The sequence below is a fragment of the Allomuricauda sp. F6463D genome (assembly GCF_023015965.1).
Classification (GTDB): domain Bacteria; phylum Bacteroidota; class Bacteroidia; order Flavobacteriales; family Flavobacteriaceae; genus Flagellimonas.
The window spans coordinates 403,700-634,385 of record NZ_JALKAN010000001.1 but is presented as its reverse complement, the minus strand read 5'-3'; the positions used below and the strand labels follow the sequence as shown (position 1 = coordinate 634,385).

Genomic DNA, 230,686 nt, shown 5'->3' with positions numbered 1-230,686 from the left:
TTCCGATATTGGCTGATAACATTTTGATAAGAATAACATTTTGCACTTGGAAAAATGGAGATTATGATGTATTATGATAGCTTGTAACACTTGTAAAACCATAAATTAGAATGAGGCAGCTAAAAATCATTAAACAGGTCACAAACCGGGAATCTAAATCACTTGACAAATACTTGCAGGATATCAGTAAAATCGATCTTATTACCGCGCAGGAGGAAGTTGAGCTAGCACAGAAGATTAGGACTGGAGACCAAGCTGCCTTGGAAAAGTTGACCAATGCGAATTTAAGGTTTGTGGTATCTGTTGCAAAGCAGTATCAAAATCAAGGTCTTAAACTACCTGATTTGATTAATGAAGGTAACGTAGGGTTGGTAAAAGCGGCCAAACGTTTTGATGAAACCCGTGGGTTTAAATTTATTTCCTATGCGGTATGGTGGATTCGCCAGTCCATTCTACAAGCGTTGGCGGAACAATCCCGTGTAGTTCGATTGCCTTTGAACAAGATTGGATCCATCAATAAAATAAAAAAGACATTTTCTTACTTGGAGCAAGCGCACGAGCGCCCACCATCTCCAGAAGAAATTGCTAAAGAATTGGACATGACGGTTTCCGAAGTGAAACAATCCTTGAAAAATACAGGCAGACACGTATCCATGGATGCTCCTTTAAAAGAAGGAGAAACCTCCAATTTATATGATGTGCTGAATGCGGGTGATTCTCCAAAACCAGATAAAGGGTTGATGCACCAATCATTGAACACTGAAATTAATAGGGCGTTGGATACATTGTCTCCACGGGAAGCCGATGTGGTGCGATTGTATTATGGAATCGGGGACCAACCTTCCATGACTTTGGAAGAAATTGGCAGTACTTTTGATTTAACAAGAGAACGGGTTCGTCAAATTCGGGAAAAAGCAATTAGAAAATTAAGGCATACCTCAAAAAGCAAAATCCTAAAGTCTTATTTGGGATAAGAATTACATATTGTTATAAATAAAAAAGGGGTATCGATTACGATACCCCTTTTTTATGGTACTTACCTAAATATTATGATTTGCTCAATAGACTAATGTCAAAGTCGGTGAGCATTTTTTTCAAATCTTGAATAAAATTCAAATAGGCTGTGTTTTCTTTTTTATGGTTTTTCATATAAACAAATTTTGGGGTGTTTGTTAATTATAAATAATCAAGTTCGGCAAGTTCGTTAATGCTCAAAATTTCGTTGAGTTCATGTAAAAATGCCAAGTATTCTTCGCCGTAGGTATCGTATAACATGATAATCTTTGGTTTGTTTCGGGGTTTTAGGTATAACGTTAATTCATCTTGAAGATTATTTTTAAATCATAAAATGTGGTGAAAACCCTCATTAGGATGGTGAAATCCTATTTTTTTTCATATTTAAAATATCCAGTTCTATTTCAAATTCAAGGCCTTTATCCACTTTGCTCGGTCTAATATTGAATTCATCATATATAAAGCAAAGGTTCATAGGCATTCTTCTTCGTTCTGTTTCGGTGAGGAGGCCCAATTTGGATTGCAACTCATTTTTAATTTCAAAAGCCTTATTACTTATTTTGGGGTTCTCATGGGATTCCAACTCGGCCAAAAAAGGAATTTCCTTCTTGTCCCCTACTTCCAACATCTCATCCAGAAGCATTAATTGGCATTCTAGACTGTTGGTGTGTTGGAACAAAGGATAAAATATACTTTGTAAATATTTTGGTAGGTCGTTGTTTGGCATGGCACTAGATTTACATTGTTCTTAACATTTCCATTTCAAAATCTATCTGCTCCTCTACACTTGGGTACTCTTTAAGAAACTGATCGTATAAAAAAGAAAGATGTTTTAAGTCGTGGTCAGTTTTACAAAGTCTGGATATTTGCTGTGTTATCTCCACAAGACCAAAGGTTTGCATCATGCGCAAGGATGGCATTATTTTTTGACAGGTTCGTTCCAGTGCATTAAAATTTTCGTTCATGAGGTTTATTTTGGCACTACCCATAAACTCCAACACATTTTGTTTGAACATACGAACCAATTCTTCCAAAAGGTCCATTTGCCCCATACAATCTTCCAGTACAGGTTTTAAATCAATACTCTGAGCGGCAAATTCAGCTTTTAAGCTTTTTTCGATAAATTCAATATCGTTGGATTTATGATCCATATGGTCATCAAAATTTTGAAGTAGATCCTCTTGAGAGGTATTAACCATCTGCTTTAATTTGTTTACAACTTCCCGTTGTTCCTCGGACAATGTTGTTTTTTCGAGAGATTTAATAAGTGCTTCTATTTTTTCTTGTTCTTGGTTATCGTAAGTTCGGATGTCGTTACTTTGGATACCCACTTTTTTGTAGATGGTTTCCAATTGCCTCATTTCAGATATTCCAAAAACCTTACTTTCCAATCCAAACTTGAACATTTCAAAGGATTTTTTGAGCTCACCAGCTTCAACAACTCCCAATTCCTCGTAAGAAAAGGAACTCAATCCTATCTCAAGTTTTTCTAAATACGTCAGCAATTCCCGTGTTCCCAATTTATTGCGGTATTATGGTTATTAATCATTCTAAAAATGTCAATTAAACCGGGGGATTACAATTTATTGTTCCGTACTATCCATATTTTGTTGTCAAAACGCGATATTTGTATGTATAAAGATTCAACCATGAAATATTTTTATTTATTCTCGAGCCTTGTGCTATTAATCTCCTGCGGAGAAAAAAAACCTGAAAAAACTGAAAAAACTGAAACCGTGCTAGAAAAAGCCCAACGTATCCATGATTCCGTGATAACGATTGATACCCACGACGATATCAATGTCAATAATTTTACGGACAGCATCAATTATACGCAAAGACTGGATACACAAATTAATCTTCCCAAAATGGAAGAAGGTGGATTGGATGTCGCTTGGTTGATTGTTTATACAGGACAAGGTGAATTGAATGCCGAAGGTTATGCCAAAGCTTCGGAAAATGCCAATTCCAAATTTGAGGCCATACACAAACTTTGTGAAGAAATTGCGCCAGATCAAATTGAATTGGCCATGTCTTCTGATGATGTAAGAAGAATTGTAGCTTCTGGAAAAAAAGTAGCCATGATCGGTGTTGAAAATGCCTACCCAATTGGTGAAGACCTTTCCAAAATTGAAGAATATCAAAAACGTGGGGCATTATACATATCCCTATCACACAATGGGCATAGCCAGTTCAGTGATTCCAATACTGGTGAAAAAGACAGTGTTTGGCTTCATAATGGCCTTAGTGAGCTTGGGAAAAAAGCCGTTGCTGAAATGAACCGCGTAGGAGTTATGATAGATATTTCGCATCCATCCAAAGAAGCTATGAAACAAATGATCGAGCTTAGCAAAGCTCCGATTATTGCGTCGCATTCTTCGGCAAGAGCGCTTTGCGATCACAGTCGTAACTTGGATGACGAACAGCTAATGTTACTAAAAGAAAACGGAGGTGTTGTTCAAACCGTTGGTTTTAGTTCCTATTTAAATACCGAAAAGCATGAGGCAAGATCTGCCTATATGAAGAACATATATAAAGAAGTAGCTGATTCACTTAACGTTGATTGGTACGAACGTTCGCAATTCTCTTCCTTGACCGAGGAACAACGGGAAGCATTCTTTGCCAATTATAAAAACGTAATGAACATAGCTGATGAAATGGCCGAAACTGACCCCAATGCACCTGCAGCCGTTAATGTATCCGACCTTGTGGACCATATTGACTACATGGTGGATTTGATTGGAATTGACCATGTAGGTATCAGCTCCGATTTTGATGGTGGCGGTGGTATTGAAGGATGGTCGGATGCCTCTGAAACCTTCAACGTAACCATGGAACTTGTAAAACGCGGCTACACCGAAAAGGAAATTGCCCAACTATGGGGTGAAAACCTATTACGAGTGTTGGACGAAGTACAAGCGGTGGCTAAAACCTTGAACTAAGCGTTTTCCTCTTTTTCCTTTTTGGCCAAACGGTCTTTAACGAATTCAATTTTTGTTTTGCCGTGAGCCTTTGGATTGCCATTTTGGTCCAGGTTAACCATTATTATATTGTCTACAGTAACAATACTTTCGCGGGTCATCTTATTTCTCACTTCACAGTTGAGCGTCATTGAGGTGACCCCGAATTTTACCACATCGATACCGATTTCAATAATATCGCCTTCTAGGGCAGTACTCATAAAATTTATTTCGGACATATATTTGGTGACAACTTTTTTGTTTTCCAGTTGAATAATGCTGTAGAGTGCAGCTTCTTCATCTACCCAAGCCAAGACCTTGCCTCCAAATAGCGTTCCATTAGCATTCAAATCTCCGGGTTTTACCCATTTTCTTGTGTGAAATCTCATAGCTATAGTGTTTTAAATAATATAGCACAAAGTTAAATCAATCCCTTTAAGGTTTTTCCTGCTGATCCCTTTAATTGATTCGAATTATGAATTTTAGATATTTAGTGGTCGGCTAATAATGAGTAAGTAATTTATAACGCCCAATATTGATACCTTGATTAATCGGTATATTTTAATCAGATAAATTTTTTGTAATGGTAATGTTGCTTTACTCCAATAAAAGCTAAAAGCTTGTTCATAACATCGTTGACAACTATTGCCATATTTAAAAGAGTGCAGTGCATCATTCTGTAATTTTATTAAAAATCACAACCATGGACTCAGAATCCGACCGTAGATTGGACATTCGTCCGACCATTTCACAGGCACATTTTAATAGTCAAATGAGTTTTAACGAGCGCTTTCAGAACCGAACGCTGAGACCAGTTATCAAACTCCAAAACGATTTGTTGGTAGAGGCATTTAAAAATTACGCCAACAAACATAAAGGTGCTTTTTACGAACTTTCCTTGGAGAAAAAATTTGAATACATTGAAAGGGCTATCCAAAAAGACATTAAGTTCAGGAATTCCCTAAAGGGAATGTTGATAGGCCAATTTACAGTGGAAGAATACCGCGACTACATCACCAATTCCTCAGCATTGAACAAAAGAATGATGAATATGGTAGTAGAACGTTTAAAAGATCAGATCCAACTTTTGGAAGCTGAAGCCTTGTTACAAGATTGACTCCCCGTTTAAATTTGTGGTAAGGATATTGCTCATCAAGTCAAAATAAGGTCGGATGGCTTTAAAGGATTTATCTACTTCGTTTAAAAATGAAGATGAAAGCACTTCCTTGTCCGTAAGATTTCTGACAAACACAAATTGTTTCTTTCGAATAAGGTCAATATCCGAGTGTTCCTTATCAAAACCTTTTGGTGCGGTTTTTAATTCATCGCCGCTCAAATCTCCCCAAATGGCTTTTAGTTCTTCTTGATTGACAACTTTTCGGAATTCCCCAGCATCCATTTCCAGTTCCTTTCTAATACGGAAAAGATCTTCTTTGTTCGGAGCCCAAAACCCTGTGGCCAAAAGTGACGCTCCAGGTTTGATGTGAATGTAGTAACCGCCCCGTATGTGTGATCCCAATCGTGAAAAAGAGCCTGCAAAATGACTTTTGTACGGCGTCTTATCTTTGGAAAAACGTACATCCCTGTATATACGGAACAGCTTCATTTTTTCAATATCATCATGTTGGTTCAAGTTCTCTTTTACCGACTCAAAAAAAGATTTAACTTCAGATTGATGGGTCTTAAAAGTTGATTTGTGTGATTCAAACCATTCCCTATTGTTATTCTTTTCAAGTAAATCGAGAAAATCGAAAACATTTTTAGAAATAGTGTTATTTGACGCCATACACGGGTAATTTGTTATTTTTAAACTAAAGTTAACTTTTTATACTGTTGTATGGTAAGGATTTCTCTAATTTTAAGACCATAATGTGCAGTATGGACAAGGAAAAAATCATAACTGAACTCAATAGGCATAAAAAAATGCCTTGTTTGGATTTTAGACTTAAACAAGAGACTGAAGATTTTACGGATACTCTTTTTTATACTCTATTCGACACTAACACTCCGGTGGCGGTGAACTTAGAGTTATTGGAAAAAAAATTCAACAACTTAATGGATATGGCTTGTTGGGATTTGGAAAAACCCAAAAATGAGCTTTGGAATAATTACATTTCACATTTACCACAAATTCTGGAAAATTTGAATTTGGATGCGGAGGCCATATTGAACTGTGACCCAGCATCATTGTCGCTTCAGGAAATATATATGGCCTACCCTGGTTTTTATGCCATCGCCATTTATAGATTGGCACATGAACTTTATGAGGAAGATGTACCCTTGATTCCTCGGATGATGACCGAATATGCGCACAGACAAACCGGTGTTGATATTAACCCCGGAGCTAAAATTGGAAAATCATTTTTTATTGATCACGCCACTGGTGTTGTTATAGGCGAAACAGCTATAATCCATGATAATGTAAAATTGTATCAAGGCGTTACCCTTGGCGCGCTCTATGTTGCCAAAAATTTAGAAAACACAAAACGACACCCTACGATAGAGAACAATGTTACCATTTATGCCAATGCAACCATTTTGGGTGGTGAGACCGTAATAGGTGAAAATTCCATTATCGGCGGTAATGCTTGGTTGACATCATCAGTTCCTGCCAATTCCAAAGTTTATCATACACCAGAAATTAAAATAAAGACAACTCCAAATGTCTAACAGCATACTAGATCTTATCGGAAACACGCCATTGGTGGAATCCAAAGTTTTGAATACAAATCCAAACGTGAAAATCCTGTTCAAGCTGGAAGGGAACAATCCCGGAGGAAGTGTAAAGGATAGACCGGCTTATAATATGATCCAAAGTGGACTCGAACGAGGTGATTTCTCCAAGGAAACCAAACTAATTGAAGCTACCAGTGGAAACACCGGTATAGGCCTAGCCATGATTGCAGGTATTTTTGGACTTGATATTGAACTGGTGATGCCCGAAAACTCAACCAAAGAACGTGTGCAGACCATGCGGGCTTATGGAGCCAAAGTTACTTTGACCCCTGCCGATGTAGGCATTGAGGGTGCTAGGGACTATGCCGAGGCTAAAGTTGAAAACGAAGGCTTTCGATTGTTGAATCAGTTTGCCAACGACGATAACTGGAAAGCGCATTATAAAACCACCGGGCCAGAAATATGGAGGGATACCGATGGACAAATCACACATTTTGTATCCAGTATGGGAACTACCGGTACCATAATGGGCACTTCTACTTATTTAAAGGAACAAAATCCCAACGTTCAAATAGTGGGTGTACAACCAACGGATGATTCCAAGATTCCGGGAATTCGTAAATGGCCACAAGAGTATCTGCCAAAAATTTTCAATCCCAGTAAAGTGGATACGGTAATGGAGGTCAGTGAAAAAGAAGCTAGGGCAATGGCAAAATTACTGGCAGAGAAAGAAGGTATATTTGCGGGAATGAGCAGCGGCGGTGCAGCGGCGGTAGCTTTGCGTCTTGCGGAAAATTTGGAGAGTGGCACCATAGTTTCCATTGTCTGTGACCGTGGTGATCGTTACCTATCTTCGGACCTTTTCGATTAAAGAAGCCTTTTTCATGTCGATTTTTTAGGGTTTCACCTTGTATTTACCGTGTTATCCAACATTGAATGCGGCTCATCGATTTCTTTAAAATAGTGGTTTAAAAACTCCGTTCTTTATGTTGAATTAAGTCCCAAACCTACATTTAACATGAATACAATATCAAAAATCATCACTTGGAAAAGAAATATCCTGGCCAGTACAGCAGTTTTGTTAACCTTAATGGTTTTAAGCTTTTATGGCGTATACACCAACCAGTTTTATTTCTTAAAGCCTGATAATTATATCATTCCTATTCTCACCTCGGTACATTTCCTTTACCTATATGTAATTTGGTTCAAGATTACCGAAGGTGAACTACCTGACCCTAAAATGCGGAACATCGAGTATGCTCTTTATGCAATTATGATTGTGTACTTATTTAAAATTTATGATAGTGCAATGGTATTGTACTCTATCGAAACGTTTGAGGAGCATGTAATACCGGCAACCTTTAAACCTATGGCAACACTTTCTTTGGTATTGTACAGTATTCTACCTATCCTATCACTGTACACTTTTTGGTTAAGAAAGCGGTACATAGGAAACTACAATTTTGAAAATTATAACGACAATTTGAATATTTGGCAATAATTTACAGTCCTCGGATATAGTTTCCATATAGATCTTTAAACTGGTATCCTTGTTGAAAGCGATGTTTGCTCAGTTTGTTGTGGGCAACCAACCCCCAAAGCAATAGTTCTTTTAGGAAATAGGAATCATCTTTTGATATTTCAGGTTGATATTTCTTTAATAGATGATTCAATGGACCGATGGAATCTAGTTTGGATTTGTATTCCTCCTCTTTTTCGTCTTCTAAAAGCTCAAAACCTTCGCCATCAAAGAACCAGCTTACCAGTTCATCATATTCATTTTGTTCTTCTTTACGTTGAAGCTTATCAATTTTGGGAAAATAATCAGGAAATAAGGATTTAACGGCGTCCTCTATCAATGATTCTGCTACCGAATCCGCTCCCTCCTGTTCACCTTCGTATACCAATTCTATTTTTCCTGTAATGGAAGGAACTACGCCCATAAAATCGCTTAGTCGGACGTTTGTTTGTTTATCACCAGAAATGATAGCTCGTCGCTCTGCTGTACTTAATAAATTCTCAAAGGCAGTAATGCTCATCCGGGCACTTACGCCACTTTTTGCATCCACATACTCACTGTTTCTTGCTTCAAAACTGATTTGCTCTAATAGGTCTAAAGCAATCTCTGGAACATGGACAATATCAGATTGACGTTTGTCTAACTGCGCCTCTTGCTTGGTGATTTTTTTGGCGATTTCAATACTTTCCGGGTAATGGGTAAGAATCTGTGATCCAATTCTATCTTTTAAAGGAGTAACAATGCTACCTCTATTGGTGTAATCTTCAGGATTAGCAGTAAATACAAATTGGATATCCAAATGCAAGCGAAGCTTAAAACCGCGAATCTGAATATCTCCTTCTTGCAAAATATTAAACAGCGCTACTTGAATCCTCGCTTGGAGATCGGGCAACTCATTAATTACGAAAATACAGCGGTTTGCCCTCGGAATCATCCCAAAATGGATCACACGGTCATCGGCATAGGACAACTTTAGGTTTGCAGCTTTTATGGGATCTACATCACCAATTAAATCTGCTACGGTAACATCTGGTGTAGCCAATTTTTCATAAAAACGATCACTTCTGTGCACCCAGCTTATTGGAGTTTTATCACCCTTTTCTTTGATGAGTTCGGTGGCATAACGAGAAATGGGTTCCAATGGATCATCATGTACCTCTGAACCTTCCACTATCGGCATCCACTCATCCAGCAATTGTACCATTAAACGGGCCAAACGTGTTTTAGCTTGTCCTCTTAAACCCAATAAATTGATGTTGTGGCGAGAAAGTATGGCCCTTTCAAGTTCTGGAATCACAGAGTTTTCGTAACCCCAAACCCCTTCAAACACCTGCTCTCCTTTGGAGATTTTATCCAGAAGGTTTGCCCTGAGCTCATCTTTAATACTTTGACTTGTATAGCCCGCTGATTTTAAATCGCCTAGTGTCTTTATTTTGGTATGATCCAAGTTCATATGTTGTATTATCCTTTAATTCTTCTTTTTCTGTTCTGTTCGTAATCTTCAAAAATCATTTCACCCAGACCTTTAAGTCCTGTATAAAAAGCTTTGCCTTTGTTTGCTTTGGTAAATTCTCGTACAAACTGCATTAGGTACGGGTCTTCTGCAATCATAAAAGTAGTTATTGGAATATGAAGTTTACGAGCCTGTTGTGCCATTGCGTAGCATTTTTCAACAATATAGTCATCCAAGCCCACGCTGTTTTTATAATAGTCACCATTGGGAAGCCGCAAACAAGATGGTTTTCCGTCGGTGATCATAAAAATCTGCTTATTGGTATTTCTTTTTCTGCGAAGCATGTCCATAGCCAATTGAAGCCCGGCGACAGTATTCGTGTGATAAGGCCCTACTTTTAAATATGGTAAATCCTTGATGGGAATCGGCCACGCATCATTACCAAAAACCAAAATGTCCAATGTGTCTTTTGGATAACGTGTTGTGATGAATTCCGCCAAGGCCATTGCTACTTTTTTTGCTGGTGTGATTCGATCTTCACCGTACAAAATCATACTATGGCTAATGTCGATCATGAGAACCGTGCTCATTTGAGCCTTGTATTGGGTGTCTTCAACAACCAAATCTTCCTCACTCAACGAAAAATTGTCCAAACCGTGGTTTATTTGGGCATTTTTCAAGCTTTCCGTCATACTGATGTGTTCCAGGGAATCCCCAAAACGGTATTCCCGAAACTCGCCCGTATGTTCATCGCCTTTGCCGGATTTGCCCGTTTTATGGTTTCCAGAACCGCTGCGCTTAATTTTTCCGAATATTTGATCCAAAGCCCTTTGTCGTAGCATGCGTTCAAGCTTGGAAGTAATCGAGAAGCTTCCACTCCCTCCATTTTCATCGCCCTCTTCGCCTTCGCCGCCCCGTGGATCATTCATATCAAACTCCTCACGGATGTAACCTTTGGCCTTGAGGTCTTCTATAAAATCATCTATCGTGTAATCGTCGTCGGTAAGTTCGTATTCTTTATCCAGTTCACGAAGCCAGTCCAAAGCTTCCTCCAAATCGCCCGAAGTGTGGGTGATGAGTTCCTGGAAAATCTCAAAGAGCTTTTCAAACGGAGTTTGGTCCGGAGCCTCGTAATTGGTAAAACGAAATCCTTTCCTTGTATTCATAGCCATTACATAAAATTACGGCATTTCGCTGTAACGACTGGGTCTTTATAAAAAACTTAACGGATTTGTTTAATGCCGTTTTTGGAGTACTTTGGCAATATCGTCCAAGGTGTATCCTTTGGCTTGCAATAAAATCAGATAGTGAAACAACAGGTCTGCACTTTCATTTAAGAACAGGTCCTCGTTATCGTCTTTGGCCTCAATCACAGTTTCTACGGCCTCCTCCCCTACTTTCTGTGCTATTTTATTGATGCCTTTGCGGAACAGGGATGCCACATAGCTATCTGGATTCTCTTGATCATTTTTTCTAGATGTGATAACATCTTCCAAAGTGGACAAGAAACCATAATCTTGAACATTTTTTTCTGCCCAACAAGTATCAGTTCCTTTATGACACGTAGGCCCCACGGGATTCACATTTACCAATAGCGTATCGTTATCGCAGTCCACTTGCATGTCCACAAGGTTTAAAAAATTACCACTTTCTTCCCCTTTGGTCCATAATCGCTGCTTAGAACGACTATAAAACGTGACTTTTTGAGTCTCTTTGGTTTTTTCGAACGCTTCTTGGTTCATATAGCCCAGCATCAAAACATTTTTGGTTGTTGCATCTTGAATAATGGCTGGTACAAGTCCGTCTGGGTTCTTATCGAAGTCTATTTTCATTTCTATATTCTTACAGGAATTCCTTCTTCCTTTAATTCTTGTTTTAATCTGTTGATTTCGATTTCTTTAAAATGAAAAACGCTAGCAGCTAAGGCGGCATCAGCCTTTCCATCTTTAAACGTATCAGTAAAATGTGGGATGGTTCCCGCACCACCTGATGCAATCACAGGGATATTGACCAATTCCGATAATTTTGCCAAAGCTTTGTTGGCAAAGCCATTTTTGGTGCCATCGTGATCCATGGAGGTAAACAAAATTTCACCAGCACCACGTTCTTCCACTTCTTTTGCCCATTCAAAAAGGTCTAGTTCCGTAGGAACTTTACCTCCTACCAAATGCACCTTCCATTGTTCTTCTATTTGTTTGGCATCAATAGCAACAACGATACATTGCGAGCCAAATTTGGCTACTAGTTCATTAATCAATTCAGGTCGTTTCACCGCAGAGGAATTTATAGAAACCTTGTCGGCCCCATTTTTAAGGAGCACATCTACATCTTCCACAGAAGAGATTCCTCCTCCAACGGTAAACGGAATATTGATGGTTTCCGCTACGTGATACACTAGTTCGGCCAAGGTTTTTCGTTTTTCTTCCGTGGCGGATATATCTAAAAACACCAGTTCGTCGGCGCCTTCTTTAGCATAGATATCTGCCAATTCCACTGGGTCACCTGCATCGCGGAGATCCACAAAGTTGATGCCTTTTACGGTTCTTCCGTTCTTTATATCGAGGCAGGGTATAATTCGTTTTGTAAGCATTTATTTTTATTAATTGAATCACCAATAATTGGTTGTCGTCACCTTTAATTTATTTCAGGGCCTCACCACTCTTGTTGATGGGATGCTGAAACGAGTTCAGCATGACGCTTTTATGTTAGTCGTTTTTTACATTTAAATCAACTCCTGAATAAAAGCCCAAATCTTTATCTTTTAAAATTTTAGTCCAAAGCGCTATCTGACCGGTATGGTATGATAAGTGTTCGGTGGCATGAATAATGTTGCCAACGCCAGAAAAATTAAACCCTTGAACATATCGTTTCCGTAATAATTCTTCCAATGGCGCTTCGTAAAAAGCTCTTTTGGCTTCGTCTATGGTATCTTCCAGCTTTTTGATAAGTTCCGACTTAGTATAGCCTGATTCTGTTGAAAATTCTTCATCTCGCTGCCGATCATCTTCCAAATTTTGAATAGATGAAATTCCATATTGTGTAATATTACCACAAAGGTGAAGTATTAGATTGGCTATACTATTACTGGATTTGTTAGGTTTTTGCCAGATTTGTTCTTCTGATAATTGATCCAAGCATATTTTGATCATACGAAGACTTTCCTTCATACGATAGCCCGAATTCCAAATTAATTCTTCTTGGAGTTGTTTGTCTTTATCCATTTTTGAGAATGTATTGTTCCAACTGTTTTAAACTGATGTTACCTTCATAAATGGCCTTGCCAATAATTGTGCCTTCACAACCTATTTCGGTAAGTTTTGGGAGTTCGTCAAAGGAGGAGATACCACCACTAGCTATTAAATTTAAGCCTTTTTTAGTTTTAGAGATAAATTTTTGGTATAATCCAAATGCTGGACCTTCCAACATACCATCTTTACTGATATCTGTGCAGATAACATATTCAATACCCTCTACCTGATATTTTTGTACAAAAGGAATTAAATCTAGGTCAGATTCTTCTTGCCAGCCGGAAACAGCAACTTTTTCGTTGTTGGCATCTGCTCCTAGAATAATTTTTTCTGCACCAAACTTTTCCAACCAACCCAAAAAGGTGTCATGGTCTTTCACCGCTATGCTCCCACCTGTGATTTGATATGCTCCGCTTTCAAAAGCAATGTGCAGGTCTTCATCGGATTTTAATCCCCCACCAAAATCAATTTGCAAATTGGTTTTTGAAGCAATGGTTTCTAAAACCTGGTGGTTAACAATATGCTTGGATTTTGCCCCATCCAAATCCACCAAATGCAAATATTGAATACCGTGTGCTTCAAACTCCTTGGCTACTTCCAATGGATTTTCGTTATATATTTTTTTTGTGCTATAATCTCCTTTGGAGAGCCGGACACATTTTCCATCTATGATGTCTATTGCTGGAATCAATCTCATAATTATAGGTTTAAGAAGTTTTGCAATATCTTACCGCCGACATCACTGCTCTTTTCTGGGTGAAACTGCACTCCATAAAAATTATTTTTCTGCAAGGCAGCGCTATAGGTTACGTCATATTCCGAAGTGGAAATGGTTTCATCTCCAATGGGTGCATAAAAACTGTGTACCAAATAGATATATGATTTCTCAGGAATATCGGTAAAAAGCTTACTCTTTAAATCTGAAATTTGGTTCCATCCAATTTGTGGCACTTTTACATTGTTAGAGAATTTCACAACATCCAAATTAAAAATACCCAGACCTTTGGTATTACCCTCCTCTGAGGAATGACACATCAATTGCATACCCAAACATATGCCCAAAACAGGTTGTTTTAAGTTTGGAATCACTTTATCCAACCCAGTATTCCTCAATTTTGACATCGCTGAGCTTGCTTCCCCCACTCCTGGGAAAATAACTTTGTCCGCACTTTGAATCTCTTCCGCATCATGACTTAAAATGGCCTCATAACCAAGCCTTTTTATGGCAAACATGATACTCTGGATGTTTCCTGCACCATAGTCAATTATCACTATTTTCATAACGAAGTACGATATTTAAAGTTTGAAGTACGAAGTGATTTATTTAACTCTTTATTATTTTGCATTTGCTCTTGCCGTTTTTATTGAGGAAACCACTATGGCCAATATTTCGCTCGCCTCGGTATGTAATGATTTCATTTCTGATAAATTATTTTGACTTATTTCTATTAAAAGCTCTAGAAAGTACATGCTCTCATCAATTTCTTCCTCTACTATTTTGAGCTTATTAATGAAATCTGCCCGTGATTTTGCACGTTGTGAAGCTCTATAATTAGCTCCTACCGAACTTGAGCATCTAATCAATTGGTTTACATATGCATTAAACTCTCTAGACTTTGGAATGTCCGAACATAACTTCCAAGTTCTGATAGCAAATGCCTTTGTTCTATCCTTCAACTCCTTTCTCATCGGTTTTTTTCAACTAATCGGTGTAGTTCGTACTTTGAACTTCCCTCTTCAAACTTTTATAACATTCCTTTAGTTGATGGCAACACCATTTTTTCCGCATCTCGCTTTACCGCCATTTTAATGGACTTGGCAAACGCTTTAAATATGGCCTCTATTTTATGATGCTCATTGGTGCCTTCTGCTTTAATATTCAAATTGGCCTTGGCTCCATCTGTGAACGATTTAAAAAAGTGCATAAACATTTCCGTGGGCATATCTCCTACTTTTTCGCGTTTGAATTCGGTATCCCAAACCAACCAGTTTCTTCCACCAAAATCAATGGCCACCTGTGCTAGGCAATCATCCATGGGCAGACAAAAGCCATAGCGTTCGATTCCCAATTTATTGCCCAGCGCTTTGGAAAATAGCTCTCCAAGAGCAATAGCCGTATCTTCGATAGTGTGGTGTTCATCCACTTCCAAATCTCCATCTACCTTAATTTTTAAATCCATTTGACCGTGTCGCGCTAATTGGTCTAACATATGATCAAAAAACGCTAAACCTGTGTCGATTTCACTTTTACCAGTTCCATCTAGGTTGATTATGATTTGGATATTCGTCTCGTTGGTTTTCCGTGATATTTCTGCAACACGGTTCTCCAATTTTAAAAACTCGTAGATTTTTTGCCAATCGTTGGTTTCTAGAGCAATATATTCATCCAGTTCTTCTCGTTTCACTGTAATCTCGCTGGTTCCCAAATGGGTTTCATCATTGATAAAAATTCCTTTGGCACCAAGATTCTTTGCCAATTCTACATCTGTCAAACGATCACCGATAACAAATGAATTTTCGAGATCATATTCCTCAGAAAAATAAGAGGTCAGCATTCCTGTCCCCGGTTTGCGTGTATCGGCATTGTCGGCAGGAAAAGTTCTGTCAATGCATACTTTGTCAAACACAACACCTTCGTTTTCAAAAGATTTGATTATAAAATTGTGTACAGGCCAAAAAGTTTCTTCGGGAAAAATATCGGTTCCCAGTCCATCTTGGTTGGTAATCATCACCAATTCGAAATCCAATTCTTTGGCAATTTTACCGAGAAAGGTGAACGCTTTTGGGTAAAAAATCATTTTGTCAAAGGCATCAATCTGCTCGTCGGCAGTTTCTTTGATGATGGTTCCATCACGATCAATGAATAATACTTTTTTGCCCATTACTGTATTGCTTTTAAAATGGCTATCAATTTTTTGTTTTCCTCTGGTGTGCCTACGGTAAACCGCAAGGTGTTTTCACAAAGTGGTTGTGTACTTCGATTGCGCACTACTACTTGTTTTTCCAATAACTGCTGGTAGCGTTTGTTGGCATCATCCACCTTAGCCAATACAAAATTGGCATCGGTCGGATATAATTTTATTACAAACTCCAAGCTGTCCAAAGCTTTCATCAATTCAGTTCTTTCGTCAAGAATTTGCTGTACCTCTTGATTTACCAAATCCTGATTCAATACACGTTGTAATGCTCGTTGTTGCGTTAGTTGATTGACATTGTATGGTGGTTTGATTTTGTTTAAAACCCCAATAATCTCTTCCGATGCATAGCATATCCCCAATCGGATTCCTGCCAAACCATAGGCTTTGGACAAGGTTTGGGTCACAATTAGATTGGGATATTTTTTAAGCTGTGATATCCAACTTTGATCCTTGGAAAAATCGATGTAAGCTTCATCAATTACAACTATTCCTTTAAAGGAATCCAGTAATCTTTTTATGCCATCATTTTTGAAGGAATTCCCTGTGGGGTTATTGGGGGAACAGATAAAAATAAGCTTGGTGTTGGCATCCACAACCTTTAGAATTTCATCCACGTTGGGCTCAAAATCAGTAGTTAACAATACCTCTTTATTTTCCACGGAATTGATGCCGGAAAGCACCTTGTACATGCCATATGTAGGCGGTAGAGTGATGATATTGTCCTTATTAGGTTCACAAAATGCCCTGTAAATCAAATCCAACACCTCGTCGCTTCCATTACCGAGTAAAATTTGATTTTCCGATACTGCTTTTTGCTCTGCCAATAGTGATTTTAAGCTTCGCTGATAAGGGTCTGGGTAGCGGTTGACCCCACTATCAAATGGGTTTTCGTTGGCATCCAAAAAAATCATATCGGAGCCATCGGAAACATATTCGTCCCGTGCCGAAGAATAAGGTTGTAGTTTGCGCACCGATTCTCTTACCAAAGTGTTTACATTGAACCCTTCCATTATTTCAAATTTTTTAATCGCAGGGTCACAGCATTTTTATGTGCTTGTAATCCTTCTGCTTCCGCCATAAGCTCTATGGCTTTACCTATACCTTGTATGCCTTTTTTTGAAATTTTTTGAAAAGTCATACTCTTCATAAAACTATCCAAGTTTACACCGCTGTACTGTTTGGCATACCCATTAGTGGGCAAGGTGTGATTGGTACCAGATGCATAATCCCCCGCACTTTCGGGTGTAAAATTACCAATAAACACTGAGCCTGCATTTTGAATATTCGCTACATAAAAATCTTCATTTTCAACACAAACAATAAAGTGCTCAGGACCATATTCGTTAATCAATTCCAAAGCTTCTTGGTCATTGTTTACCAAAATTAATTTACTGTTGGCAATGGATTTCTTGGCAATTTCTGCTCTTGGCAATTGAGGTATCTGTTTGTCAATTTCTTCCTCCACAGCTGCAATCAATTTTTTGGAGGTTGAAACCAAAATCACTTGACTGTCCACGCCATGTTCTGCCTGACTCAACAAATCCGAAGCCACAAAAGATGCGTTGGCAGAATCATCTGCCACCACTAAAAGTTCACTTGGTCCAGCGGGCATATCGATGGCTACCCCATATTTGGTGGCCAATTGTTTCGCAACGGTCACATATTGGTTTCCAGGGCCGAAAATCTTGTACACTTGTGGGATGGATTCGGTTCCGAAGGTCATCCCTGCAATGGCCTGAATACCGCCCACTTTAAAGATTTGGGTTACGCCACAAAGTTGGGCCGTATATAAAATAGCAGGATTGATTTCACCATTCTTATCTGGTGGACTGCAAAGCACAATTTCGTTGCATCCCGCCAATTTAGCTGGGATGGCCAACATCAAAATAGTAGAAAACAAGGGAGCCGTACCCCCTGGAATATATAATCCAACCTTCTGGATAGGGCGTTTTTCTTGCCAGCACTCTACCCCGGGCATGGTTTCTACTTCAACTTTTGATGTTCTTTGGGCTGCATGGAACTTCTCAATGTTATTTTTGGCCAAATTAATGGCTTGTTTTAAAGCATCTGAAACCGTAGAACTGGCTTTCTCGATTTCTGAAGTGGAAACGATTAGCGAATTCAAGGTAACTTTATCAAATTGGGTCGTGTATTTTTTTATAACGATATCACCATCAGATTGTACTTCCTTGAAAATATTGTTGACCACACTTTCAATATCGGAAACGGTCTGCGTTGGGCGTTTCAATATTTTGGTCCATTCCTTTTGCTCTGGATAGTTGATACGTTGCATTACAATACCATTTTTTCAATAGGACAAACCAAAATACCCTCGGCACCAGCAGTTTTTAACTCATCAATAACCTCCCAAAAGGTTTCACGATTAATTACCGTGTGTACTGAACTCCACCCTTCTTCGGCAAGAGGAAGCACTGTAGGACTGCGCATTCCAGGTAGAATGGAAATTATCTCATCCAACTTGTTGTTTGGCGCGTTCATCAACACATATTTATTCTGACGGGCTTGAAGAACAGATTTAATCCTGAATTGGATTTTCTTCAATAGTTCTTTTCGTTCTTCGGAAATCGTTGGAGAAACGGCCAAAACCGCTTCACTTTTAAGCATTACCTCCACTTCTTTCAAATTATTTTTGAACAGCGTGCTTCCACTGGACACAATGTCACAGATTCCATAAGCCAAACCAATATTGGGTGCAATTTCCACAGAACCGTTGATAATATGCAGATCAGCGGTAACCCCTTTGGATGCCAAGTAGTCCTTTACTGTGTTTGGGTAGGAAGTTGCAATTTTCTTACCTTCAAAATCTTTAATGGAGGTGTAAGTTTCACTTTTTGGCACTGCAAGGGATACACGGCACTTGGAAAAGCCCAATCTTTCTGCAATAGAAATATCCTTTCCTTTTTCAATAAGAACATTTTCTCCAATAATGGCGATATCCACTACGCCATCACGCAAGTATTGAGGTATATCACCATTCCGTAAGTAAAACACTTCCAACGGAAAATTACGGGATGTTGCTTTTAACTGATCTTTTCCATTGTCTATGGAGATACCACAGTCCTTTAAAATTTTAAGGGAGTCATCATTTAAACGGCCACTTTTCTGAACCGCAATTCTAATTTTTGTCATTTTTCAATCGTTTTGTCTGAAAGACCAAATGGGTGCAAAAAATAAACCCGTTTGATTTCTCAAACGGGTTAGAACATATTTTAATAACAACAATACATTTCTATCTCGCTTGAGGGCAAGTATAAAAATGATGATGTGTGTTTTTGTTTCTCATTACGATTCAAAAGTAGGATATATTTTTATATCAAAAAAGGGAAATTTAGTTATTTCCCAAAATTAATGGCAAACCACTGTCTCCAGAACCGACTACTATTACTTTGGAGTTTGGTGATTGCGATAGTTTAATGGTGGCATCTATACCTTTGTCCTGTAATATCTTATCGGTTAATGAAGCACTAAGTATCCTGTTTGCATCTGCTTTACCTTGAGCTTCAATACGAACTTTTTCGGCTTCTTTCGATGCAGTGACCAATCTAAATTCATACTCTAAGGATTCTTGTTCTTGCTTTAATTTACGTTCAATGGCATCTTTTATGGTGGGCGGTAAGGTTACATCCCTAACCAAAACCTCGTTGAGTTGTATATACTGATCTTCAACAATTTTTTGGGTTTCTTCAAAAATTTCTTGTTGAATAGCATCACGTTTACTAGAGTAGAGCTGTTCGGGCGTGTATCTTCCCACAACGCTACGGGCCGCAGAACGAATTGCAGGCAACAAGACACGATCAATATATTGTTCGCTCTTTTCTTGGTGAAGTTTGCCCAGTTCGTTAAAAGCAGGTTGAAACCAAACCGATGCCTCCAATTTAATGTCCAGACCGTTTGAAGATAGCACATTCATTTTTTCGGTCTTTTCTTGTTGTCTAACTTCATAAATAGTCACTCTATTCCAAGGCGCCACCAAGTGAAAGCCTTCACCTAAGGGCGGACCATCCGTTACTACACCTCCCCCAAAGGTTTTGTAAAGCACCCCGGCCTCTCCTGATCCGATGGTGATTGCTGATTTTGAAATAATAATAATTAAGAAAATAGCCGCTGCCAATGCAGGCAATGCAATCTTTGGTAATTTATCCATATTTATTTTGATTTATATTAATCCGTTATATTTTCTGATGAACCATTCCAGTGCCAAGGAAAGAACCATCAGTCCGAGTAAAATACTGAAATCTATTAAAGATACAACATTATCTCTGCTCTTTTGAACAGGAATATATTGCTGGGAAGATACCAAGTCATTTTGAAAATTTTCAAAACTATCTAGATAGTAAACCTTACCCTTATTTTTTTGAGCTAGTCGTCCCATTTTGTTATAATTTGATGAAACCATCTGTTTTTCAGGATTAAAATCAAGTATTTTGAAGGTTCCCGATCGGCTCATGTTTTCGTCTTGGACCGTTACTGTAAATCCATATTTACCAGCTTGTAAATCACTTAAGTCAACTTCATAAAAAGTTCCCTTTAACAGCATGGGAGCCACTCTGGTAAAGTCGTTGTCCATGCCTTCTATTCTTATCGAAATACGAGCATTGGAATCAAATTGATAGCTTTCATCAAAATACGATGCTCTAATAGTGGCCGAGCTTGCGTTGTCAAAAATCAGTTCATAATCCAACTGCAATCGGCTTCGTTGTTTGTTGGAACCCAAATACACCATTAAATTGCCAATAAACTCATCAAACTTTTGGAAGCTTTGATCATTCCGATATACTTGTGCCCGCCAACGCCAAATACCCTCACCAAAAAGCACGGCTTCTTTTGTGTTGGGTTCCGCAAGAATACTGAACAATGGCTTATCTAGATCAATACCTTGTAATTGCTGGAACATAATGGTATTATCATTCTTTTTAAATTGAATATCACCTAAGGTTCCTGTTAATGGAGGAAATCCATTGACTGTAAATCCACCTAAACCAAACAATCCAAAGGCATTGTTCAATACAGGTAAAATAGCTTCTGTTTGCCTACTTCCTGTTATGGAAAAACTTTCTTGTATACTATTTAAAAAGCTCACATCTGTTTTACTGCCCGTAATGGTAAAGTAATTACCTCCCGTATTCTTTAAAAAGTCATATACTTTGCTAAAGTTCCGATTGGGCTGATATAAAATTAAAAGATCCGAATCCTCAAAATAAGATTGACTTGCATCGGGTTTTATTATAGAGACCGAACGTTGTTCATTGGATTCAATCGATTTTTTTAAGGCACCTATGTCAGGATGTATTATATCGGAAACAATGACCACATTGGTTTTTTCATCTACAACTTCAATGGCGGTCTCTTTAATATTGTTAGCGGTATTTCGTTCGTTTTCCAACGATCCTACTTCAATTTTAATGGTTTTAATACCCACACTTTGAGCTTCGACCAACGCGCTTAAAGTTTGACTGTTCTTGGTGCTATTTAGATTAATTCGCTCTTGGTGCACTCTATTTCCATTAATAAAAATGGTAACGGTTTCAGAAACCGATCTAGTCCCTCGATACTTTATCGAAGTTTCTATGGGAAAGTTATTCCTTAAAAATGCATACTTGTTTACATTGATAAAGCCTACGGAAATATCCTCATATTGTGTAGTGTCGCCGACCACAATCGCATTTATCGAAAAATTTTGGTTCAGGTCTACATATTCATAGTCCCTGCCCAGTGTTTGGTTACCGTCGGAAAAGAGTGCCACGGTATTGTTTCCACTGGTAAAAACATTGCCTAGTGCCGTGAGTGCTTTGGAAATATCTGTGTTCCCTTCGTTAAAATTGATTGAATCTATAGCTTTTAGGTCATTTCCAAATCCATAATGATGAACGGTGAACCGTTCGTTCAATGCTTCGTTCTTTTTAATTTTATCAATTGCTTGGGAAATTTCCACTGTAGAAGTGGCATCTTCCATGGATGTAGAGTTGTCCACTAATAGAATTAGGTTTGCCTTTTCAACAAAGTACTCCTTGGAAACAAATTTTGGATTTATTAAAAGCAAAAGGCCACAAAGTAAGGTTACAAACCTTAATGTGGCCAATATTATTTTAAGTGAACCTTTTCTAGGATTCTTATAGAAATATTGAAAATAAACAAGGACAAGCGCGGCAGCAACAGCAAAAAATATAAGAAGTACCGTGCTCAACTCCATTCATTTAAGTTAACATTCCACCATCCACGTTCAATACCTGTCCGGTAACGTAATTGGAAAGCTCGGATGCCAAGAATACACAGGCATTAGCTACATCTTCGGGGCTACCACCACGTTTTAAGGGGATTCCCTCTCTCCATCCTTGAACAACTTTTTCGTCCAATTTATCGGTCATTTCAGTTTCTATAAATCCAGGAGCAATGGCATTACAACGAATATTTCGAGAGCCCAATTCAAGTGCAACGGACTTGGTGAAACCAATCATGCCAGCTTTGGAGGCTGCATAGTTGGTTTGTCCGGCATTCCCTTTTACTCCTACAACACTACTCATGTTGATAATGGAACCTTTTCTTTGCTTCAACATGGTACGCTGTACTGCTTTGGTCATGTTGAAAACTGATTTTAGGTTAATTTCAATCACTTTATCAAAATCGTCCTCGCCCATACGCATCAACAGGTTGTCCTTGGTGATACCTGCATTATTGATAAGCACATCGATTCTGCCATCAAAGTCCTCCAAAACCTTGGCCACTAAGGCCTCGGATTCTTCAAAACTAGCGGCATTACTCTTATAGGCTTTGGCCTTAACACCCATTTGGGTCAATTCTTTTTCCAACTCCAATGCAGGAGCTTCGCTGGAACTATAGGTGAAAGCTACATTTGCACCATGTTTTGCAAATACTTCGGCAATTCCTTTACCGATTCCCCTGCTTGCTCCTGTTATGATTACGTTTTTCCCTTCCAAAAGTTTCATAGAATGATTGTGTTTGAATGGTTTTTAACCAAATATAGTTGTTGTTTTATGTATAGACGAAAAAAAATCCCGCATAAAACGGGATTTAGTATGGTTTTAACGATTGGGTTACCCAACCACTTGTTTCACTTTTACGCCAATTTCAGCTGGAGAATCCACTACGTGGATACCACAATCGCTCATAATCTTTTTCTTGGCCTGTGCAGTATCATCACTACCTCCAACAATGGCACCAGCGTGTCCCATCGTTCTTCCGGCAGGTGCAGTTTCACCAGCAATAAAACCAATAATTGGTTTTTTGCTACCACTCTCTTTGTACCATCTTGCTGCCTCAGCCTCTAACTGACCACCTATTTCACCGATCATCACAACACATTCGGTTTCAGGGTCGTTGATCAATAGCTCAACGGCTTCTTTTGTAGTGGTTCCAATAATGGGGTCACCTCCAATACCTATGGCTGTTGTGATTCCCAATCCTTGACGAACAACTTGATCGGCAGCTTCGTAAGTAAGCGTTCCCGATTTGGAAACGATACCTACTTTACCTTTTTTGAAAACGAAGCCAGGCATGATACCTACTTTGGCCTCTCCGGGTGTAATTACACCTGGACAGTTAGGGCCGATCAAAGTACAATCCATGTCTTTGATGTAATCATTGGCCTTAACCATATCCGCTACTGGAATACCTTCTGTAATTGTTATAATCACCTTGATTCCTGCATCGGCGGCTTCCATAATGGCATCCGCGGCAAAAGCTGGTGGAACAAAAATAATCGTGGTATCTGCACCAACTTCTTTTACAGCTTCTTCCACTGTATTAAAAACTGGTTTTCCCAAATGTTCCTGACCACCTTTACCGGGGGTCACACCACCAACCACGTTGGTTCCGTATTCAATCATTTGTTCGGCATGAAAAGTTCCTTCACTACCGGTAAATCCTTGTACAATTATGTTTGAATCCTTGTTTACTAAGACGCTCATATGTTTAACTTAATGTAGAGATACAAAAATATGGTTTACTAAAGTTTTTATCTATTGATTTCTTAAATCTTTTTTAGTTTTTTCAAGATTTCTGGAATCTTTTTAATGGATGCTATTTGTTTAAGCTTTTCACGGGCTTCTTCTGCAGGGTATCCAAAATAGGTTTTTCCACCTTCCAGTGATTTGGATATACCGGATTGGGCCAAAACCACAGCCTTTTTACCAATGGTAGCACCACTTGTAATTCCAACTTGTCCCCAAAGTGTTACTTCGTCTTTCAAAACAACACAGCCTGCAATGCCTACGTGGGATGCAATCAAACATTTTTTTCCAATAACCGTATCGTGGCCAACTTGGATTTGGTTATCAAGTTTTGAACCTTCTTTTATTGTGGTTGAACCAGATACACCACGGTCAATAGTGCATGCTGCGCCAATGTCTACATTACTTTCTATTACAACGTTTCCGCCGGATAGCAGTTTATCAAAACCTTCGGGTCTGTTTTTATAGTAAAAAGCATCTGCCCCCAATACCGTACCTGCATGTATGGTTACATTGTCACCAATAATACATCCATCATAAATGGTGACGTTGGGGTGTATTATACAGTTTTTACCAATTTTCACATGATTGCCAATAAACGTATTAGGCTGAATTACAGTCCCCTCCCCTATTTTTGCCGATTCGGCAATGGAAGAATTGGCATTTTCAAAAGGTTTAAAGTGTTTCGTCAGTTTATTGAAATCCCTAAATGGATCATCGGAGAGAAGTAACGCCTTCCCATCTGGGCAATCCACTTTCTTATTTATGAGTACAATAGTAGCTCTGGATTGAAGTGCTTTATCATAGTATTTGGGATGGTCCACAAAAACAATATCGCCTTCTTCTACTACGTGGATCTCGTTCATCCCCAATACGGGGAAATTTTCATCTCCCACATAGTCAGTTTCAATGATTTTAGATATTTCCTTTAAGGTATAGGTTTTATGGAATTTCATTTGGATTACACTTTGGCTCTTTCCAAATAAGCCGCTTTTTCCGTGTCGATCTTGATTTTATCCCCTTCATTTATAAAAAGAGGTACATTTATACTTGCTCCGGTTTCTACGGTAGCAGGCTTTGTAGCATTTGTAGCGGTATTTCCCTTAACACCAGGTTCTGTATGGGTAACTTCCAGAACAACACTGGCAGGCATATCAACCGAAAGGGGCATATTGTCCTCTGCATTGAAAATTATAGTCACTACTTCACTCTCTTTCAATAGGTCAGAAGCATCCAGAGCGTCTTTTTGTAGCGCAATCTGGGTATAATCATCCGTATTCATAAAATGATAGGTCTCCCCATCATTATATAAAAATTGATAAGAGCGCGTTTCCACTCGAACATCTTCAATTTTATGCCCAGCAGAAAACGTATTGTCCACCACTTTGCCCGTGGTCACACTTTTTAGCTTGGTACGGACAAATGCAGGCCCTTTACCTGGTTTTACATGAAGAAACTCTATAACTTTATAGATGTCGTTGTTGTACTTGATGCACAATCCTTTTCTTATATCTGAAGTACTTGCCATAAATTTAGTTTGAACTGAAATATCCTTTCATAATCCCTCTTTGCGAATCCCTAATGAATTGGAGTATCTCGTCCCGTTCAGGTGTGGCCTCCATTTCGACCTCAATGAGGGATGCCGCTTGTGAATTGTTATAATTTCTTTGATATAATAATCGATAGATGTTTTGGATTTCCCTGATCTTATCAGAATCAAAACCTCTTCTACGTAATCCAATGGAATTTATGCCCACATAGGAAAGTGGTTCCCTCGCTGCTTTAACATACGGAGGAACATCTTTACGAACTAGGGAGCCCCCAGTTACAAATGCGTGGTTTCCTATTGAAACAAATTGGTGTACGGCAACCATTCCCGCCAATACAACATTCTGGCCAATTGTAACATGTCCGGCCAGTGTGGAGTTATTGCTAAAAATACAGCCATCGCCCACAAAACAATCGTGTGCCACGTGACAATACGCCATTATCAGACAGTTGTTTCCAATTACCGTTTTCATTCTATCGGAAGTACCCTTGTTAATAGTGGCGCATTCTCTGATAGTTGTATTGTTTCCAATTTCCACGGTTGTGTCTTCACCTTGATACTTAAGGTCTTGCGGCATTGCGGAAATCACGGCGCCCGGAAATATATTGCAATTTTTTCCGATTCTAGCACCTTCCATGATAGTAACATTGGAACCAATCCATGTTCCCTCTCCAATAATTACATTGTTATGTATGGTGGTGAAGGGCTCAATTACCACATTTTTGGCGATTTTAGCCCCTGGGTGTACATATGCTAAAGGTTGGTTCATCTACTAATCTGTATTTTTTGTTTTCACGATTTGTGCCATCAGTTCAGCTTCAGAAACTAATTTTCCATTGGCGTAGGCATAAGCCTGCATATGACATATTCCCCTACGGATGGGAGAAATTAAATCGCATTTAAATATTAAAGTATCCCCTGGAACTACTTGTTGTTTAAACTTTACTTTATCAATTTTCATAAAGAAAGTAAGATAGTTTTCTGGGTCGGGAACGGTGCTCAATACCAGTATTCCCCCAGTTTGAGCCATTGCTTCTACTTGTAGTACCCCGGGCATAACAGGCGCTCCTGGAAAGTGACCTACAAAAAACGGTTCGTTCATGGTTACATTCTTCACCCCAACCACATGGGTATTGGATAATTCTAAAATCTTATCTACCAACAAAAATGGAGGACGGTGAGGTAGCCTTTCCATAATTTCATTGACATCCATTAAAGGTTTTTGGTGCAAATCATAGCTAGGTACCTTATTCCTTTTTTCTATTTTGATAATTTTGGACAACTTTTTCGCGAATTGCGTATTTACAAAGTGTCCAGGTTTGTTGGCAATGACTTTTCCCCTGATTCGGGTACCGGCCAGGGCCAAATCACCTATTACATCCAATAGTTTATGCCGTGCTGCTTCGTTTGGGTGGTGCAATGTAAGATTATCCAAAATACCATTTGCCTTTACCGAAAGTTTTTTCTTGTTGAAGGCTTTTTCCAATTTTTTCATTGTGGAGTCCGAAATTTCCTTGTCCACATAAACAATGGCATTGTTCAGGTCTCCTCCTTTGATCAACCCATGCTCCAACAACATCTCAAGTTCGTGTAGGAAACTAAAGGTACGCGAGTCCGCAATTTGTTCTTTAAAATCCGACATTTTTTCCAATGTGGCATTTTGTGTTCCCAAAACTTTGGTTCCAAAATCTACCATGGTGGTTACTTGGTATTCGTCAGCTGGGATTATGGTTATCTCACTTCCCGTGGATTCATCCCTGTAGGAAACCACATCTTTTACTACATATTCTTCACGTTCTTGATCTTGCTCCACGATGCCGGCCTCTTCCAGGGCTTCCACAAAAAATTTGGAAGAACCGTCCATAATAGGTGGTTCAGGAGCATTCAGTTCAATTAGTACGTTGTCTATATCTAAACCTACCAAAGCGGCAAGTACATGTTCCGAAGTATGTATTTTTACACCATTTTTTTCCAAATTGGTGCCACGTTGGGTGTTTACCACATAGTTGGCATCTGCCTCAATTATGGGTTCACCTTCCAAATCGATTCTTTTGAACGCGAAGCCGTGATTTTCTTTTGCAGGAAGAAAACTCATTGTGACATTTTCCCCTGTATGCAACCCTACACCTTGTAGAGTAACCTTTTTCGCTATAGTGCGTTGTTTATTATTTATTTTGCTCACCTTCAACCTTTTTTTCTATGTTGGAGATTTGATTTGCCAGTTTTGGCAAATTCTTAAAGTGTACGTATGATTTATTGAAGTCACCATAGTTTAAGGCAGGCGACCCTTGGAGTACTTCATCATCATTTATATTTCTACCAATCCCTGATTGGGCCTGGATACGGACTCTATCACCTATGGTGATATGCCCTACAATACCTACTTGACCACCGATTAAACAATTTTTGCCAATTTTAGTGGATCCAGCGACCCCTGTTTGTGCTGCAATGGCGGTATGCTCACCTATTTCCACATTATGGGCAATCTGGATTTGATTGTCCAATTTTACACCCTTCCTTAATATGGTGGAGCCTAAAGTGGCACGATCAATAGTGGTACCTGCCCCAATATCTACATTATCTTCTATAACTACATTACCTGTCTGTGGCACTTTACTGTATTCACCATTGGTATTTGGTGTGAACCCAAACCCATCTGCTCCGATAATGACTCCTCCATGGATAACACAATTGTTACCAATAACGGTTTCTGAATAAATTTTGGCTCCGGCAAATACGAATACATTGTCGCCGATAGTAACATTGTCGCCTATGTAGACATTTGGGTAGACTTTCACATTGTTTCCGATGGATACATTATTTCCCAAGTATGCAAAGGCACCTAGATAGAAACCTTCGCCATATGTAGCGCTGTCGGAAATATAAGAGGGGTTTTCAATCCCTGTCTTGTTATTCTTTACTTGATTATAATATTCCAACAATTTAGAAAAAGATTGGTAAGCATCATCTACCTTGATCAAAGTAGTGGAAATTGATTGTTCTGGCACAAAATCCTTATTGACGATGGTGATGGATGCTTTCGTGGAATATATATAAGAGGTGTATTTTGGATTGGCGAGAAAGGTCAACGACCCTTTTTCACCTTCCTCGATCTTAGATAATTTGTGGACAGCGATTTGAGGATTACCCTCAACTTCCCCTTCTAAGATTCCGGCAATTTGGGTAGCTGTAAATTTCATTGGTGCAAAAGTAACAAAATTTGTTAAACGGCTTTCTTTGGATAACAGCTATAATATTTGGTAACGGTTTTGGCCAATGCTTTTAAGCTTAACTGGTCCGACTCTTTCAAGACGTCAGATATTTTTCCGTTCTTTTTTAAAATTTGTATAGCTTCATCCTTACTATAGGCCTTGTTGGATATTTCACCCTGAAATACAAAGTTAGTGGCTTCTTTGGTTGTAAGGTCATATTTTTCCGTAATCCAATCCATTTTCTCTTCGATTTTTTCTTGGGACATTGGTTTATTTTTCACTTTAACATGCAGTAAACTTCTATTTAAAAGCATCGTGCATAGTTTAGAAAGCACAAAGTCATCATGGAATTGCCAACTTTTTAAAGCGCTAAGAATATCAATATCGTCAAGTTGGGCAAACGTTGCCAAAACGTGTGAATCAAAGGATAACTTACCGTTATTCGTTAGGAAAAATAACAATGGTTCACTGCCTGTAAGTATTTCATCTTGACTCAGAAGCAATCTCGCCCGTTGCATTATCCGAATCAACAACTGTTCCGCTACCAATCCTGTTTTATGGAGGTATACTTGCCAATACATAAATCTACGGGCCATAAGGAATTTTTCCACTGCATAAAAAGCCTTTTCCTCTACCACCAAATTTCCCTCTACTACATTCAACATGGAAATAAGGCGCTCAGAATTAATGTTTCCTTCGGTTACCCCTGAATAAAAACTATCTCTTTTCAAGTAATCCAAACGGTCCATATCCAACTGACTGGATACCAATTGATTTAAAAACGGCTTGGGATAGTTCCCTTGGAAAATCGCAATGGCTAAATCTAGTTGGCCATTAAACTCTTTGTTCAACTCCATCATGAATTGTAAAGAGATTTGTTCATGGCTTATTTCTTTTGCCACAAAACCTTCCAAAGCATGTGAAAATGGTCCATGACCAATGTCGTGAAGCAAAATGGCACACAATAAACCTTTTTCTTCTTCTTCGGTAATCGTTACATTTTTTAATTTTAACACCTGAATCGCTTTCGTCATCAAGTGCATGCTGCCAAGGGCATGATGAAATCTGGTATGGTGCGCTCCTGGGTATACCAAATATGAAAGCCCCATTTGCGATATTCGTCTCAGCCTTTGAAAATAAGGATGCGATATCAAACTAAAAATTAGTTCGTTTGGAGTTCCAATAAAACCGTAAATTGGATCGTTGAAAACGTTAAGCTTATTGGTTTTTACCAAGGATTTTTGTTTTAATTCCCACAAAGATAACTACTATATGAACAAGATAACAATTCTATGGGTCGATGATGAAATAGACCTATTAAAACCCCACATATTATTTTTAGAAAGTAAAGGCTATAATGTGGTGACGAGCCAAAGTGGCCAAGATGCCTTGGAAGAGATCAAAAACGCTTTTTTTGATATTGTTTTCTTAGATGAAAACATGCCAGGACTTTCTGGTTTGGAAACACTTATGGAAATTAAAAAATATGATGGTTCTATTCCTGTGGTGATGATTACCAAAAGTGAAGAGGAATATATTATGGACGAGGCAATTGGCTCCAAAATTGCGGACTATCTTATAAAACCTGTAAATCCCAACCAAATTCTTTTGTCTTTGAAAAAGAGTTTGGACAACTCTCGCTTGGTTTCTGAGAAAACCACAGCCAATTATCAGCAAGAATTCACCAAAATAGCCATGGATTTATCCATGGTAAACACTTACGAAGAGTGGGTTGAACTCTATAAAAAATTAATTTATTGGGAGTTGGAACTGGAACAGATTGAAGATTCCGGTATGTTCGAGATATTAGAGTCCCAGAAAGTGGAGGCAAACTCCCAATTTGGCAAGTTTGTGGATAAGAATTATAAGGCCTGGTTCCAGGACAGTGAAGCTCCTGTAATGTCGCATACTTTATTTAAGAATAAAATCCAACCCGAACTGGAGGGCAACAAAACACTTTTGGTGGTTATCGATAATTTAAGGTATGATCAATGGTTGGCGTTTGAGAAAACCTTATCGATTCATTATAAAAAGAAACAAGAGTCAGCATATTTTAGTATTCTGCCCACGGCGACTCAGTATGCCCGGAATGCTCTATTTTCTGGCCTTATGCCATCCGAAATGGAGAAGCGTTATCCCAATTGGTGGAAGAATGATACGGATGAAGGGGGTAAAAATCTATATGAATCAGAATTTTTAGGCGAACAGCTTAAAAGATTGGGAATGGATTTAAATTGGGAGTACCATAAAATAAGTAGTCTTAAGCAGGGAAAACAACTTGCGCAAAACTTTAAATCACAAAAGGATAACGATTTGACCGTAGTTGTCTATAATTTTGTGGATATGTTGTCCCACTCCAAAACCGAAATGGAAGTGGTAAAAGAACTTGCATCCAACGATAAGGCGTATCGTTCACTCACGTTGAGTTGGTTCAAAAATTCGCCTTTGTTGGAAATCATTCAACAGGCACAAGATCTTGGCATGAAATTGATTTTAACCACAGACCACGGTACCATAAATGTAAAGCAACCTTCCAAGCTTATCGGGGATAGGGAAACCAGCTTAAATTTACGTTATAAAACAGGTAGGAGCCTCACATACCAAGATAAGGATGTGTTGGCAACCAGAAGCCCACAGGAGATTCATTTACCCAACATAAATTTGAGTAGTAGTTATGTTTTTGCCAAGAACGACCTCTTTTTTGCATATCCCAATAACTACAATTATTATGTGAGTTATTATAGAAATACATATCAGCATGGTGGGGTTTCTTTAGAAGAAATGATTATTCCCTTTGTAGTTTTAGACCCTAAATAAAACAGTTTTGAAGAGAAGTTTCCAATTGGATCAAATTAACGAAGTGGCAAAAGAAGTGCTGCAAATTGCTCCCAGCAAAGTACTCTGTTTGTATGGAGATATGGGTGTTGGCAAAACAACATTGGTAAAAGCTTTGGTCAAAGAGCTTGGCGCGATAGATTTGGCAAGTAGCCCAACGTTTGGTTTGGTAAACGAATATTCCGATCAAAATAATAACCCCATTGCATATCATTTTGATTTTTATAGACTCAATGATGAAATAGAAGCCTTTGATATAGGCTTTGAAGATTACCTCGGTACGGATGAATGGTTGTTTATTGAATGGCCGGAGAAAATATCTTCTTTACTACCAGAGAATGCTGTAAGTCTATTCTTGCACTTTGTCGAAGAAAACACACGTTCAATCGAGTTAAATATTACTTAAAATAATATCGGTCTATTTTCAGTGGAATTATTGTTCAGAACAAGCCAATTTCGATAAAACGCTGTGTTTTTGCGATTAAAAACCAATTTTATCGATAAAAGGTGATGTTAGTTGATATATTTTCCTACATTTGTTCTGATAATGAATTCATTTATTAACCTAAAAACTCTTTTACGATGAACACTAAGAAAGTTTTTTTTGGATTGCTAGCTGTTGCCTTTTTGGCAATGACTGCTGTATCAACTACAGTGACTTTTGATGACAATCAAACTACTAGCATCAAGAAAAAGGACATAAGAAAACTATAATTCTCTTATTCCTTTAACGACCAAAATGGCTCTATTTTTAAATAGGGCCATTTTTTTGCAATAAAAATTTGATTTTAGTGTTATCATGACTAATGAGTGATAAACGAAGTATCAGGAGGAAGTTGATTATGGAAGGTGTTTTTGCACTCTTGATAGCAATAACCCCCATATTGTTCTATTGGTATAAGTATATACCTGTAGATGTCGAAACATATTCTTTTTTAGGCATTAGTTTCGAACCCAATGGTTTTAACGATGTATCGGAGGCATTTTACTATTACTTTAGTAAAATCGTTCCTTTATTGGCCCTTGTCATTTGGTTTGTTACCTGTAAAGAATGGTGGTATTATGCTATTTTGATTCCTATAGCAATGTACAGCTTTCAGCTATTTGCCGTATTGACATTTCAATCCGGTATAGTGGATGAGAATGAAGTAATGTATGTGATTGCCGTTACCATGGTAGTGGTTCCGGTAGTTTATTTTATCAGGTTAAAATTGGTGGATAAACACGTACATGGGATTGATCTAGAGGCCATGGATACAGAACTACAAATCCTCAAGGAAAAAGAAGAATTGCGTAAGGAACGTGAGAAATTGGAACAACGCAAGAAGACTGCTGCAAAAAAAATGTAAATTTGCTTTGATACCTTATGGTATTGTGAACAGATTTTCCTCTTATGAGTCAAGCTTCCTCTCCATTTAGCAAACAACAATTATTGCCCCAAGAAGAAACCCTTGAGGTTGCCAATATAAAGGGGGAACTTTTTATAGGTATCCCAAAAGAGAACCAATACCAAGAAAAACGGGTTTGTCTAACCCCAGACGCTGTTAATGCAATAACCGCTAATGGACACCGTGTACTGGTAGAGTCCGGTGCTGGTGAAGGAGCAAAGTTTTCGGATATTGATTATACCAATGCCGGAGCCGAAATTACCCGCGACACCAAAAAAGTATTTTCCTGCCCCTTAATTCTAAAAGTAGAGCCCCCTACCCTTTCGGAAATAGATTTTCTGAACCCACAGACCATTATAATCTCAGCCTTGCAGATAAAGACCCAGAACAAGGAATATTTTGAGGTCATGGCCAAAAAAAGATTGACTGCTGTTGCATTTGAATATATTCGAGATGATGATGGCAATTACCCGGCCGTTCGCTCATTGAGTGAAATTGCGGGGATTTCTTCCATTCTGATTGCTTCGGAATTAATGTCCAACCCCAATACGGGCAATGGACTTATGTTTGGGAACATTAGTGGTGTGCCTCCAGTTGAAGTTGTGATCATTGGTGCTGGAACTGTTGGGGAATTTGCAGCAAGATCAGCTTTGGGATTGGGAGCCAATGTTAAGGTTTTCGATAATTCAATAAGTAAATTACGAAACCTCCAAACAAATCTCAACCAAACGCTTTACACTTCTACAGTGCAACCAAAGAACTTAATAAAGTCTCTAAAACGTTGCGATGTGGCCATTGGAGCCACACGCGGCAAGGACCGGTCGCCTGTAGTTGTATCTAGTTCCATGGTAGAAAACATGAAAAGGGGCGCAGTAATCATTGATGTAAGTATTGATATGGGGGGCTGTTTTGAAACCTCGGAAGTCACTACACACAGAAAACCAACATTTGATAAATTTGGGGTCATCCATTATGGTGTGCCCAATATTCCATCCAGATACCCTAGAACATCCTCCATTTCCATAAGTAATATCTTTACCCCCTATTTATTGAAAATTGGTGAAGAAGGTGGTTTGGAACATTCGCTTCGGTTTGATAAAGGTTTGCGCAATGGACTATATATGTACCATGGTATTTTAACCAATAAATCCGTTGGGGATTGGTTTGGACTAAACTATAACGATATTAACTTTCTTATTTTTTAATTTAAATGGCATTTTTAAAACGATTGGGATGGTACTTAGTAGGACTATCCATTGGATTGATTTTTTTGGTTTTTATTTTGAAGAAAAAATCAGGTGAAGAGGGATTGGACTTTTGCTATTTTCCCAATTGTAGAGTGCTCAAGGATATGCGCTCCAAACCCTTGAATTTCTCAGAATCTCTTCCCGAGCAATACCGGGATACTTTGATGATTCAGTCATTTTTTAAAGATGGCGATGTGGATTTTGGAAGAAGCGACACTAAAGCCGAGCCATGTAAAATTTATTTTATCTCCCACGAATACAATGGGGAGGAATTGGAGCTAAAGGCTAAGAATTGTTTGGATAGAGTTGAAGTGGAAAATCTTCAGAAAAGCAATAAATAAGGTTTTAAAATACTATCGGTCAATTCAAAAGCTGTAGTCATCAATTCAAACGCCTGTTCCATCAAATAGCTGTTATATTTTGATAATATTAATGATACTTTTCTTTAAAATCCATAAGGATTTATCATTTAATATTAACTTAAAATCCTACTTCTTATGATGGCTTTAGCAAAAAAAACAGTTGAAATTATTGTAGATATAATTGAAGTTATTATCTGCTAAAAGAGTGTATTAATCAAGATAAAAGCCAACAATAATGTTGGCTTTTTTTATGTGGAAATTTCATCATCTAGCTTCCTAAGATTTTTCAAGTGTTTCTGGAAATTGATTATCATACTTCCATAAACCAGCCTATACAGTTTATATATTATAGTTGCAAAGGCTAAGGTTAATGTGGTTCCAAAAACAATAATAGCAACATAAATAAATCCTTCTTTATCTTGAAGCAATACTTTTAACTCATCATTGTTGTAAAGCTCCCAAATAAAACTCGTCATAAATGAAATGACAAATATGGCTAAGTTGTAATAGATATAGATATTGACTATCCGTTTGGTATTTAAAAGCCTATGTATAACAAGCTTAACATCACTCAACGCGTTAATGGATTTGAAGGAAATCAAAAATGTTAGGACAAAAAGTCCTAAAGCAACATAATTCAATTTATCCAATAAAATTAAAGGCTTGAACTCTAAAAAGGACTGGGGTGTAAAATGCATGAAGAAGATTTGAAACCCGATACCAATAAAACCCCAAATAGCAAACTCAACCAGTGAAATCCAAAAAAGTTTTTTTGTGATTAACCGAGAACTTAAAACCGATTTATCTTTTAAGAAAGAAGAACTACTATTATCTATACTATCAAATGATTCAAAATTAAGTGTCCGCCAACTTTCTTTCAGTGCATCTAGTTCCATATAAACATTAATTTATCTATATGTCTAAGAGCTAGATATTTTGTTACAAGAAAATTCAAACTCTTTTAAAAAAACTTGTTTCTAAATACAGAATATTCCATTGTTCTAGGCTTCCTCCAACTTCCTACGCTTCCTTTCCTTTTTAATCAAGGCCAACTCCCTAGAAGTCTGTCCAGCAACTGAGGTGTTTTCCTCTGCCCTTCTGATCAAGTATGGCATTACATCCCTCACGGGACCAAATGGAACATATTTTACGGCGTTATACCCCTGCGCTGCTAAATTGTAGGTAATATGGTCGCTCATTCCAAACAATTGCCCAAACCAAATTTTTTCATGGTTCGCCGGTATACACATTTTTTCCATGAGGTCAACCAACTTAAGGGTGCTCTTTTCATTATGGGTGCCTGCAAAAATGGTGAAGTGTTCCAAATGGTCTATAATAAAATGGATAGCAGCATCAAAATTCTCATCGGTATCCCGTTTGGATTTGCAAATAGGGCTTTCGTAGCCATTTTCGTTGGCCCTATCGTTCTCCTTTTCCATATAGGCTCCACGAACTGCTTTTGCTCCAATCTTAAAACCTTCTGCCTCCGCTATTATACATAGCTTCTTAACATAATCCAACCGGTCCCAACGGTACATCTGAAAGGTGTTAAATACCACGGCTTTCTGCTTATTGTACTTTCGCATAAGATCGAGGATCAGATCGTCCGCAGCATCCTGCATCCAACTTTCCTCGGCATCTATCAATAATGCAACATCCAAATCGTAGGCTTTTTGACAGACTTTATCGAATCGAGCCACAATTCTGTTCCACTCCGCTTGTTCATTTTCATCTAATTCAGAGCCAGCAGTTACTTTTTCAAATAATTTAAACCGTCCAAAACCTGTGGGTTTGAAAACAGCAAAGGGCATAGCATCCTTTTCCTTGACAAAATCGAGAATATCCAAGGTTTTTTCCATTGCAAAGTCAAACTGGTTGTCCACCTCTTTGCCTTCGGCCGAATAATCCAAAATGGAATATACCCCATTACCATACATATTGTCAATAATTGGCAAACAATCCTTTTCGTTTACCCCACCACAAAAATGGTCGAATACCGTGGCCCTTATCAAACCTTCAACCGGAAGGTGCACCTTGATTGCAAAATTGGTGACCGCGGTACCAATTCGAACCAAAGGTTCCTTGGAAATCATTTTAAAAAGAAAATAGGCTCGCTCCAGCTGGGAGTCCGATTTAAGCTCAAAAGCTATTGCAGTATTCTCAAAATTTGGTCGCATTAATTATAATCCATTAAAGATTCAAATATAAGTACGGAATCTATAACCATTTATATAAAAATAATCTTTATTTAGCAGTGTAAATAAAATTATGGAGTCGGTTAAATCACAGTCTTACGAGGTACATATTAATGAATTGGCAAAAGCTGCCCTCAACCAACATGTTGCAAGCAGGAAATATTCCAAAATCTTCCTGTTGGTGGATGAAAATACCAAGGAACATTGTTTGCCAATTTTCGATAAAATATTCAATGGCTCTGTTGATTCCATGTTGGAAATCCCGTCTGGTGAAGAAAATAAGAATATCCAAACCTGTTTACAGCTATGGGAAGGCCTTTCAAATTTAGATGGTGACAGAAAAAGTTTGCTGATTAATCTTGGTGGCGGTGTATTGACCGATATGGGAGGATTTGTAGCTTCTACTTTTAAAAGAGGTATCGATTTCATCAACATCCCTACTACCCTGCTTTCCATGGTCGATGCGTCCATCGGAGGTAAAACTGGCGTGGACCTTGGTGCGCTGAAAAATCAGATTGGGGTAATCAATCAGCCACAAATGGTATTAATATTCCCTGAATTCATAAAAACGCTGGACCCACGTCAAACCAAAAGTGGGTATGCTGAGATGCTGAAGCATGGCCTGATTATGGACAAGAATTATTGGAAAGATCTTACGGAGGAACATAATTTTACCGACCCTTCTTGTATTCAACGGTCAATAGCGATTAAGAACGAAGTAGTGTTACAAGATCCAACGGAGAAGGGATTACGAAAAATCTTAAATTTTGGACATACGCTAGGGCATGCCATAGAATCATATTGCTTGGAAAATCAAGATAAGAGAACCCTGTTCCATGGTGAGGCCATAGCCGTGGGGATGATTTTGGAAGGTTACTTATCGCACGAGCTCCGTGGACTTTCCAAATTGGCATTGGATGAAATCAAAAAAGGGTTTTTGACGCATTTTGACAAAGAAAATTTTACTTATAGTGATATCCATGCCATCCTTCAATTGTTGAAATATGACAAGAAGAACTCACATGGCAACGTGAATTTTGTTTTGCTTCAAGCTATTGGTGAAGCTGTAACTGACATTGAAATTCCTGAAGAATTGTTTCAAAAAGCGTTTGCTTACTACATGGAATAAACACTTCGCATACTTAATTTTTAAGTTCGCAACTCTTTGAGTACTATCAAGTTCAAAATTCCTAGTTTAGGAATGTAATTAATAACTAACCATTATGAAACGAATTTTGATAGATTACAAAAAGTTGGACCACAGAGTCGCAGCTATTTTGATTGACACCTATCCCGACGGATATGGCGACGATGACATTATTACCATTAAAAAACCGAATGGGGTGGTCATTGAAGCTGTGGAGGTAAAAACGGAAGATACCGTCTATTTGGTGAAAATAAGTAAAAGCCTTTCCACTTTTATAGCAAATTTTGAAGAAACCATTGAAAAAGAACTGGACAAAGATTTAGTTTCTTCTGAATTTAAAGAAAACACCTATGAAGATTTGGAATCTACCCCAGAAAACTTGGAGGAAGACCAAAACTATTGATTACGACAAATATCTTTCTTCTATTATCCGAATATGGTGCGCCTGGTGTCCACTTATAATGAACCCCATGGCCCGTACACTTATTTTTGAACCACTAGCCGTCCCTACTCTTTTTAATGCCTCTTCATCAAAAGATGAAAATAACGTTGCAGTAGCACCTCTTACCGCCAAATATTCTTCGATCAAATCATTTTTTGTTCGATTGGTGGGGTTGGAAAATGGTACATAGTCGTCTTGATCAAAACCAGGCAACAGGGTTTTATCATTACGGGCAATACAAAGCGAACGATATTGGAATATCCGTTCCGTGTCCAGCATATGTACTATGGATTCGGCCAGAGTCCATTTACCTTTCTCGTATGCAAAATGAAGCTTTCCTTCTGGAATTTTCTCTAAAAGCGACAAAAAATCTGACCTACCAGCTTTTAATTCCTCAAATAAATCCACATCACCTAACGCCATTATATAGGTTCGATAGAATGGATTGTATTCAGAAGGTGGCAGTTCCGAAAGAAGCATCAATGTTTTTATGGAATTACAGCTCGTTGAAAATGGTGTGCATCAAACGTTTTTTATCGTTGATACTTTCCTCCAAGGAAATCATAGTTTCCGTTCTGCTGATACCGTCTATATCATCTATTTTAAAAATGATATTTTTGGCATGCGTGGTATCCTTTGCTCTGATTTTACAGAAAATATTGAATTTTCCGGTGGTAATATGACCTACAGTAACATAAGGTATCTGACTAAGTCTTTCCAGTACAAATTTGGTTTGATGTGTTTTTTCCAAAAATATACCTACATAAGCGATAAAGGAATATCCTAGCTTAACATAGTCTAAAGTAAGGGAAGAACCTTTTATGATTCCGGATTCTTCCATTTTTTTGACACGAACATGAACCGTACCTGCTGAAATCAGCAATTTCTTGGCAATATCCGTAAATGGTGTACGGGTATTATCGATTAACATATCCAATATCTGGTGATCTATCTCGTCTAATTTAACTTTGTTCATTACATCGAATTTGCAGCAAAAGTAGTTAAAAATGAAAAATTACGTAATAAAAAAGGGGAATTTTAAAATAAAATGTAAGAACTAACGATTAACGGTGTTTAATTCTTGGTTTTTAACAACAAATCTAAAAGTTTTATTTCCGCAGAATTAAAGCCAAAATCCTTGGTATCAACGCATACTATTGTTTTATGAGCATAAAACCTGTCAAGCGCTCCAATTTCAACTATTTCAGGCGTAAAAATAACTTTATCAACATCCAAAACTTCTTTATAGCGAATCCCTATCTTTTGTCCTTGTTCAATTTCAGGATTGACCAATTCTGGATTTTCAATTATCACATCAAAAAACAATTTCTGATTCCCGGGAATTGAAAAGTAGTCACCTGTGCTATACATGTCAATTTTGTCTTCGGCAATAATTTTTAGTGCTTCCAACATAGAAAGAAAGATGTATTCCCGAGTTTTTTCTCGTTCATAATCTTTAGGGTAGTGTCCTGATTCAAATAAAATTGTAGGAACCCCCAACATTTGAAATGTGTCACCAATACAATTATCATTAAACCCATCATCGTACCTCCCAACCTGACCAGGAATATGTTTTTGGAGCATTTTATTCATCCCAACAATTAATTTCATGGCAACCTCTCTGGCAGGAGTTATATCCCTAGCTTTATTACTTGAGGGCGACAAAAATGAAATGGTTGCTGATTTGTCCGTGTTTCCAGCACTGAACAATGTGCGTTGATCATGTAAATTAAAACAGAAGTTGGGCTGAAACGACTTAAATAGATTTCTTAATGCAATGGACTCTGGCTGAGATAAATTTTTTGCATCACGGTTCAAATCTACCTTATTTATGTTTTCGCGAGTATACAAGTTAGCTCCATCAGGATTAAGCATAGGAACAATAAGCAAATTACATTCCTTTAAAATTTGTGTAGCCAATGGATTTTCGGATTGTAGAAAATTAACCATGTCCCAAACTGCTTTGGTGGTTGTGGATTCGTTCCCGTGCATTTGGGACCACATAAGAATCTTTTTTTGCCCAGACCCTAATTTAAAAGCGTTGATTTCAATTCCGTCAACAGAATTTCCAATATGGATTAGTGGGAACGGTAATTTCGAAAAACAAGGCTGTATTATGTCCGCATTTATGTACCTGCCATTAATGGACTTTTCCTTATACAATAAATAATCAATCATGGGGCTTATTCTTAAAGTTTACAAAAGTAACCAACCTTTAATTTACATTTGTAACACCACATCGATATAAAATAGTTACAAATGTAATTTGATGAGCAATGAAAATTATCAGTTTTAGATATTTTTGTAAACACCGCATTGTTTATACATATATTGCATTATTTATCAAAGAAATACAATGTTTTATGTCTAGTATTTATTGAATTAATACAAGTGTATTTCATATGTTTTGTTTTGATTTAAAACTTATAATGTTATCTTGGGCACATATTAATTTACACTTGTGAATAAAGATATTGTAACACGCATACAAGCGATCATCGATCATTTCGAATTATCTGTCTCAGGATTTGCTGATGAGATTGGTGTGCAACGATCCAGCATTTCCCATTTGTTGAATGGGAGAAATAAACCTAGTCTGGATTTTGTCATGAAATTGGTAAACACCTACCCCGAGGTTGATTTATATTGGCTATTAAAAGGCGAAGGGTATTTTCCAAGAAAAGCAGATACCGAAATTCTAAATGAAACTGATGGAACTTCAGAGGAGGTGGAAATGTCAATAGATGAGAATCTCGAAATAAGCCATTCGAACAATGAAAAGCAGATAAACGGACCTGTAGAGCCTTATAAAATTGTTTTTTTCTATACTGATGGTACTTTTAAAACATTCAGTCCAAAAAACGATTGACCTTTTCACCTACTTTCCGTTTCTTTGCTGTTATGATAAAATTCATCTTTTCTTTCGTGATTTTACTATTTTTTATGGCATGCGGTCAAGCTCCACAACGTAACTGTGAAGACTTTAAAACAGGGTCTTTCTCTTTTAAAGCCACAATTAATGGCGAAGAAAAAGAGACTGTGTTTCATAGGACTTTGGATTTAGAGGTTGACGAATTTGAAGGTAAAAAGGATTCCTCTTCTATTCGCTGGATCAATGACTGTGAGTATGTGCTAAAAAATTTGAATCCCAAAAACAAAGCAGAAGAGAAACCTATTCATATAAAAATATTGACGACATCGGGGTCTTCATATACTTTTGAATACAACATTGTTGGTGATAATAATAAATTTAAAGGAACCGCCTTTAAAATTGACTGATCTAATGCAGTTTTAGCACATCAGGATTTAGAAGTGATGATATTGCCTTTATGAAGTGTAATGTTCACAAATACATCAATTGGGTCTCTGGTACGTCAACTCTGGACTTGCTGCTTTTTGCTTATTGAACAAGCGCTGCTGTTGTTTTACCGTAAGCGTGCTCCCATCATGACTCCATCCCGGAGGGCCAAAGATATACATCAATTTATGTGACAATTTTTTGGACTTCTTCATGTCGTTCCAAATGTCTTTGAACTCATGCGTAAGAATAACCATAGGGTTGTAAGAATCTGGCGCATGTATTACACCGTACTTAACATCGATATCATCATCCAATTCTTTCCAGGTGCCGAACACTTTGTCAAATATATTCAAGAACCCTCCATGATTTTTATCCAAATATTCCACATTTTGGGCGTGGTGCACTTGGTGCATGGTGTGCGTGTTCATAAATTTTTCCAAAAACCCAAGCTTTGGAACATATACGGTGTGCAATTGAAACTGCCATAGGGCTTCAATTCCCAAACATACCAAAACCATTTCTGGAGGGAATCCAATGGCCGGCATCCATATATAAAAGAAGGGCTTGTATAATATTGTAAACCACCCGTTACGTATGGCCGTACCCAAGTTAAAATTGTCCGATGAATGGTGAACAATGTGGGCTGCCCACAAAATCCGGATTTCGTGATTGGCCCTGTGGAACCAGTAATAGGTGAAATCGTCTGCCAATTGGCACAGGATCCAAACAAACCAAGCGTAACCAAAAGATGCATATCCCATAATGTTGGTTCTTACCCCATCAACCTCGGGATTAAAAAGCTCGTAGGTTCCTTCGAACAGCAAAATAGCAAATGCCACTTTAAATAATGGCCCTAAAATAGCCGATCCTATTCCCATAAAACCACTTGCAGCCAAATCCTTCCAATTATACAGATCGTGATGATCGTGATCGTGGGTTTTGCTATATGTTAATTCCAGTAATATAAAGGCGATAAATACTGGCACACCGTATACCAGGGGGTTTGTAAAATCCATAAAGAAAATTTAAGCTTTACGCTTTAGATATGTTGTTTGCGAAAATAAGCCATAATAAGCATCAAAACAAAGTGGTTTGGTCGGAACTGTCATTATTTGTCTCTATATCATCATCGCCGTTTTCTATTTGCTCTTCACCAACCACTTCAATATCTTCTGTTTTTTGCTCTTGGGGTTCTTCGTATGGTAAAGATTCCAAAACGTTGATATTCTTGACTTTTTCCGGGGTAATTTGATTTCCGAGGGCTTTAATTCCTTTAACGGATATAAAATCCTCAACATCCACCTCTTGGTTGGGTTTAGGGTCTTTCCCTCGTGGTTTTACAAATTCTATTTCCAATCTAGGTCTCCAATCTGTGGATACGAGTTCCATATAAGAATTGGTGTCGTCGGAAATTACAACTTCTTCCCTGTTTGGATTTTCTATCAAAAATCTTTTTAGGTAAAAGCGTTCCTTGTCACCTACGTAGTGTACAACTGAAATTGGCTTGTCTGGGTTCCACTTTTCCAACACGACCATGTTGTCGTTAAATCGGGTCAGCAAATCTGGTGGAATGGTTTTAACAATGCCTTTCTGGTCTATTACCAACAGCAGGTCATCTCCTTTGAATTCACCAAGTAACTCCCCTCTTCCATCAACATTTAGTCTGCTCACTACATCATCGAACCAAATTTTTCTCGGTTTTAAGGTGGAAACTCCTTTTTCTTTTAATTCAATGCGTTTTACCGCATATTTAGTAACTAGATTTCCTTTAGATCCACGGCCTTTGATAAGTACATCTGAAAAATCAAGATCCCATTTAAGTTTCTTTATGCTTCCCGATTGACGCAGCATTATTGTGACAACTTCGGCCTCGCCATTGGGGTTTGCTGAAAAATATAGTACTTCGGCAGATGGCTTGTCTCCAGTGAGCTGATACAGCTTGTCCCTTGTCATACTGGTTACATTGAATCGCTTCACGTAACTTGGGCCGCCTTTCATGATTTTGTAAATCATGTTGTAAGTAGTGCGCTTGTCTTTCTTTTTAAATACGGCTACGTGGATAATGTTTTTCCCGATAAACACCTTGGAATCCACTTTGGTGACCATCATTTCGCCTTTTTCCGTAAAGACAATAATGTCGTCAATGTCACTACAATCCGTGACGTATTCATCTCTTTTTAAAGAGGTTCCGATAAAACCTTCTTTGCGGTTTACGTAGAGCTTCGTGTTTCTAATGACTACTTTGGTAGCTTCGATATCATCAAAAATTCTTATTTCTGATTTCCGCTCCCTGCCTTCACCATATTTCTTTTTGAGCTCTTTAAAATAAGCAACTGCATAGTCTATCAAATGCTCCAAGTGATGCTTGGTTTCGGCAATCCTATCCTCTAAACTTTCAATGAGTTGTTGTGCTTTATCTAAATCAAATTTTGAAATTCGTTTGATTCGGATTTCGGTCAATCGAACAATGTCTTCTTTGGTTACGGCCCTCTTTAAATGTGAAATATGTGGTTTCAACCCTTCATCAATAGCCTTGATCACCCCTTCCCACGTTTCCTCTTCTTCGATTTCACGGTAAATCCTTTTCTCAATAAAGATTCTTTCCAACGATGAAAAGTGCCATTGCTCCTCAAGTTCGTCCAATTGTATTTGAAGCTCTGCTTTAAGTAAGTCCACTGTATTGTCTGTGGATCTTTCAAGCATCTCTTTTACACCGATGAACAAAGGTTTATTGTCTTCAATAACACAACCTAGGGGCGATATGGATGATTCACAAGCGGTAAAAGCGTAGAGGGCGTCAATGGTTTTGTCGGGAGAGATTCCATTTGGCAAGTGTACCAATATCTCTACTTCGGCTGCCGTGTTGTCCTCAATCTTTTTTACTTTGATTTTCCCTTTATCATTGGCTTTTAAAATGGAATCAATCAATGAAGAAGTGTTGGTGCCATACGGAATTTCGTTAATAACAAGAGTGTTCTTGTCCAATGTTGAAATTTTTGCCCGCACCCGAACCTTGCCCCCGCGCATACCGTCGTTGTAGTTAGTTACATCAATGATTCCGGCTGTTGGAAAATCGGGATAAATGGTAAATCGCTTTCCTTGTAAATGTTTTATGGAAGCGTCTATCAATTCAATAAAATTGTGGGGTAAAATTTTTGTGGAAAGCCCCACGGCTATTCCTTCCGCACCTTGCGCAAGCAACAATGGAAATTTTACGGGCAGATTTACCGGTTCTTTCTTTCTGCCATCATAAGATAGTTGCCATTCTGTAATTTTTGGGCTGTACACAACTTCGAGCGCGAACTTTGAAAGTCGAGCCTCTATATATCGTGGTGCTGCGGCTCCATCCCCGGTCAAAATATTTCCCCAGTTACCCTGAGTGTCGATTAGTAGATCTTTTTGCCCGATTTGAACCATGGCATCAGCAATACTGGCATCGCCGTGGGGATGATACTGCATGGTATGGCCCACAACATTGGCAACTTTGTTATAGCGACCATCGTCCAATTCTTTTAATGCATGCATGATTCTGCGCTGAACGGGCTTAAATCCATCTTCAATGGCAGGTACGGCACGTTCTAATATTACATACGAAGCGTAATCCAAAAACCAATCCTTGTACATCCCCGTAACCTTCACCAGGCTATCTTGGGAGTCCTCTTGGTGGTCTAAACTTTCATGGTTCAGTTCTTCATTATCTTCCATTTAGAAGCAAGGCATTTATTTGGGTTATAGTTGGTTTTCTTCTATTAAATCAAGTTCTACTTTAAGGTTGTTTATGATAAACTCTTGCCTATCCGGTGTATTTTTCCCCATATAAAATTTTAATAGACTATCTATGCTCATTGCCTTATCCAGCATTACCGGTTCCAAGCGAATATCATCTCCAATAAAGTGCTGAAACTCATCCGGTGAAATTTCGCCCAATCCCTTGAATCGGGTAATTTCCGTTTTTCCGGTTAGTTTTTCAATTGCATTCCTTTTTTCCTCATCACTGTAGCAATAAATGGTTTCTTTTTTATTGCGTACTCTGAACAACGGGGTTTGAAGAATGTACAAATGATTTTCTTTTATTAGTTCTGGAAAAAACTGTAAGAAAAAGGTAATCAACAACAATCGAATATGCATTCCATCCACATCGGCATCCGTGGCAATTACGATATTGTTGTACCTCAAATCTTCCATGGAGTCTTCAATATTAAGCGCAGCCTGTAAAAGGTTGAACTCCTCGTTTTCGTACACAATTTTTTTGGACATTCCGTAGGAATTCAAGGGTTTCCCACGTAAACTAAATACGGCTTGGGTGTTCACATCCCTGGATTTGGTAATGGAACCTGATGCGGAGTCGCCCTCTGTTATAAAAAGAGTGGATTCCAAACGGCGGTCTTTTTTCATGTCTTGAAGATGGACACGACAATCCCGAAGTTTTTTATTGTGGAGACTGGCTTTTTTGGCACGGTCCCTGGCAAGCTTTCGAATACCGGAAAGTTCCTTTCGCTCTTTCTCTGCCTGTACTATCTTTCTTTGAAGCGCTTCGGCGGTCGGCGGGTTTTTATGCAGGTAGTTGTCCAATTGTGTACCTACAAAATCATTTATATATGTACGTACTGTGGGCAAATTACCTCCCATATCGGTAGAGCCTAGTTTTGTTTTCGTCTGGCTCTCGAACACGGGTTCCATTACTTTTATGGAAACCGCGGAGATAATCGATTTTCGAATGTCCGACGCATCATAATTTTTACCATAGAAATCGCGAATGGTTTTCACCACAGCTTCTCTAAATGCAGATTGGTGCGTACCTCCTTGCGTTGTATGTTGTCCATTTACAAAAGAATGGTATTCTTCACTATATTGTGTTTTGCTGTGGGTCATTGCCACTTCAATGTCATCACCCTTGAGATGGATAATGGGATATAGAAAGTCTTCTTGATTATTGTTATCCTCCAACAAATCTTTTAAACCATTTTCGGAATGGAATTTTTCTCCATTAAAAACAATGGTTAAACCAGGATTCAAGTAAACGTAGTATTTGAGCATCCGCTCTACATACTCATTTCTGTATTTGTATTTTTTAAAGATGGATTCATCGGGAATAAAACTTACCTTGGTTCCTTTTCTTCTGGATGATTCTTCCAAAAGCTCTTCGTTGACCAAATTCCCTGTTTCAAACTCTGCAAATTTGGATTGTCCGTCTCTGTTGGATTCAACTCTAAAATATGTAGATAGTGCATTCACAGCTTTGGTACCTACCCCGTTCAATCCTACGGATTTTTTAAAGGCACGGGTATCGTACTTACCTCCCGTATTCATTTTGGAAACCACGTCCACTACTTTGCCAAGTGGAATGCCACGACCGTAATCGCGAACATGTACCGTGTTTTCCTTGATATTGATCTCGATGGTCTTTCCCGCTCCCATTACAAATTCATCGATAGAGTTATCGAGAACTTCTTTTAGGAGAATATAAATTCCATCATCTGCGGAGGAACCGTCGCCCAATTTTCCAATGTACATCCCCGGACGCATACGAATATGCTCCTTCCAGTCCAGCGAACGGATATTATCCTCAGTATATTGGGTGTCTGCCATTAGTTAAGGGTTAATCATTGCAATATAAAATATAGGGGCTAAAATAAGAGTATGTGCGGTAGAAAGTAATCAACAATGAAAAACAATAATTGTTAATATATATCAGCCTTTAGCCTTATTTTTTCCTTGTATCGATAAATAGGTCACTCCAAAAATAACCACTAACATTCCAACAAGTTGCCAATATGTGAGTTTTTCGTCCAAAAACACAAAAGCCAACAATATGGTTGAAATGGGCCCCAAACTTCCCAAAATTGAAAAATTGGAGGCGCCCAGTCTTTCGATTGCTGCCGAAACTAAAAAAGACGGAATAAATGTGGCAAAAATGGCCATGACCAAACCATAAGCGTAAACAGGCCAAGGGTAATCCATTAATTCCCAATTGCCAGAAACCACATAATGGAATACAATACAGATGGTGGACACTATCATAGCATAGCAGGTAAACCGTAGTGCCCCAAATTTGGGTATCAACCAACCACTTCCTACTAGATATGATGCGTAGGTAATGGCACTCAATAAAACCAAAAAACCGCCTAAAAGTACTTTAGTTCCAGCAACGTCCAATTCATCCCAAAATGTAATCACTACGCCAATATATGTAATGACAATAGCAATAAACTGTACCCGGGTTATCTTTTGTTTAAAAACCAACCAACTAAGAAATACAACAATGGTGGGATACACGAACAAAATAATCCGCTCCAATCCTGCCTTTATGTAGTTTAACCCTAAAAAGTCGAAATAACTAGCCAAATAGTAGCCAACGAAACCAAAAAGAAAGAGCCAAGCATAATCCTTACCGGCAATTGTTGTTTTTGTAGATTTTTTACGAATCAGAAAGAGCATGAAAATGTAGAACGGCAGGGAAAACAACATTCGAAACAAAAGCAAATCAAGTGTATCCACATCGTAGGCATAGGCAAGTTTTACCATAACAGCTTTCGAGGAGAACATAACAACTCCCAAAACACCATATATAACCCCCAAACTCTTTCTGGACATAATTCAAAACTAGTCCACGTCAGTAGATTGGAAAATCAAAACAATAAGGATTACGATGTCCAGCGCTTTATACGTTGAACCTAAAGTGCATCACATCACCGTCTTTTACAATGTACTCTTTACCTTCTACACGCATACGGCCGGCTTCTTTTACTTTGGCTTCGCTACCGTGTTCTATGTAGTCGTCGTAAGAAATGACTTCGGCGCGGATAAATCCTTTTTCAAAATCGGTATGGATGACACCTGCAGCCTGTGGTGCAGTAGCCCCAACAGGAATGGTCCATGCTCGCACTTCTTTGACACCTGCAGTAAAGTAGGTTTCCAAATCGAGTAATTTATAGGCGCCACGAATCAATTTTGCGGAACCAGGCTCTGAAAGACCAAGGTCTTCCAAAAACATTTGACGTTCTTCGTAGGTTTCCAACTCAGTGATGTCTGCTTCTGTTCCTACAGCCAAAAAAATGACTTCGGCATTTTCGTCGGCAACTGCTTTTTTTACTTTTTCTACATAAGCATTTCCATCGACAGCTGCGCTTTCGTCCACATTACAAACATACATTACAGGTTTGTCCGTAATCAATTGTAGTGGTTTTACGAATTCTTCACGTTCATCTTCACCAACTTCAATGGCCCTTACGGATTTTCCAGCCTCAAGCCCTTCTTTTAGTGCAGAAAGCACCGCTTCTTCTTTCTGGGCTTCTTTATTACCGGTTTTAGCTGCTCGTTTTACTTTATCAAGCTTTTTCTCAACACTCTCCAAATCCTTTAATTGCAATTCCATGTCAATGGTCTCCTTGTCCCTTATTGGGTCCACGGAACCGTCAACGTGTACTACGTTATCATTATCAAAACAGCGGAGTACGTGTAGAATGGCATCGGTTTCTCGGATATTTCCCAAAAATTGGTTCCCAAGTCCTTCCCCTTTACTGGCACCCTTTACCAACCCTGCTATATCCACAATTTCCACTGTTGCGGGCAGTACACGTTCAGGATCGACCAATTCTTCCAATTTCTCCAAACGTGTGTCCGGTACATTGACTATACCAATATTAGGTTCTATGGTACAAAACGGAAAATTGGCACTTTGTGCCTTTGCATTGGATAAACAGTTGAAAAGTGTTGATTTTCCAACGTTGGGCAATCCTACAATACCTGCTTTCATTTACTAGCTATTAGATTTCGATATCAGATTTTTGTTATCAGTATTCAAAAAAAAATTTCTATAATTAGTATAGAATCTTGATTTCATTTTTAATTGCTAAATGCTAACCAATCATTGAAAACTGATTTGAGGCTGCAAATATAAGTTGAAGTTTTAATACTGTGACTAAAAGCCTTGAATCAATAAATAAAGACTGATAACCACCAAAGCGATCATTCCAAAAATGGCAATTAGGGACAATGTGCACCCTACATGTTTCCAAATACCGTTATAATCTTTTTTTTGCATAAAAAAACCCGAATCATTTAAGGTTCGGGCTAAATTAAATGTTTTTTATGGCTTAACCATCTGGATGCATAAACTTTTGTTTGCCCAGTAATTCTTCCTCGGTTTCTTCGTGGTCCTCATCCGGTACACAACAATCCACAGGACAAACTGCCGCACATTGTGGTTCTTCATGAAAGCCTTTGCATTCCGTACATTTATCTGGAACAATATAATAAAGTTCATCACTGACAGGCTCTTGAACCTCATCAGAGCTAACTTCTTTGCCATTGGGCAAAACTACATCGCCTTTTAATGAAGTTCCATCACTATATCTCCATTCATCTGCACCTTCATAAATTGCTGTATTTGGGCATTCTGGCTCGCAAGCACCACAATTTATGCATTCATCTGTTATAATAATTGCCATAATTTTCTTTTCCTTTTGGGCTGATTCATATCAGCATGCTTACTTTTACAAAAATAAACCCTACTAAATTAGTGTACAAATTTAATGGCACCGTATATTAAAACTATAGAAGCTTTTGTTAAACTTGGAAAATACCTAACAGATTTTTGCAATAATGGCTATTTCAAAGAGGCTGAAGACCACACTGGACTCAAGGAAGTTATTGCAGTTGCTGGACACCATAATGGGTGGTTTAACGAAGATAATATTGTGTTTTCCCTTCAACAATGGGGCGCTTTATTGACTGAGGAAAATCTTAAGGACTGGTTGTCCAATTATAATGCTATTAAAGAAATCCAACCAAAAACCGTAGCCATTGTAATGGCTGGCAATATTCCCTTGGTCGGATTTCATGATTTTTTATGTGTGCTGCTGTCTGGAAACAAAGTATTGGCCAAGTTGTCGTCAAATGATAAATTGCTATTACCTTTTCTATCAAAATATTTGATAAAACAAGAGCCTTCCTTAGCGAACCGTATAGTGTTTGTGGAAGGGCGATTGGAGAACTTTGATGCAGTTATTGCCACTGGAAGTAACAACACAAGCCGTTACTTCGAGCATTATTTCGGAAATAAACCGAATATAATCAGGAAGAATAGAAATTCGGTAGCTATCCTCACTGGAAATGAAACAAAAGAGGAACTAAAAGCGCTTGGGGAAGATATTTTCCAGTACTATGGATTAGGCTGTCGTAATGTTTCCAAAATCTTTGTGCCAAAGAACTATAATTTTGAAGTGCTGTTCAATGCACTTTTTCATTATAAAGATATCATCCATCATCATAAATATGCCAATAATTACGATTATAACAAAGCGGTGTATTTAATGAGTGAATTTAAAATACTCGACAACGGCTTTTTAATTTTAAAGGAAGAAAAAAGCCTCTCCTCTCCTATTTCCGCATTGTTTTATTCTTATTATGAAGATGAAACCAGCCTTACAAAAGAATTAAAAGAACTTAATGAGCAAATCCAATGTGTGGTTTCCGGTAGTACAAGGGAAAATCACATCAATTTTGGTGAAACTCAAAAACCAAGCTTAAACGACTACGCGGATGGAATTGATACCATGGAGTTCCTGCTAAAACTTTAAGAAAAAGCTAACTTTAGCAAACGTTTTAAGATCCAACATTTTTTAAGACCTTTACCCAATAAACCAAGGAAATGAAAAAGCATAATTTTAGTGCAGGTCCATGCATTTTACCCCAAGAAGTAATGGTAAAGGCGTCAGAGGCCGTTATAGAGTTGGATGGCATTGGCCTATCACTTCTAGAAATCTCACACCGAAGTAAAGAATTTGTAGCCATAATGGAGAATGCTCGCTCCTTGGCCCTGGAACTTTTGGGTCTAGAAGGTAAAGGGTACCAAGCTTTGTTTCTTCAAGGCGGTGCCAGCATGCAGTTTTTAATGACCGCCTACAATCTTTTGGATAAGAAAGCAGGGTACGTAAATACAGGAACTTGGAGCCAAAAAGCCATTAAGGAAGCTCGCTTATTTGGTGATATTGTAGAAGTGGCCACTTCACAAAAAGAAAATTTTAAATACATTCCAAAAGGATTTGAGATCCCATCGGACTTGGATTACCTTCACCTTACCTCTAACAATACTATTTTTGGTACTCAGTTCAAGGAATTTCCTAAAACCAACGTTCCATTGGTTTGCGATATGAGTTCAGATATATTTTCCAGACAATTGGATTTTGCCCAATTTGATTTGATTTATGCCGGAGCACAAAAAAATATGGGTCCCGCAGGAACTACACTCGTAGTGGTAAAAGAAGATATTTTAGGAAAGATGTCGCGAAAAATACCGTCAATGATGGATTATTCTGTCCATGTTGCTAAAGACAGTATGTTCAACACTCCTCCCGTTTTTGCGGTATATGTCTCCTTGCTAACCATGCAGTGGTTGAAGAACTTAGGGGGTATAGCAGCTATAGAAGAAATCAACGAACGTAAAGCGAACCTTATTTATTCTGAAATTGAACTCAATCCCGTATTCTCAGGGTTTGCGGCCAAAGAGGATCGTTCTACAATGAATGCAACTTTTAACATCACCGATGATGAACTTAAAGATGAGTTCGATGAGATGTGCAGAGAAGCTGGGATAAGTGGCATTAATGGACATAGGTCTGTTGGTGGTTACCGCGCATCCATGTACAATGCACTTCCTTTGGAAAGTGTTGGCGTTTTAGTTGATATAATGAGTGAACTCGAAAAGAAAGGATAATTTTCAATGATGAATATTTTAGCGAACGATGGCTTGGCCCAAGCAGGAACAAACTTGCTCGAAAAAGCAGGTTTTGAAATAAAAACCACAAGGGTTGCACAAGAGCAATTGGCAAATTATATAAACAAAAACCAAATTGATGTCCTTCTAATTCGAAGCACCACCAAAGTGGATAAAAAAGTAATTGATGATTGTCCCAATTTAAAACTAATTGGACGTGGTGGTGTTGGTATGGACAATATTGAGGTAAAGTACGCTGAATCCAAAGGGATAAAGGTATTTAATACACCTCAAGCGTCGTCAGGGTCGGTGGCAGAATTGGTTTTTGCACATCTACTCAATGGCATCCGGTTTTTGCACGATGCGAATAGAAATATGCCCTTGGAAGGCGATAGTCAATTTAACCAATTAAAAAGGAGCTATGCTAGCGGAATAGAGCTACGTGGAAAAACACTTGGTATAATAGGCTTTGGAAGAATTGGTCAGGCGACGGCAAAAATGGCCCTTTCATTGGGAATGGATGTATTGTTTACCGATAACCATTTGGAAGAAACCACTCTTACGCTTTCTTTTTACGACGGACAAACAATCAATTTTGATTTAAAAAGGAGTGAATTAAAAGAAGTATTGTCTAACTCCGATTTTGTGAGTTTGCACGTGCCTTCCCAAGAAAAATACCTAATTGGAAAAACAGAATTGGGCCTTATGAAACCCGGTTCTGGAATTATAAATACCTCACGTGGCGGGGTTTTGGATGAAGTTGCTTTAATCGAAGCATTAGAATCGGATCATTTGTCTTTTGCGGGACTAGATGTATTTGAGTCGGAACCTACTCCTGAAATCAAAATATTGATGAACCCAAAGATTTCTTTAAGTCCACATGTGGGCGGTTCCACTATTGAAGCGCAAGAACGTATCGGGATAGAATTGGCCAAGAAAGTCATCAAATTACTAAAATAAGAGGTTTTCTTACGGTAAATAATCAATCAAAAGACTCTTTTTTGTACATTGCCTTTTCAACCTTAACACGAACAAAATGTCAGGATTATTAGATTTGATAAATAGCCCAATAGGAAAACAGTTGGTTAACGGTGTCGCTGGTCAAACAGGACAACCGGAAAACAAAACGGCAGAAGTATTAAGTATGGCCATGCCATTATTAATGGGTGCCATGAAAAAGAATGCATCTACCCCAGGAGGAGCTGAAGGACTTATGAATGCACTTTCATCGAAACACGATGGTGGAATTTTAGATGATCTTGGAGGGCTTTTTGGAGGAGGTGTCGACCAAAATGTAGTGGATGATGGTGCTGGAATATTGGGACACATATTAGGTTCCAAACAACCTCAGGTAGAAAATGCCCTAAGTAGTAAATCAGGTATTGATGCTGGCTCAATTTCTCAAATATTAAAAATTGCGGCACCAATTCTATTAGGTTATTTGGGAAAACAGACCAAACAACAAGATGTGAGTAGCCCAGAAGGCCTAAACGGATTATTAGGTGGATTAATGGGTGGTAACCAAGTAGCGGATAAACAGCAATCTTTAATCGAAACCTTTTTGGATAGTGATGGTGATGGTAGTGTTATTGATGACTTGGCCGGTATGGTGTTGAATGGAGGAAACGAGAAAAAAAGTGGTCTTGGCGGAGTGTTGGGCGGTCTTTTTGGAAAATAAAAATTACAACATAACTATATATTTAACAAAGCCACTTGAAATTTCAAGTGGCTTTTTTGTATCTTATAAAGATGAAAAAGGAGATTGCAAACCCATTGTTGTTTTGTTTGACACTTGTGTTTTGTTTATTTTCATGTACTTCGCAGAAAGCTATACTTGATGTTTCAGAAGATGAAAAAGCGCTTTTTGATTCTACAGAAGAGGAGCCAGTCGAAATTAAGAGTGATGAAACAGAATATGAGATTATAATAATAGAACCAGGTTTTAATGCTTGGTTACTTTCCATAGCAAAACCTGAAGGCTACTACTCCCAGTCTTTTCTAGAAAACAGAAATGCAATTATGGTAATTACATGGAATCAAAGAGTGCTACAGCCCAATAGGTTCAACCCAAATCTGTATGAATTGCAAATCAACTACGACCCAAACATCGATTATGGTTACGAGGTAAACTACAAACTATACAATTACTTCATTTATTTTCAGAGAAAATATAATCAGCGACTAGGTCCTTTTCTTCCAAGAATTTAATGTGCTATTTTTGCGGCATTAATATATTGCTATGCAAAAATTAAAACAACGTTGGGAAATCCAAAAAAACTGGCAAATGGTTTTTCCAATTTTAGGAATGTTATTGGTTTTTCTTACATCCTATATGATTTCTAGGAGTTTTCTACATTTGTTTGGTTTAAACAACACTTATATTGAATGGATATTTACCATTGGCGCAACATTGGTCCTATACCTTTTGTTGGTCAAATTTTTTATATGGTGTTTTAGAAAATTGGAAGGCAAATGGAAAGTGGATTATAAATGGGAAATGATTGCAATTTTTATTGTTTTTGCTATAACCGGAAGTGCCTCGGGTAAATTGGCCGGCCCATTGGTCCATTGGATGGGGTTAGATGATGATAATGTTCACGTTATGGTATATTGGGTGCTTCGAATACTTTTAATTTTCCCTATTTACCAAATACTTCTTGTCTTTGTTGGCTGGTTGTTCGGACAATATCAATTCTTTTGGAATTTTGAGAAAAAAATGTTGAAACGAATGGGGCTGGGAGCCTTCTTTTCGTAGTAATAGTTTTATAGTAACATAACAGTTATCGTAACTTAATTAGTCATGCACAATATACCTGTCAACCTCCACAATCGATTACATGAGGTGCCTCCCATTATAGGTTAGCAAGATTGATTTAAGATTTTTAAAAAATTAAACCTTAACAATGAAACAATTGTACTTTTCAATGCTTTTGGCGTTGACATCTATTAGCGCATATTCACAGCATACATTATCCGGTACTATTATGGACGCTGAAAGCGGTGAGCCTTTGGAACAAGTATCGGTATATATCCCACAGTTGGAAAATGGTACGGTAACCGACGAAAATGGAACTTATATGCTGAGGAACTTGCCGGAAGGGAATTATAAATTGGTTATCTCGTATATTGGTTTTAAAACGTATTCTATATCCATTGAAATTACCCAAGGTAGTAATCAATTTGATTATCAAATGGCCACATCTGCCATAGAAATAGATGAAGTTGTTCTTTCCACTCCATTCCACAAACTGCAGCGCGAGAACGTGATGAAAGTGGAACAAAAATCCATGGAAGATTTAAAACAGCAAGGCGGTATTACATTATCCGAAGGAATTACGAACATTCCTGGCGTATCATCCGTTTCTACTGGTGTTGGCATTGGAAAGCCTGTTATCCGTGGATTGAGTTTTAACCGTGTTTTGGTCTATACACAAGGGGTACGTTTGGAGAATCAACAATATGGTGGAGAACATGGATTGGGAATCAACGATGCAGGAGTTTCAAGTGTAGAGGTTATAAAAGGGCCTGCCTCGTTACTATATGGTTCTGATGCTTTAGGAGGTGTTTTATATCTGAATCCAGAAAAGTTTGAGACTCCTGGAGAAACTTCGGGAGATATAAACATGAGGTATTTTACAAATACGCTTGGATACAATGCCAATGCCGGGTTCAAAACATCTGGTGAAAAGCTTAAGTTTCTGGTTCGAGGTGCTTATGCCTCAAATGCAGATTATGAAACCGGGGATGGAACCAGCGTTACAAATTCAAGGTTCAACGAAGCTGATATTAAAACAGGGTTGGCTTACCAGACGGCTATGTTTAAATCGGAACTTAGGTACAATTACAATGCTTCGGAACTCGGAATTCCAGAAGAAATTGGTGTGCAAAATAACGATCGCGACCCATTAATGCCCTATCAAGAGCTCTCAACACATATACTGAGTTCAAAAAATAATCTATTTTTCAAAAAATCGAGTTTAGAGGCTACTTTTGGTTATACTGTGAATAATAGAAAAGAGTTTGAGGAACATGATCATGATCATGGAGAAGAGGAAGATGATCATGATCATGAAGGTCATGACCACGACCACGACCATGAAGAAGAAAGTCTCGATCATGAGGAAGAGGAACATGAAGGTGCAGCTTTGGATATGAGATTGACCACTTTTAATTACAACATTCAATTTAACCCACAATGGGGTAAAATGACTACGATTTTCGGAATCCAAGGAATGCATCAAACTAATGAAAACTTTGGAGAAGAAGTATTGGTGCCCAATGCTATTACCAATGATTTTGGTGTTTTGGCCACCTCACATATTCATTTTGACAAAAGTGACCTTCAGATTGGTTTGCGATATGACCTTAGATCCCTTAATGGGGAAGAAAGCGGTATTGATGGCGACGAAGAATACATTCCTGTATTAAATAAAGATTTCAATAGTTTCAATGCTGCAGCGGGATATCGTATGGACCTAACCCAGAATATCATAGGACGGTTGAATCTCGCTACTGGGTTCAGAGCCCCAAACTTATCGGAATTGACTTCGAATGGACTGCACAGTGGGGCAAACAGAGTAGAGATTGGAAACCCTGACCTTGATAGTGAGCAAAACTTCCAAGTTGACTTGGCTTTGGAATATGGTAACCGGCACCTAGAGGCTTATATCAATACGTTCTATAACATCGTAAATGATTACATATATTTAGAGCCTACTGGAGAATTTAGGGACTTGGATCCCATTTATAACTTTCAACAGCAAAATGCACTATTGTATGGCGGGGAGTTTGGATTTCATTTACATCCGCACCCGATAGATTGGTTGCATTTGGAAAGTGCGTACGATATAGTTTACGGAGAACTGGAAGATAACTCCAATCTACCATTGATTCCTGCCAATCGCTGGACCAATACCTTTAGAGTAGAATGGAAAAAGAGAAATCAAGATTACAAATGCTATTCTTTCGTAACGCTACAAACACATTTTAATCAAAATAAAGTAGCGGATTTTGAAACCAAAACCCCACGATACCATCTTTTTAACGTGGGTATTGGTGGTGACATGAGAATCTTTAATCAAAAGGTAGGATATTCCGTTACAGGAAATAACCTTTTCAATGAGAATTATATTTCCCATCTATCTAGATTAAAAGCAGATGGAATTGGTAACATTGGTAGAAATATTGCCTTCAGTTTAAATATTCCACTCTAGAGAACAACAGATTCATCTAAAGGAACAACAGGGGACATTGGTTACTTGTTGTTCTTTTTTTTGTTCAAAAGATAAGTATAGATCCATGTTAAGGTAAAGGTGGGAATCACGTCCATACCGGGAACCAATTCCTCTGTAAAAGTGATCAAACCAGCGGCCTGCCCTACTCTTCCTTTATATAATCGCGTCATTAACCATCCCGCAACAGGTGCCCAGATTATATCGGAAAACTCGCCTATACCTGGAATAACAAAGGACAACATTCCAATACCATCGAAAAGCAGACCCAATAGGAGATTACGATATTTATTGTCTTTTTCTTCTGTCATATGGGGAAAATAGCAATTCCGACCCAATTGGAAAAACCAATTATGACAAATCAGCACTGATTAACTTTAAAAACTCATTTCGAGTCTCTATTTTTTCAAACTGTCCCCTAAAACCAGAAGTAGTGGTTACAGAATTCTGTTTTTGAACTCCACGCATCATCATACACATATGCGAGGCCTCTATTACAACAGCAACCCCTTTGGGTTTAAGCGTATTGTTAATGCATTCCAAAACATCGTGGGTCAAACGTTCTTGCACCTGCAGCCTGCGGGCAAAAACATCCACCACCCTTGGAATCTTACTCAAACCAACAATATGACCATTGGGAATATAAGCTACATGGGCTTTCCCAAAAAAGGGCAACATATGGTGTTCGCAAAGAGAATACAACTCAATATCTTTAATGATTACCATATCGTCATAATCTTCTGCAAACATGGCGCTTTTTAAGATTTCCTCCGCATTTTGCTTGTACCCTTGGGTAAGGAATAGCATAGCTTTTGCTGCACGTTCCGGAGTTTTTATCAATCCTTCCCGGGTAACATCTTCACCAATATCACCCACAATTTTGGAGAAATGGTCTTTAACCTCATTGGTAATTTCAATGTTATACTCTTCGAGGTGTCTATATGGTGCCATGCTTTACTTTTTTTGAAAAATAATTGTTCAATTTTTTAATTTTTGGGTCAATTATTATTTGACAATATGGTTGTTGCCTGTTTGCATTGTAATAATCATGATGCTCTTCTTCTGCGAAATAAAATGGTTTTTCTTCAGAAACCGCTGTTACTATGGGAGATTTAAACACATTTTCTGTTTCCAAAAGCTGGATAAAATCCTCGGCCATTTGTTTTTGCTCTGGATTTGTATAAAAAATTTCACTCCGGTATTGGGTACCTACATCATTTCCTTGTCGATTCAAGGTTGTGGGATCATGTGTTGCAAAAAACACTTCTAAAAGTTCTTCATAGGAAATCTTAGTTGAATCAAAAGTGATTTTAATTCCTTCGGCATGTCCGGTTCGGCCCGTACATATTTCCCTATATGCTGGATTCTTTATATTTCCTCCCGTGTAACCGGATATCACTTCCACTACGCCATCAAGCCGTTGAAAAACAGCTTCGGTACACCAAAAACAACCTCCGGCAAAAATAGCAACCTCGAAATCCAAATTATTCTGTTTATTCATTTTGAATCAAAATTAAACAATATTTAAGTGTAATTGTTTGAATGTATCAACTATTTCTTTTCAGCTTAGTCGAAATAAGTATCAGAACTTTATTCGAAAACTCCGATCTTTGTGATACAACTGTAATGATTATCTTCGATCACCGAAGCTGTATTTATGATAAAGGCCACAAATATTCAAAAAAGTTACGGAGATCTCAAGGTTTTGCGAGGGGTCGATTTAGAAATAAAAAAAGGGGAAGTGGTTTCCATAGTTGGTGCCTCGGGTGCAGGAAAAACCACTTTATTACAAATTTTGGGCACCTTGGATACTCCGACAAATAAGGGTGAAAGTGCTCTATTGATAAATGATACCGATGTAAATCAACTCAACGATAAGAGTTTGGCGCAGTTTAGAAATGAACATATTGGTTTTATCTTCCAGTTTCACCAGTTGTTACCTGAATTTACTGCATTGGAAAATGTGTGTATTCCAGCATTCATTAAAAAATCACCACGGGCAACGGCAGAAAAACGTGCCAAAGAACTGTTGGATTTTTTAGGGTTGAAGGAACGCTATCATCACAAGCCCAATGCTTTATCTGGAGGTGAGCAGCAGCGTGTTGCCGTTGCACGTTCGCTAATGAACAAACCATCTGTAGTTTTAGCAGATGAACCCAGTGGAAATCTAGATTCTGAAAGTGCGGACAATCTTCATAAACTGTTCTTTCAACTACGGGACGAATTTGGGCAGACCTTTGTGCTGGTAACCCACAATTTGGAGCTTGCCGATATGGCGGACAGAAAACTCACTATGGTGGATGGTTTGATCGTTTCCAAAGATTGATATGACCAAAGCAGAACTTAAAGAATTTTTGGATGCCAAAGTGTTGGAATACAATCACCCCATATTTTTGGAAGCTGATCCCATACAGATTCCACACCGATTTACCCAGAAAGAAGATATTGAAATCAGTGCATTTTTAACGGCCACTATTGCTTGGGGCAATCGTAAAAGTATTATCAACAATGCCATAAAACTCATGGGCATGATGGGCAACTCTCCTTACGATTTTGTAATGAACCATTCGAAGGACGACTTGGAACTTCTCTCCCCTTTTGTGCATCGGACTTTTAATGGATCAGACCTTGCTTACTTTGTAAGCAGTTTGCAAAACATTTATAAAAACCTCGGCGGTTTGGAGGCTGTTTTTACTGAGCATCAGACAAAAGACTCTATGCAGCCCGCTATTTCCGAGTTCAAGGAAGTATTTTTTGAATTGCCACATCCAAATAGGACCCAAAAACACGTTTCCGACCCCAACAAAGGTTCGGCGGCCAAGCGAATAAATATGTTTTTACGCTGGATGGTTCGCGATAATGCTACTGGAGTGGATTTTGGACTTTGGAAGGATATTGCCCCTGCCAAACTCTCCTGCCCCTTGGATGTGCACTCGGGTAATGTGGCACGTAAACTAAAATTGCTCAAACGTAAACAGAACGATGCCAAAGCATTACAGGAACTGGATAAAAACCTAAGAAAGCTGGATGCCAACGATCCTGTAAAGTATGATTTTGCGTTGTTTGGGTTGGGTGTTTTTGAGCGGTTTTGAATTAAGCGTATCTTACTATGAAATATCCACCTGATGCATTATTTATAAAATGAGTATAGTTTCATTATAAGTACATAAACCTTATCTTAAAAGGAGAAACAATTACATGAAATACTTGGCACCTTCCTACTTCTTTGATTTTGAAAGTGATTCAGTTCAATCACTTATATCCGAATTTACAGGGAAATCATTAACGGATAAGGAAAAAGCAATTGGTCTGTACATCAAAGTACGGGATAATTGGAAATATGACCCCTACAGCATAAGTCTGTCTAAAAAGAATTTTAAGGCTAGTATCATTGCCAAGAAATCTACCGGGAATTGTGTGGAAAAGTCAATTGTGTTGATTGCTGGGCTCAGGGCGATGCGGATACCTGCCAGACTCCATTTGGGGAAGGTAAAGAACCACATTGCCGTGGATAGGTTGATGGAAAAATTTGGTTCCAACGAACTTACACCCCATGGAATGGTAAATGTTTTTCTCAATAATACATGGTTGAAAATGTCACCTGCGTTCAACAAAACCCTGTGCAAAAAACTAAACGTAGAGCCATTGGAATTTGACGGGGAAAACCACTCGTTTTTACAAGCGTATAACAGTTCTGGAACACGATTTATGGAATATACTGCGGATTACGGACACTTTGAGGACGTGCCACTGGAGTTCATGAAGAAAAATATTAAAGAACACTATCCCCATATTTTTGACACCGATAATAATATAACAGAGTTCAACTTATAGCTACGGCAAGGGGAACCAGCGTTTTTTTCAAATACATAATATGTATGGTGAGTATTTCTTGGATTTTGGATTTAATGAAGACCGTTAAATTTAGAAATGAAGGAACAATCGAATACTTCTTCATACTTTTTTATTGCTTTTATCAGATAAGAATCTCCAAATTCCTTATTTTTATAGCTAGTCTAATTCAACCCTTAAAAATGAAGAAACTCTTAGTACTAGGTGTGGCGATGTGTACGTCATTGACCTTTGCCCAAAGCAGAAAATTACCCGTTGACACAACGGTAACCACACAACATTCCGTGACCATCAATGGTTCTAGATTGGATTATTCGGCCACAACTGGAACACAACCTGTTTGGGACGAATTGGGAGACCCAGTCGCATCCCTGCATTATACCTATTATACCAAAAACGGTGTAAAAGATAGAGCATCCCGACCATTATTGATTTCTTTTAATGGAGGACCGGGCTCAGGCTCTGTTTGGATGCACTTGGCTTACACCGGGCCTCGAATCCTAAAAATTGATGACGAAGGTTATCCCGTGCAACCATATGGTGTTAAAGAAAATCCATATTCTGTGTTGGATGTTACCGATATTGTGTACGTAAACCCTGTAAATACGGGCTATTCTCGCACCATTCCTGAAACTGGTAAGGAAGTGGATCGTAAAAAATTCTTTGGAATCAATGCTGACACTAAATATTTATCAGAATGGTTAAGCACTTTTGTAACCCGTAACAATCGTTGGAATTCACCCAAGTACATTGTAGGTGAAAGTTATGGAGGTACTCGAGTAATGGGGCTGTCATTGGCACTTCAAAACCAACAATGGATGTATTTGAATGGAGTAATAATGGTATCTCCTGCAGATTATAAGGTATTCCGCGACGACGACCCTGTTTCAAGCGCATTGAACCTTCCTTATTTCGCTGCTGCAGCTTGGCACCATAAGGCCTTACCATCTGATTTGCAAAGCAAAGATTTATTGGATGTGTTGCCCGAAGTAGAGGAATTTACTATAAATGAATTAATCCCGGCCATTGCCAAAGGTGGTTTCATCGCTGATTCTGAACGTGAAGCAATTGCCAATAAAATGGCCCGTTACTCCGGATTGGATGCCAAAGATATTATGGATCATAATTTGGATGTGCCCACCCAATTTTTCTGGAAAGCTTTATTAAGGGAAAAAGGTGGATTCACTATCGGACGTTTGGATAGTCGATACTTAGGGATTGATAAAACCTTGGCAGGTACTAGACCAGATTACTCTCCTGAATTGACGTCTTGGTTACATAGCTTTACTCCTGCCATCAATTATTATTTACAGGAAGACCTTAATTTTCAGACCGATATAAAATACAACATGTTTGGCCCCGTTCACCCTTGGGACAACAGTGATGATAATGTTCGAGACAATTTGCGCCAAGCCATGGCACAAAATCCATACTTGAATGTTTTGGTACAATCTGGTTATTATGATGGTGCCTGCACCTATTTTGCAGCAAAATATACCATGTCACAAGTAGATCCAAGTGGTAGAATGAAAGACCGTTTCGAATTTAAAGGTTACCGTTCAGGTCATATGATGTATCTGAGAAAAGAAGATTTAAAAACGGCCAACGATGATATTAGAGCGTTTATTTTAAGAACCCAAGCCAAAGGGAAAAGCGCAAAATACTAGTTGATTAATCAAATTGATGATTTTAAGCGGTAGGATTTAATTATATCCTACCGCTTATTTGTTTACATCAGTTTTAGATAATTTTTTTATTTTTAACAAAACTCGCAAACGGTGAAAAAACGAACACTACTATTGATTATGCTATCATTTTTAGGATTGTCGAACACTACGAAAATCAATGCTCAGGATTGGCCAAATCTTGAAAAGTACAAAGAGGCCAATATAGCATTGACCTCACCCGAAAAAGATGAAAATAGAGTCGTTTTTATGGGTAATTCCATAACCGAAATGTGGAAAGATGTTCACCCTGATTTTTTTGCCGACAACCCCTATATTAATCGTGGCATCAGTGGACAGACTACGCCTCAGATGTTGCTGCGGTTCCGTCAAGATGTAGTGGCCCTTGACCCAAAAGTGGTGGTGATTTTGGCAGGGACCAACGATATTGCTGGGAACACCGGCCCTATGACCTTGGAACAAATTCGAGATAACATTTTATCTATGGTGGAATTGGCAGAAACCAATGGGATTTGTCCCATTGTTTGCTCAGTGCTTCCTGCTTTCGATTATCCATGGCGGACCGGCCTGGAGCCAAATATTAAAATTCCGAAGCTTAACAATATGCTCAAAACAATGACGCAAGAAAAAGAAGTTATGTTTTTGGATTATTTTTCCGAAATGGCCGATGATAGAAATGGTCTTCCTTCTAAATTGACAACGGACGAAGTTCATGTAACAAAGGCTGGATACGAGATTATGGAAGTAATGGTGAAAAAAGCGATAAACAAGGCTCTACAGACCAAATAATATGCTTTTATAACCAATCAACAATTTGCGACGGGAACTAAGTTCCTTAAAAATATGCACACACCTAAGGTCAGCATTATAATCCCCTTTAAAAACACCGCACATTTTCTGCCCGAATGTTTGGATTCCATTATAGATCAAACCTATACTGCCTGGGAAGTCTTGGCGGTAAACGACCATTCTACCGATAAAAGTTTTGAGCTACTTTCCACTTACTCCAATAAAGACAATCGCATAAAAGTCTTTAACAATAAGGGCTCAGGGATTATACCAGCACTTCAAACTGGTTATTCTCACAGTGGTGGAAGTTTTGTGACCCGTATGGATTCGGATGATATTATGAAACCTGAACGACTAGAAGTCATGATAAATACGTTGATTGAAAATGGGACAGGCCACATTTCTGTGGGACAGGTGCAGTATTTTTCAAATCGGGGCATTAGTAATGGTTATGAACGATATGAGCAATGGTTAAACCGGTTAACTTCAAGGGGAAACAATTTCGATGAAATTTATAAGGAATGTGTAATTCCTTCTCCTTGTTGGATGGCCTATCGAGAAGATTTTGAAAAAAGTGGAGGGTTTCAACCTAATCGATACCCCGAGGATTACGACCTCACCTTTCGCTTTTACGAACAGGGACTTAAAATTATTCCATGTGACCAAATACTCCACCTTTGGCGCGATTATGATACACGTACGTCCCGCACCCACGAGCACTATGCCCAAAACTATTTTTTGGATATAAAACTTCATTATTTTTTAAAACTAAACTATAAAACCAGTCGTCCTTTGGTAATTTGGGGAGCTGGATTTAAAGGTAAAAAAATTGCAAAAGGCCTTATAAATAAAGGGTTAGAATTTATATGGCTCTGCGATAATCCTAAAAAAATAGGTAAAAGTATTTATGGGGTCGAATTGGTTCATTTTGAAGCATTACAAGACTTGGACAATCCCCAAAGCATTATTACCGTAGCCAACGAAGCTGCCCAAAAAGAAATACGTGTCTATTTTTCTAAGTTGGGACAATCACCCATGGAAGATTACTTCTTTTTTTGTTGACGTAAGAAAATAGGTGGTTAAGATTTTTTATGTTTTTCAAACATACTATTGAAGAAGTCATTTATGTCAAAAAAGAATAATCTCACCACAATGAACAACTGTATTGTGTAGTGAACAGCAACAATTGATAAATGAACATTAAAATGAGAATGTTTTAATGCCTATCTTTGACTAAGCAATGATGGGAATGCAGTTTAAACATCCAGAAATTCTTTGGGCACTTTTTCTTCTAGTCATACCTATTTTAATTCATTTATTTCAATTACGAAGGTTTACCAAAACACCTTTTACCAATGTAGCCATGCTTCAAAAGGTAGTTTCGGAGTCCAGAAAGAGTAACTCCCTTAAAAAATGGTTGCTTCTTTTTACACGGCTTTTATTGCTTGCGGCCATTATTATTGCCTTTGCCCAACCTTTCACTTCTGCCGTTTCAGCACTTAAGGAAAAAGAAACTGTTATTTATTTGGACGATTCGTTTAGTATGCAAGCGAATACCAACGGTATTTCACTTTTGGAAAAAGCAGTGCAAGATTTACTTAAAAATATTGATGGAGAAACAGCGTTCAGTCTGTATACCAATGAAAAAACATTTACCAATGTTCAGAAAGCCGATATCCAAAATGCTTTACTCTCACTCTCCTACTCCTTTAAGCAGTTAAACCTAAACGAAATTGGCTTAAAGGCCACGAGTTTGTTTTCCCAAAACAAAGGCAGCATAAAAAACTTAATCGTGATTTCCGATTTTCAAGAAAGGTTAGCTGCAAGCAACACTGCTTTAGATTCAGTTTTGACGACACATTTTGTTCCGATGCGACCACGGGAAATTCAAAATATTTCCATTGATTCCGTTTTTTTGGAAGAGGGTCTAAATGAACAAGCAACCCTTCAAGTATTTCTTTCCGGAGGCAAAGAAAATGAGGTGTTGCCCATTTCCTTATATAATGATGATGAATTGATCGCTAAAACGGGAGCCACGTTCAGGGCATCCGGAGATGCCGAAGTTGAATTTACCATTCCATTAAATGAAGTATTGAATGGAAAACTTAGTATTATTGATAATGCCTTGGGGTATGATAATCAGTTCTTTTTCAATATTAATTCCAACAAAAAGATAAAGGTGTTGGCCATTAGTGAATCGGACAATGATTACCTGAACCGATTGTTTCGTGGCAATGAATACGATTTTCAGAAATATCCTTTAAACCAGTTGGATTACAGTAATTTAACGGAACAAAATGTGGTGATTCTAGATGATTTAGGAACCATCCCTACCAGCTTGCAAAATATCCTACGCACTTTTAAAGACGATGGCGGCACGTTAATAATTGTGCCTTCAATCAACAGTGATATTTCTTCATACAATACATTTTTATCTACGGTGTCCAGTACACAGTTCACTGAAAAAATTTCATCAAACGCCGAGTTGACCACCATAACTTTTGACCATCCATTGTACCGTGATGTGTTTGAACAGAGAGTGACCAATTTTCAATACCCATCGGTTAAAGAACATTTTAGGATACGGTCAACACTGCCCATAGCCTTGTCCATGGAGGGCGGTGATTCCTTTTTAACAGGGGAAAATGGGTTGTTTATTTTTACGGCACCCTTGGCGTTGGAAAATTCCAATTTCATCAACTCCCCACTTATTGTGCCCACTTTTTATAATATGGCACAATCCAGTCTACAATTGCCAAAGCCCTACCAAACCCTTGGTAGTGTCTCAACAGTTGACATTGCTGTTCAAATAGACACCGATGACATTTTGAAAGTTTCAAAAGAAAACCATGGTTTTATTCCTTTACAACAAAGTTTTCCGAACCGTGTACGGCTTACATTTGACCAAAACCCAGTGGTAGATGGAATTTATTCCATTTTGAAAAACGAACAACCATTGGAAAATATTAGTTTTAATTATCCCAGAACCGAAAGTTTGCTCAAATATCTTGATATAGGAACATTGGAAAATATAAATACCATGGAATCCATTCCAGCGTTATTTGAATATTTGGAAACGGAGAACAACATTACCGCATATTGGAAATGGTTTGTTATTTTAGCGTTGCTTCTGGCACTACTGGAGGTTATCATTCAAAAAATTGTTACATGAACATGCTGCTGAAGTCTGCAAAAATTGTATGCCCGGAGAACAAGGAACTTCATTTGAAAAAACGTGATATCCTTATAAAAAAAGGAATCATTGAGAAAATTGGTGTCTCCCTAGAAACCACATCCAATACCAAAGTGGTGGAAAAAAATAATCTACATGTATCCCTCGGTTGGTTCGATAGCAGCGTAAGTTTTGGAGAACCTGGTTATGAGGAACGTGAAACCATTGCAAACGGTCTTTATACAGCAGGTAAAAGTGGGTTTACCGATATTGTTCTGAATCCGAATACGCATCCAGTACCAGATACCAGCTCTGATATTGTATTTTTGAAAGAACGTGGACTTGGAAATGCAACCACGCTACACCCCATTGGTTCACTGACCAAAAATTCGGAAGGAGTTGCTCTGGCTGAGCTTTTCGATATGAAAAATGCGGGTGCAGTTGGGTTTTATGATTTTAAAAAACAGATTTCAAATCCCAATTTGCTTAAAATAGCATTGCTTTATGCCCAAAATTTTGATGGTTTGGTATATTCCTTTCCACAAGATGGTGATATAAAAGGTAAAGGTGTAGTACACGAAGGAGAAATCTCCACAAAATTAGGACTGAAAGGTATTCCCGCCTTGGCGGAAGAATTACAGATTGCACGAGACCTGTTTATTTTGGAATATACAGGGGGGAAACTCCATATTCCCACAATTTCTTCTGCAGGCTCGGTAAAACTTATTGCCGATGCCAAGAATAAAGGATTGGACGTAAGCTGTAGTGTGGCAGTTCATAATCTATTTTTTTCGGATAATACGCTAAATAGTTTTGATACGCACTTTAAGGTCTCACCTCCCCTACGCACCGTATCGGATTGTAAGGCATTAATCAAAGGTGTTAAAAAAGGCACCATAGATTATGTGACCTCCGACCATATTCCGCTAGATATTGAACATAAGCGTGTTGAGTTTGATAATGCCAAAAGCGGAAGTTTAGGACTGGAATCAGCATTTGGTGGATTGAATGCCATTTTTGGATTGGAAGAAACCATATCCCTGTTGATCAAAGGACGTTCGCGATTTCAAGTAAAAACACCTACATTAAAAGAAGGTTCCAATGCATGTTTAACCCTGTTCAACCCTGAAGGTGAATATACTTTTGACACAAAAGACATTCTTTCTTCTTCTAAAAACAGCATGTTCTTGGGTTCCAAGTTAAAAGGAAGGGTGTATGGAATCATCAACAACGAACAAAGTACATTATAATGAGTAACTCCACACCAGGGAAAACCACAGCTATTGTCTCATATATTACCATAATTGGCTGTTTGATAGCTATTACCATGAACATTGAACCTAAGAATGCTTTTGCCCGTTTCCACATTCGGCAAGCTTTTGGAATTCATGTTTTGTTTCATGCTTTGGCAATACTGATTACCTATACTGGATTGGCATACCTCTTTATTCCCATTTATATATTTTACCTTATTATTTGGGTATATGGTTTTCTACAGGTTTTAAGTGAAACAACAAAACCGTTGCCTCTATTGGGCAAATACTTTCAACAATGGTTTAAATTTATATTATAAAATACAAGAATGACCCCAAAACCTTTATCATTAAAATACTTACTTAAACCCTCTTCTATCACTTCTGGTAAAATCCCGGCGCTTTTTATGTTCCACGGTTACGGCAGCAACGAAGAAGATCTTTTTTCTTTTGCATCGGAACTACCAGAAGAATTCATGGTTTTATCTTTAAGGGCTCCTTATGACCTAGAGCCATTTGGCCATGCTTGGTACGCTATTAATTTTGATGCCGAACAGGGTAAATGGAGTGATGATGACCAGGCCAAGGAGTCGAGGGATAAAATTATGGCATTTATTGATGAAGCCATTGAAGCGTATAATCTGGATGAGGAAAACATCACCCTTTTAGGATTTAGTCAGGGAACCATTTTAAGTTATGCAGTAGCCTTATCGTATCCGGAAAAAGTAAAGAATGTTGTTGCCCTAAGTGGCTATATCAATGAAAATATTTTGACCAATGATTATATAGGTAAAGACCATAGTAGGCTAAACTTTTATGTATCCCATGGCCAAGTTGATCAAGTTATTCCTTTGGAATGGGCTCAAAAAGCACCGGAGTTTCTAAAGGCTTTGCACATCCCTACCTCTTATCAAGAATTTCCTGTGGGCCATGGTGTTTCCCAGCAGAATTTCTTTTCATTAAAAAAATGGTTAGAAGCACATCTATAGGTTTCATTTATAGATTGTTACGGAATTCATCCTCATAAAGGAACTTCTTAAACATGCCAATACAATTAGATTGCCCTATTGGAATTTATACTAACCACTATTTTGTTTGGATTGAATTGAAGAAGTAGTACTAATAATTCTGTGGTGCATAAAGCAAATGTTCGGCCAAGGTAAAATCTACACTCAAGTCATCTTTAAGCTCATATCTTATTATAAGGTCTCCCCAATATTTACCGTCGGAAAAATCGGCCAATATCCATTTATGGTTCAGCACCTTAATCTTATTTATCTTAAAATCGCTTTCCATTCCTTCGTAAGGAATTAAGGGGTTGTCACCAGATTTTTCATTGGTTTCCAATAATTTATCTTGGATATACAAGGAGGGGTTTTCCAAGTTCAAGTGATCGTAATATGCAAGTGCATCATCATTGTTCTCCAACGTAAAGTACTGCATGTCCAATACTTTAAGGTGCATTGTTTGCAAGGAGTCCTTAAGCTCTTCCACCTCGGTTTGTAATTGGTTAACGTCGGTGGTCAATGCCTCTTGCATATTGTTCCCCGTTACAAATTGGAACAGGGCCAGTAACAGGGCAAAAACAAATAGGTACAGAAAAATTTTACTTTTCATAGGTCTTAAATATTCAATTGTAGGTTATCATAGGCCAAATGTATGTTTTTGGGCAGCATTTTTTCAACTTCATCATGAAACCCCAACATATGGCTAATATGTGTAAAATAGGTTTTCTCTGCCCCTACTTCTTCTGCAAACTCTAGCGCTTCCTCTAAATTAAAATGGGAATGATGCGGTTCTATACGCAATGCGTTTATCACTAAAACCTTGGCTCCCTTTATTTTTCTGATTTCTTCTTCCTCTACTTTTTTAACATCGGTCATATACACAAACTCACCAAATCGGTATCCAAAAACTTGTAGTCTATTGTGATAGGCTTCAATGGGTACCACGTCCAAATTCCCAAGCTGAATATTTTGATCTTTGTCAACTTCAAAAACCTGTACGGCAGGTGCGCCAGGATAACGGTCTTCATCTGCAAAAATATAATCGAAACGTTTTTTGAGCGAATCCATAACCCTTGGATGTCCATAAACGGGAATATCTCCTTGTCTAAAGAAAAAGGGGCGAATGTCGTCTATACCGGCCGTATGGTCGGAATGTTCGTGTGTAAACAAAATTCCATCTAATTTATCTATAGGATGGGCAAGCATTTGTTGCCTAAAATCGGGGCCACAATCAATCACATAGTTATACGTATCCCAAGAAACAAGAACAGAAACACGTAATCTTTTATCTTTAGGGTTGGTACTTAGACATACAGGATGATTGCTTCCAATAACTGGGATTCCCTGCGAAGTGCCCGTGCCCAAAAAAGTAATGGTCATCTTATCATCCATTAAAATCAAAATTATAACTTATTTATTTAATAGATTGATTGAAGAGTGTAACTTTGTCGTACTTTAATAATTCGCATATGCCCAGCGTACCAAGCAAAGAAAATGCTTTTGAAAATATTCCTTCCATAAAGGCAAAAACCCTTAGGATAAATTTGAACCCAGATATTTATGGAACCTTTGCAGAGATAGGCGCAGGACAAGAGACTGCCAGACATTTCTTTAGGGCTGGTGGAGCCTCTGGAACCATTGCAAAGGCGATGAGCGCTTACGATAAATCGTTCAGTGATGCTATTTATGGCATCGAAGAAGACGGACGCTACGTTACACAATCCCGTTTAAAAAAGATGTTGGATCACGAAATGCGGTTGGTCGAAGAACGGATCAGTAGGGATAGTAATCCAGATTATTTGTTCTTTAGCTATGCCAACACAGTGGCCACTATCGATTTTTCTAAAAGATTCAAAGGTCATGGATGGGTTGGTCTTCGTTTTCAATTAGATCCTGATCAAAAGGAATACGATGAAATTGTATTGCACATCCGTTTTAAACAAAATGAAGCGAGGTTACAGCAAGAAACACTGGGAATCTTAGGTGTAAACTTGATTTATGGCGCATTTTTTAAGTTTCATAAGCCTAAAAAGCTTTTAAAATACCTGTATGATCATATCGACCATGATACGTTGGAGATTGATATGGTCAATTTTACAGGTCCCAACTTTACGGATGTTGATAATAGGTTGATGAGCCTTCAACTTATTAAAAATGATATGACCGATGCGGTCATGTTTGGTCCAGACGGAAATAATTTATTGCCCGCTGCAGTACTTTATAAAAAAAGCATATTGGCATTAAGGGGCAGTTTTAGACCTGTTACCAAAGTGAACATGGATATGTTCCAAAAATCGTACGATATTTTTGTGCGTGAACAGACGGTAGAATATGAAAATACAATTGTTGTTTTTGAAATTACCCTTTCCAACCTAAAAGTATCTGGGGAAATTGATGAGCACGATTTTATGGATAGGGCGGAACTTTTATGCTCTTTAGGGCATACGGTTCTGATATCCAAGTTCCAAGAGTACTATAAACTGGTGGAGTACTTTAATAATTATACCAAAGCTAAAATTGGATTAACCATGGGTGTTAGTAACCTGGTGGATGTATTCGATGAAAAATATTACCGACACTTAAGTGGTGGTATTTTGGAAGCTTTTGGAAAACTGTTCTTCAAAGATCTAAAGGTGTACCTCTACCCTATGAAGGATCCAGAGACAGGGCAAGTACTTACCAGTAACAATGTTAAGGTACACCCAAGAATGAAAGAATTGTACAAATTCTTTAAGTACAATGGAAAGGTGATGGATATTATTGATTATGATCCCGATGTACTACATATTTTCTCTAGGGACGTACTCAAAAAAATTATAAATAAAGATGAAGGGTGGGAAAAGGAACTGCCCGAAGGTATCGCAGAAATTATAAAGGAAAAGAACTTGTTTACCAGAAAGCTTCTTGAAGAGAAAGAGTAATAAAAGAGGCTGTCTAAAAAGTTGGTTTTTGTCAACCTGAACTTGTTTCAGGTTCTCATAACATTTTGTTTATCAATATAATGAGATTCCGAAACAAGTTCAGAATAACGTATTTCAATACTTTTTAGACAACTTTTTTTTACGCCAATAGTTGGGCGGCGTGATCTTTGGTTTTAACTTTTTCAATGACCTTTTCCACAACACTCTCTTCGTTGATCACAAAGGTGGTACGGTGGATTCCATCATACTCTCTACCCATAAATTTTTTAGGTCCCCATACACCAAAGGTGTTGATTACCCTATGGTCCTCATCTGCCAATAATGGAAAAGGGAAATTATATTTATTCTTAAAGTTAGATTGTCTTTTTTCTGAATCGGCACTAACTCCAAGAAGTTCAAAACCTTGTTTTTGCAATTCTTTATAATTGTCCCTCAAATTACAAGCCTCTGCTGTGCAACCAGGTGTGCTGGCTTTAGGATAGAAAAAAACCACCAATTTTTTTCCTGTATAATCACTTAAATTAATTGTGTTCCCGTCTTGGTCTTTTCCTGAAAAATCAGGTACTTTATCTCCTACTTTTAACATATTCATATATGTTGCTCTTGAATTAATTGTTTAATATTCAGACAAACAAAGCTAAACAAATATGACCAAACAAGAAAAGGTTGGTTTTACAATCAACACCTTGGATAAACTATATCCTACCATACCAATTCCATTAGATCATAAGGACCCATATACCTTGTTGATAGCGGTATTGCTATCTGCACAAAGTACCGATGTACGTGTAAATCAGATTACTCCGATTTTATTTGAAAAAGCGGACAATCCGTACGATATGGTAAAGCTATCAGAAGAAGAAATACGGGAAATAATCAAACCTGTTGGTCTATCCCCTATGAAATCCAAAGGTATTTATGGTCTTTCCAAAATTCTGATTGAAAAATATAATGGCAAGGTACCCAGGGATATAGCTTTGTTGGAAGAACTTCCAAGCGTGGGACATAAAACGGCCAGTGTTGTGGTCTCACAAGCTTTTGGAATACCAGCCTTTCCTGTGGACACACACATACATAGGTTAATGTACCGTTGGGGATTTAGCAATGGCAAAAATGTTGTACAAACCGAACGAGATGCCAAACGTTTGTTCCCTAAAGATATATGGAATCGTTTACATCTTCAAATGATATGGTATGGACGGGAATATTCACCTGCTCGTGGCTGGGATTTGGAAAAAGACATAATAACCAGTACCATTGGACGTAAATCGGTGATCAACGAGTATTATAAAAACAAAAAGAGCCGCTAATTGCGGCTCTTTTCGTCAGTTTGGTCCTTAAATTAATTCAATGTTACTTCAAACTGATGTTTTTTGTAGTCAACTACATGAATCGATTTTGAAAAGCTAAGTAAGAAATCAACTGTTTTCTGACCAGCTTTTACCGTTTTTACGGATTTTTGTTCTTCAGAGTAAATGTTTTCCATATTCTAGCGTAAGTAATTGTTTCCATTGTATAACGGCGCTAGATTGAAAATATTGCAGGTTTCGTCGTAATGCTTTATTAATTCGTTAAAACGATATTTCTACGCTCCACTATTTTTCTAAGGTTGATCAATGCATATCGCATTCTTCCAAGAGCAGTATTGATACTAACATCTGTATTCTCAGATATTTCTTTAAAGCTCATGTCCTTATAGATTCGCATGATCAGCACTTCTTTTTGATCGTCTGGAAGTTCATCGATCAGAAGTGTTAGGTCACTTTCGATTTGATCTTTGATGATTTGTTTCTCAGCATTCAGCTTTTCATCTTTTATTACGGAAAAGATGTTGAAGTCATCACTGCCTTCAAATTTGGGCATTCTTTTGTTTTTGCGGAAATGGTCTATTACCAAATTGTGTGCAATTCGCATTACCCAAGGTAGAAACTTGCCTTCTTCACTATAGCTTCCTCTTTTCAAAGTTTTTATTACTTTGATAAAAGTATCTTGGAAGATGTCCTCTGCAACATCTCTGTCCAATACTTTGCTGTAAATAAAGCTAGTGATTCTTTGGTTGTGCCTGTTAATCAGGATTTCTAGAGCCTTTTCGTCTCCGCCAATGTAGTTCTTTACTAAAATCGAGTCTTTAATCTGTAGTTGTTCCATACAAATTACTTTTTTTTTGGGTTAAAATCACAGTCTATCCTTTTAAAGGAAGACTTTAGTTATTCAGTTTTTAATCTTTAAAAAAGTAATTATTCTGTATAGGCCTATCAGGATTTTAATTACACTTCAAATATAGATAAACAGGGAGGCTACCTAAAATCTATGTTGTGAGTTGACGATTTTTATATGTTAACTGTTACAATATACGTATTAAGTGTGGTGTATCGTATCTTTGAGACCCTAATTTTAACAAATGGCAATCAATATAAACGTAGATCCTAAGCAGAATATTATTATTAAAGGTGCCAAACTGCATAATCTTAAAAATATTGATGTTGTTATACCTAGAAATAAACTGGTGGTTATCACTGGTTTATCGGGTTCTGGGAAGTCTAGTTTGGCATTCGACACGCTTTACGCCGAAGGACAGCGCAGATATGTAGAAAGCCTATCGTCCTACGCAAGACAGTTTTTGGGAAAGCTGGACAAGCCAAAAGTGGATTATATTAAAGGTATAGCCCCAGCCATTGCCATTGAGCAAAAAGTGAATTCCACCAACCCTAGATCTACGGTGGGCACCACTACAGAAATCTACGATTACCTAAAATTGTTGTACGCTCGTATTGGAAAGACCTTGTCCCCTACTTCTGGCAAAGAAGTAAAGAAACATACCGTAACCGATGTTATCCAATATATTAAGGGATTGAACGAAGGGAGCAAACTGTTATTGTTGGCTCCAATTACCATAAAAGAAGAACGGGAACCTTTAAAGTCTTTGGAACTTTTTTCCAAACAGGGATATGCACGTATAAAATATAATGGTAAAGTGATCCGAATTGATCAGGCTCCAGAAGATATAGGAAGAAAGTTTGATTTGGTGGTGGATAGAATTATTGTAAAGGATGATGAGGATTTTTACAATCGGTTGGCCAATGCCGTGGACAATGCTTTTTTTGAGGGAAAAGGTAAATGCGCCATTGAAAATCTTCAAACTGGAGCCGTAAAAACCTTTAGTAATCAGTTTGAACTGGATGGAATGAAGTTTTTGGAACCCAATGTGCATCTTTTCAGTTTTAACAATCCTTACGGTGCTTGCCCAAAATGTGAAGGGTATGGAGATGTTATAGGTATCGATGAAGATCTTGTGATTCCCAATACAGCACTATCGGTTTATGAAAATGCAATTTTTCCTTGGCGTGGCGAAAGTATGGGGTGGTACCGTGACCAATTGGTAAACTCAGCGTATAAGTTCGATTTTCCAATACATAAACCGTGGTTTGAGCTTTCTGAAGAACAAAAACAATTGGTTTGGGAAGGTAATGATCAATTTATTGGCATACATAAGTTTTTTGAACAGCTAGAAGAAAAAAGCTATAAAATACAGAACAGGGTAATGTTGTCTCGATACCGTGGAAAAACGAGATGCTCTGTCTGCAACGGTAAAAGACTTAGAAAAGAAGCAGATTATGTTAAGGTTGGAGGTAAATCCATTTCTGATTTAATTGAATTGCCCATTAATAAACTCACCCCATTTTTTGAAGAGTTACAACTTTCTGACCACGACACTACAATTGCCAAAAGATTACTCAAGGAAATCAGTACACGTTTAGGTTTTTTGGAGAAGGTTGGTTTGAGCTATCTTACCCTTAATCGTAAATCCAATACATTGTCTGGTGGAGAAAGTCAACGTATAAACCTAGCTACATCTTTGGGGAGTAGTCTGGTAGGGTCCATGTATATTTTGGATGAACCCAGTATTGGACTCCATCCACGGGACACCGAAAATTTGATAGAAGTTCTCAAATCGTTACGGGATTTGGGCAATACCGTTATTGTAGTGGAACACGATGAGGATATTATGAAAGCTGCCGACGAGATTATAGATATTGGGCCGGAAGCAGGGACCCTTGGCGGCAAGGTCGTCGCAGCAGGAGATTGGGAAACCATTCTCCAATCTGATTCGTTAACAGCATCTTACCTTAATGGCTCTATGGAAATAGCAGTTCCCAAAGAACGAAGAAACTCCAAACATTACATTCAAATAATAGGAGCCCGAGAAAACAATTTAAAAAATATAGACGTTACTTTTCCTTTAAATGTACTTACCGTGGTTACTGGAGTTTCAGGTAGTGGAAAAAGCACCTTGGTCAGGAAAATATTGTATCCATCCATATTAAAAGAAACTGGTGGATATGGAGAAAAGGCAGGTCACTTCACGGCAATAGATGGAAAATATGCCCACATAAAACATGTGGAATTCGTAGACCAAAACCCTATTGGTCGTTCTTCCCGATCTAATCCTGTTACCTATATAAAAGCATATGACGATATTCGAAGCCTTTTTGCATCTCAAAAACTGAGTAAGCTACGCGGATATAAAGCCAAGCATTTTTCTTTTAATGTAGATGGTGGCCGCTGCGAAAAATGTAAAGGTGAAGGTGAAATCACTGTGGAAATGCAATTTATGGCCGATGTGCATCTGGAGTGTGACGTATGTAATGGCAAGCGTTTCAAAAAAGAGATTTTGGAGGTTCAGTTTGAAGGAAAAAATATTGACGACATCCTAACTATTACCATTGATGAGGCCACTGCACACTTTTCCAACCACAAACAAGACAAAATAGTAACCAAATTAAAGCCTTTACAAGATGTAGGTTTAGGATATGTAGCTTTAGGACAGTCCTCTTCCACCCTATCCGGTGGTGAGGCACAACGCATTAAACTTGCTTCATTTTTGGTAAAAGGGCATACCAAGGAAAAGGCGTTATTCATCTTTGATGAACCTACAACTGGATTGCACTTCCATGACATTAAAAAACTCCTGAAATCTTTTGATGAACTTATAGATAAAGGACACTCCGTGATTGTAATCGAGCATAATATGGAACTTGTTAAATGTGCCGATTATATCATTGACCTTGGTCCCGAAGGTGGAGAAAAAGGTGGGAATTTAGTGGTTGAAGGTACCCCTGAAGAAATTATCAAGAATAAGAAATCCTATACAGCCCAATATTTAAAAGAAACTCTTTACTAGCATTTTATATCATTTAATCTATAGGGATCGAATCTCAACGGTCAAAATACGCTAGATAAAACTTTCATAGTACAAAGATTAAACTTACGATTTATTCTTGTTAAAGGTTTCACTGAAATATTCTGTCAGATCATATATGGCATCCATCAATTAAAAAGGGGTATACAATAAGTCATGCCCTATTTCTTGATCATCTTCCTAGACATTTGCATCCAAATTTATATAGGCAACAACTTTCTGTATTTGAATTACAACAATAGTATGTTGTTTAAAAAGACAACAATATCCTATCCAATACTAGTGTAGTTGTCCAAAAAAATTAACCATTAATGATATCGATATCAAAATACTCCAGCCATGTATTATAAACTTGATTCAATTAATAAGGGGAAATTCATTGCACTTTTATTCTTCATACTTTTTTCCTGTAATATAAAAATTAGTGCGAATAACATAAACTTTCCATTAAAAGAAAAAGGTATTGCTTCAATTACCAGCAATACAATTCCATTTGCTCCAGTAATATCGTTGGTTAAGACAGCGGTAACACTAGATGCCGCAGGAATATATGGAGGATGTGCTTTTATTGAATATACATTTACAGTTACCAATGAAAGTGATTTAGGTGAGGTCTTTGAAAATATAGTTTTGGAAGATGAGTTTTTGGGAGAAATAGCCCAAGCCCCTGATAGTGATCTCAATGATGATGGTGTGATGGATCCTGGTGAAATATGGGTCTATACAGTGTTATATGAAATAACTCTTAATGATATCGATAACGGTTTTGTTGATGGTACTTCAAATGTAACAGCCGAGGTTCAAGGAAGTGGAGCTGTTGTCAATGAAGTAAGCGACGATATTCTAATAAGTTTGGAACCTTGTGAATCGGATATAGCTATCATCAAGCAAAGTACATTTTTATTGCTTCCAGATGCGGAGCCAAGATGTGATGCTCTCCTCTATGTTTTTACAGTGACCAACGAAGGGACAACACTGCTTGAGAATATAGAAATCATTGACCCGCTTATTGGTGAAGACCCAATCCCGGGGCCAGTATCGGGAGATGATAATAATGACAATATCCTAGACTTGGATGAAACTTGGGTATATCAAATAGAATATAATATTACACAGGCAGATAAAATTCAAGGAGAAATTGTAAACCATGCTACGGTAACAGCTACTATTGAAAATACTAATATTCAAATAGAAGACCTTTCAGATGATGATAGCGTTCTTGAAGATGATCCTACTTTAACAGATATTAGCCATTGTCCTCCAAATTTCATTGGTTTAATCAAACAAGGGGCATATCTATTGCTACCCGATGCTGAACCAAGATGTGATGCTCTTCTGTATGTGTTCACAGTTACGAATGAAGGGACAATACCACTTGAAAATATAGAAATCATTGACCCGCTTATTGGTGAAGACCCAATCCCGGGGCCAGTATCGGGAGATGATAATAATGACAATATCCTAGACTTGGATGAAGTATGGTTGTATCAAATTGAATATAGTATTAACCAACAAGATATAAATCAAGGGGAAATTATAAATCAGGCCACCGTTACGGCTACCCTACAAGGCGATGCCACTGTGATACAAGACCTATCGGATGATGACAGTGTATCAGAAGATGACCCTACCATAATGGATATAAGTAATTGTCAAAATCCATCAATTGCCCTCATAAAAGATGGTGTGTTGATAGATGTGAACAATGATGGTTGTTTAGAGAGTATACTATATACCTTCACAGTTACAAATACCGGGGATGTAGATTTGTTGGAAATACTGGTAGAAGATCCTTTATTAAATGGTGAAGTTCCAGGTCCCATAGATGGCTCAGATGAAAATGATGACAGTATTCTATCAGTTGGTGAAACATGGGTCTATGAGGCTATTTATGCCATTACCCAAGAAGATATTGATAATGCCTCGGTAATTAATCAAGCAACTGCAACCGGTTTTACTTTAGCTGACGTTCAAGTTTCAGATTTGTCCGACAATAACAGTTTGTTGGAAGATGAGCCTACAAGAACACCTGTCCCTGATGATGCATGCACAGAAGGGTCTGCCAGTATTGGATTGATAAAAGAAGGCACTGTGGTGGACATCGATGCCGATGGATGCCTTGAAAGCATTTTGTACACTTTCACAGTCACAAACACCGGAGATGTGGACATCGACGAGATAATCTTGAAGGATGAGCTTCTTGGTGGAGAAGTATCTGGACCTATTGATGGTTCAGATGATAATAATGATGGTGTCCTTTCAGTTGGGGAAACTTGGATATACGAGGCCATCTATGCCATAACACAAGTAGATATAGACAATGAAGTCGTAGTCAATCAGGCTACAGTGAACGGAGAAATCGTGGATACAGAAATCTCCGTATCCGACTTATCCCACTTTGATAACCTTTTTGAAGATGCGCCTACCCGCACAACAGTCCCCGATGATGCCTGTACAGAAGGATCTGCCAGTATTGGATTGATAAAAGAAGGTACTGTGGTGGACATCGACGCTGACGGCTGTTTGGAAAGTATACTATATACATTTACCGTTACCAACACCGGTGATGTGGACATCGACGAGATAGTTTTGGAGGATGAGCTTCTTGGTGGAGAAGTGCCCGGACCTATTGATGGTTCGGATGTAAATGAGGATGGAATCCTATCCGTTGGCGAAACATGGACCTATCAGGCTAGTTATGCTATTGAGCAAGTCGATATTAACAATGGTTCAGTAGAAAATCAAGCCAAGGTGAACGGCGAAATTGTAAATACGGAGATTTCTGTCTCCGACCTATCACACTTTGACAACTTAAATGAGAACGCTGATACCATTACACCGGTTCCCGATGATGCCTGTACAGAAGGATCTGCGAGTATTGGATTGATAAAAGAAGGTACTGTGGTGGACATCGACGCTGACGGCTGTTTGGAAAGTATACTATATACATTTACCGTTACCAACACCGGAGATGTGGACATCGACGAGATAGTCTTGGAGGATGAACTTCTTGATGGAGAAGTGCCCGGACCTATTGATGGTTCGGATGACAACCAAGACGGTGTTCTCTCCGTAGGCGAAACATGGACCTATCAGGCCATTTATGCTATTGAGCAAGTCGATATTAACAATGGTTCAGTAGAAAATCAGGCCAAGGTGATCGGCGAAATTGTAAATACGGAGATTTCTGTCTCCGACCTATCACACTTTGACAACTTAAATGAGAACGCTGATACCATTACACCGGTTCCCGATGATGCCTGTACAGAAGGATCTGCGAGTATTGGATTGATAAAAGAAGGCACCTTGGTCGACATCGATGCGGATGGATGCTTTGAAAGTATATTATACACATTTACGGTGACAAACACTGGAAATGTAGATTTAACTGGACTTATCTTAAACGACGAAAAATTATTTGAAGGTCAAGATATATTAGGGCCAATAAATGATTCAGATGATAATAATGATGGAATTTTGTCTATAGATGAAACATGGGTGTATGAAGCACCTTACCCCATTAAACAAGTGGATATTGACAATCAAATTGTCATAAATCAAGCAACAGTACTCGCTGAACTGGTAGGTTTAGATATCCAAATAGGTGATTTATCCGACGATGATAGCAACTTCGAAAATGATGCTACCAACACCCTAGTTCCCAATGATGCATGCCCAGGTGATGGGGGTGGCGATGGGGATGGAACTCCCTTGTATGGAATAGCTATTATAAAAACTGGAGAAGGTGTGGATGCTGATTTTGATGGGTGTGATGACAGTATCAACTACAGTTTTAGGGTAATAAATTCAGGAATACTCAACCTAGAAAATGTAGTGGTAGAAGATGAACTTCTTGGAGGTTCCTTACCAGAATTGACAATCACAGAAGAAACCGAGAACGGTATCCTACAACCAGGAGAAGAGTGGCTGTATACAGCAACATATAATTTGACCCTTGAAGATATAGATGGCATTTTCGTAGATAACCAAGCTGTTGCTATTGCAGATATATTGGATTCTACCTATTCTGTGTTCGATAACTCCGATGATAATAGCTACCAAGAAAATGATATTACCTCAATCAATGTGTCAACCTACTGTGAATTTACAGGTGGAGGCTCTGATTTCAAAATCTTCAATGGTATAACACCGAACGGTGATGGAATGAACGATTATTTTAAAATCCTTGGAATAGAAAATTACCCGGATAACAACTTGAAAATATTTAATCGTTGGGGTGTTCAAGTCTATGAAATCAATAATTATGGACAGGGCAACAATCTATTCTATGGCATTTCAGAAGGCAGGGCTACATTACAACAAGAAAGAGAGCTTCCTAGTGGTACTTATTTCTACATACTGACCTTTACCAGTGATGAAAACCCAGGAGAAAATAATTATTCAGGATACCTGTACATAAATAGGGATTAACCAGAGCACACAAATTAAAATTCAAGAACCAAGAATTTATAGAAAAGATGATACATCTAAAATTATATAGAAGCTATTATTTCTTAGCAATAATGTTTCTATCAGCCGTATATAACACTATGGCACAACAAGATTCCCAGTACACGCAATATATGTACAACACCCAAGTAGTAAACCCAGCCTATGCCGGTAATAGAGAGGTATTGAGTTTTGGCCTTTTGGGCAGAACACAATGGGTAAGCCTTGAAGGATCACCAGAAACGGGCACATTTACAGTGAACTCCCCAATTGGGTTATACGATAATATGGGATTGGGCCTTTCCATTGTATATGATCGGATTGGTCCGGCAGTTGAATCCAATGTGGTGGTCGATTATTCGTATTCCGTAAACCTTTCCTACGCCACAAAATTATCCATGGGATTAAAAGCTGGTTTGGACATGTTAGATGTTGATTATAGCAAATTGACAATTTTCAATGGACTAGACCCTCATTTTCAAACCAATGTGGACAACAAGTTACAACCGCAAATTGGTGCAGGATTATATCTAAATACTGATAAATTCTATGCGGGCTTATCTGTTCCGAATTTTTTAAATACAAAACATTTTGATGAAAGCACTTTGGAAAATGTCAATACCAATGATATTGCATTCGAACGCCTACATTATTATTTTATCACAGGCTATGTATTTGATTTAAACAACAATTTAAAATTCAAACCTGCCACCTTGGTGAAGTATGTAAGTGGTTCTCCCCTACAATGGGACCTTTCCGCTAATTTTTTGATCAATGAAAAATTTACACTTGGAGCTTCCTACCGATGGAGTGCATCTATAAGTGCCTTGGCCGGTTTCCAAGTATCACCAAACTTCTTTGCAGGTGTCGCCTATGATTATCAGTCAACCAATATTGAACAATATAGTGATGGCTCCTACGAAGTGTTTCTTCGCTTTGATATTTTCAACAAATCAGACAGAATCGTAACTCCAAGATTCTTTTAAAATAATCACCATGAAGAGAAGAATAATTATAAATGTGTTTTCCATCTTTTTAATGATTGGAAATATAAATGCACAAGAAAATAAAATCAAGAAAGCTAACGATGAATTCGAAAGTTACGATTATATAGATGCGCGAAAAATATATTTAAGCGTTGTCGAGGATGGTTATGAATCTGCACAAGTATTTGAAAAATTGGGAGATACCTACTATTTCAACAGCGAATATGCCGAAGCAAACAAATGGTATGGAAAACTCATTGACAACTACATTGATCTAGTAAAACCCGAATATTTTTTCCGGGCGGCACAAACCCTCAAAAGTGTTGGGAAGTATGAGGAGGCCAAAATTATGATGGAAAAGTTTACTGCTTCATCCCAAGGTTCCGGTTTGGCACAAAACCAAATGAACAACTGGGAATCGTTTGAAAATCTTATCCAGTCAGAGAGTAAAAAATATAAAGTAGCCAATATTACGGCTGAAATGTCCGGGTCCGATTTCGGTCCATCATTTTATGGAAATAAAATTGTGTTTGCATCTTCATCAATCAATACCGAAGGAAGTAAAATTCACGATTGGAACGGTCTCCCCTATCTAGATCTTTTTGAAGCTGAGATTGGCGAAGACGGAATGTTGACCAATATAAAACCCTTGCAGGGCGACATTAATTCCCCATATCACGAATCTTCAGCAGTGTTTACCAAAGACGGAAAATCCGTTTACTTTACACGCAACAACTATATAAATGGTAAAAAGAAAAGGGGCAAAAAACGATTGGTCAGTTTAAAAATATATAAAGCAACAAAAAATAATGATGGAACCTGGGGCAATGTACAAGAACTCCCTTTCAATGATGACTCCTATTCCGTTGCACATCCTGCATTAAATCCAGCCGAAACTCGTTTATATTTTTCTTCCAACATGGATGGCACTTTGGGAGAATCGGATATCTGGTACGTAGATCTTCTTGAAAATGGAAACTATGGAAAACCGGTAAACCTTGGACCTGAAATTAATACGGAAGAACGCGAAACCTTTCCTTTTATAAGTGAAAAGAATAGGCTGTTCTTTTCAAGTAACGGCCACGTAGGTCTCGGAGGTCTAGATGTTTTCAGGGCTTCGTACGACGATGCACAAGGATTCTATGCAATTACAAATCTTGAACAGCCAATTAATTCAAATCAAGATGATTTTAGCTTCATTGTAAAGGAAGACGGGAAAATAGGGTACGTATCTTCTAATAGAGACGGTATAGCTGGAAGTAGCTCAGATGATATTTATTTGATTACCGAAAACTGTGCTCCAACAATTTATGGCGCTATTACAGATGCTAAAACTGGAGAACCATTGGATGGTTCTATCGTATACCTAATAGACAATAATAACAAAGTGGTTTCCCAGCAGATTACGGAAGTAAATGGCAATTATGAGTTTAAAGAAAATATCGACTGTGAGAACCAATATGTCGTAAGAGCATCCAATGACGAAAAAGAATACCTCCCGAAAGAACAAGTAGTGATGACACCGGAAGGCTCCAAAATCTTGCAGGTGGACCTGGCACTTACCCCTCCAGATTGCGCAGTCAACGATTTGGGATGCCGATTGGACTTACAACCCATCTATTTTGATTTTGACAAACACAATATAAGACCTGATGCTGAAGTGGAACTGGCCAAAATTCAGCAGGCCATGAAACAATACCCACAATTGGACATCCACATTGAATCACATACCGACTCTAGAGGAAATGATGATTACAATATGCAACTTTCTGAAAGAAGAGCTAAATCCACGCTCGAATGGCTGGTTGATCATGGTATTGACCGTAACCGTTTATCTTCAAAAGGGTATGGAGAATCACAGCTCATAAACAACTGTTCTAATGATGTAAACTGTTCAGAAGAGGCACATCAATTAAATAGAAGATCCATGTTCATTATTCAAAAATAGTTTGTTAGATTAATTTTTATGACTGTAAATCAGCGTGTTATATTTTTTGGCACGCTGATTGCATTTACAGGGATGGATGTAAATAGTTGCATCTAAAACGTAAAACCTTGTGTTATGAAAAATTTTATACTCATTATAGCAGCGGTTGTTTTTGGAATACCAAGCTTAGAAGCAGAAACAACCAATTCACCAGTTACCACAACTAATTATAGATATGGAAATTCTTTCATATTTACAGAAGGTGGTGTAACCTTTTCTGTATATCCAGATGGTGAGTTCGATTTTTACATGGACAACAGGGTAAACGTAGGTGTTGGAGCAAGTATCGGTAATGTGGGAATCACATTCAATTCTGGTTACAATTATAATCCATATGTGCAGTATGACGATTATGGAGCTATTATCCAAGTAGAAAACACTCCTATTTACTATGATTATTATGGACGTGTTTCACAAATTGGAAATGTAGACCTCTCGTACAACAATGGTAGGGTTCGTAGAATTGGCGGATTGCACGTTTACTATAACGGTGGTGTTTTCAGTCACTACACAGGATTTATCAATATTTATAATAGACGTTATGTGTACAGACCTTTCCATAGGTATTTTGCAAGACCTGCAGCTGGATTTCGTGTAGTGTATGCAAGACCTTATAGAAGATATTACAGCCCTGTAAGATATACATTTTACAAGCCCTATAGGTACAATACAAGACGTGCTTATGCGAAGGTGGGCAAGGTTTATAAAAAAAATAATAAGTACCGTAGAGCCAATATTTATAGAAATGATAAGCGAGTTGCTGTACGTAATAATACGATCAGAAGAGCGAATTATGGTAGAAGTAATGCAACGGTTACCAAAAATTCTTCTAGAAGAGGAAGTGGTGTTACAAACCGTTCCAGCAATACTGTAAAAAGACATACAGTTGCTTCAAGAACATCGGGAAGTACTGCTTATAGAAAGCCTTCCAATGTATCAAGGGCTGGAAGTACAGTTAAAGCAACCCGTACTTCAAACCAACGAAGTATAAATTCTAGAAAAGCAGCTCCTATTGCTAAAAGTACAACGGTTAAACGTACCACCCGAAGCACGTATAGCAAACCACGGACAAGAACCGGAACATCGAGTAGGTCTACGGTGACCAAAAGAACCACTACCTCAAGAACAGTGGCTTCCAGAACTACCAGTCCCAGTGCTAGAAAAAGTACTGTAAGTAGAACCACAAGTTCAAGGCCAAGTGTAAAGAAAACCACGGTGAGCAGAAAAAGCAGTGCTAGAACATCACGCTCAAGAAGTGCTTCTGGTAGAAATAATTAATAAGATTTAGGTTGGTTAGTTGTTTACCCCGTAGTAGAATTTATTCACTACGGGGTATTTTTTTTAAGCCATTTGGACAAGAAACCTGAAACATCTTCGGAAATATTGAAACGATACAAAATCCCAACATACATCACCACTATAAGCATCGACTTTAGTCCAATATTAAAGATAGGATGAAACTGAAACTGTAATACATCAAACAAAACGGCAACTAAGACCAGTGTAGCAAACACTTTAAAAGTTGCCGAAGTAAAAGGTAAAATTCCAAATTTCAACTTTACAAAAATCAACTTCACCAAATTGAAGATAAATATGGAGACGAAACTGGCCAAAGCCGCACCTTCCATCCCTAATTTCGGAATCAAAAAATAATTGAGAGCAATGGTCAAAGCGGCCAAACAAACCCCAAATACCAAAACTGTTTTGTAGTATTTTGAATTGTACAATATGGAATTAATATTTCCCAAGAGCGAGTCCATCACCTTGGCCAAGCCAATCAAGAACACAATCGTAAAACCATTTCTATAATTTTCGGGCAACATTAGATACAATTCGTTTAAATTGAGAATAATCAAAACGAACAATAAACCCGAAGCAATAAATAGTGTCAACGAAGTTTTTTTATACAATGTATTGAGCCCCTCATTATCGTTCTTGTTCAATAACTCAGCCGTTAAGGGATAGGTAATCTGGTGCATGGCACGAGATGGTACAATTATTACCGTGGCTATGTACACAGAGACCCCATAGTACGCTACATTTTCAATGCTGATAAATTGATTCAGCATTACCTTATCAATTTCCAACAAGATCAAGGCCGCAGAACCACCCAAAATAATCAAAAAAGAATAGGACAGAATCTCTTTGGTGTATGCAGGAAATTTAAAGTCCAACCTAGGAAAGCGCAACCTAAAGGCATAAATTTTAATAATCAACGTCCTCAAAAGGTACAAGCCCACCAAGCATTTAAAAAAAACGTCCAACGAAATCACATCAAAATAAAAAAGAAGTAGCAATATGGAAACCCCCACCCTAGCAAAAACCTCTTTCATAAAATTCCCGAAAACTGATTTTAAATGCACTTTGGCCCAGGAATAAAACACTTCAAAATAGGCCATGGCCAATCCTACAAAAAACACATACCACAGATAATCCTTGACCATGGGGTTTACTTTGGACACCCAATCTCCAATGGGTTCGTACCAAATCAGACCAATTAAAGCTATGGGCAATATCCCAAGTAAAGGAATTAAAAGCATCAGGGTAAAAAAGCCATCTTTTTCCCCTTCTTCGTGATTGCTATAAAATTTCACCATGGTATTGTGCACACCAAACGCCATTAAAGGCATAAGAATGGCACCCGAAGCCAATATAAACGTAACCAGGCCATAGTATTCATCCGGAAGGATTTTGATATAAAGAAACAACGTATTGATTGCCCCAAAAATGAAGCCCATATACGTTACCACCATATTTTGTATGGATTGTTTTAGAACAACGCCCATTAGATAAATTTAGCCAAAGATTCCGTTAATGCCTTTCGGTGATAGCGTTCAACCCCTTTGGAATTACAAGTCAATGTTCCCTTTTGATACTGGTTGAATGCCTCCAAAAGTACCATTTTTAAAGTTGCGACATTATCATGCGGGCAGGTATGCCCAGCTTTGTGCTGCTCCACCATAGCACCTGCCTCCCATCCTTCAGGGCCAATTGCCAAAATAGGACGCTTGGCGTTTAAGTATTCAAACAATTTTCCTGGAATGATGCCTTTGGTCTCTTCCGAATCAATTTCCAACAACAACAGTAGTTGCGATTTTTGTTGCAACTTCAATACTTCATCATGGGAAAGATAACCTAATTGTTCTACAACTTCATCAAGCCCAAAATTATGTATGGATTGCAGCACCTCTTCCCCCACTACACCGGCCAATTGTACCTTTACAGCATTCTTAAAATCTTCATTTTCGGTAATCATCTCTTGTAAAGCTTGCCAAAACCCTAAAGGGTTTCTTCCGGTCAACAATGAACCAATATGTGAGATGCTAAATTTTGAATCCAGTACAACAGACTGTCGCTCATCATCAAAACCATTGGTGATCACCTTGATAGGTTTAGGGGTAATGGCTTCAAATTCTGACTTGGTAGTGATACTGGTTACCACAATTTTATCAGCCTTTAAGAGCACACTTTTCTCCAAGGCTTTATGCTTTTGTTGCGAAGAGGACGTTAAACGTAACTTTTTATGATAGCCGATGGATGTCCAAGGGTCCCTAAAATCGGCAATCCATTGCACATTGTATTTTTTTTTGAGCCCCAATCCAATCAAATGTAAACTGTGCGGTGGCCCTGTGGTAATAATGGTTTGTATCCCCTCATCCGCAATCACTTTGGCCAAATAGGAAATGGAGGGTTTCACCCATAATTTTCTGGCATCGGGAATAAACAAGTTGCCACGAATCCATAACAATACCTTTTCCACAAATGAAGGATCCTTCTCCTTTATGATGCCGGAACTAATCGTTTTGGTCTTCTTTTTGGACAACATCGAGGCCCAGCCATAAGGTTCTTTTATGGGGTATTTTACTATTTTGATGGAATCGGGAACTTCTGAAACCAGTTTTTTATCCACAAGGGGGTAACTTGGATTTTCCGGTACATACACAATAGGTTCAATACCAAAATCGGGAAGGTATTTTACAAACTTGAGCCAACGCTGTACCCCTGGTCCCCCAGCAGGAGGCCAATAGTATGCTATGACCAAAATTTTTCGCATTAGGAATCTTCCTTTTTTCTTCGGAACAAGGTAAAGCCCAGTCCACCAACTATGATCAACCCCAAAAGTACATTTGCGGCCAAGGATATCTGGCTTCCAGTTTCCACCACTTCGGGTTCAAATGTAAACTCAATATCATGTTGCCCAGCAGGTATCTTCATACCACGAAGTGCATAATCCACTTTATAATGTTCTTGTGGTTGTCCATCAATAAACGCATTCCAACCGGATGGGTAATGCATTTCCGAAAATACTGCAAAACCATCATTCGGATTATTGGCCCTGTATGTTATATGATCTGGACGGTAATCCACCAAATCAATCCTTGCCAAAGAATCTACCGAATAGCGTAATTTGGTTAGATCGGGGTACTCACGTGTATTAACAATCGCTTGCGTACTGGAGTTAAAATCACCCAACTTTTGAATTTCCTCATTGGCAGATGAAACCGGTATCAACTGGTCCACAAACCATGCATTACCATTGGCATCGGGATTTACGGCAGGATAACTGTTCCCTTCATCATCTTGTTGAATGATATATTTCACATTCAACATATTTAAAACCTGAAGATTGTTCTGGTATAAATGGAATTCAAACAGATTTTGGAGTGCCCGTGGTTTTGCCGCATGGTAACCCCCTATGGATTTATGGAAATAAGAGGTCCGTGCCCCATTTATTCCCTCTTGAGGATCAAAAACCCTATAAATTGAATCATCCTGCTTAATCAATTGGTCTAACTGACTGGCTTGAAATGGTTCGTTTACCTGACGCTGGCGAACAAAATCACCTTCGTTCACATAGCGGAGATCCACTCCTACCAAATCAAATAGTATAAGTGCGGCCAAAGCAAATACCAATATATTTTTATTGATTTTTTCTTTGATAAAAAACCATAAAACCGCTGCGGCCAAAGCAACATAAATCAAGGATCGGATGGTATCGCTGATATAAACAGCTTCACGATCTCGCTGGATCATGGTCATTAGCTCATCACCAAAATAACCACGGTACATTTCGTCCCGTAGTCCTTCAAAATCAAAGAACCCTTTCAGCAGAAATATTACAACACCAAGACCAATAGAAATAAAGAAACTCAGCTTTAATGCTTTGAGTTTTTCCTTTTGATCTACGGATGATTTAAAAAGTTGCGCCAACCCTAATATACCGAGTACCGGAAGGCATAGTTCCAGCACCACTTGAATGGAAGAAACCGCCCTGAACTTATTGTACATGGGGAAGTAATCGATCATAAAATTGGTGAGCAGCGGAAAATTCTTCCCCCAAGACAGCAACAAGGATAATATTGCTCCGGCAAGTAGCCACCACTTCTTTTTTCCATCAACCAAGAAAACTCCAAGTAAAAACAAAAAGAAAACAATGGCGCCCACGTAAGCTGGGGCAGCAACAATGGGCTGATCACCCCAATATAAGGGCATACTTCCGGAAAATTCCAAGGCCTTGGATGGTGTCAAACCCTGGTTGGTCAAATACTCGTAAGCTTTGGAGTCTGTGCCTAAATCTTCATTTCCCGAACCTCCGAAGATCCTTGGTACAAACAGGTTCAAGGATTCCGAGATTCCGTAACTGTATTGGGTAATATAGTCGTAGTCCAAGCCATCACCGATTTCTTTAGTACTTCCATCGGCATTTATGGTCAATTCCGATTTTCCCCGCGTACTCCAGTCGGCATATTGTTTGGTTGCCATAAGACCGGTGGCATTTGTGGCCACGGACAATACTACGGCCAAAACCAAAATACCCACAGAGGCAAAAAAGTGTTTTAGTTCTTTTTCTTTTATGGCATAAATAAGGTACACCAAGCCCATCACCAATACCAAAAGCATAAAATAATACGTCATTTGGTAGTGATTGGCACTAATTTCCAATGCCATGGCCAATGCCGTTAGCACAAATCCTAAAATATATTTTTTCCGAAAAACTAGCACTATTCCACCCAAAACCATGGGAATATACCCTAATGCATGCGCCTTGGCATTGTGTCCCACCCCTAAAATAATAATAAGGTATGTGGAAAAACCAAAGGCCAATGCCCCTAGAGCAGCAAGTCTAAAATCAACCTTTAAACATAAAAGAAGGATATAAAACCCGATCAGGTATAGAAAAAGATAATCTGCCGGTCGCGGTAAAAACCGAATCAATCGGTCCAATTCCTTAACGTAATTATGTGGATAATTGGCTCCCAGCTGGTACGTGGGCATCCCACCGAACGCACTATTGGTCCAATACGATTCCTCGCCCGTAACATCTTTATACGCATCGCGTTCTTGAGCCATGCCCTTATATTGGGCTATATCGGACTGAAAAATGGCTTTTCCCTGCAATACCGGATAAAAATAGACCAGTGAGGCCAGGACAAATAAACCAATTACACAAATATGGGTGATTATGGCTTTTGGAGAAAGATTCATGAATAGGTTTTGATAAGGCAAATATTAATCAATTTCCTCAAAATCTATGTATTCTCCAACTTTTTTTGAGGGATTTGATTTTGGAAACGGTTTTTTGGAAACAAAGGTTTCCCCTTCCCTAGTTGGTTCATTGTCGTAATCCTGTGGATTCCCCCCGAATTGTTGCCCAAAACGTTCACTTGTTTTTTTAACTGCATAATTTAAAATCTTCGGTGCCAACCATTTCAAAAGGAATTTGAGACCGTAGTATACTAATATGACAATTAAAATCGTTTGTAATAAAACCATATAACCTTAGTTATTGAATCAAAGTTACATCGTTAGTCTCTTATAGCCATCAAACGTATCTTAAAATAGTATTAAAAACCCTGTTATATGGAAATTTCCATGATCAAAAAGTCATTTTTTCTTTTCGTTCTGTTCCCAACAATTCTTTGTGCCCAATATACCGATGTCATCAATTCCAACCGACCGGGACGTGCTGCCAGTGCTTATGCAGTAGGTAAAAATGTGGTACAGGCAGAAATCGGATTGATGTACGAACAACAGGACAATGCCGATCTAAATTCGGATTCCAACATTTTTGGGGCAGATTATGCCTTAAGGTATGGGTTGTTTTTTGAAGAGTTGGAAGTTATTGCAGAAGGATCTTTCATTACACAAAATATTTTGTATCCCGATTTGGGGATTGAAGGAACATTGACCAATTTTTCGCGCAACCGAGTGGGATTAAAATACCTTGTGTATGATCCTTACAAAAATCCAGAACGTAGCAAGCCCAACTTATATAGTTGGAGAGCGAACAATCTTTTTCAATGGAAAAATCTGATTCCTGCCATATCGGTATATGGAGGAGCAAATTTTGTAATTGGGGACAATCCGTTCTATCCTGGAGAACCCACTGTTTCCTACCGTGGGGGCATTCAAACCCAAAGTAGGCTTTCCCCTCGATTTGTATTGATTTCCAATATTGCCTACGATCGTATCACCACCGATTTTCCCGAATGGCGCTACGCCCTATCTTTATCGCATGCGTTTCGTGATCCACGATGGAGTGTGTTTTTTGAGGGACAGGGGATTTCCGGAGATCGTTATTCGGACATTATTTTACGAACCGGTGTGGCCCGTTTGATCAGTCCAAATTTTCAAGCCGATTTTCATTTAGGTTCCGGATTTAAAAACGACCCATCGCGGGTGTTCGTAGTTCTCGGATTTTCCTATCGTTTGGATTTCCATAAAGACAAACTTATCCCCATCAACGAGCAGCAGTCCGGTATGACCGGTAAAATCAAAAAAAACGCCAACAAGCGTAAGTCCAAAAAGCCTGATAAAAAATAAAACGGACCTATAGAATTTTACGTTTTATGCCAACTTCATTTTTCTACTGCAAGTAATATTCATAATATTGATGAATTAATTTGCAGCTATGATCACTGTTAAGCAGGTTCGGTCCAAATCAGACCTAAAACATTTTGTAAAGTTTCCCTTTTCACTCTACAAAGATTCACCTTATTGGGTACCTCCTATCATCAAGGACGAAATGGAATCCTTTGATAACGATATAAATCCTGTTTTTAAAACCGCAGAGGCCAAATTCTTTTTGGCATATAAGGACAATAAAGTTGTTGGTCGTGTAGCTGCCATTATCAATTGGCTAGAGGTAAAGGATCAAGGACTTAAAAAAATGCGCTTTGGCTGGTTCGATTTTGTGGATGACCTTGAAGTATCCAAAGCTTTGTTGGACAAGGTTCGTGAGATTGGCAATGCAAACGACCTTGAGTATATGGAAGGGCCGGTAGGGTTTTCCAATTTGGACAAAGTTGGTGTCCTTACCGAAGGTTTTGACCATATTGGGACCATGGTAACCTGGTACAACCATCCGTACTACCAATCGCATTACGAAAAGCACGGCTTTACCAAGGAAAAGGAATATAGGGAAAGTAAATTTCCGGCAGCTAATGCAGACCCAAAATTGTTCGCCAAGGCCAATGTATTGATTAAAAAACGCTATGGCCTACGTGAGATGAACTTTGAAAAAAGTGCCGATATTATGCCATGGGTGGACAAAATGTTCGACCTCTTCAACGAATCCTACGCCAAGCTATCGTCCTTTGTAAAGATCACCGATATCCAAAAAGAATACTTTAAGAAAAAGTACATCAGCTTTATCAACCCAGAATACATAAAGTTTGTGGTGGATTCGGAAGATAATATAGTGGCTTTTGCCATTGTAATGCCCTCCTTCTCGGAGGCCTTGCAAAAAGCGAACGGCAAGTTGTTTCCATTTGGGATTTTCCATTTGCTCAATGCTCGCAAAAATAGTAAGGATGCCATTTTTTACCTGATCGGTATTCATCCAAAATACCAAAACAAAGGGGTTACCTCCATTATTTTTAATGAATTTCATCATACGTTTAACAAGCGAGGCGTTGTAAACTGCATTCGTACACCAGAGCTGGAAGACAATATTGCGATACAGCAAATGTGGAAGCACTTTGACCCCAAGGTGATTAAGCGTAGACGCACCTATGTAAAAGACCTGTAGCCCCTACCCTTTTTCGTTTTTACTTTTCTCGTATACAAACGGTTATACCCGTTTGTGCCTAGTTGGAAACGGTTACAAGCAATTATATCTGGCTTTTGTCCTGTGCTTGTTGGTTTTATGCTATTTTTAGTAGAATATTAGGGTATTGCGTCTATACCCTAGTTAGGCGCAATGTAACAAAACTACGAGCTCTTCGTCTTCCTTTAATAAACCAATCAGAAGTTAAAATGCAAGAAAATTTAATGGAACGAAAAAAAACTTGGAATATAATCTTTATTTTCCTCGCTATTGTTACGATTTTAAGCTCTTTATTTCATTATGCAATAGTTAATTTATATCCATCACGAATATACATTGGAGGACTAATGTGGTGTCCTGCAATAGCTACCATAATCACTTTAAAACTGATAAAACGTCCTATTTCTTCACTAAATTGGAATTGGGGAAATTGGAAATATATTCGACTTTCTTATTTTATTCCTGCTTTATATGGCTTAATCACTTATATACTAATTTGGGTTTTTGGCTTTGGAAGTTTGACAAATGGAGAAGAAATTACTGAATGGGGAAAAGAACTTGGTTTGATTGGAATAGGAACTTTAAATCCAACTTCGATTGGAATCATAGCTATTATTTTATTAGGAACTATTGAAGTAATAAGAGCAGTAGCAACAACTTTAGGAGAAGAAATTGGGTGGAGAGGTTTCTTTATTTTTGAATTAAAAAAGGTACTTTCTTTTACTGGTGTTTCTGTCTTTAGTGGAATAATTTGGGCTTCTTGGCATTGGCCATTAATTGTATATTATGGAGAAAATGTAATCTTGGAATTGACGACATTTTATGTTGTTATTGTTTCAATGTCATTTATTATGACTTATTATACTTTTAAATCTAAAAGCCTATGGCCAGCAGTAATTTTTCACGCTGTAAGCAATGTATATATTCAAAAAATATTACCTGAATTAACAATTAAAAATGAAGGAACAGAACATTGGCTTGGCGAAAACGGAATTATGTTTGCAATTGTGACTTGTGTTTTTGGAATTTACTTTTGGAGAAAAGCAATTAAAGAAAAATTATAAATAAAAAACACAGCGCCTAACACCGTGTAAAATTAATTGCTGGTTTTTAGCCAATTTACGAAAGTCCTCGCGGACTTTCTATCTGTGATTTATTTACTAACTTTAGTTCTTAAAACACGCAACTAATCTTACACAAAACCGTTGGCAACAAGCTGAAAAAAACCAATGGACAAAGAAAAACCGAGACTTGCAAGATTGACAGCAATCCTAACCCAATTACAATCGAAACGAATTGTAACTGCAAAAGATATTGCCGAAAAACATAATGTAAGTGTCAGAACGGTTTATCGAGACATCCGAACACTTGAAAAATCGGGAATTCCAATAGTAACGGAAGAAGGAAAAGGCTATTCGGTAATGGAAGGCTATAAAATTCCACCTGTAATGTTTACCCAAGACGAGGCGAACGCACTTATAACGGCTGAACAATTGATTAGCAAAAACAAAGACCAATCTTTGACCGAACAATACGAAAGTGCAGTTAACAAAATCAAATCTGTTTTAAAATATAACCAAAAAGAAAAAACCGAATTGTTGACAAACAGAATTCAAGTTCGCAACAATCGTGAAAACGAAAAAACCAGTAACTATCTTATAAAACTTCAATCCACCATTTCAAATTATCAAGTGGTAAAAATGGATTATTTATCATTGGCAAATAAAGAAAGTCAAAGGGAAATAGAGCCATTTGCACTTTACACGACACAAGAAAATTGGGTACTTATCGCATTTTGCAGACAAAAAAAGGACTTCAGAGCCTTTAGACTTGACTGCATCCAAAAATTACAAATCTTGGAGAAACATTTTGAACCTCATAAAATGACGTTGCAGGAATATCTTGAAAATTGTAGTTCAAAATATAAAAACACCCTTGACACACCTTTGTCACAAGGTCAATCTAACTTTGCATTAAATCAAAAAATATAAGAATATGCAAACAGTAAAAATTGAACCTTTTAAAATTATCGGAATTTCGATAAGAACAACAAATGAAAACGGACAGGCTTCTCAAGAAATTGCCGAATTATGGCAACGATTTATGTCCGAAAACATACTTTCTAAAATTCCGAACAAAATAGACAATGCCGTTTATTCATTATACACGGAGTACGAAAGCGACCACACAAAACCTTACACGGCAATTCTTGGCTGTAAAGTTGAAAATTTAGATAATGTACCAAACGGAATGGTCGGAAAATCATTTGACGGAGGAACATATTCCAAAACCACGGCAAAAGGAGATTTAATGCAAGGATTGGTAGTCAACCAATGGTCGAAAATATTTGAAATGGAACTTGACAGAACCTATGATGCCGACTTTGAAATTTTTGGAGAAAAGGCTCAAAATCAAGCAGATGCGGAAGTCGAGTTTTATGTAGGCATTAAAGGCTAACAAAAATATGCGAATAAAAAAGTTTGAAATAAAAACAGACCCAAGAGTAAATGAAGTTTTTGCAAATTATCCCGACTTTGTTCGGGATAAAATGCAATTTCTTCGTGAATTGGTCATTGAAACAGCGGAAGAAACAGAAGGAGTTAACAAATTGGAAGAAACTCTAAAATGGGGAGAACCGAGTTTTGTAACTAAAAACGGTAGTACATTGCGAATGGATTGGAAAGAAAAATCGCCAGACCAATACGCTATGTATTTTCAATGCACAAGTAGATTGGTAAATACGTTTAGATTGGTTTTCGACCACAAATTTGAATACGAGGGAAAACGAGCAATTGTTTTTAAATTAAACCAAAAAGTTCCAGAAATGGAATTAAAAGCGTGCATCAAAGCATCTTTGACCTATCACAACGTAAAGGAATTAATTACGTTAGGAATTTAAAAGAATAATCAGAATAGAAAGACAGAGCGGAAAAGCCAGTTGCTAACAATGTATATAGCTCATTGCTAATCAGGTACTAACCGAAGTTTTAGGCTTGTTTACGAAGTCCGCCAAATTTTTTAATTTGGCTTTTTGAGAATATAAGGTAAAAAAAATTAAAAAATTCGGCTACGTGCTTAAACGGAAAGGCAAGTGCTTATCTACACGCAACAAGCCATATACTAACCGTTGTCATTAATTTCTCAAAGTTGCGAATGCAAGAAGTCAGCAGTATCTTTTAATCCTCTATTTCTGAGTATATCTAAGACATCAAACTCATCTAAATCAGGATTCCGGCGATACAACACCATTTCTTTAAACGCTTTTACAGCTTCTTCAGGATTTAAGTCAATAATGTCAGTTAAGAAGTCATCTGCGGTCTTGGCGGAAAGGCCAAACGACGATAAATACTCTTTCGGAAAATCTTTAATATTATTTGTAACAATTACATTAGCATTGGTCTTAATCGCTGCGGCTAGTACATGACAATCATTTGGGTCAGGTAATTCCAATCCAGAAATCAACCCCGAATAGTTAGGTACAAAAGCATCAGGAAATGCTAAATTTGCTCTTGTCATACGTTTGGAAATTTCTTCTTCTGAAACTCCTTTTCTTTTCATAACATCCGCCCATTCATCAAAAATATGTTCACTCCATTTAGGAGTATATAAATCATAGTGAGCAAACCAAAAAAGTAAATCTCTAATCTCAATCGGATAGATAACATTTGTATCTAAGACACAAATGAAGCGAACACTATGTATCATACAGTCCGATTTCCTCGTCAGATTGCATAATTTCAATAATATGCTTTTTCTGAACTTCTTTCATTTTTCTCTTATGCTTCATTACATCTTCAAACTTAACTCTACGATGTTTTCCAACTTTAGTGAAATCAATTTTTCCTTCTTCCAAAAGTTTAACAAAATGTGGTCTAGAACAACCTAAAATTTCAGCTGCCTTTTGCGTTGTAACTTCTGTGGCAATTGGCACCAAAGAAAATGGTTTACCTTTGCTCATTGCTTCTAAAATCTCTCCTAAAAGTTTCAATGCGCTTAATGGAATTTTTATCCTTTCCTGAGTCTCATCTATCTCTATTTCAGGATTATTAGACTTTAATTCCTTAATCACAGAAGAAAGAGCATCATAAGATTGAATAGCAACCTTTTGCTCCTCTTTTGAGGCTTTATTAACGTTATTGTAAGTTTCCATTTGGTTTATTAATTTTCTTCTTTACAATAATAAACGAAATAAACGAAACAAGCTTACATTTAAAATGTTAAAATTAAAAACTAATGACAACAAAACCTATAAACAATACGGGCTTCGGGCTTTACCGAATGGTTTGTGTATTTTTATAGGGTCGCGAAATCTTTGGGATTTCGCTTTGACAGAAAAAAATAAACCAAAAGATTTCGCTATGTGTGGGGGAAAGCAAACGCTAGTTTGCTCCCGTACTGTTCATAGCCAGAGCGTTGTGCCCAATATGAGAAAACGCATTAAAACAATAAAATAGAATGACAATAAGTGATTATATAACTGGTGTAATTTCCATAGTCGCAATCGTGATATCTATAATTGCTTATCTACAAAATTCAAGAATTGAAAAAAGACAATTAAGAATCGAGAAATTAGAAGAAATGTTGGAAATAACTCATACTCTTAAAGAAAACTATGAATATTTTGACGATACAAATTTCTTTAAAAACGAACTGCTCTCGGACAATAAAAATAATGACGTTGAAAAAGATAAATACATCAAACAAATAAAGGAATTAATTAAAATATCAGAAAATATTGACCTGCAAAGTAAACTGACACGATTATATGTTTTAAATAATTCTTACTTACCGAAAAAAGAATTAAAGGAAAAAATTGGGGTTTTTATTACTATTTATACTTCAATTTCCAGAAATACAATATCTGAACCATTTCAAAAAATTAAACTTCCTTTTACCGAATTTCCAAAACGATGGGAGTTTTCGGATTTTACACAAGAAATCCAAAACGAATTAATTGAAGAAATGGATTTGGGTTATAAAGATAGTATTGATGACAAAAATACTTATGAACAGAAATTTAAAGAAAGGTATAATCTAAAGTAAATACTGTGCCCAACACCATATATAAGCTATGGCTTGGTCAGTGCTTACTTGGAAAATCCTGCGGATTTTCCAAAGCCAGTTTTTATTTGGAGAGGTTCGCACTAAAACACGCCACAGCTCATATACATCAACGTTGGCAACCATTTGAACAAAAACAAACTGAATGACAAAAACAATAATCACTTTTCTTTTCCTAATCTCATCAATTGGAATTTTCGCCCAATCAATAGATGAGCCATTTTCAACAAGGAAAATGAAAAAAGACTTGGAAGTGTTTAAAGAAATTAGATTAAAAGCAAATTCCGGACTTTACAAATACCGAACAAAACAGCAAATAGACAGTATTTACAATTGGGCTGAAAAGGAAATTAATAATTTATCGACTTACAGAGATTTTTATAATCTGATTTGCACGCTAACCGACTATGAAGGAAGTTTACACAATAACACCCTGTTTCCAAAAAAGAGATATGAAGAAGTAAAAAAAGAAAAATCAGGATATTTCCCATTTCCAGTAAAAATTGTAGAGAACAAAGTCCTTCTTAATTTCCAAACGGACAAAATACCTTTAGGTGCAGAAATAGTATCGATTAACAACAGAGAAATTAGCAATATTATTCTGAAAACTTATAAATTCTATACAACAGACGGAACCAACAAAACGGGAAAACAAATTGGAATTAACGGTTCATTTAGCAAATATTATAGATACTTGTTTGGTCTTGAAAACGAATTTAAAATCATATTTAAAACTGAAAATTCAGATACACAAAAATCTGTAGTTGTAAAAAGCGTAGGATATTCAGACTATCGAAAAAACTTTAAAAACAGACATTCCAAATCTTTTGACCGATTACAATACGAAAACCTAAACGAAGATGAAATTTACAGCTATAAGCAAATAAACAAAAACACTGGACTTTTAACAGTAAACTCTTTTGGTATTGGAGGAAACGAAGAGGCAACAGAGCATAAAATATACAAAAAGTGGTTAGACAGCATTTTTGTAAACATCAAAAATAACGGCTTAAAAAATCTAATAGTCGATGTACGAAATAACGGCGGAGGAACAGACCCAAATGACGTGATAACATATTCATATTTAGCTTCAAGAAAATTCCAAGAAAGTAAACAGGTTTGGATTAGCTTTAATAAAATTCCACTATTAAAATATTACGATTCACCAATTCCTGCCTTTTTAAGACCTTTAGGAGTTGGAAAATTTAACCGTTATTTTCAAAAAAGGTTTCCAACAGAAAAAGACGGAAAGTATTTCATAAGTAAGGAAACAAATGAAATGAAAGCTAGAGAGCCTAATAAAAATGCTTTTACAGGAAACATTTATCTTTTAATAAGTCCAAGAGTTGCTTCCGCAGGCAGTTTATTCGCAGCTATGGTTGCAGGAAATGAAAACACAATTACGATTGGCGAAGAAGCTATGGGCGGATATTATGGACATAATGGACATACAGATTTTGGGTATGTTTTGCCAAAATCAAAAATATTGACCGAATTTTCAATAGATAATATTGAGCAAGATGTTCCTAAAAAATCCAATCAATTTTATAATAGAGGAATTATTCCAGACTATAATGTACAACAAACTTTTGAGGACTTTTTAAACAATGTGGACACACAAATGAATTTCACATTGAAATTGATGATAAATGAAAAATAAAAACGGTTACCAACAATGTATAACCGCAATTACGGCGGATTCGACTACGTCCGAATCCACTCGGAATTGCTAAGGTCAGTGCTAAACCGAAAATTAACGCATACTAACCCGTAACTGACGGTTATACTAGACCGTTGGCATTAATTCTGAAATTGCAACACTCAAAAAAAAATGTCGTCTTTCTAAAACTAAAGAACAGTCACATTATGAATAAAATTAAATTTAGTTTAATTGCAATTACAATAGTTTCATTATCATCTTGCCAATCAAATAAGAAAAAAGAAATTACGGACGACTTAAGAGATAAAGAAACCTCTATTCAGCAAAAGGTCGAAAGTAACATTTACAAAATAGACGAAAATGGCAAAAATGATTCTATAGCCACGAGCATTGAATCAAGAATGGAAGCTCTAAATGTTTCCGGAGTTAGTATAACTGTTTTCGACAACAATAAAATCCTTTGGTCAAAAGGCTATGGTAAAAAAAATAAAGAAACAGGAGAAGATGTAAATGAGAACACGCTCTTCCAAGCTGCATCAATTTCTAAACCAATCGCAAGTGTTGCCGCATTTAAATTGATAGAAGAAAACAAATTTTCTCTTAATGAAGATGTTAACTCAAAATTAAAAAGGTGGCAAGTTCCAAATAATGAATTTACCAAAATAGAAAAAGTGACACCAAGTAGAATAATGGGTCATACTTCTGGTTTAGGCACAGCTGGTTTTCAAGGCTACAATAAAAATGATTCAATCCCAACATTAACAGAAATATTACAAGGAAGTGAAATAACAAATTCAGAGCCTGTACGTGTTGTTCAAAAACCAGGAGAATCTGAACTATATTCAGGTGGTGGAATGGAAGTGTTGCAAATGTTAATGGAGGATGTAACTGGAGAAGAATTTGCTCAACTACTAAACATTTTAGTTCTTAAACCAACTGAAATGAATAGCAGTTCCTTTGCTTACCCTCTTCCTGAAAAGTTGGACAGTTTAACAGCTAATGGTTATGATGAAAATGGGAACGTTATAAATGGAGGCTATCATATCTATCCCGAAAAAGCAGCAGCAGGACTTTGGACTAACCCAACGGATTTAGCCCTTTTTATGATAGCTTTGGGAAAATCATATCGAGGAGAAGATAATAGCTTATTAAGTCAAGAATCGGCGAAGACAATGATGACCAGAGTACCAAATGCAGGTGGAATTGGAATAGGTATAGACGGAGAAGGAAAAGCCTTTCGTTTTAGACACACGGGTGGAAACGCAGGATTTGTTTGTTATGCAGTTTCTTTTGCCGACACGGGACGTGGAGCGGTCATTATGACAAACTCGGATAATGGTTTTCCTTTGATTCACGAAATAACAAGAGCCATTTCAAGAGAATATAATTGGCCCGCAATGTGGATGCGAGAATAAAGAAAGAATTGAATCGGATAAAAATAACTAGTGCCAACAATGACTATAAGTAATTGCTTGTTCTCGCCTACTTCTGAAAATCCTTGCGGATTTTCAGTTTGGTGTGTACTTGCAAAGTTACGTGCTAAACCACGCAACTACGCATACAAGCCGAGGTCGTTGTGCTTCATTAAAATTAAGATTGAGATAAAAAATTAAATGACAACTTATAAAAAAAAATCCTCTTACATTCCACTCGTTTTTATTATAGTCTTAGTTTTAATAATAAGTTCAGTGAAGATATTTTTACCATCTAATTATTTTCAATTAAATACTGGATTTTATCTAACAATAGGACTTATAGTTTGCATTATAATAATTTATTACTGGAATAGATATGTCTCATATTTAACTATCAACAAAAATGATTTAACTATTCAAAATATCTTAAAAAAAGAAAAGATCAGTCTTAATGAAATTATAGGTTTTGAAAAAGAATATTGGACTTTCACTTACTCTAAAGCATTAAAGTATATTCTAATTAAAACTAAAAGAAAAACTATTAAAATATACCCTTACTATAATGATTCTAATGAATTAATAAAATGGATAGAAACTAATTTCACGAATTTAAATGCTGTAAAAGCTCACAACGAATGGGAACAAGTATTAAACGATGAGGATATTGGAATGGACAGGTTTGAACGCCTGCAGAAAGTGAAAAAAGCAAAAAATATAGCTATTTTGCTCAATTGCACATCAATTATAATATTTCCATTCTATTTTTTCTCACCAACACGGCCATTTATAATAATTCCGGCTATCATTATCCCTTTGTTGACATTTATTGCAATTTTCTATTTTAAAGGCATTATTAAATTAGATGATTTTTCAGGAAAATCTTTGGTACGCAGAATTGAAAAACAATCGGACCCTACAACACATAATTCTACCGTTTATACTTATATTTTTGGAGCAATAGCACTACCCACACTTATATTGCTTGGCATATATTTTATAGATTTCAATGTTATCAATTTCAATGGCTTATGGAAAGTCTCATTAATCATTTCGACAATAATTTTTGCATTATGCTTAATAAGAACCAAAGAATTTAAATCTAACAAATTGATGAGCTATGTGAGTTTATCCATGATATATATTTTTATTTATGGATATACTTTTTTTGGTGCTATAGCATTAAATTGTGCTTTAGATTTCTCTACTCCAGAAAAAGAGACAAGTATTATTGTTAATAAATACGTCTCAGGTGGGAAATATGATTATTATAGTATTGTTATAGATAAAATGAATGAAAACAAACCGATAAAATTGAGAGTTAGTGAAGATATGTATAATGAATACCAGGTTAAGACGAATTTTACTTTTTATAACAAAGAGGGATTATTAAAAATGAATTGGATTTCATATGACAAATAACGAAAGTACTACAAAGTATAAAATAATAAGGGTTAAGTACTAAACCTAAAGTTGGCGCATATTAATAAAGTGCTCCAAATTTACAATTTGGCGATTATAAGAAAAATAACAGTGAAAATTGTAAATCTGGCCAAGTGCTACATCGAAAATAAGTGAGTTTTAACCGCTTACTATTCTTATACTAAACCGTTATAAAAATAAATTGAAAAAATGCGAAAAATCATAATAGTACTTCTTCTTATTTCCTCGAAATCATATTCCCAAGAAACTTATAACGGAAGCATAGTAGATAAGAATTCTAAAGAGGTTCTGCCTTATGTTAATATTGGGGTTGTCGGAAAAAACATTGGAACTGTATCTAATAATAACGGAGACTTTCAAATTGAACTGAATGAAAAATACGATAACGATACATTGAAAATTTCAATAATCGGTTATAAATCTCTGATTTTTAAAGTATCTAATTTTAAAAATATAATTCTCAAGAATCCAACCCTACAACTGGAAGAAGAAATTACTGAATTACAAGAGGTTGTCGTTTCAAGTAGAAAATTAAAAGAAAAAATTCTTGGAAATAAAACTACTTCGAAAAAAATTAGTGGTGGTTTCTCATCAAATCATTTAGGTAATGAAATCGGCATAAAAATTAAAATTAAGAAAAGTCCAACTTACATTAAAGATTTCAATGTTTTTATCATCAAAAATGAGTATGACAGTATTAAGTTTAGACTCAATTTTTACGATTTGAAAGATGGATTACCCAATAAAAGTCTTTTGAAAGATAACATCATAATTGTCAGTCAAATTAAAGAAGGTAAACTTACTGTTGATCTTAGTGATTATGACATTGTAGTATATGAGGATTTCTTCGTCTCTTTGGAGTGGATTGAAAATTTAGGAGATAAGGATGGGTTGAAATTCTCCTCTGGTTTTTTGGGTAGCCCCATAATTATTAGATCTACAAGTCAAGATGATTGGCAAAAAATTGGAGCTATTAGTGTTGGATTTAATGTAACAGCTAAGTACTAATAAACTTTCACTAACAAAACCTAAACTGCATTGCCAATCATAACGTAATCTGAAATTGGGTATTGGTACGTGTTTCAACGACAAAGTAATTCGGAGGTTTATGAGATAACTTTCCTGTCTAAACGGAGCAATTCGCAAGCCGTACGCTAACCTCCCCATATCGGGGTCGCAATGCGCAAGCAAAACTAACAGAACGACTTCAGAACGCAAGTAATCCTCAAAAAAACACTTTTTACAACAAAGGTAATTGTTGCACAACCCCAAAATAATTAAAACAATGACTTCCATAACCGCTTTTTAAGGCGGTCTTATTTTTTATACACCCAAACATGCTGTAGCCTTCCCTAAAAATATAAAGCTACATTTAGCTGAACCTCGAAATCACTCTTCTATACCAACTCTTTTATTATTCTAAATACCATATCTTCAACTTAAGAAACAAACATACGAGCCGAAACCATTAGCTGTCAGCAAAAAAAAAACCAACTCAGGCAACCATTTCAGAAAAATTAGTGTCTATTAATATGAAAGGATAAAGAAATACTTATTCCTAAACGAAAAAGACTAAATCAATTTATGAAACATAACAAACTACTATTCTTACTTATTGTACTTACTTTATTAACCAGTTGTGCATCTTCAAAAATTAATAAAACCCTTAAACAAGGAAATATCGTTCAGGAAGATTTTAAAACTACTATACCTTTTGAATACCGTAAAGGACTTATTATCCTTAAAGTAACTATTGAAAATGAAACATATGACTTTATCTTAGATACTGGAGCTTCTAACGTGCTTTCTAAAGAATTAGCAGAAAAGCTTAACGTTAAGTCTTTAGGAAGTGAAAATGTAACTGATATTCATAAAACTAGCCAACTACTTAACTATACAAAAATAGACGATATTGAAATAGGAGGTATTAATTTTCAGAATACTATTGCAGCTATATCAGATTTTAATAGTGGTGAACTTGCTTGTTTAAATGCCGATGGTTTTATTGGTTCTAATTTAATGCGGTTTGCTGTTTGGGACTTCGATTTCGAAAACCAAATAATAACGATTACAGATGATGAACAAAAATTAAATATTCCGGCAGATGCTATAGAATCAAAAATGTTTATTGGTACTGCAGCTAGTCAACCATCTATTATTAGCTATATAAATGGCGATAAAGCATTGAATAATATGATTGATTTAGGTAATAATTCTACGCCACATTTATCGTATTTAGATTTTTTAAAACAAAAAAAATCTAATAAAATAACGAAGTATATATCAGGTTCAGGATATTCTGGTATTGGTATGTATGGGAAGGGTGAAAAGAAAAACGAGCTTGCTGCAAAAGTAGACGAGATAAAAATAGGTGATCATATCATAAAAAATAAGGTGATGAGGATTAAAGATGGTAAAACAAACCTCGGAATTTTATTCTTTAAAAATTATAGATTGATTTTAAATTGGGAAGAACGAAACGTCAAAATGGTTCTTCAAGAAGGTACTTCTAATAATACAGAATTAAACCATTTTGGTTTCAATCCTAATTTTAATGAAAACAAGGTATTTGTAGATTTTATATATAATGATACAGAAGTAGCAAAACTATTACAATTTGGAGATCAAATATTACAGATAAACAATATTGATTACTCCAATATTACTAATGAAAACAAGTGTGATTTCTTTAACAATGGTCTTATACCAAAAGAGACTGATGAAATAATGATTAAAGTATTAAGGAATGGAGAAAGATTGGAATTTCAGCTAAAAAAGGTCAGGCTTCTTTAAACAGACATAATACTGAACTGCTAACAAGGAACTGAGGTAAAAAACAAATAAATTCTTCCTTTATCTGAGACAATACTATTCTAAGCTCATAGATTCAAAAAACTGATTCTTTGGGCTTTTTTTATTCGGATATATTTTCTGTTTACTTAGGCAATATTGAAACGTAGGTTTCATCATACGGCCTTCCTGATTTTGTAATGGCAAAGGACTATTTGAGTAGTTTGTTCGATACCGCTATCAAAGCAAGTTTTGCTCTTATCTTTTGCCGTTATCCGCTCATAGACCTCCTTGCAGGCCCTGTTGTGCTTACAGGCATTGAACGAACACAGAAACAATAGGTTCCGCAGTGTCCTATTGCCCACCTTGCTTATGCGGTGCCGGGCCCCTAACACTGCTTCCCGACTCCCGTATCGTATAAAATTAATTGCTAGTGCAAGCCCTACTTATGAAAGTCCTTGCGGACTTTATATCTGTGATTTATTTGCTAACTTTATTGCTTAAACAAGCAACGAAATCATACACAAAACCGTTACCCATTATTTAAAGAAAACAGTCTATGGAAGACATGATATTTTACGATAGACTGCAATTTGCATTTACTATCACATTCCACTATATATTCCCACAATTAACCATGGGATTATCTTTAATGATCGTCTATTTTAAGTGGAAATTCCTCAAAACTAAAATTGAAAAATATAATAATGCAGCAAAGTTTTTCATGAAAATATTTGCCATTAATTTTACCATGGGAGTAGTAACAGGTATCCCAATGGAATTTCAGTTTGGCACCAATTGGGCGAAGTTTTCTGAGTTAACAGGCGGAATTATTGGTCAGACTTTAGCAATGGAAGGTATGTTCTCTTTCTTTTTAGAATCCTCATTTTTAGCACTCTTCATTTTCGGCGAAAAATTGATGGGACAAAAACTACATTTCTTAACTGGTTTTCTGGTGTTTTTGGGATCTTGGGCAAGTGGTTGGTTTATTTTAGCCACCAATGCTTGGATGCAACATCCTGTGGGTTATGAGATTTTAGAGAATGGAAAATTTGTATTGGAAAACTTCTCGGCACTTTTTACTAATCCTTGGTTATTGCCAGCTTTTTTACATAATCAATTTGCTTCTGTTGTAACCTCTTCATTTGTGGTCGCAAGTATAGGTGCTTTTTATATTTTAAGAAATAAGCAAACCGAATATGGACAACTATTTTTAAAAACTGGTGTTATTTTCGGATTAATATCCAGTGTATTAGTCGCTTTTCCAACAGGAGATTGGAATGCAAAAAATGTAGCAAAATATCAACCAGCTTCTTTTGCGGCTATGGAAGGTATTTTTGAAACAGAAAAAGAAGGTGCAGAAATTGTACTTATTGGACAACCCAATATGGTCGAGAAAAAATTAGATAATAAAATTGCTGTTCCCAATATATTAAGCTTTCTAACCTATCAAGAATGGGATAAACAAATTCCTGGAATGGACCAATTTGAAAAAGATGAGTTGCCAGATAACATTCCTGCGTTGTATTATTCCTATCATATTATGGTTGGTTTAGGAACTATATTTATAGGCATTATGGCACTCTCAGTTTTCTTTTTATGGCGAAAAAAATTGCACAAGATTAAACCTTTACTATGGACGATAATGTTTCTTGTTCCATTCCCTTATATAGCAAATATCACAGGCTGGTACACAGCAGAATTAGGAAGACAACCATATTTGGTTTATGGTTTATTAAGAACAAGCGACGGTGTATCGCCTACAGTTTCATCTGGTAACACACTCTTTACTTTACTCGGTTTTGTCGCTTTATATATGTTGCTAGGATTACTGTTTTTAGTCTTAGTTGGTAAAACTATTAATGTAGGTCCAAGACATAAAACTCATTAATCATGGAAATATTTTGGTATATAATTATAGCAGTTGTTTTAGCTATGTTTTTCATTTTAGATGGTTATGATTTCGGAACAGGAATCATTCATTTGTTCTTTGCTAAAGAAGAAAAAGACAAAGAAGTCATTGCAAAATCGGCTGGACTATTCTGGGATTCTAACGAAGTTTGGTTAGTCGCAGCAGGAGGAATGCTATTTATGGCTTTTCCAACATTTTATGCATCCGTTTTTAGTGGTTTTTATTTACCATTAATCATTGTTTTGTGGTTAATTATTTTCAGAGCAATAGGTTTAGAATTTAGAAGTCAATTTAAATTTCAAATGTGGAAAGATATTTGGGATGTATCCTTTGGTGTTTCTAGTTTATTATTAGCCTTATTTTTCGGAATCGCCTTAGGAAACGTCGTTAGAGGTGTAAATTTAGGAGGTGTTGAAAATGGTGTATCTGCTCACGAAGGACATTATTTTTTCTTACCACTATGGGATAGTAGTTTTAGTCCATTAACAGAGCATCCTGGAGTTATAGATTGGTTCACTATTATTATTGGATTAATTTCTGTGGTTACTTTGGCAATTCATGGTGCCAATTGGATAATCTTAAAAACAAATTCAACTATAAATAACAAACTTAAAGGTGTTATTTTTAAATTGAATATTGCGTTGGCAATCCTTACCGTTTTCTCTTTAATAATATGGCAAAGCGTTAATCCTAATTCTTTAGATAATTTTGCCAATAAACCATATTTATTAATTTTCCCTGTTATTTATTTAATAGGATTAGTTGGCTTGTTTTTTATCAAAAAAATCAAAAAAGACGTTCATGCTTTTTTATTGTCTTCCTTATTGATAGTTGGTGGAATAACATCATCATTAGCATCTTTATTCCCAGTAATATTACCGTCAGTTAATAAAACACATGAGCATCTAACGATTTACAATACTGCAGCATCAGAATATGGATTGTCTGTAGCTTTTAATTGGGGAATAATTGGTTTCATTCTTCTAATAGGTTACATGATTATTCAAAAGCGATTAATAGGTGGAAAAATTGATAATATGGATTATGGGCATTAGAATATTCAATCTATCATGACAGAAACCCTAATATCATTATTAAGTATAATAATAGGAATAACCGGAGCATTTACCTCTGGTCTTATTTTTAAAAAGTACTCATTTGGTATTGTGGGCAATACCATTGCAGGTGTTTTTGGAAGTATCTTATTAATAAAATTATTTGGAAGGTTAGGTTTTAACCCACAGTCAATAATACAAAACGGAACATTTAATAAACTACTATTTGCTATTAATTGCGTTGTTTCATTTTTTGGCGGCTACTTTGCAGTAATCCTAATTTCTAAGCTAGTGAATAGAATGAATAATGACAATAAGTAAGCCGTATAAAATTAATTGCTAGTTGTTTCCTTTTTGGAAACCAATTGCTTGATTATTAGTAAACACTACCAACCTTATACAATCACGTTGGCAAACATTAAAAAATGAACAATGAAAAACACACTTCAATTTATTTTATTAGTAGTAGGAATACTTGTTTTCTGGAGTTGTAATTCAAAAAAAATGGAAAAGAAAGAGCCCACAAAAGAAATTATGGATGAAATAAACCCAGAGAATTATTGGGTAAAAAATATTGGAAGTCGTTTAAAAATAATAAATGACGGAGATTTTTCTGCAACTATTAGTGTTGATTCCCTTGTAAATATTCCAAATTTATATGCTATTGGGCCTATAGAAGGACTAAAAGGAGAAATCACAATTTATAACAGTGAAGTTTCAATTGCAACAATTGAAAATGACACTTCAGCATTTTCCTCTAACACATCGAACATAAACGCCATCTTTACGGTATATGGAAGTTGTTCGAATTGGAAGAAAATAACTATTGAAAAATCACTCAGCGGAATAGACGAAATAGAAGCATATATTAAAGAAGAAATCCCAACAAATGGATTGAATATGGAAAAACCATTCCCTTTTAGAATTGAAGGAAATGTAAATTCATTAGATTATCATATCATATATAAAAAGGACAATGTACCTCATAACAAAATAGAACATCAAAAAGCCAAACAAAAATTTAAACTTGAAAATGAACCTATTAAGATAGTTGGATTTTGGGCAGATGCTAAAGGAGAAAATGTTTATACGCATCCTGGACATAGAACACATTTTCATTTTTTACAAGAAAAAACAAATCAATCAGGCCATATTGATGACATTGAATTAGAATCAGGTGCCATTTTATATTTACCATTAGTGGAATAACGATTTGCCAGCAAAGAACGGAAGTAAAAAACAACTAAATTCTTCTTTAATCCGAAACAATATTATCCCAGGCCTCCTTGCTTATGCAGGCCCGGGTCCTGACACTGCTTCCCGACCCCCGTATCGTTGGGGTAATACCAACAAAACTACAAAGCTGTGCCGCATTCTCAAACTTGCTGAACCCATGAGCATTATTCTTAAACCGGGAATGACCATGCCCACTACCATGTACATCAAAGTCATCCTAACTGATATCAACTCCAAAAGTTTCTTTATATTTATTCATAAGTACTGATCTTATGAAAGAGCAGACTACCTTGACCACAACAACTTCAAAACGAGATCTAAGGTCTCACAGAACTGAACGTGCTTGGAGTAGTAAAAAAGAGCCAATTATCAATGTTGTCGAAGTCCAAAGCTTCACCATATAACATAACCTTAATTCCCTCTTTTGTACTTTCTGATTTATACTATCAATTTAAAGAGAATCAAACTTAAGCCGTGTATACTAACCTTAATCAAATCAAAACGGAAATTTATGACAAATGTTCTCTTGAAATTTCAGACTTCCAAACCGAATCGGAAAGTCAAGAATATGACGCTTGCCGATTTGAACTTAATGGACGGAATATTATAAGCAGAAACGCTAAAATTACACCAAAAAAAGTTGGACAATTCGTGACATTCTGGAAAAGAAACGGAAATGGTCCGATTGAGCCATATGAAGAAAACGACCCAATTGATTTTTATGCTGTTAGCGTTCGGAATAAAAACGAATTTGGACAATTTGTTTTTCCAAAATCCGTGCTCATTAAAAAAGGAATTATCTCCACGGAAAGGAAAGAAGGAAAAAGAGCGTTCCGTGTTTATCCGAAATGGGACATTGCGAAAAACAAACAAGCTGAACGAACACAAAAATGGCAATTGGATTACTTTTACGAAATCAATGAATCAACGGACCTAAAAAAGGTATCGAAATTGTATGAAATCGAATAGCTTTGAAGAAAGCACTACACACAACACAGTATTTTAAAAATTACTGATTTTAGCTTAACGATAGCGATTACAACAATAAATAACGATTTAACAGCAGTGAAAACAATAAGTTCAAGAATTAAATATAAACGTAAATTCAGTTTGCGAGAAATGTATGGTGCTGCTGTTTTTGCCCCAAGGGCAATGTCAAAACTAATTGGAAACAATAAAAGTAAATTAGTTGACCAAAATTTTGTGAAACGCATACAATTGGCAGTAACCGAAGTAAACGGATGTGCAATCTGCTCATACGGCCATGCTAAAATGGCTTTGCGCCAAGGTATGAGCAATGAAGAAATAAACAGCTTTTTAAGCGAAGGTGGCGGTGGAGAATTTATTATGCCCGAGGAAGCAAAAGCAATCCTGTTTGCCCAACATTTTGCTGAATCAAAAGGTTATCCAAAAAAATACGCTTATAATGCTATTGTGAAAGAATATGGAAAAGAAAAAGCACAAATTATACTTTCGGCTTCTCAATTGATGCTTGTTGGAAATATGTACGGAATTCCCCTGAGTGCATTTATATCCAGACTAAAAGGAAATCCCTATAAAGACAGCTCATTAATTTACGAAATTAGTACACTTATAGCAGAGATCCTTTTTTTGCCCATTGCAATTGTTCATGGCATTATTAGAGGTTTTTTTGGTTTACCCAATAATACCATTACCACGCAGGTGAACCAGGTGGAAACCAAATTATAAAATGTCTACACGGATTACCAGGATATACAGTAGTAAAAAAATAAAAACATTATGAAAATGACTCTATAATACCATCATTTACTACTTATCCAGATTTTGATATTAGCAAAGAACGTTATGAATTATTAAAACAGAAATCAAATCTAAATGAATCAACACGTATTTTAAATATTCAAATAGCCAACTTCTATCACACTTTTACCGTTGATATAGATGTTGTTAACGCAGAATTAGATGAAAGTTTTTATAGCGAGATGTCGTATTGGCGGGAGAATACCGTTTGGTTTGGCACATTCTTAAGAGATAATGACCGCACTGAACTACTTAAATATGTAAAAGAAGAACCATTGTTTATTAATAGAATTCTTTGGAGACGTATTATTCTAAGACGATTTGAACGCCAAATCAAAAAATACAGAGATGAAGCAGCGCAACTGAAAGAAACACTAGAATTATTTTTGAACAAATAACGAAAATATAATACTTAATAAAAGTCCCCTATATTGCTTTCTTAATCAGATTTCATTGCAGCAAATCACTATCTTTCGTTTATGACGGAACATTTTCATGATACCTAAAAAATATGAAAGCAGTAGTATATGAAAAATATGGTGCGCCACAGGTCCTTAAAGTAAAGAATATACAAAAACCTAAACCTAAGGATGATGAACTTCTAGTACAAATTCATGCAGCCACCGTTACTTCTGGAGATGTTAGACTACGAAGTTCTGATTTTCCGTTGTTATTTTGGCTTCCTGCACGATTGATTTTTGGGCTTTTCAGACCTAAAAAGAAGATTTTAGGGCACGAATTGGCTGGAATAGTTGTGGAGATCGGGAAAAACGTTACTGAATTTAAAGTGGGTGATAGTGTCTTTGGTACAACTACGATGCTAAACACAGGATCGTACGCCGAATATATATGCATACCTCAAAAATGGAAAAATGGTGTGGTTGAACTAAAACCGGAGAATTTGAGTTACGCAGAGGCTGCGGCACTACCCATTGGAGCAATGACAGCAATTTACCTTTTAGAGAAAGCCAATTTAAAAAGTGAACAAAATGTTTTGGTTTATGGAGCCTCTGGAAGCGTTGGAAGCTATGCGGTACAAATTGCAAATCAAAAAGAATCTAGGGTAAAAGCTGTGTGCAGTACTTCGAATTTTGAAATGATAAAATCATTAGGCGCTAAAAGTTGGATGGATTATAAAAAAGAGGACTATTACGAGGGCACTGAAAAATTTGATATAATTTTTGATGCCGTTGGAAAGACCTCAAAAGGAAAAGCAAAAAAGGTGCTTAAAAAAGGTGGTGCTTTTGTTTCAGTTAAAATGCTGACCAAGGAGAAGGATGATCATCTTAAGTTGATAAAGGATATGGCTGAAAAAGGAACGTTAAAACCTTTTATCGACAAATCCTTTAAACTCGATGAATTAGTGCAAGCCCACGAATACGTGGACAAAGGAAGAAAAAGAGGGAATGTTGTAATAGAGGTGTTAAAATAAATGAGCAAACAACTATGGCTCTAAGTTTAATGGCTGTGCGCACCTATTTCAGATGATAATAGCCGTATTCCATGGTCTATATTGACTGGCTATTGATCTTCTTATATAAGCGCGTTTACGTCAATCCAATCCTCCATTGTTTATAAATAGAATTCTTTGGAGACGTATTATTCTTAGGCGATTTGAACGCCAAATCAAAAAATACAGAGATGAAGCAGCGCAACTGAAAGAAAAACTAGAATTGTATTTGTACAAATAACGAAAATACAACTCCTACTAAAAGTCCTTGATGTTGCTTAATTAATTGGTAACTAATCGCGAGCTTCTTTTTTTAAAGTTAAATTTAGTTCGAAACGGACCTTATTCAAAAGCCTTGGTTACCATACGACGCTAAGACAGGTACAAGCAATCAAAATATCATGGGATTAAGAATAAAAGGAATTATAAAACACTCTTCCTTTTTTACTTAAATAAGGAAGTAATAATTGATTTACTTTAAATGAAAATTTTGTTTTGTCTAAACAATTTATTGATGTTTCTCTAAAATAATACATTCGTAAGCCTATACTTAATTCCATAATAAATTCTAAATCACTTTCAGACAATTCACTTTTCAGAAATTTTTTTTCTTGCAACTCCATCAATAGTCCTTTCCATTTTTGCATTCTTTCCATATTATACAATTCAACTTGGTCCATTAGCTTTGGATAGGCCCGTTTTATTTCTGTATAATCAACAAAAAAGAATAAATATTTTATCATAACATCAAAGTTGAGTTCTGGTGCTATTAAAAAATAATGCAGCATGTTTTGAAAAGATAAACCATTGTTTTGAAGCTTTATCAATGATGTATTATAATCCTCAAACAAGGTTTCTAATAATTTTTCCTTAGTTGAGAAATGATATGTAACGTTACCATAACTTTTATCAATCTCAGTAGCAATCTCTCTTAAAGTTACATTCTTAACTCCTTTAGCATTAAATAATTCAATAGCTTTATTTATGATTAATTGTTGTGTTTTCATATTTCATTTCCAAAAATAGGTCAAATGGACTATTTTTGATATTGTTTTAATTTTATAATAAAAGTTATGAAGTCAATATACAAAAATGAGAAAGCCAAAAAGGCAATAATGTCTTTATATGATGAAAAATTATCGAGTTTAAATATTGATTATGTGGCATTAGATATTGAGACACAATTTGGAAACACTAGGGTAATTAAAACAGGAAACTCCAAAGGAAAACCAATAATATTATTTCATGGTATTAATGCAGGAGCTCCTTTAACACTCGAAGCTGTTAAGGAATTAAGAGATGATTATCAATTATTCGCTGTCGACACCATAGGACAAGCTACCCAAAGTGCTGAAACAGTTTTGAACATTAAAGATGATTCATATGCTCTTTGGGCGGATGAAGTGGTTGAAAAATTGAATATTGAAAACGCAAATTATATAGGAATATCCTATGGAGCTTATATTCTTCAAAAATTAATTACTCATAAACCTAAAACAGTGGATAAATGTATTTTTATTGTTCCCAGTGGTCTTGTAAACGGAAATTTTTGGGAATCGCTTACCAAACTTTCATTTCCACTTATACGATTTATGATTACTAAAAAGGACCATCACCTAAAGGCATTTACAAAAGCATTTGTCCCAGAAAATGATGAGTTTATGTTTAAAATGCAAAAATTATTATTGCTAGGTGTTAAGATCGATTATCGAAGACCGATACTGTTAACTAAAAAAGATGTTTTACATTTTAAAAAACCTATTTTCATTATGGTAGCCTCAGATGATATATTCTTTCCCGGAAAAGGTGCTGAAAAAAGAAGTAGAGAAATATTCTCAAACTTAAAAGAGGTCTATTTTTTAAAGAATACTAAACACATGCCTTCTAAAGAAACATACCCTGAAATACAAATGAAAATAAAAGAATGGTTGAATTAAAAAAAACTAAACGTTACAAGGTATCCTAATAACATTTCCTATCTGGTCTATACTGACAGTCTAAAGAGATAAACCACCTAGCTTTCATATATAAGTAGGTTTATAACAACCTATTCTTCCATTGATTCCATTAATTTTCCGATTTCGAAAATCTCCGCGTAGCGATTATTCTGCGAAATCACGAGCACACTTTTATTTTGGATTGTTGTGGTAATGTTCAAGAGCATTTCTTTGGTTGCCATGTTTTGTTCAACCGGTAATTCTTGGTAGTTGTCCAAATAAAAAGCGGGTACGCTAAAATCGATGTCCTCATTGATTTTTTTGCCCTTAAAGTAATTGTCTATATGCGAACTCATCACAAAAGTGACATTCACCATAGTGTCTTGCCTCTGGCCAATGTACACCTTATAATCCTCAGGTTTTGTTTGGTCATAGTCTTGAGCTATTTTGCCTTGTAGTGAAAACAGCTTTTTTTTGTGATCCACCGATATACTATCAGCTTTAAAGACCAAGCTCAATTTATCAGGTTGGTTAGTTGGGTGGAAAATGGATGTTGAATCCAGATTTGGGTCAACTGTAATTTCTTCATCCATTGCTCTATAATCCCTGAAGAGTGGTTTTTTAATGTCGGGATTGGGAAACCAGCCTGGCTCAAAACTGTTTTCATCAACTTTAAACTGCATTAACTCTGTGTGATCTATAGACCTTACATCATGGGGTAACTCTATGCAGCTTAGAAGAGATAAAGAGAGCAGCAGCAGCAGTAGTATTATATATCTCATTGTAAAACAGTAATTACGTTTAAAAGTAATGGTTAAATGGCACTTTTGTATCCGATTTCTGATTTTTTTACCGAAGAGGAACGACTACATTTTAATGGATGATCACAATGAAGAATTTGTTTGGCTAGATACCAAAATCGTGGTGTTGCTTTCAGAAGCATCGAAGTATGGTCTTTTATTAACCATTCTAAAACTCATCATAAATATGAACTTTAAGGCTCAATTTTGTTTCTTCTGATCATAAGTAAACAAACTTAAGACCTGCATAAAAATTGTTAGTTTAGTACTTGAATAATACTTGTTGCATTTATGTGACGCCTAGTTTACATCCAAAAATGTCAGTATTCAAATACGCAATTTGCTATATTTAAACACCTTGGCAATAATTTAGAAGAATGAACCTAATTTTAAGATATAAACTAAATACAAACGATTATTTACAACAGGTTCTATACTATAATTCTATTAACGAAGAATCAATAAAACAAAGGTCTAAAGTTTGGTTATTTGTAATTGCGTTCATTATATTTTTTAGTGTATTACTTTTATTTTTATTCAATGATAAAATTGAATTTGGACATTATTTAGGGGCTATCCCAGTGGCTATTCTTAGTATATTATTCTTTCCATACTTTTATAAAAACATATTAAAAAAACGATTCTTGAAGTTGGTCCAAAAAAATTATAAAAATAATTTTGGAAAAGAATCGGTTCTTTCATTTCATGAAGAATATGTAGAGATTCATGATTTCACTGGGGAATCTAAAGTAACTTATACTTCCCTAGAAAAAATTATTGAGATAAAAACACATTTCTTTCTAATATTAAAAGCTGGAGCTTACATAATTTTACCCAAATCAGAAATACAGGATGCTGACAGTGTTAAAAACACATTGGATACCATAGCTGCTGAGAATGAGGTTTTATATTCTGAAGAATTAAATTGGAAATGGTAATAATTATTGAAAACAACCGAAATACTTAATCCGGTATAAAGAATTTAATTTGAAATGACTCAAGGCATGTTAACCAGGACCTTTCTATGTTATAATTTTAGATTCCTTCATAATAAGATTAAAAAAATGACTCCGTATTCAATCGAAGCTTTTCTACTATTAAAAAAATCTTGAAAAAAACTAAATGACCATAAAATTTATACTAGCATCTCTTATTTTTTTTTCAAGCTTGAATGATTCGTGTATTGAAAAAGACAAAACTACAATTATGATTGATCAACAAACGCACAACTATAATTCCATTACAGCTTTTGAGTTGAATAAAAAAATACACTTTCCCGACTTTACAATTGAACATACTCGACTAAAAAAAATCCCCGGACCAAACAATGCAAAATGGGAAAGACGAACGTTCTACTTTAATGTGACAGGAAATGATGGCAGCCAAGAAATTACCTGGCGAACAGGAGTTATTCGTAACACAAAATTCACTGTAGAGGGAATTGAATATGAATTGGTAATGGGAAGTTACCCTGATCTTGATTCAAAAGTTAAATCGTACAAGAATTTAGAACTAAATAAATTGATTATTATAAAACCTGAGAAAGTGAAGTTGTCCAAACAGAATATTAAAACAGGTGATATTGTGTTTAGAAGTACTAAAAAAAAGAATGGAGAAGTTCTTTTCAACGAGTACGGAATTATTGAAAAAACAATATTGGGTCTTTTTGTCTGGGATAACAGAAATACGTTAAAACAACCACTAAGTCGATGGTCATCCGAGGGTATAGACAAGAGTATTGCCGTTTTTCATATAAAATCTTCAGACTTTCAGATGAACAAGGCGGAAATGATAGAAGGAAGTTTCAATTATCTATTTAACGGTACCGAACTAGAACTGGTTTCCAAAAACTTTTAGCATAAATTATACATTGATAACAAATGCATAAAAAAAACAAAGAGGACATTGTTGAGATTTTAGGAAAAAAATTTGAATATGTAAGGATCGATAATATCAAGAAAAACCCAGTCATTTTTTTTGAACAACACAGTGTTGACCTATGTATTAAAGCCTATGAAATTTTAAAACCTAAACGCATCTATATTTCCCACATTCCATTTAATTTTCTTACCGACCCACTTTTCGCCGACCTTGAAGATATAGATGTAAGTGCTTTGGAAGATACCGATATTAGTCCGCTAAACGCATTACATAATTTAAAAAGGCTTTGGTTTACCTATACCCCTGGATATGAGCCTAAAGGCAATTTGGATTTTAGTAGTTTTCCTCAGCTGGAAACCTTACGTTTTTTGTGGTTAAATGGAACTAAAAATATTGCTGCACTTAAAAGTATAAAATCTGTTTTTATTGAAAACTTCCCTTATCCAGACTTAAAAAAGTTTAGCAACACACCACATTTAAGTGCTTTAGAAATAAATCTTTCTAAAATAGAATCATTAGATGGCGTAGAAAAAATCACTAAACTAAAAGAATTAAAAATTACCGGTTCGTCCCATATTAAATCCATAGATAGTTTAACCCAGGTAAGCAATAAGCGTTTAAAAAAGCTTGAAATAAGTTCTAGTAATGATTTCACCGGTTTAGAGGGGTTGAGCAACTTAACTGCTTTGCAGTCTTTAACCTTTGATGGGATCTCACATTTAGATTGTGCTACGCTTGAAAAAAATACTGCCCTTAAAAACTTATCTATAAAAAGAGTTGACAAAATGACCAATCAAGAATCTTTAAGTAAACTAACCAACCTCAAGTCGCTTGAAATACTTTATATAGGTGCTATAGACAATCTTAACTTCCTTTCTGATTTACCTAATCTTGAAAAACTACAATTACTACCGTGGTTTGTTAAAGTTAAGAAGGGATATTTACCCTTAATTCAAAAATTTAGAGCTCTTAATAAATTAAAAACGTTGTTTAAATGGGATGAGATTCTAGATCACTTAGACGAAGAAGGTATAAAACAATACAAAGAACACTTTGGAGATTCTCCTCTGGAATTTATTAAAAAAGACTTTAGATTCCATTGTTATGAAGATTACTCAGAACCATATACAGAAGAAAACTGCAATAAAATAGATGAAGAAATAAGAAGCTTGATTGATAAATTAATCAAGAATGCCGATAAAACCACAGCAGAGAAATTAGCATTCTTTGAAGAAACTGCAAACGCCCTGGATAAGATAGATGAGCAATTAGAACTTTTTGCAACGGGTGAACGTGAATATTTGTGGGACACCTTGGATAAAATAGCCGAAGCAAGTGGAATAAATGTAAACTCTCTGAAGGAATCAGACTCTGAAAACATCTATTTTAAGTGGCCGGTTTTTTAATTTACACAATTTGAAATGAATGACTTGATCAATTTTAATTTTGAGGTTAACAACTATTTAAAGAATAAATTTAATAAAGAAAAATGGTCCGGAGCAAGCCCTAAATTCTATAAAAATGATGTGCCAAATCTTATTAAGTGTATTAAAATAGAAAAAGCATACAAACATGCTAGCTTTTCCTGTTTTCTATCCGTTTACTCTAATTTTTCCTCATCTATTGCTCCAAAGCGAAATATAATGGATACGAATAACCAGGTATTTCTGGTTGGGTTAACACCAAATGAGGTAACAGATAAATCCTATCATTGGCAATTAACAGACGATAAAGATTTTAATAATCAACAGTTCAATATATTATGGGAATCAATAGCAGGAAATGGCAACATATTTTTTAATCGCTTCAATAATTTCCCAGAACCATTTTTAAACATAAAACCAGAAGATTTCAATAAAGGTGAGGTAAAATTGTTCAATACCTACGAAGTGTTTAATCAAGTCAACTATATGAATTTTTTAAAAGAAATACATTTGTCCTTGAACCAGATAGAGATTGCCACTTCATTTTCCACGCTTGCAATAGAACGATTTCACAAAAATCTAAAAGGTAAAAGTATAGCTCATAACAAGGCATATAAATCTCAGTTTAAAAAATATTTAAAGTCTTTAGAGATGCCATAAACATTATAGATGTTTGCAATTCTAACACTAAAAGAGTGAGGATTGTCCCTTTGCCTATGTCCGGTTTTTTATCCAAATAGAAATCTTGGATTTTGTCTTTTGATTTTTTTTTCAGAATATACTGTCCGTTTAATCAAAATCAAATCTAAGCTGTGTACAACTGTTTGGCCCTACCCTACTTACAATGATTCTAACGAATTTCGATTAAGTTAGAATTTGTTACATTAGCTGAAACGCATAACTAACCATAGCCTAACCCTTTGTGCTTCAGACTTAAACAAAGCATAATTCGGGACAGCCAAAAATCGCTCAAAGTAGGCGCCAAACAATCAGAATTATGAAAAAACCGATGATTAAACTCACCTTAATTGCAACACTTTTATTCGTTGCTTTTGAATTCCAAAGTTGTAAACAAAAAGAAGAAACAAAAGAAGTTGAACAAGAAGTAATCGTTGAGGACGAGAAACCAGAATATTTTCTCCTGCGACCAGAAGTGGAAAAAGCTTTCGGATATTCCCATGCGGTAAAAATTGGGAATAGTATTAAAATCTCTGGGGCAGTAAGTATGGACGATGAAGGAAACCCAACCGCAATTGACGACATGGAACAGCAAATTAAAAATTGTTATTCGGATTTGGAGAAAATCCTACAACATTACGGTTGTACATTTGATGATGTAGTTGTGGAAAATATTTTCACCACAAATATGGCGCTAATGCTGGAAAAATCAGCATATCGGGCCGAAGTATACCAAAATCATTTTCCGACCGGTTCTTGGGTTGAAGTTTCTGGATTGGCATTTCCCGAATTTATGGTTGAAATCGAATTGGAAGTTCACAAATCAAACTAAAAGTACTTGATAACTTGAACTTTAGGACAAAAAAGAGTTGATTCAATTGAAATCCAAAAAGAAGAAATTCGAAAAATTGGACATCAAATATTAGACTGTCTTTATAATTTCATTTCTACAATTGATATAAAACTTAAAGAATCCCAATTACATTCAGGTCGAGATTAACCCCCACTCAAAAGACTTCCTTACCGATGTCAACACCAAAAGTTTTCCTATATTTATTGACAAATACGGAGAATTAAAGAACGGGTAAACTGTATCACAGCAATTTGGAAATGAAATTCAAGGCTCACACACCTGTTTAATGGCAACCGGAGACAGCATGTGGCAAAAATTGTATAAAGGATAAAATTGAAGTTTATCAATGTTGTCAAAGCCAAGGCTTCTCAATATTTACTGATTGGATTTTTGTTTAGGATCAAAATTAAGGCCAGTAGATATAATCGCTTAATTAGTGCTTAACCTAAGGATAATTGCGCTTTTGTTACATCTGAATTTCCCGCGGAAATTCCTCACACGAAAACCCGCAGTCATTTTTATACAAAACCGTTGTGAGCAATGTAACAAACGACTATGAAACAAAAGAAATGCATTCTTTTATTACTAATTGTCTCCATTTTTACTGGTTGCAACAATGAACAGGACAATAAAGTACAAATCAATCCATTTGATGAATTAGGGCAAGTTGACAGTCTACTTTTAGAAATTGCAGAAAAGCCACAATATTTGGTTGTTCCTTCTGACAGGAAAACAACTCTTACGGGTTCAAAAGGAACTATTATCCATATTGACCCCAGTCGACTAGAAACCGATGAATGCACTCCACTGGGAGATAATATTAAGGTCGAGCTTTTAGAAATGACAAATAATTCAAGTATGTTATCTAATAACGCTCCAACTATTTCCAATGGACAAATTCTAGTAACTGGTGGAGCCTACTACTTGAATATGACTTCCGATGGAAAACAACTTAAAATAAAACAAGGAGAAGGACTTGAAGTTGAATTCCCTAAACTAACGGATGATGAAATGGGGCTTTTTCTTGGTGAAAGAGATAGTCTTGGACAAATAAATTGGATTCCAACCAATGATAGCTTCAAGCCAAAGCGTATTAAAGACGCACAAGAGCCTCAAAAACCTGTGGCAAAACAGCACACCGGAAAAACGAACAGCATGGACCCCTTATTCGAATATACAGAGCGTTATACTGCTGCACCTGAGCCCAAGAAACAACAAGTAATATCAGAAAAAGAGTATTTAACGAACAAAACAGACTACGAAAAGCAACAAAAACAAATTGATCATCAGAGAAAAACCTACGAAGCTGTGGAGTTAATGAATTTTGGGTGGATAAATTGTGATAGATTTTATAATGACTCTAGCCCCAAAACAGACATTCAACTTCTTGTAAAAAACGATTCTTTAACTGGAGTGAGAATGTATGCAGTATTCAGTGATATGAATAGTATAATTTCGGAACAGTACTGGAAAGGAAGAAAAAATACAGTTGCTTTCAGGAATATACCAATTGGAAAAAATTTAAAGATTATAGCGCTATCTGCAAAAAACGAAACGCCTTATATTTTTGAGACAACCATTAATACTTCTACAGATAAACATGTGGAAATTGAATTTGAGGCAACAACTCAAGCAGACATAATGGAGAAGATGAAACGGTTGAATTAAGAGAACAAAAGCTAATTCATATAGAAACAAAAAAATAAAATCCCCGAAATCATTTTCACATTTTGGAATTACGGCAGATACACATTAACCAGTAAACTTCTACAAAGACGTAAAGGGATGGTATGTGATTATAGAGCGTTCAACGGTAAAAAAAGAATCTGATACTGCAATCGGACAAATATATTGATGTAAGCATCTGGGAGATATTAAAAAAAGTACATAATTATTGACTCCCCTACTTGCAAAATTCCTATAGATTTTTACTTTGATATGAGTTTGCAAAGTTATTTTCTAGGGTATGCCGAAATATAACCGTATCTTTTGTGTATCTGCATTACTGGCTTTTTCATAAACTGTATTCAAGCATTGGCTGCTAGTAAAACAAGACGTTTTATCTAAAAAGGCATTCAGCAATTACACACAATAACTACGATCATTACCGCAGACTTATGTGTGGATTTTTTTGACAACCTATTTGTAAAGGTTCAAAAAAGATTAAAGCAATTCCATTGGACACAATAGTAAAAATTAAGTCATAAATGCTTATAATTTTTATAAACTACTGATGTGTTGTAGGCACCAAAACAAGTTTGGACTATGGCGATAATGAGACATTAATCATAAGAATGATTATCTACTGGAGAATCCTAGGGCAGCGTTAAACCCTGAAAAAGTAAAACATCTAAAACTATGGAAAAGAACAAATTCAAAAATTTAAAAGCAGTATTTGTAAACTGCACACTTAAAAAATCACCAGCGGAAAGCCATACAGATATACTCATGAACGTTTCAAAACAGATTATGGATGAAGAAAATGTGGAAACACACTCCATTCGATTGGTGGATTACAATGTTGCGAACGGTGTATATCCAGATATGACAGAACACAACTGGGATAAAGACGATTGGCCTGAGATATTCAAGAAAATAAAAGCAGCAGATATTCTAATTGTTGGAACCCCAATTTGGCTGGGGGAGAAATCTTCAATTGCACAAAAATTAATTGAACGACTATACGCAATGAGTGGTTTAACAAATGATAAAGGGCAATACCTTTTTTATGGCAAAGTCGGTGGATGTGTAGTAACAGGCAATGAAGATGGAGTAAAACATTGTGCGATGGGTATATTATATTCCCTTCAGCATATTGGTTATTCAATTCCGCCACAAGCTGATTGTGGATGGATAGGAGAAGTAGGACCCGGGCCAAGCTATGGAGATAAGGAATGGAAAGGAGAAAAATTGGACAACCCCGTTGGGTTTAATAGTGATTTTACGAACAGAAACACCACTTTCATGACTTATAATCTGCTTCATTTAGCATTGATGCTCAAGGAGAATAATGGCTACTCAAATTACGGAAACTCAAGAAAGGAATGGGATGATGGAGAACGTTGGAGTTTTGAAAATCCAGAGTATAGATAAATCCACCCCATAGCCTTTTATCCAAAGGAAAACTCAATAAAATAAATATCATTATTTTCGATTGAAACCATCCAAGTTGCTATTTTGAAGGTATTGTAATTTTACAATCAACGAAATATCAACATAAGAATAACTGGAAATGAATTGGATACTATTGATTATCGCCGGACTCTTTGAAGTCGCCTTTGCAGCTTGCCTAGGAAAGGCAAAAGAAGCAACAGGAATTGAAACAATTTATTGGTATATGGGTTTTTTGATATGTTTGGGAATCAGTATGTTTTTATTGGTAAAAGCAACTCAACAACTACCCATAGGAACTGCCTATGCAGTTTGGACAGGAATTGGCGCTGTAGGAACTGTTTTGGTCGGAATCCTCGTTTTTAAAGAACCTGCTACATTTTGGCGACTATTTTTTATTACCACATTGGTTACCTCTATTATCGGATTAAAAGTAGTTTCAAATTAAATGGTGGTAAATAAAGGTGTAATACGTGTAGCAAGAACATCTTTAGGGAAAAACATCTTTACCAACGTTGTTCACTATTAACAACTTAAAACAAAAAGGCAATCCCAATATTTAAACCGAGATTGCCTTTTTAAATTTCTGTGACCTTAGATTATCATTTTTCCCGTATTACACAGGTACTGATGACAATAAAATCAAATCAACAGTCATTATGTAAAAAAAACTATGATTCTCCCATAGCAGCAGCAACTGCAGCTGAAAGTCTTTTATATGTACCGTTTTCCAAACGCTCCCTAATGGCAGAGAAGGCGTCCAGGGTTTTTTCAATATCATCCATCGTGTGGGTCGCTGTTGGAATCAAACGAAGTAAAATCAATCCTTTTGGAATTACTGGATATACCACTATAGAACAGAAAATCCCATGATTTTCACGTAAATCCTTTACCAAGGCCATGGCCTCTGGTATGCTACCATTCAAATAAACCGGGGTTACACAACTGGTCGTAGTACCAATATCAAAACCTCGTTCTTTTAGCCCGTTTTGAAGTGCATTCACATTTTCCCAAAGCGTTGCTTTAAGTTCTGGCATGGTACGTAGCATATCCAGTCTTTTTAAAGCTCCTTTTACGTATACCATGGGCAAAGATTTGGCGAACATTTGAGACCTAAGATTATACTTCAAATATTCTATAATTTCCTTATCGGCAGCTACAAAAGCTCCAATACCTGCCATAGATTTGGCGAAAGTAGCCAAATACACATCAATCTCATCTTGCACACCCTGTTCCTCTCCAGCACCGGCACCTGTTTTACCAAGTGTTCCAAACCCGTGCGCATCATCCACCAAGAGTCTAAAATTAAATTTCTTTTTTAGTTCGACGATTTCTTTAAGAATGCCTTGTTCTCCACGCATGCCAAAAACTCCTTCGGTAATCACCAAAATACCCCCTCCTGTCTCATTTGCCAGTTTAGTGGCACGTTCCAAGTTTTTTTGCAAACTTTCAGGGTCGTTGTGTTTAAATGTAAAGCGTTTGCCCATATGTAAACGAACACCGTCAATAATACAAGCGTGACAGTCTACATCATAAACAATAATATCATCTTTAGCCACCAAAGCGTCAATCACTGACATAAATCCTTGGTATCCAAAATTCAGCAAGTAAGCGGCTTGCTTGTTTACAAATTCTGCCAATTCGTTCTGTAATTGTTCGTGGAAGTCAGTATGCCCACTCATCATTCGAGCTCCCATCGGATAAGCAGCACCATGTTCCAAAGCTGTTTCTCCATCCACTTTTTTAATCTCCGGTCGATTGGCCAAACCCAGATAGTCATTGATACTCCATGTTATTACATCTTTTCCTTGGAACTTCATTCTATTGGAAATCGGTCCTTCAAGTTTTGGAAAAACAAAATAGCCCTCTGCTTGTGAGGCCCATTTACCTAAAGGCCCTTTGTTCTCAATGATTCTATCGAATAAATCTCTCATCTACCTTAAATTTAATATAAAAGCAAAAGTATTGATTTTTATGAACCTTCCATAACGAAATACCTATATATAAAAAAAACGGCAATGTTTTACATTGCCGTTCTGAGGTATTATAGGGTATTGGTTTTATTTAATATACTTAATTTCTTCGGGTATCTCTGCATCCTGGATATCGAAAAAACCTTGGTTTTCCATCCATTCGTTACTGTATACCTTACTCATGTACCTTGAACCATGGTCTGGGAACACAACAACAACATTGCTATCTTCCGTAAACTCCCCTTCGGTATTCAATTTGTACAATGCCTGGGTTGCGGCACCACTAGTGTAACCAGCAAAAATACCTTCGGTATGGGCCAATTTACGCGCCATATGCGCACTTTCACCATCTGTTACCTTAACATACCTGTCTATACTATTAAAGTCCGTGGCTTCTGGAATTAAGTTTTTACCTAAACCTTCAATACGGTAAGGATATATTTCATTATGATCGAACTGTCCCGTTTCGTGATATTTTTTCAATATCGAACCATAGGCATCAACCCCCAATACTTTGATATCCGGGTTTTGTTCCTTTAAATAACGAGCAATACCGGATATAGTGCCTCCTGTACCACTACAAGCTACCAAATGCGTGATCAATCCGTTGGTTTGTTCCCAAATCTCTGGTCCTGTACTGGAATAGTGAGCATCAATGTTAAGCTCGTTAAAATATTGGTTGATATAAATGGAATTCGGTGTTTCACTGTGCAACTGTTTGGCCACTTCGTAATAAGAACGTGGGTCATCTGCACTAACGTGGGCCGGACAAACATATACCTTGGCACCCATGGAGCGTAACATATCTATCTTATCGGGAGAAGATTTTGAACTTACTGCCAAAATACATTTATAGCCCTTAACAATACTCACCATGGCCAAGCTAAAGCCTGTGTTGCCAGATGTAGTCTCAATAATGGTGCTACCCTGTTTTAGAAGTCCTTTTCGCTCGGCTTCTTCAATAATATGAATCGCAATACGATCTTTTGAGGAATGTCCGGGATTAAAGCATTCTAGTTTCGCATAAAAATTTCCAGTAAGAGGGGCGGTAATTTTGTTTAGCTCAACTAAGGGGGTATTTCCAATTAGGTCTAGAATATTGCTGTGCGCATTTATCTGTTTCTTCATAACTGGTATTAGGTAGGAATAATTCTTACAAGAAGAATAAAATTATTCCATGCAAATGTAACATTTTTTTTTAAAGGGCTTTTCCTTCAAGGTCCAAAATAAAGGCATATTCCTTGGCAGTCTCCTTGAGTGCCTCAAAACGACCCGATGCTCCACCATGTCCAGCATCCATATTTGTGTCCAAAAACAAAAGATTGGCACCTGTTTTATATTCCCTCAATTTGGCCACCCATTTTGCAGGTTCCCAATATTGTACTTGAGAGTCGTGCAAGCCCGTAGATACATACATATTTGGATATTCTTTGGCTTCCACATTATCGTAAGGGGAATAGGATTTTATATAATCATAATATTCCTTTTCGTTCGGATTTCCCCATTCATCATACTCACCAGTGGTTAATGGAATGGTATCATCCAGCATAGTAGTGACCACATCCACAAACGGCACTCCTGCAATAACTCCGTGATACAGTTCTGGAGCCATATTAATCACAGCTCCCATCAAAAGCCCTCCCGCTGAACCGCCCATGGCATATAAATGTTCCGGATTAGTATAATTTTGTTCTATTAAAAATTTAGAAATATCGATAAAATCAGTAAACGAATTTTTCTTATTGAATAATTTTCCGTCTTCGTACCAAGGTCTTCCCAAATACTCTCCTCCCCTAACATGGGCAATGGCATAGATAAAACCACGATCCAATAAACTCAATCGAATGGATGAAAAATATGGGTCAATGGTAGCACCATAAGAACCGTAACCATATTGTAACAACGGATTTGTACCATCTAAAGGCGTGTTTTTATGATAGATTACAGATATAGGCACCTTTTTACCATCTCTGGCCGTGGCCCATAAGCGTTCCGTTTTGTAGTTGTTTTTATCAAACTTACCCCCCAGCACTTCCTGCTGTTTTTTTATGGTCTTGCTCTTGGTCTCCATATCAAAATCAACAATGGCATAGGGTTCACCCATTTCGTTGTAGTAGTAACGTAGAATTTTCGTATCAAAATCTAAGTTTACCGAGGGGCCTGCAACATACGTTTCACTATCAAAAGGCAAATAATAGCTATCGGAACCGTCCCACTTAGCAATTTTCATTTGATTTAGGCCATTATTACGTTCTGTAACCACGTAGTATTCTCTAAAAATCTCAACATCTTCCAATAAAACATCTTCTTGGTGCGGGATAAATTCTTTCCAATGTTCCGAGGAAGTATTATTTTCCCCAGTTTTCATCAATTTAAAGTTAGTAGCGTTATCCTTGTTGGTCAAAACATAAAAATCACCTTCAAAATGAGAGATACCATACTCTACCCCTTTTTCACGCGGTGAAAACACTTTAAACTCACCTTCGGAATCATCAGCATCCAAAATTCTATATTCTGATGTTAATGTGCTGCTGGAACCAATTACAATATATTTTCTAGATTTTGTTTTGTAAACAAAGGTGTTGTAGGTGGAATCTTTTTCGTGAAAAACCAATTCATCCTTATCGGCAGGAGTTCCTAAAACATGTTTAAAAATCCTGTCGGAACGCAGCGTTACAGGGTCTTTTTTGGTATAAAAAATGGTTTTGTTGTCGTTGGCCCATACAGAACTACCAGTTGTGTTTTCGATAATATCCGGATAAATTTCACCCGATAAAAGGTTCTTTATCTGAATGTTGTACTGTCGTCTGGAAATGGTATCTGTTCCAAAAGAAGCCATGGTATTATCCGGGCTAATGGAAACACCACGTAGATTAAAATACTCATGATTTTTTGCCATTTCGTTGCAATCGAACAACAATTGTTCTTCGGCATCCAAACTTTCCTTTTTTCTGGAATAAATAGGATACTCTTTACCCATTTCATATCGCGTAATGTACCAGTAACCATCTAATCTATAGGGCACAGACGAATCATCTTCTTTGATTCTGCCCTTCATTTCCGCAAAAAGCTCCTCTTGAAACTTTTTGGTATGTGCGGACATTTTTTGATAATACTCGTTCTCCGCATTCAAATAATCAAGAACCTGTTGGTCCTCTCTATTGTTCATCCAATAATAATCATCAATCCTAACATCGCCGTGTTTCTCTAGTTGAGTCGGATGTTTAGGTGCTACTGGTGGAGCTATACTCATGGATTTGTCTTTGTTGTTTTTGCAAGCGGTGGCAAAAATAAGGCATATAACCAGAACAAAAATTCTTAAAAGGGATTGTTTCATTGGTTAGTGTTTTAGCCAATTTACTACTTTTGACAGTACATTTGTTTAAATAAAGAGAATTATGTTTGGAGATCTTATGGGAATGATGGGTAAAATCAAAGAGACCCAGAAAAAAGTTGAAGCTACAAAAGAACGGTTGAATACTGTAATGGTTGATGAAGCATCTACGGATGGGCTGCTAAAAGTAACCCTATCAGCCAACAGAGAAATAAAATCCATCGCCATTGATGATTCGCTTTTGAATGACAAGGAGCAATTGGAAGACTATTTGTTACTTACCCTAAACAAAGCCATTGAAAAAGCGACCAAAGTAAATGAAGCTGAATTGGCCGCTGTGGCCAAAGAGGGCATGCCCAATATACCAGGGATGGATGCTTTTATGAAATAAAAAAGTTGCTACAAACCCAGTCGTGGACTTTTATTAACTATGAATTGGGCAGAATTGAGGAAATCATCCAATTGATTTCAAAATTTTCAAAAAATGTACGTGCATGCTATTGGTATAGTCCAAGTGGGTGACGATACGTAGTTTACCCTGTCCCATACCGATAATGGAAACCTGATTCTTTGCCAATTGTTCCAAGAATACTTCGGAGGACATTTTGGATTCATCAATTTCAAAAATGATGATATTGGTCTCGATGCGCTCCACTTTTTTAATGAAATGTAACGATTGTAGCACCTCTCCTATTTCTTCAGCTTTTTTGTGGTCTTCCACCAATCGGTCCACATTATTTTCCAAGGCATAAATTCCTGCTGCCGCCAAATAACCTGACTGCCGCATACCGCCACCAAAAATTTTTCGGATTCGTATAGCTTTGTCAATATCATCTTTGCTTCCTACCAAAACAGAACCCACTGGGCATCCCATACCTTTGCTAAAGCATACACTTATGGTATCAAATAGTTGTCCGTAAGCTTTTGGATCTTCTCCTTTTTTTACCAAGGCATTCCAAAGTCGGGCACCATCCAAATGATATTTTAGATTGTGTTTTTCGCATACGGCCCTGATTCGTTTTAATTCCTCAAAATCCCAACAAGCGCCACCACCTTTGTTGGTTGTGTTTTCTATGCAAACCAAGGAAGTTAATGGACTGTGGTAAAAATCGGGCGGATTTATGGCTTCTTCGACCTGTTCCGCCGTCATCATTCCACGGTTTCCATCAACTAGTTTGCAGGAAACCCCGCTATTGAAACTCACTCCTCCCCCTTCGTAATTATAAACGTGTGCATATTTATCACAAATCAACTGGTCTCCGGGTCCGGTATGGATTTTAATGGCTGTTTGATTGGTCATAGTGCCACTAGGGAAAAACAGCGCAGCTTCCATCCCAAAATAAGCAGCTACTTTAGATTCCAATTCGTTTACCGTAGGGTCGTTCTTAAAAACATCGTCGCCTACTTTAGCATTCATCATAGCCTCCAACATCCTTGCAGAAGGTCTTGTGACAGTGTCACTTATTAAATTGATTTCCATATAAAATTAGTCCATACAGTCCATACCAATGGGTGAACCATCCGGGATTTTAGATACTGGAATAAGTTTAAATTCGGAAGGTTTCTCATTAAAAGCATCAATTCTTTTTACCATTTCGGCAGCGATAGCATTTTTACCTCCACTCAACAATTTCGTTTTTAGATTGTTCAAGGCCTCATTGGCTATAGCGTTTACTTGAGGGTGTACAGCGTTATGCGCTGCCAGGTTCATAATATGGTAAAGTACTCTAAAATTGATTGTATTCTGTACTTCTTCGTGGTAAGAATCCCGGTGCGACAAATCAAGTGTTCCTTTTATAGTTTCGTTCAAAACATCTCGCAATCCCATTTGATTATTATCCAAACTTTTTTGCTGAATCAATCGAGAAGCACGCTCTGGATGCAATAATAACTCCAAGGTCATGTCTGCAGCAGTTTCTGCAACCGAAAGCGCATCAAAACTAACTCCTGTTCTCCCTTTAAATGATTCTCTGGAACGACTAAAACCAATTGCCCTAGGTGGGAAAAGGTTCAATTTATCTTTAGGTACAGCTATTACTTCGGCATCCAAAGTTTTTAGGATAGATTCGATCGCATCCTCTTGGACTGCATGGTCTACTGGCATAACAGGAATTTGCCCCCCATCCTTTACAGCATAATTATAGTCCAATCCACCTACTATTTTTGAAACAGCTTCGGTTTGGAATCGGTGAAAGAAATATAATGGTACAAAAACATCCTCCAAGATAGAATAAGCTTCTCCTGTTTTAATATTGTTAGTTGAAAAGTTTTGAATGGCCTTTTCCCTGATTTCCAACATATTTTCCAGTTCTTGACTGGCACTTTTCCCATTGTCCCACAAGTGGGCCAAGGCATGCGCTCCACCTTTAGGGCGGGCATCTTGATCTGAAATATAACGTAGTCCTTGGTCTTGGGCTTTTTTCAAAATTGCATTGAGAGCCCCTGTTTCATCGGTTCCTTCAGGAAAATCTGAATACGCATAAGCCACAGTTACTTTGTCCCATTCGCCAATACCAGTATCGTAAGGATTGTTAAAACGGATTTCTCCACCATCCAATTCAAACTGTGGATGCGGATAATCCATTACCGAAGCATTGTTATTTGTACTGGCTGCAAAATTGTGTGCAAATCCAAGTGTGTGTCCAATTTCGTGTGCAGAAAGCTGTCGGATTCTGGCCAGTGCCAACTCTAGCATGGGTTCATAATTATCGTCTCTCTCTTCAAAAGGCTTGTTCATCAAGGCTTGTGCAATCATAAAATCTTGTCGAATACGCAAACTTCCTAAACTTACATGTCCTTTAAGGATTTCTCCTGACCTTGGGTCAACCACACTAGCTCCATAACTCCATCCTCTTGTGGAACGGTGCACCCACTGAACCACATTATAACGGATATCCAATGGATCGGCATCATCGGGTAACATTTTCATTTGGAAGGCATTTTTATAGCCTGCAGCTTCAAAGGCTTGGTTCCACCACTTTCCACCTTCCAACAAAGCGGAACGGACAGGTTCCGGAGTACCATTGTCCAAATAATAAATTAGGGGCTCCACGGCTTCGCTCACTTCAGCATTTGGGTCTTTCTTTTGGAGTCTGTGCCTTCTAATAAAGCGTTTCACCAGTGATTCTTGAACTGGGGTGGCATAATCATAATAAGCAAACGGATATCCTCCACTTCGAGGATCGTATAATCTTTTCTCAAAATTATCGTCCGGAAGTTCAATCAGTGAATGGTGCTGTGCAACAGTAACCAAGCTTGCCGTTGGTGACACAGAACGAATCCATGCACCCTGGGGGTCGCCCTTAAAAGTCAGCGCCACATCAAATTCCACATTTTTTGGAAATGCCTTGGTACGGTCAAAGGCCAATGCACTCTTGGATTTATCCAAACTGTAGGAACCCTGTTTTGTTCTTTTCAACCTATTGGAAACCCCATGGGCATCTCGCATTAAAAAATCGGTAAAATCAATTAGATAACTTCCCTTAGATTCTTCTTCAATTTTAAAACCTTCCAATATGGATTTGGCGAAGGCTTGTTCCACTGATTTTCGTTCAAGTTCATTATCGGTAATGGCCCTGAATTTTTGGTTGGGCTGAACCAAAAGCAGTTTATTCCCCGCTTTTTTGAAGTATACTACTTGTTCGTTGCCCAATTGTCCGCGATCTAAACCAATATCATTGCTTCCAATTCCACTGCTAAGGGAATAAACGTATAAAAAATCCTTTTCTAGGTCATCCACCTGAAGGTAAATTTTATCCGTTGAATCGTCGTAGAAAAAATTGAAATAACCACTAAACTTTTGAAAGTCTTTGGTCTTCTCGAACGTTTGTGCTCCTAAAGAAGCGCAAACAAAACAAAATAAAGCGATAAGTGTAGTTGTGTTCTTCATAATATGGTTGAAATATTGTCCTTAAAAATAAGTAAATCATTTTTAAAAACATCTGCACCAATACCATAAGTAATGGTAAGCTTAAAATTGATAAAATTAAATAGGATATTTTATCTGTTTCACTTTTTTTATTAATATCCAATGCATTAATTTTTTAGGAGAGTATTGAACATATAGTAAGGTCATCTGCCGAAAGAAACTTATTTTTACCTCAAAATATAGATTACATGGTAACTACAGATCAGCAGAAAGATCTTATTGAGCGCCTTGGTGCGTTAAGGAGGTATCTTTGACATTGATGCCAAACTTATTGAAATAGAGAACGAGGAAGAGAAAACTCTTGCTCCCGGTTTTTGGGACAACCCACAAGAAGCCCAAAAGCAAATGCAATCCATCAAATCCAAAAAAAACTGGGTAGAAGATTTTGAGGAAGCCAAAACATTAATTGGTGATCTTGAAGTTCTTATGGAGTTTCAACAAGCTGGTGAGGTTTCCGAAGAAGAGGTAACCAAACAGTTTAACAAAGCTCAGTTGGCCATTGAAAAGTTGGAGTTCCGAAATATGCTTTCGGACGAAGGTGATGAACTTACGGCCGTGCTTCAAATAACTGCGGGTGCAGGTGGAACCGAAAGTTGTGATTGGGCTTCCATGCTTATGCGCATGTACATGATGTGGGCCGAAAAGAACGGCTACAAAATAAAAGAGCTCAATTACCAGGCTGGGGATGTTGCAGGTATCAAGACAGTTACCTTGGAAATTGAAGGTGAATATGCCTTTGGTTGGCTAAAAGGTGAAAATGGAGTGCATCGATTGGTGCGCATCTCCCCTTTTGATAGTAATGCCAAAAGGCACACCTCTTTTGCCTCTGTTTACGTGTATCCATTGGTGGACGACAGTATTCAAATTGACGTAAATCCGTCAGATATAGAAATTACAACCGCTAGATCTAGTGGTGCAGGAGGGCAAAATGTAAACAAGGTAGAGACCAAGGTACAATTGGTTCATAAACCCACGGGAATACAAATCTCTTGTTCAGATTCGCGTTCCCAACATGACAATAGAGCAACGGCCATGAAAATGTTGAAATCTCAATTGTATGAAATAGAGCTACGTAAAAAGCAAGAAGCCCGTGCTGAAATTGAATCCTCCAAAATGAAAATTGAGTGGGGCTCTCAAATCCGTAACTATGTTATGCACCCATATAAATTAGTAAAAGATGTGCGCTCTGGAGAGGAAACAGGAAATGTTGACGCGGTAATGGATGGCGACCTGGATGCATTTTTAAAAGCCTATCTGATGATGATGGGACAAAAAGAAGAGCAAGAATAAAATCAAAAAAATAATCATGATTAAAATATATCACAACCCAAGATGCAGAAAATCAAGGGAAGGTTTAGCTATACTTGAAAAATCAGGCGAAGATTTTGAAGTAGTAAAATATTTGGATGATGTCCCCACCAAAGAGGATTTAAAAATGTTGATCGAGTATTTAGGCATACCCCCAATAGATCTCGTCCGTAAAACCGAAGCCATCTGGAAAGAGAAGTTCAAAGGAAAAACCTTGACGGATGATGAAGTAATCACAGCTATGGTTGAAAATCCGAAATTGATAGAACGTCCCATTGTTGTCAATGGCAAAAAGGCCGTTGTGGGCAGGCCTCCAGAGCGTATCACCAAACTGCTATAATTCTGATATCCAGTTATATTTAACAATGGTTACTTAAGTAGACCAAACCTAAAATAGTATCTTTGAGTCATGAAAAGTACACAAACCTTATTCTTAATAACCTTGTTTATTGGCATACTGGCCATAAATGATATGTACGCACAATACGGTTACGGGTCTCCTTATGGTAATCGCGGAGGAATGTATGGTAGAGGACGAAGTTATGTGCCCCAAGCCGGACCGGCAGATAACCAAAAAGATGAAACTCCTCCCACAGCAGAAGAAATTGTGGATGGGCAAATGCCATCCATTACGGAAGCAATAAACTTAGACCCTTTTGAAGAAGCTATAGTTAGAACCACACTCGTACAATCTGTTCAACAACGGATCGAGCTTCAAATATTGGGACTGGAACCTCTTAAAATGAAAGGCGAAGTTGAAAAAATCAGACAACGCCAAGATGCAGAGTTAAAGGCCGGTCTGCCCGAAGATAAATACGAGGCCTTTATGAAGCTACAAGAAAATCAATTCAAGGCCAAAAAGAAAAAAAAGAAGAAAAAGAACAAGGGTTAACAATTCTTTAAGGTCATTCGCAGGATCAATTCCGTTGTTGGGGGACTAATATTTCATACCTTCCTTTTTTCCATCAATTTTTGCAGCGTAAAAATTGAACTATGCACAGAATAATTATCCCGCTATTGCTATTGGCTTTTTCCACTAATCAAGGCTTAGCCCAACGAAATGGTGAACCTATTACAATTGCAGGGAAGGTGGTCGACTCTGAATCTGGTCAACCTTTAGAATATGCTACATTTGTTCTGCAAAACACAGAAGACACAGGCAATGTAACTGGGGGAATTACAGATACTGCGGGTAATTTTGAAATTGAAGCCAGACCTGGCACATATAATATCAGTGTTGAATATATTTCTTACAAAACCTATTCACTTAAAAATCAAACCTACGATTCCTCCATCAATCTTGGAGCTATTGTGTTGGCGCCGGATGTTGCCCAACTTGCAGAAGTGGAGGTTGTTGGAGAAAAAACTACTGTTGAGGTACGTTTGGACAAAAAAGTATATAATATAGGATCGGACATTACCACAAGTGGCGGCAATGTTAGTGATGCATTAAGTAACATCCCTTCTGTTGATGTTGATGTAGAGGGTGCCATTAGTTTAAGAGGAAACGATAATGTTCGAATACTCATAAATGGTAAACCATCTGCTTTGGCAGGATTTGGGTCGACCGATATTTTACAACAGCTACCTGCCGACGCTATTGAAAAGGTAGAGGTAATCACCAGTCCTTCTGCCCGTTATGATGCCGAGGGTACGGCTGGTATTCTAAATATTGTACTCAAAAAAGAAAAAACACTGGGAATAAATGGGTCTATAAATACAACCATAGGTATTCCTTTTAATGCAAGGGCCACCACAAATTTTAACATCAGAACGGAAAAATTCAATATTTTTAATACGCTTGGGTACTTCCATAGAGAGTCTCCAGGAAATGGGATTTTTGATAACAGATACCTTACTGATGCCAGTGATTATGATAGGATTTTGGAAGATAGGGATATCAATAGAAACGATGATGGTATCAGTGTTAATATTGGTATGGAATATTTTCTGACTGAAAGTTCATCCGTTACAGGTAGTTTTTTCTACAGATGGTCCGATGAGAACGATCTCACGGAAAATGACAACCTCCGTTATATTGATAATGAACTGGACAGCAGCACATTTAGAAGCGAAGATCAACAAGAAGATGATAATAGTTATCAATTCTCCTTGAACTACACCAATAAATTTAATGATGAAGGTCATCAATTAACTGCCGATTTTCAGTACTCTTATGATGATGAAAATGTTTTAACAGAAATTGAAGAGACGAATGTTATTCCAAACACCAATTTATTGGCAAGTGAAAATATCTACGAAATTGAGACCCAAGATGATATATTGGCACAAATTGATTATGTACTTCCCATGGGAGAGGCCCAATTTGAAGCAGGTTACCGTGGTACATTTGAGAAAGAGATAAGTGATTATCAACTAGATACGATAAACCAAGGCTCTGGACAATTTGAGACCAATCAAGATCTTACCAATATTTTTACGTATCATGAAAATGTAAATGCACTCTATACCCAATATGGTAACAAATATGGGAAACTTTCTGTACTTCTTGGTTTACGTTTGGAGAATACGGAACTGAGAGGTAGTGTTGATTCCAGTATAGATAGCGAAGGACTTCAGGAAATTGTAGGTGAGGATGTTGATTTAAACTTTGATAAAAATTATTTAGGACTTTTTCCAACGCTCAACTTAATATATGAGTTTTCCGAAACTGAAAACATATCTTTGGGATACAACAGAAGGATAAACAGACCTCGAGGATGGTTTATCAATCCCTTTCCTTCTAGATCTAGTAGAACCAATGTTTTTCAAGGAAACCCGGATTTAGACCCAGCATTTGCCAATGCTTTTGATCTTGGGTATTTAAAAAGATGGAACAAGTTAACTCTTACCTCTTCTGTCTATTATCAAAAGGAAACCAATTCTTTTGCGCGTATACAGGAAGAAACAGGACTAGTAACATCTGATGGCATCCAAATTATTAGGTCATTGCCCATAAATTTATCCACCAACGAGCGTATAGGTGCAGAGGCAGGCGTTATGTATAGTCCATTTAGGTGGTGGCGAATAAATGGAAGTATAAACTTTTTCACCTTCAATACGGACGGTGAGTTTAATGGTGTGAACTACGGTACAGAAAGTACCAGCTGGTTTGCTAGGTTTAGCTCTAAGTTTACTTTACCAGGAAAAATCGACTTACAGACCAACTCCTTTTATAGAGGTCCAAGACAAAATGCCCAAACTGAAGATAAAGGTATATTCTCTATGAACTTGGCCATGAGTAAAGACGTGTTCAATGACAATGCCACAATATCCTTAAACGTTAGTGATGTTTTTAATTCCAGAAAGAGACAGTCCTTTACCGAAACTTCTACATTTACTTCGGACAGTGAATTTCAATGGAGAGAAAGACAAATCAATTTATCATTGATCTATCGATTCAATCAACCTAAAGAACGTCAACGTGGCGGGCGTGATGGACAAAATAACAATGACGATGATGAAGGTCAATTTTAAGGTTAAATAAAAAATATATTCTCCCTCAAACCTAAATAAAAAAAGCAACCTATATATAGGTTGCTTTTTTGTATACGTTAATCCTATTTCTTTCAAGTACGCACTATGCTTAATAAAGCTATACTTGATTAGAAAGGATCCTTAACAAAAAAGAAGCCAATGTGGCTTCTTTTTGTTTTTTATTCTTCTAGTTGGGCGCGTTTGGCCTCTTTTCTTTCCTTAAACATTTCCCTTAGGTTGCCAATCAACCAATAAGGTACCACAAAGGTCAATAAGAATATCATCAACCAAAAACCGATTGTTAAAATTGTTAGAAAAGCTAAAAAACCTAAATATTGGTCAAAATCGAACATCTTTACTCCTTTTGTTTTAACAAAGATACTTTCTTCTTATCAAAAAAAACAAATCCGGAACGAAAAAAAGTGTATTTATTCCAATCAACTACCATATAAATGGTCTATATCCTACCTTTGTAGGACAAAATTTTAAACTATGAGTTTTAGGATTGAAAAAGATACCATGGGCGAGGTAAAAGTACCCGCCGATAAATATTGGGGAGCCCAAACAGAGCGTTCCCGTAACAACTTTAAAATAGGTGCACCAGCATCCATGCCTTTGGATGTGGTTTACGGGTTTGCCTATCTAAAAAAGGCCGCAGCCTATACCAATCATGAACTGGGCGTACTCCCTCTGGAAAAAAGAGACCTTATAGCCCAGGTTTGCGATGAAATACTTGAGGGCAAACATGATGACCAATTCCCATTGGTGATTTGGCAAACAGGTTCCGGTACCCAGAGCAATATGAACGTAAATGAGGTAATTGCCAACCGTGCCCATGAAATTGCCGGAAAAAAAATTGGTGAAGGCGAAAAAACCATCCAACCGAACGATGATGTGAACAAGAGTCAGTCTTCCAATGATACTTTTCCAACTGGGATGCACATCGCAGCTTACAAAAAAATAGTGGAAGTTACCATTCCAGGTGTAGAGCAACTAAAAAACACTTTGCAGAAAAAATCTGAAGAGTTTAAGGATGTCGTTAAAATTGGGAGAACCCATTTAATGGATGCCACCCCCCTAACCCTGGGCCAAGAATTTTCGGGCTACGTTTCGCAATTAAACCACGGTTTAAAAGCATTGAAAAACACTTTGCCCCACTTGAGTGAACTTGCACTTGGGGGTACTGCCGTAGGTACTGGTTTAAATACTCCAAATGGATACGATGTATTGGTCGCAAAATATATTGCTGAGTTTACTGGTAAGCCATTTATTACTGCAGAAAATAAATTTGAAGCTTTGGCAGCACATGATGCTATTGTGGAAAGCCACGGTGCCCTGAAACAACTGGCCGTTTCCTTGAATAAAATTGCAAATGATATTCGTATGATGGCCTCTGGACCACGTTCTGGTATTGGTGAAATTATTATTCCTGCCAACGAACCAGGAAGTTCCATTATGCCAGGAAAAGTGAATCCTACCCAATGTGAGGCTATAACAATGGTATGTGCACAGGTAATGGGGAACGATGTGGCCATTAGTGTTGGTGGAACCCAAGGGCATTACGAGCTCAATGTGTTTAAACCCGTTATGGCCGCCAATATTTTGCAATCCGCTCAATTGATTGGGGATGCGTGTGTTAGTTTTGATGTAAACTGTGTAGCTGGTATTGAACCGAACCACGAAACCATTAAAACATTATTGAACAATTCTTTAATGTTGGTTACCGCATTAAATACTAAAATAGGTTATTATAAAGCTGCTGAAATTGCCAATACGGCACATAAAAATGGTACAACACTTAAGGAAGAGGCCATTAACCTTGGTTATGTTACTCCGGAAGAATATGATGAATGGGTTAAACCTGAAGATATGGTAGGTAGCATGCAATAACAGGATTGTGTGATTGTTCTTCATCTAAAAATAAAAGGCCCGTCCAACATTGGACGGGCCTTTTTATAATGGTGATAGTGTGTGTTTTTATTTCAATTCGAAGCTGGAAGTACCCAACAATTTCAATTGGCTATCATAAACATTAACCATATAATTTCCTTTTTGGAAATCATCACTTGGCTTATTTATATAGTCACATACATCCAAGGCATCGTTTTCGAAGTAAAAATTAGTTCCTTTACTATAAGTAAGAGAGCTTCCTTCCTCGGTAGTTTTTGTCAAAACTTCACCCAATACATTACCTTGTGGTCCAAGAACTTCAATGTAGAATTCTCTGTCACCAGCTTCGGCAATTACATTATCAGCTATAGTAAAACAAACTTTAAATTTATCTGTGGCCCTAGCTCTTGAAGTAGAAACCAATTTACCACTGTTTCTTTCCTTAATGGCATCAACACTAATAGTGTTTAGGTTAAGTGCTGATCCTTTTTCAACGGCATCGGCCAATTGAGTGTTCTGGATAATCAAAGAGTCATTGAAAACAGTTTGTTGCTCCAATTCAGCAAAAGTGCTATCTCTTTGCATGGCCAACAAGCTATTGGACTGCGTTAAGGAATCAACTTGTTTCAATAATTCTTCTCTTTCAGCTTTAAGTACACTTACTTGTCTTCTATAACGGGAAAGTGTAGCGATATCAGCTTTCATTCCACTTACTGAATCGATGTATTTTGCAATATTGTCTCTAGCGGCCACCAATTCTTCATTGGTTGCATTACTTTCCAAAATTGCTTTATCGTATTCGGACTTTAAGTTGTTCAAATCCTCAACGACCAATTCTTTTTCTTGAGTAAGAGCTTCTGTTGTTTGTTTTTTATCTTGATAAAGACTAACAGTGTAAATAATGGTTCCTAAAAGAACTACACCCAACAGACCGGCAATTACCTTTAATCCGTTATTATTACTTTTTGTTTCAGTCATAACTTTTTGTTTTAATTGATTCTGCGTTTAAGGTTTTTAATCAATCGTATTTGGTTTATATACGCATTGGATTCCGGTTTGGATTATTTAGTTAAAAATAATCTTCATAAAAAAATATGATTATGCCTTTAATCCCTTATTTTTAAGAGGATATAAATTGATAGTATTATGAAAAAGAATATCGTACTAATTGCTTGTACCATGTTACTGATCCAAGTCTCTTGCAAAGAGAAAGCCGAAAAACAAGAGGAAACAGTAGAGATAGAGACCAATATTCAGGTTGATGCTCCAGATCCGGCCAACATTGTACCTATCGAGCATGCCACCGCTGTAATCGAATGGGATGGCAATACCATATATATAGATCCTGTTGGTGGTTTAACTGCTTTTGCAGGTCACAAATCACCAGATTACATTTTTATTACCGATATACATGGCGATCATTTTAATATTGACACCTTAAATGAACTGGATTTGGATGGGGCAAAAATCTTTGCTCCCGAAGCAGTAGCCATTCAAATGCCCGAAGCATTGGCCTCCAAGACAACCACTATTAAAAATGGAGAAACCCAAGAAATATCAGGATTCTCCGTAAAAGCGATCCCAATGTATAATCTGCGCGAAGAAGCCAAGGATTTCCACGTTAAAGGAAGAGGAAATGGTTATGTGTTCACTTTTAAGGATGAACGCATTTATTTTTCTGGTGATACCGAAGATATTCCAGAAATGCGCGCTTTGGAGAATATCGATAAAGCCTTCATTTGCATGAACCTTCCTTATACCATGACAGTTGAAAGTGCTGCTGATGGGGTATTGGAATTTAAACCCAAGAAAGTATACCCATATCATTTTAGAGGAAGACCAAATGTCAGCGATGTTGAAAAGTTCAAAAACATTATAAACGAAGGTGACCCTAATATAGAAGTAGTACAATTGGATTGGTATCCGAACGAAGATTATTAAGCCGATGAAATAATAACCTAATATTCTCGTTAGAACAACGAACTTAGTAACCAAATCAAAATACTTGAAATATGGCTCCCAAATCCCATGTTTTTGTAGTACTGGCATTTCTTTTTGCCATACAAGCTACGTACTCCAACCAATGTGATAACTTTTATGCGAAAGTAACCTATGCGCTCAGCCATGGTAAAAAAGCTATGAATGCTACCAACTTTGAGCATCAGATGTACTATGCTGAAAGAGCTTTGATTGCTTTAGAGAAGTCTGAAGCTTTTATGGCCGAATGTAGTTGTGAAAAAGCCAAAAACAAAACCTGGGACGCAATGGAGACGCTAGATAAAGCCATAGAACCTGCTGACTGGGAAGCTGGAAGGTTCTTTACAAAAAAAGCATTGAATGAAATCAATGAACTAATTACCATTATTGATGAATGTACGCTCGGTACTTCTTCAACAACCAATGCAACTGAGGAAATAGCACCTGTGTATGCAGAAGAAACGGTTAATGAAGAAACCGAAACTGCTACTGTGGCGTCCATGGAACTTGAAATGATCAAGGTTTTTGAAAAACATGCCCATGACAAACTACAATCCGCAGAACAAGCCATTGACCAATTGATAGAGCTGTCCAACTCCATAGGGTCGACTCCTAATGAAAGTAACGACCCAAACAGTCTGACTGCACACCAAAAAGCTTATTTGGATAAAGCCAAAAAAATATTGGAAGAGGGAATCAAAAATCTCGGTGGAGAAGAATAACCCTCTTTATTTAACGAATTAACTTTTTGTACTTGATACGCTTGGGCATAATATCCGTTCCCAGGCGTTTCTTTTTGTTTTCCTCATAATCAGAGAAGGAACCTTCAAAGAAATAAACTTGTGAATCTCCTTCAAAAGCTAGGATATGGGTACAAATTCTATCCAAGAACCACCTGTCGTGAGAAATAATCACCGCACAACCTGCAAAGTTCTCCAAACCTTCTTCCAAAGCACGAAGCGTGTTCACATCCAAATCGTTGGTAGGCTCATCCAATAGTAAAACGTTTCCTTCCTCTTTTAACGTCATCGCCAAATGAAGCCGGTTACGTTCACCACCAGAAAGCATATTTACCTTTTTGTTCTGCTCACTTCCAGAGAAATTAAATCGACTCAGATAAGCACGGGAATTTACCTGCTTCCCTCCCATCATTATCAATTCTTGACTATCACTAAAATTTTCCCAAATGGATTTTTCAGGGTCAATATTGGAATGCGATTGATCTACATAAGCCAGTTTTGCCGTATCACCAACAATAAATTCACCTTTATCTGGGGTTTCCTCACCCATAATCATTTTAAAAATGGTGGTTTTACCAGCACCGTTGGGACCGATAATACCAACGATTCCAGCTTGAGGTAAGTTAAAGTTCAAGTTCTCGTACAACAACTTGTCACCAAAAGCTTTGCTTACATCCTTCGCTTCGATCACATTGGTTCCCAAACGGGGACCGTTGGGTATGTAGATCTCCAACTTCTCCTCCATTTGCTTTTGGTCTTGGCTAAGAAGTTTATCGTAATTCTTTAAACGCGCTTTCTGCTTTGCCTGTCTCCCCTTGGCTCCCTGTCGAACCCAATCTAGCTCGCGTTCCAATGTTTTTTGGCGTTTGGAGGCTTGTTTGCTCTCCTGTTCCAATCGTTTTGCTTTTTGGTCCAACCAGCTAGAGTAATTTCCTTTCCAAGGAATACCTTCGCCACGGTCCAATTCCAAGATCCAACCAGCCACATTATCCAAAAAGTAACGGTCGTGCGTTACCGCAATCACCGTACCTTTGTATTGTGCCAAATGGTGCTCCAACCAATGTACAGATTCTGCATCCAAGTGGTTGGTAGGCTCATCCAACAAAAGGACATCCGGCTCTTTTAACAACAAACGGCATAAAGCCACTCTTCTTCGTTCACCACCGGACAGTACACTTATTTTTTTATCTGAATCTGGAGTACGTAGCGCATCCATGGCAATCTCAAGCTTTGTATCCAGCTCCCATGCATTCGAAGCATCAATTTTATCTTGAAGTGCCGCTTGCTTGTCCATCAACTTCTGCATCTTGTCCGCATCCTCATATACTTCGGGCAGACCAAACATATCGTTGATCTTGTTGTACTCGTCCAAAATGGCAACCGTTTCGGCCACACCTTCCTTTACTACTTCGAGAACTGTTTTGTCCTCATCCAGCTGCGGTTCTTGCTCTAGGTAACCTACAGAATACCCCGGGGAAAAAACCACATCACCTTGATAGTTTTTATCAACCCCCGCAATAATCTTTAACAAGGTTGACTTACCCGAACCATTAAGACCCAAAATTCCAATTTTGGCTCCATAGAAAAAGCTTAGGTAAATATTCTTAAGTACAGGGGTATTCGCCGTTTTAAAGGTCTTGGTAACCCCAGACATTGAAAAAATTACTTTTTTATCGTCTGACATCTACTATAAATTAAATTGTTTTTGAAAAAGAGGCTATACTCTACCTTTTAGGGCATTAAATACCCAAGCTACGGCAAAAAATCCAATTCCAACAGCAGCAAAGCCCCATCCTGCTACTTCGTCATATTTAAAAGCTCCAAGTGCAATCATTCCCAGACCTACCAATATCATAATCCATGTGGCATAGGCCAGCACTGTGTTCTTATTCATACTCATTGTTTAATTTTCAGAAGAGTTTCAAATATCGTAAAAATAGAGATAATGTAAAGTTATTATTAAGGATTATGTTTCAAAAGGAAAGTTTATACCGCTTTTTTCCCTGACCTTATCCAACAACTTTGCCAAATCCAAGCTATTATGGTGCGACCAAAGATTACTTTCAATTGTATGTTTTCTCAAGCATGAATGAACCTCCATAATTTCATAGGAATACCCTATTCCCTTCAAAGGTAAGTTAACATCCGTAGTTTCATCAGTTTTAACCATGGTGTATCCATCAGCTTCATGCCACCTTGGGTTTAAATATAACTGGCCTTCGGTGCCAGATACTTCTGCTTTCATTGTGGATTGGCTTGTAAAACCACTATAAAGCATAGCTTGCGCATCTGGATATTCAAAAATCATGCTTGTCTGTATTTCCGTACCATTTTCGTAGAATTTTGAAGTAGCCAAAATTTCTTCGGGCATTCCTAATAATAAATAGGATAGAAAAATTGGATAAATACCAATGTCCAACAAGGTTCCCGAAGCTAAGTTTGGATTTAATAACCTAGAGTTTATGTCCCTATCCAGTGCATAAAAGGCAAAATCAGCATACATATATTTAAGGTCGCCAATAGCACCGCTATCAACCAATTGCTTTACTTTTTGGATGGATGGATTGAATCTCGACCACATGGCCTCCATCAAAAATGTGTTGTTCCGTTTGGAAGCATTCACCTGTTCCATCACTTCTGCCCTATTTACACCCATCGGTTTTTCACACAATACAGCAATACCATTATCAAGGGCATCAATGGTTAATTTTTTATGATGATTATGAGGTGTGGCAATATAAACCACATCTACAGTACCAGACAAAAAAAGCTCCTCGTAACTTCCGAAAATATGCTCAACATTGTACTCCTTCGCGAACGCTTGTGCCCTTTCCAATGATCTTGATGCCACAGCAGCTACTTCGGCATCCTCCACAAGAAGCAAATCTGTTATAAATTTTCTAGCAATTCTTCCAGGGCCCACAATGCCCCATCTTATTTTCATGTTCATATACTTCAAAAGTAATGATTATAACTCCTTATCTTTAACCTGCAAACTGAATATGATTTGAGAATGGATTTAAACTTCAATAAAAACGAAGATCATAATAAACTAAAATTATCAGAACTTAAGCGAAGACTTGGTAAGGTTAAGCTTGGTGGGGGTAAAAGCCGTATCGAAAAACACCACGCCAAAGGTAAATTGACAGCGCGTGAACGCATTGATTATTTGTTGGACGATAATGCCCAATCCATTGAAATCGGTGCCTTTGCAGGTGAAGGCATGTACGAGGAACACGGTGGATGCCCTTCTGGTGGGGTTGTGGTAAAAATCGGCTATGTACAAGGAAAACAATGTGTTGTGGTTGCCAATGATGCCACGGTAAAAGCTGGTGCATGGTTCCCTATTACAGGAAAGAAAAACCTACGTGCACAAGAAATCGCTATCGAAAATAAGTTGCCCATTATTTATTTGGTCGACAGTGCAGGGGTGTATTTGCCCATGCAAGATGAAATATTTCCCGACAAAGAACACTTTGGCCGAATTTTTAGGAACAATGCCGTAATGAGCAGTATGGGAATCACCCAAATTGCAGCGGTGATGGGGAGTTGTGTTGCCGGTGGCGCCTACTTGCCCATTATGAGCGACGAAGCCCTGATCGTTGACAAAACCGGAAGCATATTTTTAGCAGGAAGCTATTTGGTGAAAGCCGCGATTGGCGAAAGTATTGACAACGAGACCTTGGGCGGAGCAACGACTCACTCCGAGATTAGTGGTGTTACGGATTATAAAGCCAAAGATGATAAGGATGCGCTTGACAAAATAAAGAACATCGTAGGCAAGATCGGGGATTTTGACAAAGCTGGTTTCAACAGAGTCGAAGCAAAAGAACCCATGGAAAATCCTGATGATATTTATGGCATACTACCATCTTCCCGTAGTGACCAATATGATATGTTGGAAATTATAAAAAGGTTGGTGGATGATTCCGAATTTGAACAATATAAAGAAGGTTATGGAAAAACCATTCTTACAGGTTATGCCCGTATTGATGGCTGGGCCGTGGGCATTGTTGCCAATCAACGTAAAGTAGTGAAGACCCAAAAAGGGGAAATGCAGTTTGGCGGCGTTATTTATTCCGATTCTGCCGATAAGGCCACGCGATTTATCGCCAATTGCAACCAAAAGAAAATTCCTCTTGTGTTTTTACAGGACGTTACCGGATTTATGGTGGGCAGTAAAAGTGAACATGGTGGTATTATAAAAGATGGTGCCAAAATGGTGAACGCAGTAAGTAACTCCGTAGTGCCAAAATTTACGATTGTAATCGGAAATAGTTACGGTGCCGGAAACTATGCCATGTGTGGCAAAGCATACGACCCTAGATTGATTGTAGCTTGGCCAAGTGCAGAACTCGCGGTAATGAGTGGAAATTCTGCAGCTAAAGTGCTTATGCAAATTGAAAAAGCCAGTCTGAAGAAAAGTGGTAAAGCAGTTGATGCTGAAAAAGAAAAGGAACTTTTTGATAAAATAAAGCAGCGCTACGATGATCAAATTTCTCCCTACTATGCCGCTGCAAGACTTTGGACAGATGCAATTATCGACCCCAAGGATACCCGCAAATGGATTTCCATGGGGATTGAAGCTGCCAACCATGCTCCTATTGAGAAAAAGTTTAATATGGGGGTTTTGCAGGTGTAATGAAATTTAATTCCCTAAATGTGATTTTGGCCTTGGAATTAGCATCAGTTCGGTTTGTCTGCCATTTACATACCTAAATCCATCTTCTCCAACAAAACCTGCTTCTTCCAACATAATCCGGATGTCTCTTTTCCACTCCGGAATGTTTACGGTGGTATTCAACTCAATGGCGTAGACCGTATTGGGATTTAGCGGATAATTCTCGCCATCATCTTTCATAACACCGCCTTGAGCATCCCACATGCCAATAGTAGTCCCTGCGGAGTGACCGTAGCTCCCCAAAGGATGGGTATAAATAGCTGGTTGTAGTCCGGCATCTTTCGCATCTTGCAATGCATTGGCCAAAATCTCGTTACCTACCCTGCCCAGTATCATATTTTGGGTGAGAAAGTCTTGCACACGGTTGCCATCATATAATGCATTTACCAAAAAAGAAGGGGCCTCGGTCTCTTCTGGCCGGAGCACATAGGCCAGTTCTTGACAGTCGGTATTTAAGCGCAAATATGTGATTCCAAAATCGCAATGCAATAAATCTCCACGTTGGATCACTTCATCATCGGGTCTTCCCGAAAAAGAATATAAGTGACCCACCAACTCTTCACTCGTACGCTGTACATCTACCGTAGGATGAAACCACGTTTCCAATCCTAAATCGGTTACTTTTTGACGCATCCACCATTCCACTTCAGTTGTAGTGGTAACTCCTGGGGTAATCACTTTTTCAGAGAAAGCCTCGGCGATAATATCATGGGTAATGTCTACCAATTGATTGAAAATTGTCATTTCCTGAGGGGTACGAGTCTCAATCCAGCGCACCGCAAGTTGTTCTGCCGATACCACCTTGGAATGATATTTCTTCGGTAGATTGGCCATAAACTCATCATAATCCGTTTTGTCAAGACCATCGGCGATATTATGGTCCTTGGAAAAATTTAGCCCAATTTTATTGGGGTTCCGCTCCGCGATCAACTGCATCAATCTTTTCCATTGATTGGGCTCTTTTTCCTTATCCCAAGCCGATTTAATACTCTTACCTACGTCGTAACGAGCTACTGCCAGTTTTTCTATGGTGTTTTTTTCTTTGTTTCTGTAAAAAAGTAAAATGGTTCTTCTCCGTGCATTCAACCAGGTTGCCGGAAGCATGGTCCGCAATACGGGATCTTCATTGTACTCTCTGGAGATTACGACCCACATATCCAATCCAGCGTCATCCATTAATTTTGGAAGTAAGATGTTAAAACGTTCTTCAAGTATTTCGTCCACTGCCTTTGCACGTTCAACTTCGGGAAGAATTTGTTGAGAAATGGCAATAATAGGCAATAATAGCAGTGTTAATTTAATGATTTTTCGCATGGTTGATTTTTTAATATGTTGAATGTACAAAACTTAAATTACTTGATTTAATGTTTTTTTACGGTCGACCTTTTTAGTTGCTGTCTCAATAAATGATTTTACAAAGTAAACCTCCTTTGGCACTTCATATTTTGAAATATTCTTTAAATTCTTGATGCCTACCAGTAATTCTTGCACGTTCTGTTGTTCTGACTCGATCACCAAAATGAGTTTATGGCCCAAAACTTCATCAGGCAATCCAGCTACAAAAAAACGAAATTTTAGTAAGGATGATAATTTTTGCTCTATATTTTCGGGTACCAGTTTGATACCACCAGAATTGATAATGGAATCATAACGGCCAACAAATTTAAATTGGGAGTTTCCTGCCAATTCCACCAAATCGTTGGTCACGATACGTTCATTTGAAATTTTGGGTGCATCGATAATAAGACAACCCCTATCATCTTTTGTTATACTGATATTGGGCAGGCTTTCAAAATAGTCATTTGAATCATGGGCAATGTGTTTTACGGCGATATGGGTTATGGTCTCCGTCATCCCATAGGTTTCATATGTTTGGGTAGAAAGCCTTTTTAGTTTGCTTCGCAGACCCGATTCGACTGCCGCCCCTCCCACAATCAAAGTTTTTACCCTTGTAGATAGTTGGTTCAAGGAATGTTGGACTTGGAGCGGTACCATGGCCACAAAGTCATATATTTTGTTGTTTTCAGGCAATGGGGATGAAGAAGGTTCTACATATTCCAATTCTAAACCAAGGACCATGGCGCGGACCAACATCATTTTACCGGCAATTCCGGTGCAGGGCAGACATAAAAGCGCCTTTTGTTTAGATTTCAGTTGAAAAAATTCGCCAGTTGCCAACGCAGAATTCACCATGTGTTCTTTTTGGAGCACTATGGTCTTTGGTGTTCCGGTGGACCCAGAGGTAATAACCTCCATGGTCGGTTTCTTTGAAGCCCAATCTACCAAAAAATCACCTATCGGTTTTTCGTAGGACTCTCCTTCTTTAATTAAACTATACCCTATTTCAAAAAGATTTTCAAAAGCGGACGGGATACCGTTCAACTTAAAATCTGGGTGAACATTATGCCAGGTCGGATGCTCCATCGGTTAATGCTACAAATTCTTTTTTTGTCAACACTCGCCCAAAAAGTCGGTCTTTCCAGTTTTTCCAACCGTATTTTTTGGAGAAAGCAAATAATAGGATAGGGTAAACCACTAATACGGGTATTAACACATCCCATCCCAATACGGGTTCGGAAACGTCTTTAAAAATGGAATCGGTCTGAAAAGCCGTCCAATCCGAAGTAACCAATAAGGCAGTAATCAAGTTATTGGCAGCATGAAAACCGAGGGCCAATTCGAGACCTTCATCCATGAGTGTCAAAATCCCCAAAAAGAACCCTGTTCCTATGTAATAGATCATTATGCCCATTCCCAATTTTTCAACCTCGGGATTTGCTGCATGCATCAATCCAAATAACAATGAGGTTATTATTAATGGTACCCATCTGTTCTTGGCCATTAGCCCTATGCCCTGCATCATATGGCCTCTGAACAAATATTCTTCAAAGCTGGTCTGCAATGGAATCAACAATATGGCAATGATGGCCAGTGGAATAAACTTTACAAGATTAAAATTGAGCTCATAGTTATCTGGTGAGAAATAAATATCGATGCCCGTAAGCAAAATAGTTATTCCGCCCCATAATCCAAATGAATATAGGATTCGTTTCCAGTCTATTTTTTTTCGAGAGGTGGTCAATGAGGTGATGGATTGTTGATGAATCAATAATGTCCATCCCAAAACAACAAAGAAACCAACCACCAACGGTGCCAATAAAATAACCAATACAAGGTTGGTTCCCAATTGGTCAATGATTTGTTGCATAGCATCCTCTACGCTCACAGGAGAATTTATGGTTGCAATGTAATTTATGATCATAAACACAATAAAACCAACGGGAATAACCAAGTATTTCCAAAGCCCAATTTTTCCTTTATACCCTTGTTCTATATACATATTTTGTTAATTATCTCCATATTCCATTTTTTTGACTGTCTGTAAAAAAGTTGCCCTTGAGATACTTCCAAAGGGCTTTCAATATTATTGGTATAAAGGCTGCCGGTGCCTAGACCTTGAGGCATTATGGTGTTTAAAGAATTTGTGTACTGCGCAATGGCATTTAGTCCAACATTACTTTCGAGTGCACTTGTAATCCACCATCCTATATTTTGTTTTTCTGCTAAATCTATCCATTCCCCACTACTTTGTATTCCACCCACCAAACTTGGTTTCAAAATTATATATTGAGGTTGGATTGTTTGTAGCAATTTCTCTTTATCCGTTACATCAAAAACCCCAATCAATTCTTCGTCCAAGGCAATGGGCAAGGGTGTTTTTTCGCAGAGTTTAGCCATTTCCTCCCATTGACCGGCCTTTATGGGCTGTTCTATGGAATGTATTGTAAAACTGGATAGTAGCTCCAATTTTTTCATGGCCTCATCAGGTGAAAATGCTCCATTGGCATCTACCCTTAGTTCTATAACTTCAGGTGAATAGTTTTCACTTATCAGTTTTAGTATGGAAAGCTCCTTTTCAAAATCAATAGCCCCGATTTTCATTTTAATACAGCCAAAACCATCTTTCAATTTCTGCTCCAATTGCTGTAGCATATAGGTTTCATCACCCATCCAAATCAATCCATTTATAGGTATAGGTGTTTCTTTATTAGTAAAATCTGAAGGAAAAAGTTCAAAGGGGTTTTTGGAATATAAAGATAAAAATGCCTGTTCCACCCCAAACTGTATGGATGGATACGCCCTTAATTGATTTAATAATTCTTCTTTGCCCAAATGAATGTTACTGCAGACCCATCCCAGCTTTGCCTCATAATCCGGTACATCATCAATACTCAATCCACGTAATATTCCACACTCTCCCAAACCAAAATTTTCACCATCCCTTAGTACTAGGAACCAAGTTTCCTTTTGAGTCAAAACCCCACGTGAGGTACCACTGGGAACTTTAAAATCGAAGGTGTATTTTTTATAGCTAGCTTTCATGCAGTTCCTCAAATTTAAGTATATTTTATATCTAAAACAGCACCTATGTCAAGTATCAATGGAAAAACTATTTGGGTTACCGGAGCTTCTTCCGGTATTGGCAAGAGCCTTGCTTTGAAGCTCAGTTCGTACCAGTGTAACCTGATTTTGTCTTCACGAAATAAAGAAGAACTTTTAAAAGTAAAAGAATTGTGTGGAGGTTCCAACACTATTTCCATTCTACCCCTTGACCTTACAAACCATCACCAAATGGAGGAAATTGCAGAAAAGGCCATTTCCAAGTTCGGCAGTGTTGATATGTTAGTCAATAACGCTGGGATTAGCCAACGTTCCTTAATCATAGAAACCAAAGTAGAGGTATATGAGCAATTAATGCAAATCAACTATTTGGGTACCGTGGCACTTTCCAAGGCAATTTTACCTCATTTTATCGCCAATAAAAGTGGGCATTATGTAACGGTTACCAGTTTAATGGGAAAATTTGGTTCTCCATACCGATCGGGCTATTGTGGAGCTAAACACGCATTGCACGGTTTTTTTGATGTAATGCGCATGGAACACGAAAAGGATGGGGTTAAAGTTACTCTGGTGTGCCCTGGGTTTGTACAAACCAATGTGGCCAAAAATGCCTTAACAGCAGATGGCTCTCCTCAAAAAGATGACGATGTTGCCACGCAAAACGGAATCACACCGGAACTAGCTGCCAAGAAAATGATTTCTGCAATTGAGAAGGGTAAATTTGAAGTGTATATAGGGGGTAAAGAAGTTAAGGGAATTTATTTAAAGAGATTCTTCCCTAAATTGTTGCACAAAGTGGTTTTGAAAAGTCACGTAAGGTAAGATCAACTAAAATTGAACCAAAAACGTACGCCTTCCACTTCCCTATCAACATTTAATTTAGATTGAAGCTGGTTCACCAATCGATTGATTAGGCGAATACCCATGGAAGAGTGTGCCCGTTCATCACTATCCTCGGGAAGACCAATGCCGTTATCGGTATATTCAAAATAACCTTTATCACCATTTTTACGTAAGTGAATATAGATTTTACCGTTGTCATCATTTTCGGGGAAGGCATATTTAAAAGAATTGGATACCAACTCATTCAATATCAATCCAAATGGAATGGCGCGGTCAATATCCAGCTCAGTACCTTCTGCATCAATGGTAATGCTAATATTGTGTCCTCCCTTTTTGTAAACGGATTGCACACTGTTGATCAAACTTTCAATATACCCCTGCATTTCTATCACCGAAAGATCATCGTTCTGATATAGTTTTTGATGTATCAATGCCATGGCCTTTACCCTACTCTTTCCTTCTTCCAATGCAACAATGGCTGCCTTGCTTCGGGTATTCTTTGTTTGTAGGCTCAACAAACTGGAAACCATTTGCAGGTTGTTCTTTACCCTGTGGTGTATTTCTTTTAAGAGCGAGTCTTTTTCTACAAGTGAATTTTCAATTATGTGTTTTTGCTCGGCAATCAAACGTTGGTTTTTTATACTTTTTAGGTAAGCATATACTAAACCGGCAAACCCCAATAGGGTAAATATCAAAGAAATAAACACTAAATTGATGCGTTCATCCTTGGCTTTCATTTCACTCCTAGCCAATTCGTTTATTCGCTTTTGTTCGTCAATCAGCCTTTGGGAGTTCTCCAAATCTTCATTGGCTACAATGGTCACCAATTGTTGTTTTATAAGTACGGATTGTTTTTTGGACAACGAATCCTTTATTCTTTCATTTCGTTTATAATAAATAGAGGCGTTCTTAAAATTCTCCACCTTATCATAGAAAGCAGCTAGCAAACTGTTCTTTTTGATGCTCTGCAATACGGTAATGTTATCAAACTGAACATCCAAGTATTTTTTGGCCTCAGTAAAATCTTCCATTTGAAGGTTCGCCTCTGCCAAATAAAGTGTGTTTTCCACAACTTCTTTTTGATCCTTATTCTTGGATGATTTTTTTAAGGTTTCAATACTTGTTTTCAATAGTGGAACCGCTTCTTCATATCCACTAAGCATTACATGGCATTTGGCAATGTTACCCTCTATTTCTGCTTTTAGTAAATCGCTTTCAAATAAATCGGATTCACTTTTTTGTATAGATATATCGTTGACGTAGACATCTAAATAGGCTTTGGCCTTTTTTAATTCGCTCAAGGCCGTTGGTGCAGAATCATCTAGTCTTAGGTAATTGCCAACCTTACTGTGGTATTTTGCCAAACCATACGAATCATTATCGGCTATGGTAGGCTTTACCTCCATAATATATTGGTTCCTGGCTTTTCTATATAATCCTAAATTGCTGTAGATATCATAAAACGAAACATTGTTGGTAAGGCCCAACTCTCGTTTTTGTTTTCTAATTTCAATTTGTTTATCGAACAATTGGAGATTTGCGTAGTTGTCATCCAGCACATCCAAAACCACTATTTGGGAATCTGCACCCAATGAATCTTTGATGTCATATAGTTCTTTGGCAAGAGCGGTACTTTTATCATATTCCCCCAAATCATTGTATACCTGGGCCTGCATAACTTTATAAAGCCTTGCTGCGATGGTGTCTTCCGTCATTTGTGCATTGGACATGTAGACTTTTATGGTATCCAACCAGTCGTAAGCGGAATTTATGTTGTATCGATCTAATGAATTGAAAAAGACATCGAAACGTTGTATTGGTTGATTAGCGTCCTGAAACTCCTTCAGTACACTTTCTTCATCACCATCAGTGTTCTGAGCCGATGTGGTGAAAAGAAAAATAAAAAATATCGAGGTAAATAAAATTCTTACGTAACGTTCCATTAATTAAATTGATACAGGGACCACGCCTTACGTTGCCCTATATTATTATCGTGCCCTTTTTTCCTTTATTGCCCCACAATAATCAATTCAACAAAAAAATAAAACAGCGTACCGAATTATAATGTATGGGGTATATAAAGAACGTTAGTTTAGCTACAAAATTAAATCCCAAAGGAAAGAGTTCACCACTATTGTTGTGAAAGTGTCGTTTTCTGTTGTGAAAAGGTCAAGTTTGTATGTTAAGTGGTATTTTATCGGTGTTTTGTGCTTTTTATGGAGTTTATAAGGAAGCACAGCGGGTTAAAAATTGAAAAAGGCCCTGCTTTTACAACAAGACCCTTTTACGAGAACACTATATGAAAATGAAAAAATTACTTTCTTAATTATTACACTGCTAAAGTATATGTATAGAAAATATCAGGGAAATTATTGTTGTGAACCTATTAAAACTTGTGGTTTTCTTTGAATAAAAACATTGTACAAAAAAAGTGCCCTAATGGACACTTGGTAATATTTTTTATATTCTAGCGAATCTTAGCTATTCATTGATGAAAGAATAAACTCTTTAAAATCCTTGGATATAGGGATAAGATTATTGTTGATCATTATATCCTTGGAATTGATTGCATCTATATGATCTACATTTACAATGTATGATTTGTGTGCCCTATAAAATTTGTTTTTTGGAAGTTTTTCCAAATAATCTTTAAGAGGTGAACGCACCAAGAACTTTTTGTCAACCGTATTTACCTCTAAATAAACATTGTCCGCTTTTATAAATTGGATATCCGTAAACTGAATCCGATAATAAAGATGTTGTTTTTTTACGAAGATGGAATCCTTCAATACAGAGTTCGAAGTTATTTCTTCAGCTATATCCTGCCCCTCTGTTTTATCCATACCCTTTTTGGCATAGTTAAAATTGGAAAGCGCTATTTCTATGGAGGTATAAAGGTCTTGTTGTTCAAATGGTTTTACCAAATAACCATCTGGCTTTACTGTTTTGGCATTTTCAACAGTAGCGCGGTCAGAATTGGAAGTGACGAATATAAAAGGAATGTTGTAGGTTTCACGGATATGCTTACCTAGGTCTATACCTGTTTTGTCAGAGGCGAGGATAATATCAATCAACACCAAATCCACATGGTTGTTTTTCAATACATCTACCGCCTGTTCGTACACTATGACATTATCTACAATTTCATAGCCGATTTCCTCTAGCATGGATTGCATATCATCTGCGATGATGACATTATCCTCTACAATTAAAATTTTTATCGGATGTTCCAAGTTCCTTTAAGTTTATTTGGTTGATAATCAAATTTACGAAAAAATATTGACTGAGATGAAGAATAAAATTGCTAACAAAAAGGTACTCAGTGCAACTTTCTTAAGTTCGGCATCCAAATTACCAGGATTTTTGGTCATCATCACTTTTCTTAAATGAATCAGCAATGGGACAAACGCCAACATAAAAAATGTTTGGTTCCAACCAAATTTTACTATCCATACATATAATGCAAAGCAAAATAAAGCGGTAATAATCAAAAACAAATGATAACGCTTTCCTTTTTCAAACCCCATGGTGACGACCATGGTGATTTTACCATGCTTTTTATCGGAAACGATATCACGTAAATTATTTAGATTTAATACTGCTACACATAAAAGTCCAATAGAGACTGCGGGTAAAACCGAGCTCCAGTCGAGGGATTTTGTATATAAGAACATACTTCCGAGCACCCCTAACAATCCAAAAAAAAGAAATACAAAAAGGTCTCCCATACCTTTATAACCATAGGCATTAGATCCTACGGTATATTTTATGGCAGCCCAAATACTTAAAAGACCAAGGGCAAAAAAAATAAGGATGTAGTTAAAATTCTCAGGGCCGAAAGCTGAATAAATTAGTACCAAAGCAAGCACCAAACTAATAAGGGTGGAGATAATTATTCCTATTTTAAGGGATTTTCGTGTAATGGAACCACTTTGCAATGCTCTTGCTGGACCAATCCTGTCTTCATTATCTGTACCTTTTACACCGTCCCCATAATCGTTGGCAAAATTGGAGGTGACCTGAAATCCAATAGTGGTACATAAAGCCAAAATGAATACTTGTGTTTCAAACCGATTTTCGATTATTGCCAATGCGGTACCAACAATAATTCCCGATAAAGAAAGAGGAAGTGTGCGTAGTCTAGCAGCTTGTATCCAAGCCTTTGTGTTTTTCAAGATTAGTACGGATCTTCTATTTTAACTCTTTGACCATCTTGGTACGAGGCTACAAATGCGTCCTCGAAGCCCATCCGAACCAATTGTTCTCTAAATTTTTGTGCTTCTTCCAAATTTTCAAAGTTACCTAGAGAATAGGCATAAAACGGATTTGTTTTTACAAAAAGAGTATTGGTAAGTGCTTCGGATGCCAATGTTACATTGTTTTCCACAAATGATTTTACCTGTACGGAATAGATTTTTTCCTTGTTCAAAAATTCTTTAGCCAAGTAAAATTCCTTTACCAAACTAAGTTCCTCATTTTGAGATTTTAAATTATCTATCCTTGCCTTAATTACATCCAAACTATCAATGGACACTAAAAGATTGCCCTGATTCTCAAAAGATTGCTTACTGCTAAGTCCTGCTGTAAAGGAGGTAATGGCCAAAGTCCCAATTACAAATAATCCCACAAAACCCAACAAAACGTTTCGTTGCAGTTTTATTTTGCGTAAATCTTTATTCTTGTATTTTATCTGGTCCAGTAATCTTTCGTTAATAATCTGGGCCTTATCTATATCCTTATGAAGGTCCAATAAATCGCTTTCTTCAATAAAAGGCATATTGTGACGGGTTATAATTATATGCTATGCTAAAAACATAGCAACCAATAAGTTAATTTGAATCTATACAAAAATAGATAATTTACAGAAAGAAAAAAACTTTATAGCCTTAAAGCGTGAAAGAATATGGCCTCAGCGGTTTTTTTAGGTTATAATAAGTGAATACCATCATCTTGGATATTGATTTTACGCTGCCGGTAAAGAATACCCACACCTTTCTTAAAAGCTTTTTTACTAAGATGCAAGGCCTCTTTTATTTCTTCTGGGGAGGATTTATCGTGGAGCGGTAAAAATCCGTTGTTTTCCTCTAATTTATCCAACAACATTTTAGCCGTTGGCTCCAACATTTGGGGCCCAATGGGTTGAAGGGAGATATCCAGTTTCTTGTCGTCCCGTACATTTTTTACATACCCCTTTAATTCGTTTCCAACAGCAATAGGTTTAAAAATGTCACTTTCGAAAATCAGGCCTTTGTGCCTATCATCAACAATTACCTCCCACCCTATTTGGGTTTTACGATTCACCAAGAGATTTACTGTATCATTTTGATTGTAGTCCACACTTTCGTTGGAAAGAAACTTATCCACTCTGCTCGACCCTGTAAGACGCATACTTTCTTCATCCATATAACAATGAACAATATATTTGTTCCCGTCTTCCATTCTTTCCGATTGTTCCCTAAAGGGAACAAGTAGGTGTTTCTCCAAGCCCCAGTCCAAAAATGCTCCGTAAGCACCAACTTCAACAACTTCCAAATAAGCAAATCCATTACGGATTATCTTAGGTTTTAAGGTTGTGGAAACTGGGCGTTCGGCATTGTCCAGGTAACAAAAAACTTCCATCTCTTGGTCTATCTGAAAATCTTCGGGCACATATTTGTTTGGCAATAATATCTCTGTGCCTTCTTCATCTCCCAAAAAAAGTCCTACACTAGTACTTCTTAGCACTTTAAGGGTGTTATAATTTCCCAATTCAATCATATGGTAAAGGTAGTTGTAAAAAATGGGTATAAAAAAAGCTGCCCTGTATTGGACAGCTTTATTACCTTGATCGCAATCTTAATTATAAATAGATTCTTTTCCAAAGTGCTTGGCCAACATATAATAGATTACTGCACGATGTTTGTTCTTCTCCGATTTTCCGTAAGCATCAATCACACTGTTAATGGATTCCATTAATGCCGGGGTATCGGTTAACCCTAATTTTTTTATCAAAAAATTGTTTTTCACGGTTTCCAACTCTTTATCGTCAGAGCCTGAAACTTTGGAAGCATCCAAGTTATAAATGGCAGGCCCAAGTCCTATGGCAACCTTGGTCAATAAATCCATATCTGGTGTTTGTCCAAATTTGCTTTTAATATCCTCCGCATACTTCTCGATTAGTTCGTCTCTTTTGCTCATAATTAATCAGTGTTCTTATTTGTTTATAGCTAAGCTTCTAAGATATGAAATCGAAATAGCTAAGCAAAATTTTATTGTTCAATGCTCTTGGTGTGGTAACCTCCAATATTTTTGGTTGATTGGATTTTGAATAGAACTGCTTCAACTTATCTTCCAAATCATTTTCATTCTGAGCTTTTATATATTCAAAACTATACATGTTGGCCAAATATTCAGCAGACAAATTGTGACTTGTCTCAAAGAATGTTTCAAACTCCTCTGTTTCCTCTTTACCCGGTAATATCCTAAAAATGCCCCCGCCTGAATTATTGACTATGACAATTCTAAAATCGGGACGTATGTATTTGTTCCAAAGTGCATTACTGTCATAAAAAAAACTAAGGTCTCCCGTAAGCAACAAAGTGGGTTCTGTACTGTGCATGGAACTCCCCACTGCAGTTGATGTGCTACCGTCTATGCCGCTTGTCCCCCGATTACAAAACACCTTTAATGATGCTTTCATTGGGAATAATTGGGCATACCTAACTGTGGAACTATTTGCTAAATGTACTTGATAGTTATCTGGAATACCCTTTACAATATGATGAAAGGCAGTAAAATCGGTAAACGGAATTTCCTTAAGGTACGTTTCACGTTTTTTCTCGTATACATCCTTCTTGTTTTCCCAAAAGACTTTATAATTACTATTCCCCTTAACATCGGAAATTATTTTCTTAAAAAATGTATTGGGATTTATTTTGATATGTTTCGTTAAGCAATAGAAAGTGTCGTTCGCATTTTTAACATCCACATGCCAATGATTTTTTGGACTGTATTCACGCAGAAAGCTCTTAATTTTCTTGGAAACTATCAACCCGCCAAAAGTTACCAAAAGATCAGGTTGCAAGGCTCTGAAAAGTTCATCCTTTTTACCTGATTTTTCAATCGGAGCAATAATACTGTCAATACTTTCAAAAAAATTGGGATGGTGCAGATTAGATGTGGTCTCGGTAAACAACACCGTATTGGGGTCATGGGCAAGATAATTTAAAACCTCCGATTCAATCGCATTTGGTTGATTTACCCCTACCAAAACCATTTTTCGTGGGCTGTTTTTCCATATCTCGGCCAATACTTCCCAGTTTTCCTCAACCACATTTGTTTTTACGCTTGCTTCAACATCTTGGATTTTCACCGACGGTTCCGTTACTCTATCATACAAAGGCTCCTCAAACCGTATGTTGATATGCACCGGGGAATTTTCTTCGAATGATACAGAAAGTGCCCGTGCTATCTCTTCCTCGTTATAGGCTTGTATTTCTTCCTGGCTATCTTCCAACAAGATTTTACCATATTTTGAAATACTTTCAACGGCATGTGAGACATCTTGTTTTAGATTGGCGGAATAACCAATATGTTTTTCCAGAACATACTCCTGTCGTATGGTTTGACCATCGCCAATATCGATTCGGTAGCTGGGTCTATCAGCAGAAACCACGATCAATGGTATGTTACTGTAATACGCTTCGGCCACGGCCGGATAAAAGTTCAACATGGCACTGCCAGACGAACACAGTACTGCAACCGGCTCCTGTAATTGCTGGGCCATGCCCATGGCAAAAAAGGCAGCACAACGCTCGTCTACAACGCTGTAGCAATTAAAAAATGGGTTTTTAGTAAAACTGATGGTCAATGGGGCGTTTCTTGATCCCGGTGAGATAACAATGTTCTTAACTCCTCTTGATTTAAAACACAACACCAAGGTTTGTGCAGCTGGTATGTCTGAGTACATCATGGCTTACAAAAATACATCATCTAAGCGGTAATCCTCTAAATTCAGATCTATCAATTTATAAGGTACCTAGCATGGTCTTGCTTTTATTTTGGGTCTCGATCCATTCACTTTCAGGATTGGATGCCTTGGTAATTCCTCCTCCAACAAAAATGGACGCTTTACCATTTTGAAGTTCCATACAGCGAAGGTTCACAAAAAGTGATGCCGCTCCCTGTTCCCATAAATTTAATTCCCCCAAGAAACCAGTATAAAAAGTTCTCTGGTAAGTTTCATTCTGCTGGATAAATTGTTTTGCAGCTTCTGTTGGGATTCCACATACTGCAGGTGTGGGATGCAACGCATTTATGACTTCTTTAATTTCAATGTTCTGAAGCATGGTCCCACTAATTTCTGACCGTAAATGCCATAAGTTTCCAGCCCTCACGGATTCCGCTTCGTCAATTTCCAAACGTTCCATTGTAGGAGCCAATTTATCTCCAATGTACTGCGAAACCATTTGTTGTTCCTCAATTTCTTTATTGCCCCATTTTGGTTCCTTACTTTTTATATAGGGTAAGGTAGCCGCCAAGGACATTGTGCTTAGTTCTCTATTGTTGATTTCCACCAAAGTTTCGGGAGTAGCACCACACCACATGCCTATTTTAGGGTGATGAAAAAGGTATCCAAATGCATTTGGGTATTTATGTAAGAGTGTATTAAATATTTTTACCGGTGCCTTTGTAAAAGGTAGGTCTATTTTTCTTGATAGTACTACTTTCTTGAGATTCCCTCTTTCAATCTCCTTGATTCCTTTTTTAACCAAATTGACATGCGCCTCTTTCCCTGACTCGTCCGTGGAATCAAAATTGGTTGTATTTGAGTCCTTGTAATTAAATACTGCTTTCCAAACTTCATCCGGCTGAATCAGAACAGCTTCATTGGTCCTATCAAAAGGAGCAAAAACAAATCCCCTTTCTATAAAATCGATGGTAACCACAAGTTCATCAGTAGATTGAAAAACCGCGAATAGCTCATTATCATTAGGTTTTCTATAAATTACAAAAGGTAGTCCGCTTTGCATGCAGGATTCCACTCTTTCATAAACCTCTTGAAGCTCTTTATTTTCTGGGTAGTGCAATGGTAGTTAGTTTACAATTGGAAATCAGGTTACCCTCCTCATCCGTTATTTTTATCTCCCAAAGTTGCGTGGTCCGACCTTTATGGAGCATGGACGCCCTTGCATACACAAACCCCTCCTTGATAGATCGCACATGGTTGGCAGCAATCTCAATACCGCGCACAACAAATTCCTTCGCGTCCAAAAAAATATAAGATGCGGCACTCCCCACACTTTCCGCAAGTGCCACCGAAGCACCACCGTGTAGGACCCCATCGGGTTGGTGTACTTTTGGCGTCACAGGCATTTTTGCCAGGAGAAAATTTTCCCCTACATCAATATAGGTAATATCCAACGTCTCCATTAATGTGTCCTTGCATATTTCATTGCACACGGACAGAATCTTCTCCTTGTGTTCGTTCATCTTTATACTTTTTTGTAAAATTACACAAAGCTTTTGCAATATCTAACATAGCCTTCTAATCATGTCCAACAAAGAAAAGACGGTACGCTATACCACTGAAAACACATATCTGACACAGAATGAATTAGGGCCGAAAACCAAAAATGTTTGGTTGGTTTTTCATGGGATTGGATACCTGAGCCGATATTTTGTAAAGTATTTTAATAGTTTAAATGCAGAGGAAAACTACATTATTGTTCCCCAGGCCCCATCTAAATATTATTTAAAAAACGAGTATAAATATGTTGGGGCAAGTTGGTTGACCAAGGAAAATACGGCCACGGAGATAAAAAATGTGCTCAATTATATTGATGCGGTACTTGAATCCGAGAATTTATCTGAAGATCTAAACCTAGTTCTTTTTGGGTTTTCCCAGGGAGTTTCCGTAGCTACTCGATGGTTGGCGAACAAAAAAATCCAATGTAAATTGATTGTGCTTTATGCAGGTGGGATTCCTAACGAACTTACCGCTGGAGATTTTGATTTTTTGAATCCAGACACTTCGGAAGTTAAAATTATCTATGGTGATCAAGATGAATACCTAACCCCAGACCGGTTACAGACGGAAAAGTTAAAAGTAGATACATTATTCCAAGGTCGAGCAGTAACAATATCCTTTAAAGGTGGTCATGAAGTTAAGCCGGAAATCATTGAGGGATTGTTGTAAAGACATCATTTATTGCCCTCTTGTTCAGTTGGCTCCTCTTCGTAATATTTGATTGTCCTTGTGATATATGTATTTCCAGGAGTTATAATCTGTTTTACCCAATTGCTTGGTGTATGGTTGTCAAATTGGAAAATGTATTTGTCTGCAGCCTCTGTATTTATCGTTTTCTTTTCCACCCTGCTCAAAATTCCATTTGTGTAATAGTAATATCGTTTTTTTTGCGACACAAATTCTTTTTCCACAATATCGTATAAAAAATCTTCACTAGTGACCAAATCACCTGCACTATTAAAAACTTCTTCAATGGCGGTGTTGGGTTCACCATCAATATATTCCTTGGTCAATATAACTTCTTGCGTGCCAATAGGAGCTTTTTTGGTAGAGGTACGTACCGATTTTTGCAAAATTCCATTGGTAAACGTACTTACGGTATGCTCGTTTTTTATTTCAGAATATTCAAAAGTGGTTTCATCCACTCCATCACCATTAGATGATATAATACGAGACAAATTCCCTTCCTCGTCATATAGATATTGTTCCTGTTCTAAAAATTGTTTATCGTACGAGATTATTTTTTCTATTACTCTTCTGGTAGGAACCGTATCTAATTCATAAAAATTCGCCATAGAAGTGGACTCGTCCAAAACGTTGTTCTTGTAACTTTCCATACGCTTCTCCACCAATTCACCATCGTTGTATTTGTAATACGTAATATCTTGGTCGGTATCATTGTATTGTGTCACTGTTTTAATTAAAACGCCCTCTTTGGTAAATTCGAACAATTCCTTACCATAGTCCGTAGAAACCAAACATGACGCTACCCTACCTTTAAGATCAAAATCCTCAACAGTAAAGATTTTCACCTCTTGGGCCCAAATTCCAATAATTTGAAATAATGAAAAAAGAAGTATAATGGCGTAATTTTTTTTCATGCTGTAAAATTAGTCGTTAAAAACACAACTGAAAAATCTAAACAACATATATCCGACCACAATTGGTAAGAAACCCTCTAAAACTTGCGTTGGGGGTCAAAAGGAGAAATATCCATAGATAGTTTCTCTCCGGAGATAAGCTCTGTGATCAACTTTCCTGTTGCTGGTCCCATACTCCACCCCATCATGGCATGTCCAGTTGCTATTGTTAAATTAGCATAGTTTTTGGGCCTACCGATATATGGGAGTCCATCAGGGGAAACCGGTCGTAATCCACATTTGGCATTCTTCTTGGCTATTTCGGGAATTTCCAATTTATAATAGTAGTCCCGTACCCCTTTTGCAATGGCTTCTACCCTCTCTTTGCGAATGGTATGGTTAATTCCTGAGAATTCCATGGTACCTGCAAATCGCGTAAATCCTTCCATTGGCGTTACAGCAATCTTTTTTTCCATTAAAATGGCGGGTAAATTAATATGTGTAGGTTCTTCTACATTGATTCTATACCCTTTTCCCGCTTGCAACGGTAATTTAAGGTTTAATTTTTTTGACAGATTTGATGTCCATGACCCCGCGGCAAACACAACTTCGTCCGCTATGTACGATGCTTTTTCGGTTTTAACTTCTGTAATTTTGTTTCCCTCTGCACAAACATCCGTGACTTCTTCATTTTTACGAATGACTACCCCGGCTTCAATGAGAAAAGCAGTCATCCTTTTCATAATCAAAGGTGGTGTGGTATGCCGGTCACATTCCCAAAGAATGGCACCTTCAGCATTTATTTCCACATTGGGTTCAAGTGTTTTTAATTCTTTCTTTGAAAGTAACCTACCCTCTAACCCCAGGTGTTTTGCTTTTTCTACCACTTCCATTTCATGATCGCGAGCTTCATTGGACTGGAACATCATCAATAATCCTTTGTTTCCAATTTGAAAATCCCCCAAATCTCCAGAAGCTTGTATTCCTTCGTAGAGTTCTCGGCTCAAAAGGTTAATATCTCGAATAATGGGCATGGCGTGCTCCACCTTGGTTTTGGTTGAAGACTTTTTAAAATACCAAGCCCACTTAATAAAGTCTGGGTCCATTCTCGGTTTCATATAAAATGGGCTGGAAGAATTAAACATATACTTTAACCCTTGTGTAATCATACCTGGGGAAGCCAACGAAATTATATGGGATGGGGTAAGGTATCCTGCATTAACAAAAGAAGCACCGGATGAGATATCCGATTTGTCCAACACCGTTACTTTATGACCTTCTTTCTGTAGAAAATATGCGGTAGAAAGTCCAACAATACCTCCTCCTACCACAATAACACTTTTGTTCTTGCTCATAATTACTAGTTTGAGGTATTCCTAAAAGACCGCCAATATACATAATGGGAACGAGAATGTTCTTGTGGTCATAAAAATTCATTCATAAACTTTTGACTATTTTTGCAGGATTCAGAAAACTTATATAAGAATGAAAAAACTATCCTTATTGGTCTTAGGCTTAGCCTTTGCGTGTAATTCTTCACAAAAAACGATTGCCGAGCCAAAAGAACCAGTACCTGTTACAAGCCCTGTACCATATGCGGAGTCCATTACACAGGAAGAGCTTAAAGAACACTTGTACACGTATGCATCCGACGAATTTGAAGGAAGGGAAACAGGGAAACCGGGACAGAAAAAAGCCATAGCATATATAAAGGCTCATTACGAATCTTTGGATGTTTCGCCTGCCAAAGCAGACGGGGACTATTTCCAGAAAGTGCCTTTGGAAGTATCCAAAGTACCCAAAGGGAACCTTACCATCAATAATGAGAATTTTGAAGTGGGTGATAATGCGGTATCATTCTCATCAGCTCAAGGAACATTTGATCAAATTGTTTATGCTGGGTACGGGATTGAAGATGGAGACTACTCCGACTACAGCGGCATTGATGTTTCCGGAAAACTGGTGCTCATTAAAGCTGGTGAACCCAAAAACGCCAATGGCACTTATGTACTTTCCGGATCTATGGAACAATCCGAGTGGAGCAACATGTCCGAGGCCATGGGTAAAAAATCGGCTCTTGCAGTAGAGAAAGGCGCCAAAGGCATTCTTTATTATGATACCCAGAATTATCCGCGCTTTCGAGGGTATTTTCAATTTATGAAAGCCAACAACAGTGGTCGTATGCAACTCGCAGAGGATAATGGTAATGAGATTCTTGTTGTCTTGGATGAAAAAGCAACGAAAACCATAAAAGGTGATATTGACGAAGACAATGTTCCAAAAACAATTACCGCGGACATCGAATTAAATATCCTTGGTGGTAACGATGAAATAAATTCGGAAAATGTAGTCGCATTTTTAAAAGGCACCGAGAAACCTGAAGAATATATTGTAATTTCTTCACACTTAGATCACATCGGAATCACCGCTGATGGTCAAATCAATAACGGAGCAGACGACGATGGTTCTGGAACTGTGGCCTTATTGGAAATTGCCGAAGCGTTTAAAAAAGCGGCCGACGAGGGGAATGGACCAAAACGCTCCGTAGTGTTCTTACATGTAACCGGCGAGGAAAAAGGATTATTGGGGTCCAAATACTATACGGATGTTGACCCTATTTTCCCCTTGGAGAACACAGTTGCCAACCTTAACATTGATATGATTGGCAGAATAGATCCAAAATATACTGGGGCTAGAAATTATTTATACCTCATTGGGTCAGACAAGTTAAGTACGGAACTCCACAATTTATCCGAAGAGGTAAACAAAAAATATACAAACATTGAATTCGATTATACCTATAATGATGAAAACGATCCCAATCGTTTTTATTACAGAAGTGACCACTACAACTTTGCAAAAAACAATATTCCGATCATATTTTATTTTAACGGTACACATGCAGATTATCACCGGCCTAGCGATACGCCCGACAAAATAAATTACGACCTGTTGGAAAACCGCTCACGACTTATATTCTACACGGCATGGGAAATTGCCAACAGACCAAATAGATTAGTTGTTGACAAAGCTGCAGATTAAGCTATCTGTTTATAGAGCATTGAAAAAGCCCTTTTTTTTAAAAGGGCTTTTTTTGTTTAATAATTGAATAAAAAATCCCATATCGAAAGGATATGGGATTTAACTAATGTAAGGGTGGAAGACGGGATTCGAACCCGCGACCCTCGGTACCACAAACCGATGCTCTAACCAACTGAGCTACAACCACCATTTAAAGCGGATGCAAAAATACTTTTTTGTAATGATTCAACCAAAATATTTTTCAAATTCCATCAATTTATTTTAGCACTCCTTTATTTATCCACTACATCTTATTCTACAAGTTGCTGGCAACTAATAATAATGACTCTATGGTACAATTTACCGATAAAATGCACGTTTTTAAGACCAAACACACATTTTTGGACCTTTCACAACAAATAATTTCAAAAAAGTTAGTGTAAAAGTAGTTTTACATCATATAATCTATAATCAATTGTTTTCTCAAATAAATCTTATACCTCACAAGAAGAAACCAATTATTGCACTGGGTATATTTACGTGCATTCTTTTGATGTCCATACCGATTAACGCCCAGTCCTATAGAAAGCATGATAGTTTAGCTTATAAACTACAGCGTTTGGAATCAACTAACCGATTTAACGCCAAAGATACTTCACACATCAATCTTTTGAACAGATTAGCGTTCTCCTATCTTTACTTGGAGGCTGACAGTCTTTATTCCATTGCAGAAAGGGCATTGAAATATAGTGAGAGTATTAATTATAGCCGTGGTATAATCAAAGCCCTGGATGCCCAAGCTAATTATTTCTATAATAAAGGAAATCGTGAAAAATCGATGCCACTATTTGAGCAGGCGTTAAAAATTGCTGACGAAACCAATGATTTTAATTCGGAGGTATCTATTATAAATGCACTGGCACAAAATTATAGTTTTGAAGGTAACTACGCCGAAGCCCTAAACCTAAACCTAAAGGGTATCGATTTGGCCAAAAAAATTGATAACCCACAAATGCTCTCCATACTTAATGAGAACATTGCGGGTCTCTATGCAGATCAGAAAGATTTTAAAAATGCCTTGATGTTTTACGATACGGTTCAAAAGATTAACCGAAGCATGAACAACGAGGTCATAGATGCTGAAACGCAGAGCAATATGGCGTCTCTCTATAAAGATGCGAAGGATTTTAAGAATGCGATGTTCAGTATTAATCGAAGTATCAACACCTTTGAGAAGAATAAGATTTACGATTGGCTTGCCTATGCTTATGAAGTGAAAGGAGATATTTATCTTGATCAAAAAAAATATAAATGGGCGCTCTATTGGTATGATCAAAGTAATATGCTTTTTAAGCATCAAATTGAAGACGATAGAATCAAAATTCAATTGATGAACGGTATGGCCAAAGTATATTTTGGTTTGGAAAATGACAGCCTCTCTTTAAATTATGCTAAAAAAGGACTTGCGCTTTCCAAAAAGATAAAATCCCTTCAAGGCCAAATTGATTGTTCTGAAACTCTTTACAAGGTTTATAAGAAAAATGGTGACGACACCGAAGCATTGGCTTATTTGGAAACCTTCAAAACCCTGTCTGATTCACTGTTCAGAGATAAAAACAAACAAAGTTTATCTCTTTTAGAGACAAAATTGCACTACGAACAAGAAAAACAAGAATTGATAGAAGCCAATCAAAATGCCTTGGCCAAGCAACGTAATTATATCTATTTTTCCATCATAGTACTTCTTATCCTAAGTATAATCACCTTTTTGATCCGTAGGAGCGAGAACATTCAGAAAAAGTTGAACCGAGAACTAAAAGATAAATCCCAAGCAATATTATTACGTGAAGCACAACTGCATGAAATCAATAAAACCAACACCAAACTTTTTTCCATTATCGGCCACGATCTTAGAGGCCCAATTGGTGGGTTACAAGGAATTCTGAAGATGTTTACCGATGGTGAAATAAGTACAAAAGAACTGGTCTCATTTATTCCCAAACTAAAAACAGATGTGGACAATATATCCTTTACACTGAATAATCTTTTATCTTGGGGTATGAACCAGCTAAACGGAGTGGTCACTAAACCCAAACGCGTATCGTTGTCAAACCTTGTGACCAGCAACATCCAGTTATTGTCTGAGATTGCCAGTAGCAAATCCATTAAAATTATTAATCAACTTCCTGAAAACCCACGAATTTGGGCGGATAATAACCAAATAGATATCGTTATCCGAAATCTATTGAGCAATGCAATAAAATTTACTCCGGAGAACGGTCTGATTACCATTGACGCTGAAGAAAAATCTGGGATGTGGCAGATTTCTATACGAGATACAGGGGTTGGTATGACCGCCGAGATCCAGAAAAGCATTTTCAATGACTCCTCCAATGTTACCACTTATGGTACCAATAATGAAAAAGGTACTGGTTTAGGTTTGTCCCTATGTAAAGAGATGGTACATAAAAACAAAGGCGAAATATGGGTTGATAGTGTTCCGCGAAATGGAACCACATTCTTTTTTACAGTACCCAAATCTTTGAACAGGTACCAAAAAGCATCTTAATCAGATTAAATCGTCTAGTTTGTCCACGCCCAAGTAACGCTCTACAGTAAATCCTTCGGCATGTTCAACCCCAATTATTCTACCCAAATCCCTAGCGCGGTATTCCACGCTGTCCGTAAAATTTTTACTGCTGATAGGTGTTTCCGGCTCGTCGCTTTTAGGGTCATAAAATTGTGAGCCATAAGCCAAAATAGCCTCGGTTTTCTTGTCCATAAACCCAGATACGTTCACAACAAAATCGGGTTCCAGACTTTTCCATTGGATATAATGATATACAATCTTTGGCCTCCAGGCATCTTGCCATGCATCGTCGCCATCCATTTTGGTGTCAATTTTTATCAAACCACTCAAAAAGCAGGCATCACTTACCAATTTACTACCTCTTCCGTGGTCAATATGTCGGTCATCAATAGCATTGCAAAGTACTATCTCGGGTCGGTACTTTCTAATTATTTTAATGAGTTCCAGTTGATGCTCTTTATCGTTTACAAAGAATCCATCTGCAAATTCCATGTTTTCTCGTACCGATACACCCAATATTTGAGCGGCTTTTGCTGCTTCTCGATCCCGAATTTCAGCAGAGCCACGGGTACCCAGTTCTCCACGGGTCAAATCCACGATTCCTACTTTTTTTCCTTTGGAAACTTCCTTGGCGATGGTAGCCCCTGCCCCAAGTTCGGCATCATCAGGATGCGCACCGAATACTAAAATGTCTAGCCTCATATATTATTATACCGTTACGGTCATGGATTTTACTTTGGCAATGGCCTGTTCTATATCTACGATTAAATCTTCTATTTCTTCTATACCCAAGGAAAAACGAATCAATGAATCCTTAATGCCTTGTTTAGCCCTATCCTCTGGAGTCATCAATGCATGAGAAGTTTGCGTAGGAGAAAGCATGGTGCTTTCTATACCTGCTAAACTCATGGATGGTTTAATCAATTTTAACTCCTTGAAAAACAAAGACGCATCTATTTCTGGATTCAGCTCAAACGATAGCATTCCCCCAAAACCTTTCATTTGAGATTTGGCCAACTCATGCCCGGGATGGTCTACTAAGCCTGGGTAATACACATGGTCCACATCTTTATTTTCATTCAAATAAGTAGCCATTTTCATAGCATTCTCATTCTGTGCCTTCACGCGGATGGCCATCGTTTTTAAGCTACGTTCCAAAAGCCAGACCGTATAATCGCTCAAACTTCCACCAAAACAAATCCCAGTTTGAAATACTTTATCCATATTTTCCTGGGTAGAGGCAACTACGCCTGCACATATATCGGAGTGCCCTCCCATATATTTTGTAGCACTGTGCACCACAACATCAACTCCAAAATCAATAGGATTTTGATTTACCGGACTGGCAAAGGTATTGTCGATCATGGATAGGATTCCTTTCGTTTTCGCCAAATCTGCCACTCCTTTCACATCGGTAATGGTCAATAGTGGATTGGAAGGTGTTTCCAAATACAAGACCTTGGTATTGGGCCTTATTTCTTTTTCAAAATCTTCCACTTCCCAACCTGTGGTAAAGGAATAGTCAATTCCAAATCTTTCAAATTGGCTAACGGCCAAATGATACGTTCCACCATAAATAGTTTGTTGCAGCACCACGTGGTCACCTTTTTGTAAAAAAGCCATCAATGCGGTACTAATGGCGGCCATACCACTTCCAAAAATCAGAGCGGCTTCAGTATGTTCCAAAGCTGCCATTTTTTTGCACAATGCCTCTTGATTAGGTGTATTGAAATATCTTGGGTATCTTTTTACGGCTACGTCTTCAAATTGGTAGGATGTACTCATGTACAATGGGGATACAGCTCCTTTGAACTCTTTATCCTCCAATTCCCCAACGTGGGTACAGATGGTATTCAGTCCTTTTTTATCGTTGTTCATGATGGTTTTACTTTAGTATAAAGATACGAAACCGATCATACTTGAACATTCTTCCATTTTCCTTTTTTGAACCATACCATGGCCAATACGGCCAATAATATTTCTGCCAAGGTTATGGCCATAAAAACACCAATTGCACCTAAGTTAAAAACCAAGGCTGAAATGTAGGCCAATGGTAATTGAAAGAACCAAAACGAAATCAAATTAATCTTTGTCGGTGTTCTGGTGTCTCCTGCTCCATTAAAAGCTTGGGTAACCACCATGCCGTATGCGTAAAAAACATAACCCAAAGCAATTATTTGAAGACATAGTGCTCCATTTTTAACCACCTCTGGAGTTGTATTGAACCAAGAAATAATGCTAGTTGCGAAAATGAGATAACCCAAGGAAACAGTACCCATAAATATGGCATTGTATTTTCCTGTTTTCCAAACCGAACGTTCTGCCCTATCGGGTTGTTTCGCCCCAAGATTTTGTCCCACCAAGGTAGCGGCAGCATTGCTCATTCCCCAAGATGGCATCAAAGTAAACATCATTACCCGAATAGCTATGGTATAACCCGCCAATACTTCACTACCAAATTCGGACATGATTCGCATAAGAAAAATCCAACTGGAGGTTCCTATCAAAAATTGGGCAATACCCCCTAAAGAAACGTTGATCAGGTTAAGCATAACCTTTAGGTTAATAACCAAATCTTTGGCCATCAATTTAATTTTGCCCCAACCAAAAAACAAAATTCCCAGTTGAAAAATTACCGCAGTTCCCCTACCTATATTTGTCGCAATTGCCGCCCCTTTGACCCCAAACTCTGGGATGGGTCCAAATCCAAAGATGAACATTGGATCCAAAATAATATTAAGTCCGTTGGAAAGCACCAAGGCCCACATAGCAATGGACGCGTTTCCCGCACCACGAAAAATGGCGTTGATCAAAAAAAGTAGAACAATAGTGATGTTGCCCCCGATCATATATTGTGTATATCCGTAACCTTCGGCGATTAAATCGGGTTCCCCACCCATTAAGGCCAAAATATCTTTGGCGTAGATTATTCCAATGATTCCTATTAATATAGAAATCCCCAATCCTAAACTAATGGCCTGAACAGCAGCAGTTCTTGCTCCATCCACGTCTTTCTCGCCAATTCTACGGGCAACAACCGCTGTGGCGGCCATACTCAATCCAATGGCCAAGGCATACACCAAGGTAATCACAGATTCTGTAAGCCCAATAGTGGCCACGGCATTAACGCTTACTCTGGATACGTAGGCAATATCCACTAAAGCGAAAATAGACTCCATGAGCATTTCCAAAATCATAGGGACGGAGAGCATAAATATGGCTTTTCGGATGCTTCCGGATGTGAACTCCGTTTCTTTACCAGAAATAGCTATCCAGAAATACTGAATTATTTTTTTAAATGAATTTGTATATTGAGATGTCATTATCTAAAAATTATGTGTGAAAAAGAAAGTAAATATCAAATTCGCCGAAGGAGTTTCGGTTACCTCAATGGTGCTAGACCAAAGGTGATATCTATCGCGTACATAATTCTTATAACTTCATGATGACGCAAATATGGGGAAAAAATCAATACATTATTAATAATTTTATATTTACTGCTTCATTGCTTGTTGATACTTTCGTAATCAATCTAACTCAAAATAAATTAAAAACCATGCGTATTAAAAGTCTGATTGCCATTGGAGTACTATTTTCCATAATACTCACAGCATCCTGTAAAAAGAACCCTGATACTACAGAAACCGAAAAAAAATCAGGTTATCAGGGCCAAGGAAAAAGTCCTATTGTACCTACGGTGGACAAACCGGTTCAAAAGCAATGGAAAGGGGTATGGGCATTTAATGACAGTACTATTTTCTTTTCAAACAAATTTGAAGGAGCCCGCTTGAATGGGGTGGCCTACGATGGTGATGACCACTATTCTATATGGATAACTGCAGAAAACACTCCAATAAACGTGAGTCCTTGGTATGCTTTTCAAGTGTGGTCCAAAGAGCCTCGCGACATAACAGTCCAACTTAACTATCAAGACTCCCGTAGTAGATACTATCCTAAAATAAGTGTAGATGGTAGAAACTTTAAACCCTTGGATAGCACTAATTTTAAAGCCATCAATCCAGGGGAAGATGATTTTGGAATCAAAGCTGCGCCAGAATCTGCAGAACTTACGATAAGTGTAAATGAAAACCCAACCTGGATCACCGCTCAAGAACTTTATACATCATCGGTGGTTAAAGAATGGGTAGATTCGTTAAGTCTTAAACCATTTATTGAAAATTACCCAATTGGTCTTTCCAAAGAGAAAAGAACCATGCATTTAATGGAGATAAAAGAAAACGAGGATGCCAAAAAAGCATTGATGATCATTTCCAGACAGCATCCACCAGAAGTAACGGGTTTTTTAGCGATGAAATCTTTTATCGAAACAATTTCCAGCGATTCTCAACTAGCCAAGGAGTTTAGACATGAACATACGGTCTTTGTGGTACCCTTGATGAATCCTGACGGTGCGGACAACGGACATTGGAGACACAATATGGGCGGAATTGACCTGAATCGTGACTGGCAGAACTTTAACCAGCCCGAAACAAGAAATGTTCGAGATTTTCTGGTAGCGAAAGACAAAGATTATGAATTTGTGTTCGGAGCAGATTTTCATTCCACCTGGGACGATATCTACTACCCTATTGATACCACGGTAACTGGAGAAAAAGGAAAGATAATCTTTGATTGGATAGAAAACATAAGCGAAAGATTACCTCAAAAGAGAACCAATATTAGCGCCTCTGATGAAATTGACCCTACCATGGTTTCCAGTAAATACTTTTACGTACACCACGGAATGCCGGCCATTGTGTTTGAATTGGGTGATAATACTTCGAGGCCATTCTTAAAAGAAAAAGGTAAAGTTGCCGCAGAAGAAATTATGAAACTTTTAATGGAACAATAGCCTATTTTTTGGCGTAATGCACTTTGTATCGCCAAAAACTGACTCCTCCAAGAATAAAGACCCCGAGTACTGTATACCATACAAAGCTTGGGGTTATTACTTGGTCCCCACTAGCATAACTGTGCAAGCCCACCAAATAAAAATTCACCCCGAAATAGGTCATCATAATACTGGCAAAGGCAATAACACTGGCAAAGTTATAGATCCACTTGCCTCGTAAACCAGGAACAAGACGCATGTGCAACACAAAAGCATAAACCATAATGGAAATAAGTGCCCAAGTTTCCTTTGGATCCCAGCCCCAATATCGCCCCCAGCTCTCGTTGGCCCATTGGCCACCCAAAAAGTTACCTATGGTAAGCATCACTAAACCTGCTGTAAGTGCCAATTCGTTAATTACCGTAAGTTCCTTAATATTTAGGTCCATACGTTTTTTGTTCTTTTCGGTGGTAAGAACCATAAGCAGTAACGCCACTACACCTAAAATCATACCTACTGTTAAAGGGCCATAACTACCCACAATCACAGCTACGTGAATCATTAACCAATAACTATCCAGTACAGGCTGCAAATTTGAGATTGCAGGGTCTACCCAGCTTTGATGGGCTATCCATAATAGCATAGAGGTCACAAATGCACTAGCAGCAATGGTAAGTTCACTTTTTCTACCCAAGGCCAAACCTATACCCATAGTGGCCCATCCTACATATAAGATACTTTCATAAGCGTCGCTCCAAGGAGCGTGGCCAGAAATGTACCAACGTAACACAAGACCTATGGTATGCCAAATAAAGAACAAAATGATAGTTCCTTTTAGTAAATAGGCAAAGGCGTCTAAAAATTTTCGCTCCTTAAATATTTTGGCAATAAGAACAAAGAACAATAGTCCACCTACCAATGCATAATACTTGTACAAACGATTGAACAAGTCAAGCTTATTATATATGATTTCGGTCTTTATCCTATTTTCGGAGGGTAATATTTCCTCTCCATGATTTATTTGATTTTGTTTGAAAGCCTCCAATAACTTATCAGGTTGAGAATAATCTCCCGAAGCGATGGATTGCTGTAAAGAATTTAAATAATATGGAACAGCATTCCTGATAAAATTGGAATACAAGGAATCTTGGACCTGATGCTGACCAGAACGGTATTCCACCGCGGATATCCATTTATTGTTCTCATCGTTCAACAATGGAAAAATCTTCACGATTTGGCCACTCAATGCTATATCCAGCAAACTTAGTCGCTCCCCTACTTTTTTAATGTCTTTTTCAAAATTGGAAGGATTGGTGGTAGAAGTAGCTTTTTCCAGATATGGTCTTAACTTATACGCTCCTTGCTCATCAAAGAAATCAGTTGCTTTCACAAAATCTGTACCTGATGGAACTCCAATTACTTTTCTAATGCTATCATTTTGCCATTTACCCACATGAATAAAATCCACAGTATACCAAACACCCGGGTTAAGCATCATCGAAAGGAAAACTTGGTCTGGAGAGAGGTCTTTGTACTTGTTCTTCCCACTTAATTTCCGCAACAATTCCGATGCAAAAGTATGTACCGGCTTCATTCGTCCACCTGCATCCTGAATTACTAAATTTCCAAACTTTTCGGCATGTTCTTTAGCTACGGTGGTAGCTTGAATCACCGAGTCAATCTGAGCCTTGGTGGGCAACGAAGCATGTTCATGGCTTTCTTGTGCATTTACCGAAAGAAAGGCAAATAAAGATACGATGGTAGTCAATGCCGCTTTTTTGGCCTTTATTTTTTCCAACATGGCCTGTAAATCCCTAAATCTGGTTTTGCCGAAGAACATAATTCCCATTAAACCCATATATAGCAAGAAATATCCAATGTATGTAATCCAAGTACCCCACCAATCGTGATTTACGGAAAGTACTGTACCACGTTCGTCTGGATCAAAACTTGCTTGGAAAAAGCGAAAGCCCTGATGATCTAAAACATGGTTCATGTAAATATCATAATCAAAGGGTCGGTCATCGTGTATTGTTACTTTACTCATAAAAGAAGAATAGCCTGTTTCGGTGCCAGGATATTTTTCAGCTATAAAATCGTTCAGTTCAATGGAAAACGGAAGTTCATACACTTTGGAACCGTAGCTAAAGGAAAAATCCAAGCCACCTACATTGATTTTGTCAGAATAATTAGAGGTTCCTTTACTACCCAACAGTTTAACTTCTTTGGTCTCACCATTTGCAGATACAGAAATTACTAAAGCATCCAGTGTTACATTGGTTATCTCTTCTTCGGGCACTTTAACAATTCCATACTTACCTTTTATGCTTGGTTCTGGAACCACAAATTGCATTCCTCCCATTGTATAAAGCGAACGTAATAACAAGGGTTGAATGCTATCACTGGTGACCTCTCCTTGAAACTGATCTGCCATACGCATAAAGTTACCTTCAAAAGGTGATTTTATACGATAACCATTTTCTTCATCATAAAAAATGTTTATAGCTCCGTCCGTCTCATTATTTAAAGCGAACAAAATATTATGAATACTTGCTATTTTACCATTTTCTAGATAATGTTCATGACGCTGTCCATCACCGGCTTCAACAATTTGCAAGTATTCCTTGCCATTTTCATCGGGAATCAATCCTTTTTCTGCTCCTTTGATGAAATCTACATAACTAATTGAAAAAGGTTGGCCATTAAAATCGGATTTCCATGGTAAACTCGTCCGCTTTCCTTCTGGGGTGACCAAAATATCATCCTCTAAAACTCTTCGTTTAGTTTCTCCATTGATATCACCATCCACAAAAGCGGTCAAATAAGTTTTATCAGAATAAAACACCTTTTCGGTAGCGCCTTCACGAATCGGCATCATTCCCTCGTAGCTAATATATCGGGTAACAAAAGCTCCCGCGATAATCAGAATCCATGAAAGATGAAGTAAGAGCACCGGCCATTTTTTCCAAGTCAATAGACGGTACCTATATATATTGCCAAAGAAATTTATTGCAAAAAAAACCATGATGGCTTCAAACCACGTGGCATTATAAATATAAATACGTGCGGTTTCTGTGCTATACTTACTTTCCACAAAAGTTCCCATGGCCATTGCTGTTGCAAAAACCAAAAAAAGAACAGCCATAAGTCTAGTGGAAAAAAGCGTTTTCTTAAGAATATCGATCATGGAAATTCGGTCTACTTTCGGCTTGCAAAAATACGGCCTTTTTGGAACATCCGTGTTCCCTGAGAGAATAAAAATCATAGATATTTGTTAAATCTTACTACTATTCATCTACCCTAAATTTGTAGTTTTGGGGATGCTCAAAATTGTTGTTTTAGGAACCGGAAACCTTTCCAAACATTTGTGTACCGCTTTTATAAAGGCTAAGGATGTTGAAATCATCCAAGTAGTGGGACGTAACGAAGAAGATTTACAACAGTTTTCCGATTATTCTCCAATTTCCAATGATTTTAACGCTATCGCCGATGCCGATGTTTATATAATAGCGGTTAAAGACGATGCTATCTCCGAAGTGTCCGAACATTTATCGAAGAAAAAAGGAATAGTGGCCCACACCTCTGGAGCAATTCACCTGAATGCGGTTCAACCAGATAACAAAGGTGTATTTTATCCATTGCAAACCTTTACCAAAGGTAAATCAGTTGATTTTGAGAATATTCCCATCTGTTTTGAGGCACAAGAAAAAGAATCATTGAAAACGTTGGAAATTTTGGCAAAATCCATTTCCAAAAACGTGCACCAAATTGACTCTGATCAACGAAAAAAATTGCATCTTGCAGCCGTTTTTGTGAACAACTTCACCAATTATATGTACCATGTTGGCGAAGCGCTTTGTTTGGAAGAGGGAATATCTTTTGATTTATTAAAGCCGTTGATATTGGAGACTGCCGAGAAGATTCAGACCATACCCCCAAAAGATGCGCAAACTGGTCCGGCTCGTCGGAACGATAAAAAAAGCATGACAGGTCATTTGGAACTTTTAAACAACGAAACACACATTACACTATATAAATTATTGAGCGAAGCCATAAATAAAGCACATGAAAAAGAATTATAAAGAACTTTTAAGCAATATCACCACTTTTGTTTTTGATGTTGATGGTGTTTTTACCGACGGGTCGGTGTTGATCACCACCGATGGGGAACTTCTACGTAAAATGAGTGTTAAAGATGGATATGCTTTAAAAACGGTTATAAAAAAAGGTTACAATGTGTGTATTATCACCGGTGGAACAAATCAGGGCGTGAAAGAACGCCTTAAAGGCCTTGGAGTCACAGATTTTTATATGGGCGCACACCACAAACAAGAACCTTTGGAAGAGTATTTGGATATACACGACATTGATCCCCAATCCGTAGTTTATATGGGCGACGATATGCCGGACATCCCTCCCATGAAAATGGTAGGTTTAGCCGCTTCGCCTCAAAATGCAGTTCCTGAAGTAAAAGCTGTTTCTGACTATGTTTCCCATAAAAATGGTGGTGACGGGTGTGTTCGCGACATTATAGAACAAGTATTAAAAGTACGTGGGGACTGGAACGATAATTTTAGTGCAAAGAATGACTGAAAATCCACTTAAAAATAAACTCAAGGATAAGAAAATCATATTAGGTTCAGGGTCACCACGAAGAAAAATGTTTTTGGAAGATTTGGGACTCGATTTTGAGATTCGACCTAAATCCGTAGCGGAAATTTACCCAGAAACATTACAAGGTCAGGAAATCTCAGAATATTTGGCGGAACTCAAGGCCACTCCCTTTAAAAACGAACTAGAACCCAATCAAATCGTAATAACTTCCGATACTGTAGTGTGGCACAACAATAGCTCTTTGGCAAAAGCTGTTGATAAAGAAGAAGCTTTTACCATGCTTCGTGCTCTATCAGGTGATTGGCACCAAGTGATTACCTCTGTTTGTTTTACAACAATGGATGGTCAAAAAACAGTTAGCTGTACCACCAAGGTGAAATTAAAAGATTTACTGGATGACGAAATCAACTACTACATTGAACACTGTCAACCTTTTGATAAAGCTGGCGCCTACGGTATCCAGGAGTGGATTGGAATGATCGGCATCTCGGAAATCCAAGGTTCTTACACTAATGTTGTTGGGCTTCCCACACATTTGGTTTATAGAACGCTCCTAGAATTGTAATTCAAGTTTGTTTTACTGAAATAATCTTTACCGGACATGCTTTGGATGCTTGTTCGCAAGAATCAAATATTCCCACGTCGGGAGATTTTATGGTATAAAACCCTTTTTTGTTTTGGGAATGCAGCAAAACCGATTTACCATCTTTTTTGGACATGGCAAACTGTTCCGGAGCCATTTCCACACAATAGTTGCAACCGATACATTTTTCTCGCTGAAGTGTAACAACAACCATTAGGCTTCTATCTTATTTTCTACTATTTTGTATAGCTTATCCGAAAGTCGGATTCTGAAATCCAAGGGAATAGTAACAGAGTCCCCTTTTTTGGCAGTGGAAAGTTTAGCGTCGTTCACCAGCATTTCGGTTATTTTCATTTCTTTGGCACCTGTGGTGGGACCCGTAATCAAAATAGTATCTCCCACGGCAATATCATAGGCTTCAATTATAAACTCACCAATATTGGATTTAGGAAAAAAATGTGCTCCCTTGCCAATATAGACTTTCTTTTGAGTAGCAGATGAACCCGGAACCTTACTCCACTCTCCCAACTTTTGACCCAAATAATATCCACTCCAAAATCCTCGATTGTATACTTTTTCCAGTTCCTGCATCCAACCGATTACTTTTTCTTTATCATACGTGCCCTCATAAAGACTATCCAGCGCATGACGATAACATTTAATCACTTTTGCAACATATTCGGGAGCGCGTCCCCTACCCTCTATCTTTAATACTTTAATTCCGGCATCTACCACTTGGTCCAAGAAATCGATGGTGCACAAATCTTTGGGAGACATAATATACTCATTATCCAATTCCATTTCAAACCCTGTCTCTTGATCTATGACCGTGTATTTTTTACGGCAATTTTGCTTGCAAGCCCCCCTATTTGCCGAAGAATTATAGGAATGTAAACTCATGTAACATTTGCCCGAAACTGCCATGCACAAAGCCCCGTGGCCAAACACCTCAATTTCCACCAAACGACCGGATGGTCCTTTGATCTGCTCCTTTTCTATTTGTTCTGTAATCTTTCTTACTTGTCGCAAGCTCAACTCACGGCTCAGCACCATGGTATCGGCGAACATGGCATAGAATTTAACCGTTTCTATATTGGTCACATTGATTTGGGTTGAAATATGAACCTCCAATCCCAAAGCTCTCGCAGAGGCTATCACTGCCTGATCCATAGCTATTATTGCCGTCAACCCAACTTCCTTTGCTTTTTTTAGCAAAGTTTTGACAATGGAAAGATCGTGGTCGTAGATTATGGTATTAAGGGTAAGGTAAGTTCTCACCCCTTTGGTATTGCATCGGTTAGCAATCTCTTGAAGGTCATCCAACGTAAAATTCATCGTCGCCCTCGCCCTCATATTCAATTGCTCAACACCAAAATATACCGAATCCGCCCCATTGTCCAATGTAGCTTGAAGAGATTCAAAATTACCGGCAGGTGCCATCAATTCAATCTTTTCCATATTAAAAAGTTTAAGCCTTTAAATATTTTGCAAAACTACATTTTTCCATGTATTGCGAAAAGTTAAGTATATTGATAAATATCGACTATACCTTTATATTTGAAAAAACACACCTATGAAACTTAACTTTTCAACCCTCATATTACCCATGATATTGATTATCTTGGGATGTAAACAAGAAAACACCCCGGAAACCGACAACGATAGCACTACCACTTCAGAGAATGTTGAACGAGCTCCCAGAAAACCACTATCGGAAGATTTCAAGAAGTATTGGTATGCAGGTGATGCGGAAATTACTTCTTACAAATTGGAACAAGCTAGGTATGGGGAAATTAGAGATGGGAGTGCCGTTCTTATTTACGTAACCGAACCCTTTTTACCAGTTAAACAAGTAAAGGCAGATGGCAACAACCCTGATAATATTTCCGTTTTAAAACTAAATGCCACCAAAAACTTTTTGACCGGGATTTACCCTTATTCCATAATGGGCAGTACTTTTTACCCTGTTTATGATAACCAACATGCTATAAAGGCAAGTTTATCGGTACAAGAATGGTGTGGACACGTGTATTCGCAAATCAATAATAGGGATACCTTCGAATATACCTCCCATTCCTATTTTGAAAATGAAGCTGACCAAGAGCTTTCTTTAGAAAAATCAACGCTAGAAAATGAAATCTGGACGAAAATCCGAATCAATCCCAAGGATTTACCGGTGGGTGATATTTCCTTGATTCCATCGTTGGAATCTCTACGCATGGGGCATCAAGAAATAAAAGCGTATCGTGCCCAAGCAACCCTTTCATCCGCAAACGGTTTGTCAACATACACACTTACTTATCCTGATTTAGAACGAACCTTAACCATTCACTTTACCTCCGACCACCCTTACTCCATTGAAAGTTGGACAGAGAAAACGAAAAGCAGAGGTGGACAGAATTCAAATACATTGATTACTTCAGCCTCAAAAATCAAAACCTTAAAAACTGCATATTGGGACCAAAAATCAAATAAAGATTCAATTTTAAGGGATAGTTTGGGACTATAGCCAAAATAAAAAAAGTATAACACGGCTATGTTAAAACTCTTCTAAATAAATTAGTATCTGAAAGCAATCTACCTATATTTGAGGTAACCACTAAACAACCAATGATGAAGCATTTTTGGGTATTCTTATTCATTAGCACTGTATTTTTCACAAACACTTTTGCCCAAAAACCTGAAAAACTATCCTCGGCCGAATTGTTTCATGAAATTCAAAAATTGAATTTCTTGGGTACTGCGCTCTATGTAGCCGCCCATCCAGATGATGAAAACACAAATCTAATCTCATATCTTTCAAACCATAAAAAAGCACGGACGGTCTATTTATCTTTGACCAGAGGTGATGGCGGACAAAACCTGATTGGGCCTGAACTAAGAGAACTCTTGGGAGTCTTACGTACACAAGAACTTTTAGCTGCACGTAACGTAGATGGAGGGGAACAATGGTTTACTCGTGCAAATGACTTTGGTTACTCCAAACATCCAAACGAAACTTTGAAAATTTGGGACAAAGAAAAAGTTTTAGCTGATGTGGTATGGGCTATCCGAAATATTAAACCGGATGTAATTATCAATCGATTTGATCATAGAACACCAGGGTCTACCCATGGTCACCATACCTCCTCCGCTGTTTTGAGTATGGAAGCTTTTGATTTAGCCAATAACCCAGAAGTTTATCCGGAACAGTTAAAATGGACAACAACCTGGCAGCCCAAAAGAAGTTTTTATAATACTTCGTGGTGGCAGTATGGAAGCCAAGAAAAATTTGCTGAAGCAGACAAGTCTGGCATGTTAAAATTGGATGTTGGAACTTATTATCCCGAATTTGGTCTATCCAACAACGAAATAGCTGCAATGGCACGTAGCCAGCACTTATGCCAAGGTTTTGGTAGGTTGACCGATCGCGGAATATCTGCTATTTATATTGAATTGATCAAAGGTGAAATGCCCACTAACAATGATGTTTTTGATGGTATAAACACCACATGGTCGCGAGTAAAAGGCGGAGATGCTGTAGGAGATATTCTTTACAAAGTTGAAGAGAGATTTGATTTCCAGAATCCTTCAAAACACATTCCTGAGCTTGTAAGAGCCTATGAATTACTGCAGCAAGTTGAAGATATACATTGGAGGACCTTAAAATCTAAACAATTAAAAAAAATAATTTTGGCCACCGCGGGGATATATTTGGAAGCAAGTTCCGAAAGTGGTTCTACTACTCCCGGCAGTAAAGCAGTCATCCACATTGAAGCCATAAATAGGACATTACCAAATGTTACATTAAAACAAATTGACATTGTTGGGGTTGATGCCAAACTACTTCCAAACAAAACTTTGGGCACCAATCAGAAAGAGAATTTCGATATTGGTTTTACTGTTCCAGAAAACACTTCGTACACCAGCCCTTATTGGTTGAACGAGCCTGGCACTTTGGGCACCTACATGGTGAAGGATCAAAAATTAATTGGAAAATCTGAAACGCCCAGCGGCTTCAAAGCTATGTTTTCATTGGTTATTGATGATGTAGAAATAACATTTGAAAAGGATGTAATCTACCGTTATTCCAAACCAGATAAAGGAGAATTATACGAACCCTTTGCCGTTCTGCCAGAAGTAACTTCCAAAATTGATGAAAAAGTTCTGATTTTCGCTACTATGGATACCAAAGAGGTACAGGTGAAAATACGTGCAGGAAAGAATGATGTGAATGGTAGTGTTGTACTGGATCATCCTGCGGGCTGGACAATCGTTCCAACCAGCATTCCATTTTCAATAGCTCAAAAAGGAGAGGAAATCTCGGTAAAATTTAACGTAACCCCGCCCAACATAGAAAGTGAAGGGAAAATTGCTCCAAAAATCACTGTTGGCAACAAGGTATACGTTAAAGAACTCGTGGAAATTGATTACGATCATATTCCAAAACAATCCGTTTTGCTTCCTTCAGAAGCTAAGGTAGTACGGATGAATATTCAAAAGTCGGGTGAGCATGTTGCCTATATAATGGGTGCGGGTGATAAAGTTCCGGAAAGTTTGGAACAAATTGGATACCAGGTTCATATGGTTGACCCTAACACTATCCAAAATGGCTCATTGGATAAATATGACGCAGTTGTGATTGGAATTAGGGCATACAATGTTATAGAAACTCTTAAATTTAAGCAGCCCATTTTATTTGACTATGTGAAGAAAGGAGGCACTATGATTGTACAATACAATACAGCTGGTAGGTGGTCCAATCAGTTCGACAATATTGCACCTTACAATATGACACTTTCCAGAGACAGGGTAACCGACGAAAATGCAGAGGTAAAAATATTAGCGCCAAAGAACTCCTTGGTCAATTTTCCAAATCCAATAAGTGAAGCAGATTTTGATGGATGGGTTCAAGAACGTGGACTCTATTTTCCAAGTCAGTGGAGTAAAGAGTTTACCCCAATTCTTTCTATGAAAGATGAAGGGGAAACCGAGAAGCAAGGAAGTCTGATCATAGCACCCTATGGAGAAGGCCATTATATTTACACTGGTTTAAGCTTTTTCAGGGAATTACCAGTTGGGGTGTCGGGCGCATATAAACTCTTTGCAAATATGCTTTCAGTAGGAAAAGATAATGTAAAAAAGAACAGCAATGTCAAAGGATGATATGGACACCAAATTTGAATGGAAAAAAGAATATAGCATTATAATTCTTTTGAACGCTATTTATATTTTAGTCTTTTACCTCATAATGATTTTAAACAACTAGGATCCTGAATGGCATTACTCGATTGGATTATTCTTGGTACTACCCTACTCTTTATAGTAGCATATGGCGTATGGAAAACACGCGGCAACAATAATGTAGATGACTATGTCCGAGGAGGAGGAGACAATGTAAAATGGTGGACCATTGGCCTATCGGTTATGGCCACTCAAGCCAGTGCAATTACCTTTTTATCTACACCTGGCCAAGCATTCAACGACGGAATGGGGTTTGTTCAATTTTATTTCGGTCTTCCTTTGGCGATGATTGTCATTTGTTTGGTCTTTATTCCCATCTATAAAAAACTAAAGGTCTATACCGCTTATGAAATGCTCGAAGGACGTTTTGACCTTAAAACAAGAACATTAACGGCACTACTGTTTTTGGTGCAACGCGGACTTGCTGCTGGAATTACCATATTCGCACCTTCCATAATTCTTTCAGCGGTATTGGGATGGGACTTACGAACATTGAATGTGATCATTGGTATCCTTGTGATTATTTATACGGTATCCGGTGGTACCAAAGCAGTAAGTGTTACCCAAAAGCAACAGATGTTCATTATAATGTTAGGGATGTTTTTTGCATTTTTCTTTATCATGGGGGCACTACCTACCGATCTCTCTTTCGGTAAGGCATTGAAAATTGCTGGTGCCAACAATAAGCTGGACATTCTAGATTTTTCATTTGATACTAATAACAGATATACATTTTGGAGCGGGATAACCGGCGGTTTTTTCCTTGCCTTGGCTTATTTTGGGACAGATCAGAGCCAAGTTCAGCGCTATTTGTCCGGAAAATCTGTTAGGGAAAGTCAATTGGCATTGGTTTTCAATGGTATTTTTAAAATACCCATGCAGTTCTTTATCCTTTTGGTAGGCACCATGGTTTTTGTGTTTTATCAATACAATTCCTCTCCTTTAAATTTTAATCCGGCAGCAACTGAAGCTGTAATGCAATCGGAGTATGCGAATGATTACCAATCTTTGGAAAAAGATCATAAAGAATTAGAAAAAGAAAAACGAATGGCCCAACATTCTTTTTCCGCGGCCCTGGAACTAAAGGAATACAACGCCATAGAGCAGGCCAAACAGAATATTATAAAAATAAACGAGAAAGAAAATGCCAGTAGAGAAACCGCAAAAAATCTAATTTCGAAAGCAGATGGTACTGTGGAGACCAACGACAAGGATTATGTATTTATACATTTTATCCTGAATAATTTACCCATGGGGTTGATTGGTTTACTTTTGGCCGTTATACTTTCCGCGGCCATGTCATCCACCGCTTCGGAACTAAATGCCCTTGGTACCATAACCGCCTTGGATCTTTATAAACGAAATACAAAAAAGGAACACACCCAGGAACATTATTTAAAAGCTACCAAAGCATTTACTCTTATTTGGGGAATAATAGCTATTCTAATTGCTAATGTGGCCAACCTTTTTGATAACCTTATTCAACTTGTCAATATAATAGGGTCTATTTTTTACGGAAATGTATTAGGAATCTTTTTATTGGCATTTTTCTTCAAATTCGTAAAAGGAAATGCTGTTTTTGTAGCCGCTATAATAACACAGATTATTGTGATTATTGGCTGGTCACTGGACTGGATGTCTTATTTATGGCTTAATGCCTTCGGTTGTATTTTGGTTATTATTTTAGCTACAATTGTTCAGCTATTTGATAATTTCTTGGACAACTCAACAGCAATAAAGGAATAAAAAAAACCCACTCAAAAGTGGGTTTTTCCAATAAATTCTTAATAATAATGCGCTACATCCCCGCCCATTCTTTCAAGGAGTCCTTGTTCATTTTTACATAATCTTGGTTTCCCGCAGCTTGCGCAGCAGCCAATGATTTTTTAGCAGTTTCAATAGCCGCTTTATTGTTACCTAATTTTGCATAGATCAATGATTGCGTACGCATCATCCAATACGCTTTACCTCCATCCATTTCAACGGCTTTGTTCACCCATTCACTTGCCTGCTCCATATTCATACCTTCTGCAAAATAGTACGAGCCGGCAGCATAATAATCGTTTGCAGTTAGGTCTGTTTTGTTTGCCATGGTATCTTCGATGCTCTTAATGGCTTTATCAACCGTAGGTACAACAAAATCAACCCCGACATAAGTGTTCTCCCACATAATTCCCAACGTAGCACCATTGTTGTGCATATCGTCTATAGTAATGGTAAATGTTTCAATGGGCACTGGAATTTGCATTGTTTCCACTTTTACCGTTGCGGCAACCTTGGATGCATCCCACTCCTGAGGAGTACCTGCGTTTTCGCTATCCGTATAAAAGAAAACCTCCCAAACTGCTTCACTAGGTCTGGTGTATATGGCATAGGTGCCTGCTTTAAGCTCCTTACCTTTAATTGTTACATCATCAGAAAAGATAATTTTCGTGTTTTGGTTGGCACCTGTCCTCCAAATAGCGTCAAAAGGAACCAACTCCCCAAATATCTTTCTTCCTTTCATTCCCGGTCTCGAATATTCAATAGTAACATCCGTTAATCCTACCTTTTGTTCAAGTTTGGAAAATGGGCTCGGTGCAGGCGTTTCTATTTGTGCATCCACCAAAAAGGACATAGAAATCGCAATTAATAATAGTACATTTTTTTTCATAGTTGTTCTAATTTTTAAATGTTTAGCAAAGCAAAGCTATGGATAAAGCAACCCCTTATTTGTTAACGAAACCCTAAAAAGAAATCGTTATATGTAGCGTCAAGTCAATTTGTTTAACTTTTTAAACATAATATTAAACATTATATTTATCTTCGTGTAAATCATTGAAGTAATGAGGTTATATCAGCTAAAATCAACACAAATTCTTCCTATAACTAAATCCGAAGCTTGGAATTTCCTATCCGATCCAAAAAACCTTGCCGTGATAACTCCCGCACACATGGGTTTCCATATTTTGGCAGGCGCCGCAAAGGCAATGTTTCCAGGGCAGGTCATCCATTATATTGTTAAACCTTTTCCCTTGATTTCAACCAAATGGGTCACAGAAATTACTCATGTAAAGGAAGGGGAGTATTTTGTGGATGAACAACGTTTTGGTCCATACTCCCTTTGGCATCACAAGCATTTTTTAAAAAAGGTGACCGAAGGCGTGGAAATTGAGGATATTATTGACTACAAATTGCCTTTGGGACTTTTGGGGCAGTTGGCACATCCGATTTTAGTAAAAAAACAACTGCAGAAAATATTTGCATTTAGGGAACAAAAATTAACAGCGTTATTTGGAAAGGTTGAAGGGAAAGAAACCAATTTAAGTATCAGAAAGATTTAGCATGAAAAAAAATATACTTTTAATAGGCGGTTCATCTGGAATAGGGCTGGAAATGGCAAAAAAACTATCCATTGAACATAATGTATATGTTGCCAGTCGTAGGAATGAAAATCTTCATCAAATTAATGTCGTACACCTACCCTTTGACGTTTTAACGGACAATCTTTCTGAGAAATCGATTCCTACAGTGCTCCACGGTTTTGCATATTGTCCCGGAAGTATTAATCTAAAACCATTTAAGACGATGGATATTGATACCATTCAAAAGGATATGGAAATCAACTTTATAGCTTTGGCAAGGACTGTTAAATCCATTATCAACAAAATGGCTGAAGGTTCTAGCATGGTATTTTTCAGCACGGTTGCCGTGGGAACAGGAATGCCTTTCCATACAAGTGTTTCGGCAGCCAAAGGGGCTATTGAAGGATTTGCTCGCTCTTTAGCTGCAGAATATGCTCCCAAAATAAGAGTAAACGTTATTGCTCCTTCTTTGGTGGACACTCCCCTATCCTCGAGACTCTTGAGCAATGATAAAAAGAGAGAACTTATGGCTAACAGACATCCCATGAAAAGAGTTGGTGGTGCCGGGGATATTGCAAACATGGCTATATTTTTACTCGGTACAAACAGCTCATGGATCACTGGTCAAGTTATAGGTGTTGATGGTGGACTTTCGAGTTTAAATGTAAATTCATGAAAGATAAAATCACACTTTTTTGGTTTCGAAGAGATTTGAGATTAGATGATAATGTAGGACTATACCAAGCACTACAAAAGAATACGCCAGTTGTTCCAATATTTATTTTTGACCCTGAGATTCTAGAGAGCCTACCAAAGAATGACGCTAGGGTTACATTTATATATGATCAACTTCAAAAATTAAACAATCAATTGAGCGGTAATTACGGTAGTGGAATTGCCCAGTTCCATGATAAACCTGAGGCAGTTTTTAAGAATTTGATTAAAGAATTTGATATACAATCTGTTTATACCAATCATGATTACGAACCTTACGCCAAAGAACGTGACAAAAAGGTCAAAGATGTTTTAAAGGATCACAAGATATCTTTCAACTCCTTCAAAGACCAAGTAATTTTTGAAAAGGAGGAGGTAGTAAAAGAGGACGGAAATCCCTATGTGGTCTATACGCCTTACATGAAACGTTGGAAATCCAACTTCAACCCCTCTATCCATTTAGTAGAATATGACACGCTGCCCAAATTGGATGAGAATCTCTATAAAAGTAAATCCCTTCCACGACTCTCCATGGAAGATATCGGTTTTAAAACATCATCCATCCAAGTTCCAGATTTTACGATTTCCTCCCATTTTATTCAAAAATATAAGGATACCAGGGGTTATCCGGCCAAAGATAAAGGCACATCACGGTTGGGTCCACATTTACGGTTTGGTACCGTATCCATTCGTAAAATTCATAAAAAAGCTGTAGAAGAAAAAAATGAAACCTTTTGGAACGAATTGATTTGGCGCGAATTTTTTATGCAGGTTCTTTGGCATTTTCCACACACTGTTACCGGAGCTTTTCGTTCCAAGTACGACCGAATTGAGTGGCGGAACAATGAACATGAGTTCCAGAAATGGAAAACCGGGCAGACTGGTTATCCATTGGTCGATGCTGGAATGCGGGAACTAAACCAAACGGGATTTATGCATAACCGGGTACGCATGCTGGTCGCCAGTTTCCTATGCAAACATTTATTGATTGATTGGCGTTGGGGTGAAGCTTACTTTGCCGAAAAACTTTTGGATTATGAAATGGCCAGTAATGTAGGTAACTGGCAGTGGGCAGCCGGTAGTGGTGTGGATGCCGCTCCATACTTCAGGATTTTTAACCCTACCACCCAGATAAAAAAATTTGATAAAGAATATACTTATATAAATAAATGGGTTCCAGACCTTCAAGAGCCCAGTTATCCCAGTCCTATGGTAGACCATAAAACGGCTAGGGAACGCTGCTTAAAAGTGTACAAAGAGGCGGTAAGTTGAAGGTTTTTCTTTATTTTTAGTTTCTGTTGACCTCGTTTCTGCTATTTTTTCAATGGGACACAAGATCAACTGTAAATAGCTAACTCAAATATTTTAAAATGAAGAAAATTTCAACCTTACTCATTTTGGGGCTGCTTTCCATAAACTTATCGGCTCAAAAGATGCCCAAGGACAAAAGAGAAGTTGTTGCTTCCGTGGAAAAGCACAAAGAAAACCTTATCAAAATCAGTGATTCCATTTGGGCACTGGCCGAAACCGCCTTTGAAGAATCTATTTCCTCAGAATTACTGGCCGACTATGCCGAGGAAAACGGAATGACAGTGACCCGAGGCGTAGCTGATATCCCTACTGCCTTTGTAGCAACTTATGGCTCTGGAAAACCAGTTATAAGTGTGTTGGGAGAGTTTGATGCACTCCCTGGACTTTCACAAAACACAGTGCCCAATAAAGACCCAAGAATAGATGGTGCCCCTGGGCATGGCTGCGGACATAATATGTTTGGAGCCGCCAGCCTTGGAGCCGCCATTGCAATAAAAGAACAAATTGAAGCTGGCAACATTAAAGGAACTGTAAAATTTTTGGGGACACCTGCAGAAGAAAAGTACTTTGGAAAAATTTGGATGGTTGAAGCAGGTCTTTGGGACGACGTAGATGTCAATGTTAGTTGGCACCCATCATCTGAAATTGAAGCCGACGTGCAAAGTGGATTGTCTTTGATTGATTTTATGATTGAGTTCTACGGACAAGCTGCTCACGCATCTTCTGATCCTTGGAACGGACGAAGTGCTGCAGATGCTTTGGAATTATATACTACAGGAATAAATTATTACAGAGAACATGTAAAGCCCACTTCAAGAATTCATTATCACATTCAAGATGGAGGTCAAGTAGTAAATGTAGTCCCGGATTATGCCAGATTATGGGTTCGGGTCCGCGACCCCAAAAGAGAAGTAATGCTTCCGACCTTTGAACGTGTGAAAGCCATGGCAGAAGGTGCTGCTATCATGGCCAATGTAGATTATAAATACTCATTGATCTCTGGTATTTATGAAACTTTGGTAAACCGTGAAGGAGGTAAAATAATGCAAAATAATCTGGAACTATTAGGCCCTATTACCTATACAGATGAGGAAATTACCTTTGGTAAAGCTATTCAAGAAGCTACAGGTAAACCCCAAGTAGGCATGGATGGAGAGGTTCATCCGTTAAAAGAAACAGCTGAACTTCCGGGAGGCGGCTCCACAGATGTTGGAGATGTGAGCTGGAACGTTCCAAATATAAATTTAGGGGTTACTGTGGCACCAAAAGATACACCATGGCACTCATGGGCCGTTGTTGCTTGTGGCGGCATGAGCATTGGTCATAAAGGAATGGTCTATGCTTCAAAAGCAATGGGAATGACAATGCTCGACCTTTTTGATGACCCTAAATTGGTGGAAAAAGTAAAGGAAGAATATAACGCTAGAAAAGGTGATGTGAAGTATGAAGCCATGATAGATGGCCCACCGCCAATCCCTGGTAAATAATAATTATTGAAAAGCCTGCTTTTAGCAGGCTTTTTTTATCTCTATACTAATGATTTAGATAAAATCCTGTTCTTCAAACGTATCTTTTAAGCACACCATGGCAAACTATATACCCTTTTCTATTTAGCGTATATCATTTTTTAAAAGCTGAATCTCCCAAAAATTAGGGTATTGTATTTTTATGATGGAGGTCCGACCGGTTCAACGGCACTATTTTGATACCTAAGGATTTATAGCTTAAACCCTTACAATTTTTGCTCCGATAGCACGCAAACGCTCATCAATATTTTCGTAACCACGATCTATCTGCTCAATATTATGAATGGTTGAGGTTCCTTTCGCAGAAAGAGCTGCAATCAAAAGTGAAACCCCTGCCCTAATATCGGGAGACACCATTGTGGTTGCTTTTAGCGTGGATTTAAAATCGTGACCGATAACGGTGGCGCGGTGTGGGTCACAAAGAATTATCTTGGCTCCCATATCTATAAGTTTGTCCACAAAGAACAGTCGACTTTCAAACATTTTTTGATGGATGAGTACTTCTCCCCTAGCCTGCGTTGCCATAACCAAAATAATACTCAATAAATCCGGAGTCAGTCCGGGCCAAGGTGCATCAGCGATGGTAAGGATAGAACCATCTATAAAACTCTGGATTTCATAGCCATCTTTATGTTTTGGGATAAAGATATCATCACCTTTTCGTTCTAATTGGATTCCCAATTTTCGGAAAACAGTTGGAATCTGACCTAAATCGTCCCAACTCACATTTTTAATAGTAAGTTCGCTTTGAGTCATTGCGGCCAAACCTATCCAGCTACCAATTTCAATCATATCCGGTAACATAGTGTGTTCAGTTCCGCCCAAGGAATCTACCCCTTCAATGGTCAATAAATTAGAACCAATCCCAGAGATTTTGGCTCCCATTCGGTTCAACATTTTGCACAACTGCTGTAAATAGGGTTCACAAGCAGCGTTGTAAATGGTAGTGGTACCTTCGGCCAACACAGCGGCCATAACAATATTTGCCGTGCCTGTAACCGACGCCTCGTCCAGTAGCATATAGGTTCCAACCAGTTTATCAGCTTCTACGCCATAAAAATGTTCTTCCTTATTATATCTAAAATTTGCACCCAGTTTAATAAATCCTTCAAAATGGGTGTCCAACCTTCTTCTACCAATTTTATCACCTCCTGGCTTTGGAATGTATCCTTTGCCAAATCTAGCCAACAAAGGTCCTACCAACATAATGGAACCTCTTAGCCCCCTTCCATCTTCTTTGAACTTCGCAGATTGCAAATAATCCAGATTTAAATCATCTGCCTTAAAAGTATAGGACCCTTTGCCGTTCTTTTGGATTTTTACACCCAAATCTTCAAGTAGGGCAATTAATTTATTGACATCGACTATGTCCGGTATATTGTTAATGGTAATCTTTTCTTCTGAAAGTAATACGGCACAAAGAATCTGAAGTGCTTCGTTCTTTGCTCCTTGTGGGGTGATTTCTCCATGTAATTGGTGTCCACCCTCTATTCGAAATGTACCCATCTATTCCTTTAGGATTTTAATATCTTTTCTTGCGGCCTCTTTGTCCTTTTTTTCCTCGGTTGTTGTTGTTGGACTTACTAGGCCTATTTTTTAGGAACTGACCACTCTCTGTTAAACTCTCATCACTTTTGGCCAAATCTATTTGTCCGTCACTAAGTTCCATTAGGTGGTTGAAAATTACCGAGTCCTCTACTGTATCCTTGTTCCAAACCAAGTAGCATTTTTTCATATGGTTGGCAATGGCATATTCCAAACCAGACCTCATGTCTCCTTCTTCCCATTTCACTGCCACATCAATCATTCGTTTGATGTTGTTTCCATAAAAACGGTATTTCGGATGGTTTTGTGGATAATCCAACGGTTCTGGTCGTTGTTGCAAAACTTCTTTTGATGTGATTGGAAATGGAGAGTCTACATCCAATTTAAAATCGGCCATTATGAACAATTGATCCCAAAGTTTATGCTGAAAATCCGGAACATCCCTTAAATGGGGCTGTAGGTTCCCCATAACACTAATAATGGAATTGGCCACTTTGTTACGTTCGTCGCGATCCTCAATACTTACAGCATAATCGACCATTTTCTGAAAATGACGACCATACTCTGGTATAATCAATTTTGTACGTTCTGTGTTGTATTCTAAGTTATATACTTCGTTCAAATTAATGTGTTTAGTGATTTGAAATTAGGAAAGTAAATCCGATAACGGCTGCAAATTAATAAAATTATAGCAAACAACGGTTTTACAGGGAAATTACACCCTCAACAATCGAGACTTCCTTGTATTTCTCGATAACCGCATCGGGGCTTTCCAAGTGTACCATTATGGAAAGACTGGTGTAGGTCCCTTTTTTAGATTTTTTTGATTCGATCACAGCACCTGTATTATCAAATATTTTGTGTACCTGTGATATGCGTTCTTCATCTGTAGGGACAATAAATTTATATAGATACTTGGATGGCCAACTACTGTTTTCCAACAGCTTTTCTCTCAGCCTATTATAAAATTCCTCTGTATCCTTTTTATCCATACCCAATTTTTTTACAAATATATGGTATACCCTTCAATTTTTTTTCTTTCAGGCTATTTCATTACTTTGTATTATTAATTAAAAAGCTTTGGGCAAAAACAAGGTAGTTATTACGGGAGCACCCGGAACTGGAAAAACGTCCATAGTAAATGGGCTGGAAAGGAAGGGTTTTCATTGCTTTCACGAAATTATAAGGGAGATGACCTCCGAAGCAAAGCAAGTAGGGCAATCCGAAGAATATATTTCAAACCCTTTGGTTTTTGTTGATGATGCCATGCAGTTCAACAAAGACTTGCTCGAAGGCAGAACATCCCATTATCGAGAGTCCTTAAACCTCGACACCCCTATTTGTTTTTTTGACCGCGGTATTCCAGATGTCCTCGCGTATATGGATTTCTTTGGCCAATCCTATGATCAACATTTTACTTCGCATTGCGAAAATCATAGGTATGACGCTGTTTTTATAGTTCCGCCATGGCAAGAAATATATGTTTCCGATAACGAAAGAATGGAAACTTTTGAAGAAGCAGAGCGAATACACCTTGCTTTGCAAAAAACATATACACAATTTGGCTATGACCCAATAGAAGTGCCAAAAGATGCGGTCCTCAATAGGATTGATTTTATTTTGGAAACACTTAAAAATTTATAGTGCACAAAGACACGGCAATCATTTTAAAGCAATTTTGGGGTCATGATGCTTTCAGGGGCTCCCAAAAGAAAATTATTGATACTGTCCTTTCTGGACAGGACGTTTTGGCACTGATGCCAACTGGCGGTGGTAAATCCATCTGCTACCAGGTACCTTCATTAGCCATGGAAGGTATATGTATTGTAGTGTCTCCTTTGGTAGCTCTTATTCAAGATCAAGTAGCACAACTTAAAAAAAGAAATATTAAAGCAATTGCGCTAACAGGCGGAATTCCCCCGGACGAACTGAATAACCTTCTAGACAATTGTCTTTATGGCAACTATAAATTTTTATACTTGTCGCCAGAACGATTACAGCAAACTTTAGTACAGGAACGTATCCAGCAAATGAATGTAAACCTCATTGCTATTGATGAAGCGCATTGTATTTCTCAATGGGGAAACGATTTTAGACCTGCATATCTGGGTTGTTCAATTTTAAGGGAATTTCTTCCCAACACTCCTATGATAGCCCTAACGGCAACGGCAACTCCCCCTGTAGTAGAAGATATTGTGGATAATCTGGGTTTGAAGCAGGCAACTATTTTTAAAGATTCATTCTCCCGAGCAAATATCAGATTTGGTGTTAAGCACTCGGAGGATAAATTGTATCAGCTCAAAAAATATATGAACAGCGTTTCCGGAAGTGCCATAGTATATGTTCGTTCCAGAAAAATGTCCGTATCGTTATCCAATTTCTTGATCAAAAATGGTATATCAGCTTCATTTTTTCATGGTGGAATTCCAAAGTCAGATAAAGAGGAAAAGCTTACCCTTTGGTTAAATGGCAAAGTAAGGGTGATGGTCGCCACCAATGCTTTTGGCATGGGTGTGGACAAACCCAACGTTAGATTGGTGGTACATTACCAAATACCGGAAAGTTTGGAAAGCTATTTTCAAGAGGCAGGGAGAGCAGGGCGTGATGGAAAACCATCAACAGCAATTATCATTACTTCAAATGAAGATTCGGACAAGGCCAAGAAACAGTTTTTGTCCAATTTGCCCGATGTAGCCTTTGTAAAGCAAGTATATTCCAAACTCAATAATTATTTCCAAATTTCCTATGGTGAATTGATCGCGGAACCGTTGACATTCAAATTCAACGAATTTTGTAAACGATATGAATTTAATCCGAATATGACCTTTAATGCCCTCCGTCTACTGGATCAAAATTCTGTTCTGTCTCTTGCCGAAAATTTTAAGGAGAAAACAATGCTTCAATTTGTGGCATCCAAGGCGGAAATATTCAATTATCTGGACAAGAACAGAAAAACAGCACCTATAATCCAAACCATATTGCGTACGTATGGAGGCATTACAGAATATGACACTAAAATCAATCTGTATATGTTGTCTCGTAAAACAGGTACTGGCGAAGAAAGGTTAAAACAAATTCTAAAGCAACTTGCAGCTGATGATATTGTGGAATATCGGAATAACACTTCTGACTTGGAAATTACCTTTTTAGTGCCAAGAGAGGATGACCATACCATTAATCTATTTGCCAAAAAAATTAAGGCTTTAAACAAAGTAAAGCAGGGTAACATGGCAGCCATGTTGGGGTATATTTCCAATAAAAAGGTATGCCGTAGCAATTATCTTTTGAATTATTTTGGTGAAAAAACAAATGAAAAGTGCGGCAGGTGCGATATTTGCACCAAAAAAGAGGAGGTAACATCTACTTATGATTTGAAAAAAATAGTCTTGGAACTTTTAGAAATTCGCCCCCATACCTCCCGACAGTTGGAAAAAGTGATCGGGGCCAATGAAAAAGAACTTTTAAAAACATTGGAGCGACTGCTTGAAGATGAGTTGGTCTCCCTAAACTTTAAAAATGAGTACATCAAAAAATAATCCCCTTCGTATTGTATTTATGGGTACCCCCGATTTTGCTGTGGGAACCCTAAAAAGCATCTTGGAAGCCGATTTTAATGTGGTTGGAGTTATTACCGCTCCCGACAGACCTGCAGGCCGTGGTCGCAAGGTTCAGGAATCTGCCGTAAAGCAGTTTGCCGTGCAACATAACTTAAAGGTTTTGCAACCTACTAATTTAAAGGACGAGGCTTTTTTGGAAGAACTGAAAAACCTTGACGCCAATTTGCAGGTGGTGGTAGCTTTCCGAATGTTGCCGAAAGCCGTTTGGCAAATGCCGGAACACGGTACTTTTAATCTTCACGCTTCCCTCCTGCCCCAATATCGTGGTGCGGCCCCCATCAATTGGGCAATAATTAATGGAGAAACCGTAACAGGGGTCACTACTTTTTTTATTGACGAGAAAATTGACACAGGAACTATAGCGCTTCAAAAAGAAGAAAAAATATTGCCAGATGACAGTGCAGGTTCCCTACATGATAGATTGATGGAGGTTGGTGCAGACCTAGTGGTAAATACCTGTAAACAAATTGAGGGGGGAACTATTACCAGACAAGCCCAAGACGAGCGAATGGAACTTAAGCCCGCTCCGAAAATTCATAAAGATACTTGTCGAATTGATTGGAACGCCTCAATAGAAGACATTTACAACCATATTAGGGGACTCAGTCCTTATCCGGGAGCATGGACCCAATTGATCAATGATGGGAAGACAGATTCCATGAAGATTTTTAAAACTAGAATGGAAAGGACCCAGCACAACGAAATGATAGGGAAATTGATGATGGAGAAAAAGTCATTAAAAGTTGCAGTAAAAGATGGTTTTATATCCTTGTTAGAATTGCAGCTTCCAGGCAAAAGAAAAATGCAGGTCAATGAGGTTTTAAACGGATTAAAATTGGATGAAGAAGCATATCTTCGCTAAGGCCTTGCTATGATTGGGCTGGCAAAAAGTTGTCATTTTTTCCGACTTTATCAACAAACGTTTCAAGTTATCAACAAAAAACCCTATTTCCCTAGGTTTTACTTGCGTTACTGGAGAATCCATCTAAATTTGTTTAGCATTATAATTATATTAACAACAATTAATTTAATTCCATTATGAACAAAACAGAATTAATCGATGCTATGGCAGCTGATGCTGGCATCACTAAGGCAGCAGCAAAAAAAGCGTTGGAATCTTTCTTGGGAAATGTAGAAGGAACACTTAAAAAAGGAGACAGAGTTTCCTTGGTAGGTTTTGGTTCTTGGTCAGTTTCTAAAAGAAATGCTAGAGAAGGTAGAAACCCACAAACTGGTGCTACTATTAAGATTGCCGCTAAGAACGTAGTAAAGTTCAAAGCAGGCGCTGAATTGAGCGGTGCAGTAAACTAATCAATTACAAACGAATATATGAAAGCACTCCTTTTTGGAGTGCTTTTTTTATTTAAATGGTTTTTGTTTTTTGTATATGTTAAATAATATGTTAAATTTAAATACAAGAAACCCATATCAATGGTAGCTCAAAAACCAAAAAAAGGAAATTTGCTCGTTGCAGAACCTTCACTCACCGGTGACGTTTCTTTCAATAGATCGGTAGTACTTATTGCAGAACATAATAATGAAGGCTCGGTTGGCTTTATATTAAACAAGCCCTTGGATTATACTATTTGCGACCTTGTTCCCGATATTGAAATTCCTTGTCAAGTTTTTAATGGAGGGCCGGTGGAGCAAGACAATCTATATTTTATCCATAAAGTACCCGACCTCATTGAGAACAGTGTTGAAATTTCGGATGGTATTTTTTGGGGAGGCAATTTTGACAGAGTCATTGTACTTATCAACAACGGAACAATTAACCAGCAGGATATCCGGTTCTTTTTAGGTTATTCTGGGTGGAGCGCCAATCAACTGGACCAAGAACTTACGTCGAAATCGTGGGTGGTTTTGCCAAATGAGTATGAAAGTAATATTCTGGAAAAATCTGCCAATGCTTTTTGGAAAGAAAAAATGGTTGAGCTGGGTGGAGATTATCTTTTATGGTCCAATGCTCCAGAAAACCCATCGTTGAATTAATTCCCTATCCTTGCCCGAGCGTTTAACTTGCCAACCAGACTTTTAGCTACTTTGGTATCAAATTCTTTTCTTCTATACTTGCTTATAGGCTGTATTCCACTAATTGCATTGGTAATGAACAATTCATCCACTTTTTGAAGCTCAAACGGGGAAATGGACTCTTCCAACAGATCAAGCTCATCAGAACCAGCTATAATTTTCATGAGATTCTTCCTAATCACTCCATCCAAGCAGCCATCACTTAACGGGGGCGTTTTCACTTTATTCTCTTTCACTAAAAATAGGTTGCCATTTATGGCCTCGACAACTTTTTTGTCCGTATTAACCAATAGGCAATTGGAATAACCGTTTTCTTCGGCATAAACTCCTGCCACAACATTCAATATTTTGTTTGTGGTCTTTAGATTGGAAAGCATATCCTTGTTAACATAAAAGTCTTTGAACAATTCCACCTCATATCTATCATCTTGAATAATATAAAAGGGTGATTCCATGGGATTGGTCTCAACAACATAGGAAACATCGTTTGTAGTTGGGCTGTATAAACCTCCGGTGTTTCTAAAAATTGTTAATCGAACACGAACTGCATCATTTACAAGTCCATTTGATTCGATGGTTTTTTTGATTTTTTCCTCGAGAAATTCTAAGGTGAACTCCATTGGAATTTCCATTCTAAGTATACGCATGGAGGCCATCAATCTGAAGTAATGATCCTCCCAAAAAAACAGCGTTCCATTTACATAGCGAACCGATTCAAAAAGTGCATCTCCATACTTAAAGGCTCTATTGTTATTGGCAAAAATAGCTACATTGTCCGCAAAAAATTCTCCGTTATAATTGACCATAAAAAAGTCCCGATTTTTATCGGGACCAAATATACGGTTTAGTTGAGAAAAGGTCTAGGTAGATCCAAGAACCTGTTTAAGATCCGAAACCTGGTTTTCCCAAAGCATTTTAGCTTCGTCTACCTCGTCGTCCTCAGCAAAATCTGTTATAAATAGGGATACATCTTTTGTGATCTCGTCAACAATAATTCGCATTTCAAAATATGAATCATCCTCATTTTCTTCCCATGCCAATTTTACAAATTCTTCACTTTTTCGTTTGAGCATTTTAGCTCGCTCTTCTGTACCGTCCCAAATAAATATGAACATTTCCCCACGTGAATTAACATTATCGGCATACCATTCAGATAATCCTGAAGGAGTGGAAATATATTGGTAAAGTAACTGAGGTGAAGCCTGGATCACAAATTCCAGTTCAAATTTAACCTTATCACTCATTGTCGTGTTCTTTAAATCGTTTTTCAACTTTTGTATAGTTTGGGAAGATATAAAAATAAATGTCAAATAATAAATTAATCCTGAATTTTGATTCAGCGAAAATTTAAACATATATTTGCACCCGCTTAGCAAAATCATGGCGAGGTAGCTCAGCTGGTTAGAGCGTCGGATTCATAACCCGGAGGTCGGGGGATCGTGCCCCCCTCTCGCTACTAAAAACAAAGTCATTTAACTATTGTACGGTTGAATGGCTTTTTTTTATGTCAATCTCTTCAGGCATATACAGAAGCATAGAAATTAAACCTAGGATGGTCATAAACAGAATTGGAGGCAGGCGTTCTTCAACTTGGCCAGTTACATTCAAACAAAATGCTTTATCTACAAAAGGTTCAATTCTGACACAATTATCCCGTTTTTATAAAGAAACTGTGCAAGTCGACAATGATAATACCTGAAACTTTCTTTACCTAATGCTTACAATAATGTGTCTGGATTACCAGACCTACCCTAATCACCTACCAGAAGGCCAAGAGAAAATAGCTTCTATCAATCGGCGGCAATGCATACGTACACCTGTATGTCGTGTAACATCCCTTTTTGATAGATTTCGGCGGTCAAATTACATTACCGGCCAGTGGTTTGCTATTATTAAAGCTAATCAGGTCTTCAAACTTGCACAAAATACCACTGGCAATGATGGAGTCTATTCCCCGTATGCATCGCAAAAGCATGTATTCGTTTTTTAAAGTGAGACTGGGTATGCCGCCTCAAAAAGGTAAACCCTTTGTATTAATTATTTTAATTTGTTTTGAAACATATGTGATAATTAATTAAACATATGTGATACCACATATTTTTTAGGCATGGTATTTTTAACCAATAAAACTTACCCGTATTTAAACAAGTAACAGTATGAACAAATTTCAAATAGCACTCTTATTTAGTTTCTTTATTCTTCCATTCAACAGTCACGCACAGTTTTTTAAAAAACTGAAAGAGAAGGCAGAAAATGCAATTGAAAGGACCATTTTAAACAAGACAGACGAAGAAGTTTCAAAAGGGACCGATGAAACAATAGATGGTATTATAAAAAATGATAAAAAACCTCCAACAGAAACCAGGGAATCGGGTTCAACAACTTCAGAAACCAACAACACAACAGAAGTGACAAAAGACGGTCTTCCTGTTATAAAATTAGGACAAGATGAAGTAGAAGTAGATGCCGCTGAAGCCTTTGCAAATACCGTAGGAGATGATACCGTGGCATCGCTATCTAGTACCTATACTTTTTCGTATAAGGTTATATATACCATAAACAATGGTAAAGGTAACATACAAAAAGTAATGTATTATGAGCCCAACAACGCCTATTTTGGCACGTCAATACATGATGATGACGTATATCATATGCAGCTTACAGACCCAAATAAACAAGCTTCCTTTTTGTTTGTAGGGGACAGTATTAAAACAGCGCTTCCCATTGCAAAAGATCATATACTACATACCGAAAATATAAATAGTATTCCCGGTAGCAATAGCAACAATGGGGTTACCGTAGAAAAACTGGATTATAAAAAAATGAAAGATCTTTTATGTAGGGGCTATAGAATCACCACTCCAGAGGGAGTGGTTGTTGTATATATAGCAGAGAGAGCGCCAGTGCAATACAAAGGAGGTCTCTCACAAACCGCCTACATACCTAACTCGTTATTTAAAGGTGAAAACTATATGATTATGGAACTGGCATTCCAATCTAATGATCCTGATGAAAAACCAATCCATGTAAGGTGTTTTAGTATTCAAGAACAAAAAAAGACACTAACCCCCTCCAATTATAAACAATTTGGCAGTTCATTATAAATCACAGACAGATGAAAACACTATTTTACACATTACTTTTTTTATTATGTATATCCATGCAAGGGTATGCGCAAGACATCAACGCTGTTATTAATCAGGTTAAAAAGGAAGTTGGAGGTGCTATGGGTCAAGGTTCAGATGACTTAGATGATGCCGAAAAAGAGTTTCTTGATGATTTGGCAGAAGACTTAGATAAGTTACGGGAACAAACCGATATGGATGATGAATTTGGCCAAATAAAAAACTGTTGGGCGTCCATGGCATTGTACGTTTCAAGTTTTTACGAGTTACAACGGAAAACTGAAAATGAAAGTGATTGTTTTAAAAAATACGATTATTATGGATTGCAAGAGTTAATGCTACTTAACTCAACCAGCATAATGTTTTGTACTGAAGAAATATGGAATATTCTTAATTACACAGGAAACGACAAGGATATAATTTTAAAAAACTTAGTATATATAACACATCTAACCAACTATATTAACGGTATACCAATGTCTTATGAAAGAGAAGATTTTGACAATGATATTGATTTTATAATTGCGCGAGTTTTTTTTACATATGAAATTTCTGATCAACCAATGCATGTATATTTAAGGTTTTTAAAAGAGGCACAACATATACTTAAAGAGTATTTTCACCCCGTGACGGTGATGGGCAAAGCTGTTGAGATTAATAAAACCATGGTAGCACTGCCTTGTAGTGATGGGGTGCGTAGATAGTCAACTATATTCTAGTTAATTTAGGTTCGTTTTATATATAAAACATGAAGAGAAGAACTTGCTATAGATATATGGCTTGGATACTAGTTTGTAGATATTGATAGCTCACTGTACTGAACGTGCTTCGAGCAGGGTCATTTAAGAGATAACAAATAGAACCGCTTAACTACAAAATACGGAGTTGAAAAACAAATATGTTCTTCCATTTAACGTACAGAAATAATTTTATTATTATGAATTAAGTACAGCCCTTAAACGGATAAATTTTAATAGAGTGGTACAGCAATTGATACTAAAACTACAGTTATTTAACTGTTTTTCAATTAAGTACTTTTTGTTTTTTTTGGTGTTTTTTTCCTAACTTATAAGTTTTTAACCAACCTGCGAATGAATTATTTTAAAAAGTTAGGAACCGCCAATCTATTCATGTTGATCTTATGTGCCTTGATCATAATAGTGGCAGAATATCTGTTTCTTAGTGGATACCCGGAACATGGCCTTTTTGTAGGGTTGTGGGCACCAACCCTTTTAGGTTTTATGATTTACTTAAAGCTTGTGGACAATGACGGGAAATGATATCGTATTATGGTTTTCCATTGTAGTCGTCGTACTCGTTGCCATATGGGCTATCTTAATGATTCGCGCATATAATAAAGCAAGTAATGGAAAGTAAACGGAACTAATGACTGTTGCAGTTAAATAGTAGACTTTTTAAAAATGTTGTTTTTTTGCTTTGTGTCACGCATTCATGGAATTTACTCTTAAATTTAGGTTGCCATGAAGAACACCATTTCCGAACGCATAGCAGATTTCTTAAAGAACTATCCGCCTTTTAATGCCATGGACTCAAAACAATTGGAAAAATTATCACTTGAAGTGGTAATTATCCATAAGGAATCCAACACCATTGTTTTTGGCGAAAACGAAAAACCACACGAACAATTTTACGTGGTCAACAAGGGTGCCATAGCATTATCCAAAGAGGGTTCGAGCCAGATATTGGATATTTGTGACGAAGGGGATGTTTTTGGACTAAGACCTTTGTTAGCCCACGAAAACTACAAATTGGAAGCCAAGGCATATGAAGAAACCATTTTATACGCCATTCCAATCAAAGACTTTAAGCCTTTGGCACTCGAAAACAAACGAATCGGAAATTTTCTAATAGAAAGCTTTGCTTCCAACACCGGCAACCCCTACTCCATTAAACACCGAGGAAAGTTATATGGCACTAATAACGAAGAAGATCAATTTTCGACCAATAAAATTTTAGACCTTCAGCCGATTAAATATTCCACCGATCTAATTAGCTGTAATGAAGGCACCAAGATAAAGACCATTGCCAACAAAATGACCAAGCACAATGTTAGTTCTATTTTGGTAGAGAAAAACAACTTACCAGTTGGTATTATTACAGATAAAGATCTTCGAAAAAAGATTGCCACTGGGTTGTTTCCGATAACTGCGTCTGCCAAAACAACCATGTCAACACCCATTATCACTTATCCAAAGGATTTAACCTTGGCACAATCCCAAATGGCGATGATGAAAAGCAACATCAGTCACTTGGTATTAACGGAGGATGGAACAACTGATTCACCTGCAGTTGGTATACTCTCGAAACATGACATTATGGTGGCTGTGGGAAACAACCCAGCCGTACTCTTACGAGCCATTAAAAGAGCAACGGATTTTAAAAGACTAAGAAACATTCGACATGGCATCATGAATTTACTGCGTGGTTATTTAGATCAGAACATACCCCTAGGGCTGGTTTCTAAAATAATCTCTGAATTGAATGATGCTTCAAGCAAACAGGTCATTGAAATTGCATTATCAAAAATGGATGAAGACCTTCCTGTAAAATTTACGTGGTTGAGTATGGGCAGTCAAGGACGAGGGGAACAATTATTGAATACCGATCAAGACAACGCAATCATTTTTGAGGATGTTCCTGAGGAAGAATTGGAGAAAACAAGAAATCACTTTTTAAAATTGGGTGAATCTATTACTAAAGGTTTGAACATCATAGGGTTCGATTACTGTCCAGCAGATATGATGGCTTCCAACCGTTCATGGTGCCGTAGTTTAAAAGAATGGAAAGAAATTACCGCTCATTGGATTCACAATCCAGGATCAGAAGAGATTCTCCTGTCTTCCATATTTTTTGATTACAACGTTACTTTTGGAGAGAAAGCACTTGCTGATGAACTATCGCATAGCATTTTTGACCATGCCAACCACTACCCCCAATTCTTTGTTCATTTAGCTAGTGGTGCTCTTAAAAACCCTTCGCCATCAGGCTTTTTTCGAGACTTTTTGGTGGAACAGGATGGCGAACATAAAGATTTTTTTGATTTGAAATTACGTGCACTTATGCCAATTATTGATGCGGCACGGGTGCTTATTCTCTCACACTCCATCAAATCCATAAACAATACCGCAGAACGTTACGAAAAGCTAGCCGAACTGGAACCCAACAACAAAGAACTTTATTTAGCTTGTTCCTATGCGAGCAAAGCACTTCTTAAATTTAGGACAAGACAAGGACTACTGCACAACGATTCGGGCAGGTATATTGCTTTGGACAAATTAAACAAAGAAGAAAAAATCAAACTGAAGAGAACTTTTAAAACGGTAAAAGAAATCCAATCTTTGATTGAAATACGGTTTCAAGTTAAAAATTTGATACGCTGATGTGGCCGTTCTCAAAAAAAAGACAACAAGAATTTCCAGACTTTTGGTGGTCTTATGAAGCGCATTTCAAAGAAAAGTTGTCCGATGATATCCACAAATCCACCTTTGTTGTTTTAGATACCGAAACTACAGGTTTTAGTTTAATAAAAGACCGTATGTTATGCATTGGAGCACTTAAACTATTGGATAATATTATTGTGGTAAAAGATAGTTTTGAAGTGTATATAACACAGGAACACTATAATTCTGAAAGTACGGAAATCCATGGGATTTTAAGGAAAAGTAAACGGGCCCGTGTTTCAGAGCTTGAAGCTTTAAAAGCGTTCTTGAAATATGCAAAAAATCATGTTTTGGTAGGTCATCATGTTATGTTCGATATAAACATGATCAATGCAGCTTTAAAAAGAAATGGGTTGCCAAAATTAAAAAATCAAACTCTGGATACCGAGCGGCTTTACAGTAAAACATTGTTAAAATCTACAGTGGTACAACGCAAAGAGCGATACACTTTGGACGATCTTGCCAAAAAATTCAGTATATCCCGAAAGGATAGACATACAGCACTAGGTGATGCGTTTATTACGGCAATCGCTTTTTTACGAATTGTAGAAAAACTAAAATCAAAAAAACTAAAGGACCTCTTTAGGTAAAAGAGGCCCTTATTTGGTATACATAGCCTTTAAAGGCTTTCCTTCATAATATCTTCCACTATTTCAGGATTCAATAACGTTGAAGTATCTCCAAGGTTACTGGTATCCTTGGATGCAATTTTTCTAAGGATTCTCCGCATGATCTTACCACTTCGTGTTTTTGGCAATCCTTCCACAAATTGAATCTTGTCCAATTTAGCTATAGGTCCAATATGATCAGTGATCAATTGGTTCACCTCTTTTTTCACGTTATCCCGATTACGCGCTTCCCCTGTCTCCTTCAAAATGATATAACCGTACAGCGCATTTCCCTTGATGTCGTGAGGGAATCCAACAATTGCTGATTCCGCTACTGCTTGATGCTCGTTAATGGCATCCTCAATAGGGGCAGTTCCCAAATTATGTCCAGAAACAATTATTACATCGTCGACCCTGCCTGTAATACGGTAATAACCTACCTCATCCCTTAACGCACCATCTCCAGTGAAATATTTTCCTTCAAATGCTGAAAAATAAGTGTCTTTATATCGTTGATGATTTCCCCATATAGTTCTAGCTATAGATGGCCATGGAAACTTGATGCACAATCTTCCATCCACTTGGTTGCCTTTGATTTCTTTTCCATTTTCGTCCATAAGTGCAGGTTGGACACCGGGCATTGGCAAAGTGGCGTAAGTGGGCTTGGTCGGAGTTGAAAATGGAATAGGAGAAATAAGGATTCCACCTGTTTCCGTTTGCCACCATGTATCTACAATAGGGCATTTTTTTTCACCTACATGATCATTATACCAGTGCCAAGCTTCTTCATTAATGGGTTCTCCCACAGTACCCAAAACTTTTAAGCTGGATAAGTCATGTTCTGTTACAAAATCCAAATTCTCCTTGGCCAAAGCTCTAATAGCCGTTGGAGCTGTATAAAACTGGGTAACCTTGTGCTTTTGCACAACTTCCCAAAAACGTCCAAAATCCGGATAGGAAGGTACTCCTTCGAACATTACCGTAGTGGCACCATTTGCCAACGGTCCGTACACTATATAGGAGTGGCCCGTGATCCATCCAATATCTGCTGTACACCAATAAACATCTTCCTCACGATACTGAAACACGTTTTTAAATGTATAAGCTGTGTAAACCATATACCCTCCAGTGGTATGCACCATACCCTTTGGAAGACCAGTAGAGCCCGACGTATATAGTATAAATAAAGGGTCTTCGGCATCCATAATCTCGGGAACACAGTCTAAATAAGCTTTGTCTAAAAGTGGCTGAACCCAATTATCTCGACCTTCTTTCATAGTTACCTTACCACCTGTGCGTTTTGTTACCAAGACTGTTTCCACATCCGGGCAACTTTCCAGTGCTTCATCCACTATAGCTTTTAGATCTATTGTTTTAGTTCCTCTAAAAGAACCGTCGGATGTGAGTACCAATTTAGCTCCGCAATCATTGATTCTTGTTTCCAAGGCGGTTGATGAAAACCCAGCAAACACAACAGAGTGAATAGCTCCAATACGGGCACAGGCCAAAAGTGCGATGGCCAAATCTGGAATCATTGGTAAATAAACAACTACCCTATCACCTTTTTTAACACCATGGTCCTTTAAGACATTTGCATATTTGCAAACACGTTCATGTAGTTGATTATATGTAATGTACTCTGCCTCTTCATTCGGGTCATTTGGCTCAAAAATAATAGCAGTCTTATCTCCACGAATTCCAAGGTGACGATCAATACAATTTTCAGTTATGTTTAGTTTAGCTCCTTTGAACCAACTAATTTCAGGTTTGGAAAAATCCCATTCCAAAACAGAATCCCATTTTTTACGCCAATGAAAATGTTCTTCTGCGACTTCTTCCCAAAACCCTTCTGGGTTTCTCACAGATTTACGGTACACTTGAAAATATTCTTCCAAGTGTTTAATGTGGTAGTTACTCATTATGTACAACAATTTTAGCTGCCCTAAAAATAAGGAAAAGAGAGCAATCTGACAGTTATTCTAATGTTCAATTGCTTGGCCAGCTTGGTTGGGAACGCGAATGTTCTCAACAATTTCCTGTACATTTTCAGGAGGCTCAGCTGTAAAGAAGTTTACCACAATTGCTACAATAAAGTTGACAATCATAGCGATAGATCCAAATCCTTCGGGCGAAACGCCAAACCACCAACTTTGCTGAAGCCCGGCAACTGCTTCTTTTCCTCCATCAAAAATTCCAAATTTAAATTTCAACATATAAAATAGCATTAAGCAAAGACCGACAATCATTCCCGATATAGCTCCTTTACTATTCATCTTCTTATAAAAGATTCCTAAAATAATTGCAGGGAAGAAAGATGCCGCGGCAAGACCAAAGGCCAATGCGACCACAGCTGCCACAAAGCCAGGCGGATTGATTCCAAAATATCCTGCTATAACTACAGCAACGGCAGCAGAGAGTCTAGCTGCCCAAAGTTCTTCTTTTTCGGTAAGATCGGGTTTCAGCACGTTTTTTATCAAGTCATGCGAAACGGAAGACGATATAACCAATAGCAATCCAGCTGCGGTTGATAAGGCTGCGGCCAAACCACCAGCGGCAATCAGACCGATTACCCACGCTGGGAGATCAGCAATTTCTGGATTTGCCAATACCATGATGTCCCTGTCTACAGTCAATTCGTTTATTTCGGGTGAAGCCACATATTGGATTTTGCCATCTCCATTTTTGTCCTCATGGGCAATCAATCCCGTCTTTTCCCACCGGTTGAACCATTCGGGCATGTTATCATATTCTTTTCCGCTTACGGTCTCTATCAAGTTCGTTCTTGCAAACACGGCCACTGCAGGTGCTGTGGTGTACAAAATGGCAATGAACAATAATGCCAATCCCGCTGATTTTCTTGCATCACGCACCTTTTTTACGGTAAAAAAACGAACGATTACATGGGGCAAACCTGCCGTACCCACCATTAAGGCTAGGGTAATGGCAAATACATCTATAGTGCTTTTTGAGCCATCGGTGTATTCTACAAAACCAAGTTCAGTAGAAAGCCCGTCAAGTTTATCCAATAAATAAACTCCTGAACCATCCGATAAGGTACTACCAAACCCTAGTTGCGGTACAGGGTTTCCTGTCATCTGGATGGAAATAAATATGGCTGGCACCATAAAGGCAAATATTAGAACACAATATTGTGCGACTTGGGTATAGGTAATCCCCTTCATTCCGCCAAGCACAGCATAGAACAATACGATCACCATTCCAATTACCACACCTGTATTGATATCAACTTCCAAGTATCTGGAAAATACAATTCCTACACCACGCATTTGTCCAGCTACATAAGTGAAGGAAACAATCAAAGCACAGATAACCGCAACCACACGAGCAGTTTTTGAGTAGTAGCGTTCACCTATAAAATCAGGAACCGTAAATTTTCCAAATTTTCTAAGGTAAGGTGCCAATAGCAATGCTAAAAGCACATAGCCTCCTGTCCAACCCATTAAATACACAGCACCATCATACCCAGCAAATGAAATTATTCCTGCCATTGAGATAAAGGAAGCTGCTGACATCCAATCGGCTGCCGTTGCCATTCCGTTGGCCAAAGGGGAGACACCTCCTCCAGCTACATAAAATTCTTTAGTGGAACCTGCTCTTGACCAGATTGCAATTCCTATGTACAGACCAAACGATAGTGCCACCAATACATAAATCCAAATTTGTGCATCACTCATAATTATTGTTTTTGTCGATTAATCAATCTTCGTTGTATCCGTATTTTTTATCCAATTTGTTCATTAGATGCACGTATACAAAAATGAGGATGACAAAAACATAGATAGATCCCTGTTGCGCAAACCAAAATCCCAGTTTAAAACCTCCCAATCGAATTGTGTTTAAAGCATCTTTAAAAAGGATGCCAGCTCCGTAGGAAACCACGAACCATATAATTAATAGTATGACCAGGTACCTCAAGTTCTCTTTCCAATAGGCCGTAGCCTTTTTTTGTTTTTCCGACATAATTTATTGGTTTGTTTAGTTACATATAATCCGTTCTTTTTCCCATGTTAGTGTTGGTATATTGATACGGTGCCAACTTGCATAATCTGAAATGCAAGAAATCAGGCGCCTGGATGTCCCTAATACAATAAAACCGGATGGGAAGGGATTGGTTGAAGATACAACCATAATCGTTATTTTGAAATAATACACAGACAGTAATTACCATCTATTTCCCTTGAAAAGAGCAATTTAAAATAAATTGAATATTTACAATAGTGATTGCTTCTTACTAAAACACCCATTGTGATGTTTTGAAATCCAATGTCAACTTTGAAGATTTATTTGAGCACAACAATGTTTGTAATGCTTAATGGAAAAGAGTTGGTCGGTGCATAGAATTTTGAGGACGCAATAAACTGAACCTTCTTGTCCAATCCATGTCCAACGTCTAAAAAACCAAGAAACCGTTGAATCTCATAGCGGGAAACGCTACGGATGCTTTCAATTCTCACTTGAAATCAAGATAATTCAGAATCTATTTTCCGAGCTTAATCTACTTTATCTTTATGAACTAAGATATCAGCGATAAAATAGTTATTCTGATTAATTATTATCCAAATATGCCGTTACATTGGTCAATATCCGCTCTTGAATATTTGAAATATCACTTTTCACAAATTTCTCGCCAGTAATGTTTTCATAGAGCTCTATATAACGTGTGGATACGGATGCTATGTATTCATCGGACATTTCGGGAACTTCATATTGACCTTCCAATCCTTGAAATCCATTGGAAATCAACCATTGTCGTACAAATTCCTTTGAAAGCTGCTTTTGTGCTTCACCCTTGGCTTGGCGCTCTTCATATCCGTCGGCATAAAAATATCGAGAAGAATCCGGGGTATGGATTTCATCGATTAATACAATTTCCCCATCTTTAGTTTTTCCAAATTCGTATTTGGTGTCCACCAGAATAAGACCTCGTTCGGCAGCAATTTCAGTTCCTCTTTTAAAAAGTGCGTGCGTATATTTTTCCAGTACTTCGTAATCTTCTTGGGAAACAATACCTCGTCTTAAAATATCTTCTTTAGAAATATCCTCATCATGATCACCCTGCTCTGCTTTGGTTGCCGGCGTAATAATAGGTTCGGGGAATTTATCGTTCTCTTTCATCCCGTCAGGCATCGGCACCCCACAGAGCATTCTTTTGTCTGCTTTGTACTCCCGTGCTGCATGGCCGGACATATAGCCCCTAATCACCATTTCCACCTTAAAGGGTTCACAGGCTTTGCCTACCGCTACATTGGGATCGGGTGTTGCCATTAACCAATTGGGTACAATATCCTTTGTCGCCTCCATCATTTTAGTGGCGATTTGGTTCAATATTTGGCCTTTATAGGGTATTCCTTTGGGCATTACCACATCAAAAGCGGACAAACGGTCTGTTGCCACCATTATCAAAATATCATCCTCCAGGGTATAAACTTCCCTTACTTTACCTTTATAAACAGATTTTTGGTTTTTAAAATTAAAATCTGTGGACATGAGCGTATTCATTCCCATAATTATTTTAGCATTGATTTTAGTGTTCAATGTTTTGATAGGCATCGATCACCTTTTTTACCAATTTATGTCGGATTACATCCTTATCATCCAGATAGATCATGCTAATACCATCCACATCCTTCAAAATAAGCAATGCTTCCTTTAAACCTGAAATCACTCTTCTGGGCAAATCGATTTGGCCTGGATCACCTGTTAGTAAAAACTTGGCATTTTTCCCCATACGCGTCAAAAACATTTTCATTTGGGCATGAGTGGTATTCTGTGCCTCATCTAAAATAACAAAGGCATTGTCCAATGTACGGCCACGCATAAATGCCATTGGGGCAATCTGAATAGTACCGTCCTCTATATATTTCTCCAACTTTTCAGTAGGAATCATATCCCTTAGCGCATCATAAAGTGGTTGCATATAAGGGTCTAACTTTTCTTTAAGGTCACCTGGAAGAAATCCAAGATTTTCCCCAGCCTCCACCGCAGGACGTGTTAAGATAATGCGTCTAACTTGTTTTTCTTTCAAGGCTTTTACGGCCAAAGCTACTCCAGTATATGTTTTTCCCGTTCCGGCAGGGCCAATGGCAAAAACCATATCGTTGGATTTGCAAGCATCCACCAAACGACGCTGATTAACCGTCTGGGCTTTTATGAGCCTTCCGCTTACTCCGTGCACCAGAACATCATTACTGCCCGAGGAAGAAATGTAATCTTCCTTACTGGTACTGGTGAGCACCCGTTCTATCATATTCTCATCCAGTTTGTTGTATTTGGCAAACTGACTGACGAGCTCATCAAAACGTTTATCGAACTCTGCCAAAAGTTCTTCATCGCCATAGGCCTTAATCTTGTTGCCCCGTGCTACAATCTTGAGTTTAGGAAAATATCTTTTCAGTAGCTCAATGTTGGCGTTTTGTTGCCCAAAAAATTCTTGAGGGCTGATTTCTGTGAGTTCAATTATAAGTTCGTTCAAAAAAAGTACGGTGTTACAGTTGTTTCTGAAGAATAATATTCTTTCTTTTTTGCCTAATTTTACCACACAAACTTAATTAAAAATCAATTTGAACACGGAAAAACATATCAACAGTATTGCATGGCGATTATAACCTTAACTACAGATTTCGGATATAAAGATCACTTTGTGGGTGCTGTGAAAGGTGCTATACTGAGTAATCTTCCCAATAATGCAATTGTTGATATATCGCATGCCATAAGTCCTTTCAATATCCAAGAATGTGCATATATCCTTAAAAATGCCTACCAATCCTTTCCAAAAGGAACGGTTCATTTAGTTGGTGTTGACTCCGACATATCTCCAGAAAATGAGCATATTGTTGTGCAAGTGGACGGACATTATTTTGTGAGTGCCAACAGTGGGGTGATTTCCTTGATCACGTCTGAAATAAAACCTGAAAAAGTCGTCGAAATCAGTATACCCAATTCCGAATCCGGTTCCTTTCCCGTTCTAAATATATTTGTTCAAGTAGCCTGTCATATAGCTCGCGGCGGCAAATTGGAAGTAATTGGCAAACCCTTTGAAAAATTAAAGGAATTACGTGATTTTGAACCAAGAGTCACCAACGAGGGCAAAACCATTTCTGGTAATGTGATTTATATAGATAATTACGGCAATGTGGTCACCAATATTCAAAAAAGTCTTTTCGAAGCCTATCGTAGTGGACGGAAGTTTGAAATAATGGCTCGAACTACCAAAATTCGACAGGTACATCAAAGCTACAACGGAATCATTAATTATGATTTGGAGCGAAATCAGCGCAAAGGGCCCGGTGATGCCTTGGCGTTGTTCAATTCTGCAGGCTACATTGAGCTTGCCATATATAAAAGTGACCTCAATTCTGTAGGTGGGGCTTCTTCCCTATTGGGATTGAATTATAGAGATACTGTAACCATAAATTTCTTGTAAATGTTGATACGCATCGTAAAACTGACATTTAAACCCGAAAATATTGCTAGTTTTGAGCGAATCTTTGAAGGATCTAAAAATAATATCTTAGCTTTTGATGGATGTAATATGGTAGAATTGTATCAAGACATTAATAATTCCAACATATTTTTCACCTATAGTTTTTGGGACACGGAAACACATCTTGATAATTATAGAAAATCAGATTTCTTTAAAAAGGTTTGGAGCAATACCAAAGAATTGTTCTCCGATAAACCAGAAGCTTGGAGTGTTAACAAATTACAATCAACAAACCCATCTTAATGTTTGCAATTTTTAAGAGAGAGGTACGGTCTTTTTTTACATCGCCCATCGGCTATTTGATCGTAGGCTCGTTTTTACTGCTCAATGGACTTTTTTTGTGGGTGTTCAAAGGCGAGTACAACATTTTTGATTACGGCTTTGCCGATCTAAGCAACTTCTTTTTATTGGCTCCTTGGATTTTTATTTTCTTGGTACCGGCCATCACTATGAAAAGTTTTTCGGAGGAACGCAAAATGGGTACTTTAGAATTGTTGTTGATAAAACCTATCTCTGTTTGGAAACTGGTTCTAGGTAAGTTTTGGGGAGCTTTATTATTGTGTGTCATTGCCATTATCCCAACCATAGTCTATGTTTTTGCCATATCTGGTTTAGGAATAATAGAAGGCAACTTTGATCTTGGAGTGGTTCTGGGCTCTTACTTTGGGCTTTTGTTTTTGATTGCTTGTTACACAGCTATAGGAATATTTGCCTCTACGCTATCAGATAACCAAATCATAGCTTTTTTAGTAGGTATTTTGGTCTGCTTTCTGATTTTTAATGGATTTGATGCCGTCGCTTCCATGTTTACAAGTGGGGAAACACAACAATGGGTGAAAGATTTAGGTGCAAAGTCACATTTTGACAGTATCGCAAGAGGGGTAATAGATACACGAGATTTGGTTTACTTTATATCATTGACCCTATTATTTTTATATATCACCTTTCTACGTTTAAAACAATTGCCAAAATAATGGGAAAGTTTTTTGTATCAATACTAAAAGTAGTTCTAGTGATTGTGGTCATCAATGTATTGGCCAGTTTTTTATATGCCAGGTTTGATTTAACCGAAGATAAGCGATATACCCTTTCCGAACCTGCCATAGAGGTGGTCCAAAAATTTGAAACACCAGTTATTGTGGATGTTTTGTTGGATGGGAACATTCCTCCAGAATTCTCCAAACTGAAAACGGAAACCATTCAATTATTGGAATCCTTTGGTTCTAAAAACAATAACATCAAATATAATTTGGTGAATCCATTGGAAAACGAGGAACTTGTAGAGCAGACTGTAGCCGAATTACAGAGTTTGGGGTTGCAGCCCGCCAATGTTACCGTTGAGGAAAATGGAAAAGTTTCCAACGAATTGGTATTCCCTTGGGCAATGGTCAATTATAACAACCAGACTGTAAAAGTGCCTTTGCTAAAGAATAAATTGGGTTCCACCGCAGAAGAACGCATCAACAATTCGGTTCAGCAATTGGAATATGCCTTTGCCGATGCCTTTACCAAATTGAGCATTGAAGACAAAAAAAGCATAGCAGTAATTAAAGGAAATGGTGAACTAGATGATATTTTTATCGCTGACTACCTTACCTCCATTCGCGATTATTACAACATTGGTGCCATTACCCTGGACTCGGTGACCTCTAATCCACAAAAGGTATTGGATCAACTAAAAGGGTATGATCTGGCTATTGTTGCAAAGCCTACCCAGCCATTTACCGACCAAGAAAAATATCTAATGGACCAATATATGGTCCAGGGCGGGAAGTCCATTTGGATGCTGGATCAAGTCGTTATGGAAATGGATAGCATTTATGCGGGTGGCGGAGAAGCCATTGCAATTCCAGAGGATCTTAATTTAAAGGATTTGTTCTTTAAATATGGAGTTAGAATTAATCCTGTTTTGGTGAACGATCTTTACTTTACCCAAATAGTTCTGGCTACGGGCGAAGGAAATGAATCCCAGTACAACCCGCTTCCTTGGTTGTATTACCCAATGGTTTTTTCACACAATAATCATCCTATCAACACCAATATTGAAGCAGTTCGATTTCAGTTTACAAGCCCAATAGATGTTTTGGAAAATGATTACCAGAAAACAATTTTATTGCAGAGTTCCCCTCTATCTAAAATGGATGGAATACCAAGGATTGTAAGTCTGGATATGATCAACCAACAGCCAGATCGAGAAGCCTACAATAATGGCAACAAGCCTTTGGCGGTCCTAATAGAAGGTAATTTCACCTCCATGTACAAGAACAGGGTAAAACCATTAAAGTTGAAAAATACTATGGAAGAAGGCCCTGAAAATAAAATGATCGTGATTTCGGATGGAGATATAATCAAAAACCAATTACGAAACGGTAGACCATTGGAACTGGGATATGACAAATGGACCAATAGCTTCTATGGGAACAAAGAATTCTTGGTGAACAGTACGAATTACCTATTGGATAACACCGGGCTTATTAACATTCGGAACAAGAAAGTTTCGATTCCTCTTTTGGATGTTAAAAAAATAGAGTTGCAAAAAACCAAGTGGCAGCTTATAAACATTGGATTACCAGTAGTTTTAACATTGTTGTTCGGGCTCTTCTTTAGCTACTACAGGAGGCGCAAGTTTTCCGCTTAACTGTTGATAAATTTGTTTCTCTGCTTAATCCATTTGAGATATATTTGTTTTTATTGATTTTACAGCCCTTTAACCAGGGATAAATTGCCCAAAGGGCTACAATACTAAAGTATTTCGTTGATGAAATTTATCGTATCCAGCACATATCTATTGAAACAACTTCAGGTTTTGGGAGGAGTTATCAACAATAGCAACACCTTGCCTATTTTAGATAATTTTTTGTTTGACCTTAAGGAAAGTAAGTTAACGGTTTCCGCATCGGACCTAGAGACTACAATGAGTACAGTTTTGGAAGTGGATTCTGATTCCGAGGGGACCATAGCCGTTCCTGCTCGTTTGTTGTTGGACACCCTAAAGACTTTCCCGGAACAACCATTAACTTTTGTTGTTGAAGATAACAATACAGTGGAAATCAGTTCCAACCATGGTAAATATGCATTGGCATATGCCGATGGTGCAGAGTTTCCAAAAGTAGTGGAAGTTTCCAATCCGAGTTCCACTACCCTATTGGGTGATATTTTGGCAACGGCCATCAACAAAACTATTTTTGCCGCAGGTAACGATGACCTTCGCCCGGTAATGAGCGGCGTGTTTTTCCAATTTTCGCCAGAAAATTTGATTTTCGTGGCCACAGATGCTCATAAATTGGTTAAATATCAAAGACATGATGTTACAGCTTCGGAAGTAGCAGAATTCATAATGCCCAAAAAACCATTGACCTTGTTGAAGGGAATTTTAGCAGGTTCAGAATCAGAGGTTACCATTGAATACAACGAAAGCAATGCCAAATTCTATTTTGACAATACGGAGTTGGTATGTAGGTTGATTGATGGGAAATATCCGAATTATGAAGCAGTGATTCCAAAAGAAAACCCGAACAAGTTGACAATTGCGAGAAATCAATTTCAAAGTTCGGTTAGAAGAGTTTCTATTTTCTCCAATAAGACCACACATCAAATCCGTCTTAAGATTGCAGGTGCCGAACTCAATATATCTGCAGAAGATGTGGATTATAGCAACAAAGCAGAAGAACGACTATCATGTTCTTATCAAGGTGACGATATGCAAATTGGTTTCAACTCCCGGTTTTTACTGGAAATGCTGAACAATTTGTCCTCGGACGAAGTTTCCTTGGAAATGAGCTTACCAAACAGAGCAGGTATCCTTACCCCAATTGATGGCTTGGACGAAGGTGAACATGTTACCATGTTGGTGATGCCAGTAATGTTAAATAGTTAAATTAACTACCCAACCATAATTGAAAAAGCTGGAGCAATTGTTCCAGCTTTTTTATTTATAAAAACTTAATCGTCATAAAATAGGATGGCGATTCACCGTTAGATGCCTTCACCGCATTCACAATTGGTAAAATAAAACCAAGAATTGCAACACCCAATAATCCCAATAACCCCAAGCCTAATAACAAAATGGCCGGAATACTAATAATTATATATAGTATTAAACTCAATTGGAGGTTGATTATGGCTTTCCCATGCTCGTCCATCCCTTCTACTCGGTTTCTGGTTGATAACCATAGAACCAAGGGAACAATTAGGCTTCCAAAGCCCGTGGCATACGATATAAGTTGTGTAAGATGAGTCACGGCCAACAACGTATTGTCCGTTTTTACTGCGTTTTGATGTAATATTTCCATTTTTTGATTGATTTTGATGATTCAATATATCAGTATACAAAACATTAAAAATGTTACAACCACCAGCTAATTTGTACTTTTGCCCCATGTCGTACACAGATAACATTGTAGCCCTAGCAACACCTTCGGGAACAGGAGCCATAGCAGTCATCCGAGTTTCGGGCCCAGACGCCATTACCTTGGTGGATACACTTTTTAAATCCATTAAAGGAAAAAAACTGCAACAACAGAAAAGCCACACCATTCATTTGGGCAATATTGTAGATGGTGATAAGATTTTGGATGAAGCCTTGGTTTCCATTTTTAAAGGACCACATTCCTACACCGGTGAAAACGTTATTGAAATTTCGTGTCATGGCTCACCCTTTATCCAACAGCAGATCATTCAACTGTTACTTAGGAATGGCTGTCGTGCAGCATCCGCAGGAGAATTTACACTCAGGGCATTTTTAAATGGTAAAATGGATCTCAGTCAGGCAGAAGCTGTTGCCGACCTTATTGCAAGTGATAGCGAAGCGGCCCATGATATTGCCATGCAACAAATGAGAGGGGGATTCAGCAACGAAATTCAAGAACTACGACAAGAACTCTTGAATTTTGCTTCGCTTATTGAACTGGAACTCGATTTTTCACAAGAAGATGTAGAATTTGCAGATAGGACCCAGTTCAACGAACTGCTTACCAGAATTAGCGAAGTGCTTAAAAAGTTGATTGATTCTTTTGCATTGGGCAATGTGATTAAAAATGGAATCCCGGTGGCCATAGTGGGGCAACCCAATGTTGGAAAATCCACATTATTAAATGTCTTGCTCAATGAGGAACGTGCCATTGTAAGTGAAATTGCAGGAACCACACGAGACACGGTTGAAGATCATATTAGTTTAAAAGGTATAAATTTCAGGTTCATAGATACCGCTGGAATACGTGAAACGGAAGATGTAGTTGAAAAAATTGGTATTGAACGGACATTTGATAAAATTGAAAAGGCACGGCTAATCATTTACCTTTTTGATGGTTTGGATTTTGATAAGGCGGAATTGGAACAAATCCAAAATCGATATCCCAACAAGCAATTGCTGCCCATCTGCAATAAAATGGACCTTCTGAACGAGAAGCAAATAAATAAAGTCAAAGAAGAAATCCCCAACGTGCTGTTATTATCAGCAAAATACAAAACTGGCATTTCCGAATTGGAGAGCAAACTTTTATCATTAGTGGATTCCGGAGCGTTGAGTGGTGATACCACCATCATCACCAATAGCAGGCATTATGATGCTTTGCTAAAAGCTCTGGAAGAAATACAAAAGGTAAAAGAAGGGTTGGATATGGAACTTTCCAGTGACCTTATGGCCATAGATATCCGACAGGCACTCTATCATCTGGGAGAAATTACTGGGAGTGTGACCACCGATGATCTATTAGGGAATATTTTTTCTAATTTCTGTATCGGGAAATAATCGCATCATTAAATTATTAATGATTGGAAAAACCATCTTAGCTCTTTGTTAAATAAATAAAATAAACAGGGGTACTCTCAATTTAAATCCTTTCCTTTACAATCCATGATGTATTAAGGACAACGATTGCTCCAATCCTTAAATAAAAAGATAGCTCTCCACTACTCATTTCCAAATAGCCAGAGCTGTTTCTTACTATTTTTTGCTTGTATCAATACCCTCATAAAAGGCCGGCGAGGACAAAGTCTAAAAATTCTACTGGTCAAGAAATCTACATATTTCTTGGATACTTCGGATCATGCTAAAAACAGCATTGTTCTATGGCCATATTCATAATAATTCAATAAACATTAGATATGCTTAAAATTAAATTGGTTCCAGGTGAGAACATAGAAAGAGCTTTGAAAAGATATAGAAATAAGGTTCGAAACACCAAGCAACTGAAAAATATTAGGGACAACCAAGAATTTACTAAAAAATCCAAGGAAAGAAGAGAACTTCTGGCAAAGGCCGTCTATAAAAATGAGTACATGAAGAGGAACGAAGAATAATTTTATGGACAAGGATTTAAATATCGCCGTATTAATAGATGGCGACAATATCCCCTCAAAATATGTCAAGGAAATGCTGGAGGAGATTGCAAAGTACGGGAACCCGAGTATTAAAAGAATCTACGGAGATTGGACGAAACCCAATTTGGGGAAATGGAAAGATGTCCTTCTTAAAAATGCTATTACACCCGTTCAGCAGTATGGATATACGACCGGTAAAAATGCTACTGACAGTGCTATGATCATAGATGCCATGGACATTCTTTATTCGGGAAAGGTCAATGGTTTTTCTTTGGTGTCCAGTGATAGTGATTTTACTCGATTGGCCATACGATTAAGAGAGGCCGGGATGACGGTTTTTGGCATTGGTGAAAGAAAGACTCCCGATCCTTTTATTGTCTCTTGTGATAAATTTATTTATCTGGAAATACTACAAAAATCGAATATAGGGGAGCCAAACACACCACAAAAGAACGATAAGGGCAAAATTGATAAAATTACACCAAAAGTAATCGACCTTATTCTTAGTACCATTACCGATGTTGAAGATGAAGAAGGTTGGGCGTTTTTAGGAGAGGTAGGCACATTGCTCCAAAAAAAACAGCCAAATTTTGATGCGAGAAATTATGGATTCAGAAAGTTGACACCTTTGGTCAAATCTTTGAATCAAATTGAAATAGGTTCCAGAAAAAATCCAAAAGGAAACGGTAACCTCATTTATGTGAGAACAAAAACGTAATATAAAAGTAAGAGCTATGAGACCGCTATCTATATCCAAACAGATAACAAAAAGGGACACTCCGTCTCTTACTCTTTATTTTAGTGATATAGCCCGTATTCCAATGATTACGGAAGAAGAAGAGGTTGAATTGGCCATACGAATAAGAAATGGGGATGTTTTCGCATTGGAAAAACTGATCAGATCCAATCTACGATTTGTAGTATCAGTTGCCAAGCAATACCAATCACGGGGACTAAATCTGCATGACCTAATTAATGAAGGTAATCTTGGTTTGGTAAAAGCTGCGAAAAAATTTGATGAAACGCGGGGCTTCAAGTTTATTTCCTATGCGGTATGGTGGATACGACAAGGAATTATACAGGCACTTTCCGAAAAATCAAGAATGGTAAGATTGCCTTTGAACAAAATAAATGTCATAAATAAAATTAACCGCGCCTCTACACATTTCGAGCAAATTAACCAAAGGCCACCTACCGCAGAAGAAATATCTGAATTAATAGATTCTACACTACCGGAAATTCAACTTTGCTTAAAACATTCTTCGTGGCCCATTTCAATGGATGAAGCTTTAAAGAATGATGATGATGGGTTCAACCTGCACGACCTTATTCGTTCAGAAAGTTCCAATTCTCCAGAAGATAACTTAATCAAAGGGTCGTTAAAATTTGAAATTGACAATGTTTTGAAAATACTGTCCAATCGTGAAGTCTCTATCATTAAAATGTATTTTGGAATTGGCGCTAACGACAGGATTGAATTGGAACAAATAGCCCAAAATCTTGGTCTAACGACTGAACGAGTTAGACAAATAAAAATAAAAGCCTTGGCTCGATTAAGGAAATCATCTAAAGTAGACTGTTTAAAAGAATATTTAAAATGATTCTCATATCAATTTAAATAGCCTTACCCCCTCCATTATCATTGTAATCCTATTTTTCTAATTAGCATCAAAAATTTGTGATTTGTGACTTATGTCACATTTTGTGTTTATTGTTCATCGTAAATTTGCGATAAAGGATACAAGAGGTGGTTCAGCGTATTAAATATCACATCAAGAAAATTGGTGAACAAACAAATTTCAAACAATAATTTTCTACCAATATTATCATAAGATGAAACATTCCATTCAAATTCTGGGTACAGGTTGTCCCAAATGTCAAAACCTGACCAATGTTGTAAAAGAAGCTGTAAATCAACATCAGATTGATGCCTCCATAGATAAAGTGGAGGATATAGCGGAAATCATGAAATTCGATGTAATGTTGACCCCAGCCTTGGTAATTGATGGCAATGTGGTCTCCAAAGGAAGAGTACCCTCTATAACCGAAATTATAAGTTGGCTTCAAAAATAAATAGACCAAGTATGAGTTACCACATAAAAGCAACATCCGTAGCGGACGATAGCGGCTCAATAACTGTTAAAAACTCCGTTTTTGAGTTTGGCACCACATCTAGTACCGAAGATAGTATGGTGAATCCTGCAGAAATATTCCTAGGGTCTTTGGCTTCTTGTATTCTAAAAAATGTAGAACGCTTTTCTAGACTTTTAAAATTTGATTACTTAAAAGCAAATATTGTCATCAACGCCCAAAGACTCGATGAACCACCAAGAATGGACGATATTTTTTACGAATTGACCATTTACAGTCAGGATCAGAACCTAAACACGAAACTTTTACAAAAAAATTTGGAAAAATTCGGGACCATCTATAATACCATAAAACAAGTGTGTACCATATCCGGAACCATAAAAGTTGAACCTAGTGTTTGATTGGTTGGAACACATGGCCCAATGGTTGGTGTATGATGTTATTGGGATGCATCCCCAAGAACATTTGGCCAAAGCCTTAGAGTTTTTTGTTTATGACAGTATCAAAATATTGATACTGCTCTTTACAGTGGTGTTCTTAATGGGCATAATCAACAGTTACTTTCCCATAGACCGTGTAAAAAATTACCTTTCCAGAAATAAACTCTATGGGGCCGAATATTTAATGGCCAGCCTTTTTGGAGTAGTCACCCCGTTTTGTTCCTGTTCCTCCGTGCCTCTTTTCATAGGATTTGTAAGAGGAGGCATTCCCTTAGGGGTAACTTTTGCGTTTTTGGTGACTTCACCACTTGTGAATGAGATTGCAATAGGCTTGTTCATAGGTCTATTTGGTATAAAAACCACTATTATTTATGCAGTTAGTGGAGTGGTTTTGGGAACAATAGCAGGTCTGATACTCCAAAAGTTAAAGTTGGAAAAACACCTTACACCTTGGGTAAGGGAAGTACTTTCGAACGCCCAGAGAGACCAAAAGAGGTTTGAAGACGAAAAACAAACTTTTAGAGAACGGTTGCCCATAATTTGGCACGAAGCTCTTAAAATTTTAAAGGGTGTCCTGCCCTATGTGATTATTGGGATAGCCATCGGAGGGCTAATGCACGGCTATATTCCAGAAGGATTTTTTGAAACCTATATGGCGAAGGACAATTTATTTGCAGTGCCGCTTGCCACTATTTTTGCCGTTCCCATGTATTCCAATGCTTCCGGAATATTACCTATTGTTCAAGTTTTGGTAGCAAAGGGAATTCCATTGGGAACTGCAATTGCTTTTATGATGGGAGTGGTGGGTCTATCCCTACCAGAGGCTATGTTACTTAAAAAGGTAATGACCCTTAAATTGATCGGAATATTTTTTGGAGTAGTGACCCTCTGTATTATTGTTTCAGGTTATTTGTTCAACATAATTTTATAATCCATTTATACAATGAACTTTAAAAAAATTTATCTATTTATCTCCATTATTTCGCTTTCCTTTTCTGTAAAAGCACAAATGCCCTACCTAAATGTTTCTGGTGCCATGAAAGATATGGGGACTACGTATGATTTGAACATTTGGTTGGACACCATTGCCCCAAAAAACCATTTATATGGCATGGGACCCTATGATAAAATGAAAGGAGAAATTACCGTTGTGGATGGCAAACCCTATTTTGCCACTGCCTTTACCAAAGGAAAATATGAGGTTGGAAAGGACTGGGACATCCGTTCCCCATTCTTTGTGTACTCCAATGTCAGGAAATGGAACCGCTTTGAAATTCAAGGAGATTTCAACAGTGTTCTGGACATTCAGAAAAAAGTGGCCTCCATTGCCCAAGCAAATGATTACGACCTAAATGAACCCTTTGCATTTAAAATAGAAGGTGAATTTGATACGCTAACGGCACACATTGTAACCCCTCGAATTCCAGAAATTGAAGGATACCGAGATGGCGTAACATCCCAAAAGTTCTCTTTTGAAAATGTCAAGGGGGAATTCATTGGATTTTATTCACAACATCACCAAGGAATTTTCACCCCTACAGATGGGTTTGTACACGTACATTTTTTAATGAAGGACAAATCCTTTATGGGCCACTTGAATAAGATAAACACAAAGAATAAGACCTTTATCCTGTATTTGCCCAAAAAATAACCTCCAGTTACTTTTTACTCCTGCATAGCATTAAAACGATATAAATTGTCCGCTGCTTGGAGTAGTTTTCCCTTTAGGGAAGCATTAATGGTTGGATGTTCCTTTAGGTAATTTTCAACTTGTACCAATGCTTCCTGTGATTGATACTGGCCCACCGTGGCGGAAAGCCATCTTTTTGGAAAGAAAATGTCTCCGGTTTTTTGTATTTCTTCGAGTAGGTTCAACGCCAAGGGCACCTGTTTGATTGCTGTTTTTTGCCGAAGCGGGTGGTGCAAATAACCACAGGCTGTTAGTACCCATGCTTCTTTTTCTCGATTCTTTGCTTCTTCAAACGATTTAAAATAAGTATCCCTGACCGACACATCCGAGGATAGCGATGGCAACAAAAACTCGAAACGCTGGATCTTATCTGGGTTTTTCAGCTGTGCTTTGGCCTGCGCCAAAATCGCATCAGTTTGATCGTGGCCATAAAGAGCCAAGGACATAGCCATATCGGTATAGTCATCCTGATTCAATTTTAGATCTGGGATTTGGATATTCTTGCTCCATATCCGATATAAGTTTTTCCTAGCTTTTTCGGAATAGGCCAATCCTTTCCAAAGTCCAAATATATTTTTTTTGATATTGGGTTCATAGGTGTCATTAAGCATTTCTTTCCAAAGCAAATCCTCTACCAATATCTGCTTTTCCAATCGTTGTTCTTCACCCAAAAAACTCCAAAATATACTACTTGCCTGTCCACATATCATCCCATGAACCAATTCATTCTTTTCATCGACAACACCTTTCATGTAGAGTTCAAAGGCTTTAAGGGGTGCAATATTTCCTGTCAAAGTATTCTCATACGTATTGAGATAGGCATAACCACGTGCCACTTCCTCCTGTACTGTTGGAATTATGTTCAAATCTGTTGGTTTCATTGGAAATACTCCGTAACCAAAGGCATTTGAATTGTAAATAATGGCTTCAGGTTTGGGCAATCCTAAAGCCAAATCCACTACTATGCTGCTTTCGGAAATGGTTACCGGAATTGTTCGGGTACTATCTGGATACACCAAAGTAACCTCAAAAGATTGAGGCCATATTTTATCACTACCATCTTCGGCCTTTTGGAAAATGGTAAAGCTTGCGATTTTTCCTTCTTTATAATCGATTTGCTCACTTAAAATAGGCCTACCCGACTGATTTACCCAGATTTCGCTCCATTCTTTAAGGTTTTGCGGAGTTCTTTCATCTAAAATATTGATTAAATCATTCCAAGTTGCATTACCGTACGCATGGGAGGATATATATTCCCGAATACCATCACGAAAGAGCTCCTCCCCTATGGTCGCCTCCAACTGACGCATCATTATGGGAGCTTTGTTATAAATAATACCTCCGTACAAACTACCGGCATTCTTTAGATTATCCAATTCTTGCCGAATTGGATTGGTGCCTAGGGTCCTATCCTCTCCGTAAGCTCCATTATAATGCGAAACCATAAATTGTAACCTATGATTGATTTCTGGGAAAGATGGATTAATGATTTTATCGGCCATAAAATTGGCAAACACCTCCTTCATCCAAACGTCGTTGAACCAATCCATGGTGACCAAGTCACCAAACCACATATGGGAGGTTTCATGGGCAATAAGTTTTGCACTTCCCATCTGACGGCGTTCTGTGGCACTTTCATCCAAAAAAATTGAAGATTGCCTATACTGGATGGCTCCCACATGCTCCATTCCACCATATTGAAAACCGGGAATGGCCGCGAAGTCCATCTTTTGAAAAGGAAACTCATATTGGGTGTAATCTGTTAAGAAATCAATAGAGCGTTGGTGAAGGTCAAATATTTTGGGCAGACTATAAGCTATTTTAGTAGCATCAGTTTCTCGGTATAGCAAGGTCATATCAAACGCTCCCGGGTCCTCCATATAAGACTCAAACTTTCCTGCTACCATTGAGAACAGATATGTACTCATTAGGTCGCTCTCACCAAAAATGTAATGCGTCTTATTCCCTATTTCAGCTGTGGTTTCTAAAGGTGCACCACATAAAACCTTCCAATCTTTTGGGGCGATAACATCCAATTTATAACGAGCTTTAATGTTAGGCTGGTCAAAACATGGGAACAATGTGCTTGCCCTATCTGGCACCAAAAGAGTGTATAAATAATCTTCGTTTCTATTTAAGGACAATTCGCCGGCATCAAAAATTATTTCAACACTATTGGGGCCTATTTTAAGATTTTCCGAAACAATAATGTGTTCTTTTTGATGGGTGATTACCTGCTCTTCCCCATTTACTTTAATATTTTTCAGCAAGGAAGCATCTGCATTAAAATCAAGATAGAGCGGTTGTGAAAGGTCATTAATTTCCAAATTCAATTGTAATCTGGAAGGTATCGGTTCTTGTTTTTCCGAGGGAATATCAAAAGATAAGGTATAAACTACATTGGATACCTGCTCTTTCCGGTATTCCGCCATGTTCAAGGGAATTCCTTCAGCTAATAGATTAGTTTTAGGGGTTGAATCACAAGCTGCTCCCATTAACAATAGGAACAAGGAAAGCAATAGGTGTTTTTTCATAACTAAGGAATTGGATAGCGCACAAAAGATACCAATTTTCCTCAATCAAATCTATGAAAACCGTCTAAAACGCTATGTGTACCAAAACACTATTCAGTAACTACATAATTGATTTTCTCAACGCCTGTGTTTCCTGTTTTTGAATTATAAGCGTACACGATAATTTGATAGTAGCCGGGTTCTGTTATTTCCAATCTGCCTTCGAATGTGTTCTGGGCCGGATTGCTCAAGGTTATATCTGCGAAAGGCTCTCCATCCTTTTGTACCATGGCCTTTACTTCCATGAGGTTGGAATCCCAAATTCCGTCCTTTTGTATTGGGCAACCGCACATCATTACAATATTGGCCTCAATATGTAATCCTTTTGCAACAGATTCCAAAGGAATATATTGATGGGTATTGGGTTTAAGGATATCGATTACAAATCCTGGTATTTCTATCACTATTCCATCCCCCAATATATCCTTTCCAGGTATAAGCCACAATTCGGTTGTTGCATGTACCTGTGCATTCTTTTTGTTGATTGGGGATATTACTTCTATTCGTACAAAAGTGGGTTCGTCGATATCCACAACCGCTAAAAACCCAGCCGTTTTTGCATCAGCAAGTTGGGTATAACGTTCATGCGGGCTTTTCATAATGAGGTCTGTATTGCCCGTGCTTCCCACTGTATTACCTTCAGCAAGAATTTCTCCGTTCAAAGTATTCGTAACTATTACATGAGCACCTCCAATTGAACTTCCTACATACTTGGCGTCCTTGGCTTTTGCTCTGACCATTAGTTTAGTTTCTGTGGCAAAAGCATTAATACAAATTGAAAACAGTGCTAGGATAAGTATTGATTTTTTCATTCTAGAGATTTTTGAGTCTTAAAATTACTGCTTTTTAAAACGTTTTATGGTCAAAGTGAAGGTTTTTAGCACTTCCCAATATTTTATTATGACTGCCTCATCGCGTTCAATCTCTGAATCTCTTTATCCGCTGCTTCAATAAGGCTCTTAAAATGATTGGAATCTTTGTTGGGGCACGATTGCTCCAACTGATATTTAGATCGTTCGATGAGTCTTTGACAATAGTTAATTTGTTCTTGCAAAGGGCAATTGCATATAGTTTTCCCATAAAGATGGTCCAACTGATGCAACGAGGGTTTTTGCGATCTATATTTTAGAAACTTAAACATACAAATATTGGGTAACCGGATTTCTGTATGTGCATCAAAAACCAAGCCAGAACATTTGTTCTATTCTTCTTCTACCCGAAGCACAAATCCACGACGACTCACGTTAACGATACTGAGCTTGGGGTCTTGTGATAAGTGTTTACGCAAATGTGAGATAAAAACATTGAGGCTTTTTTTATTAAAATAATCGTTTTTATCCCAGATGGTGGTCAATATTTCCTTGTGGGTGCACAGTTGGTTTTTGTTTTTGGCCAACATGGCTAAAAGATCAAACTCTTTACCTGTAAGTTTAATTGGCTGCCCCTTAAAACTTAGTTCAAAATTATCCATATTGAGAAGATAGTCCCCAATTTCATATTTGGAAACTTGAGGTTCTTGTGCTTCATCAACAACCAACCTGGACAATAATGCATTGATGCGCACCACCAGTTCCTCCTCATCAATAGGTTTTTTTAGATAGTCTACTGCTCCCAAGGAAAACCCTTTGAGTACATCTATTTTTAATGAGCGGGCTGTAAGAAAAATAAAGGGTAGCTCTGGATTTATACTTTTTATTTTCTTGGATAATTCAAATCCGTCCATATCTGGGAGCATCACATCCAATATGGCAAGGTCGAACACGCTGGTTTTTGTTTTTTGCATTGCCTCCGCGGCATCCTTTGCCCAAGTAACGGCAAAATCTTTCATCCCTAAATATTCCGACAGTAAATACCCTAAAGCATTATCATCCTCTACTAAAAGTAGTTTATATAATTTATCCATGTTTGGTCAATTTAAGAGATAGAATAAACGTGGTTCCAGTTCCCAGTTCACTTTCAACCGAAATTTGTCCCCGGTGCATTTTAATGATTTTCTGAACATAATACAAGCCCAGTCCATATCCCTTTACTTTATGTACATCCCCGTTCTTGACCCTATAATATTTACTGAATATTTTTTTTGCTTCTTCTTTAGCAATGCCTTGTCCGTTATCAGTAATACTAATGAACAGCCTTCCTTTTTGGATATGGGCATTTAATTTAACTTTAGGGTGGTTCGAGTATTTCCTTGCATTCTCCAACAGGTTACCAATTACATTTTCCAAATGAAACTTTTCGGCCATAATGTAATATGGTTTCTCCTCCAAATCGTAATCAAATTCAATAGCCTCATGTTCTGCTAATAATGAAAAACCTTGACAAATTCGAAGTAGCTCGGGTCGAAAATCAATTTCTTGGAACTGCATCAGTTTTTTTCCCGATTCCATACCTGCCAATTCCAATACTTTATCAATATGCTTCTTAAGTCTATCCGACTCTGTACGGATTAGTTCAACTACCGGTTTTTTATCCTCTGGTACATCCTCCCTCAAAATTTTACTGGCCAATCCAATGGAAAACACGGGCGTTTTAAGTTCGTGGGTTAGATTATTGATAAAATCATTGGTTGTTGTATTTATACTTCTTTGTAAGTAAAACGAACGCAACACCCATACAACCACAAAAATAATCATCATCAAAAAAAGTAAGCCAGGTATTATCAGTCCTCTTAATTGCCCCAAAAAATATTTGTTCAAGTCTTCAAAACCAATTTCCAAGATAATTTCTTTTTGAAGCAAATCGGGCAGATATCCTTCAATTTGGATAGGGTAAGTCAAATCTTCTTTTGTTTCGAGCTGCTGTCTCTCAGAGCTCAAATAGGTTATGGAATCCCGGGAGTACAGGGTATATGAAAAAGGAGCGTCTATCCCCGAAACGTTCAATTGATACGAAATATAATCGTTTAGATAATATTGGGATGCTTTCTCCAAACTATCCAAGCTTATATTTACTTCGGCGGTATCCTTTCTTATGGCATTTCCCAGGGTATACGTCAATGAATTCACATCAGATAATTCACTGTTTATATTCTCTCTAGCCGTATCTATTTTATCTGAAAACTGAGCTCTTGCAAGCCCAAGGCCTACACGCAAATATTGGTATTGCACTACTAAAAGACCAATCACGGCAATCACAAAAATAAAAACGTACAGGTTTCTCTTGGTCAGCATACTGCTAAATAAACAAAAAATCATTAGCTATTTACCTATGAGTTAACCCTATTAGGATTTCATTAACCTTTTTGATCTTTTGTTAATCTATATAGGCTTCATAAAGTACTATCTTGGCCCCAAGTTTAGTTGAAAGAACATTAGTAGTAAATCTATCATACCGGCCTATTATTGGGCCGGTTTTTGTTGGGTGAAGCCAACATAGCGTTATTTTTACACAATCATATAAGTTGACGATACATCCATTATCTTTGTAGTCCAAATTTTATACATGATAAGTTTTTTTCAGAAGAAAATTTATTTGGCCGATTATTTACATGGCCTTACTGATATTCACAACCATATTATTCCAGGTATTGATGACGGCGCAAAAACCGTAGATGAATCCATGGGTTTGATCAATGGTTTTGTAGAATTGGGTGTTACCAATTTTAGATGTACTCCCCACATTATGCACAACCATTACGACAACACTCCCAAAACAATAAATAAAGCACATGAACTGCTTTTACAGGAATTAGAACGAAAAGGTATATCTGATGTTAAAGTAAATTGTGCCGCAGAGCATATGATCGATGATAATTTTGAGCATATTTTGGAAAAAAAGGAGGTAATGCCCCTAAACAAAGAATATTTGCTGATAGAAATGTCGTACCTGCAACCATCCTTTAATTTTGATGTAGCCATCGATAAAATTGCAAAGCACAAATATTTTCCAATATTGGCCCACCCAGAGCGGTATATGTATTTTCATGGTAAATATGGCAAATACCCCTCTATGAAATCCAACGGCATCTCATTCCAGCTTAATTTACTTTCCCTTAGTTCAGAATCTTATGGTGCCGGGGTGCAGAAGATTGCCGAAAAATTATTGAA

At 37.6% G+C, this 230,686-nt stretch carries 217 protein-coding genes, 2 tRNA genes and 2 pseudogenes (1 of these 221 only partly in view); 117 read left to right on the top strand and 104 right to left on the bottom strand.

Translation table 11 applies throughout. The features are described from left to right. Positions 1–110: 110 nt before the first annotated feature. Complete coding sequence (locus MWU56_RS02705; protein ID WP_108246140.1) at positions 111–974, top strand: RNA polymerase sigma factor RpoD/SigA; 864 nt, start codon at positions 111–113, stop codon at positions 972–974. Positions 975–1,366: 392 nt separating this feature from the next. On the opposite strand, the gene MWU56_RS02700 is transcribed toward MWU56_RS02705, so the two are convergent. Beyond that, complete coding sequence (locus tag MWU56_RS02700; protein WP_247041976.1) at positions 1,367–1,741, bottom strand: hypothetical protein; 375 nt, start codon at positions 1,739–1,741, stop codon at positions 1,367–1,369. A gap of 10 nt (positions 1,742–1,751) precedes the next feature. Next, positions 1,752–2,534 (bottom strand): hypothetical protein, encoded by a 783-nt coding sequence (locus MWU56_RS02695; protein WP_247041974.1) that lies wholly within the window; start codon positions 2,532–2,534, stop codon positions 1,752–1,754. Between the two features lie 129 nt (positions 2,535–2,663). Between MWU56_RS02695 and MWU56_RS02690 the strand changes: the two genes are divergently transcribed. Beyond that, the gene (locus MWU56_RS02690) at positions 2,664–3,956 is read left to right on the top strand and encodes a dipeptidase (protein WP_247043688.1); all 1,293 of its coding nucleotides are present in this window, start codon (positions 2,664–2,666) and stop codon (positions 3,954–3,956) included. On the opposite strand, the gene MWU56_RS02685 is transcribed toward MWU56_RS02690, so the two are convergent. After that, entirely contained in the window at positions 3,953–4,363 is a 411-nt protein-coding gene (locus tag MWU56_RS02685) for an acyl-CoA thioesterase (protein WP_247041972.1), read from the bottom strand. The two genes, MWU56_RS02690 and MWU56_RS02685, sit on opposite strands and share 4 nt — an antisense overlap. 314 nt (positions 4,364–4,677) lie before the next feature. Here MWU56_RS02685 and MWU56_RS02680 point away from each other — a divergent pair, with 314 nt between their 5' ends. Then, the gene (locus MWU56_RS02680; RefSeq protein ID WP_247041970.1) at positions 4,678–5,091 is read left to right on the top strand and encodes a glyoxalase; all 414 of its coding nucleotides are present in this window, start codon (positions 4,678–4,680) and stop codon (positions 5,089–5,091) included. Here MWU56_RS02680 and MWU56_RS02675 read toward each other — a convergent pair. Further along, entirely contained in the window at positions 5,080–5,760 is a 681-nt protein-coding gene (locus MWU56_RS02675; protein WP_247041969.1) for a DUF2461 domain-containing protein, read from the bottom strand. The genes MWU56_RS02680 and MWU56_RS02675 overlap by 12 nt on opposite strands. A gap of 92 nt (positions 5,761–5,852) precedes the next feature. Between MWU56_RS02675 and epsC the strand changes: the two genes are divergently transcribed. The 3 genes from epsC to MWU56_RS02660 all read left to right on the top strand — a co-directional run bounded on the left by epsC (position 5,853) and on the right by MWU56_RS02660 (position 8,151). Further along, the gene (gene epsC / locus MWU56_RS02670; protein WP_247041967.1) at positions 5,853–6,644 is read left to right on the top strand and encodes a serine O-acetyltransferase EpsC; all 792 of its coding nucleotides are present in this window, start codon (positions 5,853–5,855) and stop codon (positions 6,642–6,644) included. Then, positions 6,637–7,521, top strand: coding sequence for a cysteine synthase CysM (gene cysM / locus MWU56_RS02665; RefSeq protein WP_247041966.1), 885 nt, complete (start codon positions 6,637–6,639; stop codon positions 7,519–7,521). Before epsC ends, cysM begins: the two co-directional genes overlap by 8 nt. A gap of 147 nt (positions 7,522–7,668) precedes the next feature. Next, positions 7,669–8,151 carry a hypothetical protein gene (locus MWU56_RS02660; RefSeq protein WP_247041959.1) on the top strand — a complete coding sequence of 161 codons (483 nt, stop codon included), beginning with the start codon at positions 7,669–7,671 and terminating at the stop codon, positions 8,149–8,151. Position 8,152: 1 nt separating this feature from the next. On the opposite strand, the gene MWU56_RS02655 is transcribed toward MWU56_RS02660, so the two are convergent. The 22 genes from MWU56_RS02655 to MWU56_RS02550 form a co-directional block, all read right to left on the bottom strand. After that, on the bottom strand, positions 8,153–9,622 hold the full coding sequence (locus MWU56_RS02655) for a magnesium chelatase (RefSeq protein ID WP_247041957.1): 1,470 nt from the start codon (positions 9,620–9,622) through the stop codon (positions 8,153–8,155). A gap of 8 nt (positions 9,623–9,630) precedes the next feature. Next, positions 9,631–10,794, bottom strand: coding sequence for a vWA domain-containing protein (locus MWU56_RS02650; RefSeq protein WP_247041955.1), 1,164 nt, complete (start codon positions 10,792–10,794; stop codon positions 9,631–9,633). 63 nt (positions 10,795–10,857) lie between these two features. Next, positions 10,858–11,454: a bifunctional phosphoribosyl-AMP cyclohydrolase/phosphoribosyl-ATP diphosphatase HisIE gene (gene hisIE / locus MWU56_RS02645; RefSeq protein ID WP_247041952.1), complete on the bottom strand. Its 597-nt coding sequence runs from the start codon at positions 11,452–11,454 to the stop codon at positions 10,858–10,860. A 2-nt stretch (positions 11,455–11,456) separates the two neighbouring features. Continuing rightward, positions 11,457–12,212 carry an imidazole glycerol phosphate synthase subunit HisF gene (gene hisF / locus MWU56_RS02640; protein WP_247041951.1) on the bottom strand — a complete coding sequence of 252 codons (756 nt, stop codon included), beginning with the start codon at positions 12,210–12,212 and terminating at the stop codon, positions 11,457–11,459. 115 nt (positions 12,213–12,327) lie between these two features. Next, positions 12,328–12,843: a DinB family protein gene (locus tag MWU56_RS02635; protein WP_247041949.1), complete on the bottom strand. Its 516-nt coding sequence runs from the start codon at positions 12,841–12,843 to the stop codon at positions 12,328–12,330. Next, a complete protein-coding gene (gene hisA, locus MWU56_RS02630; RefSeq protein ID WP_247041947.1) occupies positions 12,836–13,567 on the bottom strand; it encodes a 1-(5-phosphoribosyl)-5-[(5-phosphoribosylamino)methylideneamino]imidazole-4-carboxamide isomerase in 732 nt (243 codons plus the stop codon). Before hisA ends, MWU56_RS02635 begins: the two co-directional genes overlap by 8 nt. Before the next feature lie 2 nt (positions 13,568–13,569). After that, complete coding sequence (gene hisH, locus MWU56_RS02625) at positions 13,570–14,151, bottom strand: imidazole glycerol phosphate synthase subunit HisH (RefSeq protein WP_247041934.1); 582 nt, start codon at positions 14,149–14,151, stop codon at positions 13,570–13,572. A gap of 54 nt (positions 14,152–14,205) precedes the next feature. Further along, complete coding sequence (locus tag MWU56_RS02620; RefSeq protein WP_247041932.1) at positions 14,206–14,559, bottom strand: four helix bundle protein; 354 nt, start codon at positions 14,557–14,559, stop codon at positions 14,206–14,208. A gap of 56 nt (positions 14,560–14,615) precedes the next feature. After that, on the bottom strand, positions 14,616–15,752 hold the full coding sequence (gene hisB / locus MWU56_RS02615; RefSeq protein ID WP_247041930.1) for a bifunctional histidinol-phosphatase/imidazoleglycerol-phosphate dehydratase HisB: 1,137 nt from the start codon (positions 15,750–15,752) through the stop codon (positions 14,616–14,618). Then, a complete protein-coding gene (gene hisC, locus MWU56_RS02610) occupies positions 15,752–16,798 on the bottom strand; it encodes a histidinol-phosphate transaminase (RefSeq protein ID WP_247041928.1) in 1,047 nt (348 codons plus the stop codon). The genes hisB and hisC overlap by 1 nt, the downstream gene beginning before the upstream one ends. Continuing rightward, positions 16,798–18,081 carry a histidinol dehydrogenase gene (gene hisD / locus MWU56_RS02605; RefSeq protein ID WP_247041926.1) on the bottom strand — a complete coding sequence of 428 codons (1,284 nt, stop codon included), beginning with the start codon at positions 18,079–18,081 and terminating at the stop codon, positions 16,798–16,800. Before hisD ends, hisC begins: the two co-directional genes overlap by 1 nt. Next, complete coding sequence (gene hisG / locus MWU56_RS02600; RefSeq protein ID WP_247041924.1) at positions 18,081–18,938, bottom strand: ATP phosphoribosyltransferase; 858 nt, start codon at positions 18,936–18,938, stop codon at positions 18,081–18,083. The genes hisD and hisG overlap by 1 nt, the downstream gene beginning before the upstream one ends. 199 nt (positions 18,939–19,137) lie before the next feature. After that, entirely contained in the window at positions 19,138–19,953 is an 816-nt protein-coding gene (locus MWU56_RS02595; RefSeq protein WP_247041921.1) for a prohibitin family protein, read from the bottom strand. A gap of 12 nt (positions 19,954–19,965) precedes the next feature. Next, positions 19,966–21,999 (bottom strand): VWA domain-containing protein, encoded by a 2,034-nt coding sequence (locus MWU56_RS02590; protein ID WP_247041919.1) that lies wholly within the window; start codon positions 21,997–21,999, stop codon positions 19,966–19,968. Between the two features lie 4 nt (positions 22,000–22,003). Beyond that, positions 22,004–22,753, bottom strand: a complete 750-nt coding sequence (gene fabG, locus MWU56_RS02585) for a 3-oxoacyl-[acyl-carrier-protein] reductase (protein WP_247041916.1) — start codon at positions 22,751–22,753, stop codon at positions 22,004–22,006. A gap of 108 nt (positions 22,754–22,861) precedes the next feature. Next, positions 22,862–23,734, bottom strand: coding sequence for a succinate--CoA ligase subunit alpha (sucD, locus tag MWU56_RS02580; protein WP_247041909.1), 873 nt, complete (start codon positions 23,732–23,734; stop codon positions 22,862–22,864). Positions 23,735–23,796: 62 nt separating this feature from the next. Further along, complete coding sequence (locus tag MWU56_RS02575) at positions 23,797–24,732, bottom strand: UDP-3-O-(3-hydroxymyristoyl)glucosamine N-acyltransferase (protein WP_247041907.1); 936 nt, start codon at positions 24,730–24,732, stop codon at positions 23,797–23,799. 5 nt (positions 24,733–24,737) lie between these two features. Beyond that, positions 24,738–25,304 carry an elongation factor P gene (gene efp / locus MWU56_RS02570; protein ID WP_247041904.1) on the bottom strand — a complete coding sequence of 189 codons (567 nt, stop codon included), beginning with the start codon at positions 25,302–25,304 and terminating at the stop codon, positions 24,738–24,740. A gap of 4 nt (positions 25,305–25,308) precedes the next feature. Then, a complete protein-coding gene (gene lpxA, locus MWU56_RS02565) occupies positions 25,309–26,094 on the bottom strand; it encodes an acyl-ACP--UDP-N-acetylglucosamine O-acyltransferase (RefSeq protein ID WP_247041899.1) in 786 nt (261 codons plus the stop codon). A 3-nt stretch (positions 26,095–26,097) separates the two neighbouring features. Then, the gene (locus MWU56_RS02560; RefSeq protein WP_247041897.1) at positions 26,098–27,507 is read right to left on the bottom strand and encodes a bifunctional UDP-3-O-[3-hydroxymyristoyl] N-acetylglucosamine deacetylase/3-hydroxyacyl-ACP dehydratase; all 1,410 of its coding nucleotides are present in this window, start codon (positions 27,505–27,507) and stop codon (positions 26,098–26,100) included. After that, on the bottom strand, positions 27,491–28,525 hold the full coding sequence (gene lpxD / locus MWU56_RS02555; protein ID WP_247041894.1) for a UDP-3-O-(3-hydroxymyristoyl)glucosamine N-acyltransferase: 1,035 nt from the start codon (positions 28,523–28,525) through the stop codon (positions 27,491–27,493). Before lpxD ends, MWU56_RS02560 begins: the two co-directional genes overlap by 17 nt. 23 nt (positions 28,526–28,548) lie before the next feature. After that, entirely contained in the window at positions 28,549–29,772 is a 1,224-nt protein-coding gene (locus MWU56_RS02550; protein ID WP_247041892.1) for an HD domain-containing protein, read from the bottom strand. Between the two features lie 37 nt (positions 29,773–29,809). On the opposite strand from MWU56_RS02550, the gene MWU56_RS02545 reads away from it, so the two are divergent. The 6 genes from MWU56_RS02545 to MWU56_RS02525 all read left to right on the top strand — a co-directional run bounded on the left by MWU56_RS02545 (position 29,810) and on the right by MWU56_RS02525 (position 34,348). Continuing rightward, positions 29,810–31,354, top strand: a complete 1,545-nt coding sequence (locus MWU56_RS02545; protein ID WP_247041890.1) for a PglZ domain-containing protein — start codon at positions 29,810–29,812, stop codon at positions 31,352–31,354. 7 nt (positions 31,355–31,361) lie between these two features. Then, the gene (tsaE, locus tag MWU56_RS02540; protein WP_247041887.1) at positions 31,362–31,778 is read left to right on the top strand and encodes a tRNA (adenosine(37)-N6)-threonylcarbamoyltransferase complex ATPase subunit type 1 TsaE; all 417 of its coding nucleotides are present in this window, start codon (positions 31,362–31,364) and stop codon (positions 31,776–31,778) included. Between the two features lie 176 nt (positions 31,779–31,954). After that, positions 31,955–32,086, top strand: coding sequence for a hypothetical protein (locus tag MWU56_RS16510; RefSeq protein ID WP_262917769.1), 132 nt, complete (start codon positions 31,955–31,957; stop codon positions 32,084–32,086). A 92-nt stretch (positions 32,087–32,178) separates the two neighbouring features. Further along, positions 32,179–32,721 (top strand): hypothetical protein, encoded by a 543-nt coding sequence (locus MWU56_RS02535; protein WP_247041881.1) that lies wholly within the window; start codon positions 32,179–32,181, stop codon positions 32,719–32,721. Positions 32,722–32,765: 44 nt separating this feature from the next. Continuing rightward, positions 32,766–33,965 (top strand): alanine dehydrogenase, encoded by a 1,200-nt coding sequence (locus MWU56_RS02530; protein ID WP_247041880.1) that lies wholly within the window; start codon positions 32,766–32,768, stop codon positions 33,963–33,965. Between the two features lie 5 nt (positions 33,966–33,970). Then, complete coding sequence (locus MWU56_RS02525) at positions 33,971–34,348, top strand: DUF4258 domain-containing protein (RefSeq protein ID WP_247041879.1); 378 nt, start codon at positions 33,971–33,973, stop codon at positions 34,346–34,348. Positions 34,349–34,617: 269 nt separating this feature from the next. On the opposite strand, the gene MWU56_RS02520 is transcribed toward MWU56_RS02525, so the two are convergent. Beyond that, complete coding sequence (locus tag MWU56_RS02520; protein WP_247041878.1) at positions 34,618–35,067, bottom strand: hypothetical protein; 450 nt, start codon at positions 35,065–35,067, stop codon at positions 34,618–34,620. Between the two features lie 303 nt (positions 35,068–35,370). Next, positions 35,371–36,546 carry a proline dehydrogenase family protein gene (locus MWU56_RS02515; RefSeq protein WP_247041877.1) on the bottom strand — a complete coding sequence of 392 codons (1,176 nt, stop codon included), beginning with the start codon at positions 36,544–36,546 and terminating at the stop codon, positions 35,371–35,373. Positions 36,547–36,637: 91 nt separating this feature from the next. Here MWU56_RS02515 and aroB point away from each other — a divergent pair, with 91 nt between their 5' ends. Then, positions 36,638–37,693, top strand: a complete 1,056-nt coding sequence (aroB, locus tag MWU56_RS02510; protein WP_247041876.1) for a 3-dehydroquinate synthase — start codon at positions 36,638–36,640, stop codon at positions 37,691–37,693. A 94-nt stretch (positions 37,694–37,787) separates the two neighbouring features. Continuing rightward, positions 37,788–38,114: a hypothetical protein gene (locus MWU56_RS02505; protein ID WP_247041874.1), complete on the top strand. Its 327-nt coding sequence runs from the start codon at positions 37,788–37,790 to the stop codon at positions 38,112–38,114. Here MWU56_RS02505 and MWU56_RS02500 read toward each other — a convergent pair whose 3' ends face one another. From MWU56_RS02500 to MWU56_RS02490, 3 genes are all read right to left on the bottom strand, one after another. Next, positions 38,115–38,633 (bottom strand): DinB family protein, encoded by a 519-nt coding sequence (locus tag MWU56_RS02500; protein ID WP_247041872.1) that lies wholly within the window; start codon positions 38,631–38,633, stop codon positions 38,115–38,117. Between the two features lie 16 nt (positions 38,634–38,649). Continuing rightward, a complete protein-coding gene (locus MWU56_RS02495) occupies positions 38,650–39,129 on the bottom strand; it encodes an Lrp/AsnC family transcriptional regulator (protein ID WP_247041870.1) in 480 nt (159 codons plus the stop codon). Between the two features lie 98 nt (positions 39,130–39,227). After that, positions 39,228–40,331, bottom strand: a complete 1,104-nt coding sequence (locus MWU56_RS02490; protein ID WP_247041869.1) for a M14 metallopeptidase family protein — start codon at positions 40,329–40,331, stop codon at positions 39,228–39,230. Positions 40,332–40,614: 283 nt separating this feature from the next. Between MWU56_RS02490 and MWU56_RS02485 the strand changes: the two genes are divergently transcribed. Together MWU56_RS02485 and MWU56_RS02480 are read left to right on the top strand one after the other, a co-directional pair. Then, positions 40,615–41,022 carry a helix-turn-helix transcriptional regulator gene (locus tag MWU56_RS02485; protein WP_247041867.1) on the top strand — a complete coding sequence of 136 codons (408 nt, stop codon included), beginning with the start codon at positions 40,615–40,617 and terminating at the stop codon, positions 41,020–41,022. A gap of 74 nt (positions 41,023–41,096) precedes the next feature. Next, positions 41,097–41,432 carry a DNA topoisomerase IV gene (locus MWU56_RS02480; RefSeq protein WP_247041865.1) on the top strand — a complete coding sequence of 112 codons (336 nt, stop codon included), beginning with the start codon at positions 41,097–41,099 and terminating at the stop codon, positions 41,430–41,432. Between the two features lie 75 nt (positions 41,433–41,507). Here the strand turns inward: MWU56_RS02480 and MWU56_RS02475 are convergent, their stop codons facing one another. From MWU56_RS02475 to MWU56_RS02450, 7 genes are all read right to left on the bottom strand, one after another. Further along, entirely contained in the window at positions 41,508–42,470 is a 963-nt protein-coding gene (locus tag MWU56_RS02475) for a sterol desaturase family protein (RefSeq protein ID WP_247041864.1), read from the bottom strand. 61 nt (positions 42,471–42,531) lie between these two features. Continuing rightward, complete coding sequence (locus MWU56_RS02470; RefSeq protein WP_247041863.1) at positions 42,532–45,159, bottom strand: DNA gyrase/topoisomerase IV subunit A; 2,628 nt, start codon at positions 45,157–45,159, stop codon at positions 42,532–42,534. A gap of 24 nt (positions 45,160–45,183) precedes the next feature. Beyond that, positions 45,184–47,043 (bottom strand): DNA topoisomerase IV subunit B, encoded by a 1,860-nt coding sequence (locus MWU56_RS02465; RefSeq protein WP_247041862.1) that lies wholly within the window; start codon positions 47,041–47,043, stop codon positions 45,184–45,186. Positions 47,044–47,145: 102 nt separating this feature from the next. Next, the gene (locus tag MWU56_RS02460; protein ID WP_247041861.1) at positions 47,146–48,048 is read right to left on the bottom strand and encodes a DMT family transporter; all 903 of its coding nucleotides are present in this window, start codon (positions 48,046–48,048) and stop codon (positions 47,146–47,148) included. 67 nt (positions 48,049–48,115) lie between these two features. After that, positions 48,116–49,210 carry a redox-regulated ATPase YchF gene (gene ychF, locus MWU56_RS02455; protein ID WP_247041860.1) on the bottom strand — a complete coding sequence of 365 codons (1,095 nt, stop codon included), beginning with the start codon at positions 49,208–49,210 and terminating at the stop codon, positions 48,116–48,118. Positions 49,211–49,375: 165 nt separating this feature from the next. Beyond that, entirely contained in the window at positions 49,376–49,498 is a 123-nt protein-coding gene (locus MWU56_RS16505; protein WP_262917768.1) for a hypothetical protein, read from the bottom strand. Positions 49,499–49,550: 52 nt separating this feature from the next. Continuing rightward, on the bottom strand, positions 49,551–49,904 hold the full coding sequence (locus MWU56_RS02450) for a 4Fe-4S dicluster domain-containing protein (RefSeq protein ID WP_247041853.1): 354 nt from the start codon (positions 49,902–49,904) through the stop codon (positions 49,551–49,553). 84 nt (positions 49,905–49,988) lie between these two features. On the opposite strand from MWU56_RS02450, the gene MWU56_RS02445 reads away from it, so the two are divergent. From MWU56_RS02445 to MWU56_RS02415, 7 genes are all read left to right on the top strand, one after another. Further along, complete coding sequence (locus MWU56_RS02445; RefSeq protein ID WP_247041850.1) at positions 49,989–51,035, top strand: acyl-CoA reductase; 1,047 nt, start codon at positions 49,989–49,991, stop codon at positions 51,033–51,035. A 71-nt stretch (positions 51,036–51,106) separates the two neighbouring features. After that, entirely contained in the window at positions 51,107–52,171 is a 1,065-nt protein-coding gene (serC, locus tag MWU56_RS02440; protein WP_247041848.1) for a 3-phosphoserine/phosphohydroxythreonine transaminase, read from the top strand. Positions 52,172–52,180: 9 nt separating this feature from the next. Next, entirely contained in the window at positions 52,181–53,131 is a 951-nt protein-coding gene (locus MWU56_RS02435; protein WP_247043687.1) for a D-2-hydroxyacid dehydrogenase, read from the top strand. A gap of 76 nt (positions 53,132–53,207) precedes the next feature. After that, entirely contained in the window at positions 53,208–53,849 is a 642-nt protein-coding gene (locus MWU56_RS02430; RefSeq protein ID WP_247041847.1) for a DUF937 domain-containing protein, read from the top strand. 71 nt (positions 53,850–53,920) lie between these two features. Then, positions 53,921–54,379, top strand: coding sequence for a DUF6146 family protein (locus MWU56_RS02425; RefSeq protein ID WP_247041845.1), 459 nt, complete (start codon positions 53,921–53,923; stop codon positions 54,377–54,379). A 31-nt stretch (positions 54,380–54,410) separates the two neighbouring features. Further along, positions 54,411–54,926 (top strand): DUF6787 family protein, encoded by a 516-nt coding sequence (locus tag MWU56_RS02420; protein WP_247041843.1) that lies wholly within the window; start codon positions 54,411–54,413, stop codon positions 54,924–54,926. A gap of 148 nt (positions 54,927–55,074) precedes the next feature. Further along, complete coding sequence (locus MWU56_RS02415; RefSeq protein WP_247041841.1) at positions 55,075–57,384, top strand: TonB-dependent receptor; 2,310 nt, start codon at positions 55,075–55,077, stop codon at positions 57,382–57,384. 41 nt (positions 57,385–57,425) lie between these two features. Here the strand turns inward: MWU56_RS02415 and MWU56_RS02410 are convergent, their stop codons facing one another. Genes MWU56_RS02410 through msrA form a run of 3 tightly spaced genes read right to left on the bottom strand, consistent with a single transcriptional unit; the run spans position 57,426 to position 58,903 of the window. Further along, positions 57,426–57,713: a hypothetical protein gene (locus MWU56_RS02410; RefSeq protein WP_247041840.1), complete on the bottom strand. Its 288-nt coding sequence runs from the start codon at positions 57,711–57,713 to the stop codon at positions 57,426–57,428. 40 nt (positions 57,714–57,753) lie between these two features. Next, on the bottom strand, positions 57,754–58,353 hold the full coding sequence (gene folE, locus MWU56_RS02405) for a GTP cyclohydrolase I FolE (protein WP_247041838.1): 600 nt from the start codon (positions 58,351–58,353) through the stop codon (positions 57,754–57,756). Further along, positions 58,340–58,903 carry a peptide-methionine (S)-S-oxide reductase MsrA gene (gene msrA / locus MWU56_RS02400; RefSeq protein ID WP_247041832.1) on the bottom strand — a complete coding sequence of 188 codons (564 nt, stop codon included), beginning with the start codon at positions 58,901–58,903 and terminating at the stop codon, positions 58,340–58,342. Before msrA ends, folE begins: the two co-directional genes overlap by 14 nt. A gap of 156 nt (positions 58,904–59,059) precedes the next feature. Here msrA and MWU56_RS02395 point away from each other — a divergent pair, with 156 nt between their 5' ends. The 10 genes from MWU56_RS02395 (at position 59,060) to MWU56_RS02350 (ending at position 69,142) form a co-directional block, all read left to right on the top strand. Further along, positions 59,060–59,728 (top strand): ABC transporter ATP-binding protein, encoded by a 669-nt coding sequence (locus tag MWU56_RS02395; protein ID WP_247041830.1) that lies wholly within the window; start codon positions 59,060–59,062, stop codon positions 59,726–59,728. 1 nt (position 59,729) lies between these two features. Continuing rightward, positions 59,730–60,494 (top strand): TIGR02757 family protein, encoded by a 765-nt coding sequence (locus MWU56_RS02390; protein WP_247041829.1) that lies wholly within the window; start codon positions 59,730–59,732, stop codon positions 60,492–60,494. 106 nt (positions 60,495–60,600) lie between these two features. Beyond that, a complete protein-coding gene (locus MWU56_RS02385; protein ID WP_247041828.1) occupies positions 60,601–61,236 on the top strand; it encodes a transglutaminase-like domain-containing protein in 636 nt (211 codons plus the stop codon). A gap of 200 nt (positions 61,237–61,436) precedes the next feature. Further along, on the top strand, positions 61,437–62,921 hold the full coding sequence (locus tag MWU56_RS02380; protein ID WP_247041826.1) for a S10 family peptidase: 1,485 nt from the start codon (positions 61,437–61,439) through the stop codon (positions 62,919–62,921). Positions 62,922–63,032: 111 nt separating this feature from the next. After that, positions 63,033–63,728: an SGNH/GDSL hydrolase family protein gene (locus MWU56_RS02375; protein ID WP_247041824.1), complete on the top strand. Its 696-nt coding sequence runs from the start codon at positions 63,033–63,035 to the stop codon at positions 63,726–63,728. Between the two features lie 54 nt (positions 63,729–63,782). After that, positions 63,783–64,790: a glycosyltransferase gene (locus tag MWU56_RS02370; RefSeq protein ID WP_247041822.1), complete on the top strand. Its 1,008-nt coding sequence runs from the start codon at positions 63,783–63,785 to the stop codon at positions 64,788–64,790. Between the two features lie 187 nt (positions 64,791–64,977). Further along, positions 64,978–66,900 (top strand): BatA domain-containing protein, encoded by a 1,923-nt coding sequence (locus MWU56_RS02365; protein WP_247041819.1) that lies wholly within the window; start codon positions 64,978–64,980, stop codon positions 66,898–66,900. After that, a complete protein-coding gene (locus tag MWU56_RS02360) occupies positions 66,897–68,150 on the top strand; it encodes a dihydroorotase (RefSeq protein ID WP_247041817.1) in 1,254 nt (417 codons plus the stop codon). The genes MWU56_RS02365 and MWU56_RS02360 overlap by 4 nt, the downstream gene beginning before the upstream one ends. Further along, positions 68,150–68,473 carry a hypothetical protein gene (locus MWU56_RS02355; RefSeq protein WP_247041815.1) on the top strand — a complete coding sequence of 108 codons (324 nt, stop codon included), beginning with the start codon at positions 68,150–68,152 and terminating at the stop codon, positions 68,471–68,473. Before MWU56_RS02360 ends, MWU56_RS02355 begins: the two co-directional genes overlap by 1 nt. A gap of 9 nt (positions 68,474–68,482) precedes the next feature. Beyond that, a complete protein-coding gene (locus MWU56_RS02350) occupies positions 68,483–69,142 on the top strand; it encodes an alpha/beta hydrolase (protein ID WP_247041813.1) in 660 nt (219 codons plus the stop codon). Positions 69,143–69,272: 130 nt separating this feature from the next. On the opposite strand, the gene MWU56_RS02345 is transcribed toward MWU56_RS02350, so the two are convergent. Continuing rightward, positions 69,273–69,770, bottom strand: coding sequence for a hydrolase (locus MWU56_RS02345; protein WP_247041812.1), 498 nt, complete (start codon positions 69,768–69,770; stop codon positions 69,273–69,275). A 5-nt stretch (positions 69,771–69,775) separates the two neighbouring features. Next, positions 69,776–70,552, bottom strand: a complete 777-nt coding sequence (locus MWU56_RS02340) for an MBL fold metallo-hydrolase (protein ID WP_247041810.1) — start codon at positions 70,550–70,552, stop codon at positions 69,776–69,778. 77 nt (positions 70,553–70,629) lie between these two features. Here MWU56_RS02340 and MWU56_RS02335 point away from each other — a divergent pair, with 77 nt between their 5' ends. Next, complete coding sequence (locus MWU56_RS02335) at positions 70,630–72,081, top strand: TonB-dependent receptor (RefSeq protein ID WP_247041808.1); 1,452 nt, start codon at positions 70,630–70,632, stop codon at positions 72,079–72,081. 139 nt (positions 72,082–72,220) lie between these two features. Here MWU56_RS02335 and bcp read toward each other — a convergent pair whose 3' ends face one another. Then, complete coding sequence (gene bcp, locus MWU56_RS02330; RefSeq protein WP_247041807.1) at positions 72,221–72,673, bottom strand: thioredoxin-dependent thiol peroxidase; 453 nt, start codon at positions 72,671–72,673, stop codon at positions 72,221–72,223. Between the two features lie 55 nt (positions 72,674–72,728). Between bcp and MWU56_RS02325 the strand changes: the two genes are divergently transcribed. Further along, positions 72,729–73,391, top strand: coding sequence for an endonuclease III domain-containing protein (locus MWU56_RS02325; RefSeq protein ID WP_247041806.1), 663 nt, complete (start codon positions 72,729–72,731; stop codon positions 73,389–73,391). 253 nt (positions 73,392–73,644) lie between these two features. Here MWU56_RS02325 and MWU56_RS02320 read toward each other — a convergent pair whose 3' ends face one another. Continuing rightward, positions 73,645–74,229 carry an RNA polymerase sigma factor gene (locus MWU56_RS02320; RefSeq protein ID WP_247041805.1) on the bottom strand — a complete coding sequence of 195 codons (585 nt, stop codon included), beginning with the start codon at positions 74,227–74,229 and terminating at the stop codon, positions 73,645–73,647. 253 nt (positions 74,230–74,482) lie between these two features. Here MWU56_RS02320 and uvrA point away from each other — a divergent pair, with 253 nt between their 5' ends. From uvrA to MWU56_RS02295, 5 genes are all read left to right on the top strand, one after another. Further along, a complete protein-coding gene (gene uvrA / locus MWU56_RS02315; RefSeq protein WP_247041800.1) occupies positions 74,483–77,263 on the top strand; it encodes an excinuclease ABC subunit UvrA in 2,781 nt (926 codons plus the stop codon). A 357-nt stretch (positions 77,264–77,620) separates the two neighbouring features. Next, positions 77,621–81,712, top strand: a complete 4,092-nt coding sequence (locus tag MWU56_RS02310) for a gliding motility-associated C-terminal domain-containing protein (protein WP_247041798.1) — start codon at positions 77,621–77,623, stop codon at positions 81,710–81,712. A gap of 47 nt (positions 81,713–81,759) precedes the next feature. Further along, on the top strand, positions 81,760–82,716 hold the full coding sequence (locus tag MWU56_RS02305) for a type IX secretion system membrane protein PorP/SprF (RefSeq protein WP_262917767.1): 957 nt from the start codon (positions 81,760–81,762) through the stop codon (positions 82,714–82,716). Between the two features lie 10 nt (positions 82,717–82,726). Further along, positions 82,727–84,664 carry an OmpA family protein gene (locus MWU56_RS02300; protein ID WP_247041796.1) on the top strand — a complete coding sequence of 646 codons (1,938 nt, stop codon included), beginning with the start codon at positions 82,727–82,729 and terminating at the stop codon, positions 84,662–84,664. 114 nt (positions 84,665–84,778) lie between these two features. Beyond that, on the top strand, positions 84,779–85,981 hold the full coding sequence (locus tag MWU56_RS02295) for a hypothetical protein (protein WP_247041795.1): 1,203 nt from the start codon (positions 84,779–84,781) through the stop codon (positions 85,979–85,981). 47 nt (positions 85,982–86,028) lie between these two features. Here the strand turns inward: MWU56_RS02295 and MWU56_RS02290 are convergent, their stop codons facing one another. From MWU56_RS02290 to MWU56_RS02275, 4 genes are read right to left on the bottom strand one after another with little or no spacing between them, the layout of a single operon-like run. After that, on the bottom strand, positions 86,029–87,489 hold the full coding sequence (locus MWU56_RS02290; protein ID WP_247041794.1) for a lipopolysaccharide biosynthesis protein: 1,461 nt from the start codon (positions 87,487–87,489) through the stop codon (positions 86,029–86,031). After that, the gene (locus MWU56_RS02285) at positions 87,489–88,757 is read right to left on the bottom strand and encodes a glycosyltransferase (protein WP_247041793.1); all 1,269 of its coding nucleotides are present in this window, start codon (positions 88,755–88,757) and stop codon (positions 87,489–87,491) included. The genes MWU56_RS02290 and MWU56_RS02285 overlap by 1 nt, the downstream gene beginning before the upstream one ends. Then, a complete protein-coding gene (locus MWU56_RS02280) occupies positions 88,757–91,189 on the bottom strand; it encodes a YfhO family protein (RefSeq protein WP_247041792.1) in 2,433 nt (810 codons plus the stop codon). The genes MWU56_RS02285 and MWU56_RS02280 overlap by 1 nt, the downstream gene beginning before the upstream one ends. 24 nt (positions 91,190–91,213) lie before the next feature. Further along, complete coding sequence (locus MWU56_RS02275; protein WP_262917766.1) at positions 91,214–91,477, bottom strand: DUF4834 family protein; 264 nt, start codon at positions 91,475–91,477, stop codon at positions 91,214–91,216. An 87-nt stretch (positions 91,478–91,564) separates the two neighbouring features. Here MWU56_RS02275 and MWU56_RS02270 point away from each other — a divergent pair, with 87 nt between their 5' ends. The 6 genes from MWU56_RS02270 (at position 91,565) to MWU56_RS02245 (ending at position 96,651) form a co-directional block, all read left to right on the top strand. Beyond that, positions 91,565–92,527 (top strand): transporter, encoded by a 963-nt coding sequence (locus MWU56_RS02270; protein WP_247041789.1) that lies wholly within the window; start codon positions 91,565–91,567, stop codon positions 92,525–92,527. A gap of 88 nt (positions 92,528–92,615) precedes the next feature. Beyond that, positions 92,616–93,734, top strand: a complete 1,119-nt coding sequence (locus tag MWU56_RS02265; RefSeq protein WP_247041787.1) for a GTP cyclohydrolase — start codon at positions 92,616–92,618, stop codon at positions 93,732–93,734. 227 nt (positions 93,735–93,961) lie between these two features. After that, positions 93,962–94,816 (top strand): CPBP family intramembrane glutamic endopeptidase, encoded by an 855-nt coding sequence (locus MWU56_RS02260; protein WP_247041784.1) that lies wholly within the window; start codon positions 93,962–93,964, stop codon positions 94,814–94,816. Positions 94,817–94,981: 165 nt separating this feature from the next. Continuing rightward, a complete protein-coding gene (locus MWU56_RS02255; RefSeq protein WP_247041783.1) occupies positions 94,982–95,743 on the top strand; it encodes a helix-turn-helix transcriptional regulator in 762 nt (253 codons plus the stop codon). Between the two features lie 4 nt (positions 95,744–95,747). Continuing rightward, positions 95,748–96,209 carry a GyrI-like domain-containing protein gene (locus MWU56_RS02250; RefSeq protein WP_247041781.1) on the top strand — a complete coding sequence of 154 codons (462 nt, stop codon included), beginning with the start codon at positions 95,748–95,750 and terminating at the stop codon, positions 96,207–96,209. A 7-nt stretch (positions 96,210–96,216) separates the two neighbouring features. Then, entirely contained in the window at positions 96,217–96,651 is a 435-nt protein-coding gene (locus tag MWU56_RS02245; RefSeq protein WP_247041779.1) for a DUF1801 domain-containing protein, read from the top strand. 242 nt (positions 96,652–96,893) lie between these two features. Here the strand turns inward: MWU56_RS02245 and MWU56_RS02240 are convergent, their stop codons facing one another. Then, a complete protein-coding gene (locus MWU56_RS02240; RefSeq protein WP_247041777.1) occupies positions 96,894–97,457 on the bottom strand; it encodes a PIN domain-containing protein in 564 nt (187 codons plus the stop codon). After that, complete coding sequence (locus MWU56_RS02235; protein WP_247041775.1) at positions 97,447–97,902, bottom strand: helix-turn-helix domain-containing protein; 456 nt, start codon at positions 97,900–97,902, stop codon at positions 97,447–97,449. Before MWU56_RS02235 ends, MWU56_RS02240 begins: the two co-directional genes overlap by 11 nt. A 305-nt stretch (positions 97,903–98,207) precedes the next feature. Between MWU56_RS02235 and MWU56_RS02230 the strand changes: the two genes are divergently transcribed. The 6 genes from MWU56_RS02230 to MWU56_RS02205 all read left to right on the top strand — a co-directional run bounded on the left by MWU56_RS02230 (position 98,208) and on the right by MWU56_RS02205 (position 106,121). Continuing rightward, the gene (locus MWU56_RS02230) at positions 98,208–98,795 is read left to right on the top strand and encodes a hypothetical protein (protein WP_247041774.1); all 588 of its coding nucleotides are present in this window, start codon (positions 98,208–98,210) and stop codon (positions 98,793–98,795) included. Between the two features lie 163 nt (positions 98,796–98,958). Continuing rightward, positions 98,959–100,473, top strand: a complete 1,515-nt coding sequence (locus MWU56_RS02225) for a S41 family peptidase (protein ID WP_247041773.1) — start codon at positions 98,959–98,961, stop codon at positions 100,471–100,473. 206 nt (positions 100,474–100,679) lie between these two features. Beyond that, positions 100,680–101,888: a serine hydrolase domain-containing protein gene (locus MWU56_RS02220; protein ID WP_247041772.1), complete on the top strand. Its 1,209-nt coding sequence runs from the start codon at positions 100,680–100,682 to the stop codon at positions 101,886–101,888. A gap of 273 nt (positions 101,889–102,161) precedes the next feature. Then, entirely contained in the window at positions 102,162–103,307 is a 1,146-nt protein-coding gene (locus tag MWU56_RS02215) for a hypothetical protein (protein ID WP_247041771.1), read from the top strand. A 210-nt stretch (positions 103,308–103,517) separates the two neighbouring features. Then, the gene (locus MWU56_RS02210; protein ID WP_247041770.1) at positions 103,518–104,336 is read left to right on the top strand and encodes a carboxypeptidase-like regulatory domain-containing protein; all 819 of its coding nucleotides are present in this window, start codon (positions 103,518–103,520) and stop codon (positions 104,334–104,336) included. Positions 104,337–104,912: 576 nt separating this feature from the next. Further along, entirely contained in the window at positions 104,913–106,121 is a 1,209-nt protein-coding gene (locus MWU56_RS02205) for an aspartyl protease family protein (protein ID WP_247041769.1), read from the top strand. Positions 106,122–106,263: 142 nt separating this feature from the next. On the opposite strand, the pseudogene MWU56_RS02200 reads toward MWU56_RS02205, so the two are convergent. Continuing rightward, positions 106,264–106,535, bottom strand: a pseudogene (locus MWU56_RS02200) (transposase); the annotation flags it as partial. A 142-nt stretch (positions 106,536–106,677) separates the two neighbouring features. Between MWU56_RS02200 and MWU56_RS02195 the strand changes: the two are divergent. The 4 genes from MWU56_RS02195 to MWU56_RS02180 all read left to right on the top strand — a co-directional run bounded on the left by MWU56_RS02195 (position 106,678) and on the right by MWU56_RS02180 (position 110,294). Continuing rightward, on the top strand, positions 106,678–108,009 hold the full coding sequence (locus tag MWU56_RS02195; protein WP_247041767.1) for a cytochrome ubiquinol oxidase subunit I: 1,332 nt from the start codon (positions 106,678–106,680) through the stop codon (positions 108,007–108,009). A 2-nt stretch (positions 108,010–108,011) separates the two neighbouring features. After that, positions 108,012–109,085: a cytochrome d ubiquinol oxidase subunit II gene (cydB, locus tag MWU56_RS02190; RefSeq protein ID WP_247041765.1), complete on the top strand. Its 1,074-nt coding sequence runs from the start codon at positions 108,012–108,014 to the stop codon at positions 109,083–109,085. Positions 109,086–109,100: 15 nt separating this feature from the next. Next, entirely contained in the window at positions 109,101–109,406 is a 306-nt protein-coding gene (locus MWU56_RS02185) for a hypothetical protein (RefSeq protein ID WP_247041763.1), read from the top strand. 111 nt (positions 109,407–109,517) lie between these two features. After that, a complete protein-coding gene (locus tag MWU56_RS02180) occupies positions 109,518–110,294 on the top strand; it encodes an acetolactate decarboxylase (RefSeq protein WP_247041761.1) in 777 nt (258 codons plus the stop codon). Positions 110,295–110,370: 76 nt separating this feature from the next. On the opposite strand, the pseudogene MWU56_RS16645 reads toward MWU56_RS02180, so the two are convergent. Further along, positions 110,371–110,478, bottom strand: a pseudogene (locus MWU56_RS16645) (transposase); the annotation flags it as partial. 317 nt (positions 110,479–110,795) lie between these two features. Here MWU56_RS16645 and MWU56_RS02170 point away from each other — a divergent pair. The 3 genes from MWU56_RS02170 (at position 110,796) to MWU56_RS02160 (ending at position 113,535) form a co-directional block, all read left to right on the top strand. After that, positions 110,796–111,290 carry a MepB family protein gene (locus MWU56_RS02170; protein WP_247041760.1) on the top strand — a complete coding sequence of 165 codons (495 nt, stop codon included), beginning with the start codon at positions 110,796–110,798 and terminating at the stop codon, positions 111,288–111,290. 96 nt (positions 111,291–111,386) lie between these two features. Next, positions 111,387–112,031 carry a carboxymuconolactone decarboxylase family protein gene (locus MWU56_RS02165; RefSeq protein WP_247041758.1) on the top strand — a complete coding sequence of 215 codons (645 nt, stop codon included), beginning with the start codon at positions 111,387–111,389 and terminating at the stop codon, positions 112,029–112,031. Between the two features lie 583 nt (positions 112,032–112,614). Then, positions 112,615–113,535 carry an NAD(P)-dependent alcohol dehydrogenase gene (locus MWU56_RS02160; RefSeq protein WP_247041755.1) on the top strand — a complete coding sequence of 307 codons (921 nt, stop codon included), beginning with the start codon at positions 112,615–112,617 and terminating at the stop codon, positions 113,533–113,535. A 425-nt stretch (positions 113,536–113,960) separates the two neighbouring features. On the opposite strand, the gene MWU56_RS02155 is transcribed toward MWU56_RS02160, so the two are convergent. Then, entirely contained in the window at positions 113,961–114,560 is a 600-nt protein-coding gene (locus MWU56_RS02155) for a TetR/AcrR family transcriptional regulator (protein WP_247041753.1), read from the bottom strand. A 66-nt stretch (positions 114,561–114,626) separates the two neighbouring features. Between MWU56_RS02155 and MWU56_RS02150 the strand changes: the two genes are divergently transcribed. Continuing rightward, complete coding sequence (locus MWU56_RS02150; protein WP_247041751.1) at positions 114,627–115,490, top strand: alpha/beta fold hydrolase; 864 nt, start codon at positions 114,627–114,629, stop codon at positions 115,488–115,490. A gap of 110 nt (positions 115,491–115,600) precedes the next feature. Here the strand turns inward: MWU56_RS02150 and MWU56_RS02145 are convergent, their stop codons facing one another. After that, positions 115,601–116,173 (bottom strand): hypothetical protein, encoded by a 573-nt coding sequence (locus MWU56_RS02145; RefSeq protein ID WP_247041749.1) that lies wholly within the window; start codon positions 116,171–116,173, stop codon positions 115,601–115,603. Positions 116,174–116,667: 494 nt separating this feature from the next. Here MWU56_RS02145 and MWU56_RS02140 point away from each other — a divergent pair, with 494 nt between their 5' ends. The 8 genes from MWU56_RS02140 to MWU56_RS02100 all read left to right on the top strand — a co-directional run bounded on the left by MWU56_RS02140 (position 116,668) and on the right by MWU56_RS02100 (position 124,685). Beyond that, complete coding sequence (locus MWU56_RS02140; RefSeq protein WP_247041747.1) at positions 116,668–117,228, top strand: YcxB family protein; 561 nt, start codon at positions 116,668–116,670, stop codon at positions 117,226–117,228. Between the two features lie 268 nt (positions 117,229–117,496). Next, positions 117,497–118,147, top strand: coding sequence for a hypothetical protein (locus MWU56_RS02135; RefSeq protein WP_247041746.1), 651 nt, complete (start codon positions 117,497–117,499; stop codon positions 118,145–118,147). Positions 118,148–118,170: 23 nt separating this feature from the next. After that, the gene (locus tag MWU56_RS02130; RefSeq protein ID WP_247041743.1) at positions 118,171–119,577 is read left to right on the top strand and encodes a hypothetical protein; all 1,407 of its coding nucleotides are present in this window, start codon (positions 118,171–118,173) and stop codon (positions 119,575–119,577) included. A 24-nt stretch (positions 119,578–119,601) separates the two neighbouring features. After that, positions 119,602–120,255 carry a hypothetical protein gene (locus MWU56_RS02125; RefSeq protein WP_247041741.1) on the top strand — a complete coding sequence of 218 codons (654 nt, stop codon included), beginning with the start codon at positions 119,602–119,604 and terminating at the stop codon, positions 120,253–120,255. Between the two features lie 337 nt (positions 120,256–120,592). Continuing rightward, on the top strand, positions 120,593–121,105 hold the full coding sequence (locus MWU56_RS02120; RefSeq protein ID WP_247041739.1) for a RidA family protein: 513 nt from the start codon (positions 120,593–120,595) through the stop codon (positions 121,103–121,105). 576 nt (positions 121,106–121,681) lie between these two features. Beyond that, complete coding sequence (locus tag MWU56_RS02115) at positions 121,682–122,794, top strand: hypothetical protein (protein WP_247041737.1); 1,113 nt, start codon at positions 121,682–121,684, stop codon at positions 122,792–122,794. Between the two features lie 690 nt (positions 122,795–123,484). Continuing rightward, a complete protein-coding gene (locus MWU56_RS02105; RefSeq protein ID WP_247041735.1) occupies positions 123,485–124,219 on the top strand; it encodes a flavodoxin family protein in 735 nt (244 codons plus the stop codon). 139 nt (positions 124,220–124,358) lie between these two features. Then, the gene (locus tag MWU56_RS02100; protein WP_247041733.1) at positions 124,359–124,685 is read left to right on the top strand and encodes a DMT family transporter; all 327 of its coding nucleotides are present in this window, start codon (positions 124,359–124,361) and stop codon (positions 124,683–124,685) included. Between the two features lie 223 nt (positions 124,686–124,908). Here the strand turns inward: MWU56_RS02100 and MWU56_RS02095 are convergent, their stop codons facing one another. From MWU56_RS02095 to MWU56_RS02085, 3 genes are all read right to left on the bottom strand, one after another. Next, positions 124,909–126,171 (bottom strand): aminotransferase class I/II-fold pyridoxal phosphate-dependent enzyme, encoded by a 1,263-nt coding sequence (locus tag MWU56_RS02095; protein ID WP_247041731.1) that lies wholly within the window; start codon positions 126,169–126,171, stop codon positions 124,909–124,911. Between the two features lie 126 nt (positions 126,172–126,297). Beyond that, entirely contained in the window at positions 126,298–127,338 is a 1,041-nt protein-coding gene (locus MWU56_RS02090; RefSeq protein WP_247041728.1) for a PLP-dependent cysteine synthase family protein, read from the bottom strand. 70 nt (positions 127,339–127,408) lie between these two features. Then, positions 127,409–129,547: a S9 family peptidase gene (locus tag MWU56_RS02085; protein WP_247041727.1), complete on the bottom strand. Its 2,139-nt coding sequence runs from the start codon at positions 129,545–129,547 to the stop codon at positions 127,409–127,411. Positions 129,548–129,608: 61 nt separating this feature from the next. On the opposite strand from MWU56_RS02085, the gene MWU56_RS02080 reads away from it, so the two are divergent. Then, positions 129,609–129,935, top strand: a complete 327-nt coding sequence (locus MWU56_RS02080; protein WP_247041726.1) for a YbaB/EbfC family nucleoid-associated protein — start codon at positions 129,609–129,611, stop codon at positions 129,933–129,935. 63 nt (positions 129,936–129,998) lie between these two features. Here MWU56_RS02080 and MWU56_RS02075 read toward each other — a convergent pair whose 3' ends face one another. Further along, positions 129,999–131,024 (bottom strand): threonine aldolase family protein, encoded by a 1,026-nt coding sequence (locus MWU56_RS02075; RefSeq protein ID WP_247041725.1) that lies wholly within the window; start codon positions 131,022–131,024, stop codon positions 129,999–130,001. Positions 131,025–131,030: 6 nt separating this feature from the next. Continuing rightward, positions 131,031–133,433, bottom strand: a complete 2,403-nt coding sequence (locus MWU56_RS02070; protein WP_247041718.1) for a zinc-dependent metalloprotease — start codon at positions 133,431–133,433, stop codon at positions 131,031–131,033. 227 nt (positions 133,434–133,660) lie between these two features. On the opposite strand from MWU56_RS02070, the gene prfB reads away from it, so the two are divergent. From prfB to MWU56_RS02050, 4 genes are all read left to right on the top strand, one after another. Next, positions 133,661–134,762 (top strand): peptide chain release factor 2 gene (gene prfB, locus MWU56_RS02065; protein WP_247041717.1). Its coding sequence is split into 2 segments (ribosomal slippage): positions 133,661–133,723 and positions 133,725–134,762, totalling 1,101 coding nucleotides; the frame shifts between segments, so codons are not numbered across the junction. A 16-nt stretch (positions 134,763–134,778) separates the two neighbouring features. Beyond that, complete coding sequence (gene arsC, locus MWU56_RS02060; RefSeq protein WP_247041716.1) at positions 134,779–135,120, top strand: arsenate reductase (glutaredoxin); 342 nt, start codon at positions 134,779–134,781, stop codon at positions 135,118–135,120. 69 nt (positions 135,121–135,189) lie between these two features. Beyond that, complete coding sequence (locus MWU56_RS02055; RefSeq protein ID WP_247041715.1) at positions 135,190–135,672, top strand: hypothetical protein; 483 nt, start codon at positions 135,190–135,192, stop codon at positions 135,670–135,672. Positions 135,673–135,773: 101 nt separating this feature from the next. After that, positions 135,774–138,257: a TonB-dependent receptor domain-containing protein gene (locus tag MWU56_RS02050; protein ID WP_247041714.1), complete on the top strand. Its 2,484-nt coding sequence runs from the start codon at positions 135,774–135,776 to the stop codon at positions 138,255–138,257. 179 nt (positions 138,258–138,436) lie between these two features. Here the strand turns inward: MWU56_RS02050 and MWU56_RS02045 are convergent, their stop codons facing one another. Then, entirely contained in the window at positions 138,437–138,610 is a 174-nt protein-coding gene (locus MWU56_RS02045; protein WP_247041712.1) for a hypothetical protein, read from the bottom strand. A gap of 139 nt (positions 138,611–138,749) precedes the next feature. On the opposite strand from MWU56_RS02045, the gene fumC reads away from it, so the two are divergent. Then, the gene (gene fumC, locus MWU56_RS02040) at positions 138,750–140,147 is read left to right on the top strand and encodes a class II fumarate hydratase (RefSeq protein ID WP_247041711.1); all 1,398 of its coding nucleotides are present in this window, start codon (positions 138,750–138,752) and stop codon (positions 140,145–140,147) included. Positions 140,148–140,234: 87 nt separating this feature from the next. Here the strand turns inward: fumC and MWU56_RS02035 are convergent, their stop codons facing one another. Then, positions 140,235–141,125, bottom strand: coding sequence for a hypothetical protein (locus tag MWU56_RS02035; RefSeq protein WP_247041710.1), 891 nt, complete (start codon positions 141,123–141,125; stop codon positions 140,235–140,237). A gap of 168 nt (positions 141,126–141,293) precedes the next feature. Here MWU56_RS02035 and MWU56_RS02030 point away from each other — a divergent pair, with 168 nt between their 5' ends. Together MWU56_RS02030 and MWU56_RS02025 are read left to right on the top strand one after the other, a co-directional pair. Beyond that, on the top strand, positions 141,294–142,088 hold the full coding sequence (locus MWU56_RS02030; RefSeq protein WP_247041709.1) for an MBL fold metallo-hydrolase: 795 nt from the start codon (positions 141,294–141,296) through the stop codon (positions 142,086–142,088). 71 nt (positions 142,089–142,159) lie between these two features. Continuing rightward, positions 142,160–142,846, top strand: a complete 687-nt coding sequence (locus tag MWU56_RS02025; RefSeq protein WP_247041708.1) for a hypothetical protein — start codon at positions 142,160–142,162, stop codon at positions 142,844–142,846. Positions 142,847–142,856: 10 nt separating this feature from the next. Here MWU56_RS02025 and ettA read toward each other — a convergent pair whose 3' ends face one another. From ettA to MWU56_RS02010, 3 genes are all read right to left on the bottom strand, one after another. Next, positions 142,857–144,548, bottom strand: a complete 1,692-nt coding sequence (gene ettA, locus MWU56_RS02020; protein ID WP_247041707.1) for an energy-dependent translational throttle protein EttA — start codon at positions 144,546–144,548, stop codon at positions 142,857–142,859. Between the two features lie 33 nt (positions 144,549–144,581). Beyond that, positions 144,582–144,764 (bottom strand): CAL67264 family membrane protein, encoded by a 183-nt coding sequence (locus tag MWU56_RS02015; RefSeq protein ID WP_203532449.1) that lies wholly within the window; start codon positions 144,762–144,764, stop codon positions 144,582–144,584. 66 nt (positions 144,765–144,830) lie between these two features. Beyond that, positions 144,831–145,814 (bottom strand): Gfo/Idh/MocA family protein, encoded by a 984-nt coding sequence (locus MWU56_RS02010; RefSeq protein ID WP_247041706.1) that lies wholly within the window; start codon positions 145,812–145,814, stop codon positions 144,831–144,833. A 63-nt stretch (positions 145,815–145,877) separates the two neighbouring features. Between MWU56_RS02010 and MWU56_RS02005 the strand changes: the two genes are divergently transcribed. Then, positions 145,878–147,506 carry an acyl-CoA carboxylase subunit beta gene (locus MWU56_RS02005; RefSeq protein WP_247043686.1) on the top strand — a complete coding sequence of 543 codons (1,629 nt, stop codon included), beginning with the start codon at positions 145,878–145,880 and terminating at the stop codon, positions 147,504–147,506. A gap of 6 nt (positions 147,507–147,512) precedes the next feature. Here MWU56_RS02005 and MWU56_RS02000 read toward each other — a convergent pair whose 3' ends face one another. From MWU56_RS02000 to MWU56_RS01985, 4 genes are read right to left on the bottom strand one after another with little or no spacing between them, the layout of a single operon-like run. Further along, entirely contained in the window at positions 147,513–148,859 is a 1,347-nt protein-coding gene (locus tag MWU56_RS02000; protein ID WP_247041704.1) for a M24 family metallopeptidase, read from the bottom strand. A gap of 33 nt (positions 148,860–148,892) precedes the next feature. Next, positions 148,893–149,969, bottom strand: a complete 1,077-nt coding sequence (locus tag MWU56_RS01995; RefSeq protein ID WP_247041702.1) for an AMP-binding protein — start codon at positions 149,967–149,969, stop codon at positions 148,893–148,895. Then, positions 149,947–150,885 (bottom strand): CPBP family intramembrane glutamic endopeptidase, encoded by a 939-nt coding sequence (locus tag MWU56_RS01990; protein WP_247041700.1) that lies wholly within the window; start codon positions 150,883–150,885, stop codon positions 149,947–149,949. Before MWU56_RS01990 ends, MWU56_RS01995 begins: the two co-directional genes overlap by 23 nt. After that, the gene (locus MWU56_RS01985; protein ID WP_247041698.1) at positions 150,876–151,928 is read right to left on the bottom strand and encodes an o-succinylbenzoate synthase; all 1,053 of its coding nucleotides are present in this window, start codon (positions 151,926–151,928) and stop codon (positions 150,876–150,878) included. Before MWU56_RS01985 ends, MWU56_RS01990 begins: the two co-directional genes overlap by 10 nt. A 45-nt stretch (positions 151,929–151,973) precedes the next feature. Here MWU56_RS01985 and MWU56_RS01980 point away from each other — a divergent pair, with 45 nt between their 5' ends. Beyond that, entirely contained in the window at positions 151,974–152,768 is a 795-nt protein-coding gene (locus tag MWU56_RS01980; RefSeq protein ID WP_247041696.1) for an SDR family oxidoreductase, read from the top strand. Positions 152,769–152,770: 2 nt separating this feature from the next. On the opposite strand, the gene MWU56_RS01975 is transcribed toward MWU56_RS01980, so the two are convergent. From MWU56_RS01975 to MWU56_RS01935, 9 genes are all read right to left on the bottom strand, one after another. Beyond that, complete coding sequence (locus tag MWU56_RS01975; protein WP_247041694.1) at positions 152,771–154,732, bottom strand: histidine kinase dimerization/phosphoacceptor domain -containing protein; 1,962 nt, start codon at positions 154,730–154,732, stop codon at positions 152,771–152,773. A gap of 534 nt (positions 154,733–155,266) precedes the next feature. Next, positions 155,267–156,022: a LytR/AlgR family response regulator transcription factor gene (locus tag MWU56_RS01970; protein ID WP_247041692.1), complete on the bottom strand. Its 756-nt coding sequence runs from the start codon at positions 156,020–156,022 to the stop codon at positions 155,267–155,269. A gap of 33 nt (positions 156,023–156,055) precedes the next feature. Further along, positions 156,056–156,964, bottom strand: a complete 909-nt coding sequence (gene menA, locus MWU56_RS01965; protein WP_247041690.1) for a 1,4-dihydroxy-2-naphthoate octaprenyltransferase — start codon at positions 156,962–156,964, stop codon at positions 156,056–156,058. Positions 156,965–156,966: 2 nt separating this feature from the next. Next, positions 156,967–157,566 carry an SPOR domain-containing protein gene (locus MWU56_RS01960; protein ID WP_247041688.1) on the bottom strand — a complete coding sequence of 200 codons (600 nt, stop codon included), beginning with the start codon at positions 157,564–157,566 and terminating at the stop codon, positions 156,967–156,969. Positions 157,567–157,715: 149 nt separating this feature from the next. Beyond that, on the bottom strand, positions 157,716–158,546 hold the full coding sequence (locus MWU56_RS01955) for a S1 RNA-binding domain-containing protein (RefSeq protein WP_247041686.1): 831 nt from the start codon (positions 158,544–158,546) through the stop codon (positions 157,716–157,718). Positions 158,547–158,624: 78 nt separating this feature from the next. Continuing rightward, positions 158,625–158,966: a DUF2853 family protein gene (locus MWU56_RS01950; RefSeq protein WP_247041685.1), complete on the bottom strand. Its 342-nt coding sequence runs from the start codon at positions 158,964–158,966 to the stop codon at positions 158,625–158,627. A 37-nt stretch (positions 158,967–159,003) separates the two neighbouring features. Beyond that, entirely contained in the window at positions 159,004–160,740 is a 1,737-nt protein-coding gene (menD, locus tag MWU56_RS01945; RefSeq protein ID WP_247041684.1) for a 2-succinyl-5-enolpyruvyl-6-hydroxy-3-cyclohexene-1-carboxylic-acid synthase, read from the bottom strand. 55 nt (positions 160,741–160,795) lie between these two features. Next, complete coding sequence (locus MWU56_RS01940) at positions 160,796–161,857, bottom strand: chorismate-binding protein (protein WP_247041680.1); 1,062 nt, start codon at positions 161,855–161,857, stop codon at positions 160,796–160,798. Next, a complete protein-coding gene (locus MWU56_RS01935; RefSeq protein ID WP_247041678.1) occupies positions 161,838–162,260 on the bottom strand; it encodes a PaaI family thioesterase in 423 nt (140 codons plus the stop codon). Before MWU56_RS01935 ends, MWU56_RS01940 begins: the two co-directional genes overlap by 20 nt. Before the next feature lie 61 nt (positions 162,261–162,321). Here MWU56_RS01935 and MWU56_RS01930 point away from each other — a divergent pair, with 61 nt between their 5' ends. Next, entirely contained in the window at positions 162,322–162,966 is a 645-nt protein-coding gene (locus MWU56_RS01930; RefSeq protein WP_247041676.1) for an alpha/beta hydrolase, read from the top strand. Positions 162,967–162,971: 5 nt separating this feature from the next. Here the strand turns inward: MWU56_RS01930 and MWU56_RS01925 are convergent, their stop codons facing one another. Further along, positions 162,972–163,898, bottom strand: a complete 927-nt coding sequence (locus MWU56_RS01925; protein WP_247041674.1) for a hypothetical protein — start codon at positions 163,896–163,898, stop codon at positions 162,972–162,974. 77 nt (positions 163,899–163,975) lie between these two features. After that, a complete protein-coding gene (locus tag MWU56_RS01920) occupies positions 163,976–165,232 on the bottom strand; it encodes an NAD(P)/FAD-dependent oxidoreductase (RefSeq protein ID WP_247041673.1) in 1,257 nt (418 codons plus the stop codon). A 130-nt stretch (positions 165,233–165,362) separates the two neighbouring features. On the opposite strand from MWU56_RS01920, the gene MWU56_RS01915 reads away from it, so the two are divergent. Continuing rightward, positions 165,363–166,919, top strand: coding sequence for a M28 family peptidase (locus MWU56_RS01915; RefSeq protein ID WP_247041672.1), 1,557 nt, complete (start codon positions 165,363–165,365; stop codon positions 166,917–166,919). 112 nt (positions 166,920–167,031) lie between these two features. Here the strand turns inward: MWU56_RS01915 and MWU56_RS01910 are convergent. Then, positions 167,032–167,107 (bottom strand) — tRNA-His (locus MWU56_RS01910). Positions 167,108–167,451: 344 nt separating this feature from the next. Here MWU56_RS01910 and MWU56_RS01905 point away from each other — a divergent pair. Continuing rightward, positions 167,452–169,467, top strand: a complete 2,016-nt coding sequence (locus tag MWU56_RS01905) for a sensor histidine kinase (RefSeq protein WP_247041670.1) — start codon at positions 167,452–167,454, stop codon at positions 169,465–169,467. Here MWU56_RS01905 and bshB1 read toward each other — a convergent pair whose 3' ends face one another. Genes bshB1 through MWU56_RS01890 form a run of 3 tightly spaced genes read right to left on the bottom strand, consistent with a single transcriptional unit; the run spans position 169,468 to position 172,811 of the window. Continuing rightward, on the bottom strand, positions 169,468–170,190 hold the full coding sequence (bshB1, locus tag MWU56_RS01900; protein WP_247041668.1) for a bacillithiol biosynthesis deacetylase BshB1: 723 nt from the start codon (positions 170,188–170,190) through the stop codon (positions 169,468–169,470). 6 nt (positions 170,191–170,196) lie between these two features. Then, a complete protein-coding gene (locus MWU56_RS01895) occupies positions 170,197–171,366 on the bottom strand; it encodes a trans-sulfuration enzyme family protein (RefSeq protein ID WP_247041666.1) in 1,170 nt (389 codons plus the stop codon). A gap of 35 nt (positions 171,367–171,401) precedes the next feature. Continuing rightward, a complete protein-coding gene (locus MWU56_RS01890) occupies positions 171,402–172,811 on the bottom strand; it encodes an MATE family efflux transporter (RefSeq protein WP_247041664.1) in 1,410 nt (469 codons plus the stop codon). Positions 172,812–173,044: 233 nt separating this feature from the next. Between MWU56_RS01890 and MWU56_RS01885 the strand changes: the two genes are divergently transcribed. Then, entirely contained in the window at positions 173,045–174,340 is a 1,296-nt protein-coding gene (locus MWU56_RS01885; RefSeq protein ID WP_247041662.1) for a M14 family metallopeptidase, read from the top strand. Position 174,341: 1 nt separating this feature from the next. On the opposite strand, the gene ccsA is transcribed toward MWU56_RS01885, so the two are convergent. Beyond that, a complete protein-coding gene (ccsA, locus tag MWU56_RS01880; RefSeq protein WP_247043685.1) occupies positions 174,342–177,506 on the bottom strand; it encodes a cytochrome c biogenesis protein in 3,165 nt (1,054 codons plus the stop codon). Positions 177,507–177,639: 133 nt separating this feature from the next. On the opposite strand from ccsA, the gene MWU56_RS01875 reads away from it, so the two are divergent. Genes MWU56_RS01875 through MWU56_RS01865 form a run of 3 tightly spaced genes read left to right on the top strand, consistent with a single transcriptional unit; the run spans position 177,640 to position 179,498 of the window. Next, on the top strand, positions 177,640–178,401 hold the full coding sequence (locus tag MWU56_RS01875; protein ID WP_247041660.1) for a Rossmann-like and DUF2520 domain-containing protein: 762 nt from the start codon (positions 177,640–177,642) through the stop codon (positions 178,399–178,401). Then, a complete protein-coding gene (locus tag MWU56_RS01870) occupies positions 178,385–178,912 on the top strand; it encodes a KdsC family phosphatase (RefSeq protein ID WP_247041658.1) in 528 nt (175 codons plus the stop codon). Before MWU56_RS01875 ends, MWU56_RS01870 begins: the two co-directional genes overlap by 17 nt. After that, entirely contained in the window at positions 178,905–179,498 is a 594-nt protein-coding gene (locus MWU56_RS01865) for a Maf-like protein (protein WP_247041656.1), read from the top strand. The genes MWU56_RS01870 and MWU56_RS01865 overlap by 8 nt, the downstream gene beginning before the upstream one ends. Before the next feature lies 1 nt (position 179,499). Here MWU56_RS01865 and MWU56_RS01860 read toward each other — a convergent pair whose 3' ends face one another. Continuing rightward, positions 179,500–179,730: a ferredoxin gene (locus MWU56_RS01860; RefSeq protein ID WP_247041654.1), complete on the bottom strand. Its 231-nt coding sequence runs from the start codon at positions 179,728–179,730 to the stop codon at positions 179,500–179,502. After that, the gene (locus MWU56_RS01855; RefSeq protein WP_247041652.1) at positions 179,730–180,974 is read right to left on the bottom strand and encodes a peptidase U32 family protein; all 1,245 of its coding nucleotides are present in this window, start codon (positions 180,972–180,974) and stop codon (positions 179,730–179,732) included. The genes MWU56_RS01860 and MWU56_RS01855 overlap by 1 nt, the downstream gene beginning before the upstream one ends. 115 nt (positions 180,975–181,089) lie before the next feature. Between MWU56_RS01855 and MWU56_RS01850 the strand changes: the two genes are divergently transcribed. The 3 genes from MWU56_RS01850 (at position 181,090) to MWU56_RS01840 (ending at position 186,485) form a co-directional block, all read left to right on the top strand. After that, positions 181,090–182,025, top strand: coding sequence for a septum formation inhibitor Maf (locus tag MWU56_RS01850; RefSeq protein ID WP_247041650.1), 936 nt, complete (start codon positions 181,090–181,092; stop codon positions 182,023–182,025). Positions 182,026–182,129: 104 nt separating this feature from the next. Next, positions 182,130–184,661: a PIG-L family deacetylase gene (locus MWU56_RS01845; protein ID WP_247043683.1), complete on the top strand. Its 2,532-nt coding sequence runs from the start codon at positions 182,130–182,132 to the stop codon at positions 184,659–184,661. A 111-nt stretch (positions 184,662–184,772) separates the two neighbouring features. After that, positions 184,773–186,485: a sodium:solute symporter gene (locus MWU56_RS01840; protein ID WP_247041648.1), complete on the top strand. Its 1,713-nt coding sequence runs from the start codon at positions 184,773–184,775 to the stop codon at positions 186,483–186,485. Positions 186,486–186,537: 52 nt separating this feature from the next. Here the strand turns inward: MWU56_RS01840 and MWU56_RS01835 are convergent, their stop codons facing one another. Beyond that, positions 186,538–187,392 (bottom strand): DUF2911 domain-containing protein, encoded by an 855-nt coding sequence (locus tag MWU56_RS01835; protein WP_247041646.1) that lies wholly within the window; start codon positions 187,390–187,392, stop codon positions 186,538–186,540. Between the two features lie 172 nt (positions 187,393–187,564). On the opposite strand from MWU56_RS01835, the gene MWU56_RS01830 reads away from it, so the two are divergent. The 4 genes from MWU56_RS01830 to MWU56_RS01815 all read left to right on the top strand — a co-directional run bounded on the left by MWU56_RS01830 (position 187,565) and on the right by MWU56_RS01815 (position 191,595). Next, complete coding sequence (locus tag MWU56_RS01830; RefSeq protein ID WP_247041644.1) at positions 187,565–188,062, top strand: SRPBCC family protein; 498 nt, start codon at positions 187,565–187,567, stop codon at positions 188,060–188,062. Position 188,063: 1 nt separating this feature from the next. Next, positions 188,064–188,759, top strand: a complete 696-nt coding sequence (locus MWU56_RS01825) for an SDR family NAD(P)-dependent oxidoreductase (protein WP_247041642.1) — start codon at positions 188,064–188,066, stop codon at positions 188,757–188,759. Next, the gene (locus tag MWU56_RS01820) at positions 188,756–190,069 is read left to right on the top strand and encodes a cryptochrome/photolyase family protein (RefSeq protein ID WP_247041640.1); all 1,314 of its coding nucleotides are present in this window, start codon (positions 188,756–188,758) and stop codon (positions 190,067–190,069) included. Before MWU56_RS01825 ends, MWU56_RS01820 begins: the two co-directional genes overlap by 4 nt. Before the next feature lie 98 nt (positions 190,070–190,167). Next, positions 190,168–191,595: an amidohydrolase gene (locus MWU56_RS01815; RefSeq protein WP_247041638.1), complete on the top strand. Its 1,428-nt coding sequence runs from the start codon at positions 190,168–190,170 to the stop codon at positions 191,593–191,595. Positions 191,596–191,832: 237 nt separating this feature from the next. Here the strand turns inward: MWU56_RS01815 and murA are convergent, their stop codons facing one another. From murA to MWU56_RS01800, 3 genes are all read right to left on the bottom strand, one after another. Beyond that, entirely contained in the window at positions 191,833–193,140 is a 1,308-nt protein-coding gene (gene murA, locus MWU56_RS01810) for a UDP-N-acetylglucosamine 1-carboxyvinyltransferase (RefSeq protein WP_247041636.1), read from the bottom strand. Positions 193,141–193,156: 16 nt separating this feature from the next. Further along, positions 193,157–193,801 carry a DUF4290 domain-containing protein gene (locus tag MWU56_RS01805; protein WP_247041634.1) on the bottom strand — a complete coding sequence of 215 codons (645 nt, stop codon included), beginning with the start codon at positions 193,799–193,801 and terminating at the stop codon, positions 193,157–193,159. An 82-nt stretch (positions 193,802–193,883) separates the two neighbouring features. Then, positions 193,884–194,171 carry a DUF493 family protein gene (locus MWU56_RS01800; protein ID WP_247041632.1) on the bottom strand — a complete coding sequence of 96 codons (288 nt, stop codon included), beginning with the start codon at positions 194,169–194,171 and terminating at the stop codon, positions 193,884–193,886. 88 nt (positions 194,172–194,259) lie between these two features. Here MWU56_RS01800 and MWU56_RS01795 point away from each other — a divergent pair, with 88 nt between their 5' ends. From MWU56_RS01795 to MWU56_RS01775, 5 genes are all read left to right on the top strand, one after another. Beyond that, on the top strand, positions 194,260–194,823 hold the full coding sequence (locus MWU56_RS01795; protein WP_247041630.1) for an AAA family ATPase: 564 nt from the start codon (positions 194,260–194,262) through the stop codon (positions 194,821–194,823). Further along, positions 194,823–196,715 (top strand): ATP-dependent DNA helicase RecQ, encoded by a 1,893-nt coding sequence (locus MWU56_RS01790; protein WP_247041628.1) that lies wholly within the window; start codon positions 194,823–194,825, stop codon positions 196,713–196,715. The genes MWU56_RS01795 and MWU56_RS01790 overlap by 1 nt, the downstream gene beginning before the upstream one ends. After that, positions 196,696–197,658 carry a methionyl-tRNA formyltransferase gene (fmt, locus tag MWU56_RS01785; protein WP_247041626.1) on the top strand — a complete coding sequence of 321 codons (963 nt, stop codon included), beginning with the start codon at positions 196,696–196,698 and terminating at the stop codon, positions 197,656–197,658. The genes MWU56_RS01790 and fmt overlap by 20 nt, the downstream gene beginning before the upstream one ends. 176 nt (positions 197,659–197,834) lie before the next feature. Continuing rightward, the gene (locus MWU56_RS01780; protein ID WP_247041625.1) at positions 197,835–198,107 is read left to right on the top strand and encodes an HU family DNA-binding protein; all 273 of its coding nucleotides are present in this window, start codon (positions 197,835–197,837) and stop codon (positions 198,105–198,107) included. A 120-nt stretch (positions 198,108–198,227) separates the two neighbouring features. Then, positions 198,228–198,788, top strand: a complete 561-nt coding sequence (locus MWU56_RS01775; protein WP_247041623.1) for a YqgE/AlgH family protein — start codon at positions 198,228–198,230, stop codon at positions 198,786–198,788. Here MWU56_RS01775 and MWU56_RS01770 read toward each other — a convergent pair. Continuing rightward, on the bottom strand, positions 198,785–199,633 hold the full coding sequence (locus tag MWU56_RS01770; protein ID WP_247041622.1) for an aminotransferase class IV: 849 nt from the start codon (positions 199,631–199,633) through the stop codon (positions 198,785–198,787). The two genes, MWU56_RS01775 and MWU56_RS01770, sit on opposite strands and share 4 nt — an antisense overlap. 54 nt (positions 199,634–199,687) lie before the next feature. After that, positions 199,688–200,071 (bottom strand): START-like domain-containing protein, encoded by a 384-nt coding sequence (locus MWU56_RS01765; protein WP_247043681.1) that lies wholly within the window; start codon positions 200,069–200,071, stop codon positions 199,688–199,690. Between the two features lie 138 nt (positions 200,072–200,209). Between MWU56_RS01765 and MWU56_RS01760 the strand changes: the two genes are divergently transcribed. The 6 genes from MWU56_RS01760 (at position 200,210) to MWU56_RS01735 (ending at position 206,003) form a co-directional block, all read left to right on the top strand. Continuing rightward, positions 200,210–200,283 (top strand) — tRNA-Met (locus tag MWU56_RS01760). 700 nt (positions 200,284–200,983) lie between these two features. Further along, positions 200,984–201,931, top strand: a complete 948-nt coding sequence (locus MWU56_RS01755) for a hypothetical protein (protein WP_247041619.1) — start codon at positions 200,984–200,986, stop codon at positions 201,929–201,931. A gap of 11 nt (positions 201,932–201,942) precedes the next feature. Next, entirely contained in the window at positions 201,943–202,656 is a 714-nt protein-coding gene (locus MWU56_RS01750; protein ID WP_247041618.1) for a hypothetical protein, read from the top strand. Positions 202,657–203,043: 387 nt separating this feature from the next. Continuing rightward, positions 203,044–203,232, top strand: a complete 189-nt coding sequence (locus MWU56_RS01745) for a hypothetical protein (protein ID WP_247041616.1) — start codon at positions 203,044–203,046, stop codon at positions 203,230–203,232. Positions 203,233–203,433: 201 nt separating this feature from the next. Continuing rightward, positions 203,434–205,353, top strand: a complete 1,920-nt coding sequence (locus tag MWU56_RS01740; RefSeq protein ID WP_247041614.1) for a DUF294 nucleotidyltransferase-like domain-containing protein — start codon at positions 203,434–203,436, stop codon at positions 205,351–205,353. Then, positions 205,353–206,003, top strand: a complete 651-nt coding sequence (locus MWU56_RS01735) for a PolC-type DNA polymerase III (RefSeq protein WP_247041613.1) — start codon at positions 205,353–205,355, stop codon at positions 206,001–206,003. Before MWU56_RS01740 ends, MWU56_RS01735 begins: the two co-directional genes overlap by 1 nt. Positions 206,004–206,032: 29 nt before the next feature. On the opposite strand, the gene acs is transcribed toward MWU56_RS01735, so the two are convergent. From acs to MWU56_RS01705, 6 genes are all read right to left on the bottom strand, one after another. Continuing rightward, positions 206,033–207,940, bottom strand: a complete 1,908-nt coding sequence (gene acs / locus MWU56_RS01730) for an acetate--CoA ligase (RefSeq protein ID WP_247041612.1) — start codon at positions 207,938–207,940, stop codon at positions 206,033–206,035. Between the two features lie 60 nt (positions 207,941–208,000). Continuing rightward, entirely contained in the window at positions 208,001–209,716 is a 1,716-nt protein-coding gene (locus MWU56_RS01725) for a sodium:solute symporter family protein (protein ID WP_247041609.1), read from the bottom strand. 22 nt (positions 209,717–209,738) lie between these two features. Continuing rightward, positions 209,739–210,002: a DUF4212 domain-containing protein gene (locus tag MWU56_RS01720; RefSeq protein ID WP_247041607.1), complete on the bottom strand. Its 264-nt coding sequence runs from the start codon at positions 210,000–210,002 to the stop codon at positions 209,739–209,741. 320 nt (positions 210,003–210,322) lie between these two features. Then, entirely contained in the window at positions 210,323–210,496 is a 174-nt protein-coding gene (locus tag MWU56_RS01715; protein WP_247041605.1) for a hypothetical protein, read from the bottom strand. Between the two features lie 91 nt (positions 210,497–210,587). Continuing rightward, on the bottom strand, positions 210,588–211,541 hold the full coding sequence (locus MWU56_RS01710; protein ID WP_247043680.1) for a phosphoribosylaminoimidazolesuccinocarboxamide synthase: 954 nt from the start codon (positions 211,539–211,541) through the stop codon (positions 210,588–210,590). Positions 211,542–211,566: 25 nt separating this feature from the next. Further along, positions 211,567–212,514, bottom strand: coding sequence for a PhoH family protein (locus tag MWU56_RS01705; RefSeq protein ID WP_247041602.1), 948 nt, complete (start codon positions 212,512–212,514; stop codon positions 211,567–211,569). 120 nt (positions 212,515–212,634) lie between these two features. Here MWU56_RS01705 and MWU56_RS01700 point away from each other — a divergent pair, with 120 nt between their 5' ends. The 5 genes from MWU56_RS01700 to dnaN all read left to right on the top strand — a co-directional run bounded on the left by MWU56_RS01700 (position 212,635) and on the right by dnaN (position 217,402). After that, on the top strand, positions 212,635–213,465 hold the full coding sequence (locus MWU56_RS01700) for an S-adenosyl-l-methionine hydroxide adenosyltransferase family protein (protein ID WP_247041601.1): 831 nt from the start codon (positions 212,635–212,637) through the stop codon (positions 213,463–213,465). Next, positions 213,466–213,768, top strand: coding sequence for a putative quinol monooxygenase (locus MWU56_RS01695; RefSeq protein ID WP_247041600.1), 303 nt, complete (start codon positions 213,466–213,468; stop codon positions 213,766–213,768). After that, positions 213,768–214,499 (top strand): gliding motility-associated ABC transporter permease subunit GldF, encoded by a 732-nt coding sequence (gene gldF / locus MWU56_RS01690; protein ID WP_247041599.1) that lies wholly within the window; start codon positions 213,768–213,770, stop codon positions 214,497–214,499. The genes MWU56_RS01695 and gldF overlap by 1 nt, the downstream gene beginning before the upstream one ends. Next, positions 214,499–216,163 (top strand): gliding motility-associated ABC transporter substrate-binding protein GldG, encoded by a 1,665-nt coding sequence (gene gldG, locus MWU56_RS01685; protein ID WP_247041598.1) that lies wholly within the window; start codon positions 214,499–214,501, stop codon positions 216,161–216,163. Before gldF ends, gldG begins: the two co-directional genes overlap by 1 nt. A 120-nt stretch (positions 216,164–216,283) precedes the next feature. Then, positions 216,284–217,402 carry a DNA polymerase III subunit beta gene (dnaN, locus tag MWU56_RS01680; protein ID WP_247041597.1) on the top strand — a complete coding sequence of 373 codons (1,119 nt, stop codon included), beginning with the start codon at positions 216,284–216,286 and terminating at the stop codon, positions 217,400–217,402. A gap of 55 nt (positions 217,403–217,457) precedes the next feature. Here dnaN and MWU56_RS01675 read toward each other — a convergent pair whose 3' ends face one another. Next, on the bottom strand, positions 217,458–217,817 hold the full coding sequence (locus MWU56_RS01675; protein WP_247041591.1) for a DUF4870 domain-containing protein: 360 nt from the start codon (positions 217,815–217,817) through the stop codon (positions 217,458–217,460). An 86-nt stretch (positions 217,818–217,903) separates the two neighbouring features. Here MWU56_RS01675 and mnmE point away from each other — a divergent pair, with 86 nt between their 5' ends. The 8 genes from mnmE to MWU56_RS01635 all read left to right on the top strand — a co-directional run bounded on the left by mnmE (position 217,904) and on the right by MWU56_RS01635 (position 224,028). After that, positions 217,904–219,274: a tRNA uridine-5-carboxymethylaminomethyl(34) synthesis GTPase MnmE gene (mnmE, locus tag MWU56_RS01670; RefSeq protein WP_247041589.1), complete on the top strand. Its 1,371-nt coding sequence runs from the start codon at positions 217,904–217,906 to the stop codon at positions 219,272–219,274. Positions 219,275–219,630: 356 nt separating this feature from the next. After that, entirely contained in the window at positions 219,631–219,825 is a 195-nt protein-coding gene (locus MWU56_RS01665; protein WP_247041586.1) for a 30S ribosomal protein S21, read from the top strand. A gap of 4 nt (positions 219,826–219,829) precedes the next feature. Continuing rightward, complete coding sequence (locus MWU56_RS01660; RefSeq protein WP_247041585.1) at positions 219,830–220,564, top strand: NYN domain-containing protein; 735 nt, start codon at positions 219,830–219,832, stop codon at positions 220,562–220,564. 16 nt (positions 220,565–220,580) lie between these two features. Continuing rightward, positions 220,581–221,447, top strand: coding sequence for an RNA polymerase sigma factor RpoD/SigA (locus tag MWU56_RS01655; protein ID WP_247041583.1), 867 nt, complete (start codon positions 220,581–220,583; stop codon positions 221,445–221,447). A 232-nt stretch (positions 221,448–221,679) separates the two neighbouring features. Continuing rightward, positions 221,680–221,919 (top strand): thioredoxin family protein, encoded by a 240-nt coding sequence (locus MWU56_RS01650; protein WP_247041581.1) that lies wholly within the window; start codon positions 221,680–221,682, stop codon positions 221,917–221,919. 11 nt (positions 221,920–221,930) lie between these two features. Next, entirely contained in the window at positions 221,931–222,338 is a 408-nt protein-coding gene (locus tag MWU56_RS01645; RefSeq protein ID WP_247041579.1) for an OsmC family protein, read from the top strand. After that, entirely contained in the window at positions 222,331–223,308 is a 978-nt protein-coding gene (locus MWU56_RS01640; RefSeq protein ID WP_247043678.1) for a permease, read from the top strand. Before MWU56_RS01645 ends, MWU56_RS01640 begins: the two co-directional genes overlap by 8 nt. 12 nt (positions 223,309–223,320) lie before the next feature. After that, positions 223,321–224,028 (top strand): acetolactate decarboxylase, encoded by a 708-nt coding sequence (locus MWU56_RS01635; RefSeq protein WP_247041577.1) that lies wholly within the window; start codon positions 223,321–223,323, stop codon positions 224,026–224,028. Between the two features lie 14 nt (positions 224,029–224,042). Here MWU56_RS01635 and MWU56_RS01630 read toward each other — a convergent pair whose 3' ends face one another. From MWU56_RS01630 to MWU56_RS01615, 4 genes are all read right to left on the bottom strand, one after another. After that, the gene (locus tag MWU56_RS01630) at positions 224,043–226,601 is read right to left on the bottom strand and encodes a M1 family metallopeptidase (RefSeq protein ID WP_247041575.1); all 2,559 of its coding nucleotides are present in this window, start codon (positions 226,599–226,601) and stop codon (positions 224,043–224,045) included. Between the two features lie 89 nt (positions 226,602–226,690). Continuing rightward, positions 226,691–227,452 carry a hypothetical protein gene (locus MWU56_RS01625; RefSeq protein ID WP_247041574.1) on the bottom strand — a complete coding sequence of 254 codons (762 nt, stop codon included), beginning with the start codon at positions 227,450–227,452 and terminating at the stop codon, positions 226,691–226,693. 389 nt (positions 227,453–227,841) lie between these two features. After that, on the bottom strand, positions 227,842–228,543 hold the full coding sequence (locus MWU56_RS01620; protein WP_247041571.1) for a response regulator transcription factor: 702 nt from the start codon (positions 228,541–228,543) through the stop codon (positions 227,842–227,844). Beyond that, complete coding sequence (locus MWU56_RS01615; protein ID WP_247041569.1) at positions 228,536–229,810, bottom strand: sensor histidine kinase; 1,275 nt, start codon at positions 229,808–229,810, stop codon at positions 228,536–228,538. Before MWU56_RS01615 ends, MWU56_RS01620 begins: the two co-directional genes overlap by 8 nt. 271 nt (positions 229,811–230,081) lie before the next feature. Here MWU56_RS01615 and MWU56_RS01610 point away from each other — a divergent pair, with 271 nt between their 5' ends. Then, a protein-coding gene (locus MWU56_RS01610; RefSeq protein ID WP_247041568.1) for a tyrosine-protein phosphatase crosses the window boundary here: on the top strand, positions 230,082–230,686 show its 5' portion. Its footprint extends 139 nt past the window's final position; 605 of the gene's 744 nt are visible here — the first part of the coding sequence; the start codon lies at positions 230,082–230,084; its stop codon lies off the right edge, out of view.

Coding starts and splice junctions, on each gene's coding strand:
- MWU56_RS02705 (WP_108246140.1), top strand. CDS start 111: ATGAGGCAGCTAAAAATCATTAAACAGGTCACAAACCGGGAATCTAAA.
- MWU56_RS02700 (WP_247041976.1), bottom strand. CDS start 1,741: ATGCCAAACAACGACCTACCAAAATATTTACAAAGTATATTTTATCCT.
- MWU56_RS02690 (WP_247043688.1), top strand. CDS start 2,664: ATGAAATATTTTTATTTATTCTCGAGCCTTGTGCTATTAATCTCCTGC.
- MWU56_RS02685 (WP_247041972.1), bottom strand. CDS start 4,363: ATGAGATTTCACACAAGAAAATGGGTAAAACCCGGAGATTTGAATGCT.
- MWU56_RS02680 (WP_247041970.1), top strand. CDS start 4,678: ATGGACTCAGAATCCGACCGTAGATTGGACATTCGTCCGACCATTTCA.
- MWU56_RS02675 (WP_247041969.1), bottom strand. CDS start 5,760: ATGGCGTCAAATAACACTATTTCTAAAAATGTTTTCGATTTTCTCGAT.
- epsC (WP_247041967.1), top strand. CDS start 5,853: ATGGACAAGGAAAAAATCATAACTGAACTCAATAGGCATAAAAAAATG.
- cysM (WP_247041966.1), top strand. CDS start 6,637: ATGTCTAACAGCATACTAGATCTTATCGGAAACACGCCATTGGTGGAA.
- MWU56_RS02660 (WP_247041959.1), top strand. CDS start 7,669: ATGAATACAATATCAAAAATCATCACTTGGAAAAGAAATATCCTGGCC.
- MWU56_RS02655 (WP_247041957.1), bottom strand. CDS start 9,622: ATGAACTTGGATCATACCAAAATAAAGACACTAGGCGATTTAAAATCA.
- MWU56_RS02650 (WP_247041955.1), bottom strand. CDS start 10,794: ATGGCTATGAATACAAGGAAAGGATTTCGTTTTACCAATTACGAGGCT.
- hisIE (WP_247041952.1), bottom strand. CDS start 11,454: ATGAAAATAGACTTCGATAAGAACCCAGACGGACTTGTACCAGCCATT.
- hisF (WP_247041951.1), bottom strand. CDS start 12,212: ATGCTTACAAAACGAATTATACCCTGCCTCGATATAAAGAACGGAAGA.
- MWU56_RS02635 (WP_247041949.1), bottom strand. CDS start 12,843: ATGGATAAAGACAAACAACTCCAAGAAGAATTAATTTGGAATTCGGGC.
- hisA (WP_247041947.1), bottom strand. CDS start 13,567: ATGAGATTGATTCCAGCAATAGACATCATAGATGGAAAATGTGTCCGG.
- hisH (WP_247041934.1), bottom strand. CDS start 14,151: ATGAAAATAGTGATAATTGACTATGGTGCAGGAAACATCCAGAGTATC.
- MWU56_RS02620 (WP_247041932.1), bottom strand. CDS start 14,559: ATGAGAAAGGAGTTGAAGGATAGAACAAAGGCATTTGCTATCAGAACT.
- hisB (WP_247041930.1), bottom strand. CDS start 15,752: ATGGGCAAAAAAGTATTATTCATTGATCGTGATGGAACCATCATCAAA.
- hisC (WP_247041928.1), bottom strand. CDS start 16,798: ATGGAAGGGTTCAATGTAAACACTTTGGTAAGAGAATCGGTGCGCAAA.
- hisD (WP_247041926.1), bottom strand. CDS start 18,081: ATGCAACGTATCAACTATCCAGAGCAAAAGGAATGGACCAAAATATTG.
- hisG (WP_247041924.1), bottom strand. CDS start 18,938: ATGACAAAAATTAGAATTGCGGTTCAGAAAAGTGGCCGTTTAAATGAT.
- MWU56_RS02595 (WP_247041921.1), bottom strand. CDS start 19,953: ATGGATAAATTACCAAAGATTGCATTGCCTGCATTGGCAGCGGCTATT.
- MWU56_RS02590 (WP_247041919.1), bottom strand. CDS start 21,999: ATGGAGTTGAGCACGGTACTTCTTATATTTTTTGCTGTTGCTGCCGCG.
- fabG (WP_247041916.1), bottom strand. CDS start 22,753: ATGAAACTTTTGGAAGGGAAAAACGTAATCATAACAGGAGCAAGCAGG.
- sucD (WP_247041909.1), bottom strand. CDS start 23,734: ATGAGCGTCTTAGTAAACAAGGATTCAAACATAATTGTACAAGGATTT.
- MWU56_RS02575 (WP_247041907.1), bottom strand. CDS start 24,732: ATGAAATTCCATAAAACCTATACCTTAAAGGAAATATCTAAAATCATT.
- efp (WP_247041904.1), bottom strand. CDS start 25,304: ATGGCAAGTACTTCAGATATAAGAAAAGGATTGTGCATCAAGTACAAC.
- lpxA (WP_247041899.1), bottom strand. CDS start 26,094: ATGAACCAACCTTTAGCATATGTACACCCAGGGGCTAAAATCGCCAAA.
- lpxD (WP_247041894.1), bottom strand. CDS start 28,525: ATGAAATTTACAGCTACCCAAATTGCCGGAATCTTAGAAGGGGAAGTT.
- MWU56_RS02545 (WP_247041890.1), top strand. CDS start 29,810: ATGAACAAGATAACAATTCTATGGGTCGATGATGAAATAGACCTATTA.
- MWU56_RS16510 (WP_262917769.1), top strand. CDS start 31,955: ATGAACACTAAGAAAGTTTTTTTTGGATTGCTAGCTGTTGCCTTTTTG.
- MWU56_RS02535 (WP_247041881.1), top strand. CDS start 32,179: ATGAGTGATAAACGAAGTATCAGGAGGAAGTTGATTATGGAAGGTGTT.
- MWU56_RS02530 (WP_247041880.1), top strand. CDS start 32,766: ATGAGTCAAGCTTCCTCTCCATTTAGCAAACAACAATTATTGCCCCAA.
- MWU56_RS02525 (WP_247041879.1), top strand. CDS start 33,971: ATGGCATTTTTAAAACGATTGGGATGGTACTTAGTAGGACTATCCATT.
- MWU56_RS02520 (WP_247041878.1), bottom strand. CDS start 35,067: ATGCATTTTACACCCCAGTCCTTTTTAGAGTTCAAGCCTTTAATTTTA.
- MWU56_RS02515 (WP_247041877.1), bottom strand. CDS start 36,546: ATGCGACCAAATTTTGAGAATACTGCAATAGCTTTTGAGCTTAAATCG.
- aroB (WP_247041876.1), top strand. CDS start 36,638: ATGGAGTCGGTTAAATCACAGTCTTACGAGGTACATATTAATGAATTG.
- MWU56_RS02505 (WP_247041874.1), top strand. CDS start 37,788: ATGAAACGAATTTTGATAGATTACAAAAAGTTGGACCACAGAGTCGCA.
- MWU56_RS02500 (WP_247041872.1), bottom strand. CDS start 38,633: ATGCTTCTTTCGGAACTGCCACCTTCTGAATACAATCCATTCTATCGA.
- MWU56_RS02495 (WP_247041870.1), bottom strand. CDS start 39,129: ATGAACAAAGTTAAATTAGACGAGATAGATCACCAGATATTGGATATG.
- MWU56_RS02490 (WP_247041869.1), bottom strand. CDS start 40,331: ATGATTGATTATTTATTGTATAAGGAAAAGTCCATTAATGGCAGGTAC.
- MWU56_RS02480 (WP_247041865.1), top strand. CDS start 41,097: ATGGCATGCGGTCAAGCTCCACAACGTAACTGTGAAGACTTTAAAACA.
- MWU56_RS02475 (WP_247041864.1), bottom strand. CDS start 42,470: ATGGATTTTACAAACCCCCTGGTATACGGTGTGCCAGTATTTATCGCC.
- MWU56_RS02470 (WP_247041863.1), bottom strand. CDS start 45,159: ATGGAAGATAATGAAGAACTGAACCATGAAAGTTTAGACCACCAAGAG.
- MWU56_RS02465 (WP_247041862.1), bottom strand. CDS start 47,043: ATGGCAGACACCCAATATACTGAGGATAATATCCGTTCGCTGGACTGG.
- MWU56_RS02460 (WP_247041861.1), bottom strand. CDS start 48,048: ATGTCCAGAAAGAGTTTGGGGGTTATATATGGTGTTTTGGGAGTTGTT.
- ychF (WP_247041860.1), bottom strand. CDS start 49,210: ATGAAAGCAGGTATTGTAGGATTGCCCAACGTTGGAAAATCAACACTT.
- MWU56_RS16505 (WP_262917768.1), bottom strand. CDS start 49,498: ATGCAAAAAAAAGATTATAACGGTATTTGGAAACATGTAGGGTGCACA.
- MWU56_RS02450 (WP_247041853.1), bottom strand. CDS start 49,904: ATGGCAATTATTATAACAGATGAATGCATAAATTGTGGTGCTTGCGAG.
- MWU56_RS02445 (WP_247041850.1), top strand. CDS start 49,989: ATGGCACCGTATATTAAAACTATAGAAGCTTTTGTTAAACTTGGAAAA.
- serC (WP_247041848.1), top strand. CDS start 51,107: ATGAAAAAGCATAATTTTAGTGCAGGTCCATGCATTTTACCCCAAGAA.
- MWU56_RS02435 (WP_247043687.1), top strand. CDS start 52,181: ATGAATATTTTAGCGAACGATGGCTTGGCCCAAGCAGGAACAAACTTG.
- MWU56_RS02430 (WP_247041847.1), top strand. CDS start 53,208: ATGTCAGGATTATTAGATTTGATAAATAGCCCAATAGGAAAACAGTTG.
- MWU56_RS02425 (WP_247041845.1), top strand. CDS start 53,921: ATGAAAAAGGAGATTGCAAACCCATTGTTGTTTTGTTTGACACTTGTG.
- MWU56_RS02420 (WP_247041843.1), top strand. CDS start 54,411: ATGCAAAAATTAAAACAACGTTGGGAAATCCAAAAAAACTGGCAAATG.
- MWU56_RS02415 (WP_247041841.1), top strand. CDS start 55,075: ATGAAACAATTGTACTTTTCAATGCTTTTGGCGTTGACATCTATTAGC.
- MWU56_RS02410 (WP_247041840.1), bottom strand. CDS start 57,713: ATGACAGAAGAAAAAGACAATAAATATCGTAATCTCCTATTGGGTCTG.
- folE (WP_247041838.1), bottom strand. CDS start 58,353: ATGGCACCATATAGACACCTCGAAGAGTATAACATTGAAATTACCAAT.
- msrA (WP_247041832.1), bottom strand. CDS start 58,903: ATGAATAAACAGAATAATTTGGATTTCGAGGTTGCTATTTTTGCCGGA.
- MWU56_RS02395 (WP_247041830.1), top strand. CDS start 59,060: ATGATAAAGGCCACAAATATTCAAAAAAGTTACGGAGATCTCAAGGTT.
- MWU56_RS02390 (WP_247041829.1), top strand. CDS start 59,730: ATGACCAAAGCAGAACTTAAAGAATTTTTGGATGCCAAAGTGTTGGAA.
- MWU56_RS02385 (WP_247041828.1), top strand. CDS start 60,601: ATGAAATACTTGGCACCTTCCTACTTCTTTGATTTTGAAAGTGATTCA.
- MWU56_RS02380 (WP_247041826.1), top strand. CDS start 61,437: ATGAAGAAACTCTTAGTACTAGGTGTGGCGATGTGTACGTCATTGACC.
- MWU56_RS02370 (WP_247041822.1), top strand. CDS start 63,783: ATGCACACACCTAAGGTCAGCATTATAATCCCCTTTAAAAACACCGCA.
- MWU56_RS02365 (WP_247041819.1), top strand. CDS start 64,978: ATGCAGTTTAAACATCCAGAAATTCTTTGGGCACTTTTTCTTCTAGTC.
- MWU56_RS02360 (WP_247041817.1), top strand. CDS start 66,897: ATGAACATGCTGCTGAAGTCTGCAAAAATTGTATGCCCGGAGAACAAG.
- MWU56_RS02355 (WP_247041815.1), top strand. CDS start 68,150: ATGAGTAACTCCACACCAGGGAAAACCACAGCTATTGTCTCATATATT.
- MWU56_RS02350 (WP_247041813.1), top strand. CDS start 68,483: ATGACCCCAAAACCTTTATCATTAAAATACTTACTTAAACCCTCTTCT.
- MWU56_RS02345 (WP_247041812.1), bottom strand. CDS start 69,770: ATGAAAAGTAAAATTTTTCTGTACCTATTTGTTTTTGCCCTGTTACTG.
- MWU56_RS02340 (WP_247041810.1), bottom strand. CDS start 70,552: ATGGATGATAAGATGACCATTACTTTTTTGGGCACGGGCACTTCGCAG.
- MWU56_RS02335 (WP_247041808.1), top strand. CDS start 70,630: ATGCCCAGCGTACCAAGCAAAGAAAATGCTTTTGAAAATATTCCTTCC.
- bcp (WP_247041807.1), bottom strand. CDS start 72,673: ATGAATATGTTAAAAGTAGGAGATAAAGTACCTGATTTTTCAGGAAAA.
- MWU56_RS02325 (WP_247041806.1), top strand. CDS start 72,729: ATGACCAAACAAGAAAAGGTTGGTTTTACAATCAACACCTTGGATAAA.
- MWU56_RS02320 (WP_247041805.1), bottom strand. CDS start 74,229: ATGGAACAACTACAGATTAAAGACTCGATTTTAGTAAAGAACTACATT.
- uvrA (WP_247041800.1), top strand. CDS start 74,483: ATGGCAATCAATATAAACGTAGATCCTAAGCAGAATATTATTATTAAA.
- MWU56_RS02310 (WP_247041798.1), top strand. CDS start 77,621: ATGTATTATAAACTTGATTCAATTAATAAGGGGAAATTCATTGCACTT.
- MWU56_RS02305 (WP_262917767.1), top strand. CDS start 81,760: ATGATACATCTAAAATTATATAGAAGCTATTATTTCTTAGCAATAATG.
- MWU56_RS02300 (WP_247041796.1), top strand. CDS start 82,727: ATGAAGAGAAGAATAATTATAAATGTGTTTTCCATCTTTTTAATGATT.
- MWU56_RS02295 (WP_247041795.1), top strand. CDS start 84,779: ATGAAAAATTTTATACTCATTATAGCAGCGGTTGTTTTTGGAATACCA.
- MWU56_RS02290 (WP_247041794.1), bottom strand. CDS start 87,489: ATGGGCGTTGTTCTAAAACAATCCATACAAAATATGGTGGTAACGTAT.
- MWU56_RS02285 (WP_247041793.1), bottom strand. CDS start 88,757: ATGCGAAAAATTTTGGTCATAGCATACTATTGGCCTCCTGCTGGGGGA.
- MWU56_RS02280 (WP_247041792.1), bottom strand. CDS start 91,189: ATGAATCTTTCTCCAAAAGCCATAATCACCCATATTTGTGTAATTGGT.
- MWU56_RS02275 (WP_262917766.1), bottom strand. CDS start 91,477: ATGGTTTTATTACAAACGATTTTAATTGTCATATTAGTATACTACGGT.
- MWU56_RS02270 (WP_247041789.1), top strand. CDS start 91,565: ATGGAAATTTCCATGATCAAAAAGTCATTTTTTCTTTTCGTTCTGTTC.
- MWU56_RS02265 (WP_247041787.1), top strand. CDS start 92,616: ATGATCACTGTTAAGCAGGTTCGGTCCAAATCAGACCTAAAACATTTT.
- MWU56_RS02260 (WP_247041784.1), top strand. CDS start 93,962: ATGCAAGAAAATTTAATGGAACGAAAAAAAACTTGGAATATAATCTTT.
- MWU56_RS02255 (WP_247041783.1), top strand. CDS start 94,982: ATGGACAAAGAAAAACCGAGACTTGCAAGATTGACAGCAATCCTAACC.
- MWU56_RS02250 (WP_247041781.1), top strand. CDS start 95,748: ATGCAAACAGTAAAAATTGAACCTTTTAAAATTATCGGAATTTCGATA.
- MWU56_RS02245 (WP_247041779.1), top strand. CDS start 96,217: ATGCGAATAAAAAAGTTTGAAATAAAAACAGACCCAAGAGTAAATGAA.
- MWU56_RS02240 (WP_247041777.1), bottom strand. CDS start 97,457: ATGATACATAGTGTTCGCTTCATTTGTGTCTTAGATACAAATGTTATC.
- MWU56_RS02235 (WP_247041775.1), bottom strand. CDS start 97,902: ATGGAAACTTACAATAACGTTAATAAAGCCTCAAAAGAGGAGCAAAAG.
- MWU56_RS02230 (WP_247041774.1), top strand. CDS start 98,208: ATGACAATAAGTGATTATATAACTGGTGTAATTTCCATAGTCGCAATC.
- MWU56_RS02225 (WP_247041773.1), top strand. CDS start 98,959: ATGACAAAAACAATAATCACTTTTCTTTTCCTAATCTCATCAATTGGA.
- MWU56_RS02220 (WP_247041772.1), top strand. CDS start 100,680: ATGAATAAAATTAAATTTAGTTTAATTGCAATTACAATAGTTTCATTA.
- MWU56_RS02210 (WP_247041770.1), top strand. CDS start 103,518: ATGCGAAAAATCATAATAGTACTTCTTCTTATTTCCTCGAAATCATAT.
- MWU56_RS02205 (WP_247041769.1), top strand. CDS start 104,913: ATGAAACATAACAAACTACTATTCTTACTTATTGTACTTACTTTATTA.
- MWU56_RS02195 (WP_247041767.1), top strand. CDS start 106,678: ATGGAAGACATGATATTTTACGATAGACTGCAATTTGCATTTACTATC.
- cydB (WP_247041765.1), top strand. CDS start 108,012: ATGGAAATATTTTGGTATATAATTATAGCAGTTGTTTTAGCTATGTTT.
- MWU56_RS02185 (WP_247041763.1), top strand. CDS start 109,101: ATGACAGAAACCCTAATATCATTATTAAGTATAATAATAGGAATAACC.
- MWU56_RS02180 (WP_247041761.1), top strand. CDS start 109,518: ATGAAAAACACACTTCAATTTATTTTATTAGTAGTAGGAATACTTGTT.
- MWU56_RS02160 (WP_247041755.1), top strand. CDS start 112,615: ATGAAAGCAGTAGTATATGAAAAATATGGTGCGCCACAGGTCCTTAAA.
- MWU56_RS02155 (WP_247041753.1), bottom strand. CDS start 114,560: ATGAAAACACAACAATTAATCATAAATAAAGCTATTGAATTATTTAAT.
- MWU56_RS02150 (WP_247041751.1), top strand. CDS start 114,627: ATGAAGTCAATATACAAAAATGAGAAAGCCAAAAAGGCAATAATGTCT.
- MWU56_RS02145 (WP_247041749.1), bottom strand. CDS start 116,173: ATGCAGTTTAAAGTTGATGAAAACAGTTTTGAGCCAGGCTGGTTTCCC.
- MWU56_RS02140 (WP_247041747.1), top strand. CDS start 116,668: ATGAACCTAATTTTAAGATATAAACTAAATACAAACGATTATTTACAA.
- MWU56_RS02135 (WP_247041746.1), top strand. CDS start 117,497: ATGATTGATCAACAAACGCACAACTATAATTCCATTACAGCTTTTGAG.
- MWU56_RS02130 (WP_247041743.1), top strand. CDS start 118,171: ATGCATAAAAAAAACAAAGAGGACATTGTTGAGATTTTAGGAAAAAAA.
- MWU56_RS02120 (WP_247041739.1), top strand. CDS start 120,593: ATGAAAAAACCGATGATTAAACTCACCTTAATTGCAACACTTTTATTC.
- MWU56_RS02115 (WP_247041737.1), top strand. CDS start 121,682: ATGAAACAAAAGAAATGCATTCTTTTATTACTAATTGTCTCCATTTTT.
- MWU56_RS02105 (WP_247041735.1), top strand. CDS start 123,485: ATGGAAAAGAACAAATTCAAAAATTTAAAAGCAGTATTTGTAAACTGC.
- MWU56_RS02100 (WP_247041733.1), top strand. CDS start 124,359: ATGAATTGGATACTATTGATTATCGCCGGACTCTTTGAAGTCGCCTTT.
- MWU56_RS02095 (WP_247041731.1), bottom strand. CDS start 126,171: ATGAGAGATTTATTCGATAGAATCATTGAGAACAAAGGGCCTTTAGGT.
- MWU56_RS02090 (WP_247041728.1), bottom strand. CDS start 127,338: ATGAAGAAACAGATAAATGCGCACAGCAATATTCTAGACCTAATTGGA.
- MWU56_RS02085 (WP_247041727.1), bottom strand. CDS start 129,547: ATGAAACAATCCCTTTTAAGAATTTTTGTTCTGGTTATATGCCTTATT.
- MWU56_RS02080 (WP_247041726.1), top strand. CDS start 129,609: ATGTTTGGAGATCTTATGGGAATGATGGGTAAAATCAAAGAGACCCAG.
- MWU56_RS02075 (WP_247041725.1), bottom strand. CDS start 131,024: ATGGAAATCAATTTAATAAGTGACACTGTCACAAGACCTTCTGCAAGG.
- MWU56_RS02070 (WP_247041718.1), bottom strand. CDS start 133,433: ATGAAGAACACAACTACACTTATCGCTTTATTTTGTTTTGTTTGCGCT.
- arsC (WP_247041716.1), top strand. CDS start 134,779: ATGATTAAAATATATCACAACCCAAGATGCAGAAAATCAAGGGAAGGT.
- MWU56_RS02055 (WP_247041715.1), top strand. CDS start 135,190: ATGAAAAGTACACAAACCTTATTCTTAATAACCTTGTTTATTGGCATA.
- MWU56_RS02050 (WP_247041714.1), top strand. CDS start 135,774: ATGCACAGAATAATTATCCCGCTATTGCTATTGGCTTTTTCCACTAAT.
- MWU56_RS02045 (WP_247041712.1), bottom strand. CDS start 138,610: ATGTTCGATTTTGACCAATATTTAGGTTTTTTAGCTTTTCTAACAATT.
- fumC (WP_247041711.1), top strand. CDS start 138,750: ATGAGTTTTAGGATTGAAAAAGATACCATGGGCGAGGTAAAAGTACCC.
- MWU56_RS02035 (WP_247041710.1), bottom strand. CDS start 141,125: ATGACTGAAACAAAAAGTAATAATAACGGATTAAAGGTAATTGCCGGT.
- MWU56_RS02030 (WP_247041709.1), top strand. CDS start 141,294: ATGAAAAAGAATATCGTACTAATTGCTTGTACCATGTTACTGATCCAA.
- MWU56_RS02025 (WP_247041708.1), top strand. CDS start 142,160: ATGGCTCCCAAATCCCATGTTTTTGTAGTACTGGCATTTCTTTTTGCC.
- ettA (WP_247041707.1), bottom strand. CDS start 144,548: ATGTCAGACGATAAAAAAGTAATTTTTTCAATGTCTGGGGTTACCAAG.
- MWU56_RS02015 (WP_203532449.1), bottom strand. CDS start 144,764: ATGAGTATGAATAAGAACACAGTGCTGGCCTATGCCACATGGATTATG.
- MWU56_RS02010 (WP_247041706.1), bottom strand. CDS start 145,814: ATGAACATGAAAATAAGATGGGGCATTGTGGGCCCTGGAAGAATTGCT.
- MWU56_RS02005 (WP_247043686.1), top strand. CDS start 145,878: ATGGATTTAAACTTCAATAAAAACGAAGATCATAATAAACTAAAATTA.
- MWU56_RS02000 (WP_247041704.1), bottom strand. CDS start 148,859: ATGCGAAAAATCATTAAATTAACACTGCTATTATTGCCTATTATTGCC.
- MWU56_RS01995 (WP_247041702.1), bottom strand. CDS start 149,969: ATGGAGCATCCGACCTGGCATAATGTTCACCCAGATTTTAAGTTGAAC.
- MWU56_RS01990 (WP_247041700.1), bottom strand. CDS start 150,885: ATGTATATAGAACAAGGGTATAAAGGAAAAATTGGGCTTTGGAAATAC.
- MWU56_RS01985 (WP_247041698.1), bottom strand. CDS start 151,928: ATGAAAGCTAGCTATAAAAAATACACCTTCGATTTTAAAGTTCCCAGT.
- MWU56_RS01980 (WP_247041696.1), top strand. CDS start 151,974: ATGTCAAGTATCAATGGAAAAACTATTTGGGTTACCGGAGCTTCTTCC.
- MWU56_RS01975 (WP_247041694.1), bottom strand. CDS start 154,732: ATGGAACGTTACGTAAGAATTTTATTTACCTCGATATTTTTTATTTTT.
- MWU56_RS01960 (WP_247041688.1), bottom strand. CDS start 157,566: ATGCCTTTTATTGAAGAAAGCGATTTATTGGACCTTCATAAGGATATA.
- MWU56_RS01955 (WP_247041686.1), bottom strand. CDS start 158,546: ATGATTGAATTGGGAAATTATAACACCCTTAAAGTGCTAAGAAGTACT.
- MWU56_RS01950 (WP_247041685.1), bottom strand. CDS start 158,966: ATGAGCAAAAGAGACGAACTAATCGAGAAGTATGCGGAGGATATTAAA.
- menD (WP_247041684.1), bottom strand. CDS start 160,740: ATGATGTACTCAGACATACCAGCTGCACAAACCTTGGTGTTGTGTTTT.
- MWU56_RS01935 (WP_247041678.1), bottom strand. CDS start 162,260: ATGAACGAACACAAGGAGAAGATTCTGTCCGTGTGCAATGAAATATGC.
- MWU56_RS01930 (WP_247041676.1), top strand. CDS start 162,322: ATGTCCAACAAAGAAAAGACGGTACGCTATACCACTGAAAACACATAT.
- MWU56_RS01925 (WP_247041674.1), bottom strand. CDS start 163,898: ATGAAAAAAAATTACGCCATTATACTTCTTTTTTCATTATTTCAAATT.
- MWU56_RS01920 (WP_247041673.1), bottom strand. CDS start 165,232: ATGAGCAAGAACAAAAGTGTTATTGTGGTAGGAGGAGGTATTGTTGGA.
- MWU56_RS01915 (WP_247041672.1), top strand. CDS start 165,363: ATGAAAAAACTATCCTTATTGGTCTTAGGCTTAGCCTTTGCGTGTAAT.
- MWU56_RS01905 (WP_247041670.1), top strand. CDS start 167,452: ATGTCCATACCGATTAACGCCCAGTCCTATAGAAAGCATGATAGTTTA.
- bshB1 (WP_247041668.1), bottom strand. CDS start 170,190: ATGAGGCTAGACATTTTAGTATTCGGTGCGCATCCTGATGATGCCGAA.
- MWU56_RS01895 (WP_247041666.1), bottom strand. CDS start 171,366: ATGAACAACGATAAAAAAGGACTGAATACCATCTGTACCCACGTTGGG.
- MWU56_RS01890 (WP_247041664.1), bottom strand. CDS start 172,811: ATGACATCTCAATATACAAATTCATTTAAAAAAATAATTCAGTATTTC.
- MWU56_RS01885 (WP_247041662.1), top strand. CDS start 173,045: ATGCGTATTAAAAGTCTGATTGCCATTGGAGTACTATTTTCCATAATA.
- ccsA (WP_247043685.1), bottom strand. CDS start 177,506: ATGATCGATATTCTTAAGAAAACGCTTTTTTCCACTAGACTTATGGCT.
- MWU56_RS01875 (WP_247041660.1), top strand. CDS start 177,640: ATGCTCAAAATTGTTGTTTTAGGAACCGGAAACCTTTCCAAACATTTG.
- MWU56_RS01870 (WP_247041658.1), top strand. CDS start 178,385: ATGAAAAAGAATTATAAAGAACTTTTAAGCAATATCACCACTTTTGTT.
- MWU56_RS01865 (WP_247041656.1), top strand. CDS start 178,905: ATGACTGAAAATCCACTTAAAAATAAACTCAAGGATAAGAAAATCATA.
- MWU56_RS01860 (WP_247041654.1), bottom strand. CDS start 179,730: ATGGTTGTTGTTACACTTCAGCGAGAAAAATGTATCGGTTGCAACTAT.
- MWU56_RS01855 (WP_247041652.1), bottom strand. CDS start 180,974: ATGGAAAAGATTGAATTGATGGCACCTGCCGGTAATTTTGAATCTCTT.
- MWU56_RS01850 (WP_247041650.1), top strand. CDS start 181,090: ATGAAACTTAACTTTTCAACCCTCATATTACCCATGATATTGATTATC.
- MWU56_RS01845 (WP_247043683.1), top strand. CDS start 182,130: ATGAAGCATTTTTGGGTATTCTTATTCATTAGCACTGTATTTTTCACA.
- MWU56_RS01840 (WP_247041648.1), top strand. CDS start 184,773: ATGGCATTACTCGATTGGATTATTCTTGGTACTACCCTACTCTTTATA.
- MWU56_RS01835 (WP_247041646.1), bottom strand. CDS start 187,392: ATGAAAAAAAATGTACTATTATTAATTGCGATTTCTATGTCCTTTTTG.
- MWU56_RS01830 (WP_247041644.1), top strand. CDS start 187,565: ATGAGGTTATATCAGCTAAAATCAACACAAATTCTTCCTATAACTAAA.
- MWU56_RS01825 (WP_247041642.1), top strand. CDS start 188,064: ATGAAAAAAAATATACTTTTAATAGGCGGTTCATCTGGAATAGGGCTG.
- MWU56_RS01820 (WP_247041640.1), top strand. CDS start 188,756: ATGAAAGATAAAATCACACTTTTTTGGTTTCGAAGAGATTTGAGATTA.
- MWU56_RS01815 (WP_247041638.1), top strand. CDS start 190,168: ATGAAGAAAATTTCAACCTTACTCATTTTGGGGCTGCTTTCCATAAAC.
- murA (WP_247041636.1), bottom strand. CDS start 193,140: ATGGGTACATTTCGAATAGAGGGTGGACACCAATTACATGGAGAAATC.
- MWU56_RS01800 (WP_247041632.1), bottom strand. CDS start 194,171: ATGGATAAAAAGGATACAGAGGAATTTTATAATAGGCTGAGAGAAAAG.
- fmt (WP_247041626.1), top strand. CDS start 196,696: ATGAGTACATCAAAAAATAATCCCCTTCGTATTGTATTTATGGGTACC.
- MWU56_RS01780 (WP_247041625.1), top strand. CDS start 197,835: ATGAACAAAACAGAATTAATCGATGCTATGGCAGCTGATGCTGGCATC.
- MWU56_RS01775 (WP_247041623.1), top strand. CDS start 198,228: ATGGTAGCTCAAAAACCAAAAAAAGGAAATTTGCTCGTTGCAGAACCT.
- MWU56_RS01770 (WP_247041622.1), bottom strand. CDS start 199,633: ATGGTCAATTATAACGGAGAATTTTTTGCGGACAATGTAGCTATTTTT.
- MWU56_RS01765 (WP_247043681.1), bottom strand. CDS start 200,071: ATGAGTGATAAGGTTAAATTTGAACTGGAATTTGTGATCCAGGCTTCA.
- MWU56_RS01755 (WP_247041619.1), top strand. CDS start 200,984: ATGAACAAATTTCAAATAGCACTCTTATTTAGTTTCTTTATTCTTCCA.
- MWU56_RS01750 (WP_247041618.1), top strand. CDS start 201,943: ATGAAAACACTATTTTACACATTACTTTTTTTATTATGTATATCCATG.
- MWU56_RS01745 (WP_247041616.1), top strand. CDS start 203,044: ATGAATTATTTTAAAAAGTTAGGAACCGCCAATCTATTCATGTTGATC.
- MWU56_RS01740 (WP_247041614.1), top strand. CDS start 203,434: ATGAAGAACACCATTTCCGAACGCATAGCAGATTTCTTAAAGAACTAT.
- MWU56_RS01735 (WP_247041613.1), top strand. CDS start 205,353: ATGTGGCCGTTCTCAAAAAAAAGACAACAAGAATTTCCAGACTTTTGG.
- acs (WP_247041612.1), bottom strand. CDS start 207,940: ATGAGTAACTACCACATTAAACACTTGGAAGAATATTTTCAAGTGTAC.
- MWU56_RS01725 (WP_247041609.1), bottom strand. CDS start 209,716: ATGAGTGATGCACAAATTTGGATTTATGTATTGGTGGCACTATCGTTT.
- MWU56_RS01720 (WP_247041607.1), bottom strand. CDS start 210,002: ATGTCGGAAAAACAAAAAAAGGCTACGGCCTATTGGAAAGAGAACTTG.
- MWU56_RS01710 (WP_247043680.1), bottom strand. CDS start 211,541: ATGAATACGCTCATGTCCACAGATTTTAATTTTAAAAACCAAAAATCT.
- MWU56_RS01700 (WP_247041601.1), top strand. CDS start 212,635: ATGGCGATTATAACCTTAACTACAGATTTCGGATATAAAGATCACTTT.
- MWU56_RS01695 (WP_247041600.1), top strand. CDS start 213,466: ATGTTGATACGCATCGTAAAACTGACATTTAAACCCGAAAATATTGCT.
- gldF (WP_247041599.1), top strand. CDS start 213,768: ATGTTTGCAATTTTTAAGAGAGAGGTACGGTCTTTTTTTACATCGCCC.
- gldG (WP_247041598.1), top strand. CDS start 214,499: ATGGGAAAGTTTTTTGTATCAATACTAAAAGTAGTTCTAGTGATTGTG.
- dnaN (WP_247041597.1), top strand. CDS start 216,284: ATGAAATTTATCGTATCCAGCACATATCTATTGAAACAACTTCAGGTT.
- MWU56_RS01675 (WP_247041591.1), bottom strand. CDS start 217,817: ATGGAAATATTACATCAAAACGCAGTAAAAACGGACAATACGTTGTTG.
- mnmE (WP_247041589.1), top strand. CDS start 217,904: ATGTCGTACACAGATAACATTGTAGCCCTAGCAACACCTTCGGGAACA.
- MWU56_RS01665 (WP_247041586.1), top strand. CDS start 219,631: ATGCTTAAAATTAAATTGGTTCCAGGTGAGAACATAGAAAGAGCTTTG.
- MWU56_RS01660 (WP_247041585.1), top strand. CDS start 219,830: ATGGACAAGGATTTAAATATCGCCGTATTAATAGATGGCGACAATATC.
- MWU56_RS01655 (WP_247041583.1), top strand. CDS start 220,581: ATGAGACCGCTATCTATATCCAAACAGATAACAAAAAGGGACACTCCG.
- MWU56_RS01650 (WP_247041581.1), top strand. CDS start 221,680: ATGAAACATTCCATTCAAATTCTGGGTACAGGTTGTCCCAAATGTCAA.
- MWU56_RS01645 (WP_247041579.1), top strand. CDS start 221,931: ATGAGTTACCACATAAAAGCAACATCCGTAGCGGACGATAGCGGCTCA.
- MWU56_RS01635 (WP_247041577.1), top strand. CDS start 223,321: ATGAACTTTAAAAAAATTTATCTATTTATCTCCATTATTTCGCTTTCC.
- MWU56_RS01630 (WP_247041575.1), bottom strand. CDS start 226,601: ATGAAAAAACACCTATTGCTTTCCTTGTTCCTATTGTTAATGGGAGCA.
- MWU56_RS01625 (WP_247041574.1), bottom strand. CDS start 227,452: ATGAAAAAATCAATACTTATCCTAGCACTGTTTTCAATTTGTATTAAT.
- MWU56_RS01620 (WP_247041571.1), bottom strand. CDS start 228,543: ATGGATAAATTATATAAACTACTTTTAGTAGAGGATGATAATGCTTTA.
- MWU56_RS01615 (WP_247041569.1), bottom strand. CDS start 229,810: ATGCTGACCAAGAGAAACCTGTACGTTTTTATTTTTGTGATTGCCGTG.